We start from the raw sequence: 229,313 nt of genomic DNA, 5'->3' as shown, positions 1-229,313 counted from the left end.
CGCCGTAGTCGATGAGCGAGCCCTCGCGCGAGATGCCGACCCCGAACAGGATGTCGAACTCCGCCTGCTTGAAGGGCGGCGCCATCTTGTTCTTCACGACCTTGACGCGGGTGCGGTTGCCGACCGCCTCGGTGCCGTCCTTCAGGGTCTCGATCCGTCGGATGTCGAGTCGGACCGACGCGTAGAACTTCAGCGCCTTGCCGCCGGCGGTCGTCTCGGGGCTGCCGAAGAAGACGCCGATCTTCTCGCGGAGCTGGTTGATGAAGATGGCCGTGGTCTTCGTCTGGTTGAGCCCACCGGTCAGCTTGCGGAGCGCCTGCGACATGAGGCGGGCCTGGAGGCCGACGTGCGAGTCGCCCATCTCGCCCTCGATCTCGGCACGGGGCACGAGCGCCGCGACGGAGTCGATGACGACCAGGTCGATCGAGCCCGAGCGCACGAGCATGTCGGCGATCTCCAGCGCCTGCTCGCCCGTGTCGGGCTGCGAGACCAGCAGCGAGTCGATGTCGACGCCGAGCTTCTTCGCGTACTCGGGGTCGAGCGCGTGCTCGGCGTCGATGAAGGCGGCGATGCCGCCGGCGCGCTGCACGTTGGCGATCGCGTGGAGCGTGAGCGTGGTCTTGCCCGAGGACTCGGGGCCGTAGATCTCGATGATGCGCCCGCGGGGCAGGCCTCCGACGCCGAGTGCGACGTCGAGGGCGATGGAACCCGTCGGGATGATCTCGACCGGCGCGCGCTCCTCGCTGCCGAGGCGCATGACGGAGCCCTTGCCGAACTGGCGGTCGATCTGGGCGAGGGCGGTTTCGAGGGCTTTCTCGCGGTCTGCGGGCGATGGCATGGGGTGGCTCCTTCGATTCGTACGGCTGCCTCTAGGCTGTCGCTGCGATGGCGGGCCGGCGGCTCCGTCACGTTCACGACAAGGCGGTTGCGGGTTGCTTCCGACGACTCCGACCGTATGGCCGGCCACCGACATCCCTCGGCCTGAACCTCAGGTTGTGGACGGTGTCGTCGTGGCATCCGCTGTGCAGGAGCCTACGCGATCCACCGAACGGATGTTCGAATGCCGTACGGCGTGTCGAACACGTCTTCGGTGCGGACTCAGCCGTGCCGTCCGGGCTCGCGCTGGCCGACCCCGTGGCGGCGCTCGACCGGCACGTCGGTCGCCGCGCAGAGGGCGAGCCAGACCTCCCGGGGCGGAATGCCGGCGTCGAGCGCCTCCCGGGCGGTCCGGCCGCCGAGCGCCTCCATCGTGAGGTCGCGCACGAGCGCGCCGCCGTATCCGGGCCCGAACTCCTCGTCGATCGCGACCTGGAACTCGCTGCGCTTCATGCGATGGACCCCTCCAAGACGACGAACTCCTTCAGGAACACGACACCGGCCGGTCTTCCGACCGGCCGGTGCCTGCGAATCGTGGGATGGTCAGCGGACCATGATCTCCGCGTCGAACTCCGCGACGAGCTCGTCGGGCAGGCTGTCGGGCACCACCGGGGTGAGTCCCTCGAGCACCGCGAGACGGTCGCCGACCTCGTGCATGATCACGGAGATGGGCGTGTCGAGCGCATCGGCGACCGAGGCGAGGATCTCGCTCGAGGCCTCCTTCTGACCGCGTTCGACCTCGCTCAGGTAGCCGAGCGCGACGCTCGCCTTCGAGGCGACCTGTCGCAGCGTGCGACCCTTCTGCAGTCGGAAGTCCCTCAACACATCGCCGATCTCCTGTCGAACCAGAACCATCGGGAACCTCCTTCTTCACGTGAGCCGAAACGGGAGGGTCAGTCTAACCCCCTGCTCTCCCTGTCTCGACTCTAGCCTTCCACACTGGAGTTTCCGTGTGAACTCACGACCTGTAACCGCGTGTTCACACGGGATATTCCGCATCGGCGACGACCTCGTCGAGGAGCATCGCGACGGCCCGTCGAACGGTCTCCTCGCGGATCTCCTGCCGTGATCCCCGGAGCGCGAGTTCGACCGCCCGTTGCCCCCTCGACGTGCCGACCGCGATGAACACGGTGCCGGGAGCCTTGCCGTCCTGCGGGTCGGGACCCGCGGCTCCGGTGGTCGCGACGGCGAAGTCCGCCGGGCGACCATCGACCGCGAGCGCCTCGCGGGCCCCGCGCGCCATCTGGCGGGCGACCTCGGCATCGACGGCACCGCGCTCGGCCAGCAGCGCGGCGTCGACGCCGAGCAGGCTCGCCTTCACCGCGGTCGCGTACGCGACCACGCCGCCGTTGAAGACGACGGATGCCCCGGGCACGGCGACGATCTCAGCAGCGAGGAGCCCGCCGGTCAGGGACTCGGCGACCGCGACGGTGCACCCGCGGCTGGTCAGCATCGCGACCAGCTCGGCCGCCGGCGAGCCCGTCGAGGAAGGTCGGTTGGCGGCGGCGGGGGCATCCGTCATCGTGCGCCCGTCAGGAGCCGCGCCGTTCGTGCGCCAGACGCACCGCGTCGCGGACGTACAGGATGCCCGACCACACCGTGAGCACCAGTGCGATCGCGATGAGCACCGCGTTGACCCAGGCCATCCACTCGCCGAGCAGCACCGGGAACGGTGCCAGCGCGAACGAGATCGCGACGGCCTGCGCCACCGTCTTCAGCTTGCCGCCCGACGACGCCGGAACCACGTTGCCGCGGCGCAGCTCGACGAACCGCCAGATCGTGATGCCGACCTCGCGGAGCACGATCAGGCCCGTCACCCACCACGGCACCTCGCCGAGGATCGACAGGCACACGAGCGCGCCGCTGGTGAGCAGCTTGTCCGCGATCGGGTCGAGGATCTTGCCGAGATCGGTCACGAGGCCTCGGCTGCGCGCGAGGTAGCCGTCGACCCAGTCGGTCGAGATCGCGATGACGAACAGGGCCGTCGCGACCCAGCGCAGCGCACCGCCCTCGCCCGCGTCCGCGAGCAGGAGCCAGAAGAAGACCGGGGCGAGCAGGATGCGCACGACCGTGATCGCGTTCGGCAGGTTCCAGTTCGCCGAGCGCGCGGGCGTGCCGGCGGAGGAGGTCATGCTGCCAAGGATAGCGGGCGCTCAGTCGCGCCCGGTGAGGCCCCAGGCGTCCTCGTCGTCCTCGCCGTCGACCTCTTCGAGCCCGGCCGACATCCGCGCGACCGGATCCTCGTCGTAGCGCGCGTCGGCATCGAATCCGGGTGCCGGCCCCGTGACGGCCTGTGTCGGCTGCGGCCCCGGAGCAGGCTGAGCGCCTGCAGGCTGGGCGCCTGCAGGCTGGGCCGGCGTCGAAGGCCTCACGGGCGAGCCGCCTCCCGGCTCCTCGCCGCGGATCTTCGCGAGCACCTGCGGCAACTGCTCGACCGTGACGAGCACGTCGCGGGCCTTCGAGCCCTCGGACGGCCCGACGACCTCGCGCGACTCGAGCAGGTCCATCAGCCGGCCGGCTTTGGCGAAGCCGACGCGGAGCTTGCGCTGCAGCATCGAGGTCGACCCGAACTGGCTCGACACGATGAGTTCGGCGGCGGCGAGGAGCAGTTCGAGATCGTCGCCGATGTCCGCGTCGATCTCCTTCTTCTCGACGGCGGCGTCGACGTCCTGGCGGTACTCGGGGCGTGCCTGCCGGGTGACGTGCGCGACGACGCGTTCGATCTCCGCCTCGGCGACCCACGCACCCTGCACGCGGATCGCCTTCGACGCGCCCATCGGCAGGAACAGGCCGTCGCCCTGCCCGATCAGCTTGTCGGCGCCGGGCTGATCGAGGATGACCCGCGAGTCGGTCACGCTCGTCACCGCGAACGCGAGCCGCGACGGCACGTTCGCCTTGATCAGCCCGGTCACGACGTCGACCGAAGGGCGCTGCGTCGCGAGGACCAGGTGGATGCCCGAGGCACGGGCGAGCTGCGTGATGCGCACGATCGAGTCCTCGACGTCGCGGGGGGCGACCATCATGAGGTCGGCGAGTTCGTCGACGACGACGAGCAGGTAGGGGTACGGCTTCAGTCGGCGCTCCGAACCGACGGGCAGCACGATCTCGTCGTTCACGACGGCCTTGTTGAAGTCGTCGATGTGGCGGAATCCGAACGACGCGAGGTCGTCGTACCGCATGTCCATCTCCTTCACGACCCATTGGAGCGCTTCCGCGGCCTTCTTGGGGTTCGTGATGATGGGCGTGATCAGGTGCGGCACGCCCGCGTAGGGTGCGAGTTCGACCCGCTTCGGGTCGATCAGCACCATGCGCACCTCGCTCGGCTTCGCACGCATGAGCAGGCTCGTGATCATCGAGTTCACGAAGCTCGACTTGCCGGAGCCGGTGGAACCGGCGACCAGCAGGTGCGGCATCTTCGCGAGGTTCGCGACGACGTAGCCGCCGCCGACGTCCTTCCCGACGCCGATCGTCATCGGATGCTTCGCGCCCATCGCGGCGCCCGAGCGCAGCACGTCGCCGAGCGTGACGATCTCGCGGTCGGCGTTCGGGATCTCGACGCCGATGGCGCTCTTGCCCGGGATGGGCGAGAGGATGCGGACCTCGTTGGACGCCACCGCATAGGCGAGGTTCTTCGAGAGCGCCGTGACTCGCTCGACCTTGACCCCCGGCCCGAGTTCGATCTCGTACTGCGTGACCGTCGGCCCTCGCGAGAACCCGGTGACCTTCGCGTCGACGCCGAACTGGTCGAGGACGCCGGTGATCTGCCGCACGACCTCGTCGTTCGCGGCGGAGCGGGTCTTCGCCGGAGCTCCGGCCGACAGCGTCGCGGCGGACGGCAGGTGGTACGGACGCTCGGGCTGTTCGACCTCGGCCTCGTCGACGCCCGCGCCGGCGAGGGGCGCCGTGAACGCCCCTGCGGTCTGGTCGACGTCGCCGTCGATCGGCACGAGTCCGTCGAGCATCGCGACGCCGGGTTCGTCGCCCCGGAGTGCTGTGCCGCCGTGCGGCACATCCCCGGTGAAGCGCTGCAGCGCCGATTCCGCCCGCTCGAGGTCGCCGAGCACCTCGTCGCCGTAGCCGCCCACGCCCCCCTGCCCCTCGAGCGCGGACTCGAAGCTGCCGTCGCCGGATCCCTGCCCGAAGACCTCGGTGAGCCCTTCGGCACCGGCCGACTCGAACGCCGGGTCCTCCTCGCGGTTCGAGGCGTTGCGTCGCCACCACGGAAGCAGTCCCGAACCCGCGTCGGCCTCGCCGTCGGCGTCGAGGCCGTCGAGCTCGACCGGTTCGGAACGCTCGGCCCGATCGCCGCGCCGCCGTCGTTTCGGCTCGGGCGCCGGGGCATCCGCTTCGTCTTTCTCGACCTCGCCGAACAACCAGACGTACAACTCGCGGAACCGCGCGCCGATACGATTCGGCGGCGTCTTGGTCATGATGAGCAGCGACAGCAGTCCGAACACGATCGCCACGGCCGTCGCACCCGCCGGCGTGATCAGCAGGATGAGCGGCTGCGCGAGCATCCAGCCGAGGATGCCGCCGGCGCGTGCCAGCACCGGCATGCCCTCGTTCGGCTCGGGCTGACCGCCGAAGATGTGGCACAGGGCCGATACCGACAGGAGCAGGAGCGCGAGGCCGATGCCGATCCTGGTGTTGTCGTGGACCGAGCTCGGATGGCGGAACAGCCACACCGCGAAGAGGAGCATGATCACCGGGAGCGCGAACGCCACTCGGCCGAAGAGCGCGCCGAAGGTCCACGCGTCGAGGGTCTGCGCGACGGGGTCGTTGATGTAGAACCACTCGATCACGGCACCGGCGATCGCCAGCAACACGAGGAAGAACGGCAGTCCGTCGCGGCGCTCGTCCTTCTCGAGGGTCTCCGGACCGAGCGCGCGCGCGCCACCGCCGACGACGTGCGCGAGGCCCATCCAGGCGCGCACGAGGAGGTTCGGCCGATCGGCCGGCTGGGCCGCCTTCGCACCGCGCGTCGCCGGGAGCTTCTTCGTCGGCGCCGTCTTCGCCGCCGAGGAGGTCCGTGTCGTCGAACCCTTGGCACCGCCACGCCCGGACGTGCCCGACGCGCGCCCGTTCGACCTGGTGCTCGTAGCCATGGGCTCAACGTTAGGGCGAACCGGTGACGCAGCCCCGCAGGTCCGCGCGAGTGTCAGGAACTACCGACGTGCGCTGCGACGACGGAGCGTGAGTCCGAGCGCACCCGCTCCGACGACGAATGCCGCGAGTGCGGCGAACAGTCCGACGCCTCCGTCGGCCCCGGACTCCGCCAGTTCCGCCGGGCCGGGCGCCGGGGTCGGGCCGGGCGTCGGAGCCGGCGGCACGAGGTTCGCGACGTTCTCGAGCCCGACCGAGATCGTGGTCCCGGACTGCACCGTGAAGGTCACGCTCCCGTCGGGCGCGGGCGTCTGGACGACGCCGTCGATGGACCACACCGGCGTACCCCAGCCGACGCCGGGGACGTCGGGCGGGACGACCTCGACCAGGGTGATCTCGGTGCCGTCGGGCAGGTTGGCGATGACCACCGATTCGCCGACGGGCAGCGCGAGCTCACCGGCATCCGTCCCGTCGCGGACGTAGTCCACGAGGAACGTCGCGTCGGACGGGACGAGCGACGCGCCGCTGCCCGTGACCGTCTTGACGATGTCGAACGTCGTCGACCCCTCCTGCGCGATGCACGGCACTTCACCGCGGAAGAGATAGGCATGGGTCTCGCCGCTGCCGAGCGTGATGTCGAGGTTCTGCGAGAGGACCTGTCCGTCGAGCGGTGAGCCGCCGGCCGTGAGGTCGACGTTCGGCGCGTAGATCGAGCCGTCGATGCGTCCGCCGGCGACGGCGGGCTGGATCGTCACGTCGCCGGTGACGGCGCTCAGGTCGTAGAAGATGTAGTGCTTGGTGTCGCCTTCGGCGCCGAACGGCGCGTTGACCACGGTCGTTCCGGCCGGAACCCGGACGATGAGGGGGTTCTGCGGGCCGAGCGCCACGTCGGGGTCGAACTGGACCTGCTGCGCGCCGATGTCCTGGTACTCGACGACGTTCGGGCGGTCCGTGGCGACGCCGGTCAGCACGAGTCGTCCGCCCGTGTTCTCGAGGATCGTCGGGAACGCAGCGAGGCCGTTCGTCGGGTCGGCGACGTCGGCGAGGCACTGGGCCGCCTCGTCGTAGGTCCAGGTCATGTCGGCCTCGACGTAGTCGGCGACGGTGGGCAGCGCGGTCAGGGTCGCCGCCTCTGCCGTGGCCGCATCGGTCCATGGCAGCGCCTCGATGTCGATGAGCGGGGGCGCATCGGCGTCGGGAGCCGCCGCGAGCCGGTATCGGGTGAACCCGCCGCGCTCGAAGTAGCCGTACAGCGGGTCGTCCTGGGTGAGCTTCAGGGTGCCCAGCAGCGCGGGGTCGCTCGTGCCGGCGTTCGAGATCTGCAGTCGCCCGGCCGACCCCGAGTCGTACTGCCCGGCGAGGACCCGCGTCGGATCGCCGTCCACCGTCGGGATCGTGTAGTCGGCGGTGCCGGCGGCGAAATGGATCACGCCGTAGTTCCCGCCGTCGCCGCGCACGCTCAGGGATCCCCCGACGGCGACCGCGCCCTCGGTCTCGCTGCCGCCGAGGAACGCGTCTTCGCGGACGTAGATCGAGTAGCCGCCCGCCGCGACGAAGGGGTTGAACGTGTCCGGCACCACGGCCTGCGCTGCGGGGACGGAACCGGCCAGACCCGCGGGCACGACGAGTGCTCCTGCGAGCGCTGCTGCCGCGATCGCGGCGGTTCGGGTGCGGCGCCTCGTGGTGGACATGTTCCCCCTTGTCCGGTCGAATGGGACCGCGCCGAAGTCGTCCCGGCGGTTCGGGTCCCGCGCGCCAATCGTACACGGCACGGCCGATTCGGCCCCTTCCCCCCTTCGCGCCACGGACGCACGGAGGATACTGTCCGGTTTCAGGCGAGCAGTCGAACCATCGTCCGACGGTCCCCGCGCTGTGCCACGACCGCGAACCCCTCGCTCCGGTACAACGCCTCCGCATGGTTCCCGTGCTCCACGCTCAAGGCGAGTCGCGCGTGCCCGGCGGCATGGGCCGCGTCCAGGAGCGAACGCATCAGCGCGCGACCCACGCCCTGCGATCGCCACGGCGGCTTCACCCCGATGATGAGTTCCGGCACCCCGGTCGCCACGTGGCCGTGCGCCGGGACATCCGCCCCGAGCATCCGGTACCAGGCGGCACCGATCGGCCGGTCGCCCTCGTCGCTCGCGATGAAGCCGCGGTCGGCCGGTCGCGGCCACCCCGCGATGTAGTTGCGATACACCGGATCGCTCAGGATCGCGGGCCTCGGGCGCGTCGCGCCGGCCCGCCAGTTCGCCGCCTCGACCACCATGTCCGCGAGGAATGAACCGTCGCCCAGGACAGCCGGGCGAATCGTGAAGTCCGCCATGACCGGATGCTACGCGCCCACGGTTTCCGGGAGGTTTCGCCGGTCCGCCCGCTCCCGCTCAGAACCGGATGGCGTCGATCACGCGGACCCGCACCGCGGCGAGCGCCGGCACGAGCCCCGCGACCGCTCCTACGGCGACCGAGGCGAGGATGCCGATGACCGCGGCGTCCACCGGGAACGCGGGTGCGTCGTCGAGGACCGTCCCGCCGAGCGCCATGCCGACGAGCGGACTGCGGACCAGCGCGATCGACAGGCCGACGCCGACGGCTCCCGCGACGAAGGTTCCGACGACCGATTCCATCAGCACCGAGAAGAACACCCGCCCGCTCGTCGCACCGAACGAGCGACGGATGCCGATCTCACGGACCCGCGTCCGGACGGTCACCAGCGAGATCGTGACCAGGCCGAGCGCACCGAGACCGAGGATCACGACCGCGACCCCCGCGACGAGGAGCTTGAGTGCGAGGTACGGGTCTCCGTCGTGCTGCGCGTAGTCGGTGCGGTACGCGTCGACGGAGAAGCCGTCGCCCAGTTCCGCGGCGATCGAGTCGCGCATCGAGTCGCTGAGGTCGGGTTCGAGCTCGGGCGGCACCCAGGCGATCAGGTTGAGGCCGACCGGGCCCATCAGCGGGTCCGGTTGCTCGGCCTGGAGCGCGAGGAACGCGTCGACCGGCATCATCGCCGTCGGTGTCGTGTCCCACTCGCCCTGACTCGGCGTGACGCCGATGACCACCCCGGTCGCCGGCTGATCGCCGACGAGCGCGGCGGTCGGATGCGTCTCGAGCGGCGGGCGGCCGAGGCGATCCCAGAACGCCTCGTTCACGATCAGCGCCGGCGCGAGCCGGCGAGCGTCGCGGTCGACGAACCAGGTGCCCTCGAGCAGGCGGATGCGGAACATCTGGCCGTAGTCGGGCTCCACGGCGGTGATCCCGACCGGGGCCACCCCGTCGGCGAACTGCACGTCGAGCATGCCCGATCCGGTTCGGCTGGCGAAGGTCACGTCATGTCGGTCGAGCACGTTCCGCCACGCCGCCGACAGCACCTGCGCGTCGGGCGGCCCCTGTGCGCCGTTCACGCTGAACTGGACGGTGGCGGGTCGACCGCCACCGCGCTCCTGCATCTCACGCCCCACCTGTTCGGCGACGGCGCCGGCGGCGACCACGGTGGTCAGCGCGCAGACCGCGAGCGCGACGCCGATGAGCGAGAGCATCACCCGCCCGCGATGGATGCGAAGTTCCTCCATCGCCTCGACGACCGTGGAGACCAGACCAGTCGCCACCCGGAACAGCGCCCCGATCACGCCGGCCCCTCCCCCGCGACGACCATGCCGGTTCGGCCCCCCGCCGCGTGGCCGAACGCCGACACCGGTGCGTGGGCGACGGACTGCGGCGGCGCGACCGGCGGCGGGGCATCCAGCGGCTCCAGTCGCCCGCCCGCCAGTCGAAGACGTCGGGTCGCGCGCGCGGCGATCGCCGGATCGTGCGTGATCGTCACCAGGGCGGCTCCGGACTCGGCGGCCACCGATTCGATGAGCGCCATGACGGATGCCCCGGTCTCGAGGTCGAGCGCCCCGGTCGGCTCGTCCGCGAGGATGAGCCGCGGTCGCCGCACCAATGCCCGGGCGATGGCGACGCGCTGCTGCTCGCCGCCGGACAGCCGCTCGGGCTTGGCCTGCATCCGCTCGGAGAGGCCGACGCGATCGAGCATCTCGGCGGCGATCGCGGCGCGCTTCCAGAACTGGCGGCCGCCCGAGTACAGCAGCGGCGTCTGGACGTTCTCGAGGGCCGTGCGTCCCGGCAGCAGGTTGAACTGCTGGAACACGAATCCGATCTCGCGGCCTCGCATGCGGTCCCGCGTGCCCGTGCCGAGCCGGCGCATGTCGCGCCCGAGGAACTCGAGTTCGCCCTCGGTCGGCGAATCGAGCAGTCCGAGCACGTTGAGCAGGGTCGACTTGCCCGACCCCGAGCGCCCGACGATCGACAGCCGATCGCCCTCGTCGATCAGCAGGTCGACCCCTTCGAGGATCGGCAGCGGTCGACCGTCCGGCAGGCGCACCGTGCGGCCCACGCCGGCCGCTTCGAGCAGGCGCATCAGCCCATGGACCCTGCGGCAGAGCCGGCGCAGATGATCATGCCGTCGGGCATCGTGTCGCACCCCTCCATGCCCGGTGGCACCGCGGGAGCGCCGGGCACGAATTGGAGCACCGTGTCACCCTCGGCCAGGCCCTCGACCACCTCGACCAGCGCACCGTCGGTCAGTCCCAGGCGCACGGCGGCCTCCACGCGCTCGCCGTCGGGCTGGACGACCCAGACCGTGCCGGTCTCCGCGCCGCCCTCGACGGCGGTGGTCGGGACCACGAGCACGCCGTCGGCCACGCCGGCCGAGACGGTGACGGCCGCGGTCAGGCCCGGGAAGACGCGCACGTCCGACGGGACCGTGCACCGCACGGTCGCTCCGGAACCGCCGCCCGCACCGGCCGTCGGGGCGCCCGTGCCCGCTCCGCCGTCGGCCCCGGAGGTGCCGACCGAACCCCCGGCACCGCCCGATGCCGTGATCACGAGCCCTCCGCAGGTGAACGGCGCCGGACCGCCCGCGATCTCGACCGTCGCCTGCGCCGGGGCATCCGTCAGGCGGTACTGCTGCTCGGGGCTGACGGCCGCCGTGACGCTGAACGTCGGCGGTGCGACGCTCGCCCTCGCGTCGCCGATCGCGACGGACTGCCCGGGCAGCACGTCGAGGACGGAGACCACGCCGGCGATCGGGGCGACCACCTGCTCATAGCGATAGGTCGTCTTCGGCACCGTCACGACGGGGACGCCGTCGGGCCCGGCCGCTTCGACCGGCTCGACCTCGTTCTGCACCTTGATGTCGTACAGGACCTCGCCGGCGACGACGGCGGCGCCCTGCGCGACGAAGATCTCATCGACCGTGCCGCTGCCGGTCGCCTTCGCGGCCACCGGGGCGTCCGCGTCGACCGTGCCCGACAGCACGAGGTCGTTCGCGATCGAACCGCGCACGACCGCCACCTCCGGCTCGGCGACCGTGCCGGTCGGGTTCGCGGATCCGCCGTCCTCGGCCTGCCGATCCGGGAAGAACGCCAGCTTCACCAGCGCGACCGCGACCACGGCGACGAGGACGATGCGGAGGATCGGGAACACCCAGGTGCGAGCGACGTTCACGTCGGCCCTCTCGTGTAGGGAAACGAATGCCTTCGGGCAGGCGGCCTCCCCCAACCTAGGGCCGCGGCGCGGCGCGGCACCATCCCCCGTGGGGATGATCCCGCGGCGCTACGACTCGATACGCTGCCGATCCGTCATCTCGGCTACGCCTCGATGACCAGCGGCACGAGCATCGGCCGCCGGCGGAGCCGCCGACTCACCCACGTGCCCACCGTGCGCCGCACGATCTGCTGGAGCGCGTGCGAGTCGCGCACGCCGTCGTGGGCGGCATCCGCCAGCGCCGAGATGATCTTGGGCTTGACGTCCTCGAAGACGGCATCGTCCTCGGCGAACCCGCGCGCGTGGATCTCGGGACCGGAGATGACCCGGCCGGTGTTCGCGTCGACGACGACGATCACGGAGATGAATCCCTCCTCGGCGAGGATCCGGCGGTCCTTGAGGTCGGCGTCGGTGATCTCGCCCACGGTCGACCCGTCGACGTACACGAACCCGAGGTCGAGCTGGCCGACGACGCGCACGTCGCCGTCGCGGAGATCGAACACCGTGCCGTTCTCGCCGATGAAGGTGCGCTCGGCGGGGATGCCGGTGTCGCGCGCGAGCTTCGCGTTCGCCATCAGGTGCCGGTACTCGCCGTGGATCGGCAGCACGTTGCGCGGCCGCAGGATGTTGTAGCAGTACAGGAGCTCGCCGGCGGCGGCGTGACCGGAGACGTGCACCTTCGCGTTGCCCTTGTGCACGACGTTCGCGCCGATCTTGGTCAGGCCGTCGATGACCCGGTAGACCGCGTTCTCGTTGCCCGGGATCAGGCTCGACGCGAGGATGACCGTGTCGCCCTCGCCCACCTCGATCTGGTGGTCGCGGTTCGCCATGCGGCTGAGCACCGCCATCGGCTCGCCCTGCGAACCCGTCGACATGTACACGATCCGCTCGTCGGGGATGTCGCCGGCCTTCTTGTAGTCGACGAGCACGCCCTCGGGGACCTTCAGGAAGCCGAGCTGCTCCGCGATCGTCATGTTGCGCACCATGCTCCGGCCGAGGAGCGCCACCCGGCGCCCGTTCGCGTGGGCGGCGTCGAGCACCTGCTGCACGCGGTGCACATGGCTCGAGAAGCTCGCCACGACGACCTTCTTCGGCGCGCGCGAGATCACCTGGTCGAGCACGGGGCCGATCTCACGTTCGAGCGGCGTGAACCCCGGGACGTCCGCGTTGGTCGAGTCCACCATGAACAGGTCGACGCCCTCCTTGCCGAGCCGCGCGAACTCGCGGAGGTCGGTGAGGCGGTCGTCCAGCGGCAGCTGGTCCATCTTGAAGTCGCCGGTGGCGAGCACCGTGCCGGCGCTCGTCTTGATCGCGACCGCGAGCGCGTCGGGGATGGAGTGGTTCACGGCGACGAACTCGAGGCCGAACGGGCCGAGCTGCTCGCGCTGGCCCTCGGCGACCGTCAGGCTGTACGGCTGGATGCGGTGCTCCTTGAGCTTCGCCTCCACCAGTGCGAGCGTGAGCGTCGAGCCGATGAGCGGGATGTCGCCGCGCAGCTTCAGGAGGTACGGCACCGCGCCGATGTGGTCCTCGTGGCCGTGCGTGAGCACGACCCCGACGACGTCGTCGAGCCGTTCCCTGAGGAATCCGAAGTCGGGCAGGATCAGGTCGACGCCCGGCTGGTGCTCCTCGGGGAACAGCACGCCGCAGTCGACGATGAGGATCTTCCCGTCGAGCTCGTAGCTCGTCATGTTGCGGCCGACCTCCCCCAGGCCGCCGATCGGGATGATGCGGAGCGTCCCGGCCTCGAGCGGTGCGGGATCGATGATGACGTCGGGCATGGAGCCCCCCTTGTCTTTCCGTGTGCAGTTGTGCGGCGCACGCGCGCCGCGATGTCGGATGCCGCCGTCAGCGGGTCGTGCCCGCGACCTTCGGCAGCGCACCGCCCGCGGCCGCGTTGCGGTCGGGGCGGAAGTTGTGGAAGTCGACGCCCGGGATGCCCGTGACGTGGTCGATCTCGTCCTCGATGAGGGCGGCCTCCCACTCCTCGGGCCCGACGAGCGGCAGGCGCACGCGGGGGCTCGAGATGCGGCCGAGTCCGTGGAGGATGTACTTGGCCGCGACGGTGCCCGGCACGTGGGTCATGACGGCTCGCACGAGCGGTTCGAGCTGCATGTGCGCCTCGGTCGCGGCCTTCAGGTCGCCGCGGTTCACGGCGTCGACGATGGTGCGGTACGGCGCCGGCGCGATGTTCGCGGTGACGCCGATGAGGCCTGTGGCCCCGATCGACAGGTGCGGCAGCGCGTTCGCGTCGTCGCCCGAGAAGTAGAGCAGGTCGGTCTGGTTCAGCACCCGGCTGACCTCGCTGAAGTTCCCCTTGGCGTCCTTCACGGCGAGGATGTTCGGGTGCTTGGCGAGCCGCAGGATCGTCTCGTACTCGATCGGAACCCCGGTGCGGCCCGGGATGTCGTACAGGATCACCGGCAGGTCGGTCGCGTCGGCGACGAGCCGGAAGTGCGTCAGGATGCCCGCCTGCGTCGGCTTGTTGTAGTACGGCGTGACGATCATGATGCCGTCGGCGCCGGCCTTCTCGCTCGCGCGGTACAGCTCGATCGCGTGCGCGGTCTCGTTCGATCCGCCGCCGGTGATGATGCTGGCGCGACCCGCGGCCACCTCCTTGCCGACCTCGACGAGGCGGAGCTTCTCGGCGTCGGTGAGCGTGGACGTCTCGCCGGTGGTGCCCGTGACGACGATGCCGTCGGCCCCGGCCGTGATGACGTCGTCGATGTGCTTCTCGACCCCGGGCCAATCGACTTCGCCGTCCGCCGTCATCGGCGTGACGAGCGCGACGAGCACTTGTCCGAAGGGGTTCTCTTGAGTCACGCCCTACAGGCTATCGGTACGGACGGACCGGGATGCGCTCGCAGGGAGCCGTCAGCCGCGCGCGTAGGCGCGGAACGCGTAGCGGATGCCGGTGCGCGAGACCAGCCACCCGTCGACCGGGTCGGATGCCTCGAGCCGCCAGCCCTCGTCCACCTCCGGCGCGTACGCATCGCCGGCGACCTCGAGGTCGATCTCGGTGACCTCGAGCCGGTCGGCGCTCGGCAGCACCTGTCGGTATACCTCGGCGCCGCCGATGACCCAGGTCCACGCCGCATCCGATCGGCCCGATCCGGCGAGCGCGAGCGCCTCGTCGACGGATGCCGCGCGCTCCGCGCCCTCGGCCGCCCAGTCGGCCTGCCGCGTCACGACGAGGTTGCGCCGACCTGGGAGCGGGCGGAACCGCTCAGGCAGCGAGTCCCAGGTGCGGCGGCCCATGACGACCGGGCATCCGTCGGTGAGCTGCCGGAAGTGCGCGAGGTCCTCGGGGAGGTGCCACGGCATCCGCCCGTCGCGGCCGATCACACGGTCGTGCGCCTGCGCCCAGATGAGGCCGATCCGCGCCATCAGACGGCGACGGCCGCACGGATGGCGGGGTGGTGCTCGTAGTCGACCAGCTCGAAGTCCTCGAAGTCGTAGTCGAGGATCGAGTCGGGCTTCCGCCGGAACCGCAGCGTCGGGTACGGATACGGCTCGCGCCCGAGCTGCTCGGCGACCTGTTCGCGGTGGTTGTCGTAGATGTGGCAGTCGCCGCCGGTCCAGACGAAGTCGCCCGGTTCGAGGCCGGTCTGCTGCGCGACCATGAGCGTGAGCAGGGCGTACGAGGCGATGTTGAACGGCACGCCGAGGAAGAGGTCGGCGCTGCGCTGGTAGAGCTGGCAGCTGAGGCGGCCGTCGGCGACGTAGAACTGGAACAGCGCATGGCACGGCGCGAGGGCCATGTCGGGGATGTCGGCCGGGTTCCAGGCCGACACGATGAGCCGGCGCGAGTCGGGGTTCGTGCGGATCTGGTCGATCACCTGCGCGATCTGGTCGATGGTGTCGCCGCCCGGGGTCGGCCACGACCGCCACTGCACGCCGTAGACCGGACCGAGGTCGCCCTGTTCATCGGCCCATTCGTCCCAGATGGTGACGCCGCGCTCGCGGAGCCACGACACGTTCGAGTCGCCGCGGAGGAACCACAGCAACTCGACCGCGATCGACTTGAAGTGCACCCGCTTCGTCGTGATGAGCGGGAATCCCTCGGACAGGTCGAACCGGATCTGGCGACCGAACACGCTGGTCGTGCCGGTTCCGGTGCGGTCGTCCTTGTGGGTGCCGTGCGCGAGCGTGTCGCGCAAGAGGTCTTCGTACGGGGTCGCGATCGCCTGGCTCACGCCTTCGATGCTAGACCGCGTCCGGGCCCGCCCGGCCCGACCGATCGCGTGTCACCCGACGTCACACTGCGCGGGGGGCGGGTCGCGCGCGCCTAGCATCCCGACATGGATTGGAGCACTGCGGCCGGAGCGGCGATCGCGCTGGTCGCGCTCACCTCGGTGGCCGGAGTCGCGCTGCGCGCACGCGACGGCCGACTGCGCGCGACGGCATCCCGACCGGATGCCTCCGCCACGGCGGCGGACGCCCTCGGGCTCACCCGCGGCGCCCTGGGCAGCGCGGCCACGCTCGTCCAGTTCTCCACCGAGTTCTGCAGCCGGTGCCCGGGCGTGGCCCGCCGGCTCGACGCGCTCGCCGCGGAGCACACCGGTGTCCGTCACGTCGAGATCGACCTGACCGCCGATGCGAGGCTCGCCGACCGCTTCGACGTGCTCCAGACCCCGACCACCCTCGTGCTCGACGCGACCGGCACCGAGATCGCGCGCATCGGCGGAGTCCCGCGCGACGGCGAACTCGTGCCCCTCGTCGAACGCCTCGCGACCACCAGCCCGGACGGGAGCCGCCATGCCTCAGCCTGAACCACCCGTCGGAACGCGGGCGCCGGACCGGATCGACCCACGCGGGCCGCGCTTCGCCGCCGCGATCACGTCGGCGCTGCTGCTGGTCGTCGTGGTGCTCGGCACGGCCGGCGCCACCCTCGCCGCGTGGATCCTCCTGGCCGCGCTCGCCGCCCTGTTCGCCTGGGGCGCCGTGGCCGGCGTCGCGAGGTCCCCGTGGGGACTCGTCTTCCGGAAGCTCGTCCGGCCGCGTCTCGCTGCCCCGTCCGGACTCGAGGACCCGCGGCCCCCGACCTTCGCGCAGGGCGTCGGCTTCGCCGTCACGATCGCCGGGGTGCTGCTCGGCACGTTCGGCGTCGCCGGAGCGGTGCCGATCGCGGCGGCGATCGCGTTCGCGGCGGCGTTCCTCAACGCGGCGTTCGGGTTCTGCCTCGGCTGCGTGATGTACGTGTGGCTCGTGCGGGCACGGGTGATCCGCCAGGCATGAGGCCGACCGGGGCGCCGCTCTTCCGGGCGGCCCTCCCGCCTCGGTAGGCTGGCCGTTCGCGCAATCGAGGAGGAACGCATGGCCGTCACGAGTGAGTCCACGACCGTCTGGTCGGGTTCGCTGACCGAGGGATCGGGCGACGTCGCCCTCGATTCCTCCGAGCTCGCCACGTTCCCCGTCAACTGGAAGGCGCGCTCCGACGGCCAGGCCTCGACGACCACGCCCGAGGAGCTGCTCGCCGCGGCGCACTCGTCGTGCTTCTCGATGGCATTGTCCCACGCGCTCACCGGTGCCGGGCACACGCCCGACCGCATCCAGACCACGGCCGCGGTGACCTTCGAGGCCGGCAAGGGCGTGCTCGGCAGCCACCTGCTCGTGAGTGCGCGCGTCCCCGGCTTGAGCGAGCACGAGTTCGAGGCGTTCGCCGACGACGCGAAGCGCAACTGCCCGATCTCGCAGGCGCTCGCCGGCATCCCGATCACGATCGAAGCCGAACTCGCCTGACGTGCGGATCCTCGTCGCCGGGGCATCCGGCTTCATCGGCTCGACCCTCGTCGCCCGTCTCGGCGACGCGGGACACGAGGTCGTGCGGCTGGTCCGGCGACGCGCCGAATCCGCCGACGAGGCCGCGTGGTCGCCCGCCGCGGGCATCATCGACTTCACGGTGATGGACCGGGTCGACGCGGTCGTGAACCTCTCCGGGGCGTCGCTGGCGCACCTGCCGTGGACCAAGCGCTACCGCGCCGAGATCCTGTCCTCGCGGATCACCGCGACGCGCACGCTCGCCGACGCGATGCGCAAGGCCCGGCGCCCGCCCGCCGTGTTCCTCAGCGCGTCGGCCGTCGGCGTCTACGGCGACCGGCCGGCCGAGACGCTCACGGAGTCCTCGCCCGCCGGTGCGGGATTCCTGGCCGACGTCGTCGAGCGCTGGGAGCGCGCCGCCTCGCTCGCGCCCGACGAGACGCGGACGGTGACGTTCCGCAGCGGCGTCGTGCTCGGCGACGGCGGCGCGATGAAGCGGATCCGCACCCTGACGCGCTTCGGTGTCGCCGGACGGCTCGGCACCGGCGGCCAGCACTGGCCGTGGATCTCGCACCACGACGAGGTCCGGGCGATCGAGCACCTGCTCGACGCGTCCTCGTTGTCGGGCCCGGTGAACCTGGCCGGTCCGACGCCCGCCACGGCCGATCGGATCATGTCGCACCTCGCCGAGAAGATGCGTCGGCCGTACGCGGTGCCCGCGCCCGAGAAGCTCCTCGAGTTCGCCCTCGGAACCGCGGCGGACGAACTGCTGCTCGCGAGCCAGAAGGTGCGACCCGACCGGCTGCTGGCCGACGGGTTCCGATTCGACGACGAGACCTGCGAGGACGCCATCGACCGGATGCTCAGCGAGCCGCGCGTTCCAGTCCGATAGCCTGCCGGACCGCGCGCCGCGCCCGACGGCGATCGCCCGCCGCGTCGTAGGCGAGGCCGAGCCTGAGCCACGCCTGCCAAGAGTCCGGCCGGGCCTCGGCGTCGGTGCGGAACCGATCGAACGCGTCGTCGGCGGCCTGCCGGTCGACTCGGCCCGACGGGGACCGCGGCAGGCCCAGGTCGGCCTCTCCCGCTTCGTCGAGCCTGCGCACGAGTTCCTGCGAGCGGAAGCCGAACTCGAGCTCTCGCCACAGCGCCCACGCTCCGATCACGGGCAGGACGATGAGCGCGACGCCGATGCCGATCGCGACGGGTTCGCCGGTCAGTATGAACTGCACCGCACGGGTGCCGATGAGCGCGAGGTAGAGCGCGAGCAGCACCGCCATGACGATGGCGGCGATGCGGCCCTTCATCGGTCGAGGCCCTTCATCGGTCGCCCGAGGGCAGCCCGAGGTCGAGCAGTGCGTCGAGGCCGATGCTCACGCCGTCACGTGCCGGCGCGCTGCGCAACGCCAGGAGGATGCCCGACTCGTACGAGCTCGCCGAGATCGTGGAGTGCACGATGCTGAGCGTCTCTCCGTCACCGCCGAGCACGACCCGCTGCTCGGCGAGCAGGCCGGAGAGTCGAAGGCTGTGCACGGGGATGCCGCCGACGAGCTGACCGCGCGCCCGCTGGTCGGCGTGCGGCGCGGAGAAGGGCCCCTCGGCGCCGCGCGCCTCGGACATGAGCTCGGCCGTGCGCACCGCAGTGCCGGACGGCGAGTCGACCTTGCCGGCGTGGTGCGCCTCGACGATCTCGACGGAGTCGAAGAATCGCGCGGCCACCGCCGCGAACGCCGTGCCGAGCACGCTGCCGATCGAGAAGTTCGGCACGAACAGCACCGCGCGCGAGCCCTCGGTGTCGCGCTGGAGCCGCTCGATCTCGGCGATGCGGTCGGTCGACCAGCCGGACGTGCCGACGACCACGGGAACGCGGGCGGTCACGGCATGGCGGACGATGTCGCCGCTCACGCCCGGGTGGGTGACGTCGATCGCGACCTCGGCGCCGTCGATCTCGTCGAGGCCCGATCGCGAGTCGAGGGCGGCGTGGAGCTCGAGGTCGTCGGCCTCCTCGATGAGTCGGAGTGCGAGCTTGCCCATCTTGCCGGTGGCACCCACCACGGCGACCCGAATCGTCACGGGCTCGAGCCTACCAACCGCCGCGACGGGGGCCGGACGTCGGGGACCGGCCGGGCGTCGCGGTGCACGCCGACGGCGGGGCGCCGTCCCGTGCTGCGCGGGCATAGGCTTCTCGGATGCTCCGCTTCCGAGAAGCCGCCGTGTCCGACGGCGACGCCCACGCCCTGCTCGCCTCGTACTTCGCGGAGCGCGCCGCCGGGTTCCCGCCGGAGCAGGGCGTCTACCGGCCGACCTTCCCCGCCCCGGCGCAGTTCGCGCCCCCCGCCGGGGTCTTCCTCGTCGTGGAGGACGACGGCGCGGACGGTTCCCCGGCACCGCTCGGCTGCGGGGGCGTGCGGCGGATCGAGCCGTCCCCGGACGGCCTCGTGCGCTACGAGGTCAAGCACCTCTGGCTCGCCCCGGCCGCTCGCGGGCGTGGAGCCGGGCGCCGCCTCCTCGCCGAGCTGGAAGCGCGTGCGATCGCGTTCGGCGCGGAGGAGCTGGTGCTCGACACCAACGCGAGCCTGGAGGCGGCTGGCGGCCTCTACCGCACGGCGGGGTTCGAGCACGTCGAGCCGTACAACGACAACCCGAACGCGACCGACTGGTACGGCAAGCGGGTCGGCTGACCGCGCCGCAGCGGGTCAGATCGAGTAGGCCTCGGGCAGGCCGGTCCGCAGCTCGGGAGGCAGGTGGGCGAGGTCGTTGTGGGTGACGAGGCTCCACGGCCGCCCGGGCTTCTGCGTGAGCACGGTGAGGCCGCAGTTCGCCTGGTTGATCGACACCCAGCGCCAGTCGGGCGCGCCCAGCACCTCGCGCACGAACCATCCGATCACGAAGTTGTGCGTGATCAGCAGCTCGTGGCGGTCTTCCCGGTGCGAGCGGAGGAACTCGGCGGTTGCGTCGGCCATCTGGGCCGAACCCGCCTCGATCTCGGCAGCCGTCACCGAGCCGAAGAACGGGTCGTACGCTTTCGGGGTCTCTGCGGCCGGGCCCGAGGGGATGCAGTCGAACAGCAGGGCCGACGGCTCGGGCTCGAGCGCCGGCATCTTCCGTGCGATGATCGCGGCGGTCTCGGCCGCCCGCTGCAGCGGCGAGTGCCACGCCGCGTCGAACGGGATGCCCCCGAGTCGTTCGGCGAGCGCCTCGGCCTGGCGGCGTCCGCGTGGCGACAACGGCCCGTCGGGCAGGCCGTGCTCGGCGTCGAGCTGCTCGCCGTGGCGGACGAGGTAGAGGTGATGCGTCACGAGGATGTGTCCCTATCGGTGCGGCAGCGGGTCGCTCAGGCGACGTCCGTGGTCGGGGCGGTTCGATCGACGATGCCGCGGAAGTCGGAGTCCTCGACCGGTCCGACGGCGACGAGCGAGAGCGGTCGCTCGGCGAAGTCGACGGCGAGCGCCTGCACGTCGTCGGCGCTGACGAGCGCGATGCGGCGCAGGGCCTCGTCGAGGTCCTGGAACTCGCCGAGGGTGAGCTCGGCGCGGCCGAGCCGCGACATCCTGGTGTCGGAGTCCTCGAGCGCGAGCGCGGAGGCTCCGGCCAGTTGGCCCGACGCGCGGGCGATCTCCTCGTCGGTGACGCCGTGTTCGGCGACCCGTTCGAGCTCGGAGCGCAGCAGCGCGGCGACGGTCGGCGCCTTCGCGGGCGCGCACCCGGCGTACATGCCGAAGAGCCCGGCGTCGGAGTACCCGGGCGCGAACGAGTACACGGCGTACGCGAGCCCGCGCCGTTCGCGCACCTGCTGGAAGAGCCGCGACGACATGCCCGACCCGAAGATCGCGTTCAGCACGCTCAGGGTCGACCGCCGGAGGTCGGTCGCGACGAGCCCGGGGACGCCGAGCAGGAGGTTCACCTGTTCGAGCGGGCGGTGCACGACGGTCAGCGGGGCCGGGGGCGCGAGGAGGGCGGGCTCGGCCGGGCGGCGGGCGTCGGGCGCGGCGGCCAGGTCGAGGTCCCAGCCAGCGGCGGTGAGTGCGCGGCCGAGCACCTCGACGACCTGGTCGTGGTCGACGGCGCCCGCGACGGTGACGACCAGGTCCTGCGGGCGGTAGTTCGCCCGGTAGTGCTCCCAGACGGCCGTACGGGTCGCCCGCCGGATGGTCTCGGGGTCGCCGCCGATCGGTCGGCCCAGCGCGTGGTCGCCGAGCACCGCGGTGAAGAAGCGCTCGTTCGCGACGTCGGCGGGGTCGTCGCCGGCCATCGAGAGCTCCTCGAGGATCACACCGCGCTCGTTCTCGAACTCGTCGGGATCGAGCACGGACGAGGTGAACATGTCGGCGAGCACCTCGACGGCCATGGGCAGGTCGCGATCCTGCACCTTGGCGTAGTAGCAGGTGTACTCCTTGGCGGTGAGGGCATTGTGCTCGCCGCCGACCGCGTCGAACGAGACCGCGATGTCGAGCGCGGTGCGCGAGCGCGTGCCCTTGAACAGCAGGTGCTCGAGGAAGTGCGTGGACCCGAACGTCGCCGGATGCCCCGAATCCGCGGGGTGCTCGTCGCGCGAGCCGACCGCGACCCAGAACCCGATTGTCGCGCTACGCGCACCGGGCACGCGTTCGGAGAGGATTCGGACGCCCGAGGGCAGGAGGCTCCGGCGCACGAGTGCGTCGCCGGCGGCCTCGAATGCGAGCTCGGGCGTGCCGAGCGGGAGTTCGACGGCGCCGTTCATCCGCACCAGCCTATGTCACGCAGGCGCGTCGCGCCCGGAGCGGGAGCACCGCTGTTCGGCGAGCAGCCCACCCCTGCGCAGCCGGTTGCCGAGGTTCAGACCGACGCGCGGTCGAGCTCGACGAGCTCGGAACGCTGCAGCTCGACGGATGCCGCCGTGAAGAGCGAGTCGAGCTGCTCCGGTCGGCTCACCCCGACGACCGGTGCCGCGACGGCGGGTCGGGCCAGCAGCCAGGCGAGCGCGACGGTAGCCGGCTGGATGCCCCGCGCGAACGCGATGTCGTCGATCGCCGCGAGGACGCGGTGACCGCGGCGCCCGAGGTGCCGTGCCACGCGTTCGCCGCGCGCGTCATGCCGGACCTCGGCCCGACGGCGGACCCGACCGCCCAGGAATCCGTTGGCGAGGGCGAAGTACGGCAGCACCGCCAGCCCCTGCGCGTGGGCGACCAGTTCGGGTGCTCCCTCGAACGACCGGCGGTCCATGAGGCTGTATCGCGTGGTGAGCGCCTCGATGCGCGGCAGGCCGTTCGCGGCGAGGACGCGGGCCTCGATGAGGCGCTCGGGCGAGAAATCGGCCGCCCCCAGCGTGACGACCTTGCCGGCGTCGATGAGCGCGCCGACCGCCCCGAGCGTCTCGGCCAGCGGAACGTCCGGGTCCTCGCCGTGCAGGTACAGCAGGTCGATGCGGTCGGTGCCGAGCCGCTGGAGGGAGTCCTCGACGGCGGCGCGGAGCGTGTGCGGGGCGAGTCCGGTGCGGTCGTGGTGGTGGCCGACCTTGGTGCTGACCACCATGCGGTCGCGGGTGCCCCTCGACGCCATCCAACGGCCGATGATCGACTCGCTGCGGCCGGCGGCGTAGCTGTCGGCGGTGTCCACGACGGATCCGCCGAGCGCGGCGAACCGGTCCAGGATCCGTTCGGCGTCCTCGTTGCCGAGCGTCCAGCCGAACATGCTGCCGCCGAGCGCAAGCGCATGGGCCCTGATGCCGGTCTCGCCGTAGAGCCGCTGACGCGGGACCGCGATCGGCCCCGAATGCACGTTCGTCTCGACGAGCTCGACGCTGAGCCCACCCTGCTCGACCCGGCTCGCCCCGATGCTCGCCGTGCGTTCGCGGGTCATGGTGTGTCGACCGGTCACGCGGATCCTCCTCCCCAGGATTGGCTCCGAGCGTATGTCGAACCCCCCGACCGGACAGGAAACGAAACGTGAACCGTTACCGAATCGTTGGCTGAATCCTCCGTTTCGACGCCCGTTCGGGGGTCATATCGATTCGATGCCCCCGGATCTGCGGATGACCTGCTCCGCTTGCCGGAGCACGGGGCCGTCCACCATCCGCCCGCGGAACGCGAACACACCGGACATCCCCTCCGCGGCGGCGACCACGGCGCGCGCCGACTCGAGCTGCTCGGCGCTCGGCAGGTAAGCCGACCGGACCACCGGCACCTGGGCCGGATGCACGCACGCGGTCGCGGCGAATCCGAGGGCGGCGGCGTCCTCCGTCTCCGCACGGAGCCCCGGCTCGTCGTCCAGGTCGAGGTGCACGGCGTCGATCGCCGCGGTCCCGTGCGCGGCGGCCGCGAACAGCACCTGGGCCCTCGCGACGCGCGCCGCATCGCGGTAGGTGCCGTCGGCGCGCCGGCTGGAACTGCCGCCCAGCGAGGCGACGAGGTCCTCCGCGCCCCACATCAGCGCGGACACGTTCGGCAGGTCGGCGAGCGCGTCGGCCGCGAGCACGCCGCGCGCGGTCTCGCAGAGCGGGATCACCTCGACGTCGTCGAGCCCGACGACATCGACGGTTCCCTCGCACTTGGCGAGCATGGCGGTGCGGTACGGCGACGCGGCGAGCGCGGCCACGTCGAGCGCCCGGTCGGGCGTGGACGCCGGGTTCAACCGGACGATCACGCGTTCGGGATCGATCGGGTTCGCGACGAGCGCGTCGCGCGCGGCCTGCTTGCGCTCGGGCGCGACGGCGTCCTCGAGGTCGAGGATCACGGCGTCGGCGCGTTCGAGCGCCTTCGCGTAGCGGTCCGGGCGGTCGGCGGGGCAGAAGAGGATCGCCGGGCCGAACCGGAAGACCGGGCGGGTCATGATCCGCTCCCGTCGCCGAGCACCGACGGGTCTGCGTCCGCCGGGGCCGGGGCAGGGCCACGGCTGCCGGCGAGCCGCTCCCCCGCCTCCCTGGTCCACACGAGCATGGTGCGCGTCGCGGTCGCGACCACCTCGCCGCGCTGGTTCCTGGCGGTGTGCGCGAGGGTCAGCACGCCCTCGCCGGGCCGCGACGACGAGAGCCGCTTCGCCACGACCGTGCTCTCGCCGTAGAGCGTGTCCCCTGCGAACACCGGCTTCGGGAAGGCGACCTCGCCGAATCCGAGGTTCGCGACGAGGGTGCCGAGCGTGAGCTGCGCGACCGACTGCCCGACGAGCGTCGACAGGGTGAAGAGCGAGTTCATCAGCGGCGCGCCGAACGGCTGGTGCGCGGAGAACTCGTGGTCGAGGTGCAACGGTTGCGGGTTCATCGTGAGAGTCGTGAACAGCACGTTGTCGGCCTCGGTCACCGTGCGTCCCGGCCGATGCAGGTACCGGACGCCCTCCTCGAACTCCTCGAACCAGAGCCCGCGCTGCACGACCTCGCGCATCGGGGCGGCCTCCTGCCCGGCATCCGTCATCGCCTGCTCCTCCCGCTGCGGTCCGCGGCTACGCCGTGAGTCCGAGCTCTCGCGTGATCACCATCATCTGCACCTCGGTGGTGCCCTCGCCGATCTCGAGGATCTTCGAGTCGCGGTAGTGCCGGGCGACCACGTTCTCGTTCATGAAGCCGTAGCCGCCGAAGATCTGCGTCGCATCGCGCGCGTTGTCCATCGCCGCCTCCCCCGAGACCATCTTGGCGATCGACGCCTCCAACTTGAAGGGCTTGCCGGCGTCGAGCTTGCGCGCCGCGTCATGCCACGCGAGCCGCGCCTGGTGCACGCGCGCCTGCATCCGGGCGATCTTGAACGCGATGTGCTGGTTGCGCCCGATGGGCTCGCCGAACACGACCCGCTCCTTCGCGTATCGCAGCGCCTGCTCGAGGCATCCCTGGGCCGCACCGGTCGCGAGCGCGGCGAACGCGATGCGTCCCTCGTCGAGCGCCTGCAGGAAGTTGGCGTATCCGCGTCCACGCTCTCCCAGGAGGTTCTCCTTCGGCACCCGGACGTCGGTGAAGGTCAGCGGATGCGTGTCGGAGGTGTTCCAGCCGACCTTGTCGTAGGAGGGTCCGACCTCGAAGCCGGGCGTGCCGTTGGGCACGATGATCGCGGAGAGCTCCTTCTTGACCGTGCCGTCGTCGAGGGTGCGTTCACCGGTGACCGCGATGATGGTGACCAGCTTCGTGATCTCCGAACCGGAGTTCGTGATGAACTGCTTCGACCCGTTGATCACCCACTCGTCGCCGTCGAGCACGGCCGTGGTCTTCGTGGCTCCCGCGTCCGAGCCCGCGCTCGCCTCGGTGAGCCCGAACCCGCCGAGCGCCCGGCCGGCGATGAGGTCGGGCAGGAACTCGGCGCGCTGCGCGTCGGTGCCGTAGCGGTAGATCGACATCATGCCGAGGCCGACGCCGGCCTCGAGGGTGACACCGATCGACTGGTCGACGCGTCCGAGCGCCTCCACCGCGAGGCAGAGGTCGAAGTAGCTGCGCCCCTGGCCGCCGATCTCCTCGGGGAACGGCAGGCCGAACAGGCCGAGGTCGCCCATCTGCGCGATGATCTCGGTCGGCAGGCGGCGCTGCGTGTCGTACTCGTATGCGGCGGGCGCGACGACGGTGTCGGCGAAGTCCTTCACCTTCTCGTAGAGCGCCTGCTCGTCTGCGCTGAGCTGGTAGTTCACGGCGTGGTCCTCATTCCTCGTGGGCGGGTGCGGTGGCTGGCCCCTCGTGGGGGTGGATCCTCGCGACCGGCTGGTCGCGGGAGACCTGGGCGCCGACGGCGACGGCGACGCGGACGACGCCGTCGACGGGCGCGGTGACGCGGTGCTCCATCTTCATCGCCTCGATGGCGACGACGGCGGTACCCGCGGCGACGGACGCCCCGTCCTCGACGAGCACGGCGGTGACGGTGCCTGGCATGGGTGCACGGAGTTCGGGGTCGGCGGAGCCGCCACGTTCGAGGCGCGCCAGCCGGTCGCGGAGCGCCCGGTCGCGGGCGACCGGGCGGAACGCGGCGGTGCGGCCGCCGGCGTGGGCCCAGACGGTGCCGTCGGCGGCGAGCGCGGCGGTCGCCGGATCGGCCGGACGAGCGCGGTCGGTGCCGTGGAGCGGGAGTTCGACGACGGATGCCTCGCCGCCGGCTCCTGCGACGGGCTCGAGCACGACCCGCTGCGGCCGGTGCTCGCCGACGCGCCATCCGGTGGATCGCTGCCAGGCCCGCGACGGGCGGCGCCCGCCCGCGCCTTCGGCGGCGACGGCAGCTGTCCCGCTGCTCGCCAGCAGGTCGGCCGCGGCCCTCAGCAGGTCGGCGGTCGCGGCCTCCTCGGCCTGCTCGGGCAGGGCGTCGATCAGCCCGGTCGTGAGGTCGCCGCGCCGCACGTCGGGTTCGGCGATCAGCCGGCGCAGGAAGCCGACGTTCGTCTCGACGCCGAGCACGACCGTGTCCGCCAGTGCGCCGTCGAGCCGCTCCAATGCCTCGGCACGGGTCTGCGCCCAGGCGATGACCTTGGCGAGCATCGGGTCGTAGTGGGCCGTGACCTCCTGATCCGAGCGGACGCCCGCGTCGACGCGGATCCCGTCGCCGGTCGGCGCCGCCCACCGCAGCAGGCGCCCCGTCGACGGCAGGAACCCGCGCTCGGGACTCTCGGCGTACACGCGCGCCTCGATCGCGTGCCCGTCGAGCACGACGTCGGACTGCCCGAGCGCCAGCGGCTCGCCCGCGGCGACGCGCAACTGCTGCTCGACGAGGTCGATGCCGGTCACGAGCTCGGTCACGGGGTGCTCGACCTGGAGCCGCGTGTTCATCTCGATGAAGAAGAACTCGTCGGGTGCGGCATCCGACACCAGGAACTCGACCGTGCCGGCGCCGCGGTAGCCGACGCTCTCGGCGGCCCGGCAGGCGGCCTCGCCGATGCGCGCGCGGGTCTCGTCGTCGAGCAGCGGCGACGGTGCCTCCTCGATCACCTTCTGGTGACGTCGCTGGAGCGAGCACTCGCGCTCGCCCAGGTGGATGACGGCGCCGTGCGCGTCGGCCAGCACCTGCACCTCGATGTGGCGCGGGCGCTCGATGAACCGCTCGATGAGGAGGGTGTCGTCGCCGAATGCCGCACGCGCGATGCGTCGGGCTGCGGGCAGGGCCTCGGCGAGCTCGGCCTCGTCGTGCGCGAGCTGCATGCCCTTGCCACCGCCGCCCGCAGACGGCTTCACGAGGACCGGGTAGCCGACGCGCGCGGCCGCGTCGATGAGCGCCTCGTCGGCGAGCGCTGCGCCGTCCGTTCCGACGCCGGAGACGCCCGGCACTGTGGGGACGCCGGAGGCGTCGACGTGCGCCTTCGCGCGGATCTTGTCGCCCATGACCTCGAGCGCCCGCTCGCCGGGCCCGATGAACGTGAGGCCCGCGTCGGCGCACGCCCGCGCGAACCCGGCGTGCTCCGAGAGGAATCCGTACCCAGGGTGCACGGCCTGCGCGCCCGTCTCGACGGCGGCGGCCACGATGCGCTGCGGGTCGAGGTAGCTCTCGGCGGCGGCCGCCGGGCCGATGCGCACGGCGGTGTCGGCGAGGGCGACGTGCGGGGCGTCCGCGTCGGCATCCGAGTACACGGCGACCGAGTGGATGCCGAGGCGCCGGAGCGTGCGGATGACGCGGACGGCGATCTCGCCTCGGTTCGCGACGAGCACCCGGTCGAAGGGCCGGGCTGCAGGCGTCATCGCGGGGGTCTCGGGATTCGGGGCCAGCGGGTTCGAGATCTGGGGGTTCGAGGTCATCTCGGTCACATCCGGAAGAGGCCGAAGCGGGGCTCGGGCAGCGGGGTGCGGCTCGCGAGTTCGAGCGCGAACGCGAGGACGGTGCGGGTGTCGGCCGGGTCGATGATGCCGTCGTCCCAGAGCCTCGCGGTCGAGTGGTACGGGCTGCCCTGCTGCTCGTACCGCTCGCGGATCGGCGCGCGGAACGCGGCCTCGTCATCGGCCGACCACTCCTCGCCGCGCACGGCGAGCTGGTCGCGCTTGACCGTCGCGAGCACCGAGGCGGCCTGCTCGCCGCCCATCACCGAGATGCGGGCGTTGGGCCACATCCAGAGGAACCGCGGTGAGTAGGCCCGGCCGCACATCGAGTAGTTGCCGGCGCCGAAGGAGCCGCCGATCACGACGGTGAGCTTCGGCACGCGGGTCGTCGCGACCGCGGTGACCATCTTCGCACCGTGCTTGGCGATGCCGCCCGACTCGGCGTCGCGGCCGACCATGAAGCCCGAGATGTTCTGGAGGAAGACGAGCGGGATGCCGCGCTGATCGCACAGCTCGATGAAGTGCGCGCCCTTCACCGCGGACTCGCTGAACAGCACGCCGTTGTTGGCGACGATGCCCACCGGGTGGCCGTCGAGATGCGCGAACCCGGTGACGAGGGTGTCGCCGTACTCCGGCTTGAACTCGTCGAACTCGCTCGCGTCGACGATCCTCGCGATGACCTCGCGGACGTCGTAGGGCTGCTGCACGTCGACGGGGACGGCGGCCGTGAGCGCCGCGGAATCGACGGCGGGCGGGCGCGACTCGCGCATGTCCCAGGCTCGTTCGCGCGGCAGCGGGAGCGTCGCGACCATGTCGCGGACGAGTTCGAGGGCGTGCTCGTCGTCTTCGGCGAGGTGGTCGGCGACGCCGGACACGCGGGCGTGCAGATCGCCGCCGCCCAACTCCTCCGGGGTCACGACCTCGCCGATGGCGGCCTTCACGAGCGGCGGCCCGCCGAGGAAGATCGTGCCCTGGTCGCGCACGATGACGGTCTCGTCGCTCATCGCGGGCACGTACGCGCCGCCCGCGGTGCACGAGCCGAGCACCGCGGCCAACTGCGGGACACCGCGCGCCGAGAGGTTCGCCTGGTTGAAGAAGATCCGGCCGAAGTGCTCGCGATCGGGGAACACGTCGTCCTGCAGCGGCAGGAACGCTCCCCCGGAGTCGACGAGCGAGACGCACGGCAGGAAGTGCTCTGCAGCGACCTCCTGCGCGCGCAGGTGCTTCTTCACGGTCATCGGGTAGTAGGTGCCGCCCTTGGTCGTCGCGTCGTTGCAGATCACCATGACCGGCCGCCCGTGCACGAGCCCGACGCCGGTGATGATGCCGGCGCCCGGCGAGTCGCCGTCGTAGAGGCCGTCGGCTGCGAGCGGCGAGAGCTCGAGGAACGGGCTGCCCTCGTCGAGCAGGCGGTCGACCCGGTCGCGCGGCAGCAGCTTGCCCCGAGCGACGTGGCGGTCGCGGGAGGCCTCTGGCCCGCCGAGGGCTGCCGCACGCAACTTCGCGCGGAGCTCGTCGACGAGGGCGGCGTGGGCTTGCTGGTTGGCTCGCGCGGTGTCGGATGCCTCGTCGACGGTCGTTCGCAGTACGCCCATTCCCGCCTCTTCGTCGTGGCGACGGGCGCACCGGTTCGGTTAACGCCCACTAACTCAATCAGGTTAGCGACCATTAACTGAAACGGCAAGCACCCGACCTCACCCCAACGAGTCCACGAGCCGGCGTGCGCCGTACTCGAATGCGGCATCCACGTCGTCGCGGTCGTCGCCGAGCCGGAAAGCGCCCGAGAGCTCCATCGACACGAACCCGTGCACCCACGCCGTCAGGAGCCTTGCCGCGGCGAGCGCATCCGCCGGCCCGACCGCCGCGGCGGTCGCGGCGAGCAGCGGTCCGGCCGCATCTCGGAGCACCCCGCGGTCGGGCCGCGCCCCGTCGGGCAGGCGCGCGAAGACCAGCAGGTACGCCTCGGGCCGGGCGTGCGCGAAGGCGCGCGCCGCCCGCAGGAGTTCGAGGAGCAGCGAGTCGGGCGTCGTCCCGTCCGACCGACCGAGTTCGGCGGCCGCCCCGTCGAGCGCGACGCCGAGGTCGGCGGCCGCCCGCTCGGCGACGAGCTTCAGCAGCGCGTCCCGATTGCGCACGTGCTTGTAGAGCGAGGGCGCGCGAACGCCGACCTCGGCGGCGACGGCCTGCATGGTGACGGCATCGACACCGCCGCGATCGAGCAGCAGGGTCGCGGCGTCGAGGATCTGCGGAGCAGAGGTGCGGCTCGGCGTGGGCATGGAGGCTCCCTGGGTTCGCGGCGAGAGAACAGCTATTGACAGTAGCCATCATAGCTATGTACCGTAGCCATCATGCAACTCCGCCCTGGACTCCACCGCATCGGCAACGATCTCGTCGCCTGCTACCTCGTCGTGACCGATGACGGCATCACCCTCGTCGACGCCGGCATCCCGGGTCAGTGGAAGGATCTCCTCGCCGAACTCGAGGCCATCGGCCGCAGCGTCGGCGATATCCGCGGCGTCGTGCTGACGCACGGCGACACCGACCACATCGGATTCGCCGAGCGGCTCCGCCGCGAACACGAGGTGCCCGTCTTCGTGCATCGGGGCGACGCCGCCCGCGCCCGCGGCGAGGAGCGCACGAACCCGGCGTGGGGGCGCCTCCGCTTCGGCCCGACCGCGAGGTTCCTCTGGTACTCGGGACGCCGCGGGGGCCTCCGCCCCGAGTACCTCCACGAGGTGGTCGAGGTCGACGCCGGCACGGTGCTCGACCTGCCCGGCTCGCCCGAGCTCATCGCGATGCCCGGCCACTCCCCCGGCAGCGTCGCGGTGCACGTCCCCGCGGTCGAGGCCGTCTTCGTCGGCGACGCACTGACGACCCGCCACGTGCTCACGGGGGCCGAAGGCCCGGCGGCAGCGCCGTTCACCGACGACCCCGAGCAGGCCCTCGCATCACTCGACCGACTCGCCGGACTGCGCGCGGCGACCTGGGTCCTCCCCGGTCACGGCGCGCCGTGGGACGGCGGCGTCGACGAGGCGATCCGACGGGTACGGGCCTCGGTCACGGCTTGACCGGGCGGCTCGACCGGGCGGCTTGACCGGGCCGGGGCATCCGGTTAACCTGCATTCACTGAAAACGGAACGCGAGGTGCCGCCCATGTCCCCACCTGCGGAGACGGCTGCGGAGACGGTCGCTCCCGTGACCGCGCGCAGCCTGCGCAAGGCCGACCGGCGCGACGCGCTCGTCGCCGCGGCCGCCGCGCTCTTCGCGGAACGCGGGTTCGCGGGCGTGACGCTCGAGGACCTCGGCAGCGCCGCAGGCGTCTCGGGGCCGGCGGTCTACCGGCACTTCCCCGGCAAGGGCGCCGTGCTCGCGGCGGTGCTCGTCGACGCGAGCCGCGGCCTGCTCGACGGCGGACGCACGACCGTCGAACGCGCCGAGGACGCCGACGGCGCCCTGCGCGACCTCATCGCCTTCCACGTCGATTTCGCGGTGGCGAACGCCGACGTGATCCGGGTCCAGGACCAGGACCTCGCGAGCCTGCCCGACGACGAGGCGCACGAGGTGCGGCGCCTGCAGCGCGCCTACGTCGAGCTCTGGGTCGACGTGCTCGGCCGGCTCCGCGACGACCGGCCGGCAGCCGAGCGTCGCGTTCGCGCGCACGCCGCGTTCGGGCTCATCAACTCGACGCCGCACAGTGCACGCGACCTCGACCACCGACCCGACGACCGCGAGGTCCGGGCGATCCTCGAGCAGATGGCGTGGGCGAGCCTCACCGCCTGAACACGTGACGCGGACCCGCCCGGCCTGCTCCGCGGACCCACCCGGGCCGGCTCAGACGGCCGCGAGCTGCTCGATGCGGTGCGCCAGGCGCAGGTCGCGGGCGGTCACCCCGCCGACGTCGTGCGAGCTCAGCTCGAACGTGATCCGCCCGTATCCGAGCCTCACGTCGGGGTGGTGCTGCATGACCTCGGCGACCTCGGCGACACGGTCGAGCAGGCGCACCGCGCCGAGGAAATCACCGGTCTCGTAGCTGCCCACCAGCCGGTCGCCGTCCTGCATGAAGGCCGTGCCGACGAGGTCGGTGCTCGTCTCGTCCGCCTCGAGGATCCGCCGGTCGTCGTCACCCGTGTCCATGCCCCCGCCTTCCGTTCCCCCTCAGCACATGGTGAGGGCTCGGCCGGGATCGCGCAAGATCGCACCCACGTCGACGAGGAACCGCGAACCCTGCTGGCCGTCGACCAGGCGGTGGTCGAAGGACAGGCTCAGGGTCATCACCTCGCGGAGTGCGATCTCGCCGCCGAACTCCCACGGGCGACGGTTCACGGCCCCGACCGCGAGGATCGCCGCCTCGCCGGGATTCAGGATCGGGGTGCCGGCGTCGACGCCGAAGACCCCCACGTTCGTGATCGAGATCGTGCCGCCCGCGAGATCCGAGGGCGTCGCGCGGCCGGACCTGGCGGTCTCGGCGAGCACGCCGATCGCGTCGGCCAGCTCCAGCAGGTTCATCCGGTCGGCGCGCTTCACGTTCGGCACCACGAGACCGCGTTCGGTCGCCGCGGCGATGCCGAGGTTGACGCCCTCGTACTGCACGATCTCCTGCGCCTCGTCGTCCCAGCGAGAGTTCACCTCGGGCGTCCGCGCGGCGGCGATGCAGACGGCCTTGGCGACCATCGCCAGCGGCGTCACCCGGTGCCCGGACATCGCCCGGTCCTCGCGCAGCGAGCGCAGCAGTTCCATGGTCGCGGTCACGTCGACCGTCAGGAACTCCGTCACGTGCGGCGCCGTGAACGCGCTGCGCACCATGGCGGCCGCGGTGTGCCTGCGCACCCCGCGGATCGGGACACGGGTCTCGCCGGGCGCGCCGGCGGACTCGGGCGCGCGCGATCCGCCGGCGGTACCGGACGCGGACGCGGCGGATGCCTCGGCCGCCGCGGGAACCCGGGATGCCGCTGCCCCGGATGCCTCCGCAGCGCGCTCGACGTCGGACCTGGTGATGAGGCCGCGTTGGCCGGTGCCGTCGAGCCGCTCGAGGTCCACGCCGAGGTCGTGGGCGAGCTTGCGGACGGGCGGCGTCGATCGCGGGCGCTCGGCTCGGGCCGGCTGAACGGTGGGCGCGTCGGGCTCGCTTGCCGCCGCGGGGGCGTGCTCGGATGCGAACTGGGATTCCGGCTGTCGCCGCGGCCGACGCCGGTGCGGAGCCTGGTCGGCCATCGCGCCGTAGCCGACGAGGGTCGGCTCGCGCGTCGTGCCGGTGTCCGCGCGGTCGGGCGAGGCCGCGTGCGCGACGGCGTCGCCATCGGCAGGGGCATCCGCTCCGGGCTCGGCGACCCGACCAGGGGCGACCTGACCAGGGGCGACCTGCGCCGGGGCATCCGCACCGTCGCCCGTGTCGCAGGAGAACAGCCGCTCCCCGACGTTGACCGTCTCGCCGGGCTCCGCGTGGAGCGCGGTGACGACGCCCGCGTAGGGCGACGGGAGTTCGACGACGGCCTTGGCGGTCTCGACGTCGGCGACGATCTGGTTGAGCTCGATCCGGTCGCCGACGGCGACGCGCCAGGCGACGACCTCCGACTCGGTGAGTCCCTCACCGAGGTCGGGCAGCGCGAAGTCCCTGATCATCGTGGTCACGCCTCCGCTCCGCTCAGCGAGTTCGGCCGGCCGAGCACGCGATCGACGCCGTCGAGGATCCGGTCGAGGTCGGGCAGGTGGTGGCGCTCGAGACGGGCCGGCGGGTAGGGGATGTCGTGGCCGGTGACCCGCACCGGCGCATGCTCGAGGAACTCGAAGCACGACTCGGTGATGCGCGCCACGATCTCGGCGCCCATGCCGCCCTGCTCCCCCGCCTCGTGCACGACGACGAGCCGGCCGGTGCGCCGCACCGAGGCCTCGATCGTCGCGAAGTCGATCGGGGCGAGCGAGCGCAGGTCGATCACGTCGAGCGAGACGCCGTCCTCACGCGCTGCGACGGCGGCGTCCGCGGCCGTCTGCAGGAGCCCGCCGTACGCGACCACGGTCGCGTCGCCGCCGGACGCGACGGTTCGGGCGACCCCGGGCGGCGGTGCGTCCGCGAGGTTCGCCTGCTCGTCGACGTCGCCCTTCACGTGGTACCGGCGCTTCGGCTCGAAGAACACGACCGGGTCGTCGCTCGCGATCGCCTGCTGGATCATGACGTAGGCGTCGGCTGGGTTCGAGCAGGCCATGACCCGCAGGCCCGCGGTGTGGGCGAAGTACGCCTCGGGCGACTCGGAATGGTGCTCGGCTGCGCCGATGCCGCCGCCGAACGGGATGCGGATCGTGATCGGCATCCGCACGTGGCCGCGCGAGCGGTAGTGCAGCTTCGCGACCTGCGCGACGATCTGGTCGAACGCCGGGTACACGAACCCGTCGAACTGGATCTCGACGACCGGGCGATACCCGCGATACGCGAGTCCGACCGCGGTGCCGAGGATGCCCGCCTCCGACAGGGGCGCGTCGACCACCCGGCGCTCGCCGAACTCGGCCTTCAGGCCGTCGGTCACGCGGAACACGCCGCCGAGCGTGCCGATGTCCTCGCCCATGAGGACCACGCGCTCGTCGGCCTGGAGCGCGCGCCGCATACCGGCGCCGAGCGCCTTCGCCAGCGTCATCGTCGTCATCGGGCACCTCCTTCGCGGCCGCCGTGACCGCCTTCGGCCGGTCCGTCGTCGTAGAGGTCGAGGTACCGTCCGTACCGGGCGCGCTGCCGGTCGAGGTGGCTGTTGGGTTCGGCGTAGACGTGGTCGAACACCGTCATCGGCTCCGGATCGGGAAGGCTCGTGATGGCGGCGCGCAGGCGGACGGCGGCGTGGTCGGCGGCGGACGCGGACTCCTCGCGGATCGCGACGACATCGGCACCGGATGCCTCGAGCAGCGCGTCGACCCGTGCGAGCGGGTCCCGCGCACGCCACGTCGCGAGATCGTCCTCGGTGCGGTATCTCTTCGGGTCGTCGGCCGTCGTGTGCGGGCCCATCCGGTAGGTCACCGCCTCGATGAACGTCGGCCCCTCGCCGCGGCGTGCCCGGGCGAGCGCCATGCGGGTGACGGCGAGTACCGCGAGCACGTCGTTGCCGTCGACGCGGATGCCGGGCATCCCGAACCCGTCGGCGCGTCGCGCGAGGGCCTGGCGCGACTGGAGGCCGACCGGTTCCGAGATGGCCCAGCCGTTGTTCTGGCAGAAGAAGACGACCGGTGCCTGGAAGCTCGAGGCGAACACGAGGGCCTCGTTCACGTCGCCCTCGCTGGTCGCCCCGTCGCCGAAGTACGCGATCGCCGCGGCATCCGAGCCGTCCCACGCGGCGCCCATCGCATAGCCGACGGCGTGCAGCGCCTGCGCGCCGATGATGATCTGCGGGATCGCCATCGACCGCTCGAACGGATCCCATCCGCTCGCCTGGGTGCCCCGCCAGACGGCGAGGAGCTCCGCCGGCTCGACGCCGCGGATCCATGCGAGCGCGTGCTCGCGGTAGCTCGAGAAGACGAAGTCGTCGTCGCGGAGCGCGCGGCCGGAGCCGATCTGCGCGGCCTCCTGGCCGGCGAGCGGCGGCCAGAGCGCGAGCTCCCCCTGACGCTGGAGCGCGGTGGCCTCGGTGTCGATGCGACGGATCACGGTCATGTCGCGGTGGAGGCGCGCGAGGTCGTCGAGGTCGACGTCGGCGACCCAGGCGTCGTACTCGGGATCGGCGAGCCGCTCGCCGCGTTCGTCGATCAGCCTGACCATCGGGGTGGTCTCGGTCAGGAGTGCCGCTTCGGGTGGGGTCATCGTCGATCCTCCGCTCGGCGGACCGCCTTGTGGGCTCTCGTCCGCGTCCGGCTGCGCCGCCGGATACCGCGATCGTAGGCCGATCACGCAGTGCGCTCAAGCATTACGCGATCGATCGAGCATGTCGCCAACCAGGAGCCGGTCAGGAGCGGCTATATTGCGCAGTATGGCTGGTTACGACACCGTCGATCGATCCCTGCTCGCGGCACTCGCCGCCGACCCGCGTGCGACCGTCGTGGCGCTCGCCGAGCGGCTGGGCCTGAGCCGGAACACCGTGCAGGCCCGCCTGGCGCGACTCGAGGCATCCGACGCGTTCCGCTCGTTCGAGCGTTGCATCGATCCGGCGCCGCTGGGCTACCCGCTCGAGGCGTTCATCAACGTGCACGTTCGACAGAAGGTGCTGAGCGAGGTCGTGGCGCGCATCGCCGAGATCCCCGAGGTGATCCAGGCCCACGGACTCTCGGGCCAGGTCGACCTGCTCGTGCGCGTGGTGGGCCGGGACGCGCACGACCTGTTCCGCATCGACGGCGAGATCCTCGCCATCGACGGCGTCGAGCGCACCGAGACCGCGCTCGGCATGGGCGAACTGATCCCCTACCGGTTGTCGCCGCTGCTCGGGCGCTGAGTTCGCGAGGGCCGCGCGCCAACCCCGCGAGTTGCAAAGAAACCCTTGCAACATTTTCTTTGCAAGAGTATCTTTGCATCATGACCAGGCGTGAACCACCGGACCTCACCGCGGAGCCGAGCAGCACCCGCCACCCGCTCATCGACCACGTGCTGCCGTCGGCGAGCCTGAAATCGCTCGCCCACCCGTTGCGCGTGCGGATCTACGACGAGATCTCGATGTACGGGCCGCTCACGGCCTCGGGCCTCGGCGAGCGACTGGGTGAATCGAGCGGTGCGACGAGCTACCACCTGCGCCAGCTCGAGAAGGCCGGCCTCGTGCGCGAGGACACCACGCGCGGCAAGGGCCGCGAACGCTGGTGGGAGCGCACGCCCGGCTCGGTCGCCACCCCCGACACCAGGACGCTGGCCGCGGGCAGCGCCGAACGCCTCGCCGTGAAGCTCATCGAAGACGAGTGGTTCCGCTCCCGCGACCGGAACCTCCGCGAGTTCCTCTCCGAGGGCGACGCGGTGTTCGGCGACGAATGGCACGACGTCGCCACGACCGACACGATCAACATCCGGCTCACGCCCGCACAGCTCGCCGCACTCGTGCACGACATCGACGAGGTGCTCATGCGCTACATCGACGCGTACAAGCGCACGCCGACCGCGGGCGCCTACCCCGTGCAGATCCACGTCAACGCATTCCCGCTCATCCGCGGCGAACCGACCGAGGCAGCACCGACCGCGGCACCACCGACCGAGGCACCGCCGACCGACGCACCGCCGACCGCGGCACCGCCGACCGCACGTCCCGAAGGGAGCACGACATCATGACCGCCACCATCAACCCCGGAACCGGGTTCCTCGCCGGCGCCGCCGTCCGCACCGGACTCGGACTCGCCGGATGGGGCATCCGCAGGTCGCGCCGGCTCGGCGACCGCGATCGACAGCTCAGCCGCATCGAGGCCCGCGCCGCCGCCGAACGAGCCCTGGGAGAGCGCGACGCGCTGCTGCGCAGCGCGGTGTTCCAGCCGCGGTGATCCGGCGACGCCGGCGTCATTCGCCGACCCCGCGGCGCAACCACGCCGAAACGACGGATGCCCCGCCCGAATCCCTTCGAGAAGGGTTCGGCGCGGGGCATCCATGTGCCGGAGCTGCGCTCAGGAGCTGAGGATCAGACCTCCGCGCCCTCGGCCGGGGCCTCGGCGTGCACCGGCGCGGTCTCGCGACCGTTGGTGTCGGCCGACTCGGTCTCGGCGACGACCGGCGCGAGCGACAGCTTGCCGCGGTCGTCGATCTTCGTGATCTCGACGAGGATCTTCTGGCCGACGCCCAGCACGTCCTCGACGTTCTCGACGCGCTTGCCGCCGGCGAGCTTGCGCACCTCGGAGATGTGCAGCAGGCCGTCCTTGCCGGGCAGCAGCGAGACGAACGCACCGAAGGTCGCGATCTTCACGACCGTGCCGAGGAACTGCTCGCCGACCTCGGGGTTGGTCGGGTTGGCGATCGCGTTCACCTGGGCGCGGGCGGCCTCGGCCGACGGGCCGTCGGTCGCGCCGATGTAGACGGTGCCGTCCTCCTCGATGGAGATGTCGGCGCCGGTCTCGTCCTGGATCGCGTTGATCGTCTTGCCCTTCGGGCCGATCAGCTCGCCGATCTTGTCGACCGGGATCTGCATGCTGATCACGCGCGGCGCGGTCGGGGCCATCTCGTCCGGACCGTCGATCGCGGCGTTCAGCACCTGCAGGATCGTCGTGCGCGCGTCCTTCGCCTGCGTCAGCGCGCCGGCGAGCACCGAGGCGGGGATGCCGTCGAGCTTCGTGTCGAGCTGGATCGCGGTGACGAACTCGCTGGTGCCGGCGACCTTGAAGTCCATGTCGCCGAGCGCGTCCTCGGCCCCGAGGATGTCGGTGAGCGCCGCGTAGCGGGTCTCACCGTCGATCGTGTCGGAGATGAGGCCCATCGCGATGCCCGCGACCGGGGCGCGCAGCGGCACGCCGGCGTTGAGCAGCGACAGGGTCGACGCGCAGACCGAACCCATCGACGTCGAGCCGTTGGAGCCGAGCGCCTCGGACACCTGGCGGATCGCGTAGGGGAACTCCTCGCGCGTGGGCAGCACCGGCACGAGCGCACGCTCGGCGAGCGCGCCGTGGCCGATCTCGCGGCGCTTGGGCGAACCGACACGACCCGTCTCACCCGTCGAGTAGGGCGGGAAGTTGTAGTTGTGCATGTAGCGCTTCTTGGTGACCGGGCTCAGCGAGTCGATCTGCTGCTCGAGCTTGAGCATGTTCAGCGTGGTGACGCCCAGGATCTGGGTCTCGCCGCGCTGGAAGATGGCCGAGCCGTGCACGCGGGGCACGACCTGCACCTCGGCGTCGAGCGGACGGATGTCGGCGAGGCCGCGACCGTCGATGCGGACGCCCTCTTCGAGGACGCGCGTGCGCATGACCTTCTTGGTGACCGACTTGTACGCGGCGGACACCTCGGCGTTGGCCGACTCGGGCAGCTCGCCCGCCTCGACCTTGGCCGCGATGTGCTCCTTGACGCGCGCCTTGAGGGCGTCGTCGGCGTCCTGGCGCTCGACCTTGCCGGCGATCTGGTAGACGTCCTTGAGCTCGGCGCTCGCGAACGCCGCGACGGCGTCCTTGACCGCGTCCTGGTAGGGCGGGAACGTCGGGTAGTCGGCGGTGGGCTTGGCGGCGGTCTTCGCGACCTGCTGCTGCGCCTCGACGAGCTGCTTGATGAACGGCTTCGACGCCTCGATGCCCTGCGCGATGACGGCCTCGTCGGGCTTGACCGCACCGGCCTGGATGAGGTCCCACGCGTTGTCGGTGGCCTCGGCCTCGATCATCATGATCGCGACGTCCTGCGAGCCATCGGCCTCGGTCACGACACGGCCGGCGACGACCATGCTGAACACGGCGTCGGCGAGCTGCGTGTGCTTCGGGAACGCGACCCACTGGCCGTCGATGAGCGCGACGCGCACACCGGCGACCGGGCCCGAGAAGGGCAGGCCGGACAGCTGCGTCGAGAGCGACGCGGCGTTGATCGCGAGGACGTCGTACAGCTCGTCGGGCTCGATGGCGAGCACGGTGACGACGACCTGGACCTCGTTGCGCAGGCCCTCGACGAACGAGGGGCGCAGCGGGCGGTCGATCAGGCGGCAGGTGAGGATCGCCTCGGTGGAGGGGCGGCCCTCGCGGCGGAAGAACGAGCCGGGGATGCGGCCCGCGGCGTACATGCGCTCTTCCACGTCGATGGTCAGCGGGAAGAAGTCGAAGTGCTCCTTCGGCTGCTTCGAGACGCTCGTCGCCGAGAGCAGCATGGTCTCGTCGTCGATGTAGGCGACGGCCGAGCCCTGCGCCTGCTGCGCGAGGCGGCCGGTCTCGAACCGGATGGTGCGGGTGCCGAAGCGACCGTTGTCGATGGTCGTCTCGGCGAACGTGATCTCAGGACCTTCCAAGAGGTCTCTCTCCTTTGTTTACCGTCGCACCCCGTGTGGGCGCGACTCGTACGCAGGAGCAGGAACAGGCAGATATGAGCGGCACAGGATGTCTCCGCTTGCGCTGGCCACCAGTAGAAGTCCACCACTCGCGCGCCGCCCGGCGCCTCGACTGGTGATCCACCACAGGGGACCAGCTTCCTGCCGGCCTGCTCCGAGGTGATCGATATGGGATGCTTCGCCCTCGCGAAGAGGGCGGCAGTCACACGGACCACCGCAATCAGCCTAGCAGGCAGCGGCGATTCAGGCCGCGTCAACCCTCTCGCGGCATCCGGCAGATGGGTGGACGATGGCCTCGCAACCGGCATCGGCGCCGGGTATCCGGCGCCTTCGAGACAGGAGGATGCCATGGGTTCCGTCGCAAGGGTCACCACCATCACGTCGCGCTCGGATCGGAGCTTCGAGGACGCCGTGTCCACCGGCGTCTCACGGGCGACCGAGACGCTCCGCAATGTGAGCGGCGCGTGGGTCAAGGAGCAGAAGGTCGAGGTCGCCGACGGCACGATCACGGGGTGGTCGGTCACGCTCGAGGTCACGTTCGTCCTGGACTGACCGTCGACCGGGCGGACCGGCTCACACCAACGATCGCGGGCCGCTGCCCGCGATCACGGGCTGCAGCGCACCGTGCTTCGCGACGAGCCCATCGCCGGCGGTCCGGCCCTGGAGGCGGCGCAGCACCCACGGCGCCGCGTGTCGGGCGACCCAGACGGGCGTCGACACCCGCGTCGGCGCGTCGGATGCCGCATCGGGTGCGTGGAGCGCGACGTCGAGGGCGCCGAGCGCGGAGGCATCCGGAACGCCGAGCGCCCGCGCCGCAGCGTAGGCGAGGGCACGGTGACCGGCCGAGTTCAGGTGCACCCGGTCCGCCGCCCAGTGATCGGCGACGATGAGCGACTCGTCCGAGGCGACGTCGAGGAAGGTCGCGCCGGCCTCGCGCACCAGGGGTTCGAGGCGCGCGTTGAAGCGGTCGAACCTCGCCCGCAGGCGTCCGAGCCCCCGCGTCCGCGGCATGAACGCCGACACCACGAGCACATCGGGACCGGTCGCCCGGACGTCCGCGACCGCCCGACCCAACTCGATCGCGAGCGCGCGCGGGTCGGATGCCGCCTTCACGAGGTCGTTCGCCCCGACCAGCACGGTCACGAGGTCGGCGCCGAGTTCGCGGGCGAGCGGCAGCTGGGCGCCGACGACGTGCCGCACCCGACGGCTGCGCACCGCGAGATTGGCATACCCCAGCCGGTCGGCGCCGTCGGGATCGGCGAGGGCGACGAGCATCGCGAGCCGGTCGGCCCAGCCGCGGTACACGCCCGGCGTGCGCGAGTCGTCGCACAGGCCCTCGGTGATCGAGTCGCCCACGGCGACCATCCGCCGCCACGGATCGGCGCGGCGGGAATACGGCGTGGACGACGAGTCCCTCGACTGCACCTGAGGGGGCGAGGACTCGATGGCGGATGCCGCTCCGCACCGACCCGGGCCGGTCCCGCGCGGCGGGGTCGCAGTCGGGGTCGCGGTCGAGGCCGCCGTCGCCGGCGGCATCGCTCGCGGCGGGGCATCCGTCGTCACCCGCCCCTCGATGGCGTCCTCGTAGTGGCCGACGAGCTCGTCGCCGAGGCGCGCCCAGCCGCGTCCCCCGACCGAGGCGCGCGCGGCGATCCCGAACGCCTGGCGCTTGGCCGCGTCGCCGACGAGGTCCTCGACGCGCGCCCGGAGGTCGCCGAGGTCGCCGGGTCGGTAGAGCCAACCGGTGCGGCTCGACTGCACGAGGTCGACCGGGCCGCCCCGACCGGTGGCGACCACCGGCACGCCGCTCGCGAGCGCCTCCTGCACGGTCTGGCAGAACGTCTCGTGCTCCCCCGGGTGCACGAACACGTCGAAGGAGGCGACCGTCTCGGCGAGCGCGACACCCGACCGGAATCCGGTGAAGACCGCCCCGGGCAGCACGCGTTCGAGGGCGGCGCGCTCGGGGCCGTCGCCGACGACGACGAGTCGCACGCCCGGCAGCCCTGCGAACGCGGCGAGGTCGCCGACCTGCTTCTCGGGGGCGAGCCGACCGACGTAGCCGATGACGACCTCGCCGTCGGGGGCCAGTTCGCGACGCACCGACTCGCTGCGTCGTGACGGATGGAAGAGTTCGGTGTCGACGCCGCGCGCCCAAGGGCGCACGCGCTCGACGCCCAGGCCCGCGAGCCGGTCGCGTGCCGCCGAACTCGGCGCGAGCGTCAGCGTCGCCCGGTTGTGCAGACGGATGAGGTGGCGTTCCAGGGCCGGTCGGGCGATCGGGAGCCCGTACCGCTCCGCGTAGGCGGGGACATCCGTCTGGTAGACGGCGACCGCGGGGATGCCGACCGTGCGCGCCGCCTGCACGCCCTGCCACCCGAGCACGAACGGCGAGGCGAGATGCACGACGTCGGCGTCGAACCCGTGCAGCACCCGAGCCAGCTGCGCGGTCGACGCGAACGCCAGGCGGACATCGGGATACCCCGGCAGCGGCACCGAGCGCAGGTACCGCGCCGCCGCTCCCGGCGGGACCCCGACGCCTTCCAGCGTGGCATCGGGCTCGCCGCGCCCGGCACGCGGGGCGATGACGAGGACCTCGTCGCCACGAGCGTGCAGGTGCTCGATCACCCGGAGCAACGAATTGACCACCCCGTTCATCTGGGGCAGGAACGTCTCTGCGAACAGCGCGACCTTCACGCGTCCAGCGTGACGGCCGCCCGATCCCGACGCAGCGCATCCGGGCGCCGATCGTCGAGTGTTCACGAGGCGTTGTCCCCCGCTTCCGGCGCGGTTCCCCGGGCGACGAGTTCGTCATCCGCCGGTCGCCGCGCGTTCACCACGGCCGTTCACGATGTTGCGGTGGAAGAGGCCCTGCTCGCGATGGCGTCATCGCCGTGGTTGTGGCCCGCGCTGTTCGCCCTCGTCGTGGGCGACGCGTTCCTGGTCGTGCTGCCGAGCGAGACGGTGGTCGTCGCACTCGGCGCGCTCTGGTCGGCGACCGGGGTGCCGCCGATCGCCCCGGTCGTCGCCGTCGCGACCGCGGGCGCCGTCTGCGGCGACGGCCTCTGCTACCTCATCGGGCGCCGCGTCGGGCTCGACCGCTGGCGCTGGCAACGTGAGGGCCGGGTCGCCGCAGCCATCGCCCGGGCCGCGGCCACCGTGCAGCGGCGCACCGCGGTGCTCGTGTTCACGGCGAGGTACGTGCCGTTCGCGCGCATCGCGGTGAACCTCGCGGCGGGTGCAGCCCGAGTGCCGCTGCGTCGATACCTTCCGCTCTCGTGCGGGGCCGGCCTCGCGTGGGCGGCCTTCAACACGTTCGTCGGCGCGCTCGTCGGTCGGGCGCTCGGCGATCAGCCGGTGCTCTCGGTCGTGGTCTCCGTGCCGGCGGCGATCATCCTGGGATTACTCGTCGACCGGCTCGTGACCGTGATCGACGCCCGCCGCGCCCGCGCTCGCTGAGCGCACTGCCGACACGCACCCAGCTCGCGCCGACCTCGCGCCGACCTCGCTCCGGCCTCGCGCCGACCTGCGTGACGACCGTTCGTCGCAAACCCCCCGTTCGGGGTTGCGCTCGATCGGCGATCGTGAATATGTTAACGGCGAATCACATTTGCAGGATGGACTGCAGATGGAGCGGGCTCGATGACGCGCCACTGGAGGAGTGCCATCCGCCCTACGGGAAAGCAGGTGGCCTCGTGCCCGAATTGAACCGACGAACCGTCCTGACGCTCGGCGCCGCGCTGGGCCTGACCGGCGCGGCGGCAGCCGCCCCGGGCGTCGCCTCGGCGGCACCGCGCGCGTGGTCGTGGTCGCCGGCAGGCTCCGTGATCGGCAGCGGATCGGGTGTCGACCCGCAGTGGGTCTGGGACGACGAGATCGACCAGATCATGGCGAACGTCATCACCAGCGGCCAGACCGCGCAGGTCAACACCGCCATGCGGAACTGGGTCAACAACTGGCAGCCGGTGCCGAGCGGACTGCCGGCGCCGCTGAAGGGCTGGTTCGCCGAGCACGTGAAGATGCCCGACTGGGCCGACATGTCGAAGCTGCGCCGCGCCGCCGCGTTCAACCGCCGCGCCGAGATGTTCCTGTTCTTCATCTACGGCATCGGCGGCGGCATCATGTCGACCGTCATCCCCCGCGAGGCGCGCTCCGTGTACTGGTCGAAGGGCGGCGCTGACATGCAGGACCGCGCGGCCAAAACCTTCTCGTTCGGCTACGACCTCTCGAACCTCAACGCGTTCGAGTGGTCGGGCGAGTTCAAGGTGACCTCGAACAAGACCCGCATCGTCCACGCCGCCGTCCGCCATCTGCTGCCGCAGTCGCCGCACTGGCAGGCATCCGGACACGACGAGACGATCCCGATCTCGAACGCCGACATCCTCGTCACGTTCCACAGCACCGGCACCTTCGCGCACAAGAAGATGAAGGAGTGGGGCGTGCGGATGTCGGCGGCCGAGGAGGAGGCCTTCCTCCACTCGTGGCAGGTCGCGCTGCACTACCTGGGCGTCCGCGACGAATACATCCCGGCCACGTGGGACCAGGCGCACGCGCAGGCGGCCCAGACGCTCGACCCCATCATGCAGTGGACACCGGAGGGACAGGACCTCGCCGAGGTGCTGCTGGGCCTCACGGCGCAGATCGACCTCGGGGTCACGCGCGGGTTCCTCAACGAGTTCGTGCGCTACCAGCTGGGCGACCAGATCGGCGACTGGCTGGGGCTCTTCCGCGACCCGGTCTCCCGGACGCTCATCGAGGAGGGCTGGCCGATCTACGTCAAGTTCCGCGACGGGCTCATCCCGGTGCTCCCGGTCACGTTCTGGGTGTTCGACAAGTTCATCCGGGGCCTGGCGATGGCGTTCCTGAACCGCTGGCAGTCGCCGTCGACGACGCCGATCGAGGTGCCGGACATGAACCGCCCGATGTGAATCCGCATTCACCCTGGTCGAGTGAGGGTCACCTCACTCGACGAGAGGCGCCCCGCTCGTGCGGGGCGCCTCTCTCGCGAATCATCCGACTCGGCCTCCCGGCCGGGCGCGGTCACTCCCCCGCGAGACCGCCCACGAGGTGGCCCGCCGGCCGGTCGAGGGCGAACGGGTCGATCACGCGCTCCGAGCGGTCGGTGCGTTCGACGAGCTCGGCGAACTCCGCAGCTCCCCGGAAGATGCGCTCGGGCAGCGACCGCACCCCGTCGCCGTTCCCGCCCCAGTCGCTCGTCGCGGCGAACACGCCCGTCGTGACCGGGATCGCGTGCAGGTAGGTGAACAGCGGACGGATCGCGTAGTCGATCGCGAGCGAGTGCCTCGGCGTGCCGCCGGTCGCCCCGAGGAGCACCGGCAGGTCGGTGAGCGCCTGCGGGTCGATCACGTCGATGAAGCTCTTGAAGAGCCCGGCGTAGCTCGTGGTGAAGATGGGCGTGACGGCGATGAGGCCGTCGGCCGTGGTGAGCCGCTCGAGCACCCCCTCCAGCTTCGGCGGCGCGAAGCCTAGCAGCAGTTGGTTCGCGATGTCGTGGGCGAGGTCGCGGAGTTCGACGAACTCCACCTCGACCTCGATGCCGCGCTCGCGAAGCTGGGCGACGGCGTCGCCCGCGAGGCGGTCAGCGAGCTGCCGGGTCGAGCTCGGCGTGGACAGGCCCGACGAGACGACGATGATGCGCTTGGTCATTTCGATGCTCCTTCGAACGTTGAGGTTCCGGCTGCCGGCCGCGTCAGCGGGTCGCCGCAGGGCCGAAGGCCGAGCCGGCCTTCGCGGGGGCCGGCACGGGGGCCGGCGAGTCCTGGTAGGGCGAGCCGACGGTCAGGTTGTTGCCGCCCGCGGCGTTCGGCGTGGCCTGCCGCGGCTCGGCGTCGCCGTACGTCGCGCGGACGAGCGACGCGTGGGTCGGGGCATCCGGCACCTGAGCGGAGCGGTTCGTCGCGAACTCGCGACGCAGCACGGGCACGACCTCCTCGCCGAGCAGGTCGAGCTGCTCGAGCACGGTCTTCAGCGGCAGGCCGGCGTGGTCCATGAGGAAGAGCTGGCGCTGGTAGTCGCCGACGTAGTCGCGGAACCCGAGCGTCTTGTCGATGACCTCCTGCGGGCTGCCGACGGCCAGTGGCGTCTGGGCGGTGAAGTCCTCAAGGCTCGGGCCGTGGCCGTAGACCGGCGCGTTGTCGAAGTAGGGGCGGAACTGCCGCAGGGCGTCCTGCGAGTTCCTCGCGATGAACGCCTGGCCGCCGAGGCCGACGATCGCCTGGTCGGCGCTGCCGTGACCGTGGTGCTCGAAGCGCTGCCGGTAGAGGGCGATCATGCGCTGCGTGTGCGACGCGGGCCAGAAGATGTGGTTCGCGAAGAAGCCGTCGCCGTAGCTCGCGGCCTGCTCGGCGACCTCGGGTGTGCGGATCGACCCGTGCCAGACGAACGGCGGCACGCCGTCGAGGGGCCGCGGCGTCGAGGTGAAGCCCTGCAGCGGCGTGCGGAAGCGGCCCTCCCAGTCGACGACGTCCTCGCGCCACAGGCGGTGCAGCAGCTCGTAGTGCTCGAGCGCGAGCGGCAGGCCCTGGCGGATGTCCTGGCCGAACCACGGGTAGACCGGGCCGGTGTTGCCGCGACCCAGCATGAGGTCGATGCGACCGCCCGACACGTGCTGGAGCATCGCGTAGTCCTCGGCGATCTTCACCGGGTCGTTGGTGGTGATGAGCGTGGTCGCGGTCGAGAGCTGCAGCGTCGAGGTCTGCCCGGCGATGTAGGCGAGCGTGGTGGTGGGCGACGACGACCAGAATGGCGGGTTGTGGTGCTCGCCGAGGGCGAACACGTCGAGCCCGACCTGCTCGGCGTGCTTGGCGATCGTGATGGTCGCCTGGATGCGCTCGGCCTCGGACGGCGTGCGGCCGGTCGTCGGGTCCTGCGTGACGTCGCTGACGGTGAAGATTCCGAACTGCATCTCGCCCTCCTGGGCTCCTCGTGTGGCGTTGGGCCACTTTCCATGCATCTGCATTCAAATCTACCGAACGGATGCCCGGGCGGAACTATTCCCGACCGTTCAGGGTACGGCGAGCACCGCTTCCGCGGCCTCCGCGAGCGCCACGCCGTAGCCGCGACCGTGACCGGCCGCATGCACCGCGAGCGGGTGCAACTGGTGCAGCGGAAGCCGCTCGATGCGCCCCGGGGCGAGCGGATGCTCCGCCTCGTAGCCGGCGACGACGTCGGCGAGGAACGGGCAGCCGAACAGCGCCAGCATCGCAAGGTCGGTCTCGCGATGACCTCCATGCGCCGCCGGGTCGATGAGCACGACGCCGTCGGCCGACCACAGGACGTTCCCGTTCCACAGGTCGCCGTGGATCCGCGCGGGCGGAGCACCGTCGTCGAACGCCCCGTCGGCGACCGCCTCGCAGGCCCGCCGCACGAGGCTCGCCTCGCCCTGGCTCAGGTTGCCGGCCGCCACGGCGACGGGCACGAACGGCAGCACGCGATCACGCGCGTAGAACCGACCCCAATCGGCCTCCGCGGCCGCTGGCATCTCGCGCCTGCCGATGAAGAGCGGGCCGTTCCACCCGTCGGGCGGCGCTCCGAACGCCGCGGCCCCGGCCGAGTGGGTGCGGGCGAGCGCGCGACCGAACACCTCGGCCGACTCGCGCGAGGGCGCGGTCTCGGCGACGCGGTCGAGCTCGATCCAGTCGGCACCGACCCCGGCGACGGCCGCGACCGGCACACCTCCGCGCGGAACCGCCTCGGCCAACCACGCGAGACCCGCCGCCTCCGCCTCGAAGAATCCGCTCGGGGCATCCGCGCGCTGCTTCCGGATCGTGGCCATCGCACCAGTCTGGCGGATCCTGGTGCGCCGGCCCTGCGAAGGACGACGCCCGACCCCGGCGCACGGAGCAGGGCCCGCCGCTCGCGCGACGGGCCCCGCCGCCTACCGGGGCTGCGCCCTGGTCAGGACTTCTCGGTGTGCCCGTGCGAGTGGTCGTGGCCGAGGCCGCCACCGCCCGGGTTGTTGACGGTCAGCTTCGGTCCGGCAGGCGTCTTCGGCAGGAGGTCGCCGATCGTGAGCCACTGGCCCTTGACCCCGTTCACCGACTCGGTCGACCCCGCGAACTCGAGGACCGCCGTGGCGATCGCCCCGAGGTTCACGTAGAGCGCCTTCGTGTCGAAGTTGTCGATCGTGTCGCACGCGAGGTGGTAGCACTGGTCGTACTGCTCACCGGCCACGCCGCCCCAGATCGCCGCCTGCTCCTCGGTCTTCACGACCTCGGCGCCGGTGAACAGGCCGCCCGACGGGATGCCCGCGAGGATGAACGCCTCGTAGTCGCTGCGTCCGCTGTACTCGGCGTCGTCGTAGGGCACCTTCAGGGCGGTGTAGTACCGCTCGAAGAGGTCCTCGATGGCCTCGGAGCCCGCGGGCACCTCGACCGGCGCCGGCCAGCTCGACTGGTCGGAGTCGTAGACCATGTGGATGTAGTTCGGCGAAGCCACCATGTCGAAGTTCAGGTACAGGGCGATGTCGTCGACCTGCTCGGGGCTCAGGCTGTCGACCCAGGCCTGCGAACCGAGCAGGCCGTCCTCTTCAGCTCCCCACCACGCGAGGCGGATGGTGTTCTGCGGCTTCAGCTTCGCGAGCTTCTGCCCGACCTCGAGGAGCGCGGCGCTGCCGGACCCGTTGTCGTTGATGCCGGGGCCCGCCTGCACGGAGTCGAGGTGCGCGCCCGCCATCACGATGTTGTCGGACGTGCGCCCGGGCAGTTCGGCGAGCACGTTGATCTGCGGGCGCTGCTCGGGCAGCGGCACGTCGATCGCGGCGGTCGACCCGGCCGCGGCGAGCGCGACACCGTCGGCGAAGCTCGCACCCACGACCGGCACGTCGAGCGGCTCGGTGTTGACGCCGAAGAGCGTGCCCACGAGCGGACCGGAGCGCTCGGGCGTGTTGCCCTGGTTGAAGAGGATGACGGCCTCGGCGCCGGCGTCCTGCGCGTTGCGGGCCTTCACGCCGAACTCGCACGTGCCGCGCTGGACGAGTGCGATCTGCACTCCGGGCGCGTCGAAGCCGAGCCCGGCGAAGTCCTCGGGCTCGCAGCCGCTCGTCACCGGGTCCTCGGTCGGTTGGTTCAAGACCGTGTCGACGGGGATGACCGTTCCCTCGACCGGGCCGTACCCGGTGCCGGTGAACGACTCCGAGTCGTAGTCGGCGGCGACCGGAGTCAGCTGGGACAGCGAGCTCGGCCCGACGAACGTGTAGTCGAACTGGTGGGTCGTGACCTTCCAGCCGGCCTTCTTCATGACCTTCTGGACGTAGGCGGCGCTCGCATCGTAGCCCGGGAGGCCGGCCGCGCGGTTGCCGCCGTTCTCGTCGGCGATCTTCTGGAACTCGCGCATGTGCCCGACGACGCCGTCGGCGGTGAGGCACTCCCGGATCTTCGAGATGTTCAGGTTCTTCGTGTCGCAGGCGGGCGACTTGCCCCCGCCCCAGCCTCCACCCCAGGCCATGGCCCCGCCCGAAGGCACGAGGACGGCGGCGAGGATCGCGGCGGACGCGATGGCGATGGCCCGGTTGCGCCGGGTGCGGCGCGTTCGGGCGGAATATGGAACAGATGGTTGCATCGTCTTCCCTTCCGATCGGGGCCCCCATCGGCCCCCGTTCGGGGGAGCATATGCGGCGACGCGCGCGGCGCGATAGCCCCCGCCATCGAATGCCGCCGCGAACGCACGAATCGTGCGCCGATCCGCGCGCGGATGGCTACACTCGGCCGTGATGAGCACGATCTCGGTGGTGATCCCGTGTCTCGACGACGCGGAATACCTGGCTGCCTGCCTGGCCGCGCTCGCCGCGCAGACCCGACCAGCCGACGAGGTCATCGTCGTCGACAACGGGTCGACCGACGACTCGGTCGCCGTTGCGCTGGCTGCCGGCGCGACCGTCGTCCGCGAGCCCCTTCGCGGGATCTGGCCCGCGACCGCGGCCGGATTCGACGCGGCGACCGGCGACGTGCTCGCTCGGATCGACACCGACTCCGTCCCTCCGGCCGACTGGCTCGAACGCCTCGGGCACCGCATGCAGGCCACGGACCACCCGACCGTCGTGACCGGGCCGGGCGTGTTCTACGGCGGCAACGCCGTGGTCCGGTGGGTCGCGCGATACCTCTACATCGGCGGGTACTTCTGGGCGATCGGCATCGTGCTCGGGCATCCGCCGATCTTCGGCTCGAACTACGGGATCCGGCGGGACGCCTGGGCGCAGCTGCGCGGCGTCGTGCACCGGGACCGCGCCGACGTGCACGACGACCTCGACCTCGCCTGGCGGCTGCGCCCCGACATGACCGTCGTGTACGAACGGTCGTTGACCGTCGGCGTCTCGGCTCGCCCCTTCGCGACCTGGGCCGACATCGGCCGGCGCCTGCGCATGGCGTTCCACACGCTGGGATTCGAGTGGCGCCGGTGGCCGCCGCTGGAACGACTCGCCGAGCGGCGGAACGCGCCCGGGCAGGCCGGCGACGAGCTGCGCGGCCAGGTCGACGGCGAGTCGCCGCGAGCCGCATGAGCCGACTCGCCCCCCGTTCGCACGCCGAGGATCGCATGCCGGATCAGGCGGACGCGAACAGCTCCAGCATGTCGCGCACGAGCTGGTGCGGTGCCGTCTCGCAGGGGCTGTGACCGGTCTCGTAGACCGAGATCCGGGCTCCGAGTTCCTGCGCGGACCGACGGTGCAGCTCGACCGGCCAGAGGTCGTGCGAACCGACGGCGACGAGCTTCGGGATCGGTACGGCCGCGACCTCGGCCCGGAGGTCGGGCGTGTGCATCATGGCCTCGATGATGTCACCGACGCTCTCGCGCCGGGTCAGCGCGAAGCGTTCGCGCACGAACGCGAGCCTGCCCGGCGGCACCTTGTTCAGGTTGTTCCGGATGCCCCACAGCATGAGCGTGGCGCCCTGATGCGGGCTCGCGAGCGACGAGAACGCGCCGATCGTCTTCACGCCGCGGAACGCCTGGCCGGGTTCGGGCGGGCTGGTCAGCAGCGTCAGGCTCGCGAACGCCTCGGGGTGGGCGACCAGCGCGCGCTGCGCGAGCGTGCCGGCGAAGCTGTAGCCGAGCACGTGCACGGGCCGCGATCCGGCGTCGAGCACCGCGAGCAGGTCATCGAGGAAGAGGTCGGCGTCGTACCGCCGTCGCGCCGGATGGAGCCGTTCGGGGCCTGCGGCGTACGACTCGTACTGCCCGGCGAGGTCGTAGGACTCCACCCGGTACCCCGCCGCCGCGAGCAGCGGCAGCATGAGCACGAAGTCCTCCTTGGAGCCGGTCGCCCCCGGCACCAGGAGCACGCGGTCGCCGTCGGCGGGGCCGAACGCGATCCGCGCGAGCGGCCCGCTCGGCGCGTCGAACACGTCGCGCTCGGCGCCCTCGGGCAGCGCACGCCAGTCGAGGTCGGGCAGCACGGCGTCGAGCTGCGCGGCGCGAGCCTCCCAGCCTGCCGGCGGCGGCGCGAGCACGCCGGCCGGTGTCCACCGGATCGAGGCATCGGTCGAGGGCTGGTCGACCCGCGGGTCGGCCCGCTGATCGACCCGGTCACCCCGCGGGTCGGCCCGCTGATCGACCCGGTCACCCCGCGATTCCGTCACGCCGTTCACGATACTCCCAGCCTGCGTCGGGTCCCCGCGAAGGCGCGCCCCCTAGGGTGGAGGGATGCCTACCGTCGACCTCACCCTCGAGACCTTCGAGTCCACGATCCTCGAGGGCGGCACCGTCTTCGTCGACTTCTGGGCGAGCTGGTGCGGACCGTGCCTCGCATTCGCGCCGAATTACGAGGCGGCGTCGGAGGCGAACCCCGACCTCGTCTTCGCGAAGGTCGACACCGAGCAGCAGCAGCAGCTCGCCGCCGCGATGAACATCACGTCGATCCCGACGATCATGGCCTTCAAGGACGGCATCGGCGTGTTCGCCCAGGCCGGCGCCCTCCCCCGACCCGTGCTCGACGACCTCATCGGCCAGGTGCGCGCGCTCGACATGGACGACGTGCGGGCGCAGCTCGCCGCGAGCGACGAGGACGCCGCGCCGGCGACGGCGTAGCGCAGTTCGCGCGTCAGTCGCCGGATGCCGCGAGCCCGTCGACCCCGCTGAGGTCGAGCTCCACCCCGTACGGCCGTTCCGCCCGGGTGATGAACGCGGGCACGCGCACGTAGCGCCCCTCCGTACGGAGCGCGTCGAGCGCCGGCGCCCAGCGATCCTGCGCATCCTGCCGGAGGAAGCCGGCATGCCGCGGCCGCCCGCCGCCGACGAGCTGGACACCCACGCGGTACCGTGGCGACAGCCAGCGACTCGCACGCGGCACGAGCACGGCCTCCTGCGTCACGCCGCCGTGCAGGCGCGCGAGGTCGATGGCGGCCTGGTGCCGCTGCACGTCGTCGACGGGCACCACGGTGCGGAGCTCTCGTTCGACCGCGCCCGCGTCGACGATGTCGAGCCCGTCGACCGTCGACAGGTCGCCCCAGGAGTCGGGGTTCGCCGGCCGACGGTCCAACATGAAGCGCACGACGACGTACCCGATCGCCGCGATCAGCAGCACCAGGAACGGCCAGAGCACCCAGGCCGGCGCGTCGGGGCGGATGAAACCGGTCACCAGCAGCAGGACGAGCACGAGCAGGTACGGGAACGGCTCCCAGCGCAGGAGCGGCTTGTAGCGCGGCACCCGTTCAGGCTACGCGGCGGCGCGGAGGGCGGCGAATCGGCCGGCGACCTCCTCGAGCACGGACTCGTCTCCGGCGTAGAGCCCGTCACGACGAGGCCAGTGCGAGACGACGTCGGTGAACCCGAGTTCGCGAGCACGCCCGACCGCGTCCTCGAACGCGTCGACGCTCGCGAGCGAATACCGTTCGGCCGCGTCGAGCGACAGCGTGCGGTCGAGGGTCGCCGGGTCGCGGTCTGCGGCGGCGCAGGCGTCGTCGAGCGCTGACGAGAGGTCGCGGATGCTCGCCCACCACTGCTCGGTGTCCTCGACCTCCGGGCCGGTCGTGATCCAGCCGTCGGCGATGCGCGTCGTGAACGCGAGGCCGCGCGGGCCGTTGGCTGCGACGTGCAGCGGCATCCGCGGCGACTGCGCCGTCGATTGCGCCGGCGAGCCGACCATGCGGGCGGCGTCGGCGGTGTACCAGTCACCGGTGAACGAGATGCCGCCCGAGCCCGGCTCCTCGAAGCGCAGCAGCCGGTCGAGCGCCTCGGTGAACTCGACGAACCGGGCGTGCCGCTCGCGGGGCGTCAACGGCGCCTGCCCGAGCACGTGCGCGTCGAACCCGGTTCCGCCCGAGCCGACGCCGAGCAGCACCCGGCCTCCGGCGATGTCGTCGAGCGTGCCGAGGTCCTTCGCGAACGGCACCGGATGCCGGAAGTTCGGCGAGGTGACGAACGTGCCGAGTCCGACGCGGCTCGTGACGGTCGCCGCGGCGGTCAGCGTGGGCACGGTCGCGTGCCAGCGCTCGCCGGCGAGTCCACGCCACGACAGGTGGTCGTAGGTCCAGGCGTGGTCGAAGCCGAGGTCCTCGGCCCCTCGCCAGTACCGGGCCGCGTCGGGCCAGTCGAACTGCGGGAGGATCACGATGCCGAAGCGCATGGTCCGAGCCTACGAGACGGTGACGCCGACTGCCGGGCAGCTCACGACCGGGTGGGGACGAGGTCGATGTCGAGCGCACGGGCCTCCGGCGAGTTCGCCGGCCGCTCGAGGCGGACGAGTACGATGCCCGCGAGGATCCCGACGCCGCCGAGCCCCTGCATCGGGGTGATCGCCTCGCCGAGCACGAGCCACGCGACGATGGCCGCGAAGACGACCTCGCTGAGCCCGAGGAACGACGCGAGTCGCGTCCCCAGGATGCGAATGGCCTGGATGCCCGCGACGTACGCGAACGCCGTCGAGATCGCGCCGACCGTCAGCAGGGGCACCCACCACGGCGCCGTCATGCCGAGGTACGGCACGTCGACGAATCTCACCTCGAACGGGACGAGCCCGACGAGCAGCGCGATCCCGAGGGCGAGGCATCCGATCACGAGACCCGAGGCGGCGAGGGCGATCGGCGGGATGCCGGTGTCCTCGCGCTCGCCGATGACGTAGTAGACGGCGACGCCGATCATGGCGATGCCGGCCAGCACGATGCCGACGGGGTCGAATGAGCCGCCGGCGGGTCCGATCACGAGCACGAGCCCCGCCACGGCGAGGACGGAGCCGAAGAGCACCACGCGCTGGGGCGACTTGCGAGTGCGGATCCATGCGAGGGCGACGAGCGCGACCGGGGCGAGGTACTCGATGAGCAGGGCGAGGCTCACGGGGATCCTGGCGATCGACATGTAGAAGGCGAGCTGCACGCCGGCCACGGCGATGAGCGCGTAGACGAGCACGGTCCACTTGGCACGCCAGAGCGGTCGCAGGTCGAATCGCAGGGCGATCAGCCCGGGCACGACGAGCAGCAGCGCGCCGATGAGGATCCTGAAGAACACGGCCGCGCCCGGCGACCAGCCCGACTCGAGCAGCGGCTTGACGACGGCGCCGCCGGCGCCGAACGCGAGACCTGACGCGAGGCCGAGCGCGACGCCCAGCACCCCTCGTGATGCACGCATGCGCACCGCTCCTCTGCTTCGGTGGACCGACGTGCGGGAGGCCGATGACGCCCGCCCCGTCATGCCCGAAAGTCGTTATGCTCGTGACAGTAGCGCTGGCAACGTCAGGAGTCAAATGATTTTCACCGATGACACGATCGCCGCGCTCGGATTCGTCGCGGCGCTGCTCGACACCGATCCGATCGCGACGGACTCGGGCGCCGACGAACTCGTCGAACCGGCGCAGCTCGACGCCATGATCACCGAGTGGAAGTACTCCGGGCGCCACGACGGCGACGCCGCCGAGGTCGCCGAGGTGCGCGCAGCGCGCGACCGGCTCCGCGCGCTCTGGAGCCTCGGCCGCGACGACGCGGTCGTCGAGGCGAACGCCATTCTCGCGGAGGCCGAAGCGACGCCCCGGCTCGTCCGCCACGACGACCTCGATTGGCACATCCACGCCACCTCGCAGGACGCCCCGCTCGCCGAGCGCATCCTCGTGGAGGCCGCGATGGCGATGATCGACGTGATCCGCGCCGACGGGACCGACCGGCTCCGCACCTGCGCCGCCGACGACTGCGAGGGGTCGTTCCTCGACCTCTCGAAGAACACGTCCCGGCTCTACTGCAGCACGCGCTGCGGCAACCGGATGGCCGCGCGCGCCTACCGGGCGCGGACCGCCGACGAGGCCTGAGCGGTCGCAGCCGCCGGCTCAGCCTGCCATGCACCCCGCGGCCTCGACCGCAGCGGCATCCGCAGGGGCGATCGTGAGGTCGTACTTCGCGAGCACCGCGAGGAAGCCGGCATGGTACGCGCAGACCTGTGCCGCCGACGGCGGCGACCACTCGGCCGGACCGAGGTCGGACTTCTGCTGGTTGGTCCGCCCGTCGACGGCGAGGAGGTTCGCCGGATCGTTCGCGAACGCGCGCCGCTGGTCATCGGTCCATTCGGATGCCCCGTGCCGCCAGGCATACGAGAGCGCCACGACATGGTCGATCTGCACCCGATCGCTCCGCTCACCACGCACGAACCTGATCGAGGTGCCCGTGTACGGGTCGTGCAGGGTGCCCCGGCTGATCACGCACGCGCTGCCGTTGCGGTGCACCGCATCGACGAGGTCGCGCCCCAGGAAGTCGTTGCGCGTGTCGCAACCGTTGCGGTCGACATCCGCCCAGGCGTCGCCGAACGCGTCGCGTTCGTAGTCGGAGGTGGACGCCGCGTCGGCGACGACCACGTCGACCAGCGAGACGTCGGCGGATGCCCCGGCGGCGGGCGGGGAGGTCCGCTCGGCGGCATCCGTCGCGGCGCGGGACATCGCGTCGAGCGGGTCCCCGAGCAGCACCCAGCAGATCATGAGCAGGGCTGCGGGAACGGCGGTGCCGAACGCGAGCGTGCGGCGACGCACGCGGGTGCGCGGAGTTCGGGTCATCCGTTCAGGCTACGCGCACCCGGCGACCAGCTCGCGCTCGGGCGACCTGCAGGAACCGCCGAGGTCACCGGTCGTTCAGTGCGTCGGCGACCCGACGGCGGAGGTCGGGAACGAGCTCCTCCTCGAACCAGGGATTCCGCAGGTGCCAGCCGACGTTGAGCGGCGACGGATGGACGATCGGGACGACGTCCGGACCGTACGACCGCCAGTTCCGGACGGTCTCGGTCAGCGTCTCGCGCCGTCGATCGCCGAGGTGGAAGGCCTGCGCGTAGGCGCCGACCACGATGCGGAGGCTCGGGCGCATGAGCTCGAACACGCGCGGATGCCACGCGGCGGCGATGCCGCGCCGCGGTGGCAGGTCGCCCGACGCCCCCTTGCCCGGGTAGTAGAAGTCCATCGGGACGATCGCCACCTTCTCCACGTCGTCGAACCGCTCACGCGTCAGCCCGAGCCAGCGCAGCAGCCGATCGCCGCTGGCGTCGTGGAAGGGGATGCCGCTGTCCTGGGCACGCCGACCCGGCGCCTGGCTGAGGATCACGATCCTCGACGCGGGCGATCCGACGACCAGTGGCCGCCATCCGCGCGCGGTGAACGAGGCGTTGAGCGGATCAGCGGCGATCTCGTCGCGCAGGGCCGCGAAGGGGTCGTCGGTTCCTGCGGGGTGTCCGGTCACCCTGACATCCTCCCCCGGACGTGCCATCGGGCGAGGAACCTCCGCGGCGCAGCGCAATCGATGGCGCCCCGCCGTCGGCGATGCAGGGCCCGCCTCGGCCCATAGAATCGGCGGGTGACGCCGCGCCCGACCGAGCCCGATGAGGCGTCCGGTGGCGCCGCATCCCCGGCCGCGGATGCCTCGCAGACGCCTCCCGCCGACTCGATCCGGGCGCCGCTCCCCCGGCACACTCCGCTCTGGGCCCTGCTGTCCGGCTGGCTGGGCGGCCTCGAGGTGTGGCTCAGGTCGCACGGCGGGCGCGGGCTGCGGCGAGGCATCCGGGTGTTCTGGGCGGCGATCGCCGCCGTCGGCGTCTGGCTGCTGGTCGGTCCGGTCGTCAACGCGCCGCTCACGCTCGAGCAGATCACGTCGTCGGCGTCGAACGCGACCGAAACCTGGATCGCACGGAAGTTCACCGCCGACTATCGGATCGACCGCGACGAGCACGGCAGGCTGCAGGCGCAGGTCGAGGAGCGCATCGAGGCGTTCTTCCCCGACGACGTCGAGGAGACCGGCATCCAACGTGTGCTCGCGACGGAATACCAGGGCCACGACCTCGATCCGAGCGGCATCTCGGTCACCCTCGACGCCGAGCCCGTCGAGGTACGGCAGCAACGCGACGCCACCACCCTGACGCTGACGATCGACGCCGGCGAGGTGCTCGACGGCGATCACGAGTTCGTGCTTCGCTACCACCTCCAGGACCTCGCCTACCTGGCCGTCGACGAGGCCACCGGTGCCGAGACCGACCTGCTGCAGTGGGACGTGTTCGGACCGTCCTGGCCGCAGGGGTTCTCCGGGCTCGAGATGCGGGTGTCCATCCCCGACGACCTCGACGACGCGCTCATCCGACCGCCGCGAGGCAACCTCCAGTGGCTGCTGGTCGGCGGCGGCGAATGGCTCGAGCCCGAGGCCGACAGCGAGCCCGGCTGGAACACGTACGTCGCCGAGAACGACCAGAACATCCCGCCGCACGCGAACGCCTGGTTCACCCTGCGCTTCGACGCGGGCACCTTCGCGATGCCGCCGCACACGACCTGGTTCTTCGTGCAGACGTTCGGCCCGCTGCTGCCGCTCGCCCTCCTCGTCGCAGCGGTGCTCTTCGCGTTCGCCGCCCGCGGCGTCGCCTGGGCCGACGCGCGCGGAAAGCCCTGGTTCATCGCCCGGCACGACCCGCCCGACGTGACGCCGCGGATCGCGGCCCACGTGCTGGGAGCACCGCGAGCGGCGGAGCTCGCGGAGGAACTCGATCGTCTCCCGTGGCGCAGGGGAAGCGACAAGGCCGTGCAGGCGCAGCGGCGGGTCGCGGCACGGGCGGCCGGCCGGGCGGGTCGTCTGCGGGACCTGCCGCGCGCGATGTGGCGGTACTGGTTCGGATCGGAACGCCGGCAGGTCGTCGACGATCGGATCCGCCGCGTACCCCGCGGGTTCGTGCGCGATGCCTTCCTCGCCGGGCCTCCCGCGATCATGCTCGTGCAGTGGGGGCTCGTCCGCCAGCTCGCGCACCACGAGAAGCTCACGATCGTCTGGTGGCCCACGGCGTTCGTGCTCGTCTCGACGGTGCTCGCCACGATCATCGTGTGGATCGCGGCGACCTCACGGCCGCTGACCCGCCGCGGCGCCCTGCTCAAGCAGCACCTCCTCGGCGTCGGGGTCTACGCCGAACGCACGCAGCTGCTCGACCGCGGCCCGTCCAACGATCCGGCACTCGCCTACGGCGTGCTGGTGGAGGACCCGCGCTCGGCCGGACGACGCGTCGCCGCGCTGCTGGAGGCCGAGCTCGACGATCCGACGGCGTCGCGCACGCCGCGTGCCGAGGGCGCACGCGGGCGGGCGCGGTGGCTGTTGCTCGCGGCATCCGTGCTGCTGGTGCCCGCCGCGATCACGATGATCTCGGTCGTACCGAACCCGCTCGATCATCGTCCGGCGACCCCTGCATACGACCAGGACCTCTCGGGGACGCTCTGGACGACGGTCCACTCGGCCGACATCGTGGGCGAGCTGACCCGGGCCGACGACGGGCGCGCCGTCATCGACGTCACGGAGCGGTACGACGTCGAGTTCGACGACTCGTCGAGCCGCGTGCCGCAGTTCGCGATGCACTGGCGCGACCGGGTCGACGGGCAGTCGCTCGGCCTCCGCGTCTCCTCGGTCGAGGTCGACGGCGAGGTGGTGCCGTTCGCGACGGAATCCGCCGAGGGCGTCACCCTCATGCACACGCGCATGGACGGCATCCGCTCCGGCGCGGCCGAGGTCGTCGTGCGCTACGAACTGGAGTCGGCGGCGGTCGCGGCACCGGCCTCCGGCGCGGCCGCCGGCGACGGGACGCCCGTCGACCGGGTCCGCTGGGCGGCGCTCATGGACGGCTGGACCTCTGCGGGCCTCTGGCGCGACCCCGACACCCACGACTTCGCGCCGACCCGGGTCGAGTTCCGGATCGACGAGGGCCTGCTCGCCTCCGCGACGGAGTCGGGCTGGATCACGCGCGACTTCTCCGATGCCGATGCGGAGGCGCGCGACTGGCCGGAGGCGGTCATCCCCTTCGGCGACGTCGAGACCACGATCCGCCAGGACCTCTACGCCTACCCCGTCGAGGAACGCGCCGAGCCGTCGGCGGACCCGCCGACCTTCGCGGTCTCGATCGAGGACGGCGAGTCCGGCGCGCCCCTCGCCCTGCACGTCGACGACCTCGGTGTCCGGCTCGACTTCCCGGCGGGCACGTTCGCCGGGCCGGATGTCGATCGGATGCGCCAGGCCGGCGCGCTCGTCGTGCTGCCCTTCGCCGTCGCCGCGGCGCTCGAGGCGATCGCGCTCGCCATCGGCCTCGTGGGGGCCGTCGCAGGGTGGCGGCGGCGGAGGTTCGCGTTCCGCCCCGGCGCGTTCCGCGATCTGCTGACGTGGACGGCGCCGTCCGCGCTGCTCGCGGCGTGCATCGTCTTCTTCTGGATCCTCGGCGACACGGCCGGCGACGACCCGGTGATCCCCGCGCTCGGCTGGCCGCTGCTCGCCGGCGTCGCAACGTGGATCACCGCGCTGGTGCTCACCCGCAGAGGCCGCGCGCCGGTCTGATCGCGCGGTTCACCGAACCATGGAACGCGCGACGCGAGCCGAGGTCCTTGCGCCCCGCGCCCCGGAGGTGGCTCACGCCTGTGCACGCCCCCGGGCATGACGAAGGCCCCCGGCCTTGCCGGAACGGCAGGTGCGGGGGCCTTCGCAAGAAGTTCGCGGTGTCTTCGAGAGCCGCGCGGAGTACGACGCTTAGCGGCGCAGCCCGAGACGCTCGATGAGCGAGCGGTAGCGGTTGATGTCCACGTCGGCGAGGTAGCCGAGCAGACGACGACGCTGACCGACGAGGAGCAGCAGGCCACGACGCGAGTGGTGGTCGTGCTTGTGCTCCTTGAGGTGCTCGGTGAGGTCCTTGATCCGCTTGGTGAGGATCGCGATCTGGACCTCGGGGGATCCAGTGTCACCGGGGTGCGTCGCGTACTCTTCGATGATCGCCTTCTTGATGTCTGCATCCAGTGCCATAGATGGGATCCCTTCTTCTCGTTGCGCGCTGCCCTGGGCGGGAATACCCGGGCGCTCTTTGTGCGCGGCCGATTCACGGCAACCTCAAGAGTCTAGCAGAGCGGATGCCGCTCCCCGACGTCCTGCCCAGGACGTGGTGAGTGACGGTGCATCCCGCCTGGGGCCGATGCAGACTGGTGCCATGCCGATCGACAGCGATCATCGCGGATCCGACTCGCGGTACGTCGCGCGCGTCTGGCGGGGCCGGACCTCGGGCGTCGAACGCATGACCTCGATCGCGACGTCGACGTGGGAGCTGGTGTTCTGGGACGACGACGGCGTCCCCCACGCCGGCGTGCTCGGTCCCGAGACCGCCGCCTCGACCGCGGTGATCACGGGTGATTCGGCGTCGTTCGGCATCACGTTCGAACACGGCACGTGGATGCCGCACCTGCCGATCGGCCCGCTCGTCGACGGCGGCACGGAGAGCCCGCACGTCACCGGGCGAAGGTTCGTGCTCCGGGGTGCGGAGTGGGAGATCCCCGATTTCGACACCGCGGAGCAGTTCGTCGATCGACTCGTCCGGGAGGGCGTGCTCATGCGCGACCCGCTGGTCGGCGACGTCGTGCGCGGCGAGAACTCCGACGGGCCCGGGGATCGGTCGGTGCAACGCCGGGTCGCGGCCGCGACGGGGCTCACGCGGGGAGCCATTCGGCAGATCGAGCGGGCACGAGCGGCAGCGGTGCTGCTGCGCGACGGTGCCGCCCCGCTCGAGACCGTGCATCGGACGGGCTTCTACGACCAGGCCCACCTCGCGCGGGCACTGCGGCGGTTCATCGGACGCACGGCCACGCAGTTGCGATCCGGCGACGATGGCGATCCCCTGTCGCTTCTGTACAAGCCGGAGGCGGACGGCCGGTCATAGCGTGAGCTCGTCGCGGTGCACCGACCGCGATCCGACAGAAAGGGCATCCAGTTGCCAGAGCACTTCACAGTCGCCTCCGCCGACGGAACCGGCATCGCCTACTCCGCCTGGGGCGACGGCGACCCCATCGTCATCATCGACGGCGCGACGGCGTACCGCGCCAACACCCCCGAGAACGCGGAAGCGGCGGAACTGCTCGCCGATCGGTTCCGCGTCGTCGCGTACGACCGGCGTGGGCGCGGAGACAGCGCGGACACGCCGCCCTACGCCGTGGAACGCGAGTGGGAGGATCTCGCGGCGGTCATCGCCGATGCCGGGAACGGCCGGCCCGTCACGGTCTTCGGCTGGTCCTCCGGCGGGTTGCTCGCGCTCAACGCGGTCCAGGCCGGGCTCGAGGTCGCCCGGCTCGCACTGTTCGAGCCGCCCGTGATCGTCGATGCCGCGCGACCGCCGCTGCCTGCCGACTACGTCGAGCGGCTCGACGCCGCCGTCGCAGAGGGCCGCCCCGGCGACGCCGTGGCGCTCTTCATGACCGCTGCGGCCGGCCTGCCGGAGGACATGGTCGACGGCATGCGTTCGGCGGAGTTCTGGCCGAGCCTCGAGGCCATCGCGCACACGATCGCCTACGACGGCCGGCAGGTCGGCGACACGATGTCGGGGCGACCGCTCCGCGACGGGCTCTGGGATCGGGTCGGCGTGCCGGTCCTGGTGATGCACGGCGCCGACACCTGGCCGCACCTGGCGAGCGGGGCCGAAGCGGTCGCCCGGCACCTGCCGAGCGCGACCCTCCGGGTCGTCCCCGGTGAGAACCACACCACGACGCCCGACGTCCTCGCGCACGCGCTGCGCGGATTCGTCGCCGGGGATTGAACAGGGAGTACCGGAGATGGGACGCATCGTGCTCACGCACTTCATCTCGCTCGACGGGGTGGTGGAGGCCCCGGGCGGCGAGGACTTCAAGTACCCGAACTGGACCTTCGAATTCGACCGCGGCGACGCGGGCGAGCGCTACAAGGTGGACGAGGCGCTCGGCTCCGCGGCCCTGCTCCTCGGGCGCGAGACCTACGAGGGATTCGCGTCGGCGTGGCCGGAGGAAGACGGCGAACTGGCCGACAAGTACAACGGCATGCCGAAGTACGTCGTCTCGACCACCCTCACGGAGCCCGGGTGGAACAACACGACCGTCCTCTCGGGCGACCTGGCCGCCGAGGTGTCGCAGCTCCGCAAGACGGTCGAGGGCGACATCTCGGTGCCGGGCAGCATCCGCCTGGCGCAAGGCCTGCTCGAGCAGGATCTCGTCGACGAGATCCACCTGATGACGTTCCCGGTCATCCTCGGTCACGGGCGACGACTCTGGACCGAGATGGCCGACCGCACGACCTGGCGGCTCGGCGAGGCCCGCACGTTCGGCGACGGTGTGCTCGTCACGGTGCTGGAGCGGGCGCGATGACGGGCGCACCGGGCGCACCAGTCGTTCCCGTCGACGTCGCGCGGGATGGCGAGTTCGAAGGGTATCTGCACGGTTCGCGGGTGAGCATCATCCGCGAGTTCTCGTCGCGGCCGGGTTCGGGGCCGCGCTTGCACCGGCATCCGTACACCGAGACGTTCCTCATCCACGCCGGGCGCGCACTGTTCACGGTCGGAGACGAGCGGGTCGTCGCAGTCGGTGGACAGGTGCTCGTCGTGCCGAGCCTCGTGGCCCACCGCTTCGAGGTGCTCGACGGCGGCACGTACGAGGCCACGCATATCCACGCGAACGACCGGTTCGTCACCGAGTGGCTCGAGTGACCGTTCGGCTCGAACGACGGGAGGGCTTCCCGGCGGACCTGCGACACTGACGCATGGCCTTCACGATCAAGCGGGTCCACGACGAGCCCGCCCCGACCGACGGGTACCGCGTCCTCGTCGATCGCCTCTGGCCCCGAGGGGTGAGCAAGGAGCGCGCAGCAGTCGACCTCTGGGACAAGGAGGTCGCGCCGTCGCCCGACCTGCGCCGGGCATGGCACCACGCGGAAGACCGCGACGGCACGTTCGAGCAGTTCGCGGCGCGGTATCGCGCCGAGCTCGACGAGACGGACGCCGCGGCGAGGCTTCTGGCGCTCGGTCGCGAACACGATCGGATCACGCTGTGCTTCGGCGCCCGAGACGAGCGAGTGAACCACGCGACCGTGCTCCTCGAGTGGCTCGAGGCGCACGGCGCATCGGTGGAGCGTCGCGACGGCGAGTAGGGCGCGCCGCCGCTCGTTCGGGAGGCCGGCCGTGGAAACGGGAAGGACCGGGCGGGGCGCGCTGGAAGGGGGAACGCGCGCCGCACCGCCCGATCGCGCCGGCGATTCCGCAGGGGAAACGGGAATCGCCGACGCACGTCGTCACCGACGTGGATCGCCGCGCGCGCCCGGGGGGAGGGCCTTCGCGACGGTCCGGACGAACCTCCGGCGCCATGCCCGGAACCTCTCGGGTTCGACGGATCAGGTGCGGTTCGGCTCGTCGTGATTCCACGGTACGCCGAATGCGCGAAACACCGCCGAAGTCTATGGTCTGACCACATTTACGGGCTGCAAACACGCGGTTCTCTGTGGTCAGACCACAAACGGGCAAAGCTGCGCTCAGCGGATCTCCCGCTCGCGCGCCTCCGCGAGCGTCAACCCGGGCTGCGCCTCCTTGCGCAACTGGCCGGTCACCACGATCACGACGATGCAGACCGCGAGCAGGATCCATCCCGGCCACCCGAGCACCGACCCCCACGGTCCGACCGGCAGTTCGCTCGCGTCGACGAAGAACAGGTACTGCGACGTCGCCGTGTTCACCGCACCGTGGGCGACGACCGCGGGCCAGACCGAGGCCGAGCGCAGCCGCATCCAGCCGATGACGAACCCGGCGAGCACGCAGAACGCGACCATGCAGAGCACCCCGACGAGGTCGGTGCGCTGGTAGTTGTAGCCGAGCAGGATGATCGGCGCGTGCCACAGACCCCAGATCACGCCCGTGATGAGCAGGGCCGGCACGATCCCGAGCGGGCGGAGCGCGGGCTGCAGCCATCCACGCCAGCCGAGCTCCTCGCCGAACGCGGCGAAGCAACTGATCAGCGTGGCGAACGGCAGCGTCGCGACACCCAGCCAGACGACCAGGGACGCGTCGACGGGCGGTCCGCCCGCAGCCTCGAGGATCGCCTGCGCCCCGCTCAGCCCGGCGAAGTCCAACCGGATCAACCCCATCGCCTGGCCGAGCAGCATAGCCAGCAACGGCAGCGCACTGAAGAGCACGAACGCCAGCGCGATGAAGAACCAGGTGCGCCCGGCCGGGCGGATCGGCGAGAGGCCGAGCAGCCGCGGCGCGTTCGGCGGACGACGCACCAGGAAGACCACGGCGAGCGTCGCGACGGTCGGGGTGAACATGAGGGCGAGTGCGATGAGGCTGAACGCCGGATGCATGAGCCCCTCACCCGAGAGCCAGAGCGGGAGGCACACGAGCCACCCGAGACCGAACGCGATCACCAGGAACACCGCGACCGCGACCCACGGCACGCGCTCCGGGAGGATCGGACCGCGCTCGGTGTTCTTCCGCTGCTGCGCGTCGGCGCGGGCACGTCGTCGATCCGCCGCGGACGGCGGCGCGGGAGGCATCGCGGCGTGCACCGTCGCGGCGACCGGGCTCGGCGTCGGCGGCGGCGTGGACATCGCTTCGTTCGTCATGCCCTCGAGTCAATCGAGCGGACGGCACCCGATGCGTCCGCCGCGCGGCGGAACCCGCTCCCCCGTGCGGCGGAACGCGGCGGAACGCGGCGGGCGCAACCCTACGGCGCGAGCAGGAAGATCGCAGGCCACCCGTTGTGCGCGTACACGATCACCGAGAACACGACCGCGTCGAACAGCAGGTGCACGACGAGCACGTACGTGAGCGACTTGGTGAGCGAGAACGTCCAGCCCTGGATGAGCGCGAACGGGACGGTCAGCAGCGGACCCCACGACTGGTAGCCGAGCTCCCACAGGAACGACACGAACACGATCGCCTGCAACAGGTTCGCCTGCCATACCGGGAAGTGGCGCTTGAGCAGCACGAACACCGTGCAGATGAAGAAGAGCTCGTCCCACGTGCCGACCGCGTTCACGCCGACGAACAGGCGCGCGATCTCATGCGGCTCGGTGACCGTCGGCCAGTTCTGGTAGACGCCCGACGTGATGAAGTAGAACGGCAGGATGAGCCATCCGGCGATCGTCACGAAGATCAGGTAGAGCCACTGGGTGCGGTTCCAGCGCTGCCCGGTGCGCCACGGGAACCGGATGACCCGCTCGCGGTACACCCACCGCGAGATGACGTACGGCACGATGACTGCGAGGCCGAGCACGACGGTGAAGCGCACCATAGCGGCATCCGACAGGTCGGCCTTCAGCGACATCGTCGAGATGATCGCCTGGCCGACGGCGATCAGCGCGAGATCGGGCGCGAGCCGGCTCGTGCGACCCGACCGGTCGCACCACCAGGCGACCAGGAGTCCAGCGACGAGCATCGCGTAGCCGGCGATCGGGAGCAGGAACCCGAACAGCAGCACCGCCGCGCCGCACACGAGCGCGGCCGGCACGAGCGAGATCGGATGCCGCCGCACCTCGGCGGGGGCGGCGGGCGCCGTGTCGACCGCGTTCACCGGTCCGCGCCGTTCAATGGTCCGCGCCCACGAGTCCGCGATCGGATGCCTCGACCCAGCGCCCGAGGAAGTGGGCGCCCGCCTCGTCGTGGATCACGTGGTCGCGGTCGTGCGTGAGCACGGGGTATCCGGTGGCGGGCACGCCGTCGGCGGGGCGCACGTCGACGTGCCGCACCTGCTCGCCCCGGTCGTGCAGCCAGTCGGCCATGCGGTAGTCGCCGCGCGAGTCGCCCATGGTGCGCCAGTGCACCGGACGGATGCCGCGCTCCGCGAGCAGCGCGACCGCGCGCTCCGCGCCGAGGTCCTTGCCGAGCCGCACCGACTCGACGTCGGTCGAGATGATCGTCGGGTCGATGCGCCACTGCACCGCACCGGATGCGTCGGGGCGGCGCACACCCTCGCGCTCGGTGCCGAACCCGCGGGCGGCGAGCGAGTCGGCCGCGATACGGTCGAACTCGGGCTGCACCGCCAGATACCGGTCGGATGTCACGCCGACGTGCTGCTCGACCGACACCATGGCCCGCTTCGTCTCGTCGAAGAACATGAACTCGGCGAACCTGCTCGCGACGACCTCGCGCATCTCGTCGGCGAAGTCGGCCGGCATCGCGAGCATTCGGTCGACCTGCACGTCGCCGAGGCCGCGCACGTCGATCTCGGCCCAGACGGCGCCCTTCTCGCAGACCGCCCACACGGGCGCGCCCGGCCGGAGTCCCGCTGCCAGCATGGGCGGCACGACCTCTGCGGCGATGAACGCATCGGATCGGCCCGTGTTGAACACGACGGGATTGCCGGCGTTCGCGAGCGAGGCCAGGTCGCGCGCGATCGATGCGATCGCGATCGTGCGGGTCACGGGGCTCGCGATCGGTCCGTCGACGTCGAGCAGCAGGCCGAGGAGCGGAGAGGGGTTCACCCGGTCAAGCCTATTCGCGCGACGGCCGGGCGCGTGCGGGCGTGGCGGCCTCGCACCTGTCGGCGGCAGGTGACAGCATCGACGCATGACCCGGATGCACGCGATCGTCCCGCCCTACCTGCTCGCTCGCATCGCCGCCGTCGCCGACGGGCAGTACCCCGTCGCCGCCGACGCGGCGCGCCGATCGCTGCTCCGCGATGCCCCGCTGCGCGAGTGGCGGCTGAGCGGCGAGCTGCCGCCGTTCGCGCGCGACCACGCCGAACGCGATGGAGCCGACGTTGCCGACCGGCTGCCCTCCGTCCTGCCCGACGCGCCGTCGACGCCCGACCGGCGCATCTCCGACGCGCAGGGCCGCGAGACCCTGCCCGGCCGCCTCGTCCGCCGCGAGGGCCAGCCCGCCACGGGCGACGAAGCCGTCGACGAGGCCTACGACGGGCTCGGCGACACGCACCGCATGTTCGACCGGGTGTTCGGACGGGACTCGATCGACGGCGAGGGCATGCCGCTCGAGGCGACCGTGCACTTCGGCGACCGCTACGACAACGCGTTCTGGGACGGCGAGCGCATGGTGTTCGGCGACGGCGACGGCGAGATCTTCACGGGCTTCACCAACTCGATCAGCGTCATCGGGCACGAACTCGCGCACGGCGTCACCGAGCGCACCGCGAACCTGCGGTACCAGGGGCAGTCGGGCGCGCTCAACGAGCACGTGTCCGACGTGTTCGGGTCGCTCGTCGAGCAGTACACGCTCGGCCAGGATGCCGAGGCCGCGAGCTGGCTCGTCGGCGAGGGCATCTTCACCGACGCCGTCCAGGGCAGGGCCCTGCGCTCGATGCTGGAACCCGGCACCGCCTATGACGACGACGTGCTCGGCCGCGACCCGCAGCCCGCGCACATGGACGACTTCATCCAGACGCAGCAGGACAACGGCGGCGTGCACCTGAACTCGGGCATCCCGAATCGGGCGTTCGCGCTCGCGGCGACCGAGCTCGGCGGGTTCGCGTGGGAGCACGTCGGCCGGGTCTGGTACGACACGCTCACGTCGGGCCGCCTGTCTCAGGACGCCACGTTCGCCCAGTTCGCGGGCGAGACGGTGCGCGAGGCATCCGAACGGTTCGGTGCCGATTCGCGGGAGGCTGCTGCGGTCGCGCGCGGATGGGAGGCGGTGGGCGTCACGCCCGCCGGAACCTGACGATCACCGCCTTCGACACGGGCGTGTTGCTGCCGATCGCCGTGGATGCGAGCGGCACCAGCACGTTCGCCTCGGGGTAATACGCCGCGGCGCTCCCCCGTGCCGTCGGATACTCGACGAGGCGCTGGTCGTGCAGCACCCGGTCGGGCTCGCCCGGCCACTCGCTGATCACGTCGACCCGGTCGCCGTGCGCGAACCCGAGTGCGGCGAGGTCGTCGGGGTTCACGAACACCACGTCGCGGCCCTTCTTGATGCCGCGGTACCGGTCGTTGAGGCTGTAGATCGTCGTGTTGAACTGGTCGTGCGACCGAAGCGTCTGCAGGATCAGGCGCCCTTCGGGCACCTCGATCGCGTCGAACGCGTTCACGGTGAACCTCGCGCTGCCCGTCGCCGTCGCGAAGGTGCGCGAGTCACGGGGGCCGTTCGGCAGCACGAACCCGCCCGCCCGACGGACGTCGTCGTTGAAGGTCGCGAAGCCGGGTACGACACGGCTGATGTGGTCGCGGATCAGGTCGTAGTCCGCGGTCATGCCCTCCCAGTCGATGCCGTACCGGTCGCCGAGGGTCGCACGGGCGATGCCGGCGATGATCGCGACCTCGCTGCGGATCCCGTCGGCGACGGGCTTCACGGCGCCGTGGCTGCCGTGCACGGCGCAGACCGAGTCCTCGACCGAGACGAACTGCGGGCCCGACGCCTGCACGTCGACCTCGGTTCGCCCGAGTGCGGGCAGGATCAGGGCCTCCTCGCCCGTGACCACGTGCGAGCGGTTGAGCTTGGTCGACACCTGCACCGTCAGGCGCGTGCCGCGCATCGCGGCCTCCGCCGCGAGCGAGTCCGAGATGGCCCCGACGAAGTTGCCGCCCATCGAGACGAACACCTTCACGTCGCCGCGCTGCATGGCCCTGACCGAGTCGACCGCGTCCAATCCGTGCTTCCGCGGCGGTTCGAACGAGAACTCGCGGCCGAGCGCGTCCATGAACGGCTCGGGCATCTTCTCCCAGATGCCCATCGTGCGATCGCCCTGCACGTTGGAGTGGCCGCGGATCGGCGAGGCGCCCGCGCCCGGCTTGCCGATGTTGCCGCGCAGGAGCAGGAGGTTCACGATCTCCTTGATCGTGTCGACGCCCTTGCGCTGCTGGGTGAGGCCCATCGCCCAGGTGACGATGACCCGGTCCGCGGCGACGTACCGCGCGGCGAGGTCGTCGATCTCGTCGGCCGTGAGCCCGGTGGCACGCAGCACCTCCTGCTCGTCGAGGTCGTCCAGCCCTGCGGCGAACGCCTCGAAGCCGTCGGTGTGCCGGGCGATGAAATCACGGTCGAGCACGGCGCCAGGGGCATCCGACTCGGCCAGAAGGACCCGCTTCGAGACCGCCTGGAGCAACGCGAGGTCGCCGCCCGAGCGGATCTGCAGCAGCCGGTCGGCGATGGCGGTGCCCTTGCCGAGGAGGCCGCGCACCTTCTGCGGGTTCTTGTAGCGGACGAGCCCCGCCTCCGGGAGCGGGTTCACGGCGACGATGTGCCCGCCGTTGCGCTTCGTCTCCTCGAGGGCGGTCAGCATGCGCGGGTGGTTCGTCCCGGGGTTCTGGCCCATGACGATCACCAGGTCGGCCCTGCCGAAGTCGTCGTACGCGATCGTCGACTTGCCGATGCCGATCGTCTCGACGAGCGCGGTGCCGGTCGACTCGTGGCACATGTTCGAGCAGTCGGGCAGGTTGTTCGTGCCGAACGCCCGCACGAACAATTGGTAGAGGAACGCGGCCTCGTTCGAGGTGCGGCCGCTCGTGTAGAACGCCGCCTCGTCGGGACTGTCGAGGGAGTTCAGGTGCCGCGCGACGATGTCGAACGCACGGTCCCAGCTCACGGGCTCGTAGTGGTCGCTTCCGGCGGCCTTGAAGACCGGCTCGGTGAGCCGGCCCCGCTGGCCGAGCCAGTACTCGGTCGAGTCCTCCAGCGAGGTCAGGGAGCGCTCGGCCCAGAACGACCGGGGCACGGTGACCGGCGTCGCCTCCCACGTGACGGCCTTCGCGCCGTTCTCGCAGAACTCGAACGGGCTGCGGTGGCCGGGGTCGGGCCACGCGCAGCTCATGCAGTCGAAGCCCTCCTTCTGGTTGACGCCGAGCAGCACCTTCGCCGCGCGAGTCGGCCCCATGCCGCGCACGGCCAGGTCGAGCGACCGGACGACGGCCTCGGCGCCGACCGCCTCCCGCTTGGGCGCGCTGACCTCGAGGTCGGGGTACTCGGCGTGCTCCGGGATCTGCCGGCTCATGCGCGCGCCTCCGCTCCGCGACCGACGTCGGTCGCGGTCGTGGCCCGTTCCGCACCGCTTCGCACGCGTTCGTCCCCCGCGTAGACGACCATCGACGACCCGCGCACGAACCCGGCGAGCGTGAGCCCGACCTCCTCGGCCAGGTCGACCGCGAGCGACGAGGGCGCCGAGACGGAGGCCATCACCGGGATGCCGGCCATCGACGCCTTCTGTGCGAGCTCGAAGCCGGCGCGGCCCGACACGACGAGCACCGTGCCGGTGAGCGGGAACCGGCCGTGGCGCACCGCCCAGCCGATCACCTTGTCGACGGCGTTGTGCCGGCCGACGTCCTCGCGGACGACGAGCACCTCGTCGCGTCCGACGTCGACCAGGGCCGCGGCGTGCAGCCCGCCCGTGCGTTCGAACAGCGGCTGGGCCTCGCGCATGCGATCGGGCAGGGTGACCAGCCAACTCGCGTCGACCGCGACCGGGTCGTCGGCCACGGGGTGCGCGGATGCCTGACGCACCGCGTCGATGCTGTCCTTGCCGCACAGGCCGCAGGCGCTCGTCATGGTGAGCGCGTGCGTCGCCGAGGCCGGAAGCGGCCCCGCCCACGGCTCGAGCGCGACGTCGAGGACGTTGTAGCTGTTCGACGTGTCGCCACCGGATGCCCGGGCGCCGACCCCTGCACCGGCTTCCGCGCAGTGGATCGCGCCGCGCACCTCGTCACCGCGACGAACCACACCCTCCGACACGAGCAGGCCGATCGCGAGGTCGACGTCATGGCCCGGCGTGCGCATCGTCACCGCGAGGCGTTCACCGCCGACGCGGATCTCGAGAGGTTCCTCGACCGTGAGCTGATCCTCCCGGCGACCGGTCCGTTCGCCGAGCGTGTACCTGATGACGCGCCGTCGCGCCGTGAAGCGACCCATGCCGACCATCCTCCCACCGCGCTCCTCGGCGGAGGCATCCGCGCCCTGCACGCGAAGTCTGCACGCTCCGGCGGTACCATCGCGGGATGGACGTGATCGTCTCGAGGTCGGGCGGATTCGCCGGGCTCCTGCTGGTGTGGGAGATCGATCTCGACCAGCAACCCGACCGGGAGTCGTGGGAGGTCCTCATCCACGACATCCCGTGGGACGACGTGCCGCCCGCGCCCGCCGAACCCGACCGCTTCACCTACCGCATCCGGTGCACGCCGCACGAGGCGACGCTCGCCGAGCGGCAGGTCACGGGGCCGTGGCGGGAACTGGTCGACCGGGTTCGCGACGCGACGGAGCCGCGCCGCGCAGCGCCAGGATCACCCCGAGCGTGATCAGGCCCTGTGCGGCGAGGTACGTGCCCATCACCGTGAGGTCGTGCAGCGCGAAGTCGTAGCCCGGCAGGAACCGCCCGAGCGCCAGCACCGAGTCCGACACCACGAACAGGGCGCCGCCGATCGCGATCAGGCGCCCCCGGGCCGACGCGAACGCCGCCATCGCGCCCAGAACCAGGCCGTACGCGGCGACGGGCAGGAGCAGTACGCCGAGGTGCGGGCCGAGGATCGCCAGGAAGACCGCGAACCAGACCGCGTACGCGGCGAGGACGATCGGATGCGGCATCCGGCGCGCGTCGCGACCGGACGAAGTCGGCCCCCGGTCGCTCCGACCCAGCCGCACGAACAGCAGCAGGTAGGCGACGTGCGCGCTCAGGAAGCCCAGCAACCCGGCGACGAACCACACGTCGCCGCGGAAGGACAGCAGCACGTCGCCCACCCACGATGCACCGAGCGCCGCGAGCAGCAGCACGACCGGGGCATCCCGACGTGGGCGCAGCAGCACGACGGCGGCGAACGCGAGCAACGGCATGAGCGTCGCCTTCGTCGCGGTGATCGCCCATCCGGGCCCGGTGACGAGCAGCACCAGGTGCGACGCCGAGGCGATCAGGTAGGGCAGGAACGCGCGGAGGATGCGGTCGGTCACGTCGTCGTGGCCTTTCGTTCGGGTTCTCGCGGGGCTCGCTCCCGCCATCGTAGACGCAGGCGAGAACGTGGTGCTGTGCGGCGACCGCGGCGCTCAGCCGAACGTGAAGCAGAACGCCTCGACACCCTCGGCGAGGAACTCGATCGTCACGACCCGTTCGACGACCCTTCCGTGTTGTCGCACCAGTTGATACGTCGTCTGTGCTCGCACGGTACCGAACCCGGCCTCGTCGAGGTCGGTTCCGCGTGCTTCCGCTGCCGGCGCTCCGTCGAGGAGGACCCGGAACGGGATCGCGGCACCCCGCCGGGCCGGCCCCATGACGAGGTTGACGTCGCGGGCATGGAACGCGAACGAGATGCGGCCGCCGGCCTCGTGGAGCACGGCCGACTCGCCCGTCTGCGTCCACCTCCCGCGCAGGTCCCAGGTGTTCGCAGCGAGGCGCCGATCGCCCGGGTACCGATGCGGACGGTCGTACCGGTCGGCGTCCTCGGACACGAAGCCGCTGCTCTGCCGGTAGCCGAGGTAGGTCTCCGGCGAACGCAGCGTATGCCAGTCCGCCGACACCTCGAGGCCCGTCGGCTCGACCATCACCAGGTCGAGATCGAGATCGAGCCCATCGACGCCTGCTTCGAGGAGCAGACGCTGGATGGCCATCTCGGTCGCCGCGTATTCGCCCTCGCCGAAGTGGTGGTACCGCACCCGCCCCTCGGCATCGGCGAGATACACCGCGGGCCAGTAGTGGTTGGCGAACTCGTCCCAGATGCCGTACTCGCTGTCGATCGCCACCGGGTACTCCACGCCGAGCCGCGAGACCTCCGCGGTGATGTTGCGCAGGTCGCGCTCGAACTCGAATTCGGGGGTGTGCACGCCCACGACGACGAGCCCGGACTCGGCGTACTTCTCCTGCCAGGCCCGCAGGTAGGGCAGGGTCCGCAGCCAGTTGACGCACGTGTACGTCCAGAAGTCGACGAGGACGACCCGCCCGCGCAGCGCCTCCGCGGTCAGCGGCTCGGTACCGAGCCAGTCCGTCGCTCGCGCGAACGACGGCAATCGGCCCTCGTCGGGAAGGGCCCCTGGTCCACCGGGACGGCGGTGGGCCAGGGTACGGAAGATCTTCGATCCCTGCTCAGCCGACATCGGACCGCTCCCCCAGGTGTTCAGGGGCCACGTACCCGTAACCCCACATGAACGGATAGAAGGACGCCGCGTCGTTCGGCGAGGTCGCCCAGCCGACAGCGGGTCCCGACAACAGGCTATGCCTCGCGAGCGCCGAGACGAAGGCCCACCAGGCGGAGGGCCTCGTCGATCGGCCGAGTCCTGCGACCAGTAGGTCGAGCTGCCTCGTCGTGAGTCGTTCGAAGGCCTCGACCTCTGCCGACGTGATGGCGCCGGTGACGATTCGCTCCAGCCCCGATCGTTCGTAGCGTGCGACCGCGCGACGATCGTGCGGCGTCACGCCGTTCATCGGCTCATCCGGTCGACGTCGATGATCGCCTGCGCGAACGCGTGCGGCGCCTCCTGGGGCAGGTTGTGGCCGACTCCCCCGGTGATGACCCGGTGCTCGTAGCGGCCGGTGAACTTCGCCGCGTACGCGGCGGCATCCGGATGCGGCGCCCCGTTCGCGTCGCCCTCGAGCGTGATGGTCGGCACCGGGATCGTGGGCGCCTGCGCGAGCCGCGCCTCGGTCTCGTCGTACCGTGGATCGCCCTCGGCAAGGCCGAGCCGCCAGCGGTAGTTGTGGATCACGATGTCGACGTGGTCGGGGTTGTCGAACGCAACGGCACTCTGCTCGAATGTCGCGTCGTCGAACGCCCATTGCGGCGAAGCGATGCGCCAGATCAGCTTCGCGAAGTCGCGCCGGAACCGGTCGTACCCCGCTCGTCCCCGCTCGGTCGCGAAGTAGAACTGGTACCACCACTGCAGTTCCGAGTCCGGTGGCAACGGATTCGCCCCGGCGGCCTGGCTGCCGATCAGGTACCCGCTGACCGACACCAACCCGATGCTGCGGTCGGGGTGCAGGGCGGCGACGATGTCGGCGGTGCGCGCTCCCCAGTCGAACCCGGCGACGATCGCGCGATCCACGCCGAGCGCGTCGAGGAACGCGATCGCGTCGGCCGCGAGGGCGGACTGCTGGGCGTTGCGCATGGCGTCCGGGTCGCGGAACGAGGTCTGCCCGTGCCCGCGCAGGTACGGTACCAGCACCCGATACCCCGCATCCGCGAGCCTGGGGACGACATCCTCGAAGCTGCGGATGTCGTACGGCCAGCCGTGCAGGAGCAGCACCGTCGTGCCGCCAACCGGACCCGCATCGACATACGCGATGTGCAGTTCAGCCGTGTCGACCGACCGGAGCGGGCCGAGGCCGCCGGCCCCGTTCGGGGCCGGCGGGGTCGGGATGGTCTCCATGGCTTCGTCCCCGATCATCGCAGCGACCGGAAGGCGGCCCGCATCTCCTGGGAGAACAGCTCGGGCTGCTCCCAGGCGGCGAAGTGCCCGCCGCGGTCGAGGCGGTTGAAGTGGATCAGGTTCGGGTACGCCTGCGCCGCCCACGTGCGCGGCGCCGCGTAGATCTCGTCCGGGAACGCGCTGACCGCGACCGGGATCCGCACGCCCTTCGGCGCGAAGAAGGCGAGCTTCGACTCCCAGTAGAGCCTGGCCGACGACACCGCGGTGTTCGTGAACCAGTACAGCGAGACGTTGTCGAGGATGTCGTCGGTCGTGAGCCCTTCCGATGCTCCGGCGAACACCCGCGCGATCAGGTCGTAGCTGCGCGCGTCGTGGTCGAGCATCCACGCGGCCAGTCCGATCGGCGAATCGGCCAGTCCGTAGAGGGTCTGCGGCCGGTTGCCCATCTCCTGCGCGTACGCGAGTCCGTGCGCGTAGAAGGTCGCGAGCTGGTCCCACGCTCCACGCTCCTCGGCCGTCAGATCCTCAGGCGCGGACTCGCCGTTCGCCAGGGCGGTCTGGATGTCGTCGGGGACGGTGGCGGCCATGTTGGTGTGGATGCCGATCAGCCCGTCCGGCTCCAGCAGCGCCATCTGCTCGGTCACCGCATTGCCCCAGTCGCCGCCCTGGGCGACGTACCGGTCGTAGCCGAGTCGGCGCATGAGCTCGATCCACGCCTTCGCGATCCGGATCGGGTCCCAGCCGACGGTGTCGGGCTTCCCCGAGAATCCGTGCCCGGGAAGCGACGGGATGACGAGGTGGAAGGCGTCGGATGCCTCGCCCCCGTGCGCCGTCGGATCGGTCAGCGGCCCGATGATCTTCATCTGCTCGATGACCGAGCCCGGCCACCCGTGCGTGACGATCATGGGCAGGGCATCGGCGTGCGGTGAGCGGACGTGGATGAAGTGGATGTCGACCCCGTCGATCGTCGTGACGAACTGGGGGTAGGCGTTGAGCCGCGACTCGACGTTGCGCCAGTCGTAGCCGTTCGCCCAGCGGTCGGCCAGTTCGCGCACGACGTCGAGCTGGACCCCCTGCGACGCGTCGTCCACGGTCTCGCGCTCGGGCCAGCGCGTGGCTCGCACGCGACCCAGCAGCTCGTCGACGTCGGCCTGCGTGATGTCGACGCGGAACGGGCGGATCGACTCGTCGAGATCCGTTTGGATCCCGGTCGATGCCTCGGTGATGGTCATGATGGACTCCTGTTTCCTTCGTGGTGCGGTTGATTCGCCGCACCACGAATCTCCTCCGTGCGCCGGACTCGCGCGTCAGGGAGACTCGCCGTTCCGGGTGATGTCCGAACCACGGGATGGCGGAAACCCCTCAACGCCCAGGAGCGGCTATCGCAGACCGTGGCGAAGGGCGAATGCAGTCGCCTCGCTGCGCCGCGCGACGCCGATCTTCCGGTACAGGCTGGTGATGTGCCGCTCGACCGTGCGATCGCTGAGCCACATCAGCCCGGCGATCTCGCGATTGCTGAGGCCCTGGGCGAGCAGACCGAGCACTTCGAACTCTCGCCGCGAGAGGTCGGGCGCTTCCACCGAGAGGTCGGGCGCCTCCACCGAGCGGTCGGACGCGCCCGCCGAGCGGTGGGCGGTACCGCGCAGGTCCGAGGCGGGGTCGGTGCCGCGCTGGCCTCCGATGTCGGGGGCGCTCGCGTCGTGGCGATCTGAATCACCGAGCCCGAGGCCGCCGATCAGCCGCACGGCCTGCTGCGCCGAGCCCCCGATCGCCTCGAGCGCAGGGCCGAGTCCCGCCACGAGTTCGGCGAGCTGCCGCTCGCGCCGCTGCAGTTCGGCCTCTGCGACGACGGCCCGTTCGCGCTCGCGGGCGAGCCGCCGAGCCGTGTGGATGGCGATCGCCGCCTGACCCACGGCGACACGGAGCAGGTGCGCCTCGGTCGGCGACGGGAAGTCCGCATCCGCGGAGGTGACGACCACGGAGCCTCGCTCCCAGGGCAGCGCGAGCGAGAGCCGTGCGACGCGCAGCGCTCCTGCCGGAGTCGCCGCATCGCGGGCGATCAGGCCGGGTGCAGCGTCGACTTCGTCCATCGTGGATCGGACGATTGCGGCGGGGGCGGGACCCGGCGGCCGCCACGCCTCGACCGCGTCGCCGTCGTCGCCCTGGAACCGGGCGTACGCATCGTGGAGCCCGAGCATGCCGACGAGGACGCCCAACAGGCCCGAGGCGATCTCGGAGGGTTCGTGGTCGATCCAGAGCGAGGGCAACGCGAGCAGCGCGCCGAGATCGCGCATCCACCGCTCCCGGTCGATTCCCGCATCGCCGCCGCCGGGCCCCGAGGCTCCACCTGCAGCGACGGCGTCCATATCGTTCCCGGCTCAGCCTGCGCGGCGGGCGGATCGACCGGCGAGGAAATCGGCCGGCGGCACGAAGAATGGATTCTCCTGCAGCATCCCGCCGACGAGCACCATGGGATGGGTGCGGAGGATGTCGATGACGAACGACCCGTCGAAGCGGCTGGTGTCGTAGCAGCAGATGACGACGTGCGGATGCTCCGCGTGGATGAAGTTCGCCTTCGCCTCGAAATCGATGAGATCCTCCGCGATCTCCGGCCGATCCGCGGCCCACCCCATGTCGCAGACCATCCGCGTCCGGGGCGACGGCCGGCGTACCAGCATCCGGTCGAGGAGCTCGAGCATCGTGGCCTCTTCGAATGCGCCGCCGCTGAGATAGGTCTCGGTCCACGTGCGTACCTCGCACCGGTGGTCGACGAGGAGGGTGCCGGCGTCATAGCCGAGATGCCGCAACCGGTTCACGGGTGCAGCCGAGTCGGCCGGGGCGACGATGCACAGGAGCCGGTCGCCGCCGTCGATCGTCTCGCGGATGAACGGGTCGAAGACGAGGTCGTCGGCGACCGGGCCGTCGAGGAAGGCGCAGACGTGCCGGTAGCGGTCGAGCCGCCCGCCGGCGAACATCACCGGATCCGTGCCGGAAACGTCGTCGGTCATGTTCGACTCCAGGGATCAGCGCCGCCGGATCCGCCCGCTCGAGCCCGGATCCGCTCGGCGGGCGATGGCAGTCAGCGTGCTGCAGAACCAACCGGTCTGTCAAGGGCGCCGGCGCTGACCGGGACCGGCCCCCGGGACGACGAAGGGCCGCCGGTCACCCGGCGGCCCTGCGATGGTTCGAGCGGTCTCAGCTGACGCCGAGCAGGTCGATCACGAAGATCAGGGTCTGGCCCGAGAGGCGGTGCCCGCCACCCGCAGGGCCGTACGCCTTCTCCGGCGGCACGGTGAGCTTGCGGCGCCCGCCGACCTTCATGCCGGGGATGCCCTCCTGCCAGCCGGCGATGAGCGCCCCCAGCGGGAAGTTGATGGACTGGCCGCGGCTCCACGAGGAGTCGAACTCCTCACCGGAGTCGTACTCGACGCCGAGGTAGTGCACGTCGACCGTGGCACCGGGCGTCGCCTCGGCGCCGTCGCCCACGACGATGTCCTCGATGACGAGTTCGACGGGAGCGGGTCCGACGGGTGCGTCGACCTCGGGCTTGCTGTTCGTATCGGTCATGCGTTCCATCCAATCGGATGCCTCGCGCCGGTGTCCATCCGAGCGGCCCCGTGTCCGCCCGTGGCGTACTCGACCGGACGGATGTCCATACTTCGCTTGCGCTCGGGGCAGTCCCCGTTGCACGCTGGAAGCCACGAACCCGTCGCCCTCGCGAAGTGTCGGCAGTGCCACACTCCGGGGCGACGGGTTTCGTATGCCCGGGTTTCGTATGCTCGGCGACGGTTCAACCGGCGGCAGGCTCCCCGGGCATGAGGCTCGAGCGGATCAGGAAGCGCACCCCCTCCGGCGCCTCGACCGAGAAGCCGCTTCCGCGTCCGGGCACGACGTCCACCGCGAGGTAGGTGTGCCGCCAGTAGGCGAACTGCTCGGCCGACATCCAGAACGGCACGATGCGGGGCGTCCCGTCGGGCTCGGGGTCGAGCTCGAGTTCGCCGAGGAGCACGTCGGCCTCGCTCGTGATGAAGTCGCCCGCCGGATAGCACATCGGACTCGAGCCGTCGCAGCACCCGCCGGACTGGTGGAACATGAGCGGCCCGTGCTTCGCCCACAATCGGTCGAGCAGGGCCGCCGCCGCGGGTGTCAGTTCCACCCGCGGCGACGTGTCCCCCGCCACCGTGATCGAGGCGATCACGCGCCCTCGTCCGTCGCTCCCCAGCGACTCGATGCTCATCGCGGCATCCGGATCAGAAGAACCCGAGCGGGTTCTCGCTGTAGCTGACCAGCAGGTTCTTGGTCTGCTGGTAGTGGTCGAGCGCGGCCTTGTTGTTCTCGCGCCCGATGCCGCTCGACTTGTACCCGCCGAAGGCGGCTCCGGCCGGATAGGCGTGGTAGTTGTTCACCCAGACCCGACCGGCCTGGATGTCGCGGCCCGCCCGGTACGCCTCGTTGCCGTTGCGGCTCCACACGCCGGCGCCGAGGCCGTAGAGCGTGTCGTTGGCGATCGCGATCGCGTCGTCGTAGTCCTCGAAGCTGGTCACGGCGACGACCGGGCCGAAGATCTCCTCCTGGAACAGGCGCATCCGGTTCTGGCCCTCGAAGATCGTCGGCGCGACGTAGTAGCCGTCGGACAGGTCGCCGCCGAGGTCGACGCGTTCACCGCCGAGCAGCAGCTTCGCGCCCTCCTGCCTGCCGATGTCGATGTAGCTGAGGATCTTCTCGAGCTGGTCGTTCGACGCCTGCGCGCCCACCTGCGTCTCGGTGTCGAGCGGGTTGCCCTGCCGCGCGAGCTTGGTGCGCTCGATCGCGTCGTCGAGGAACGAGTCGTAGATGGACTTCTGGATGAGCGAGCGGCTCGGGCAGGTGCACACCTCGCCCTGGTTGAACGCGAACAGGCTGAAGCCCTCGAGCGCCTTGTCGTAGAACGTGTCGCGGCGGTCGGCGACCGACTCGAAGACGATATTGGGGCTCTTCCCGCCGAGCTCGACCGTGGTCGGGATGATGTTCGCCGACGCGTACTGCAGGATCAGCCGGCCCGTCGTCGTCTCTCCGGTGAACGCGATCTTGCGGATGCGGTTCGAGGAGGCGAGCGGCTTGCCGGCCTCGACGCCGAACCCGTTGACGACGTTCACGACCCCCGGAGGGAGCAGGTCGGCGATGAGCTCGATCAGGACGAGGATCGAGGTCGGCGTCTGCTCGGCGGGCTTGAGCACGACCGCGTTGCCCGCGGCGAGCGCGGGCGCGAGCTTCCAGACGGCCATGAGCAGCGGGAAGTTCCACGGGATGATCTGGCCGACCACGCCGAGCGGCTCGTGGAAGTGGTACGCGACCGTGTCGTTGTCGAGCTGCGTGAAGCTGCCCTCCTGCGCACGGATCAGGCTCGCGAAGTACCGGAAGTGGTCGCTCGCGAGCGGGAGGTCGGCGTTCAGCGGCTCCCGGATCGACTTGCCGTTGTCCCAGGTCTCCGCGACCGCGAGGAGCTCGAGGTTCTGGTCGATGCGGTCGGCGATCGCATTGAGGACCCGGGCGCGCTCCGTCGTGGACGTGCGCCCCCACGCCGGCGCGGCCTTGTGCGCGGCGTCGAGCGCGGCTTCGATGTCGGCCGCGGTCCCCCTGGCCACCTCGGTGAACGGCTTGCCGTTCACCGGGGAGATGTTCTCGAAGTAGGCGCCCTCCTTGGGCTTCACCCACTCGCCGCCGATGAAGTGCTCGTACCTGGGCTTGAACTCGATGAGAGCGCCGGCGGTGCCTGGCGCGGCGTACACGGTCATCGTGCGCCTCCTTGACGACGTTGTCGGATGCTCCGCGCGGGATCCCGGCGGTGTCGTCACGGTATGCGGCCCGCCGTTGCAATGCCGTTGCCCGAGGTTGCAGGTGCGTTGCATCGCGACGCGTGCGGTTCGTGGCGGGCGCGGTTCGAGGCGGCGTGCTCGACGGGGGAAGGGTGCGAGTCGCCCCGGGAGCGTGCCGGCCGAGTATCGGCGCCTGCGTCAGCCGATCGCGCGGTCGATGCGATCCAGGTGGGCGACGACCGCGGCGCGCTTGGGCGACCTCGGCGCGAGCAGTGCGAGCGCCGCCCGCCACACCTCGGCGTCGAGCACGGCCTCGTCGCGCTCGGCGTAGGCGAGCAGGACGTCGACCGAGGCATCCGACAGCATCGACTCGCGCACCCGGCCGGCGATCTCGTCACGCAGCTCCACGATGCCCGGGGCGGTCGAGGCAGGCAGCAGCGGGCCGCCGTAGGCGGCCAGGGCCCGACGATGGGCGCCGCGGCCGAGGAGCCGCACGACCTCGGCCGCGTCGAGGTCGAGCGGCCGGCCGAGCCGGTACGGGCGGGATCCGATCGGCGGCTCGCCGACGGCTTCGAGCGCGCGGCGCAGGCGAACCATCTCGGCGCGCAGGGTGACCGCGGACGCCTCGCCGCCGTACACGAGGTCGGCGAGTCGTTCGGCGCCGAGTCCTCGGGGATGCCAGGCGAGCAGCGTGAGGATCTCCGCGTGACGGCCGCTGAGCTCCGAGCCGCCGAGCGCGGGACGCCCCTCGCCGAGCACGCGGAGGCGCAGGGATTCGGGAGCGGAAGCGGAACCGAGCGGCGATCGAGCCGGGGCCGCGGAGCCGCCCGACGCGCCCGCCCGCGATCGTCGGACCGTCGACCTGATCTCGCGCTGGAGGCCGGCCACTCGGAGTTCCGCCTCGACGGCCGCCACCGTGGCCGTGACCAGCGAGAGCGTGTGCGGCGCGACGGCGTGCTCGGTGCCGGTGATGTCGATCACGCCGAGGACCCGTCCGGTCTCGGGGTCGTGGACGGGGGCCGCCGTGCAGCTCCACGGATGGACGATCCGGTTGAAGTGCTCGGCGCCGCGGATCTGCACCGGGCGGTCGAGCTCGAGCGCCGTGCCGGGCGCGCTCGTGCCCACGCGCGCCTCCGACCAGTCGGCGCCTGGGACGAAGAGCATGTCCTCCGCGCGCCGGCGCAGGCCTCGGTCGCCCTCGACCCAGAGCAGCCGGCCGGTCGCATCGCCGACGGCGACGATGAGCCCGGCGTCGTCCTCGACCAGGAGCCGGCGGATGACCGGCAGCACGCCGGCGAGCGCGTGCGACGACCGGTAGCGTTCGAACTCGTCCTCGTCGGCGTCGAGGCTCGGCAGGGCACGGTCCGGGTCGATGGCCCCGCGGATCGCACGTTCCCATGACGCGCGGACGACCGGCCTGAGCGTGGGCGGCACGCTCCCGGTGGCGATCGCGTCGGCCTGCGCAATCAGCAGGCGATCGCGTATGGCGTGCGCGTCCGCCGTGAGCGCGTCGGGATCGAACGCCGGTTGCATCGGGCTCCCATCGCCGTCGAAGGGGTTCCGGCAAGCATAATTCGCGCTCGGCCGGATCGGCACCCGGATGTCAGCCCGACATCAACGCCGCTCGGTCGGCGGTGATCCGGGTGAGCAGCGCGCCCTCGTCGTGCACGCGGCGGACGTCGCCGCGCCCGGTGAGCACCGCCTGCCGGTCGAACGCGAGGTGCGTGGCGTCGCTGATGAGGCGGCGCATGGTCGCGGTGCGTGCGGGTCTGCGCTGCTCGGCCCATCGGATCGCAGCGCGGCGACCGGCCGGCGAGGCGAGCATGTCGACCTCGGCGGGTGCGAACCAGCCCGCCGCGGCATACTCGGCGAGCCTGGCGCGCGTGATCGCGACCTCGCGCCGGCGCAGGAGCACGGTCGCGACGATCGCACCGGCGAAGAGCGGGACCTGCACGGTCACGTAGAGCCCGATCGCGTCGGCCCCGAAGCCGAGCGACCCGTTCCACAGTGCGTGGAGCGCGACCGCGCAGGCGAGGCCCAGGAGGAACCACCCGATCACCGCCGCTCCCCCGCCGCGCCGTGCGGCGATGCCGAGCGCGAGGCCCGTGCACGCCGTGAACAGCACGTGGGCGAACGGCGAGAAGATCGCGCGCACGACGAACGTGGCGCCCAGTTGCTCGGCACCGCCCTCGGCGAGCGCACCGCCGAAGTAGAGGATGTTCTCGGTGAACGCGAATCCCGCGGCGACAGTGGCGCCGTAGACGAGCCCGTCGACCGGCCCGTCGAAGTGGGTGCGGGAGAACAGGAACACGAGGAGCACGCCGAGCCCCTTCGCGGTCTCCTCGACGAGCGGTGCCTGCACGACGGTCTGCGCCCAGAGGTCGGGGGTGCCGCCGGGCATCGAATACGCCGCGGCCAGCTGCACGCCCAGGTCGACGATGAGGGCGATGGCGACCGAGACCGCGGCACCCCAGATGAGCGCGAACCAGAGCGCCCACCGCGGCTCCGGCTCCCAGCGGTCGACCCACCGGATCGCGAGGAGCACCACGGTGAGGGGCAGGAGCGCGAGCAGGGTGCCGACGGCGAACGTCGGCACGCCGAGGCCCGCGATGAGGTACGCGAGCACGAGCAGGCCCACGACCCCGCCGACCACGAGCCCGATGATGCCGAAGACGAGGCCGCCCGACCTCGGCTTCGGGGTGCGTGCGACCCACGGCGAGGGCGTCGGATTCGGGCCGGGGTTGTGCTGCGGGTGCGGCGCGTACGGATGGGTCACAGCGAGACCCTATCGACTCGTCGCCGTCACCGGACAGCAGGGCTCGGCAGTACCGCCGGCAGCTGCCCTAGCGGCCGGCGCCCGGCGCCGGTTCGAACATGGATGCCGGGTTCAGGATGCCGGCCGGGTCGAACACGGCCTTGATCGCGCGCTGGAGCTCCCACTGGTCGTCGCCGAGTTCGTCGCGCAGCCATCGGCGCTTGAGCACGCCGACGCCGTGCTCGCCGGTCAACGTGCCGCCGAGGGCGACGCCCGCGCGGAACAGCTCGTCGGCGGCGGCCCAGATGTGCTCGGGCACCTCCGGTTCGCCGGGCGCCGGCTCGTCGAACACGAAGTTCGGGTGCAGGTTGCCGTCGCCGGCGTGGCAGATCACGGGGATCTCGACGCCGTGGCGGGCGCCGATCTCGGCGATCGCACGGAACATCTCGGGCAGCTTCGACCGCGGGACCGCGACGTCCTCGATCAGCACGCGTCCTCGTGCGGCGAGGGCCGGATGCATCGCGCGGCGGATCTCGAGCAGCCGTTCGCCGGTCGCGGCATCCGTCGACCTCGTGACCCGACCGCCCGCGGATGCGAGGATCGCGCTGATCGCCGCCGCCTCGTCGGCCGCGCCCGACCCGTCGGTCTGCGCGAGGAGGAACGCCTCGCCGGGGGCGAGCCGCTCGAGCGGGGTGCCCGCGAGCTGCGCCGCGCCGAGGTGCTCGGCGACGCGCGCGAGCCCGACGGCGTCGAGGAGTTCGAGGATGGCCGGGCGGATGCGCGCGGCCGTCACGGCGGCGGATGCCTCGGCGGCCGCGGTCACGTCGGCGAACACGGCCGCGACGGTGACCGGCTCGCCGAGCGGCACCGGCTGCACACGCACGGTCGCCTCGACGATCACGCCGAGGGTGCCCTCGGAGCCCGTCATGAGTGCGGTGAGGTCGTAGCCGGTGACCCCCTTGACCGTGCGGTGGCCGGTGCGGATGAGGCGGCCGTCGGCGAGCACGACCGCGAGGCCGAGCACCGCCTCGCGGGTCACGCCGTACTTCGCACAGAGCAGCCCGCCGGCGTTCGTCGCGATGTTGCCGCCGATCGACGAGATCGCCCGGCTGGCGGGGTCGGGCGCGAACCACAGTCCGAGCGGGGCGAGCGCGTCGTTGAGGTCGCCGTTGATGACGCCCGGTTCGACGACGGCGAGCTCGTTCTGCTCGTCGATCTCGAGGATGCGGTTCATGCGCGACACGTCGAGCACGATCGCCCCGTCGCTCGCCACGGCTCCGCCGGCGAGTCCGGTGCCGGCGCCGCGCGGCACCACCGGCGTGCCGGTCGCGGTCGCGATGCGCATGGTCGCCTGCACGTCGGCGACGGATGCCGCGTGCACGACCGCGACGGGCGTCGCCGGGCTGATGAGCCCCGAACGGTCCTCGCGGACCGCCTGGAGCACGGCGGCCTCGGTCGAGACGGCATCACCCAACTCGTCGACGAGCCTGGCGAGGAGGGATTCGGTGCGATCGGGCATGCGCTCCAGCCTATGTCGGTCGAGTGATGTCCGATTTCCGCTGGTGCGACCCGGTGTCGGGTGTCAGGCTGGCCGCATGGCAATCGCATCGCGAGACCCCCTCGCGGACCCCGTCTTCGCCCGGCGCTACCGCGCGATGCAGGCCCGCGACGCGCGGTTCGACGGGCAGTTCATCACCGGGGTGCACTCCACCGGCATCTACTGCCGACCGAGCTGTCCGGCCGTCTCGCCCAAGCCCGGAAACGTCACGTTCTACCTGACCTCGGCCGCGGCCCACGAGGCCGGACTGCGGGCGTGCAAGCGGTGCCTCCCCGACGCCGTCCCGGGCTCGCCCGAGTGGGACCTGCGCGACGACCTCGCCGCCCGGGCGATGCGGCTCATCGCCGACGGCGTCGTCGAGCGCGAGGGGGTGCCGGGCCTCGCGGCCCGTCTGGGCTACACGCCTCGCCACCTCACCAGGGTGCTGTCGGCCGAGCTCGGCGCCGGCCCGCTCGCGCTCGCCCGCGCGCACCGCGCCCAGGTCGCCCGCACGCTGCTCGTATCGACCGACCTGCCCGCCGCGGACATCGCATTCGCGTCGGGATTCGGCAGCATCCGCCAGTTCAACGACACCGTGCGTGCTGTCTACGAGCGCAGCCCGCTCGAACTGCGCGCGGCGGCGCGGCGATCCGGCCGGCCGCTGCCCACCGCCGCCGCACCCGCGGCCGACGCCGGCACGGTCCGCCTCCGCCTGCCGGCCCGCGAGCCGTTCGACGCCGCCGGGGTGTTCGCCTGGCTCGCGGCCCGCGCACTCGACGGCGTCGAGATCGCGCACGGCAGCCACTACGAGCGGGTCGTGCGACTGCCCGGCGGCCCGGCCCATCTGAAGATCGACGCCGGCGACGACGGGGCATCCGTCGAGATCGAGGCGACCCTCGCCTCGCTCGCCGACCTGCCGCCGCTCGTCGCGCGCGTCCGTCGCCTGTTCGACCTGGATGCCGACGCGCTCGCCATCGACGCCGCATTGTCGGCCGACCCCGCCCTCGCCGGCTCGGTCGACGCGACGCCCGGCATGCGACTGCCGGGCGCCATCGCGCCCCACGAACTGCTCGTCCGCGCCCTCGTCGGGCAGCAGGTCTCCGTCGCGTCGGCGCGCACGTCGCTCGCGCGGCTCACTGCGGAGCTCGGCGATCCGGTGCGGTTCTCGGGAGCCGGCTGGCGGCTGTTCCCGACGTCGGAGGCGATCGCCGTCGAAGGCGAGCGGGTGCTCCGGGGCCCGGCCTCGCGCATCCGCACCATCGTCGACATCGCGCGGCGGCTGAGCGCCGGCGACCTGGTCGTCGCCGCCGAGGTCGGGCGCGAACAGCTGACGGCGGACCTGCTCGAGATCCCGGGCATCGGCCCATGGACGGCCGGGTACGTCGCCATGCGCGTGACCCGGGCGCCCGACGTGCTGCTCACGAGCGATCTCGCGCTGCGCCAGGGCGCCGACCGACTCGGGCTGCCGAGCGCGGCACGCGATCTCGCCGAACGCGGCGCACGATGGGCCCCGTGGCGCAGCTACGCCTCGATGCACCTGTGGCGCGCGGCCGCGACCTCGCGCTGACGGAGAGCGGCAATCCGCGACGACGTTCGCACGCCGTGGCCGTCGGCCGGCGATTGTCGCCGCCGTGGAGCGTTCTGCACGATTCGTTGTACGTCGGGGCAGATCTGGCGCGAGATTCTCCCGATAGCCTGAAACGGTGAAATTCGCGCACCTCAGAGTCGAAGGACAGTCCGTACCCAGACTCGCGACGGTGCTCGGCGACACCGCACTCTTCCTCGACGACGTGCTGCAGGAGGCTCCGCGCGACCTCCAGGACCTCATCGACGGCGGCGATGCCGCGCTCGACCGGGTGCGCGAAGCCGTGGACACGGCCGTCACCGAAGGACGCGAGACCGTACCCGTCGCGGATCTGCGTCACTCCTCCGCCGTGCTCCGTCCGCCGCAGGTGCTCGCGATCGGCGCGAACTACGCCGCCCACGCCAGCGAGCTGAAGCTGCGCTCCGAGACCGCGATGACCATCTTCTCGCTCTGGCCGAACTCGCTCACCGGGCACGGGCAGACCACCACCTGGCCGGGCGACCTGTGCACCCAGGTCGACTACGAGGCCGAACTGGGCGTGATCATCGGCAAGCCCTCGCGCGCCGTGCACGAGCGCGACGCGCTCGATCGGGTGTGGGGCTACACGGTCGTCAACGACATCACCGCGCGCGACATCCAGTTCAGCGAGGCGCAGTGGTCGCGCTGCAAGTCGTTCGACGGCTTCACCCCGACCGGTCCCGTCGTCGTCACCGCCGACGAGATCCCCGACCCGCAGGACCTGTGGCTGACGACGAACCTCGACGGCCGCATCCTCCAGGACGCCTCGACGAACGAGATGGTGCGCGGGGTCGCCGAGATCATCTCCTACCTGTCGCGGTCGGCGACGATCCCGGCGGGCACGCTCATCTCGACCGGCAGCCCGGGCGGCGCCGGCTACTCCCGCAACCCGCAGGTGTTCCTGCAGGACGGCGCGACGGTGACCGTCACCATCGCCGGCATCGGCTCGCTGACGACGCACTGCCGCGTCATCTGACGAACGCCTGCACCTCCGCTCGCGTGAGGTCGCCGAGGGTCGTCGCGAGGAATGCGCCGGCGCGGTCGAGCAGGACCTCGGCCGCCGGCGATGAGCCGACCGAGGTCTGCACGTTGTGCGGAGCCCCGGCCTCGACCTCGAGCACGATGTCGACGCCGTCGTGGGCGGCGCGGGCGGCCAGCCGTACCGCGTCGTCGAGGAGCAGCTCCCGGCCGCCGACCTGCACCAGCATCGGCGGGAGCCCGGTGAGATCGGCGAGCGCCGGGCTCGCGAGCGGAGCGCGCGCTCGCACGTCGCGGTCCGGCCCCGGCAGGTACCGCTCGGCGTACCAGGTCAGGTCCGCCGGGGTGAACAGCGGATCGTCGCCGTCGCGCGATTCGATCGACGGGCCGCTGAGCGTGAGATCGACCCACGGCGAGAACACGGCGACCCCGGCCGGCACGGGCATGCCGGCGTCGCGCGCCGCGAGGAGCATCGCGATGGCGAGCCCGCCGCCTGCAGAATCGCCCGCGACGACGATCCGATCCGCGGGCGCGCGATCGAGCAGGTCGCGGTACGCCGCGAGGGTGTCGTCGACCGCTGCGGGGAACGGATCCTCCGGCGCGAGCCGATAGTCGAGGGAGTACGCCGTCGCCCCGGTCCTCGCCGCGAGTGCACCGGCGACCCCCGCGCCCGTCTCGGCGGATCCGATGACGAACCCGCCGCCGTGGAGGTAGAGCAGGGCTCCCCCGGCCGGGTGCCCGTCCCGGGCCGCGGCGGTCAGCTGCAGCGCAGGTCGCCCGCCGAGCTCGACGCGCTCGCAGGCGACGCCGGCCGGCGCGGGCGCCGCGCCGGCCGCGAACGCCTCGCGCATCTGCCCGACCGTCGCGTCGGGCCCGAACCTCGCGGCCGCGTAGGCCTCGGAGATGCGGTCGTACTCGGCGCGTGACACGCGACCCCTGGACCCGTAGATTGATTCCATGGAATCAATCTACGAGCGGGATGCATTCCCGTCAACCTGCTTTCTAGGAATGCAGATTGGATGACCTCGACCGCTTCTTCACCCTCGTGCGCGTCGAGACCGCATGGTTCGAAGGACTCGACGAGCATCTCTTCCGCGAGACCGGGCTCCGCCTGGCCGCCTTCGACCTGATCCGGACGATCCGTGAGACCGACGGATGCCGCGTCCAGGACATCGTGCATGAGATCGGCATCACCGTCGGCGCCGTGAGCAAGGCCGTCGACCGCCTCGAACGCTCGGGATGGGTCGAACGACGACGGCATCCGACCGACCGACGATCATCCGTCATCGTGCTCACCCCCGCGGGCACCGAACAGTTCGAACGAGCGCTCCCCCTCGTCGAGCGCGAGATCGCGAACCGGTTCTCCGCGCTCGGAACCGCGCGCACCGAAGCGCTCGTCGACGCCCTGCGCGCACTCCGCGACGGGCTCGAGGCATCCGATTGACGGGGCGTTCGCCTACTCGTGCGGCTCGGCCTTCAACTGCGCCACGGGGATCGCCTGCGTGATCGGACGCACGCCGGAGAGCCGGTCCGCCTCGAACTGCTGCTCGACCGCGGCCCGCGTCATGAGCCCGGCCTCGACGACGAGGTCGGCGACCGGACGACCCGTCGCCAGCGCCGCCTTCGCGAGCTTCGCCGCCTCCGCGTAGCCGATGAACGGGATCAGCGCCGTGATCACGCCGACGCTCGACCCGACCATGAGCTCCAACCGCTCGGTGTTCGCCGTGATGCCGTCGACGCAGTTGACGCGGAGCGTCCAGCACGCCTGGCGCATCCACGTGATCGACTGCAGCAGCGAATGGGCGATCACCGGCTCGAACGCGTTGAGCTGCAACTGGCCGTTCTCCGCCGCCATCGTCACCGTGAGGTCGGCGCCCGCGATCGCGTAGGCGACCTGGCTGACGGCCTCGGGGATCACCGGGTTCACCTTGCCGGGCATGATCGACGAACCGGCCTGCCGCGGCGGCAGGTTGATCTCCGCGAAACCGGCCTGCGGTCCCGACGAGAGCAGACGCAGGTCGTTGCAGATCTTCGACAGCTTGATCGCGCTGCGCTTGAGCGCCGACGAGAACGTCATGAACACGCCGGTGTCGCTCGTCGCCTCGATGAGGTCGGGCGCGGTCTCCAGGCGGCGACCCGTGATCTCGCTGAGATGCCGGACGGCGGCCGCGGCGTACCCCGGATCGGCCGTGATGCCGGTGCCGATCGCCGTCGCGCCGAGGCTCACCTCGCTCAGCAGCTTGATGGTCTCGCGCAGGCGCGCGATGTCCTCGCCGAGCGTCGTCGCGAAGCCGTGGAACTCCTGGCCCAGCGTCATCGGCACGGCATCCTGCAACTGGGTGCGCCCGACCTTGAGGATGTGGTGGAACTCCCGGCCCTTCCGGGCGAACGCGATGCGGAGCTGGTCGAGTTCGGCGAGCATCGTCGTGAGCGACGCCGTCATCGCGAGCTTCAGCGCCGTCGGGTACGTATCGTTGGTCGACTGGCTGCGATTGACGTCGTCGATCGGATGCAGCACGTCGTACCGCGCCTTCGGATACCCGGCGATCTCGAGCGCGAGGTTCGTGATGACCTCGTTGGCGTTCATGTTCGTCGACGTGCCGGCGCCGCCCTGGATCACGCCGACGACGAACTGGTCGTGCAACTCGCCGTCGATGATGCGCTGGCACGCCTCGTCGATCAGGGCGTGCTTCTTCGGATCGAGGACGCCCACCTCGCGGTTCGCGCGCGCCGCGGCCTGCTTGACCTGGGCCAGGGCGACGACCAGCTCGGGGTACACCGAGATGGGCCGCTTCGAGATCGGGAAGTTCTCGAGCGCGCGCATGGTGTGGACGCCCCAGTACGCGTCTGCGGGGACCTCGACCTCGCCCAGCGAATCGGTCTCGGTGCGGGTGGCGACCGGCGGGCTCTGCTGCTGCACGTGCGCCTCCATGCGTCGTTCGAACGTGGGATGAGCGGTCGGGGTCGACACGGTTCGGCTCCATTGCCTCGGGCCGCGCGGGTTCGCCGCGGGCATGTTCTCTCGGGTGCATCGCGACCGAGGATCGCCCGGTTCGCACCTCGAGCCTACCGCTGCACCTCCGCACGCGGCGACGAGGGGCGGCGCAGGTGCGCCGCCCCTCGTCGTGCCCGTCGAGATCGACGGATCTCAGAAGAGCGAGAGCTGCGTGCCGACGAACGGCAGGGCGTCGCCGAGCGGGATCCCGTCGAGCCCCAGGAACGCGAAGGGCAGGAATGCCGCACCGACCACGAGCATGAACAGTGCCCCGATCACCGCGCCGGCGAGCATGATCGAGTTCAGCACGATGCCCCAGATCGCCATCGTGCGCGACGCCGGCTCGCGGCGCAGGGCCAGGATGCCGAGCACCACGCCGGCGACCGGCAGGAAGAACGTGAAGCCGGCCAGGATCGAGACGAGACCGAGCACGAGGCTCGCGATGCTGAAGCCGTTCGTCTCCGCGGGCCGAGCCGCGTACTGCGGAGCCTGGGCGGTGGTGTCGAATGCGGTGGTCATGATGGAGCGCTTCCTCTCGTGGACGATGTCTCCACGCTACGATCGGCGGCAGCGCACCGGCATGGGGCTATCCCCGGATGCCCGCCCGGCGCGCCCCCGGATCAGCGCGGGGCGGACCGTCGGCGCGGCGTCGGCCGGGCGGCCCGGCGCGACCGCCGCCCGAGGCCGCTCAGCCCGCGAAGACCGCCTCGATCGGCCCGCGCGCGAAGAAGAGCACGAAGCCGGCGGCGACGATCCAGAGGAGGGGGCTGATCTCCTTCGCCCGGCCCGAGAGCGAGCGAACCACCACCCACGCGATGAAGCCCGCGCCGATGCCGTTGGCGATCGAGTAGGTCAGCGGCATCACGGTGATCGCGAGGAAGACCGGCAGCACCGCCGAGAAGTCCGAGAAGTCGATGAACCGGATCTGCGACATCATCAGCGCGCCGACGATCACCAGGGCGGCGGCGGCGACCTCGGTCGGCACGATCGAGACGAGCGGGGTGAAGAACATCGCGACGAGGAACAGCACACCCGTCACGAGGTTCGCGAAGCCCGTCCTCGCGCCCTCGCCGATGCCGGCGCCGGACTCGATGAACACGGTGTTCGACGATCCGGAGGTGAATCCGCCCGCGACCGCGCCGACGCCCTCGACGACCAGGGCCGACTTGATCCGCGGGAAGTCGCCGCGCTCGTTCGCGAGTCCCGCCTCCTTCGACAGGCCGGTGAGCGTGCCCATCGCGTCGAAGAAGTTGGTGAAGACGAGCGTGAATACGAGCATGAGCGCCGCGAGCACGCCGATCCGCTCGAACGAGCCGAACGACACCTGGCCGACGAGCGACAGGTCTGGCAGGCTCACCCACTGCGCCGGCAGCTCGGGCACCGAGAGGCCCCAGCCGTTCGGGTTCACCTCGTCGCCCGAGACCTTCGGGCCGAGGTTCCAGATCGCCTCGACCACGACGGCGACGACCGTGCCGGAGAGCAGGCCGATGAGGATGCCGCCCTTGACCTTGCGTGCCGCCAGCACACCCGTGAGCAGCAGCGTGAACACGAAGACGAGCGTGGGCACGGTCGCGACCGAGCCGTCGGTGCCGAGCCCGACCGGCGGCGACGAGAGGCCGGTGCTGGTCACGAATCCGGCGTCCACGAAGCCGATGAAGGCGATGAACAGGCCGATGCCGACCGTGATCGCGATCTTGAGCTGGACCGGCACGGCGTCGAAGATCATCCGCCGCAGCCCGGTGGCCGCGAGGAGCACGATGATGAGGCCGTTGATGACGACGAGCCCCATCGCCTCCGGCCAGGTGACCTGGCCCACGACCGAGACCGCGAGGAACGAGTTGATGCCGAGGCCCGCGGCGAACCCGAACGGCAGGCGCGCAACCAGGCCGAACAGGATCGTCATCACCCCGGCGGTGAGTGCGGTCACGGCCGTGAGCTGGAGGAAGCCGAGCTGCTCGCCGTCGACGTCGACGCCCGACGACAGGATGATCGGGTTCAGGATGACGATGTACGCCATCGTCACGAACGTGACGATGCCCCCGCGGAACTCCGCGCTGAACGTCGAGCCGCGCGACGTGATCTCGAAGTAGCGGTCGAGCCGCGCGCGCAGGCCGTTGCCTGACGGCGGGACCGGCTCCTGCTCGGCGGTCTCGGAGGCGGGGGTGGATGCGTCGGTCATGGCAGGGTGAGGCTTCCGGTCGTGATTCGTGGTGTCGTGGACCGCATCCGCTCGTTGTGCGGACGGGCTGTCCGAAGGCTATCCGAGCGCGTGGAGCGCGGGCACGATCAGGTAGATCCCGACCAGCACCGCGAGTCCCGAGAGGGCGAAGCACCCGCAGGCGCCGATGAACGCGACGCGCTTCTCCTGCTCGGTCAGCGGGTTCTTCTTCGCGGCCTTCGCCGCGCGCTTCGCCGCGGCCTTCGCCTCGGCCGGCGAGATGACCGTGATGGCGTCGGTGAATTCCGCCGGCGTGACGACCGGCGTGCGGCCCGACAGCGTGAGCAGGCGGATGCCGAGCGAGTACGTGCTCACGACGACGGAAGCACCGACGAGGGCGGCCACGAGGACGATCAGGAAGGAGAGCCAGTCGATCATGCCTTCACCTTCCGCTTCGGCTTGGGGTTGCGCTTGATCTTGACCGCGCGGCCGGAGTCGGCGACCTCGCTCACGACGTTCTTGTGAGACACCTCGGACCGGCGCGAGAGGAGGAAGATGCCGACGATGACGATCACCCCGACGACGGCGTCGATGATGACGCCGATCACACCGAGGTGCGCCACCAGTGCGGCGATCGCGCCGACCGCGCCCGCTGCCGGCAGCGTCAGCAGCCAGCCGATGCCGATCCGCCCGGCGGTACGCCAGCGCACCTTGGAGCCGCGGCGTCCGAGGCCCGAGCCGATCACCGATCCGGAGGCGACCTGGGTCGTCGAGAGCGCGAAGCCGAGGTGGCTCGAGGCGAGGATCGTGGCGGCGGTCGACGTCTCCGCCGCGAACCCCTGGGCGGGCTTCACGTCGGTCAGGCCGGTGCCGAGCGTCTTGATGATGCGCCAGCCGCCCATGTAGGTGCCGAGCGCGATGGCGACCGCGCAGACGACGACGACCCAGAACTCGGGGCCGCTGCCGGCGGGCTGCAGGCCGACCGAGATGAGGGTCAGCGTGATGACGCCCATGGTCTTCTGCGCGTCGTTCGTGCCGTGTGCGAGGGCGACGAGCGAGCTCGAGAAGATCTGCGCATACCGGAATCCGTCGCGACCGTCGGGCTTGCCGTCGTATCGGCGGGTGATCGCGTAGGCGAGCTTCGTCGCGGTGAATGCGACGAGGCCGGCGGTCAGCGGCGCGAGGATCGCCGGGAGCACGACCTTCGACATGACGACCGAGAAGTCGATCGCCTGGAGCCCGAAGCCCACGAGCGCGGCGCCGATCAGGCCGCCGAACAGGGCGTGGCTCGATGACGAGGGCAGGCCGAGGAGCCAGGTCACCATGTTCCACACGATGGCGCCGATGAGACCGGCGAAGATGAGCTCCGGCGTGATCAGGACACCGTCGTCGCCCTCCTTGATGATGCCGCCCGAGATGGTCTTGGCGACCTCGGTCGACAGGAAGGCGCCGACGAGGTTCAGCACGGCCGCCAGCGCCACCGCCATCTTCGGCCGGAGCGCGCCGGTCGCGATGGGCGTCGCCATGGCGTTCGCCGTGTCGTGGAAGCCGTTCGTGAAGTCGAAGAAGAGGGCCAGTGCGATGACCAGCACGACGATGAGGGTGAGATCCACCGGCGTCTTTCTGGGTTGGTGTTCACCGGACGTTCATACGGTGACGGTTGCGGAATCGCTGAGGCTCGTGCCTCGACGATCTTACGTGACGTCAGCAGCGCTCATCCACCACGCTGGCGAGGTCCTCGCCGAACGTGAACGTCCGCGCGACGGTGCCGCCCGCGAGCACGGCGGGCAGCCACCGGCGCGCGTCATCCCACATCTGTTCGAGGGGCACCTCGTCGACCGGATGCCACTCCGGGTCGAGTTCGTCGCTCGGTTCCGGTTCGCCGCGCCACGACCGGCACACGAAGACGCTCGATCGCTGGCTCCACGCCTCCCGGTGCGGGAACAGGTAGGTGATCTCGCCTCGCGCCTCGAGATCGGATGCCTCGACGACCAGGCCCGACTCCTCGTGCACCTCGCGGATGACCGCATCGACCGCGGACTCTCCCGGCTCGAGCTTGCCGCCGGGCGCGACGAAGTAGCCATGCCCGAGCCCGTGCTTCTTCCGGCCGAGGAGCACCTCGGTCCGCCCGTCGTGCTCGCGCAGGAGGTAGCAGACGCACACGCGGGGCAGCGGCGCGCTCACCGGCTCAGCCGAACAGGATCTTCGCCTCGTCGTACCGCGACTGCGGGACGCGGTTGAGGCTGCCGACGGCATCGGCGATCGTGACCGTCTGGATCTCGGTGCCGCGCAGCGTCACCATCGAACCCCACGCCTCGTCGTAGACCGCGTCGACGACGGCCATGCCGAGGCGCGTCGCGAGCACCCGGTCGTACGCCGTCGGTTCGCCGCCGCGCTGGATGTGGCCGAGCACGGTCGCCCGCGACTCGATGCCGGTGCGCTCCTCGATGATCGGCGCGAGCACGTCGGCGATACCGCCCAGGCGCGGGCGGTTGAACGCGTCGAGCCCCTTGTGCGAGTGCGCCTCGGTCATGTCGGGCAGCGTGAAGCCCTCGGCGACGACGACGAGCGGGGCACGGCCGCGTTCGCGGACGGACTCGACCCACTCGCAGATCTGGTCGATCGACTGCGGCTGCTCCGGGATCAGGATCGCGTGCGCGCCGCCGGCCATGCCGGAGTGCAGCGCGATCCAGCCGACGTGGCGCCCCATGACCTCGAGCACCATGCAGCGCCCGTGGGAGTCGGCCGTGGTGCGGAGCCGGTCGATGGCCTCGGTCGCGATCTGCACCGCGGTGTCGAACCCGAACGAGTAGTCGGTCGCCGCGAGGTCGTTGTCGATCGTCTTCGGCACGCCGACGACCTTGATGCCGCCCTCGTCGTAGAGCCGGCGGGCCGCGGTGAGCGTGCCCTCGCCGCCGATCGCGACGATCGCGTCGATGCCCTCCTCGTCGAGCATCCGCTGGATGTTCTCGGGGCCGCCGCCCTCGCCTTCGAACGGGTTCGTCCGGCTCGATCCGAGGATCGTGCCGCCCGTCTTCGCGAGGCCGCGCACGTCATGGCGGGTCAGCGGGACGATGTCGCGCTCGACCACGCCGCGCCAGCCGTTGCGGAACCCGACGAACTCGGTGTCGTGCGTGATCTTGCCGTTGAGCACGGCGCCGCGGATGACCGCGTTGAGGCCGGGGCAGTCGCCGCCGCTCGTGAGCATGCCGATCTTCATGCCTGATGTCGCTCCTCGCATCGTGGGACAGGTCGCCCTGGCCGCATCCTCGGGGCACTGGCGAGCGAGAGTCTATCGCGCAGCCGACATGTGCTCACCTCGGTGTCGGACCGACGTGCGGCGGCCTGCCGGCGGCTGCCGGGGAGACCGCCGCACGCGCTCAGAGCGCGCCGTCGAGCGCCGCCCGCAGCAGGTGCTGGAGTGCGTCGAGCTGCACCGAGTCGGCCGAGCCGGGCTCGACGTCGCTGCCGTCGAGCGCGCGCGCCGCGAGGCCCTGCTTCGCGTCGATGAGCTCGGCGATCCGCGCGTCGACCGTGTGCGCGGCGATGATTCGCCATGCGGTCACCGGTTCGTCCTGGCCGATGCGGTGCACGCGGTCGATGGCCTGCGTCTGCTCGGCGCTGGTCCAGCTGAGCTCGGCGAGCACCACGTTCGACGCGGCCTGGAGGTTGACGCCGACGCCCGCAGCGGTGAGCGAGCAGACCGCGACGTGCACCTCGGGGTCGTTGTTGAACGCGTCGATCGCCGCCTGGCGGGCGAGCGCGGTCTGGTCGCCCCGCAGCGACACCGTGCGCAGCTCGCGCGACGCGAAGGCCGCCTCGGCCTGGTCCATGACGTCGATGTGCTTGGCGAAGAACACGACCTTGCCCGCGGAGCGTGCGAGCTGCGCGGCGTAATCGGCGGCGAGGCCGGCCTTCGCCTGGCCGATGCGGCGGACCATGGTGAAGACGTTCTCGCCCGACTTCGCCGACTTCGACTCCTCGAGTTCGGCGTGCGCGACGGCCCGGATGTACTGGTCGCGCAGGTCCTCGTCGAGATCGCCGACGCGCAGGCCCCTCGCCTCCACCAGCGCGCGGAACCGGCTCGCCAGCCTGCCGCCGAGCTCGCGCTCGGCCGCCCGGATCGACCGGCCGAGGTCGTCGTCGAGCTCGACCGGGAGGTCGGCGATGCGCTTCGCGGGGAGGTCGGCGGCGACGTCGACCTTCCGCCGGCGCACGATGCCGAGGTCGATGACGGTCTGCCGCGCCTCGGCGTAGAAGCCGTGCTCGGCCGGCGTCAGCCCGTTCTCCTCGAGGTGGCGCAGCAGCTCGGGGGACGGCTTGTCGCCGTCGATCCAGCCGAGGAACTGCCAGATCGCCCGGAAGTCGTCGACGTCGTTGATGAGCGGCGTTCCGGTGAGGGCCAGCAGCAGCGGGTCGCCGCCTGGCGCGGTGCGACGGATCCGGTCGGCGAGCGCGAGCACGTTGCGCGAGCGCTGCGACGAGAGGTTCTTGATGAAGTGCGCCTCGTCCACGACCATCCCGCGGAAGCCCATCGTGGACAGCCAGGCCATGTGCCGGTCGAGGACGTCGTAGTTGACGATGACGACATCGGCGAACGCGTCCAGCGTGTCGCCGTCGCCGTGGATCACCGTCGCGCGGCGGTGCGGCGTCCAGCGCTCGACCTCGCGCGCCCAGTTCATCTTCACGACGTTCGGCACGACGGCCAGCAACGGGTAGGCGCCGGCGACGGATGCCGCGAGCACGGACTGCGCCGTCTTGCCGAGGCCCGGCTCGTCGGCGAGCAGGAACGTGCGGTGGCCCTCGCGGGCGGACTCGATGAACCGGGCCTGGTGCGCCATGAGCTCGAGCCCGCGCGGCGCGAGCCGGTCGACCTTGGGCGCCTCCGGCAGGTCCATGCTGGCCGCGCGGCCGCCGGCGCCCTGCTCGAACGACTTGAAGAGCGGGCCGAGCAGCTCCCAGTTCGCGAGGCGGCGCACGGGGACGACCGAGGGCTTGGCCTTCGAGAAGTCGGGGGCGAGGAACGGGTTCGCGAGCTGGAACGACTTCACGGACGCCGGCACCACCTGGTTCTCGGCGATGGCCGCGACCGGCTCGGGCTCCCGGGTGATGATCAGTTCGTCGGGGCTGAGCTCGGCGCCCGACTCGAGCAGCCAATCGCGGCGGAACCGCTGTGCGACCTGGCCCACGGACGCGTCGGGTTCGAGCAGTGCGATGAGGCTCGTGTCGCGCGCGGCGGTCTTCGCGAGGATCTGCGCGATACCGTCGAGGCGCTTCAGCAGTTCGGCGCGAGCGGCGTCCGGAACGTCGGCATCGCTCTTCACCCGGGCGCGCTCCTCGCGCATGAGCAGCGCGATCACCTGGAACTTGGTGCGGTTGGTGGGGCCGAGCTTGTTCTTCTGCGCCTTCTGCTCGACCTCGCGCACCTTGCGGGCGAGGATCGGGATGATGGGCGCGTCGTCGTCGCGCGAACGCGTGCGCTGCCGCTGCCTCGTCTGGGCCAAGGGTCCTCCCGGTCTTGGGGATGCATCCGTCGCTCCCGAACCATCGACTGGACGATGCCGCTCCCCGACACGTCCCGATGACGCGTCCTGCGGTGCGCGGATCCGGGCTGCCTGTACCAGCTTCGAGAACGCGGAGGCTGGCCGGCCGAGCAGGACGCGGGCGGAACCCGCGACGTCGGGCCGAGATCGGATCCGTCGGGCGCCCGTACAGTCTACCGAAGTCCCCGCGATTGCGCGGCATCCACCATCGCGCGCCGGGACGCACCGTCCTACCATGGAAGCATGGACGGACTCGCGGGGGCGGGCGCAGGCGTCCCGCCGGAACACGATTTCACGGTCGCGCAGGACACGGAGTTCGACGAGCCGGATCCGGCGTCGACCGACGACGAGCGGGCGCTCGACGACTCGCTCGACGACGAGGTCGACGGCATCGACGCGGAACGGCATGTCGATCTCGCCGACGACCCGGGTGGCACGGGCTCGACCGGAACCGACGGCTGAGGCGGGCGGGCGTATTCTGAGCTGGTGATCGAGGACATCAAGAAGCGCGCGCTGCACCGGACCAAGATCATCGAGGGCCAGCTCCGCGGCATCGAGAAGATGATCGAGAACGAGGACTACTGCGTCGACATCATCACGCTGTCGCTCGCGGTGCAGAAGTCCCTCGCGTCGCTCAACAAGCTGCTCGTCGAGAACCACCTGCGCACCCACGTGAGCCACCAGTACGAAGCCGGCGGCGAGGAACGCGAGGCGGCGGTCGCCGAGTTGGTGCGGATCTTCGAGCTGTCGAACAACCGGAGCTGACGCAGCGGGTGCCGCGCACGATCGGCTCAGGTGCCGGGTGCCGTCACCGCGAGCCAGGCGTCGAGGTCGCTCGGCTCATCCGTGAAGATGCCGTCGACGCCGAGCGCGCTGACCGCAGCCCAGTCCTCGTCGGTGTTGAGCGTGTAGCAGAGCACGGCGATCCCCGCCGAGTGCGCGAGTTCCACCGCGCCCGGCGCCCGGGTCACGGCCTCGGCCGTCGTGCCGAACCCGATCACCCCGAGCTGTTCCGCGAGCCATCGCGGATCGGCGGGCAGTTCGCGGACGAGCATGATCCTGGGCGTCGTCGGCGTGGTCGCGCGGATGGCCTGCAGGGTCTCGATGCTGAAGCTCTGCAGCACGATCCGACCGCGCAGGTTGTGTCGTTCGATGAGGCCGATCACCGTGCGGATCTCGGCTGCGGTCCACGTCGCCTTGAGCTCGACGAGGGCGCTCGCCGCGTCCCGTTCGGCGAGCGCCGCGAGGAACTCGTCGAGCGTCGGCACGCGCAGCCCGGCGAAATCCTCGCCGTACCAGGAGCCGACGTCGAGCCGTGAGACCGCGTCGAGGTCGAGGTCCTCGATGCGGGCGTCGACGCCGGCGATGCGCTCGAGGGTCACGTCGTGGAACAGGACGGGCACGCCGTCGCTCGTCAAGCGCACGTCGGTCTCGACGTAGGCGTGCTCGTCCATCGCGAGTTCGAGCGAGGGCATCGTGTTCTCCGGCGCATCCGCTCGATCCCCGCGGTGGCCGATGGTCGCGGCGGCGTCCCCGGGGCCGCGCATCGCACCGAAGACGTCGGCCGCGACCACTCGGGGCGGCACCTGCGCCGCGATGAGACCGCTCGTGAGCGCGGCGGCGAAGAGCACGAGGAGGGTACGTCGGATGACCGTGCGGGGGGCGTGCATCGGGTTCGGGCCTTTCCGCTCCCGCGCGCCGTTGCCCGGGAGGTGACGGCCACGCTAGCACAGCCCGTTACCGATTCGTTATCTCTTTTTCCGCCGGGTCCGCCTCCGCGCCGCGCTGCCGTTCGAGCGCCTCGGCCTCGGCCGTGATCCGGTTCGCCATGCCCGCGAAGATGACGCCGTGGAACGGCGCGATCGCCCACCAGTACGCGCGGCCCGCCAGGCCCTTCGGGAAGTACACGGCACGCTGTCGATACACGGCGGCGGCCGCCGAGGCGCTGTCGGCGGCGGCGCGTGGGCCGGAGCCGTCGCCGGGTTCGACGCTGAGCTCGAGCCACGCCCGGCCGGGCAGGCGCATCTCCGCCCGAAGGCGCAGCGACCGGCCGCGTTCGACCGCCTCCACCCGCCAGAAGTCCACCGCGTCGCCGACGCGGAGGGTGTCGGGGTGCAGTCTGCCGCGACCGAGCCCGACGCCGCCGGTGACCTTGTCGATCCAACCCCGGATCGCCCACAACAACGGGAAGGAGTACCAGCCGCGCTCTCCCCCGACCCCCTCGATCACCGTGAACACGGCATCGGTCGATGCCGTCGTGCGCCGTTCGCGTCGGTCGACGTACACCGTGTGTCCGGCCCAGTCGGGGTCGCTCGGCAGCGGGTCGCTCGGGGCATCCACCACCTCGCTGTTGCGCCAGCTCGTCTCGACCTCGCCCGTGCGCTCGCGCTCGAGCGCGAGCCGGACGGCCCTGCGGTAGCCGACGAGCCCCTCCCCCGGCGGCGGGATCACCGCATCGATGTCATGGTCGTGGACGACGCAGTCGAACTGGAGCGACTCGATGATCGGCACGGCCAGCCGCCGCGGGATCGGCGTGACGAGGTTCACCCACTGGCCGGCGAGCCACGGCGTGAGCACCGGCAGTGCCGCGATCGGCCGCTGCCGGAGGCCCGCCTCGACCGCGTAGCCGTTCATCAACTGGCCGTACCTGAGCACGTCGGGCCCGCCGATGTCGAAGGCGCGATTGACGCCCTCGGGCGCATCCAGGGCGCGCAGCAGGTAGTGCAGCACGTCGCGCACGGCGATCGGCTGGATCCACGAACGCACCCACCGGGGCGCGGGCATGTACGGCAGCACCTCCGTGAGGTGGCGGATCATCTCGAACGACGTCGAGCCCGAGCCGATGACCACGCCGGCCTGGAGCACGATCGTCGGGACGCCCGAGGCGAGGAGCACCTCGCCGACCTGGGCACGCGATCGCAGGTGGCGCGACAGCCGGCCCGTCGCCGGATGCAGTCCGCCGAGGTAGACGATCCGGGACACCCCGGCGGCGGCCGCCGCCGTCGCAACGTTGCGTGCCGCGGCGAGCTCGGCGGCCTCGAAGTCGCCTCGCGTGCCCATGGCGTGTGCGAGGTAGTAGACGGCGTCGACTCCGTCGACCGCTTCCGCGACGGCTTCGGCATCGAGCAGGTCGCCCGCCACGACGTCGACCTTCGCGGCCCAGGGCACCTCGGCCAGGCGTTCCGGCCGACGCACGAACACCCGCACGTCGTGGCCGGCATCGAGCAGTCGCGGTGCCAACCGCCCACCGAGGTATCCGGTCGCGCCGGTGACGAGGACGCGCATCAGCCGATGCCCGCCCGCCGAGTCCGGCCGCTTCCGCGCATCAGGTCCGCTCGTTGCCTCTCCGGTAGTTCCCGCTGGCGCGTGCGAGCAGGTGCTGGGTCCTGCCGTCGTCGGCCTGCTGCAGGGCGGCGACGAGTCGGGCCGCGTCGCGACCGCCGACCGTCATCACTGGCCGGCCCCCTCGCGACACGATGACCGCGCCCGCCCCCGTGACGCGGTAGTCGAACGGGTCGGCCTCGAGGCGGCCCCGCTCGTCGGACGCTCCGTTGCGACCCGCCATCGGCTCAGCGCAGGCTCTTCGTGTGCCAGACCGTCTTCGTCTCGGTGAACGCGGCGATGCGGTCGAGGGCGGGCGCTGCGGCATCCGGCCCCTGTTCAGGACGCAGGACGCGCTTGAGCGTGTCGGCGGCCGCGATCTCGAGGTCCACCCAGTCGAGGTCGGCCGCGCCGACCAGGTCGAGCGCGTTCACGTCGGCGTGTGCGGCGAGCCACGGCGCGATCTCGGCCGGCGACCCCGTCAGCACGTTGACGACGCCCTTCGGCACGTCGCTCGTCGCGAGCACCTCGGCGAGGCTGATCGCCGACAGCGGGAACCGCTCGCTCGCGACGACGACGACGACGTTGCCCGCCACGAGCGCGGGCGCGACGGCCGACACGAGGCCGAGCAGCGACGAGTCCTGCGGCGCCACGATCGCGACGACCCCGGTCGGCTCCGGCACCGAGATGTTGAAGTACGGACCCGCGACCGGGTTCGCCCCGCCGGCGACCTGGGCGAACTTGTCGGCCCACCCGGCGTACCAGACCCAGCGGTCGATCGCCTCGTCGACCTGCGCGCCGGCCTGTGCGCGCGTGGCGCCCTCGGCCTCCTCGATCTCGGCGACGAACTGGGCCCGTCGCCCCTCGAGCAGCTCGGCGATGCGGTAGAGCACCTGACCGCGGTTGTACGCGGTGGCGCCCGCCCAGCCGCCGACCGCGCCGCGAGCGGCGACCACCGCGTCGCGGGCGTCCTTGCGCGAGGCCTTCGCGGCGTTCGCGAGGAACGTGCCGCCCGCGCCCGTCACCTCGTAGGTGCGGCCGGACTCGCTGCGCGGGAACGCGCCGCCGATGAACAGCTTGTAGGTCTTGGGCACGGCGAGGCGGCTCACTTCGCGGCTCCCTTCTTCGCGGCGCGGGTTCGTCGCACGCGGGGCTTCGCGGCGGCATCGGATGCCCCCGCGGATGCCGCGGCCGCGGCATCCGTCACGGCACGCTGCGGCGCAACCACGGCGGCGCGTCCCGAGGTCGCGGGCTTCAGGTACGCGCCGAGCCCGTGGCGACCCCCCTCGCGCCCGTAGCCCGACTCCTTGTACCCGCCGAACGGGCTCGACGGGTCGAAGCGGTTGAACGTGTTGGCCCAGACGACTCCGGCGCGCAGCTGGTCGGCGACCGCGAGGATCCGGCTGCCCTTGTCAGTCCAGATGCCCGCCGAGAGTCCGTACGGCGTGTTGTTCGCCTTCGCGATCGCCTCCTGCGGCGTGCGGAAGGTGAGCACCGAGAGCACCGGTCCGAAGATCTCCTCGCGCGCGATGCGGTGGCTCGTCTCGACACCCGTGAACACGGTCGGCGCGAACCAGAAGCCGTTCTCGGGGATCTCGCACGGCGCGCTCCAGCGCTCGGCGCCCTCGGCCTCGCCGGCAGCCGTCAGCTCGCGGATGCGGTCGAGCTGTTCGCGCGAGTTGATCGCCCCGATGTCGGTGTTCTTGTCGAGCGGGTCGCCGAGCCGCAGCGTCGAGAGCCGGTGCTTCAGCCGGTCGACGACCTCGTCGTGGACCGATTCCTGCACGAGCAGCCGTGAACCGGCGCAGCACACGTGGCCCTGGTTGAAGAAGATGCCGTTGACGATGCCCTCGACGGCCTGGTCGATCGGGGCGTCGTCGAACACGATGTTCGCGGCCTTCCCGCCGAGCTCCAGCGTGAGCTTCTTCGACGTGCCCGCGACCGTCTTCGCGATCTCGCGGCCGACCGCGGTCGAGCCGGTGAAGGCGACCTTGTCGACGCCGGGGTGCGCGACGAGCGCCTGACCGGTGTCGCCGGCACCCGTGACGATGTTCACGACGCCCGGGGGCAGGTCGGCCTGCTGCACGATCTCGGCGAAGAGCAGCGCGCTCAGCGGCGTGGTCTCCGCGGGCTTCAGCACGACGGTGTTGCCCGCGGCGAGCGCGGGAGCGATCTTCCACGCGAGCATGAGCAGCGGGAAGTTCCACGGGATGACCTGTGCCGCGACGCCGAGCGAGCGGGGGTCTGCGCCGAGACCCGCGTGGTCGAGCTTGTCCGCCCATCCGGCGTAGTAGAAGAACCAGGCGGCCACGAGCGGCACGTCGACGTCGCGCGACTCCTTGATGGGCTTGCCGTTGTCGAGCGACTCGGCGACGGCGAGTTCACGCGCGCGCTCCTGGAGGAGCCGGGCGATGCGGAACAGGTACTTGCCGCGGTCGCGGCCGGACATCCGCGACCACACCTTCTCGTAGGCGCGGCGGGCGGCCGCGACGGCGTCGTCGACGTCCTGCGGGTTCGCGTTCGCGATCGTCGCGATGCGCTCCTCGCTCGCCGGCGAGATGGTCTGGAACGGCGTGCCGCGACCGGCGACGAACTCGCCGTCGATGAAGAGGCCGTAGTCGTCGCGCAGGGCGAGGATCGAGCGCGACTCGGGCGCGGGGGCGTATTCGAGGAAGCTCATGGGGTGCCTCTCAGTCGATGGTCACGTAGTCGGCGCCGGAGTAGTGCCCGGTCGCGAGCTTCTGACGCTGCAGGAGTACGTCGTTCAGCAGGCTGGACGCGCCGAAGCGGAACAGGTGCGGCTGGAGCCACTCCTCGCCGACGGTCTCGGCGACCGTGACGAGGTACTTGATCGCGTCCTTCGACGCGCGGATGCCGCCGGCGGGCTTCACGCCGATGCGCTGACCGGTCAGTCGGTGCCAGTCGCGCACGACCTCGAGCATGAGCAGGGTCACCGGCAGGGTCGCGGCTGGTTGCACCTTGCCCGTCGACGTCTTGATGAAGTCGCCGCCCGCGAGGATCGACAGCCACGACGCCCGCCGCACGTTGTCGTACGTGACGAGCTCGCCCGTCTCGAGGATCACCTTGAGGCTCGCGCTCGTGCCGTCGGTTCGGCGGCAGGCCTCCTTGACGGCGGCGATCTGGTCGAACACGAGGCCGTAGCGGCCCGCGAGGAACGCCCCGCGGTCGATGACCATGTCGATCTCGTCGGCACCGGCCGCGACGGCCTCGGCGGTGTCGGCCAGCTTGATCTCGAGCGACGAACGGCCGCTGGGGAACGCGGTCGCGACGGCGGCGACCGCGATCGCGCCGTCGTCGGGGTCGCCGTGCGCGGCGCCGAGCGCCTCGACGGCGGTCTGCACCATGTCGCCGTAGACGCAGACCGCGGCGACGCGCGGCGTGGAGGGGTCTGCGGGGTCGGGGTGCAGCGCCTTGCCGACGAGCGAACGGACCTTGCCCGGCGTGTCGGCGCCCTCGAGCGTGGTGAGGTCGATGAGCGAGATGATGCGGTCCAGCGCCCACGCCTTCGAGGTGGTCTTGATCGAGCGCGTGCCGAGTCCGGCCGCCCGCTGCTCGAGGCCGACGGCGTCGACGCCGGGGATGCCGTGGAGGTAGCGACGCAGGGTCGCGTCGTCGGGCTCGCCGCCCAGGACCGCGAGCGCGCGCTCGCGGGCCGTGACGAGTGAGGTGCCTGCCATGGTGGGAACCTGCCGATCGTGTCTGGATGGTCGGGCGCCGTCCGGCGCCGATGATGACGACGTCAGCCGTCGAGGAGGTGGAGTGCGGTCGCCTCGTCGGTGACGAGGACGGTGCACAGGCCGCTGCGGACGACCGCATCGGCGACCGGATGCTTCGCCGGGCCCGAGACGACCGCGATCGAGAGCTTCGCGGCGCGGAGTTCGTCGAGGGTGAGGCCGACCGTGCGCGCGTCGAGGGCGGGGTCGACGATGTTGCCGTCGGAGTCGATGTAGCGGCCGACGACGTCGCCGACGGCGCCCTTCTGCACGAGGAGGTCGACCTCGGATGCGGCGAGGTATCCGCTCTCGACATGGACGGAGGAGTGGTCTGCGGCGCCCGCGCTGAACACGTAGGCGTCGGCGGAGCGGGCGAGGTCGATGACGCCCGCGACGACGCGGTCGGCCTCGATCGCCTGCTTGGTGGCGAGCCGTTCGAGGATCGCGGGGCTCGGCAGCAGCGTCGCACTGCCGCCGCCCTTCTGGGCGATGCCGACCGCGGTCGCCGCGGCCGTGCCGGGTCGGCGGTTCAGGCTGACCCCGCCGTTGATCTGCACCACGTTGACCCCGGTCGCCCAGCCGTTGCGGAGGTGCTGCGAGAGGTCGAACAGCGTCCGCCCCCAGCTCACGCCGAGCGTGCGCGGCACGGGCCGGAGCGCCGTCAGGTAGTCGGCGGCGGCCTGCGCGGTGCGGGCCTGCAACTCCTCGGTCGAACCGACGCCGGCCGCCGACACGACGATCGCATCGACGAGGCCGCGCTCCTCGCGGAGACGACGTTCGATCGGCAGGCGCCGGGCACGGGGGTGGAGGATCTCGATGCGGATGAAGCCCTGCTGCTTGGCCTGCGCGAGCAGGCGACCCACCTTCCAGCGGGTCAGCCGGAGCGCCTGCCCGATCTCGTCCTGGGTCTTGTTCTCCTCGTAGTAGAGCTCAGCGGCCCTGATCGAGAGGAGTTCGTCGATCTCGTCCAAGTCACGCCTCCTTCCACTGCCTTCCAGCCTAGGCAGCCCACCGGCGGACAGCAACACTCGCGGGAGTTCGTGCTCATATGAGCATCGGATCGAACTCCGGCGCAGCCTATGCTGATCGGATGCCCCGTTCCCTCGCCCTCGCCGTCGACCTCGGCGGCACCAAGGTCGAGGCCGCGCTCGTCGGCCCCGACGGAACCCTCGAACCCGGCAGCAGGCATCGACGGCCCACCGGCCCCGCAGCCTCGTCGGAAGACCTCGTCCGCGCCGTCGCGGAGGCCGTGGGCGCCGCGCAGGCCGCCCTTCCCCCCGACGCCGAACTCCTCGGCGTCGGCATCGGATCCGCCGGGCCCATCGACCTCGAGGCCGGCACGGTCTCCCCCCTGAACCTGCCCGTCTGGCGCGGGCATCCGCTCGCCGCCGACGTCGCCGCGATGGTGCCGGGCGTACCGGTGACCCTGCGCATCGACGGCCTCTGCATCGCGCTCGCCGAGGCGTGGATCGGCGCCGGGCGCGGCGTCGGCAACCTGCTCGGCATGGTCGTCTCGACCGGCGTCGGCGGCGGACTCCTCCTCGGCGGCGAACCGGCGCCGTCGCCGTCCGGCAACGGCGGGCACATCGGCCACGTCGAGGTCGGCGGGTTCGACGACGCCTGCGCCTGCGGCGGCACCGGATGCCTCGAGGCCATCGCCTCCGGTCCCCGCACGGTCGCCTGGGCTCGGACGCAGGGATTCACCGGCGAGACCGGCGAGGAGCTCGCGCTCGCGCACGCTGCCGGCGACCCCATCGCGCTCGCCGCGGTCGCGCGCGCGGGCACCGCGATCGGGCGGGCGATCGCCTCGGCGACCAACCTCGTCGACCTCGACCTCGTGGCGATCGGCGGCGGCTTCTCGCGCGTCTCCCCCGCGCTGCTCGACCACGCGAGGCGGGCCGTCGAGGAGCGCACCGCGTTCGACTTCGCCCGCCGCGTGCGGATCGTGCCCTCCGGCCTGTCCGACGAGGGCCCCCTCATCGGCGCCGCAGCCCTCGTGCACCGGCCCGGCCGGATGCACGGGATTCAGACGCGCGAGTCCGCCGGGTAGCCGTCCTCCAGGTAGCCGGGACGGGCGGCCCGGAACCCGAAGACCGCTGCGGGCACCGCGGTCGCCGCGAGCACCGCGATGGGCCACGTCCAACCGCCGGTCGCCTCGTGGAGCACGCCGATCAGGATCGGCCCGACGGCGGCGATGAGGTACCCGACCGACTGCACGACCCCGCTGAGCGCGATCGTGCCGTCGTGCGTCCGCGTCCGCAGGTTGATCAGCACGAGCGCGAGCGGGAACAGCAGCGGGCCGGTCCCGGCGAAGGCGACCCACAGCCAAGTCGCGAACGCCGGCGCGACGAGCAGCCCGCCGTACCCGACCAGGAACGACGCGACCGAGACCGCGACGAGCAGCCGCACCTTGCCGTGTCGCGCCGCGAGCAGCGGCACGAGCAGCGCCGCGGGCAGCCCCATCGCGGCGTACAACGAGAGCAGCACCCCGGCCTCGGCGTCGCCGACGCCAGCGACCGACGACAGGATCGACGGCAGCCACGCGAACATCACGTACACGTTGAACGAGGTGACCGAGAATACGACGGCGAGCGACCACGCGATCGGCGACCGAAGCGCCAGGCGCACCTGACCGGCCCTGGGCTCCTCGTCGTCGAGTTCCCCGCCCGCCTGCGCCGCACGCGAACGGACCACCAGCGCGACCCACGGCACCGCGGCGATGACCGCGACCACGGCCCACTCGCCGAGGGACGTGCGCCAGCCCGCGGCATCCGCGACCGGTACGGCGACCAGCGGCGGCAGGAACGTGCTCACCGACATGATCGACACGTACAGCGTCGTGACCAGCCCCACTCGGTCGGCGAAGTACTTCTTCACGAGCGGCGGGAGCAGCACGTTGCCCACCCCGACCGCCGCGAACACGAGCACGCTCGCCGCGACCAGCGTCACGGCCTCCGGCGCGAGCGAACGACCCGTGAGCCCGGCCACGAGCAGGACGAGGGCCACCACGATCGTGCGCTCGAGGCCGAACCGCTTCGCGATCAGCGGCGTGACGATGCCGAACACCGCGAAGCACAGCGGCGGCAGCATCCCGAGCAGGCCCACGAGCGCGGGCGGCAGGGCGATGTCGACGTCGACCCTCGAGATGATCGGCGAGAGCGAGGCGACGCCGGTGCGCAGGTTCGCGGCGACCAGCAGGATGCCCAGGAGCGCGGTCGTCCGTCCCGCCCAGAGCGGGCGCCGGGGCATCCCCTCGGGCGAGACGACGGGGAGCGCGCCGGTCACGCGAGGATCGTCCTGGCGATCTCGACGTCGGCGTGCATCTGCTCGATGAGCGCGTCGATGCTGTCGAACGCGACCATCCCGCGGATCCGGTCGACGAACTCGACGTCGACGAGGTGGTCGTACAGGTCGAGGTCGCGATCGAGCACGTACGCCTCGACCTGCTTGCGGGGCACGCCCTCGAACGTCGGGTTGTTGCCCACCGAGATCGCGGCGGGATAGGTCGCGCCAGCGTCGGTCAGCCACCCGGCATAGACGCCGTCGGCCGGGATCAGCCCCTCGGACTCGGGCGAGAGGTTCGCCGTCGGGAACCCGAGCTCGCGACCGCGGGCTGCACCGTGCACGACGACCCCGGAGACCGTCGGCGTGTGCCCGAGCAGGTCGCCCGCCCGACGCACGTCGCCGGCGGCGAGCAGGTCACGGACCCACGTCGAGGAGACGCGCCGCTGCCCGTCGGGCATGACGTCGTCGACGACCTCGACGGTGAAGCCGTGGCGCTCGCCGAGCTCGACGAGGAGCGCCACGTCACCCGCCGCTCGGGCACCGTAGCGGAAGTCGGAACCGACGAGCACCGCCTTCGCGTGCAGCGCGTCGACGAGCACGCGCTCGACGAACTCCTCCGCGGGCAGCGACGCGAGCGCGCGGTCGAACGGGAGCAGGAGCGCGGCGTCGACACCGGTCGTGGCGAGGAGCTCGAGCTTCTGGCGCACGCTGACGAGGGGGTCGGGGCACTTGTCGGGGGCCAGCAGCGCCAGCGGATTGCGGTCGAACGTCGCGACCGCCGCGACCAGGCCCTCGGCGTCGGCGATGCGCCGCAGCCGCCCGATGATCTCGCGATGCCCCTGGTGCACGCCGTCGAACTTGCCGATCGTCACCGCCGACGGGCCGAAGCCCGCGGGAACCCCGTCGATGCCCTTGAACGTCCTCACGCGGCTTCGACCCCGGCCTTCGCCGGCTGCGGCCGGTGCCTCGAGAGCCACCACATGCCCAGCACGGGCAGCACGAGCGGGATGAACAGGTATCCGCGGCCGTACCACGACCAGACCGTGTCGTGCGGGAACCACTCGGGTATCACGATGCTCATCGTGCCGATCACGAGCACCCCGACGAACTCGAACACGATCGTCACCCAGGCGACCCGGTACCAGGTGCGGCCGGGCGCGATCAGCGCGATCGTCGCGACCACGTACACGACGGCGGCGAGCGCCGACAGCGAGTACGCGATCGGCGCCTCGTCGAACTTCTCGATCAGCTGCACGGCCGACCGGCCGACCGCGGCGAGCGCCAGCACGCCGTACACGACGATGAGGACGCGGCCGACGCCCTTCGTGCGCCGCTCGGCGGGTCGCCCGGGCACGGTGTTCGTCGACGCGTCACGGGTGACGGGCGCGTCGGAGTTCTGGGAGGGTGCTGCAGACATGACGTTCGATTCTCTCACCAGCGGGGACCTACGCCTGCTGCACGGTCCAGATCTGGAACATGCGGTAGACCATGACGGCGACCGCGAGTGCGGCGACGCCCAACACGACGGTGGACCAGCGGTTGCGTTCGAGCAGCGCCCAGAACGCCGCCGCCGGCGGTAGCAGCGCCGCCGAGACGAGGTACACCCAGAACTCGAGCACGCTGCCGGTCGGCGCGTTGCCGACGGCGGGCGCGACGACCGCCATCACCACCTGGCCGATCAGGAGCACCTCCACCAGCGCGAGCGCGCCGATCGTGAGGTCGCTCGGCAACCGGCCCGCGAAGCCGAGGACGAGGCAGAGCAGCCCCGCAGCGACCGCGACGCCGACCTGCACCCACGTGAACCACTCGATCACGACGCGTCCTCCCGCGGGAACCCGGTGACGACCTTGAGCTGCCCCGCCCGACGTTCGACGACGGCGACGAGCCGTTCGCCCCCGACGCCGCCACGGCCGATCGCGGCGATCGGCACGTCGCGAGGTGAGCCCTCGGGCGCCGGGATCCGCTTGCCATGGCCGAGGTCGACCGCGTCCTGCTCGCTCAATTCGATCGTGGTCATCGACCGGCGCGCAGCCTCCGCAGCCGGGAGCAGTGCGGCCGCGACGTCGAGGTCGCCGAGTTCCGCGGCATCCGCGACGTCGAACGCGCCGATGCGCGTGCGCCGAAGCGCCGTGAGGTGGCCGCCGACGCCGAGGTCGGTGCCGAGATCGCGAGCGAGCGCCCTGATGTACGTGCCCGACGAGCAGTCGACGCGCACGTCGAGGTCGATCGCACCGCCGTCGCGACGAACGTCGAGCAGGTCGAATGCCGCGACGGTCACCGCGCGCGCCGCGAGCTCGACCGCCTCGCCATCGCGCACCCGCTGGTACGCCCGCTTGCCGTCGACCTTGATCGCGCTGACCGCGCTGGGGACCTGCTCGATCGGGCCCGTGAGCTTCGCCATGCCGACCGTGATGGCGGCATCGTCGATCGCCCCGACGAGTTCGGCGGATGCCTCGGGCCCCGCCTCGCCCTCGGCATCGTCGGTCGTCGTGCTCCAGCCCAACCGGACGGTGGCCTCGTACGTCTTGTCGAGGCCGACGAGGTGGTGCAGGAGCCTGGTCGCGTGGTCCACGCCGATCACGAGGAGTCCGGTCGCCATCGGGTCGAGGGTGCCGGCGTGGCCCACCTTGCGGGTCCCGGCGAGCCGCCGCACCCTCGCGACGACGTCGTGGCTGGTCATCCCCTGCGGCTTGTCGACGAGGAGGATGCCGCTGTTCACGCCGTACAGGCTAACAGCCGGGCGCCCGGCCGCCGGCGCCCCGCGGTCGGTCGGAGGGCCGTAGGTTGGTGGGATGCGCATCGGGATCATCGGCGCGGGCGCGCTCGGATCGACGTTCGCGGCCCTGCTCGCGGCCGCCGGCCACGACGTGGAGATCGCGGCCCGCGGCGCCACGCTCGCCGCGATCCGTGAGCACGGCATCCGGCTGAGCGGCGGCTACGGCGACGTGATCGCGCGCGTCGACTGCGCCGAGCGCCTCACGCGACGGCCGGACCTGGCGCTCGTGTGCACCAAGGCGCAGGACGGCGCCGCAGCGATCGAGGCGAACGGGGCGCACCTCGACGGCACCGTCGTGGTGGTCGTCCAGAACGGCCTCGACGGGGTCGACATCGCCGCGAACCTGCTGCCGGATGCCACGAGCCTCGGCCTGCTCTCGATGATCGCGGCGAACCATTCGGAGCCCGGCATCGTTCGCGTCACGGCGACCGCCGAGAGCTACCTCGGACGCGGTGACGGACCGCCCGAGCCCGTCGCCGTCGACACTGCGGCGGTGCTCTCCGCGGCCGTGCCGGTGGTCGCGATCGAGGACTTCCGCGGCTCGCAGTGGACCAAGCTCGTCGTGAACATGCTCAACTCGATCACCGCGATCGTCGGCGTGCCCCTCGGGGCCGTCATCGCCGACGACGGACTGCTGCGCGTGCTCACCGCCTCGATGCTCGAGTGCGTGCGGACGGGTCTCGCACGGCGTGTCCGCTTCGGGTCGATGAACGGGCTCGACGACACCCTGCTCCGCCGGTTCGCCTCGGCGCAGCTCGACGAGGCGACCGCCGTGCCGGCCGGACTGGTGCGGCGGATGTCATGGGAGGACAATCGCGGATCGACGCAGCAGAGCATCCTCCGCGGACAGCCGACCGAGATCGACTTCCTCAACGGGGCTGTGGTCCGAGAGGCGGTCGCGGTGGGTCTGGACGCACCGGTCAATCGCGCGCTCGTCGGGCTGGTCCACGAGGTCGAGCGCGGCGGGTTCCTGCCTGCGGAGCGGGTTCGCGCGATCCTGGATTGATCGTGCCGCGGCGTCGGAGCGCTGCGCCGTGCGAGCGCGAGCCGGCGGCATGCGTGCCGCGGGACGAACCGAGTCGGTGGGACGCCGAAGGGGGCCCGGCGAACCGGACCCCCTTCGGGTCGCTGCGAGTCAGCCCTGGGCTCAGGCCTTCTTGCGACGGATGCGTGCGATCACGAGGAACGCGATGCCCGCGATCACGATGACCCCGGCGACGATCGCGATCGTCGTGCCGGCGAAGCCGGTGCTCGCGAGGCCGGTGCCGCCCTGCGGAGCCGCGGCGGGCTCGCTGCCGTCACCGATTCCGCCCGGACCGGTGGCGCAGTTCGGCGTCGCCGGCGGGTAGGCCAGGTCCACCGCGACCGACGGGTTGACGGCGAGCACGGCGCTCGTCACGTCGCGCGTCCATGCGAAGTTGTCATCGGTCTCGACCCAGAAGCCGTCGGCCGTCTGCTCCCAGCCCGGCCAGCCGGTCGCGTTGCCCTCGTCGTCGACGGAGGCCCCGGGCCACAGCGTCCGACCCGTGAGGGTGCCCTCCTCGGTGAGCTCGCCGAGCTCGATGACCTCGGAGTTCGTGCCGTCGCTCAGGGTGAGCGTCACGAGGCGGCTCTCGGACTGGCCGTCGGGGTCGTTCAGCACGACGTCGTAGGTGATCCACGGAACGTCGGCCTCGCAGACACCGGTCGCGAGCGAGCCCGTGAGGGTGGGCACGATGCAGTCGGCGTCATCGACGGCGTACTCCCACTTCGCCGTCGTGCCCTCGGGGAACGCGAAGCCGGGCTTCGCGGTTGCCGTCACGGTGATGACGCCCTCCGACTCCGACTGCTCCCAGTCGACCGTGTCGGTGTCCGTCGGAACCGTCAGCTCCTCGTTCTCGGGACCGCAGACGTCGGTGAAGCTCGGCTCGCCCTCGAGTTCGATGATGCAGGGGCTGTCGTTCACGGTGAAGGTCCAGGTGTCCTTCGCCCCCTCGGGGAAGGCCGATCCGGGCTTGGCCGTGGCCGTCACGGTGATGACGCCCGCCGACTCCGACTGCTCCCAGTCCACCGTGTCGGTGTCCTTCGGAACCGTCAGCTGCTCGTTGTCGGGACCGCAGGTGTCGGAGAAGGTGGGCTCGCCACCGACCTCGATGATGCACGGTTCGTCGTTGACGGTGAACGTCCACTCGCGCTTCGTGTCGGGTGCGAAGGCGAAGCCGTTCTTCGCGGTAGCCGTCACGGTGATGATGCCCTCCGACTCCGACTGCTCCCAGTCGACCGTGTCGGTGTCCTGCGGAACCGTCAGCTGCTCGTTGTCGGGACCGCACTTGTCCGCGAACGACGGCTCGCCGCCGACCGGCACGATGCACGGCCCGTCGTCGACCGTGAAGGTCCACTCGCGCTGCGCGCCCTCGGGGAACGCGTTGCCGGCCGTCGGCGTAGCGGTGACGACGATCGTGCTGCCGGTCTTCGACCACTCCCAGTCGACCGTCTCGGAGTCGGCCGGAACGGTCACGACCTCGTTGGCGGGCCCGCAGGTGTCCTTCACCGACGGCGTGCCGCCCACCGGGACGATGCAGGGCTCGTCGTTCAGCTCGAAGCGCCACTCGGTCTTGGTGCCGTCGGCGAATGCGTAGCCGGGCTTGGCCGTCGCGGTCACCGTGACGAAGCCGTCCGACTCGTGCTTCGTCCAGGCGACGCCATCGGTGTCGGCCGGAACGAACAGCTGCTCGTTGTCAGGACCACAGGTGTCGAGGAAGTCGGGTTCGTCCTCGAGGATGACCGGGCAGGGCGCGTCGTTGATCGGGAAGGTCCACGTCGTCGTCGTGCCGGGCGGGAGGGCGTATCCGGCCTTCGGGGCGACGGTCACGACGATCTGCGTCGGGCTGTACGTCGTGGTCCAGTCGAGCTCCGCGGTGTCCGTCGGCTCGACGAACTGGTGGTTCGCCGGACCGCACAGGTCGGAGAACGTTGGTGCGGGAGGAGGCGGGAGCTCGGTCGGCGGCTTCACGCAGTCGGGGTACTGGAGCAGCGACTGGTCGCCCTTGGCGGGAACGGTCTTCGTCTTCGGGAACTTCTTGAAGACATCCCACCACTCGTAGGTCACGTACTCGAAGGCTGCGTGGATGTCGCGACCGTGCGAATCGTGGTCGTCGGCGAAGTACCGGTCGATCGAGATGGCGAGCTTGTCGTAGTCCGTGCCGTTCCAGTGGCAGATCGTGACCGAGTCACCGCAGTCGATGCTTCCCGACCAGTGGTAGTTGGTGCCGCCGACCTGCGCCCAGACGACCGAGTACAGGTCGGGGTCCGGCCAGTTCGGATGTTCGGAGTACGTGAAGGTCTTCGTACCCGACCAGGTTCCACTGTTCTTGTGGAAGTTCAGCGTGAACTCCTTGCCGTCGGCCTTGAACCGGATGTTCACGTCGTTCGCCTGTCCGGCGGGGATGTCCTTCGGATAGACGACGGTCAGCGCCTCGCACGTCGGCGCGGCGTACTCCCAGTTCCAGTCGAACGGCTTGCCGCAGTCGCCCTTGAGCCCCTCGATCCGCCCGTCGGATCCCTTTCCGAATCCGTCCGACCACTTCGTGTACGCGTACACCCACGGGCCGTTGCCCTTGGTGTCGCCGGGGATCGACTCGGTGCCGAGGGTCAGCTTGACGTTGCCCTGCGAGGCGATCGGCCCGCGGTCCATGCCATTGGCGTTCGACGGCGTGCCCTGGAAGCTCGACGACCCGACGCGCCACTTCGTGGTGCCGGTCAGGTTGTTGCCGACGTTGGTCAGCTCGAGCGTGTAGGTGACGTCGTACTTGCCGGTCTGCGCATTGCAGACCGCGGTCGCCTTCAGGTCGCCGGTGTGCGCCGCGGCCGGGGCGACGGCACCCACGACGGTGAGCCCAGCGCCGAGCAGGACGGCGGCGATGGTCGACGCGACGCCGCGGACGAGGCGCCGTTCGCGGAACGGGGTGCGCTCGCGGCGCGCACCACTTGCACGGCGCGCGAGCCGCGCGCTGAGGATGCTCATGCTGTTGATCTCCTGGGGCCTGGCGGCGCGCCGAACCGGGAGTCGAGCGGACACGCACGCAGGCGGCGAGCGCCGCATGCACGGTCGCGACGCGCGCGAACGCACGGCGCTTCGGGTCGTTTCGGGGGTGGGGCTTGGGGGTTCGGTCGCCATGGGGATGGCAGTTGAGTCTCAGTATGGCGAAGAACGCGACCGATCCGCAGCCATTCGTCCACATCGATGCCGAATTGTCCCCACTTTTGGGGACTCCGACCACGAACCCGATCAGTCGCTGTAGGCCACGACAGGTCGCAGGGGGTCACGGAGGTCGACCGTCGCGGTGGCGATGGAACGCGGATCGCGTGCGGCATACGCGATCCGATCGGCGGCATCCGTCGGTTCCCCCTCGATCGCGAGGCCGACGTCCCAGAGTTCGGCGAGCCGCTCGCGCAGCACGAATCGACCGTCGATCAGCAGGATCGCGTCCTCGGGGCCGCTGCGCCACTTCGGCTCGACCCAGGCGTCGCGCACCGGATCGAACACGCGGGTGACGAACGCCGTCGATCCGCCCATACGGAACGGCTCGACGAGCACCCGCCGCAACGCCGACTCATCGAAGCCGTACCGGTAGTACCGCTCCGGGGTGTCCGCACCGAACGCGGCCTGGGCCTCGCGCGACCGGTGGAAGTCCTCCATCCGCGCCCGGAACACCGTACGACCGGCCTCCTCGAACACGTCTCGCAGGTCGTCGGCGAACGCCGACTTGCCGCTTCGCAACGGGCCGTCGACGGCCACGATCATCCGTCCGCGGCCGACGCGCGGCGCCAGCGCGTCGGCGAGGCCCCGTAGAGCGGTGACCCTCGGCGTCGTGACGAGTCGCATCCTCCGAGGCTACCGGCCGCACCCGCGGAGCGCCCGCACCCCGCGGCGCCCGCCTGCTCCGGAGCGCCCGTACCCTTGAGGGATGCCCGACGCGACCGCCTCCCCGTTCGCATCGGCCGTCGCCTCGTGGTTCGCGGATGCCGCGCGTCCCCTGCCCTGGCGGGCGGCGGAGATCTCACCCTGGGCGGTGCTGGTGAGCGAGTTCATGCTGCAGCAGACCCAGGCGGCACGGGTCGTCCCGTACTGGGAGGCCTGGATCGCCCGGTGGCCCACCCCGGCCGACCTCGCCTCGGAGCCGGCGTCCGAGGCGCTCCGCGCCTGGGAGCGGTTGGGCTACCCCCGCCGAGCCCTCTGGCTCCACGCCGCGGCATCCGAACTCGTGGAACGTCACGGCGGCGAGGTGCCCCGCGACCTCGAAGACCTGCTCGCGCTGAAGGGCGTCGGGCCGTACACGGCGCGCGCGGTGGCGGCGTTCGCGTTCGGCGACCGGCATCCCGTCGTCGACACGAACACGCGGCGCGTCATCGCCCGCGCGATCGACGGCGACGCGGTCGCACCGCCGCCCTCGACGGCGCGCGACCTTCCCGCGATGGAGGCGCTCCTCCCCCGCGACCGGAAGGCGGCCCACGCGTTCAACGCGGGCGCGATGGAGCTCGGGGCGACGGTCTGCACCGCACGCGCTCCCCGCTGCGGGGAATGCCCCGTCGCATCGCTCTGCGCGTGGCGCGCCGCCGGGTACCCGGCGCACACGGGTCCGCGGCGGCGCGCTCAGGCCCGGTTCGAGGGCTCGGACCGCCAGCTGCGCGGCCGGATCATGCGCGAACTGCGCGCCGCGCACCGACCGGTCGCACGCACCGAACTCTCGACGCTCGACGGCGACGGCGACCGGATCGACCGAGTGCTGGCGACCCTCGTCGCCGACGGCCTGGCCACCGCCGAGCCTGACGGATACCGACTCCCGGACTGACGCGCGGGCGGCGCGGGGCAATGCGCCGGCCGCGGCGCCGCCGACGTCACCGACCCGCGCGTGCTGTGCCATCATGCAGAACGTGATCTCAGCGCCGAGGCCGACCCCCAGTCCCGACGACCTGCTCGTGCTGCTCGCGGTCGCGCGCGCCGGCCGGTACACCTCGGCTGCCGCAGAACTCGGGCTGAACCACACCACTGTGGCCAGGCGGATCGAGGCCCTGGAGGCGGCGCTCGGCGGCCGCGTCCTCTCGCGCGGGGCGTCCGGGTGGGTGCTGACGGCGCTCGGCGAGCACGCGCTCCGCGCCGCCGAGGGCATCGAACAGGCGATGCGTGCGCTCGACCCCGCCTCCGCGGCACTCGCGGGGACGGTGCGGCTGTCGGCGACCGACGGCTTCAGCGGGTTCATCGCGGCGCCCGCCCTCGTCGCCGTGCGCGACGAGCACCCGCAGGTGTCGCTCGAGATCGTCGCGGCGACACGGCGGGCGGCGCAGCAGCGCGTCGGCGTCGACCTCGAGGTCGTCGTCGGGCGGCCGCACGTGCACCGCGCGGAGGCGACCCACCTCGCCGACTACGTGCTGGGCACCTACGCCAGTCCGTCGTACCTCGAGCGGCACGGGCGGCCCGACACCCCGGCGCACCTGGCGGAGCATCCGCTGATCTACTTCATCGAGTCGATGCTGCAGGTCGACGCACTGGACGACGCGAGGAACGCGATCCCGCAGATGGCCGACTCCGTCGCGAGCACCAACGTGTACGTGCACGTCGACGCGACGCGCGCGGGCGCCGGCATCGGACTGCTCCCGGCGTTCCTCGCCGACCGCCACGACGACCTCGTGCGGCTCTTCCCCGACGAGGTCGAGGCACGACTGCCCTACTGGCTCGTGAGTCGCCCGGAGGCCCTGCGCCAGCCGGTCGTCCTCGCGTTCATCGCCGCCATGCGACGACGGATCGAGGAGGTGCGGCCGGCCCTGCTCGGGCTGCCCGGCTGATTCCGAGCGAGCTCAGGGCAGGGGTGGATCGGACCGCCGATGCGATCCAGTGCGGCTCAGCGCGAGCCGCCGGCCTCCGCGTCGTCGGCGAGGTCGGATGCCTCGTCGTCGAACTCGTCCCAGTCGTCGTCCTCGTCGTCGAGCTCACGCGGCTTGACGTACGGGTCGGCGTCGCCGGCGTACTCGGCCGTCGACGCGAGCGCCTCGGTCTCCTCGTCGCGCGCGCGAGCCTCGCGCAGCAGCGCCGAGATGTGCTCCGCGTTCTCGGGGATCGCGTCGAGGATGAACTCGAGCGTCGGGGTGAGCCGAGCCGTGATGTTGCGCCCGACCTCGCTGCGGAGCATCCCGGTCGCCGCGCGAAGGGCCGCCGCCGAGTCGCGGCGCTCCTCCTCGGTGCCGTACACGGTGTAGAACACCGTCGCATGCTGCAGGTCGCCGGTCACCCGGACGTCGGTGATCGTCACGAAGCCGAGTCGAGGGTCGCGCAGGCCCTTGTCGAGGCGTCGCGCGACGATCTCCTTGATGCGGTCGGCCAGTTTCCTGGCCCGCTGCGGATCAGCCATGGCGGATCACCCCTTCGGAAGGTCGAGGACGGGGGCGGCGACGTTGCGCCGCCCCCGTCGGGTACTCAGACGCGAGGCTTCTCGCGCATCTCGATCGTCTCGATCTCGTCGCCGACCTGGATGTCGTTGTACTTGCCGAGGCCGATACCGCACTCGAAGTCCGTACGGACCTCGGTGACGTCGTCCTTGAACCGACGCAGCGACTCGATGGCCAGGTTGTCGGCGATGACGACGCCGTCGCGGATGACCCGGGCCTTCGCGTTGCGCGTGATCGTGCCCGACCGGACGATGACACCGGCGATGTTGCCGAACTTCGAGGAGCGGAACACCTCGCGGATCTCGGCGACACCCGACTGCACCTCTTCGAACTCGGGCTTGAGCATGCCCTTGAGCGAAGCCTCGATGTCGTCGATCGCGTTGTAGATGACGTTGTAGAAGCGCACGTCCACGCCCTCGCGGGCGGCACGCTCGCGCGCCTTGACGTCGGGGCGGACGTTGAACCCGATGACGATCGCGTTGTCGATCGTCGCCAGGTCGATGTCGCTCTCGGTCACGGCGCCGACACCGCGGTGGAGGATGCGCAGCTGCACCGAGTCGTCGACCTCGATCTTCATCAGGGACTCCTCGAGCGCCTCCACGGCACCCGACACGTCGCCCTTGATGATGAGGTTGAGCGCCTCGACCTTGCCCTCTTCGAGCGCACGCGTGAAGTCCTCGAGCGAGATCCGCTTGCGGGCCTTGGCCAGCTGGGCGTTGCGCTCGGCGGCTTCGCGCTTCTCGGCGATCTGGCGGGCGGTGCGGTCCTCGTCGGTGACGAGGAACGTGTCACCGGCGCGCGGAACGCTCGAGAGGCCCTGGACCTGCACGGGGCGCGACGGGGTCGCGGCCAGCACCGGGTCGCCGTTCTCGTCGGCCATGGCACGAACACGGCCGTAGGCCGTTCCCGCGACGATCGCGTCGCCGACCTTGAGCGTGCCCGACTGGATGAGCACGGTCGCGACGGCGCCGCGGCCCTTGTCGAGCTTCGCCTCGATCGCGACACCGCGCGCGGCCTTGTTCGGGTTCGCACGCAGGTCGAGCCCGGCGTCGGCGGTCAGCAGGACCGCGTCGAGCAGGTCCTGGATGCCGATGTTCTCGCGGGCCGAGACGTCGACGAACATGACGTCGCCGCCGTACTCCTCCGCGACGAGCCCGAACTCGGTGAGCTGCTGGCGCACCTTCGCCGGGTTCGCGTCGGGCTTGTCGATCTTGTTCACCGCGACCACGATCGGCACGTTCGCCGACTGGGCGTGGTTCAGCGCCTCGATCGTCTGCGGCATGATGCCGTCGTCGGCCGCGACCACGAGGATCGCGATGTCGGTCACCTCGGCACCACGGGCACGCATGGCGGTGAACGCCTCGTGACCGGGGGTGTCGATGAAGGTGATCGCGCGGTCGATGCCCTCGTGCTCCGTGTGCACCTGGTAGGCACCGATGTGCTGCGTGATGCCGCCGGCCTCGCCAGCGATGACGTTCGCGTTGCGGATCGCGTCGAGCAGTCGCGTCTTACCGTGGTCGACGTGACCCATGACGGTCACGACCGGCGGACGCTGCTCGAGCACGTCGTCGCCCTCGTCCTCCAGCTCGGCATCGAGGTCGATGTCGAAGCCCTCGAGGAGCTCCTTGTCCTCGTCCTCGGGCGAGACGACCTGGATCTTGTAGCCGAGCTCGGCGCCGAGCACCTCGAAGGTGGCCTCGTCGAGCGACTCGGTCGCAGTGGCCATCTCACCGAGGTGGAAGAGCACCGTGACGAGCGAACCGGGGTTCGCATCGATCTTGTCGGCGAAGTCCGAGATCGAGGCGCCGCGACGCAGTCGGATGACCGTGTTGCCGTCGCCGCGGGGCACGCTCACGCCGCCGAGCGACGGAGCCTCCCGCATCTCGAATTCCTGCCGCTTCGTCCGCTTCGACTTGCGGGCCTTCGACTTGCCGCCACCGCGGCCGAACGCGCCGGCCGTGCCGCCGCCGGGGCCGCGACCACGGCCGCCGCCGCCCGCGGGACGCGGGCCGCTGAAGCCGCCGGGACCGCCTGCGCCGCCGGGACGGAAGCCACCGGCACCCGCGCCGGCACCGGCGCCGCCGGGACGACCGGGACCGCCGGGACGGCCTGCACCGCCGGGCGCGCCGGGACGGAAGCCACCGGGGCGCGGGGCGCCGGGGCGCGGCGCACCCGGACGCGGGGCACCCGGACGCGGCGCCTGCGGGCGCGGGATGTTGCCGGGGCTGGGTCGCTGGCCCATGCCCTGCGAGCTCGAGAACGGGTTGTTGCCCGGGCGGGGCTGCGCCGGACGCTGGCCCATGCCCTGCGAGCTCGAGAACGGGTTGTTTCCCGGGCGCGGGGCGCCGGGCTTCGGGCCGCCGGCGGGACCGCCGGCGGGGCGCGGGGCGCCGGGCTTCGGGCCGCCCGCCGCGGGCTTGGCCGCGTCGGAGGCCGGCTGCGCGGGGGCCGCGGCAGACTTCTCGGCCTCGGCCTTCTCGGCAGCCTTCTCGGCCTGCGCCTTCTCGGCCTGCGCCTGGCGCTCGGCGACGGTCATCGGGGCGTCGGCGACGGGTGCCGCGGGCGCCTCCTCGGCAGGGGCGCCGTGGGCGCGGGCTTGGGGCCCGGCTTGGGCGCGCCGGGGCGCGCCGGCTTCGCCGCGGGCGCAGCGGCCGGGGCCGCCGCCTTCGCAGCGCCGTCGGCCTCGAGCGCGGCCTTCAGCCGGCGGGCGACGGGGGGTTCGATCGAGGACGACGGGCCCTTGACGTATTCGCCCATCTGCTTGAGCTTCTCGAGGGCGACCTTGGTGTCGACCCCGATCTCGCTCGCGATCTCGTGTACGCGTGGTTTCGCAGCCACAACTCTCCTGTTCCGGGTCTGCACCCGGACAGGGGCAGACGTCATTGGTGGACGGGACTCATTTCGAGCCGCTCATGAGTGATCCATCAGCCGATCAGCCTGTTCTCTACTTCACTGGTGTCCAGCTCTCCGCGGGTGCGGAGCGCACGCCCGAAAGCGCGTCGCCGCTCGGCGAGCCGGAAGCATTCCAGCGTCGGATGCAGCCACGCACCTCGACCCGGAAGCACAGCCGACACGTCGGTGATGAGCTGGGATTCTCGGACGACGACCCTCAAGAGCGAGGATCGCGGGGCGCGCGAACGGCATCCTATGCACGTTCTGACGGGTTCCATCCTACACCTCCGACGCGACCCGGTCGGGACCGCGTCCGCGCACTCAGGCCTGGTCGAGCACCGAGTCGGGCTGGATGTCGATCTTGGCTCCTGTGAGCTTGGCAGCCAGTCGGGCGTTCTGGCCCTCCTTGCCGATCGCGAGCGACAGCTGGTAGTCGGGAACGAGGGCACGCACGGCGCGCATCGACTCGTCGATGACGAACGCGCTCGTGACCTTCGCCGGCGACAGGGCCGAGGCGACGAACGTCGCGAGGTCGTCCGACCAGTCGACGATGTCGATCTTCTCGTTGCCGAGCTCTGCGGTCACCGCGCGCACGCGCTGCCCGAGCTCGCCGATGCACGCGCCCTTGGCGTTGACGCCCGGCTGGTTCGCGCGGACGGCGATCTTCGACCGGTGGCCGGCCTCACGGGCGAGCGACACGATCTCGACGACCCCCGACGCGATCTCGGGCACCTCGAGCGCGAACAGCTTGCGGACCAGGGCCGGGTGGGTGCGCGAGACCGTGATCGACGGCCCCTTGGCCCCCTTCGCGACGCTCGTCACGTAGACGCGGATGCGCTGGCCGTGGGGGTACTCCTCGCCGGGCACCTGTTCCTCGGGCGGCAGGATCGCCTCGACCGTGCCGAGGTCGATGTGGATCATCCGCGGGTTCGGGCCCTGCTGGATGACGCCGGCGACGATGTCGCCCTCACGGCCCCGGAACTCGCCGAGCACCGCGTCGTCGGCGAGATCGCGCAGGCGCTGGTTGATGACCTGCTTGGCGGCGAACGCCGCGATGCGGCCGAAGTCGCTCGGGCTGTCCTCGACCTCGCCGATGACTTCGCCCTCTTCGTCGAGTTCGGGGACGAACACCGAGACGTGGCCGGTCTTGCGGTCGAGGTGGGCACGCGCCCCGTTCGGGTTCGCGTGACCGTGCTGCGCCGGGTTGGTGTGCTTGAGGTACGCCATCAGGATGGCCTGCTCGATGATCTGCACCAGTTCGTCGAACGGGATGTCCTTCTCGCGCTCCATCATGCGAAGCACGGTGAGGTCGATTTCCACGACGGCCTCCTCTATTCAGCTCTCAGTCCGCGTCCCCGCCGGGCGGAACACTCAAGAGTATCCGATGCCGCGCCGAGTCGGGACCGGCCCGGCGCGGGAGCCGGGGCGGGCAGGGGCACCGGCGGACGATCGACGGCTTCAGCCGAGCAATGCTCGGATCGGGACGCGATCGGCCCGATACTGGGGCGATGGACGCTGTGAACGAGTTCGTGCTCTCCGCCGGCGACGGGCTGTGGACCTGGATCGTGCTTCCCGTCGTCGCAGGCCTCGGCATCTACTTCACGATCCGCTCCGGCGTCGTGCAGTTCCGACTCATCCCCGAGATGTTCCGCACCCTCACCGACAAGACGCCCCGCGACGCCGACGGCGAGCCGCAGTCGGTCTCGGCGTTCCAGGCGTTCACGATCTCCGCGGCGTCGCGGGTCGGCGTCGGCAACATCGCGGGTGTCGGTACGGCCATCGCGATCGGCGGACCCGGCGCGGTGTTCTGGATGTGGCTGATGGCGTTCATCGGCGGCTCGTCGAGCTTCGTCGAATCGACGCTCGGGCAGCTGTTCAAGGTCAAGGACGCCGACGGCTTCCGCGGCGGACCCGCGTACTACATGGAACGGGGGCTGAAGGCGAGGTGGATGGGCATCCTCTTCGCCATCATCCTCATCGTCTGCTTCCCGTTCGCGTTCTCGTCGCTGCAGGCGAACACCATCTCGGCGACCGTGTCGTCGACGGTCGCGCCCGACGGAGCGCCCGTCTGGATCGGATGGATGGTCGGCGCCATCCTCGCGGCGCTCACCGCACTCGTCGTGTTCGGCGGCGTCCGCCGCATCGCCTCCGTCACCCAGGCGGTCGTGCCCCTCATGGCGCTGCTGTACCTGCTCGTCGGGCTCATCATCGTCGCCATGAACATCACCCGGTTCCCCGAGGTGTTCGCGTCGATCTTCACGCAGGCTTTCGGGTTCAACGAGGTCGTCGGCGCGACCCTCGGCACCATCGTGCTGACGGGCGTCAAACGCGGCATGTTCTCGAACGAGGCCGGTCTCGGCTCAGCGCCCAACGCCGGGGCGAGCGCCGCGGTGACCCACCCCGTCAAGCAGGGACTCGTCCAGACGCTGGGCGTCTACTTCGACACGTTCCTCGTGTGCTCGATCACGGCGTTCATCATCCTCGTCTCGGACCCCGACCTCGCGACCGCCGAACGCGGCATCGGCCTGACCCAGTCGGCGATCGTCGCGAACCTCGGCCCATGGGCGAGCATCCTGCTCAGTGTCATCGTGTTCCTGCTCGCCTTCAGCTCGATCCTCGGCAACTACTACTACGGCGAATCCAACATCGAGTTCATCACCGAACGCCGGTCGGTCCGCACCGCATACCGCCTGCTCGTGGTGCTCGCGATCTTCATCGGCTCGATCGCATCGGCCGATCTCATCTGGAACACCGCCGACGGCATCATGGGGCTCATGGCGCTCGTGAACCTCGTCGCGATCGGCCTGCTGTCGGGCGTCGCGTTCAAACTCCTGCGGGACTACACCAGACAGCGGCGCGAGGGTCGCGATCCCGTGTTCACCCGTGCGCTGCTCCCCGGCGTCGACGGCATCGAATGCTGGGTCGACGAGGCATCCGTCACCGGCCCGATCGACGTCGCCACGGCACGCAGGCAGTCTCGCAAGCACCGCGACCACCTGCACGAGGGCTGAGCCGGCGACGCGTCCTCAGCCGCGCAGCGCCGCGACCACGCCGTCGATCGGCACGGTGACCCGCTCGCCCGACTTCCGGTCCCAGACCTCGACCACGCCCTCGGCGACGCCGCGACCGGCGATGACGATCTTCGGCATGCCCAGGAGCTCGGCGTCGGCGAACTTCACGCCCGGCGAGAGCTTGGGCCGGTCGTCGAAGAGCACGTCGTAGCGCTCGGCCTCGAGATCGGCGACGATGCGCTCGGCCGCGTCGAACGCCGCCTGGTCCTTGCCGGTGGCGAGCACGTGCACGTCGAACGGCGCCACGGACTCGGGCCAGATGAGGCCCTTGTCGTCGTTGTTGAGCTCGGCGATGATCGCGAGGATCCGGGTCACGCCGATGCCGTACGAGCCCATCGTGACCGTCGCGAGCTTGCCGTTCTCGTCGAGCACCTTCAGGCCGAGGGCCTCGGCGTACTTGCGGCCGAGCTGGAAGACGTGGCCGATCTCCATGCCGCGCGCGAGGTGCACGGGGCCGGAGCCGTCGGGTGCCGGGTCGCCCTCGCGCACGTCGGCCGCCTCGACGAAGCCGTCGGCGACGAAGTCGCGACCGGCGACGAGGCCGAACACGTGCTGCTCGTCGAGGTTGGCGCCGGTGATCCACTCGGTGCCGTCGACGACGCGCGGGTCGAGGAAGAAGCGGATGCCGGTCGACGACTCGGCGCCGAGCACGGCGCCGTCGGGCGACCAGGGTCCGATGTAGCCCTTGACGAGGCCGGGGTGCTTCGCGAAGTCGGCCTCGGTCGCGGCCTCGACCTCTGCGGGCGCGAAGGCGACCTCGACGCGCTTGGCCTCGATCTCGCGGTCGCCCGGGATGCCGACGACCACGAGCTCGCGCGTGCCGTCGAGGTGGGTGAGCGCGAGCACGACGTTCTTCAGCGTGTCGGCGGCGGTCCACGCGCGACCGTCGGGCCGGGGGTACTCGGCGTTCGCCAGGTCGACGAGCGTCGCGATCGTCGGGGTGTTCGGCGAGGGCAGCACCGCGGGCTCCGGCAGGCCGTCGAACGGGATCGACTCGGGCACCACCGTCGTGAACGCCTCGACGTTCGCGGCGTAGCCGCCGTCGGAGCGGACGAACGTGTCCTCGCCGACCGGGGTCGGGTGCAGGAACTCCTCCGATTTCGATCCGCCCATCGCTCCCGCGTCGGCCTTCACGATCACGTACTCGAGGCCGAGCCGCGTGAAGATCCGCTCGTACGCGTCGCGCTGCGCCTGGTACGAGGCATCCAGGCCCGCGTCGGAGACGTCGAACGAGTACGCGTCCTTCATCGTGAACTCGCGTCCGCGCAGGAGGCCCGCGCGGGGGCGCGCCTCGTCGCGGTACTTGTCCTGGATCTGGTAGATCGTGAGCGGCAGGTCCTTGTACGACGAGTAGAGGTCCTTCACGAGCAGCGTGAAGACCTCCTCGTGGGTGGGTGCGAGCAGGTAGTCGCCGCCCTTGCGATCCTGCAGGCGGAAGAGCGCGTCGCCGTACTCGGTCCACCGGTTCGTGAGCTCGTACGGCTCTCGCGGCAGCAGCGCCGGGAAGTGCACCTCGTGCGCACCCGCGGCCGTCATCTCCTCGCGGACGACCCGCTCGATCTTCGCCTTGACCCGCAGGCCCAGCGGCAGCCAGGCGAACACGCCCGGCGCCTGGCGCCGGATGTAACCGGCGCGCACAAGCAGCTTGTGGCTCTGGACCTCGGCGTCGGCCGGGTCTTCACGGAGCGTGCGGAGGAAGAAGTTCGTCAGGCGAGTGGGCACCGGACGATTCTACTGACGCCGAGCGGATGCCTCCGACGCAGTCGCCTGCGCGCTGCGACCGGCCCGCCCGACGCTGCGGATTCGACCGCGCTACGCCGTGACGACCGTCGGCGCACCGACCGAGGCATCCGGACCCATCTCGTCGGCGATGCGGTTCGCCTCTTCGATGAGGGTCTGCACGATCTCGGACTCCGGCACCGTCTTGATGACCTCGCCCTTGACGAAGATCTGGCCCTTGCCGTTGCCGGATGCGACGCCGAGGTCGGCCTCACGGGCCTCGCCGGGCCCGTTGACGACGCAGCCCATGACGGCGACGCGTAGGGGCACGGTCATGCCCTCGAGGCCGTCGGTCACGTCGTTGGCGAGCTTGTAGACGTCGACCTGCGCGCGCCCGCAGGACGGGCACGACACGATCTCGAGCTTGCGTTCGCGCAGGTTCAGCGACTGGAGGATCTGGAGGCCGACCTTGACCTCCTGCGCGGGCGGGGCCGACAGCGAGACGCGGATGGTGTCGCCGATGCCCTCGCCGAGCAGGATGCCGAACGCCGTCGCGCTCTTGATCGTGCCCTGGAACTCGGGGCCGGCCTCGGTGACGCCGAGGTGCAGCGGCCAGTCGCCGCGCTCGGCGAGCAGGCGGTACGCCTTCACCATCACGATCGGGTCGTTGTGCTTGACCGAGATCTTGAAGTCGTGGAAGTCGTGCTCCTCGAACAGGCTCGCCTCCCACACCGCCGACTCGACGAGCGCCTCGGGCGTGGCCTTGCCGTACTTCTGCAGCAGGCGCGGGTCGAGCGATCCGGCGTTCACGCCGATGCGCAGCGAGACACCCGCGGCCTTCGCGCGCTTGGCGATCTCGCCGACCTGGTCGTCGAACTTGCGGATGTTGCCCGGATTCACGCGCACCGCGGCGCATCCGGCGTCGATCGCGGCGTAGACGTAGTTCGGTTGGAAGTGGATGTCGGCGATGACCGGGATCTGGCTCTTCTTCGCGATGATCGGCAGCGCCTCTGCGTCGTCGCGGCTGGGCACGGCGACGCGCACGATGTCGCAGCCCGACGCCGTCAGCTCGGCGATCTGCTGGAGGGTCGCATTGATGTTCGTCGTCGGCGTCGTGGTCATCGACTGCACGCTCACCGGGGCGTCGCCGCCGACGAGCACCTTGCCCACCTTGATCTGGCGCGACTTGCGTCGGGGGGCCAGGACTTCGGGGACCTTCGGCATTCCGAGATTCACAGCAGGCACGTGATCGAGTCTACTTCCGTGTCGCTGGGCGCCGACCGCGAACGGATGCGTCAGGCACAGCCCTCGGCTTGGGCGTACGGTGCGCCGATCCACGGAACGACCTCGGATCCGGGCGCGTCGATCGACCACCAACCGCCCAGGACGACACCGAAGTCCCGCGGCGACCCGTCCTCGGACTCGAGCGACTCGATGTCGACGATCGGCCCATCGCAGGACCAGCCCGGGTTCGGGTTGCCCGTCACCTCGTACTCCGGCCACGGGATTCCTGCGGTGACGCCAGTCGGCGTCGTGAGACCGAGGCCTTCGAACTGCGCTTCATCGAAGTAGACGGCGAATCGTGGCCACACGAGCCGGTAGTCGTACTCAGCGCGTCTCGACTCGTCGTAGTGGCGCTCGTCGATTTCGACGGCGTCGCCCCAGGTGTGCCGGACGCCGGACGGGGCGTGGTTGGTACCGGCGTACGGTTCCGATCGCGGCGGCGACCCGAACACCTTGGTCAACGCCTCGATCGCCAGGGCGGGTTCCTCGAGATACCCGAACTCTGCGACCGTGGTCCCTGCTTCGTCGACCAGGCTCAATCGATCCGCGCTGATCATCAGACGCGCGGTGCTCAGCAGCGGGTCGACCGGCTCGGGCGTCGGCGTCGGCGTCGGGCTCGGGGCAGGCGTCACCGGTGCGGCCTCTGGCGTCCGCGTCGGAGTCGGCGCAGGTGCGACGCATCCGGTCAGCAGGAGGGCACTGGCGAGCGCGACGGCGGCGAAGGCGCCGACTCGACGGAATCGGGTCATCGGACTCCAGACATGGCGAGGGCGGCTGTTCGCGCCGCTACCACCATCATCGGGGCAGCGCCGCACCCCTCGATGCCGCGTTGCATCACAGTTCCGCATCGAGCGACCCGGCGGCCAGCTCGGTCAATCGCCCGCCGAGGCGACCCCACGCGTGTCGAGCGGCGGCTCGGTCGCCGCGACCACCTCATCGACGGTGACACCGGGCGCGACCTCGACGAGCACGAGCCCGTCTGGCGTCACGTCGATGACGGCGAGGTCGGTGATGATGCGGTCGACCACTCCCCTGCCGGTCAGCGGCAGCGAGCACTCGTGCACGATCTTCGGCGAGCCGTCCTTCGCGACGTGTTCCATGAGCACGATGCGCCGCCGGGCGCCGTGCACCAGGTCCATGGCGCCGCCGGGGCCCTTCACCATCTTCCCGGGGATCATCCAGTTCGCGAGGTCGCCGGTCGCCGACACCTGCATCGCGCCGAGGATCGCCGCGTCGACCTTGCCGCCGCGGATCATGCCGAAGCTCGTGGCCGAGTCGAAGAACGCGGCGCCCGGCAGCACGGTCACGGTCTCCTTGCCGGCGTTGATGAGGTCGGGGTCGACCTGGTCCTCGGTCGGGTACGGGCCGACGCCGAGGATGCCGTTCTCGGACTGCAGCACGACCGTGACGCCGTCGGGCACGTAGTTCGGCACGAGCGTCGGCAGCCCGATGCCGAGGTTGACGTACGAGCCGTCGGCGAGTTCGCGCGCGGCGCGCGCGGCCATCTCGTAGCGGGTGAGTGCCATGTCAGTTCGCCTCCGTGGTGTCGGCTGCCTGGCGCACGGTGCGCCGCTCGATGCGCTTCTCGATGTCGGGGCCGACCTCGACGATGCGGTCGACGAAGATGCCGGGCAGGTGCACCCGGTCGGGGTCGATCACTCCGGGCTCGACGAGCTCCTCGACCTCGGCGATGCACACCCGGCCTGCCATCGCGGCGAGCGGCGAGAAGTTGCGCGCCGACTTGTCGAACACGAGGTTGCCGTGCCGGTCGCCCGCGAGCGCGTGCACGAGCGCGAAGTCGGTCGTGATCGCCTCCTCGAGCACGAACTCGTGCTCCTCGCCGCGCACCGAGAACGTCTGCACCGGCTTCGCGGGGCTCGCGACGGCGATCGAGCCGTCGGCGGCGTACCGGCGCGGCAACCCGCCCTCGGCGACCTGCGTGCCGACGCCCGTCTGCGTGAAGAACGCCGCGATGCCCGAGCCGCCGGCGCGCAGCTTCTCGGCGAGCGTGCCCTGCGGCGTGAGCTCGAGCTCGAGCTCGCCCGAGAGGTACTGCCGCTCGAACTCCTTGTTCTCGCCGACGTACGACGAGGTCATCTTGCGGATCAGTCCGGCACCGAGCAGCAGCCCGAGGCCCCAATCGTCGACGCCGCAGTTGTTCGAGACCACCGACAGGTCGCCGACCCGGCGTTCCAGCAGCGCCTGGATCAGGATCGATGGGATGCCGCAGAGGCCGAACCCCCCGACCGCGAGCGAGGCGCCCTCCGGGATGTCGGCGACCGCCTCTGCGGCAGTCGGCACGGTCTTGTCGAGTGTCATGAGGCGACCTCCTCGTCGTCATGGGCGGATGCCGCGGCGGTGGCCGCGGTCAGACGGGACTCGAGCACCGGGATGACGTGCGCGAGTCCGTCCGCACTCATGATGATGCTGTAGTGGTTGACGTCTCGCACCTCCCGGATGCGGAGCGCCGGAAGCAGGGTCGCCCACTCCTCGGCGATCCCGGGTGCGTAGAGGCCCTGGGGTTGGTCGAGCAGCCCGCGTTCGGCGCGGAGGAAATCGATCGGCACCGCGATCTCTGCGAGCGCATCGGAATAGCCGGCGGAGCCGTCCAGTTCGAGCGCGTTCACGGCGATCGCGTCGGGGTTCGCCGACGACCGCAGCTCCGGCGCCGCGCCGTCGAGGTCGTACCGCACGTACGCCTCGACAGCGTCGTTCCAGTACGGTCCGATGCCCGGATGCTCCCGCCAGAAGGCGAGGTAGTCGTCGGCGGACGCGAATCGCATCCGCAGCCGCGCAAGCGCGGGCCCGAGCACGGCCGCGGCGACCTGCTCGGCCGGAATGCCCTCAGGCGGCTCGAGCGGCAGGCCGCCGTCGATCAGCACGAGCGAATCCACCCGGTCGGGGTGCCGCTCGGCGAACCGCACCGCCACGAACCCGCCCATCGAATGCCCGGCGACGACCGCGCGCTCCACGCCGCGGACGTCGAGCAGCCGCGCGAGGTCGTCGGCATGGTCGACGAGGCCGAACGGGCCGGGAAGCGCGTTGCTCCGCCCGCGTCCGCGGAGGTCGGGGGCGACCACGCGGACGCCGTCGAGCGCCTCCGCGGCGAGGCTCCACGCCCGGTGGTTCGCGGTGATGCCGTGCACGCCGAGCAGTACGGGGCCGGAGGCATCCGCCCGCCACTCGCCGCCGGCGAGCACGCCGCCCGAGGGTGCGTCGGCCGAGGCCACGAAGGTCTCGTACCCGGTCATCGTGCGCTCCATCCGCCGTCCATCGTGTAACTCGCGCCGGTCACCATACGCGCGTCGTCGCCCGCGAGCCAGAGCGCGAGGCTCGCGACCTCGGAAGGCTCGACGAGCCGCTTGATCGCCGCCTCCGTCAGCATCACCCGGGGAACGACCTCGTCCTCGGAGATGCCGTGCAGGCGGGCCTGGTCGGCGATCTGCCGTTCCACGAGCGGGGTGCGCACGTACCCGGGGTTGATGCAGTTCGACGTCACCCCGTGCGCGCCGCCCTCGAGGGCCGTGACCTTCGACAGCCCCTCGAGGCCGTGCTTGGCGGCGACGTAGGCGGACTTGTACGGCGACGCCCGCAGGCCGTGCACGCTCGACACGTTGACGACCCGGCCGAAGCCCCGCTCGTACATTCCAGGCAGGGCCGCCCGGATCAGCAGGAACGGCGCCTCGAGCATGACCCGGAGCAGCAGCGAGAACCGCTCGGGCTCGAACTCCTCGATCGGCCGGACGTGCTGCAGGCCGGCGTTGTTGACGAGCACGTCCGCGTCGAGCGCCAGGTCGGCGAGCGCGGCGATGTCGGAGAGGTCGACGGCCCAGGCGGCGCCGCCGAGGCGATCGGCGGCGCTCGACGCGGCATCCGCATCGACGTCGGCGATCGTGACGTGGGCCCCTGCCGCGGCGTACGCCTCGGCGATCGCGAGTCCGATGCCGCCGGCGCCGCCGGTCACCAGGGCGCGGCGTCCGGTGAGGTCGGTCATGAGGGTCCTTCCGCTCGGGTCGGTCGATGGTGTCGGTCGCAGGTCGAGGTCAGGCATCCGGTGCTCCCGGCGGCTCGACCGGGTGCGTGCGCCGCCCGGTGCGGATGCGGGCGGGGAGTCCGGCGATGCCGCCGGGGAGGAACAGTACGACGAGCACGAAGAGCGTGCCGAGGAGGAACAGCGGCTCCGACAGTGGCACCCGGAGGACGTCGGGAAGTGCGGCGACGGCGTCGGAACCGGCGAGGGCGGTCAGGCGCTGGTCGAGCAGCGTGTAGACGATGCCGCCTACGATCGCGCCCCAGCGGTATCCGACGCCGCCCAGCACCACGATCACCAGGATCGTGAGCGTGAAGTCGGCCGTCGCGATGCGCGGTGCGGCCCCCGACTGCAGCAGCAGGTATCCCATCCCCGCCACCGCCGCGAGCACCGAGGCGACGACGAACACGAGCAGGCGCACCGAGTACGGGCGGACGCCGATCACCCGGACGCGCAGCTCGTTCTCGCGGATCGCCTCGGCGACGTGGCCCGCGCGACTGCGCTCGACCCACAGCACGACGAGGTACACGACCACCAGGACGCCGAGCGACATCCAGTAGAGGTTGCGCGTGTGCACGACCCCCACCAACGCCTCGGGCACGTGCGCGATGTCCAGCGGCAGGCCTTCGTCACCGCCCGTCGCGCCGGCCGGGTTCCGGCGGATGATCACCGATCCGGCCTGGGCGAAGGCGAGCGTCACCATGGCGAACGAGATGCCCGTGACGCGGAGTGCGAGCGCGCCGACGCTCACGGCGAGCGCGAACCCGAAGGCCAGCGTCAGGCCGATCGCGACGACGAAGACCAGGCCCGACGGCCAGTCGCTCGGCCCGAACGCGTCCAGCGTCATGCCGAGTCCGTACGCGCCCGCCGCGAAGAAGAGGGCGTGGCCGAACGAGAGCATCCCGGCGAGCCCGAACAGCATGCGATAGCTCAACGCGAGCGCCGCGATGAGCAGCGCGAACGCGAGCAGCTGCAGCGTGCCGGGCGTGTACGTCGGGCCGGGCAGCACGCCCGGCACGTCGATGGCGAGCAGCGGGAGCACGGCGAGCACGACGACCGCCGCGACACCGCCGCCGACGAGCGCGAGGCTGCGTCGACGCGCGCTGCCGGCCGGTGCAGGCGCCGGCGCGGGCGAGCTGGGCGAGTCCGGGCCCGGCGTCGTGCGCCGCCCGTCCGTGAGGGGTTCGGTCATGCCGTCCTCCCGAGGAGTCCACGCGGGCGCACCAGCAGCACCGCGGCGAGCGCGACCACGACGACGAGGTCGCCGGTGCCGCCGAGGAAGAAGTTCGCGAACTGCTGCAGCACCGCGACGAGCACCGAGGCGATGGCCGCACCCGTGAGCGAGCCGAGCCCGCCGATCACGGTCACGATGAACGCGAAGATCAGCAGCACGCTGCCGAGGTGCGCCGACACGTAGCCGTAGTAGACGGACGCGAGCACCCCGCCGAGGCCGGCCGCGGCGCCGCCGATCGCGAACACGAGCGTGAACGCCCGCCGCACGTCGATGCCGAGCGCGGTGACCATCGACCGGTTCTCGACGCCCGCGCGGATGATGAGCCCGTACCGCGTCCTCCGCAGGAAGAACACGATGCCGCCGAGCACCAGCACGGCGCAGGCGATGAGCACGAACCGGTCGTTGGGGATGCGGGCGCCGAGGATCTCCGTCGTCTCGGTGAGCCACTCGGGCCGTGCCGTGTAGATCGGGTCGGTGCCCCAGATGCCCTCGAACAGCGCAACGCTCGCGAGCGAGAGCCCGACGGTCACGAGCGCCTGCTCGATGTGCCGTTCGTAGAGGCGCCGGACGATCAGGAACTCCGTCGCGGCGGCGACGAGCGCCCCCACGGCGATGCCGACCAGCGCGGAGAGCGCCAGGCCGGCCCAGGTGCCGTCGGACACGCGGCGCCCGACCTCCCAGCCAAGGAACGCCGAGATCGTGAGGAACGAGCCGTGCGCGAAGTTCAGCACGCCCATGAGCCCGTAGATCAGCGAGAGCCCGCTGGCGACGAGGAAGTACAGCGCTCCGAGGCCGAGACCGGTGACGAGGAGGAGGATGACGGTGTCCATCAGGCCGCCTCCCCGGCGTCGTGCACTCCGAGGTGTCGTCGCACCTGCTCCTCGTCGTCGAGGAGTTCGGCCGCGTCACCGGCGAAGACCACCCGCCCGCCGGAGAGCACGACGACCCGGTCGGCGAGCGCTCGGATCACCGCGAGGTTCTGCTCGACGAGCAGGATCGGCACGCGATGCGCCGCCGCGGCGAGGGCGGTGGCGACCTCGTCCACGATCTTGGGAGCGAGGCCCTTGGTGGGTTCGTCGACGAGCAGCAGGCGGTTGTCGTTGACGAGCGCGCGCGCGAGCGACACCATCTGCTGCTGCCCGCCCGAGAGCGTCCCGGCGCGCTGTTCGCGCCGCTCGTGCAGGTCGGGGAAGAGCCGGCGGACCTCGTCCCGTCGGGGCGACCGATCCCGCTCGGCGAGGCGCAGGTTCTCGGCGACCGTCAGTCCGCCGAACACCTCGCGGTCCTCTGGCACGTAGCCCACGCCGAGCTGCACGATCCGGTGGGTCGGCAGTCCGTCGATGCGCGTGCCGCTGAGCACGATCTCCCCCTCGCGCTCGATGAGTCCGAGGATCGCCCGGATCGTCGAGGTCTTGCCGACGCCGTTGCGGCCCAGGAGGGCGGTGACGCCCACGGCGGGCACGTCGAAGCTCACGTCCTCGACGACGAGCTGGCCGGCGATGCGGCCGGTCACGTGACGCAGGCTCAGGATGGGCTCGGTCGGGACGGGCTCGGTCACATCCCCTCCCCGAGGTAGGCGGACTGCACGGTCGCGTCCGACATGACCGCGTCCGAGGTCCCGACGGCGAGCAGCTCGCCGTGGTGCATCACGGCGATCCGGTCGGCGAGGCCGAGCACGACGTCGAGGTGGTGCTCGACCATGAGCACGGTGCGGCCGCCCCGGTGCAGGTCGCCGATCAGCTCGGTGAGCGCCGGCACGTCGGCGGAACCGACTCCGGCCATGGGCTCGTCGAGCAGGATCACTCTCGGTTCCATCGCCACGACCATCGCGAGCTCGACCTTGCGCTTCTCGCCGTGCGCGAGACCGCCCGCGAGCCGTGATGAGGCTCCGGCGAGACCCACCTCGGCGAGGGCGTCGGCCGCGCGGGCGGACGCGGCATCCGTCTGGTGCGGCGTCGCGAAGACCGACGCGGCACCGCCCTGGTGCGCCTGGGCCGCGAGGCGCACGTTCTCCAGGACGGTGAGGGCTGGGAACAGGCTCGACGTCTGGAAGGTGCGTCCCAGCCCGGCGGCGGCACGACGATGGACCGGCATGCCGGTGACGTCGACACCGTCCAGCAGGACGCGGCCGCCGGTGGGGCGGACCACTCCGGAGATGACGTTGAAGAGGGTGGTCTTGCCCGCGCCGTTCGGTCCGATGACCCCGAGCAGTTCCCCGGGCGAGACGTCCAACGACACGTCCTGGAGGATCCTCGCGCCGCCGATCGCGAGATGCACCCGGTCGAGGGAGAGGACGGCGTCGACGACGGGATGCCCCGGATTCGTCGAGAGGCCGACGGGCGTCGCGCTCGCCATGCTCACTCGCCGGCCACGGGCGGCGCGACCTCGTCGGCGTCCACCGCCTCGACCAGCTCGGGCACCCAGTCCGCGCCGCCCTGCACGAGCCGGACCTGGTACATCGGCTGGATCAGGGCGTGGTCCTCGGCGCGGACCGTGAGCTCGCCCTTCACGGATTCGAAGCTCCACCCTTCGAGGGCGTCGACCATGCCGTCGACGTCGTCGCCGCCTTCGCGGACGGCCTGGACGATCATCTGCGCCGCGACGAACCCGTCGGGCGAGAAGAGATCGGGCGTCGCGCCGGCGTCCTCCAGCGCGGCGATCATCGCCGCCTCCGCGTCGGTGCCGGAGGCCCCGCCGAAGTAGTGGTTGAGGAACGAGATGCTCGCGCCGGCATCGCCGTAGGCGTTGTACGTCGCGACGTCGCCGAGGCCGGTGACGACCGGCGCGGCGTCGAACACGCCCTGCTGGGCGAGCGCGGTCCACATCGCCCCGGAGGAAGCGCCGGCCCAGGCGACGAACACGAGGTCGGGAGCTGCGCCGAGGATCTGCTGCGCGAACGGCGTGAACTCGGTCGCGTCCTCGGCCACGAGCACGCCCTCGACGGTCGCCCCCTTGCCGCCGAGCACGGCCTGGACGCCGGCGAGGTTGCCCTGTCCGAACGCGGTGTCCTGTGCGAACACGACGACCTTTTTGCCCTCGGGGTCGCCGATGAAGGTGCCGGCGGTCGCCACGTCCTGGTAGGTCTGCCGGCCCGATCGGAAGGTGTAGTCGTTGACGCCCGTGATGGCGTCGGTCGCGGCCGGACCGGAAATGTAGAGCACGCGGTTCTGCTCGGCCTGCTCGGCGAGCGAGGTCGCGATGCCCGAGACGACGGTGCCCGCGAGGATCTGCGTGCCCTCGCCGATGAGCTCCTTGGCCTTCGCGACCGCGGTGTCGGGGTTGCCCTGGTCGTCCGCCCAGGTGATGTCGAGCTCGCGCCCGTCGACGGTGCCGGTGCCGTCGGTCGCGTAGTCGAGTCCGGCCTCGAACCCTGCCGTGTAGGCCTCGCCGTACGCGGCGAGGGGCCCCGTCTGCGAGGTGATCATGCCGACGCGGACCGCGGAGGCGCCGGTCGCCTCCGACGCCCCGCCCGGGGCGAGGTCCGGCGCGCAGCCGGTGAGTGCGAGCGCGGTGACGGAGAGCGCGGCGACGGCCGCGAGGACGTGCTTCGAGGTGGTGCGCATGTGGATGCCTCTTCTCAGGTGTGCGATGGGTTCGGGGTGGTTCGGGTGCGTCCGGGCGGGCGCGACCGATCGGCCGGCTGGTCGGAGCCGGCCGATCGGTGCGTCCCGTGCAGTCGGCCGCCGCCGGGTTCGGGCGGCGGCCGCGCGGATCAGCCGGCGGCGGTGGCCTCCACGCGCTCGCGGTCGGCCTCGTCGACGGCCCGCAGGTCGATGCCCCGCGTCTCGCGGGCGACCGCGACGGCGACGAGCGTGATCGCGCACGCGATGGCGACGTAGATCGCGATGGGCACGCTCGAGCCGTACTGGCCGAGGAGTGCGGTGGCGATGATCGGTGCCAGCGAACCGGCGAAGATCGACGTCACCTGGTAGCCGAGCGAGACGCCCGAGTAGCGCATGCGCGTCGGGAACATCTCGGCCATGATCGCCGGCTGCGCCGCGTACATCGCCGCGTGGAAGACCAGGCCGATCGCGATCGCGGCCCAGATCACGACGGGCTGGCCCGTGTCCATCATCGGGAAGGCGAAGAACGCCCAGGTGGCCCCGGCGATCGCACCGGCCGCGTAGACGGGCTTGCGGCCGAACCGGTCGGATGCGCGGCCGGCGAGCGGGATCGCGACGAAGTGCACGACGTGGGCGCCGACGAGCAGCAGCAGCGTGTTCGCGGTGCCGGCCTGCACGACCTGCGTGAGGTAGACGATCGAGAACGTGACGACGACGTAGTACAGGATGTTCTCGGCGACCCGCAGGCCCATGGCCGTGAGGACGCCGCGCGGGTAGCGCCGGATGACCTCGAGGACACCGTAGCCCGTGGCCTTCGCCTCCTCGCGCTCGGCCTGCATCTCGAGGAAGATCGGCGCGTCGGTCACCTTGGTGCGGATGTACCAGCCGACGAGCACGATCACCGCCGACAGCCAGAACGCGACGCGCCAGCCCCAGCCGAGGAACTCCGACTCGGGGAGCGTCGCCGAGAGCACGTAGAGGACGAGGGTCGCGAGCAGGTTGCCGACGGGGACCGCGGCCTGCGGCCAGCTGGCCCAGAACCCGCGGGAGCGCGCCGGGCTGTGCTCGGCGACCAGCAGCACCGCCCCGCCCCATTCGCCGCCGAGCGCGAAGCCCTGCAGGAAGCGCAGCAGCACGAGCAGCGCCGGCGCGAGGAGTCCGACCTGCGCGTAGGTCGGGAGGCATCCGATCAGGAACGTCGCGACGCCGATCAGGATGATGCTGACCTGGAGGAGCCGCTTGCGTCCGTACTTGTCGCCGAAGTGCCCGAAGACGATGCCGCCGAGCGGGCGGGCGATGAATCCGACCGCGTAGGTGAGGAAGGCGGCGATGATGCCGGCGAACGGGTCGTCGGACGGCGGGAAGAACGCGGTGCCGAAGACGAGCGTCGCCGCGGACGCGTAGAGGAAGAACTCGTACCACTCGACGACGGTGCCCGCCATCGACGCGGTCACGACCCGCCGGAGGCCGGTCGTTGGGGTGGCCTGGGTCCGGGCCTGGGCCTGGGTCATCCGATGCTCCTTTGCATTGAATCGACGTGGCGGCTCGTGGGGTGCCGCTCGTCGATTCTCGTTGCGCGCGACCGCACCGCCAATGCGGAGATCCGCACCACCGGTGTGCGGAATCGCACACCGAACCGGATGCCTCGAGCCCGGGCCGGCGCCCGTTCACGCGACGTAGACTGCCTCCGGACCATCCGAACCGACGAAGGAGTCACCAGCAGATGCCCACCACCGATGTCGTCATCCTCGCCGGCGCGCGCACCCCGTTCGGCCGGATCAGCGGCAACCTCGCCGCCCGCACGGCCGTCGAACTCGGCACCATCGCGATCCGCGGCGCGCTCGAGCGCGCCGGGGTCTCCCCCGACGACGTCGACCAGGTCGTCATGGGCCAGGTGCTCCAGGCCGGCGCGGGCCAGAACCCCGCGAAGCAGTCCGCGGTCGCCGCCGGCATCCCGTGGCGCGTGCCGGCCACGACAGTCAACAAGGTCTGCCTCTCCGGGCTCGTCGCGATCACCGACGCGGCCCGCCTCATCCGCCTGGGCGAGGCCGACGTGGTGGTCGCCGGCGGTCAGGAATCGATGACCAACGCGCCGCACCTGCTGCCGGGTTCGCGCGCGGGCAAGGCGTACGGCTCGTGGGAGCTGCTCGACCACGCCGCGCACGACGGCCTCACCGACGCGTTCGATCGCGAGTCGATGGGCGCCTCGACCGAGCGCTTCAACGGCCGATACGGCATCGGGCGCACCGAGCAGGACGAGATCGCCGCCGCGTCGCACGTGCGGGCCGGCGCCGCCCAGGCGGAGGGACTCTTCGCCGACGAGATCGTGCCCGTCGAGATCCCGCAGCGCAAGGGCGACCCGCTCGTCGTCGACGCCGACCAGGGCGTCCGCGCCGACTCGACCGCCGAGACGCTCGGCGGACTGCGCGCCGCGTTCGCGGCGGACGGCACGATCACCGCCGGGAACTCCTCCCCGATCTCGGACGGCGCCGCGGCCGTGGTCGTCGCGAGCCGCACCTGGGCCGAGTCCCGCGGACTGCCGTGGCTCGCGCTCATCGGGTCGTCCGGTCAGGTCGCCGGCCCCGACAACTCGCTGCACTCGCAGCCGTCCAACGCGATCGCGGCCGCACTCGGGCGCGAGGGATGGCAGGCCGCCGACCTCGACGTCGTCGAGATCAACGAGGCGTTCGCGGCGGTGTCATTGCAGTCGGCGCGCGACCTCGACCTCGACCTCGATCGCGTCAACGTGCACGGCGGGGCGATCGCGCTCGGGCATCCTATCGGCGCGTCCGGCGCACGGCTCGCGCTGCACGCCGCGCTCGAGCTCGCGCGCCGCGGCGGCGGGCGCGCGGCCGTCGCGCTGTGCGGCGGCGGCGGACAGGGCGAGGCGCTGCTGCTCTCGCGCTGAGCAGGCGGATCCACCCGCCGACTTCCTCGGACCCGGCGACGGATGCCACGATGTCGGCATGAGTACCGGCACGGGGCATCCGCCGCTCGATCATCGCCTGCGCCGCATGACGGGACGCGACCCCGACGAGCCGCACCGTGCCGCGACGCCGCTCGAGCTGCTCTTCGACCTGATGTTCGTCGTCGCGTTCGGCCAGGCGGGCACGCAGACGGCCCACCTGCTCGAACTCGGGCACTGGACCCCCGCGATCATCGCCTTCCTGATCTCGGTGTTCGCGATCTGGTGGGCGTGGATCAACTACTCCTGGCTCGCATCGGCGTACGACAACGACGACATCTTCTTCCGGGTCGCGACGCTCGTCGCGATGGTCGGCGTGCTCGTGGTCGCGCTGGGGATCCCGGCGCTGTTCCATTCGATCGACGAGGGCGAACACGTCGACAACGGCATCGTGGTCGCCGGGTACGTCGTCATCCGCATCGCCACGGTCGCGCTGTGGCTGCGGGCGGCTCGGCACGACCCGGCCCGTCGGCGCACGGCCATGACCTACGTCCGGTTCGTGGGGGTCGCGCAGCTCGGCTGGATCGTGCTGATCGTCGTCAGCCTGCCGCTCGTGCCGACGCTCGTGTGCACCGTGGCGCTCGGCGTGCTCGAACTCGTCGGGCCGTACGTCGCCGAGCACGGGCGCGAGGGCGGGACGCCCTGGCACGCGCACCACATCGCGGAACGGTACGGCCTGCTCGTCATCATCACGCTCGGCGAGATCGTGCTCGGCACCATCTTCGCGATCTCAGCGGTGATCGAAGAGCAGGGGTGGACCGCCGAGACGATCGCGGTCGCCTTCGGCGGCACGACGCTCGCGTTCGGACTCTGGTGGGTGTACTTCACCGTGCCGTCGGGCAAGGTGCTGCAACGGTTCCGTCGGCGCGGCTTCGTGTGGGGCTACCTGCACTACTTCATCTTCGTCGCGCTGGCCGGCACGGGCGCCGGCCTGCACGTCGCCGCATACGTCATCGAAGGCGCGGCGCACATCGGCATCGTCGAGGCCCTGCTCACCGTCACCGTGCCGGCGGCGCTGTTCCTCGTCGCGCTCTTCGCGATCTACGCACTGCTGCTGCGCACGTTCGATCCGTTGCAGGTCTGGCTGTTCATCGGCAGCGTGCTGCTGCTCGTCGCGGCGGTCGTCGCCGTCGCGGCGGGCGCGAGCTTCGGCGTCGGCATCCTCATCACCGCGGCCGCGCCGTTCGTCGTCGTGGTGGGGTACGAGACCGTCGGACACCGCCACGAGGCCGCCGCGCTGCAGCGGGCGCTCGGCGACTGAACCGGCGGCCGGAAGCGCCCACCGGTCGCGCCGCGCCGCGGCGTCGGGCCCGCGGCTCAGGCGACGTCGGACCAGGGCATCCTGACGACCACGCGCGTGCCGCCGATCGGCGACGCGACGAAATCGACCGAGCCGCCCACGAGCCCGGCGCGCTCGCGCATGCCGACCAGTCCGCCGCCGCGCTCCTCCGCTCGGTCGCCGAGGCCGTCTCCGTCGTCGTCGACCGTCAGCACGAGTTCGTCGTCGGCGTGGACGATCGCGACGGCGACCCTCGACGCCCCGGCGTGCCGGACGGCGTTCTCGACGGCCTCCTCGGCGATGCGGTAGGTCGCGTACTGGAGCGGCCGGGCGGGCGTGCGGTCGAGCGCGCACTCGTACGAGGTCGCCGTGCCGGCAGACTCCGCCTCGGCCAGGACGCGGGGCACGAGTTCGAGTTCGGCGAGCGTCGCCTCGTCGTCGTCGCGGATCGCCCCGACGACGCTGCGCAGGTCGGCGAGCGCCGTCTGCGAGGTCTCGCGGATGCGCTCGAGCGCGACGCGCGCCCGCCCGGGATCACGGTCCATCAGGTGCAGCGCGATGCTGGCCTGCACGTGCGCCTGCGACAGCGCCTGGCCGATCTCGTCGTGGAGCCCCGCGGCGATCCGCGCGCGGGCCCGCACCTCCGACTGGCGCCGGCGCTGGTGGGCCTCGACCCGCAGCAGCGCGATGCGCCCCCGGTGCACCCAGACGTACCAGCCGATCGCGAAGCTCGCCGCGATCATCACCGCCTCGACCGCCGCGGCGATCGGACGCCACGCCACTCCCTCGATCGTGCCGAGCAGGATCTCGCCGACCCACGCGACCCCGGCGGCGACGGCGCTCCAGATCAGGGCGCCGTGCGCGACCGCGATGCCGATCGCGAACCAGAGGGCGACGTACGGCGTCCACGCGAGCGGCGTGGTGAGGCCGTGCACGACCGCGAGCCCGGCGACGACCGCGACGACGGGGCCCGGATGCGTCCGCGCGAACACCAGCGCGACGGGACCGGCGACGACGAGCACGATCGCGAGCACCGCACCGCCGGCGCCGGATGCGCCGCCGGGCTGCGCAAGCACCGCGAGGGCGAACGCGAGCTGCGCGACGAGCGCGACCGCCGCCGGCCCGAACCGGCGCACGACGAGTGGGAGTTCGCGATCGACGTCGCTGCGGGTCGGTGTCTCGGACGGGCGTACGGTTGCGCTGGGCATGACTGGTTCGACGGCTCCGATCAGAAGATCGCCACGGGCTTGACGATGTCGGCGTAGATCAGCAGGGCGCTCATCGCCCCGAGGATGACGACCACGCCGAGCGTGATCGGCATGAGCTTGGCGAGGTCGACGGGGCCGGGGTCGGGACGGCGGAACAGCTTCGCGAAGCCCCGCCGGATCGCCTCCCAGAGCGCTCCCGCGATGTGGCCGCCGTCGAGCGGCAGCAGCGGGATCAGGTTGAACACGAACAGTGCGATGTTCAGCGACGCGAGGATGCCGACGAGTCCCGCGGCCTTCTCGACGAACGGCAGCTGGTCGGTCGCGGCGACCTCGCCAGCGACCCGTCCGACGCCGACGACGCTCATCGGACCGTTCGGGTCGCGCTCGCCCGGGCCGAACGCGGCATTCGCGACGTCGACCATGCGCTGCGGCAGGTTGAAGATGATGCCCGCGACGCCCGAGATCTGTTGTCCGACGGCGGGGAACACCTCGGTCACGGGCTGCTGGACCCGCGCGACCGTCGGCGAGATGCCGACGAACCCGGCGTCGACGGTCAGCGGCTCGCCCGAGGCATCCGTCACGATCTCGCCCTGCTCGTCGAGCGCGTACCGCTCGCTCAGCATCGGCGTGACCTCGAGGGCCGCCTCGTCGCCGTCGCGCTCGACGACGACGTCGAGCTGCTCACCCGGGTGCTCGCGGATGATCGCGGTCGACTGCTCCCAGGACTCGATGGGCACGCCGTCGATGGAGACGATGGTGTCGCCCGGCTCGATGCCCGCGGCCGCGCCGGGAGCGGCCGGGTCGCCCGGCTCGCACGTCTGGCGCTCGCTGTTCGCGGGCAGCGCGCACTCCGACACCGTCCCGACGGTCGCGGTCGTCTGGGGCAGCCCGAAGCCCATCACCAGCACGCCGAACAGGAGCACGCCGAGCACCAGGTTCATGAACGGGCCGCCGAACATGACGATGATGCGCTTCCACACCGGCAGCAGGTAGAAGGCCCGGTGCTCGTCGCCGGGCGTGATCGACTCGGCGCTGGACTCGCGGGCGTCCTGCACGAGGCCCCGGAAGAAGCCCGTGCTGTCCTCCTTGGCGCGCTCGCCCTTCGCCGGCGGGAACATGCCGATCATCGAGATGTACCCGCCGAACGGGATCGCCTTGACGCCGTACTCGGTCTCGCCGCGGCGGCGCGACCAGATCGTCGGGCCGAAGCCGATCATGTACTGGGTCACCTTGACGCCGAACAGCTTCGCGGGCACGAGGTGGCCGATCTCGTGCAGGCCGATCGAGATGGCGAGGCCGATCGCGACGATGACGACGCCGATCACGAACGCGAGCACGGATTCCACCCGATGACTGTACTGCGGCGGGGCTCGGAATCCGCTGACGGCCGTCTGAACGTCCGCCCAGTCCGCTGCGGCGGCACCGATCGGCGGATCAGGCTGCGGCGATGCGCGCCTGCGCGGCGCGACGAGCGGATGCCTCGGCCGCCGCGAGCGACTCCACCGTGAGGGTCGCGTCGGCCTGCTCGTGGGACTCGACGACCGTGCGAACGGTGTCGACGATGCCGTTGAAGGGGATGCGGCCCGCGTGGAACGCGGCGACGGCCTCCTCGTTCGCGGCGTTGAACACCGCCGGGTACTCGCCGCGCGCGCGTCCGACCTGCTTCGCGAGGGCCACGGCCGGGAAGGCCTCCTCGTCGAGGGGCTCGAAGGTCCACGACTGCGCCGTCGTCCAGTCGAGCGGACGACCGACGCCGCCGACGCGGTGCGGCCAGTCGAGCCCGAGCGAGATGGGCAGCCGCATGTCGGGCGGCGACGCCTGCGCGATCGTCGAGCCGTCGGTGAACTCGACCATCGAGTGGACGATCGACTGCGGGTGCACGACGACGTCGATCCGGTCGTAGTCGACGTCGAACAGGAGGTGCGCCTCGATCACCTCGAGCCCCTTGTTGACGAGGGTCGCGGAGTTCGTCGTGACGACGAGCCCCATGTCCCAGGTCGGGTGGGCGAGCGCCTCGGCGGGCGTGACGTGCTCGAGGTCGGCGCGGCTGCGTCCGCGGAACGGGCCGCCCGAGGCGGTCAGCACCAGACGGCGCACCTCTTCGCGCGTGCCCGAGCGGAGCGCCTGCGCGATGGCGGAATGCTCCGAGTCGACGGGGACGATCTGGCCCGGGGCGGCGAGCCGCGTCACCAGGTCCCCGCCGACGATGAGCGACTCCTTGTTGGCGAGCGCGAGCGTGGTGCCGCGTTCGAGCACCGCGAGCGTGGGCGCCAGCCCGACGGAGCCGGTGATGCCGTTCAGCACCACGTCGGCGTCGACCTCGCGCACGAGCTGCACGGCCTCGTCGATGCCGACCGCCGTCGCCTCGACGTCGAACTCGGCGGCCTGCTGCTCGAGCGCGGCCCGGTCGGACCCGACTCCGAGCCCGACGACCTCGAAGCGGCGGGGATTGCGCCGGATGACGTCGAGGGCCTGCGTGCCGATGGAGCCGGTCGAACCGAGGATGATGACGCGCTTCACGGGTTCCACTGTAGGGCGGCGGTCGGCGGCCCGTCGGCGGCGGGCTGGGCGTCGGGTGCGGTGCCGGGCGCGGTGCGCGGTCCGCGGTGCGCTACGGCAGTAGTGCCACCGCCGCCGCGAGGGGCGGGGACGCGGCTCCCTCGCCCGCGGGTTGCGGTTCGACCTCGACCGGCACGTCGAGGACGAGCACCCGGGCCCAGTCGGCCCCGAACTCCGGGATGCCGCGGGCGAGCACGGAGCGGCCCGACCGGTCGCCGAGCACGTCGGCCTCCGGCTCGACCAACTCGACCCGCGCGGGCTCCACGAACGTGCGATGGCCCAGTGCTCGCGCGACCGCCGCCTTCCGCACCCACATCCGGCCGCGCAACGCCGCGCGTTCGGCGTCGGGCACGGCGCGGAGGCGCTCGAGTTCGGCGGGGTGGAACGCCGTGGCATCGACCCGGACGAGGTCGGGCCCGGCACGTCCGATCGCGACGCCGATCGCACCGCCGGTCCGGATCGCGGCGACGGTGACGCCGCCGACCGCGACGGCGTCGCCCACCCAATGCGCCCCGGACGGAGCCGCCGGATACTCGATCCGCGGCGCACCGTGGCGCGCCCCGCACTCCGCGCACGCTCCGACGAGTTCCACGTCCTCGGCCGGCGTGTCGGACGCCTCGGCGACCACGCGCGAGAGCAGCTGGTTCGCGGCCGTCCGCCGTTCCCCGGTCTGGCGGGCGATGGTGAGCCGGTGCTCGTCGAACGCCCAGACGACCCCGCCGCCGGCCGCCGACGCTCCGGCGCGTTCGATCGCTCCGGGGATCCCCCGGCCCGGGGAGGCCTGCTCGGTGCCGCCAGCGTCCATCCGTCCATCTTCCCGGATATGCCGTGCGACGCATATCGACGCGCCTAACGTCGGAGGGTGAGCGAGATCGAGGCGACGGCCCTCCCGGTGTCGGCGACGCGACCGGGAGCGACCTACCACGTCTTCCGAGGCATCCTGCGCCCGCTCGTCCGGCTGGTCTGGCGCCCGAAGATCATCGGCACTGACCTCGTGCCGCGCACGGGCGCCGTCATCCTCGCGTCGAACCACCTCTCGTTCATCGACAGCATCGCGATCCCGCTCGCGGCACCGCGCCAGGTGCAGTTCCTGGCGAAGTCGCACTACTTCACCGGCACCGGCTTCTCGGGCTGGGTCTCGCGGACGTTCTTCACCGCGATCGGCGCGGTCTCGGTCGAACGCGGCGCCGGATCCCAGGCGCAGGAAGCCCTCGACCAGGGACGGCGCATCCTCGAGGCGGGCAGTGCGTTCGCGATCTACCCCGAAGGCACGCGTTCGCTCGACGGCAGGCTGTACCGCGGACGCACCGGCGTCGCCTGGCTCGCGCTCTCGACGGGCGCGAAGGTCGTGCCCGTGGGGCTCGTCGGCACCGAGGAGATCCAGCCGGTCGGCGCGAAGCGCCCGCGCATCCGCCCCGTCACGATCCGGTTCGGCGAACCGCTCGACCTCGCCCGCCACGGACCCGCGACGTCGGGTCGGGCTCGGCGTGCGGCCACCGACGAGATCATGACCGCGATCCAGGCGCTCACCGGCCAGGAGCCGGCGGGCGTCTACAACGAGGCGCCGCCGGCGACCACGCTCGCGAAGATCGCCGACCGTATCGCGCCGCACGAGCGCCTGTAGGAACCGCGCGGGCGCTCCCGGATTCCCAGCGCGACGGCAGCGTGGGTGGCTAGGGTCGTGCGGGTGAGAACCGCCCCGCTCGCCGCCTCCGTCGCCGGCTTCGCCGCAGCCCTCGTCCTGCTCGTCGCCGGATGCACCGCGGGCGCGCCCACCGTCGAGCGCCCGGCGGAGTCCAGCTCTGCGGGGTCGACGTCCGCCGAACCGCCCACCTCGGAGTTCCAGGCCGGGTACATCGTCAGCGACGACAGCTTCTACGACGCCGGGGCGATGACCGAACGCGAGGTCCAGTCGTTCTTCGAGTCCGTCTCCTGCCGCGCCGACGTGGGGGTGGTCTGCCTCGCCGACTTCCGGGAGAGCACGACCGATCAGGCCCATGAGGAGGCCGGCCACTGCGACGCCTACCGCGGCGCCCGCAACGAACGGGCGAGCCGCATCGTGGTCAGGGTCGCCGAGGCGTGCCGGGTCAGTCCCAAGACGCTCATCGTGCTGCTGCAGAAGGAGCAGTCGCTGCTCACGCGCCCGAGCGAGCACGGATACACCCGGGCGACCGGATACGGCTGCCCCGACACGGCCGACTGCGACCAGGAGTACTTCGGATTCTTCAATCAGGTGTACCACGCGGCCTGGCAGTTCCGGCAGTACACCGAGCACCCCGACCGGGCCTACCGGATCGGCGTCGTCGACGTCGGGTACAACCCCGATCCCGCCTGCGGCGCCTCGCCCGTCGACATCCGCAATCAGGCCACCGCGAACCTCTACAACTACACGCCGTACCAGCCCAACGAGGCGACGCTCGCCGATCCCGACTCGGGCGACGGATGCTCCGCCTGGGGCAACCTCAACTTCTGGCGCATCTGGCACCGCTGGTTCGGCGACCCCACCGCCGAGCGCTACCCGGGCTTCCTGCCGCCGTGCACCCGCCTCATCGGCGGCGATCCGTGCCCGGAAGGCGTCGTCGTGCCCGCGCGCCCCTGAGTCGCGCCCGACCGGTCCGCCCGTTCAGCGCGCGACCACCTCCGCGACCGGTTCGTGCCGGATCGGGAACGCCACCGAGGAGGCGATGAAGCACAGCGCGGATGCCTCCGCGTGCAGCGCCTGTGCGACCTCGACCATCGCGGGCTCCGCCACGCCGACCCGCGGACGGAGCACGGCCTCGATGATCGCTCCCCCGCCGCGGGCGTCCTGGCGCAGCGTCGCGGTCGCGTCATCGCGGTACGCGGTCACGACCACTCCCGCTCGTGCGGCGACGTAGAGGTAGCTGAGCAGGTGGCAGTCCGCCAGCGCGGCGAGCAGGAGCTCCTCCGGGTTCCAGCGGGCCGGGTCGCCGTGGAACGGGCGCGCCGCAGACCCCTCGATGGCGTGGAGCTTGCCGTCGGCGCGCACGACGTGGCTGCGCGCCGCCGACGTGACCCGGCTCCGGCGCGCGGGCGCGGCGCCGGCCACGGTCGGTCCCGACACCGCCGCCGGCGTCTCGCCCGTCCACTCCAGTTCCACGCGGAACCCGTGTTCGCCAAGCATCGCCGCCTCCCGTCGCGCGCCCGTGCGGCGCGAGCCATCCGTTCGATTCTGCCCGCCCCGGCCGCGGGCGCGGCGATAGGCTGGCTGGATCATGACTGACACCATCGACGAGCAGGGCGCCGGCGCACCGGCGGCCGCCGTACCGCAGTACACCGTCCCGCAGGAGCGACTCATCGTCACCGCCGTTCCCGGTCCGAAGTCGCAGGAACTGCACGAGCGACGTCGCGCGGTGGTCTCGGCCGGCGTCGGCAGCGCACTCCCGGTCTACATCGAGCGCGCCAACGGCGCCGTGCTGGTCGACGTCGACGGAAACCGGTTCATCGACTTCGGCGCAGGCATCGGCGTCACGACCGTCGGCCACACCGAGTCGAACGTGGTCGCCGCGGCCGCGAGCCAGTTGCAGGACGTGATCCACACCCTCTTCACCGTCACGCCGTACGAGGAGTACGTGCGCGTCGCCGAACTGCTCGCCGAGCACACCCCCGGCGACTGGGCGAAGAAGTCCGTGCTGGTGAACTCGGGCGCCGAGGCCGTCGAGAACGGCGTCAAGATCGCGCGCAAGCACACGGGCCGCCGCGGCGTCGCCGTGCTCGACCACGCCTACCACGGCCGCACCAACCTCACGATGGCGATGAACTACAAGGCGAACCCGTACGGCTGGGGCTTCGGCCCGTTCGCGGGCGACGTCTACCACGCACCCGGCTCGTACCCGTACCGCGACGGCCTGGGCGGCGTCGAAGCGGCCGAGCGCACGATCGACTACCTCGAGAAGATCGTCGGCGCGGACGACCTCGCGTGCCTCGTCGTCGAGCCCATCCAGGGTGAGGGCGGGTTCATGGTGCCGGCCGACGGCTTCCTGCCCACGCTGCAGGGCTGGTGCACCGCGAACGGCGTCGTGATGATCGCCGACGAGATCCAGAGCGGCATGGCGCGCACCGGCCGCTACTACGCGAGCGAGCACTTCGGCTGGGAGCCCGACCTGGTGCTGTCCGCGAAGGGCATCGCGGGCGGCCTGCCGCTCGCGGCCGTCACCGGCCGCGCCGAGATCATGGACGCCTCGCACCCCGGCGGGCTCGGCGGCACGTTCGGCGGCAACCCCGTCGCGTGCGCCGCGGCGATCGCGGTGTTCGAGGCCATCGAGCGCGACGGACTCCTCGCCGAGGCCGACCGCATCGGTGGCACCCTCACGGCGGGCCTCGAGCGCCTGAAGGAGCGCTACGACGTGATCGGCGACATCCGCGGCATCGGCGCGATGATCGCGATCGAGGTCGTGGAACCGGGCACCGCGACGACGACGAAGCGGCCGAACGCCCAGGCCGTGAGCGCGCTCGTGGCGTACGCCGCCCAGCACGGCCTGCTGCTCCTCAACGCCGGCACGTGGGGCAACGTCCTGCGGTTCCTGCCGAGCCTCGCCGTGACCGACGCGCTGATCGACGACGCCCTCCAGGTGCTCGACGACGGCCTCGCGGCCCTCGGCTGAGCCGTGGCCGGCACCTTCTCCGTCACCGACGCCGTCGAACTCGCCGTGGTCGAACGCAGTGGTTTCGTCGAGTCCCGCCACGCGGGCTCGGCGATCGTCCTGAACCCCGAGGGCGAGGTCGCGCGTGTGCTCGGCGACGTCCGCTCGCCCATCTTCCCGCGGAGCACGCTGAAGCCGTTCCAGGCGGTCGCGGCCATGACCTCCGGAGTCACCCTCCGGGGCGAGGACGCCGCGATCGCGACGGCGAGCCACTCCGGCACCGCGGCGCACGTCGCGCTCGTCCGCGGGCTGCTCGCCCGCGAGCGCATCCCGCTGTCGGCACTCGGCTGCCCGCCGGCGATGCCGATCGACTCCGCCGCGCGCGACCAGGTCGTCCGCTCCGGCGGCGCGAAGGAGCGCGTCTACATGGAGTGCTCGGGCAAGCACGCCGCGATGCTGCTCGCCTGCGCGGCCAACGACTGGCCCCTCGAGGGATACCTCGGCCTCGACCATCCGATGCAGCGCAAGGTGCTCGACGTCCTCGAACGGTTCACGGGCGAACGTCCCGCGGCCAGCGGCGTCGACGGCTGCGGCGCGCCGGTGCACGCGATCAGCCTGACGGGCCTCGCCCGCGGCGTCCAGAAGCTGACGACGTCGCAGACCTCGTCGCCGTTCGCGTTCTTCCGCGAGGCCGCGGAGCTGACGGCCGCCGTGCGGGAGCATCCGTGGGCCGTCGGCGGTCCGGGGCGACCCGACACCGTCGCGATCGAGCGCCTGGGCGTGTTCGCGAAGATCGGCGCGGAGGGGCTCATGGTGATGACCGCGCCGAACGGCACCACCACCGCGGTGAAGGTGCTCGACGGCAGCGCGCGCGCCACGACCGTCGTCGCGCTCCGGCTCCTCGCCGACGCCGGCGCGATCGAGCACGACGCGGTCGACCAGGTGCAGGCCGAACTCGCGCTGTGGGTCATGGGCGGCGACCGCCCGGTCGGCGAGATCCGCGCGTCCGTCTGACCCCGCTCGACAGCCGAACGGATCGGGGCCGGTGCGTCCGAACGCGCCGGCCCCGATCGGTCGTCCGGGCCGACCCGACCCGGTTCGGGCCGACCCGATCCGTCAGTCGAGCTTCGCGAGTCGCCGTGCCCGCGCCGCACGCGAGACCTGTGCGACGACGACGAGGACGATCGCGAACAGGAACACGGCCGACGCGATGACGTTCGCCTCGGCCGGGATGCCGCGCGACGCGGAGATGTACACGTACTTCGGGAACGTCGACACCGACCCGGAGTTGAAGTTCGTGATGATGAAGTCGTCGAAGCTGAGCGCGAACGACAGCAGCGCGGCCGCGACGATGCCGGGCAGCAGCAGCGGGAACGTGATGCGCCAGAACACCTGTGCGGGCGACCCGTACAGGTCGCGCCCGGCCTCCTCGAGCGCCGGGTCGAGGCTCGACACGCGCGCCTTCACCGTGACGACGACGAAGCTGATGCAGAACATCGTGTGCGCCAGGATGATCGTCAGCATGTCCTTCGGCACGCCGACGGCGAGGAACTGCGCGGCGAGCCCGGCGCCGAGCACGACCTCGGGGGTCGCCATCGGCAGGAACAGCAGCAGGCTGATCACCGACCGGGCGCGGAACCGGTAGCGCACCAGCGCGATCGCGATCATCGTGCCGAGCACGGCCGCGAGCACCGTCGACACGAGCCCGACCACGATGCTGTTGCCGAACGCCTCGCAGACCGCGCCGCCCTCGACGTTGCACACGTTCAGCCACTTGTCGAAGGTGAACCCGCGCCACGAGATGTTCGACTTCACCGAGTCGTTGAACGAGAACACGAACGTGTACGCGATCGGGATCAGCAGGAACACGAACGCGGTGATCGTGTACGCCGGCAGCAGCCAGTCGCCGAGCCCGATCCGTCGAGGCCGCGGGCGCGGGTCGACCGGCTTCCGCGCGTCGAGCTGCTCGCTCTCGGAGAGGCCGCCGAGCACGGCGGCCGCCTGCACCTCACCGCTCACAGCAGGTCCTCCGTTCCGCTCCGCTTCACGTACACGCCGACCAGCACGAGGATCGCCGCCATCAGGATGATCGACAGGGCCGCGGCCGCCGGGTAGTTCAGCAGCACGAGGAAGTTCGCCTCGATCACGTTGCCCATCATCTGGGTGTCCGGGCCGCCGAGGAAGTCCCGGCTCGCGTTCACGTAGTCGCCGGCCGCGGGGATGAACGTCAGCAGCGTGCCGGCGACGATGCCCGGCATCGAGAGCGGCACGGTCACCTTCCGGAACACCTGGAACGGGCTCGCGTACAGGTCGGAACCCGCCTCGAGGTACCGCAGGTCGAGCCGCTCGAGGGTCGTGTAGAGCGGCAGCGTCATGAACGGGATGAAGTTGTACGTGAGGCCGAAGATCACCGCGAAGGGGGTGCCGGTGAAGTGCGCGTCGGGTGCCAGCAGCGACAGCGCCTTCAGCGACGTGATGATGAACGACTCGTCCGACAGGATCTGCTTCCACGCGAGCGTTCGCAGCAGGAAGCTGATGAAGAACGGGGCGATCACGAGCACGAGCATCAGGCTCTGCAGCAGCGGCCAGCGGCGCGCCTTGACCCCGATGAAGTACGCCAGCGGGTAGCTGAACGCCAGTGCGAGCACGGTCGCGATCAGCGCGTACCCGAACGAACGGAGGATGTGCGGCCAGTACTGCTGGACGACGTCGACGTAGTTCTGCCAGTTGAACGCGTAGTCGTACACGCCGATGTCGCCGAACTCGCTCGGCGCCTGGAGCGACGTGAGCAGCAGCGAGACGAGCGGCGTCAGGAAGAACAGGACGAGGTAGGCGATGCCGGGCAGGAGCAGGAGCAGCGCGATGGGGCTCTTGCGACGTGGGGCCTGCTCGTGCGCCTCCGCCGTGGCGAATGCTGCGAAGGCCATCTCAGCGTTCCTCGAGCTCCGCGACGAGGTCGTCGCGGCGCTGCGCAGCGATGGCGCTGGTCGTCGCGTCCGCGGCGAAGCGGGCCGCGTCGTCGGGGCCGTCGGCGAGCCCGAACCCGTGTTCGATCCGCCAGCTCAGCCACACCTCGCTGCCGAGGCTCGCCGCCGGCCCGTGGCCGATGTTCTGTGAGAACACCAGCAGCGTGCCCACCCCGGGCACATCGACCAGGTACTGCGTGCTCACTCCCGAGAACGACACGTCCACCACACGGGCCGGGCCGATGAGGTTCCGATCGGATGCCTCGGCCGGCGCCTCCAGGTGCATGGCGACCTTCTCGGGCCGCACGCCGACGGTGACCGTACCGCGGTGCACCTGTGCGCGTGCGGTCGGCACCGTGATGCGGCATCCGCCGGCGTCGACCGTGAAGGACCGGTCGGTCGACTCGACGACCGGGCCGGTGAAGAGATTCGACTGGCCGAGGAAGTTCGCCACGAACACGGTCTCGGGCAGGTCGTACAGCACCTCGGGGGCACCCATCTGCTCGATCGCGCCCTTGTTCATCACGGCGACGGTGTCGGCCATGGTCATGGCCTCCTCCTGGTCGTGCGTGACGTGCAGGAAGGTGAGGCCGACCTCCTCCTGGATGCCCTTGAGCTCGAGCTGCATCTGGCGGCGCAGCTTCAGGTCGAGCGCGCCGAGCGGCTCGTCGAGCAGGAGCAGCGCCGGACGGTTGACGATCGCCCGGGCGAGCGCGACGCGCTGCTGCTGGCCGCCGGAGAGCTGCTGCGGTCGGCGCTGGGCGACGTGGTCGAGCTCGACGAGCCTCAGGGCTTCGTGCGCCCGCGCGTTCGCGTCGCCGATGCGCCGGCGCTTCAGGCCGAACGCGACGTTCTCGAGGATCGTCATGTGCGGGAAGAGGGCATAGCTCTGGAACACCGTGTTGACGGGGCGCTCATGCGCCTTCGTCGACGTGACGTCGGTGCCGCCGATGAGGATGCGACCCTTCGTCGGCTCCTCCAGCCCCGCCACCAGCCGGAGGGTCGTGGTCTTGCCGCAACCCGACGGGCCGAGCAGGGCGAAGAACGACCCGGCGGGGATCGTCAGGTCGAGGTCCTCGATCGCGGTGAAGCCCGGGAAGCGCTTCTGGATCCCGACGAGCTCGAGGTCGGCGCCGCGCTCGGCGAATTCGCGTACGGCCATGGTGGTGCTCCCGATCACGAACCGAGCAGGATCGCCTGGAAGGCGGCCTGGTACTTCTGCTCCTCGGCGCCCGAGAGGGTGCGGAAGATGTGGGCCTGCTCGAGGAACGCCTCATCGGGGAAGATGAGGGGGTTCTCCGCCAGCTCGGGGTCGATGGCGGCGGCCGCCTCCTTCGCGCCGACGACCGGGGTGATGTAGTTCACCCAGGCGGCGACCTCGGCGGCGACCTCCGGCTCGTAGTAGTAGTTCATGAGCGTCTCGGCGTTCGTCTTGCGCGTCGATCCGATCGGGACGAGGAAGTTGTCGTTCCACAGCGTGCCGCCGGCCGTGGGGATGGCGAACTGCCACTTGTCGCCGGCCTCGGCGTTGATCACCGTGATGTCGCCCGACCAGCAGATCGCCGCCAGCGTGTCCTCGCTCTTGAGGTCCTCCAGGTACGAGTTGCCCTTGATGTTGCGGACCTGGCCGGACTCGACCTGCTCGGTGAGCTGGTCGATCGCCGCATCGAACTCGGCGTCGCCCCAGTCGCCGGCGATGTCGACGCCGTTCTGCAGCATGATCAGGCCCATCGTGTCCCGCATCTCGGACAGCACCCCGACGCGGCCCTTCAGCTCGGAGTTCCACAGGTCCTCGACCGACTCGAGCCCGCCGGGGATCGCCTCGGTGTTCCAGCAGATCCCGGCGAAGCCGCCCTGCCACGGCAGGGAGAACTTGCGGCCGGCGTCGAAGTCGGGGTCGCGCAGCGCGGGCGCGAGGTTCGCGAGGTTCGGGATGTTGGCGTGGTCGAGCTCCTGGGCATAGCCGAGGCGGATCCAGCGGCTGATCATCCAGTCGGTGAGGCAGACCGCGTCGGCGCCGATGTCCTGGCCGAGGGCGAGCTGGTCCTTCACCTTGCCGTAGTACGTGTTGTTGTCGTCGACCGCGACCTCGTAGTTGACCTCGATGCCGGTCTCGGCCGTGAAGGCCTCGAGCGTCGGGTAGGCGCCCGAGTCGTCCTCGTCGATGTACGCGGCCCAGTTCGCCCAGTTCAGGGTCTTGTCGCTCGACGACGTGTCGGCGGCGGGCGTGGGCTTGGCCTGCGCGCCGCCCGTGGAGCAGGCGGCGAGCGCGAGCGCGGACGCACCGGCGCCCGCGCCGGCCAGCAGCGTGCGACGGCTCACCTGGGACCGGCGCGCCTGCGCGATCAGGGAACGGATCATCGGGTCCTGCGGAAGGGGCCGTGCGCTCACGGAGACTCCAATCGGGTTCGCTGCTCTGCGTGGGTGGGAAGATACTGCCACACTGCGGTGCGCGTTTCACCGTTTCATATCCGTTTCGTTACGGACAGGTCACATCTCGCACTGATTCCGAACCCGAATCCGCGCGAAACGTTCGGAATCAGCGGGATGGCCAGATGCATCGTCGCGTCGGAGCACCGGCCGAGAGCACCAGGCACTGGCCTCGCCCGGCGTCCAGCAGGGGTGGGACCCGACGGTCTCGGGCGACCGCACGGTACTCCGCCGCGCCGCCGTGCACCACGATCGTGCCCCGTTCGCGGACGGCGGCCAGGATCGCCCAGTTCGCCGCCCACCCGTCCGCGTCCGCCACGACCAGGGGCGGCCGGGCCTCGCCGCGCGCGCCGGCCGCGCGACCTCCGGTGCGCTCGGCGCCGGGGTCGAGCGCCTCGAGGAGGTCGCGCGGCGACGGCGCGCCGGCGCCGAGTTCGACGACCTCGCGCCCGAGGGTCGCGCGAAGGGTTCGGGCGTCGACGTCGACCGCGTCGGTGCACACGGCCAGCGGGCGGTCGGGGCGCACCCGGAGCGGCGGCACCGGCCGTTCGGCCGGGAGCGCGGGTGGCCCGGTGTCGACGACGCGTGCCCGCAGGCCCTGCCACTGGCCGCCGCCCGCCGGTTCGCCGACGCGCCACAGGGCGCCGTCGCCGCCCGAATGCACGAGGTCGGCGCGGGAGGCGTGCTGGAGCAGCACCGCGGAGGTGAACGCCTCGCGCAGCCCGACGGGCAACGCCTGCGACGACGTCGCCGATGCCGCGACGCGAAGGCCCGCGCTGCGCCCCTCGCGCAGGAGCGCCTCGATCACCGCCTGGGCCTCGCAACGGTGCTCCTCCGGCCAGGTACGATATCTCGCCTCGACGTCGTCCACGACCAGCAGGCGCGACGCGCCGAGCGCCTGCGCTCGCACCCGGTCGAGCTCCTCGTGCAGCGCATCCCATTCGGCGCTCCTCGGACCGCCGAGCACGACGACCGAACCGGTGCCGTGCCGTGCCGCGAAGCCACGTGCGATCGCGCCGAGGGCCGTCGTCCGCCCGCTGCCCGGGCGACCCACCACGATCAGGTTCCCCTCCGACTGCGGATGCCACTTCGCGAGGCGGCGGCGCTGCCGCTCGGGGTCGTCCAGCACGCCGAACACGATGCCGTCAGTCGTCGTCCGGTCGTCGGCGCCGACGAGTCGTGCGACGTCGTCCGCCGCGATCCGCGCGGGCAGCGGATCGAGCCACGGTCGGCGGACCGCCCTCCCCGTGATCTGCGCGCGGATCACCGGGAGCACCTCCGACGCGCATGCTGCCTGGAACTCGACCGGTCCGCGTTCGGCCGTGGCCACGATCGCCCGACCGGGCGCCGACGCATCGAGCTCGGCGGCACGCGGGTCGCCGATCACCGCGGTGCTGTCGCCGCGCTCGAGCACTCGCATCGACACCCGCAGTCCGCAGTTCGCCGACACCTGGTCGCGGACGACGCCGTTCGGGCGCTGCGCCGCGAGCACGAGGTGCACACCCAGCGACCTCCCCCTGGCCGCGATGTCGGCGATGAGGTCGCCGAGCTCGGGGAACCTGCCGACCATCGCCTGGTACTCGTCGATCACGATCACCAGACGCGGCAGTTCGACGTCGGGCGTCAGGGCGGACACGTCTCGGGCCCCGACGTCGCGCAGGAGCCGCTCGCGGCGGCCGAGCTCGGCACGGAGGCTCTCGACGGCGCGTCTCGCCTCGGACTCGTCGAGGTCGGTGACGATCCCCGCGACGTGCGGCAGCCCGCGCAGCGGCTCGAATGCCGCGCCGCCCTTGAAGTCGACCAGCAGGAACGCGACGAGCCCGGGCGGATGGGCGACGGCCATCGCCGTCAGCCAGGTCAGCAGGAACTCGCTCTTGCCGCTGCCGCTCGTTCCGGCGACGAGCGCGTGCGGGCCGTCGCGCACCAGGTCGATCGACAGGGGCCCGGCGGCCGCCCGCCCGACGACGACGGCGAGCGAGCCGCGGTCGCCCGGGTCCCGTCGCCCCTGCTCGAGCGCGTCGAACGGCACCGTCCGCGGGAGCAGGGCGGCTGCACCGCCGAGTCCGGCGCGCTCGGCGGCCCGACGCTGGCCGGCCGCCCACCCGGCCGCCTCCGCGGCCGAGACGAGGTCCGGGACGATCTCGCGCGCACCGGGCATCCCGGCCTCGCGCTCGACCACCGCCCGGGTCGGCGTGCGGATCCGGATCACGGTGCGTACGTCAGGCGGTACGAGGCCCGCCTCGGCCGCGACCGCGATCACGAGTCGCGATGCGCCGGGGCTCGCGGGCGGCCCGGACCGCACCGCTCCCCGCCCCTCGCCGTCGCCCGCATCGACGATCTCGACGACGGTCGAGGTCCCGTGATGCGGCAGGTCGGCGGCCCACGCCCAGCCCGGGGTGTCCGGCGCCCGCACTCCGATAGCCCCGGGCGCGGATCGATGCCCGACCTGCACGAGCACCGCGCGTGCCGCGGCTTCCGCGAGCAGGAGCGGACCGACGAACCCGACTCCGGCCGCGCCGTCCACGACGACCTGGCCGTCGGCGACGACGGATGATCGCGCGAGGAACGCCCGGTCCGAATCGTCGGCCGGTGCCCCCGTCACCCGGACGGTGCTGGGCACCGGCCCGCGCCCGACGACGACGTGCACGTGCGGCGCTGGTCCCCAGTGCTCGCCGTGCACCATGCGGAGCACCTGGCGAGCCGTCGGCGACCGGCGGCGACCGGCCGCGCGCTCCCGCGCGTGGGCGTTCGCGACGCGGGCCTCGAGGTCGGTGATCGCCGTCGCCCGGGAAGCCGCGGCCCTGCGGCTCCTGACGCGGGCCTGGCGCCTCGAGTCGAGGATCGACGCGACCGCGACCACCGGACCGAGCGCGGCGAACACGAGCGAGAGCGGCGAACCGGTGATCAGCCAGAGCACGACCGCGCCGGCGATCGGTGCGATGGTCGCGAGGAGGGGGAATCCCGACGGCTGGTCTTCGGCGACGGCGGGCGGCAGGGCGAATGCGAGGTCGACGGCGTGGTCGACGTGCGGCGGCTCGGTGGCGTCGGGCATCCGCTCATTCCAGCGTCGCGCACCGGCGCGCGGGCCCCGCTCCGGGCATCAGTCCGCGGGTCGGCCGATGTCGTCGCGGTGCAGGAACGGTCGCGGAGCTCCGGGGGGCCCGGTCAGGCGACGTCGAACGACTGGTCCGCCAGCAGCACGGTGCTGCCGCGCGGGACGAGGTAGCGGCGACCCGGCTCGCACCGGAGCGCGCCGTCGTCGGGCCGGCGGACGATCGTGCCGTTTCCCGAGAACCGGTCCGCGATCCAGAACAGGCCTTCGTGGGAACCGAACTCGAGGTGCGTCTTCGACACCGAGAGCGTGCGATCGACGATCTGCACGAGATGGTCGAACACCTCCCCCGGCTGGGGCATCGGTCGCCGTCCCACGAGTCCCGATCCGCTGACCGTCCACGTCTCACCGGTGGAGAACCGGAGCGTGAAGGCGGGCGCGACCTCCGGCGCGGCCGGGACCGGGCGGAACCCGTCGACGGGCACGCTCACGACACCCGTCGACAGCGAGTCGCGATCCAGGATCAACGTGTCGCCCGGTCGTGGGTCCCGCCGGCGGGACTCCGGGGTCGCGCTGGTCGAGGACCCGCACTCGCCGCAGAACATCGCACCGTCCGGCAGTTCCGCCGAGCAGATCCGACACCTCATGCGCGCCCTCCCCTCCGGGAGCCAGCGTAGCCGCCGAGCGATCCCAGCGAGATCGCCGCCCGGAACGCCCGACCGGCGCCGGCATCGGTCGCGAATCGACGACTCAACCCGTCGACGGCGTCCCACACGCGCCTCGCCTCCGCCTTCCCGGGGGTCTCGGGACCGTACAGCAGCCGGTCGACGACCCCCGCCAGCACGACGGAGTCGAACCCGCCGATCGCCGCGGCCTGTTCGGCGCGGGTGCCCGACGGCACCGGGATGCCGTAGTCGGTCGCGAGGTCGGCGAACTCCTGCCACGCGCCCTGGACGCGCTGGCGGCCGCTGGCTGCTCGGCGCCGGAGCCGTCGGCGGGCCGCCTTCGCGGCCATGATGACGAGGATGGGGCTCGCCAGGACGAGCACGGCGAGCGCCGCGACGCCCGTCCAGGCGAGCACGGCGAGCAGGATGCCCACCCATGGGTCGTCTGCGCCCTCGCCGTCGTCCGGCGTCAGGTCGGAGTCCGCACCCAGGTCCTCGACCGGGGTCCGATCCTCGGGCGGCGGCGGCACCGACTGCGGACGCGACACCTCGGTCGGATCCTCGGGTTGGCGATCCGGGATCTCCCGCACCTCGGGATTCGGATCCACCTGGATCCATCGACCCTCTGCGTCGCGGACCTCGATCCACGCCTGCAGCCGCTCCCCGGTCAGCACCATCCACCCGTCGGCATCGGGCTCGTCGTCCGCCGTCGGGAGGTACCCGACCGCCACCCGAGCCGGGAACCCGATCTCCCGAGCGAACAGCGCCGAGAGCACCGCGTACTGTTCACCGTCGCCGACCATGGGGCGATCCATCACGAGTTCGACGAGGCGATCGAGCGAGTGCCCGGACCGACTCGAAGCCTCCCCCTCCTGCCCGTGCGACACGTACCCCTCCTGCCTCACGGCGGTGATCGCGGCCGCGAGCCGTTCCCCGGGTTCCCCCGTCGAAGGCGTGTGGTCGAGCAGCCAGCCGCGCAGTTCCTCGGGCAGCTCGGGGCCGGGCGGGAGCACCGCGGTGCCCGGCCGCAGCGTGTCGAGCGCGCCGTCGTCGACCGGGTCGACGACGACCGATTCGGCGGTGAACGAGTCGTCTGCGGCCATTCCGCCCTGCACGGCGGCGACGCCCGTGACGTCGTTGACGACGAATTCGTCGGCGAGGCTCGCGGCACGGGGCCCGCCGAACGCGATCTCGGCGAGCAGGCCCGCACCCGGCACCCAGACATCCTCGTACCCGAGCACGCGGACGTCGATCACGACCTGCTCGCCGGGGGCCCCGGTCCGGTCGATGCGATACGGCAGCCTCGCGAATCGGCTCGAGATCTCGCGACCGTCGTCGCCGCCGACGGAATAGACGACCCCGTCGTAGGTGTCGAGCGTCGCCAGGCGAAGCCCCACGTCCTCCGGAAGTCCGCGAACCGCGAGCATGGGCCGATCTGCGGCGTCCGGCGCGAAGGCGTTCCGGAATCCGGCGAGCGGCGTCCGCAGGTCTCGGAGCTCGAACGCCGGCTGGATCTCGGAGCGGACGACCGTGCGCTGCGGGGTCGGTACCACGACGGCGACGACCGCCGCCGCCACGAGGGCGACCAGCAGGATCGCGGCCGCGCCGACCCATCGTCTGAGGTCCGCCAGGGCGGCCTCCAGCCGACGCGAGGCTCCCAGGGCGCGGCGCCTGGTGATCGCGATCCTGACGAGCCAGGCGACGACCGCGACCAGGAACGCGAGCCCGGCCGCCACGGCGAACTGCTCGTGCACCACGCCGAGCGCGATGCCGGAGGCGAACACGACTGAAGGCGGGACGACCGCGGCGATCGGATGCCTGGTGCGCAGCGCGATCGTCGCCGAGATCGCGCTGCCGACCAGGGTGAGCAGGAACGCCGGCACGAGCAGCGACTGATACGCGCCGACCGGCGCCTGGACCGTCACCAACTGCTTCCAGGAGAGCGCCGTGCCGGTCAACAGGTCCACCATCCCGGCCGCTGTCGGGAGCACGCCGAACAGCGCGCGGGACGGCACCGCGAGCGGTACCCCCAGGAGCAGGTACGCCGAAGCGATCGTCAGGGCGACCGCCCACGACGGCCAGCGACGCAGGGCGCCGACGGCACCGATCGCGAGCCCGGTCGCGAGCGCCACGCCGACGCAGGCCAGGAACCAGCCGTGCTCGTGGATCGGCCACCACGGGATCAGCGCCGCTGCGAAGAGCGCGGCCAGCAGCGCGACGTCCATCACGCCGCCCGCGCCGAACGGTCGGGAGCGGGGCGCGGGGGTCCGCGCCCCGTGCTCCGGAGGTCGCCGATGTTCGGTGAGGGCGCTCACGCCGCGGACGCCTTCCTCGACAGCATCGCCTGCAGGTCCTCGAGGTACCCGATGCCGAAGACGGTCAGGCCACCGGCCTGGCGAACCGACGCCTGACCCTCCGGAGCGCATCGGATCCCGATCGCCTCGACCGTCGCCGGGAGCCTCGCCGCAGCCCCGCGCAACGGCGTCACGGTCCGTGCCGAACCGGTGACGAGGAACGCGACCGAGACGCCGGTGAGCGCTTCGGCGGCCGCGCGGGCGAGGTCGGGCAGCGGCGTCGGGCGTGCGCGCCGTTCGACCAGGCACAGGGCGTCGAGCAGCCGGTCGCGGGACACGGTCGGCAGTTCCAGCATCGGCGAGCGCGAGCCCGGCCCTCCCGGCACGACGAAGGCGAGCGACCTGGCGTCGCGGAGCGCGCGAGCGCCGATCGACGCCGCGGCGCTCACCGCGAGCTCGAACTCGTCGTCGTCGGCGTAGGCATCATGGTCGAGGTCGAGGAGCACGAGCATCCGGCTCCGGCGCGTCTCCTCGTACTGCCGCACCATGAACGTCCCCGTCTTGGCGGAACTGCGCCAGTGGATATGGCGGCGATCGTCTCCGGGTGCGTACTCCCGAAGCGCGTGGAAGGCGATGTCGCTCGAGGTCAGGTCACGGGTCGGCGTGCCCTCGAGGTCTCGGACGAACCCGCTGCTGAGCGGCGAGACGGCGATCGTGCGCGGATGGACGTGCAGCATCTCGACGCCCGACCACACGATCTCCCGGCGGACGATGCCGATGGGGTCCGCGCGCACCGTCCGTGCCGGACCCACGGCGACGACCCCCCTGCGGTGGGTCGGGATCGGCACCCGGTCGTCGACGACGCCGCCGCGCGGCAGCGCGGGGAGGATGCGGTCGACGACGCGGTCGCCGACCGGCACCTCGAGTTGCACGCCGCCGAGCCGTCGGTGCCCCGGATTCGATGCGAGGATGCGGACCTCGGCGGGTTCGCCCGCAGCGACGCGGCTCGCCGGCAGCGTGAGCGTGACGGTCGACGAACCCGTGCCGATCAGCCACAGTGCAGCGATGCCGGCGCAGCTCACCAGACCGGTGCCGAGTGCGATGAGTTCCGTCCAGTCGAGCACGATCCCGGCGACCAGCGATGCCGTCCCCGAGCCGATCACGACCCAGCCCGTGGGCATGACGACCTGGCGTGCACCCGCGACGAGGCTCCTCGCGGCGGCCGCGGCGCGCTGCGCGAGGCGCACCACCCGGGCGATCGCCGCGGCGAGGGCGCCCTGACGAGCGCCGCCGTCCGCGGCTGCGGGTGGGCGCGGCGCGCTCACCCCGCCTGCCTCGCCGAGGGCGGTGGCGTCTCGATGAGCACCTGCGAGATGAGGTTCGACGCCGTCACGCCGTCGAACTCGGCCTCGGCATCGAGGATGAGCCGGTGGGCGAGCACGGGCTCCGCGAGCGCCTTGACGTCGTCGGGGACCACGTAGTGCCGGCCGCGGCCCGCGGCGTGCGTCTTCGCCGCCCGGATCAGGCTGAGCGCACCGCGGACGCTGACGCCCAGCCGGACCTCCCGCGCCGTCCGGGTGGCCTCCACGAGCCTGGAGACGTAGTCGTGGATGGTCGGGTCGACGAACACGCGCCGCGCGAGCGCGGCCATCTCCACGACCTCCTCGGGTGCCAGCTGCGGTTCGACGACGTGCTCGTGCGCGCGATGCTCCGCGCCCTCGAGGATCCGGATCGTGGAGGCGTGGTCCGGGTACCCGATCGAGCTGCGCATCAGGAACCGGTCCAGTTGCGCTTCGGGAAGCCGGTAGGTCCCCGCCTGCTCGATCGGGTTCTGGGTCGCGATCACCATGAACGGATGCCCCACCGGGTGCGTCTGCCCGTCGATCGTGACCTGCCCCTCCTCCATGACCTCGAGCAGCGCCGACTGGGTCTTCGGGCTCGCCCGGTTGATCTCGTCGGCGAGCACGATGTTCGCGAACACCGGCCCGGGGTGGAAGGAGAACCGGCCGGTCCCCTGGTCGTACACCGTGACGCCGGTGATGTCCCCCGGGAGGAGGTCGGGGGTGAACTGCACGCGATTGCTCGCCCCGGACACGGACTGCGCCATCGCCCGCGCGAGCGAGGTCTTGCCGGTGCCGGGCACGTCCTCGAGCAGGAGGTGGCCCTCGCTGAGCAGCGCCGTGAAGGCCAGTCGCACGATCCGGTTCTTCCCGAGCAGCACTTCCTCGACCGCACCGACGAGTCGATCCAGCGATGCGGCGAAGCCGGTCGCCTGCTCGGGGGTCATGCTCATTCCGCCGCTCCTCGCCTCATCGGTTCCAGAATCTCGCCGTCACGCCGGCCACCTCGACATCCAACCAGACCCGGTCCTCCGGTTCCGCCTCCGGCACGTCGCACCAGCCCCACCCGCGGGCGGGCCCACCGGTCTCGTCGCCCTCGACGCCGCACCGGAACGTCGCGGGGATGCCGCCGTTGTCCGGCTGGTTCCACCAGCTCCAGCCTCGCGCGCCGGCGTTCCAGGTTCGCCCGGGGACCTCGAAGGTGAGCGTCGGGGCCTGCCCGGCGGGGAAGGTCTGCGACCAGGGGCCGCACGACCCCCACACGGTGCACCCGCGGACCTGGAAGTACGCGGTCTGCCCGAACGGCCGGCCGAAGAGGTCGCGGAGCCAGCCGGCCCCGGAGAACTCGCGCGGTGCTCCGAGGTGCGCGCCGCTCCCGTCCGTGGCCACGATCTGCAGCGTCTGCGCCGCCGTCGAGGTCTGCACGCCGGACACGTACCGGTCCCAGGTCGTCTGCCCGAGCCAGCCCATCTCGTTGCCGACGGCCGAGACCGAAGGCGGCCCGGCGCGGACGACGGCCGTCGTGATCGCAGAGGGCACGCAGCCGGCCCGGTTGAAGCCCCACACGACGAACGCGTAGGTGGCGCCCTCGGCGGTGAGCCCGCTGAACTGGATCGAGGTCGCGTCGGGTCCCGTCCGGACCGCGGCCGCGACGTTGCCTCCCGTCGTGGGCGCGACGACCTCCCCGGGAGCCGGCGAGGTGACGCGGCAGGCCTGCGGTCCCGCCGGGAGGTCGGTCGATCCGGGGACGAGCTGCTGGACGAAGTATCCGGCCATCGCATCGCCGTTGCCGCCGAAGGGCGACCACGCGACCGTCGCGATGCCGGATGCCGCGTCGGCCGCGACCTGGATGCCGCCGGCGATCGGCGGACCGAACGGCGTGCCCACGGTCGAGGCGGTGTTCCACGAGGTCAACGAGGGGAACGCCTGGTTGCGCGCACTCACCTCGACGGGAACCTGGCTGCCGTTCGCGAGGCCCTGCGAGTCGACGGTGCACGCGGTCGCCGTGCAGACGCCGCCTGCGCCGACCTCGGTGGCCACGCCCGCCACCGTCACCACGTAGGAACGCACCGCACTCCCCGATCCGGTCGACACCGGATCCCATCGGATGCGGAGCCTGCCGTCCAAGGGAAGGGCCTGCACGCCGCCGGGCGCCGCCGGGATGACGTCCGACCAGTACGAGCCCACCACCTCGACCGCGTCCGAGAGGCCGATCGCATTCCTCGCCTGGATCCGGACGGCCACGGCGGCCCCCTCGCCGTTGGCCGGGGTCGACACGGTGCACGTGGTCGCCGCACAGGTCGAACCGCCCACCCGTGCCCGGGTGCGCGCATCGAGCAGGTCGATCTGATACTCGGTGACGGGCGAGTTGTTGGCCGCGCCGGCACCGAACGCGAGGTCGAGGGAGCGGTCTCCGAACCCGGTGACCCGTGCGTCAGTGATCGGATCCGGCCGATCCTGCACGGAGATCGACACGGTGCCCCACGCGTACCGGTCGGAGTCGCCGGTCGCATCGGCGACCTGGTACTGCACGGTCGCGTTGACCGCCTCCGCGTCACGATCCACCGTGACGAGCAGCGTGGAGCGGTCGCTGCTCGGCGCGACGCGCACCCCGTCGGGGAGGTTCTGGGCATCGGTTCCGCGCACGCCGACCACGCGCAGCGGCGTGTCCGGGAAGGGATTGCCCGACCGATCGTTCTCGAGGACGTCCACCGAGGTCGTCCGCCCGCGCTCGACGACGGCGATGTCCGGCACCGGCTCGGCCCTGGGCCTCGTGGACGCGACGACCCGCAGTTCGATGACGCCCGGGGTTCCGACCCCCGCGGCATCGGAGACCGAGACGGGGATCTCGCCGGTGAGCCCGCGCGGCGCGTCGCCGTCCGCACGCACGACGAGCTCGTCGTCGTCGAGTTCCGCGGTGAACCCGTCGGGGACGGTGCCGATCTCGTACTCGAGGGTCGAGGTCGAGCCGCCGGCCTGCTTCGTGACCCGCGACAGTCCGATCCGCCTGGACTCGTCGGGTTGGAGGTCGAGCACGGCGCCCGTGAACACCGGAGGCAGGCCCTCCGCCGGGCGGACCGTGATCGGGATCACGATGGTCCCGGTCCTCGCCGTCGGATCGGTCTCCGGGTCGCCGTCGCTGGCCACGAAGGAGACCGATGCGGGGCCGAAGTACCCCGCCTCCGAGCGGAACCTGACGGTGTCCTCGTCGACCATCAGGTCGGTGCCGTCGGAGTGCGAGGCCGTCAGCGAGGAGCGGTCGGTGATCCGGACGGGTCGGCCCGAGGCGGCGATCACGTAGTCGTCGAGGTCGAGCCGGACCTCGTCGCCGCTGTCGACTCGCACCGCCGGCGCATCGCGGCGGAGCTGCGGGATCGCGTCGTCGCGACCCGGCACGACGACGACGGCGGTCGAGGTCAGCGTCGGGTCGTCCGGGTGCCCGATGGTGAAGGGCACGATCCGCCGCTCGTCGTACACCTGCAGGCGGATCGAGCCGTCGGCGCGGACGAGCGCGTCGTCCTCGTATCCGGAGACGAGCGAGACCTCGGCGCGTTCCGCGGCGGCATCCGCGATGAAGGCCTCCTCGAGGACGTCGACGTCGATCACGGACCGATCGACGATCTCGCTGAGGCCCAGGACCACGTCGGATGCCTCGGGCCGCGACAACGGGGCATCCGGATCGGCGTGCACCTGGATGATCGACGAGGCGGTCGCGAGCTGCTCGTTCTCGATCGTGTAGAAGTACGACGAGTCCCCCGGCTCCGCGGGGACGTCGATGAGGACGGCCTCGTCGGCGACGCGCGCGTCGCCGTCGCCGGCGTTCGGCTCGACGTCCGTGATGGCGAGCGACCCGCCGTTCGGGTCGGAGTCGTTCTCGAGGACGCGCACCGCGATCGTGCGCCCCGGTCGCACCGTGACGGCGTCGCGGACGGCGATCGGCGCGCGCGCGCCGTCCATCCGCGGGGCGATCCCGACCCTGACGGTGCCGGTGGCCCGCGCACCCAGGGAATCGGCGACCTCGTACCGGAAGGAGTCGGTGCCCGACGAGTACTCTCCGGCGGTGTACTCCAGCTGGTCGGCCCCGCGCGTGACCACGGTGCCGCGATCGGGAGCGCTCACCTGCCCGAGCAGTTGCACGGAGTCGCCGTCGGGATCGACCTGCCCGAGCGGGATCGGGATGCGGATCGTCTCGCCCGCGATCGCGCGGGCCGTCACCGCGGCCGGGACCGGTCCCCGGTTCGTCTCGGCATCCGCCGCCCGAACGGCGATGTCGACGACCGCCGTGGCCTCCTGCCCGTCGGGACCCAGCACGCGGTACGCGAGCCGGTACTCGCCCGGCGTGTCCGGAGCGAGGTAGCGCACCTTGCGGTCGGAGACGAACGCGAGCCCGTCCTCAGGGTCCGTGGCGAGTTCGGGCGCCAGCGTCAGCGGCTCGCCGTCGGGGTGCTCGTCGTTGTCGAGGACGAGGATGTCGACGACGTCGCCCGTCCGCACGGACGCGTGGTCGGGCGACGCGACCGGGGGCTGCGGCGCGGCCGCCGTCGGAACCTCGACGATCGTCACGACGCCCTCCGCGTCCGCGAGGCCGTTGCTGACCCGGTAGTGCACGTCGATCGATCCGTACTGCAGCGGGCCGAGCAGCGTCGCCCGCAGCATGCGGTGCTCGATCACCTCGGTCCGGACACCCGCTCCGGACCCGTCCTCGACCTCGGTGACGAGCAGCACCCCGCCCAGCGGGTCGATGTCGCCGGCGAGCACGTCGACGTCGACCGCCTGTCCGGTCCGCACGAAGGCGGTGTGCGGGACGGTCACCGGCGTCGTGTCACGGGTCGGCGGCGTCTCCACCTCGATGCGCACCTGCCCGGTCACCGGGTCCCCGCCGTCCGTGACCGTGTACTCGATCAGGTGCGTGCGCGGGACGGCGCTGGAGAACCGGAAGGTGCCGCGGTCGAGATCGGCGGTGATCGAGGCATCCGGTTTCGCAGGCACCGACGCGAGGCGGACCGAGCCGGCACCGCCGCGCACGTGCGGCATCGGATCGATCGAGATCTCCTCGCCGGTGGATGCGGTCAGGATGAACGGCTCGGTCGTCAGCGGGACCCCGCCCTCCTCCCGCACGTCGATCGAGAGGACCCCGGCGCCGACGTCGCGGCCGTCCGAGACGGACAGCCCGACCGTTCGCCCGCCGCCGGGCGCCGCCGCCGCGTTGAACACGACGACGCCGTCGGGCGTCGAGGTGACCCGATCGGAGCCTGCGACCTCCGCCTTCGCCAGGAAGAACGGATCGCCGTCGGGATCGACCCACTCGCCGAGGCTCGGGAGGGTGAGCCGCTTGCCGGCCTCGACGTCGGCCGTGGTCACCCGACGCTGTTCGGGCGCGGCGTTCTCCTCCGGGGCGCGCACCGCGACCCGGACGCTCGCGGTCGCGACACCGCCGCGACCGTCGTCGACGCTGTACGAGAACGACACCGAGCCCGAGGCGTCGTCCGCCAGGGTGAGCTGCAACTCCTGACGGTCGGAGACGACGTCGACGACGGCGCCGGGCGGGAGCGCGCCGTCGACCGAGCGGATCGCCAGCACGTCGCCGTTCGGGTCGAAGTCGTTCAACAGGACCGGCAGCAGCGTCGAGCGCCCGGGCCTGGCGCCGAGATCGTCGTCGACGGCCGTCGGCTCGGCTTGCGCGGCCTCGAGCGCGGGCGGCTCGTGCGGGTCGTTCAACTCGACCGTGCGGTCGTCGCGGACGTCGTCGAGCAGGGACCAGTCGTCGATCAGGCCGTAGTCGTCGGCAGCGGCCCAACTCCGTCCGTCGCCCGGCGAGTCGAGCACGAGCGCCTCGCCGTTGGTCCGGAAGACGAGCGAGGCGGATGCGCCGCCGCGCTCCAGGTCCTCGGTGGTCGCGGCCGAGCCGCACTCGCGCCACGCCGTGCCGTCCGCCCACGCGGCGTGGAGGCATCCGGCATGCCTGACCGGCTGGGCGGGGACACCGGCGCGCCCCGAGACCGCCATCTCCGGCGCGCCGCCGTCGAGCGGCACGGTCACCAGTCCGCGCCGGGTCGCGATCGCGACCGCACCACCGGTCGTCGACGGCGCCTGGAGCACCGGGGAGTCGTCGGCGGCGACGAACCCGTCGAGCGGGATGTCGCGCCCCTCGACCCTGAGCGTCGGCACGTCAGGATCGAACACGACCCATCGACCGTCGACCGAGGTCATCCGACGCGACTGCGCAGCGGGGGTCGAGCCGGTCACGGGCGGGACCGACCAGCGCCGCTCGACCGTCGCCGCGGCCGATGCACGCAGTTCGACGATCTCTCCCGTGGCCGGCCGATAGACGAAGATACGACCTTCCGAGTCGACCGCGACCACTGAGCCGGGGCCGAAATCGGACTCCGGTTCGCCGTCCGCGTCGAAGCCGGCGAACTCCTCAGCCGGCGTCGTCCAGATCTTGCCCTCCGAAGCCACGACCACACGACCGCCGCCGATCGCGATCGTCGGATCCTCGGGAGGCACCGCGACCGTCTCGACGACCGCGACCGTCGCCGGATCGAGCACCGAGACGCGCGCATTGTCGGCGTCGACCGCGAGCACGGTCGTCCCGGACTGCACGAGATCGATCCGGCCGTCACCGGTCTCCACGGCGGCGTTGAGCTCCTGCAGCACGGTGTTCGCCCGTCCGACCGCGTGGACCTCCTCGTTCGCGACCCACACCGCCCCGTCGTCGAACTCGACCTGTTCCGAGCGATAGCCGTCGGATGCGACGGCGAACGCCGCGACGAGGGCGGTGAGGGCGACGGCGACGACCCCGGTCACCACCGCCGACGGCGCGACCTCGACGCGCGGGAGCCGGATCACGGCGCCGCGCTCCCCAGGTCGACGCACTCCTCGGGGCTCGCCGAACCGGTCCTGCCGTCACGACTGACGCGGACGGACGCGCAGACCCGGTCGCTCGGGCCGGGATCCACCACGATCGTGGACTCGCGACGTGCAGGTTCGTCGACGCCGTCGATGTTGACGAGGTACGCGTCGCCGGACGCGATCCCCGGATCGTCCCAGCTGAAGGTCACGCCGCCGGGGCCGACCTCGGACCGCACCTCCGCGACGGTCGGGATCGCCCCCGCCGACAGCACGATGAACGCCGCCGCCGCGGTGACCAGGCCGGCGAGCAGCACGGCGCCCGCGGCGATCCCCCAGGCCAGCCTCGAGGTCGCCCGCCCCTCGCCCGCGCCGAGCCCGCTCCCGGTCGACCGGGCCTCGGGCGTCACAGCCGCGGGAGGGGAGACGCGACGGCGACGACGCGCGCCCCGAGTCGCGGGAATCGCGTGCCCGCCGCCCACGCGGGTCCGCTCGTCGACGTCGCTCGCGGTCGCGACCGCCCACTCCTCGACCTCGACGTCGACGGGCGTCTGACGCAGACCCAGGTCGTCCTCGACGGCCTGCAGGTCGCGCACGAACTCGAGGGCGCTCGCCTGGCGTTCCGCGGGCCTGCGGCGCATGGCCTTCGCCAGGGCGCGCTCGAGGTCGGGCGGTACGTCGGTCCGACCGGTCGGCGGCAGCTTCGCGCGCTCGATGCGCTGCCCGAGCGCGGCCGAGCCGTTGTCGCCGTCGGGGATCTCGAAGGGGCTGCGCCCGACCAGCAGCGAGTAGACCGTCGCGCCCAGCGACCAGACCTCGCTCGCCACGGTGCCCGACACCTCGTCGCGGAGCACCTCCGGGGCCGACCACGGCACGGACAGGCCGATCGAGTCGGTCCGGGTGGCTTCGCCGACCGTCGCCGCGATCCCGAAATCCGAGAGGACCGGATGCCCGTACGCGGTCGTCAGGATGTTGGAGGGCTTGATGTCGCGGTGCAGCACGCCCTGGCGATGCGCGGACTCCACCGCGCCCGCGATGCGGACACCGATCGACAGCACCTCGCTCAGCGGCAACGGCTCGACCCGATACCGGCGTCCGAGCGTCGACGCGCAGTACTCCATCACGAGGTACGGACGGCCGTCGGCGGCGACGCTCGCCTGGAACACGGTCAGGATCGCCGGGTGGCTGGACAGCTGCGCCATGAGGTTGGCCTCGGCCTGGAACATCTGGCGGACCTCGTCGTTCACCACCTCGGCGAGCAGCACCTTGACGGCGACGAGTCGCCTGGGCATGTTCTGCTCGTACAGGAACACGTCGGCGAACCCGCCCGACCCGAGCACCCGCACGAACGCGAAGCCCGGCAGGGTGGGCGGCGTTGACGGGAGTCGCCTCGACACGTTCCTCCCTCGGATCGGGTGAGCGCACCCGGACGAACGGGCGCGGCTGCGAGTGTCCCCATTCTAAGGACGAGGGCGCGGTCGGCGCCGCCCGCAGATCCGCCCGTCCCGCCGCGTCGAGCCGCCGGGGGGCGGCGGGACGCGTCAGGCGGAGTGGACCGCTTCCGAACGCGTGATGGCGAGGACGTCGACGACGATCATCGTGACGTTGTCCCTGCCGCCGTTGCCGAGGGCGGCCTCGAGCAGCGCCCTGGTCGCCTGCTCCGACTTCGGGTTGGACAGGAGGAAGTGCCGGATTCCATAGCTGGTCAGTTCCTTCGTCAGCCCGTCGGAGCACACGAGGAGCCGCATGCCCGGCTCGATCGCGATCGCCCGGTAGTCGGGCAGGGGCGCCTCGTGGAAGCCGACCGCCCGCGTGATCACGTTGGCGTGCGGATGGGTGTCGGCCTCGTCGCGCGTGATCTGTCCGGCGTCGACGAGCTCCTGGACCACCGAGTGGTCCACGGTGAGCTGCTCGAGCACCCCGCCGATGAGCCGGTAGACGCGGGAGTCCCCGATGTTGAAGACCAGCCAGGCGGCCTCGCCGCTGATCTCCCCGAGCGCGACCCCGGTGACCGTCGTCCCGCTGCCCTCGTCGGTGACACCCGCGCCTCGACCCATGTCCTGGACCGCGAGACGGAGCGACCGGTCGAGTTCCGGCGTGCCGATCGCGGCCTCGCCGCCGTGCTCGGCGAGGCGGGTGACGACCGCGGCGCTGGCGAAGTCGCCCGCGGCGTGCCCGCCCATGCCGTCCGCCACGGCGAACACGGGCGGCTGCGCGACGAAGCTGTCCTCGTTGACCTCGCGCCGGTGGCCGGTGTCGGAGACGGCCGACCAGGACAGCACGACCTCCGTCCCGCTCGGCATCGTCACTCGATGGCGGGGGTTGCCGTTTCCGATCTGCGTCACGCGGGAGCCTGCCTGTCGGGGTGGTTCGGATCCTCCTGGGTCGGGAGGATCTCGACGATCGTAGCGCCTCCGAGTTCGAGGAGGGCACCCGGCGGCACGACGACCGATTCGCCGGCGAGCATCCGGCGGGCCCCCGCCGAGGTCCGGATCACGGTGCCGTTGGTCGACCGCAGGTCGGTCGCGACGACCCGGTCGCCCTCACGCCGCAGTTCCAGATGCGTGCCGGAGACCGTGTCCGGCCCGTCGACCTCGACGAGCTCGACCGGTTCGACCGTGATCCTCGGCGGCCGCGGGCGGCGACCGATCAGCACCCGGCCGACCGACGTCCTGGCGGCTGCGGACCCGACCCTGAACCCGAAGGCTCGCTCGACGCTGCGCGCGTCGGCGACCTCGTCGGCATCCTCGCCGGCATCCTCGTCGCCCGGCGCGGGGTCGCCGGCGTGCGCGGCGGGATCCCACGCGGTGTCCCACGTCGTCGTCGACGTCTCCGCGACGTCGGGCGCGGCGGACCCGGCTGCCGTCGCCGTCCGCCACTCGATCGACTCGGCTCGGAACCTGCGGCCGTCCGGAGCACCGAACCCGGCGTCCGCCGCCACGCCGTCGGATGCCCCACGCGCCGACGACCCCGCCCCGATCCGCAGCGCCTCGACGTCGCGGAACTCCGCGAGGTGCCACGGCAGGATGCCCCGGCCCTCGAGTCGGCGGCGACCACCGGGCGATGCGAGGTCGACCGCGGCGTCCCCCCGTACGACCGCGGTCATGGTCGACCCGGTCCGCGGCCACCACACGAGGGCGAATCCGGTGACGCCGTCCGCGCCCAGCGGGATCGCGCCGATCAGCGCCTCGAGCGACGGCGAACCCGTCGCTGCCCGTTCGAACGCCTCGAGGACCGCACCCGGTGCCGGTGCCGGGAAGGCGACCACGAATCGTCCGCCGGCGACGACGTCCCACGCAGACCCGCCGGACGCCGCCGGGGACGCGCCTGACGCCTGAACCGCGCGGATCATCCCCGGAACCATGCCGTCCAGTCTGGCACCGCCGGATCCGATTGCGCGCAGCGCCTGCGCCGTGGGCTCACGGTCCGAAGTGGCTCATGACGTGCTTGATCCGGGTGTAGTCCTCGAAGCCGTACTGCGAGAGGTCCTTCCCGTAGCCGGAGTGCTTGAACCCGCCGTGCGGCATGTCGGAGACGAACGGGATGTGCGTGTTGATCCAGACGCATCCGAAGTCCAGTCGCCTCGACAGGCGCATCGCGCGCGCGTGATCGGACGTCCAGACGGATGCCGCGAGTGCGTACGGCACCCCGTTGGCCATCGCGAGCGCCTCGGCCTCCTCTCGGAACGGCTGGACCGTGAGGACGGGCCCGAAGACCTCGCTCTGGACGAGTTCGTCGTCCTGCCTCACCCCGGTGACGACGGTGGCCTCGAAGAAGTAGCCCCGGTCGCCCTGGCGGCGACCTCCGACGGCGACCTCGGCGTGCGCGGGCAGCCGGTCGATGAAGCCCGTCACCCTGGCGAGCTGGTCCACGTTGTTGAGCGGGCCGTAGAGCACGCCCTCCTCGGCGGGCCCGCCGGTGCGTGCGTGCGTGCGGATGCGGGCGGACAGCGCCGCGACGAACTCGTCGTGCACGGCGTCGTGCACGATGACCCGCGTCGCCGCCGTGCAGTCCTGCCCGGCGTTGAAGTACGCCGCGGTCACGATCCCCTCGGCGGCCGCGGCGAGGTCCGCGTCGGCGAACACGACTGCCGGAGCCTTGCCGCCGAGTTCGAGGTGCACTCGCTTGAGATCGTCCGCCGCGGATCGGGCGACCTCCATCCCGGCGCGGACGGAACCGGTGATCGCGACCATCTGCGGCGTCGGGTGCTGCAGGAGCGCCGCGCCGGTGCCGCGGTCGCCGAGCACGACGTTGAGCACGCCCGCGGGAAGGAACTCGGCGGCGACCTCGGCGAGTCGGATCGTCGACAGCGGCGTCGTGTCGGAGGGCTTGAGCACCACGGTGTTGCCGGCCGCGATGGCCGGCGCAATCTTCCAGATCGCCATGTTGAGCGGGTAGTTCCACGGGGTGACCTGTCCGATCACGCCGATCGGCTCGCGGCGGATGTAGGAGGTGTGGCCGGCGAGGTACTCGGCGGCGGCGCGGCCCTCGAGGTTGCGAGCGGCGCCCGCGAAGAACCGGAGCTGGTCGACGGACTGGTCGATCTCGTCGGCGACGAGCGTCGCCCGCGGCTTCCCGGTGTCCCGGCTCTCGAGGTCGGCGAACTCCTCGGCCCGGTCGGCGACGGCATCGGCGATGCGGAACAGCGCGAGTTGGCGCTCCGCGGGCGTCGTCTCGCCCCACGCCTCGAACGCCCGCGCGGCCGCGGCGTACGCGACGTCGATGTCCGCCGCGGTCGACACCGGGGCGTGCGCGTACACCTCCTCGGTCGCCGGGTCGACGAGGGCGAACGCCGACTCGCCGGCGGGCTCGGCGTGATCGCCGTCGATGAAGTTGCGGAGGGTGGGAACGGACATTCGCGGCTCCTGGATCGGACACTGGCGTCGATGCGCCGCATTCGTCGGGCGGCGCCCCCATGGTAGGCGGATCGGGTCGTCAGCCGCGAGCGTTCACCGTGGAATCCGTTGCACATCGATCGGATGCCGACGGAATCCCTTGCACACCGTCTTGCTCGCTGTCAGAATCGTCGAATGACGAACCATGGGCGTTCACCGCATCGACCGGTGCACCTCGACGACGTCTCGAAGGCGATCATCGAGCAGCTCCAGGCCGACGGTCGGCGCTCGTACTCCGACATCGGCAAGGCGGTCGGCCTGTCCGAGGCCGCGGTGCGCCAGCGCGTCCAGCGCCTCACCGAATCCGGCGTCATGCAGATCGTCGCGGTCACCGATCCGATGCAACTCGGCTTCACACGCCAGGCGATGATCGGCGTGCGCGCGACGGGCGACACGCGCGTGCTCGCCGAACGGCTAGCCGAGATCCCCGAGATCGATTACGTCGTGCTCACGGCGGGCAGCTTCGACCTGCTGGCCGAGGTGGTCTGCGAGGACGACGACCAGTTGATCACGCTGCTCAACGAGCGGGTCCGGAACCTCGACGGCGTGCAGACGACGGAGACGTTCGTCTACCTGAAGCTGCAGAAGCAGTTCTACAACTGGGGCACGCGCTGAGCGCGCCCCTCGAAGGGAAGATCATGTCCGCACCGACGTACGACAACGCGGCACTCCAGCAGCAGGCGAAGGACCACCTCTGGATGCACTTCGCCCGCCAGTCGACGATGGAGGCGTCCGGCGTGCCCATCATCACGCGCGGCGAGGGGCACCACATCTACGACGTGCAGGGTCGCGAGTACTTCGACGGCCTCTCCGGCCTCTTCGTGGTGAACGCCGGCCACGGCCGCAGGCGGCTCGCGGAGGTCGCGGCGAAGCAGGCCGAGCAGCTCGCGTTCTTCCCGATCTGGAGCTACGCCCACCCCGCGGCGATCGAACTCGCCGACCGGCTCGCCGAGTACGCGCCCGGCGACCTCAACCGCGTCTTCTTCTCGACGGGCGGCGGCGAGGCCGTCGAGACCGCGTTCAAGCTCGCGAAGTACTACTGGAAGCTCCAGGGCCGGCCGACGAAGCACAAGGTCATCTCCCGCTCGGTCGCGTACCACGGCACGCCGCAGGGCGCCCTCGCGATCACGGGCATCCCGGCCATGAAGGAGATGTTCGAGCCGCTCACCCCCGGAGGATTCCGGGTGCCCAACACCAACTTCTACCGCGCCGCCGAGGTCGGCGCGCCCGCCGACGACCTCGAGGCCTTCGGTCTCTGGGCGGCCAACCGGATCGAGGAGATGATCCAGTTCGAGGGCCCGGAGACGGTCGCCGCCGTCTTCCTGGAGCCGGTGCAGAACTCCGGCGGCTGCTTCCCGCCGCCGCCGAGCTACTTCAAGCGGGTGCGCGAGATCTGCGACCAGTACGACGTGCTGCTCGTCTCCGACGAGGTCATCTGCGCGTTCGGGCGCATCGGGCACATGTTCGCTTGCGACGCGTACGACTACGTGCCCGACATGATCACCTGCGCTAAGGCGATGACGTCGGGGTACTCCCCGATCGGCGCGACGATCGTGTCGGAGAAGCTGTACGAGCCGTTCTCCAAGGGCACGACGAGCTTCTACCACGGCTACACCTTCGGCGGTCACCCCGTCTCGGCCGCCGTCGCGCTCGAGAACCTCGACATCTTCGAGGAGGAGCGCCTCAACGAGCGGGTCCGCGAGAACTCGCCGCTGTTCCGCGCCGAGCTCGAGAAGCTGCTCGACATCCCGATCGTGGGCGACGTCCGCGGCGACGGGTACTTCTTCGGCATCGAGCTCGTCAAGGACAAGGCCACCCGCGAGACCTTCGATGACGACGAGTCCGAGCGGCTGCTGCGCGGGTTCCTCTCGAAGGCGCTGTTCGACGCGGGACTGTACTGCCGTGCCGACGACCGCGGCGACCCCGTGATCCAGCTCGCGCCGCCGCTGACGATCGGCGTTCCCGAGTTCCGGGAGATCGAGCAGATCCTCCGTGGCGTACTGACCGAAGCCGTCACCAAGCTCTGAGATGGAGCGGTCGCAGCGCCGGGACCTCGGAACCGAATCGGACGACTCCGCGAGGTACCGCCGAGCGAGTTTCTGGCTCGACGACCTCGCGGCGAGCGGTGTCGATCCGCTGCGCCCCCGAGCCTCGCTGACGGCCGACGCCTGGTTCGACGTCTGCCTGATCGGCGGGGGCCTGACCGCCCTGTGGACGGCGTACAGCCTCGCGAAGGCCGACCCGGGCCTGCGCATCGCGGTCCTCGAGAAGGAGATCGCCGGATTCGGGGCATCCGGTCGCAACGGCGGGTGGTGCTCGGCCCTGTTCCCGCGCTCCGCGGCATCCCTCGAGCGCGAGCACGGGTGGGACGCGGCCGTGGCGATGCGGCGTGCGATGGTCGACACGGTCGACGAGATCCGACGGGTCACCGCGTCCGAAGGGATCGATTGCGATTTCGAGGCCGGCGGCACGCTGCTCTTCGCGCGAACCGACGTCCAGCGACGAAGCGCCCAGTCGGATGTCGCGGAGGCTGCGCAGTACGGCATCGACCGGCTCGAGTACTGGGACCAGGCGACCATCGGCCGCAGGTTCGGCGTCGCCGGACTGGACGACCAGACGCCCGCGGCGGTCTTCGACCCCGCGTGCGCGCGGGTGCATCCCGCGAAGCTCGTCCGAGGCCTCGCCCGAACCGTCGAGGCCCTCGGCGTCGCGATCTTCGAACGGACCGAGGTGCTCGACTGGTCGGCGGGTCGGGTGCGCTTCCGGGCGCTCGACGGCAGCGACGCGACCGGCACCGTCTCGGCCCGGCAGATCATCGTCGCGACCGAGGGATACGGCTCGCAACTGCCGCGCGTTCGCCGACGCATCCTGCCCATCTACTCCCTGATGATCGCGACGGAGCCCCTGTCCGACGAGGTCTGGGAGGAGATCGGCATCGACCACGGGCAGACGTTCAGCGACTACCGCCACCTCCTCGTGTACGGCCAGCGCACCGCCGACAACCGATTCGCGTTCGGCGGTCGCGGCGCGCGATACCACTGGGGCAGTCGGGTCGCGCCCGAACTCGAGCACGACGACCGTGTGTTCGCGCACCTGCGCGCGACCCTCGGGGAACTCTTCCCGGCTGTGGGCGACGCCCGGGTCACGCACCGATGGGGCGGGCCGCTCGGCGTCGCCCGTGACTGGCACGCGACCGCGAGCTTCAATCCGCGCACCGGCGTGGGATTCGCGGGCGGGTACGTGGGTGACGGGCTCTCGACGACCAACCTCGCCGGTCGAACCCTCGCCGACCTGATGCTGGGTCGCGACACCGATCTCACCCGGCTGCCGTGGGCGAATCACCGATCACCGCTGTGGGAGCCCGAGCCCCTGCGCTTCGCCGGAGCCAACCTCGGCGTCCTCGGCATGGGGTTCGCGGACGCCGAGGAACACCTCACGGGGCGCCCGTCGATCATCGCGAAGGCCCTCGCTCCGCTCGTCGGGCACTGAACGGCACGTCGCGGAAGGCGTCTCCCGCGATACCATGCTCCGCGTCGCCGGCCGCCTGCGGTTCGGTGAAGGCCCAGTCGGGGAAGGCTCCCGCGCCCAGGTGCTCGAGCAGCAGGCGCGCCATCCCCTGCGACGGATCGGCGTCGAGCGCCCGCTCGAAGAGGTCGGCGGCCGCGGATCCGCGCCCGAGCGTCCAGCTGAGCCAGCCGGCCATGCAGAGCACGCCCGCGCGATGGGCGTCGGAGACCGTTACGGCCGCGCGCAGCGCGAACGCGATGCCGCGTTCGACCCGCTCGACGTCGGGTCGCCGCGACGACCGGCCGAGCAGGAGTTCGGCGAGCATCTCGCCGACGGTCGGATCGATGGCCGGACCCCAGTCGTCGAGCGCGCGTTCGCCGACGATGCGCCCGAACGCGACCTGCAGCATCATGGCGTCCCGGTAGACCGGCAGGGCGGCCAGGTGTGCAAGCCACGCGAGCTCCCGGGTCCGGTCCGCGGCGTCGTCCGGGACGGCGACGACGAACTCGATGAACTCGACCGGATCGGTTCGCCACCCGAGACCCTCGAGCTCGTCGGCGAGCGAAGCGATCGCGGCCGATGAATCCGCGGCTGCCCGCGGTGTCCCGGCTGCGGTGAACCCGCCGCGCAGCCGCGCGAGGATCGCGCCGACCCGTTCGACCTGCTCGGGATCCGCCTCGGGCAGCCGGTGGAATCCCGTCGGACCGTCGCCGAGGTCGTGGTCACCGTGCGCGAGGGCGACCGGACTGCGCTCGATGAGTTCGAGCGGCATGCCGGTCGCACACGGTCCGGCATCGAGGACCGACGCCCAGGCGTCACGGGCGACGTGCAGCGCGTCGCGCACGAGGAATCCGGCCTCCTCCGCCCGCCGCACTGCGAGCCGCAACAGGTTCGTCGTGCCGGCGCCGCGACGTCCCGCATACGGGTCGCTCGTGTACGCGACCGGCACCACGGCGTCGACGCCGGCCAGCCGGCAGAGCATGCCGATCCCTGCAGCGACGAGCCGATCCCGGTCGGCCGCGCGGCGCGGAAGGTCGAATCGGATGACTCCCGCGGTGCGGTTCCCGCGGAACGCGACCCAGACGAGCGAGCGCTCGGGCCGATAGCCCGCGAGGGTCGGCAGCATGGCGAGGAAATCGTGCGCGGATTCAGCGCGGATGATCGAGGTCATGCTCGGCAGGCTGGACCAACCGGCCGCGCCGGAACCGGCGAATCGGTCACAGGTGAGACGGTCGGGGCACGTGGTACGAGGTGCAGAGCCGGTCGCACCGCATCGGCCGACCGGCCCTCCACATCCGGTCGACGCTTCGGGCGCGCACCGATGTCCGAATTCCGCGAGCCGGTGTCGGCGCGGCTGATTACGCTCGAAGCATGAGCGACGTGTATCTCACCCGAATCCAAAGCCCGATCGGGCGCATCGAGGTGCTCTCCGACGGTGACGCCGTGACCGGACTGAGCATCGAGCGCGACGGCCACCTCCCTCACGACGAGGTCCCCCCGCGCACCTGTGCCGTGCTCGACGACGCCGTGGCTCAACTCGACGAGTACTTCGCCGGTTCCCGCACGACCTTCGACCTCCCGGTCCGCCTGACCGGTACCCCGTTCCAGCAGGCGGTCTGGGCCGAACTCGGACGACTGGGATGGGGCGAGGCCACCAGCTACGGCTCCCTCGCCGCCGCGGTCGGACGCCCGGGTGCCGCCCGGGCGATCGGCGGCGCCGTCGGTGCGAACCCCGTTCCGATCATCATCGGCTGTCATCGAGTGCTCGCCGGCGACGGTCGGATCACGGGCTATTCGGGGGGCGAGGGCATCCCCACGAAGCAGTGGCTCCTCGGCCACGAGGCGATCGGATTCGCCGCGTGAGTCCCCTTCCGAGGCCCGAACTCGTCGTCGGCGACGACGGCCTCGCGAGGTGCGGCTGGGGCGCCTCCGACCCCGAGTACCGGCGTTACCACGACGAGGAATGGGGTCGCCCGCAGCACGACCCGACCCGCCTGTTCGAGAAGCTCTGCCTCGAAGGCTTCCAGGCGGGGCTCTCGTGGATCACGATCCTTCGGCGGCGGCCCGCGTTCCGGGAGGTGTTCCACGGGTTCGACGTGGACCGCGTCGCCGGCATGACCGCCGATGACGTCGAACGACTCCTCAGCGACGAGCGCATCATCCGGCACCGAGGCAAGATCGAGGCCACCATCGCGAACGCCAGGGCGACCCTCGCGCTCGATGAACCGCTCGACGCGTTCCTGTGGGGCTTCGCTCCGGAACACCGCGCTGCGCGGCCGACTTCGTTCGCGGAGGTCCCGGCAGTCACCGCAGAATCCACGGCGATGAGCCGCGCACTCCGACAGCGCGGATACCGGTTCGTCGGGCCGACGACGATGTACGCCCTCATGCAGGCCTGCGGCATGGTCGACGACCACCTCGTCGGATGCTTCCGCGCGAGCGATCGCTGACCGCCCCAGTCCGTCGAAACGACGGCGTCAGGCCACCAACTCCAGTTCGGCGGGCTTCGTCGCCGAAGACCGTTCTCCCCGACCATCCGCGTCGAGCCGGAACCCGTGTTCGGCCGACCACGCGAGCAGATCCGCGGTGCCCCCCAGCGACGGGCGATCGAGGAGCAGGGCCCGCGTGAAGAGCCCCTTCGCCCGCTTGTTGAAGTGATTCAGGGCGCGGCGTCGGCCGGTTCCGTCCTCTGCCACCACACGAAGGAACACCGAGTCGTCTCGGGCCGGCGCCGGTCCGAGGTCGACGTAGCCTTCCGAGCGGAGGTCGACGACGAGCCCGTCGAAGGCCTGCAGCGCCTCGGCGATCACCGCACGCCAACGTGCCTTGAGCCGCGCGCCGGGAATCCGAGAGTCGTGCGAGAGCCGATACGCGGGGATCTCGTCCATCGCGCCGACGAGGCCGAAGAGCGCCGAGTGCACCGCGACCGAGTCCCGCGCGAACTCCCGCGCCTCGGCATCCAGCGACGGGGCGTCCAACGCGTCGTAGAGCACCCCGGTGTACCGATCGAGCGCCGGCATCACCGGCGCGGTGCGGAGCGCCGCGTTCCGATCGACCTCGGCGGCGAGCCGTGGCCCGAGCTTCAGCCCGCGCATCATCGCGCCGGGATCGGCCGCGAACGCGACGACGTCGTCGACCAGTCCTTCACGTACCGATTCGAGCGCGCCGAACGACATCGATCCGAACACGGCCGACGTCCGATCTCGCCCGCCGTCCCGCTTCGTCTCCGACGGAGGCAGCAGGATCAGCACTACGAGCCGATGAACGCGAGGGCGGTGTCGACGTTCTCGCCCAGGGATCCGACGCTGTCGATGGTGATGCGCGGCAGCGCCGCGCAGGGGCCGATCCACGCCGCGTACCCCTCGAGGCTCTGCTCGACCGCGCGCCAGGTCGTCTCCTCCAGATGCGGAAGCCCACGCTCGCGCTTCTCGAGCCGTGCCCGATGGAGACGCTCGTCCGAGCACACCACCTCGACGACGCGCAGACGCGCATCGGTCTCCTCGGCGAGGTCGCGCCACTGCAGTCTCGCGGCCTCTCCGGCGTTGACCGCATCGACGATGACGGTGCGGCCGGCCGCGAGTTCCTTCCGCGCGATCTCCTCCGCGACGAGGTAGGCTGCGAGGCCGGTCGGCTGATCGACGGCGATGCCGGCACGCAGGATCGCCGACTCGATCGGGTCGACGGAGACGACCGTGGCGCCGAGGCGGGCGCCGACGATCTCTCCGATCGTCGACTTGCCCGCACCCGGCAGCCCGGCCATCACGATGAGTTGGGTGACGCTCAGGTCACCGAACTGGCGGTCGATCGGCTGCTCCCCCGGCATCCGCGACCCGTTACGCCAGTGCGGCGCGCGAGGCGACGACCTGTACGGAGTCGGACTGGACCGACAGGAAGCCGTCCTCCGCCGTGGCGGCGATCTTCTCGCCGCCGGGCAGGGTGACGCGCACCTCGCCGCCGGCGAGGATCGCGAGCATCGGCTCGTGACCCGGCAGGATGCCGATCTCGCCTTCGACGGTGCGCGCCACCACCATGGTCGCCTCGCCCGACCAGACCTCGCGGTCCGCCGAGACGACGCTCACGTTGAGGGCGGCCATGTTCAGCCGTTCTCCTTCTGGATCTGCGCCCACTTCTCCTCGACGTCCGTGATCGGACCGACGTTGAAGAAGGCCTGCTCGGCGACGTGGTCGAAGTCACCACGGGCGATCGCGTCGAACGACTCGATGGTGTCCTTCAGCGGGACGGTCGAACCCTCGACGCCCGTGAACTTCTTCGCCATGTACGTGTTCTGCGACAGGAACTGCTGGATCCGGCGCGCGCGGGCCACCGTGATCTTGTCCTCTTCGGAGAGCTCGTCGACACCGAGGATCGCGATGATCTCCTGGAGTTCCTTGTTCTTCTGGAGGATCTGCTTGACCGTCGTCGCGACCCGGTAGTGGTCGGCACCCAGGTACCGCGGGTCCATGATGCGGCTGGTCGAGGTCAGCGGGTCGATCGCGGGGTACAGACCCTTCGAGGCGATCTCACGCGAGAGCTCGGTGGTCGCGTCGAGGTGCGCGAACGTGGTCGCCGGCGCCGGGTCGGTGTAGTCGTCGGCGGGGACGTAGATCGCCTGCAGCGAGGTGATCGAGTGACCACGCGTCGAGGTGATGCGCTCCTGGAGGATGCCCATCTCGTCGGCGAGGTTCGGCTGGTAGCCCACCGCGGAGGGCATGCGACCGAGCAGCGTCGACACCTCGGAGCCGGCCTGCGTGAAGCGGAAGATGTTGTCGATGAAGAGCAGCACGTCCTGCTTCTGCACGTCGCGGAAGTACTCCGCCATCGTGAGGGCCGACAGGGCGACGCGCAGACGCGTCCCCGGCGGCTCGTCCATCTGGCCGAAGACGAGCGCGGTCTTGTCGAACACGCCGGCCTCCTCCATCTCGTGGATGAGGTCGTTGCCCTCACGGGTGCGCTCGCCGACGCCGGCGAACACCGACACACCGCCGTGGTCCTGCGCGACGCGCTGGATCATCTCCTGGATGAGGACGGTCTTGCCGACGCCCGCACCACCGAAGAGGCCGATCTTGCCACCCTGCACGTAGGGCGTGAGGAGGTCGATCGACTTGATGCCGGTCTCGAAGAGCTGGGTCTTCGACTCGAGCTGGTCGAAGGCCGGGGGCTTGCGGTGGATCGGCCAGCGCTCGGTGATCTCGATCTGCTCGCCGGGCTCCCCGTTCAGCACCTCGCCGATCACGTTGAAGACCTTGCCCTTGGTGACGTCGCCGACGGGCACCGAGATGGCCTCGCCGGTGTCGGAGACCTCCTGGCCGCGGACGAGGCCGTCCGTCGGCTTCAGCGCGATGGCGCGCACCAGGTCGTCGCCGAGGTGCTGCGCGACCTCGAGCGTCAGGACCGAGGTCTCATCGCCGATCGTGACCGTGGTCTGGAGCGCGTTGTAGATTTCGGGGATCGAGTCGTGGGGGAACTCGATGTCGACGACGGGGCCCGTCACGCGAGCGATGCGGCCGACGGTGCCGGCGGTCGACGCTGCGACCGGCGCGGTTGCGGTGTCAGTCATTCTGGCTCTCTCTTTTCTGGATTACTTCTTGGTGACGAGCGCGTCGGCGCCGCCCACGATCTCGGCGATCTGCTGGGTGATCTCGGCCTGGCGCGCCTCGTTCGCAAGACGCGTGTAGTCGGTGATGAGCTTGTCGGCGTTGTCCGAGGCCGACTTCATGGCCTTCTGCGTCGCCGCGTGCTTCGCTGCGGCGGACTGCAGAAGCGCGTTGAAGATGCGGCTCTCGATGTACACCGGCAGCAGCGAGTCCAGCACCGTCTCGACGTCGGGCTCGAACTCGTAGAGGGGCTGGACGGTCGCGTCCGGCTCCTCGACGCCCTCGACGACTTCGAGCGGCAGCAGGCGCACGACCTCCGGGGTCTGCGTCATCATGCTGACGAACTTGTTGTAGACCACGTGGATCTCGTCGACGCCGCCGTCGGCCGCGTCGCGCAGGAACGCCTCGAGGACGGCCTCGGCGATGTCCTTCGCGAGCTCGAACTCTGGGTTCTCGCTGCTGCCGGTCCACTGGCGCTCGGAGTCGCGGCGACGGAACTGGAAGTATCCGACCGCCTTGCGCCCGACGAGGAAGTACACGACCTCCTTGCCCTGCGAACGGAGCAGTTCGCTGAGCTCCTCCGCCTCGCGAAGCACCTGCGAGTTGAACGCGCCCGCCAAGCCGCGGTCCGACGTGAGGATCACGACAGCCGCGCGCTCGATGGTCTCCGGCTCCGTCGTGAGGACGTGCTCCACGTTGGAGTACGTCGCCACCGCCGAGACGGCACGGGTGATGGCACGCGAGTACGGCGTCGTCGACGCGACCCGGGCCTGCGCCTTCTGGATGCGCGAGGCGGCGATGAGCTCCATCGCCTTCGTGATCTTCTTCGTCGTCTGGGCAGACTTGATCTTCTGCCGGTAGACCCGAAGTTGCGCTCCCATGTCTCTCCTGTATCCCTAACGTCCGAGGTTCAGCTCGTCCAGGATCGCCTAGCGGCGACCCTTGACGATCTTCTCCTGGTTGACGTCTTCCTCGGCGATGGCCTCGAACTGCTCCGAGCCGACCGAGGCGAGCGGCTTGCCCTCGCCGGTCTGGAACTCCAGCTTGAACTTGTCGATCTCGGCCTCGAGCGTCGCGACGTTCTCGTCGCTCAGGACGTTGGTCTCGCGGAGCTCGTTCAGGACGTTCGTGTTGCGACCGAGGTAGTCGAGGAGCTCGCGCTCGAAGCGCAGGATGTCCTCGACCGGGACCTCGTCGAGCTTGCCGTTCGTGCCGGCCCAGATCGAGACGACCTGGTCCTCGACGGGGTAGGGCGAGTACTGCGGCTGCTTGAGCAGCTCGGTCAGGCGCGCACCGCGGGCGAGCTGACGACGCGAGGCTGCATCGAGGTCGGACGCGAACATCGCGAACGCCTCGAGCGAGCGGTACTGCGCGAGCTCGAGCTTGAGCGTGCCGGACACCTTCTTGATCGACTTCACCTGGGCGTCGCCGCCGACTCGGGAGACCGAGATGCCGACGTCGACCGCGGGACGCTGGTTCGCGTTGAAGAGGTCGGACTGGAGGAAGATCTGGCCGTCGGTGATCGAGATCACGTTGGTCGGGATGTACGCCGAGACGTCGTTCGCCTTGGTCTCGATGATCGGCAGACCCGTCATCGATCCGGCGCCGAGCTCGTCGGACAGCTTCGCGCAACGCTCGAGCAGACGCGAGTGCAGGTAGAAGACGTCGCCGGGGTACGCCTCGCGGCCCGGCGGACGACGCAGCAGCAGCGACACGGCACGGTAGGCCTCGGCCTGCTTCGACAGGTCGTCGAAGATGATCAGGACGTGCTTCGAGTCGTACATCCAGTGCTGGCCGATGGCCGAGCCGGTGTACGGCGCGAGGTACTTGAAACCGGCGGGGTCGGAGGCCGGGGCAGCGACGATGGTGGTGTACTCCATCGCACCCGCGTCTTCCAGGGCGCCCTTCACCGAGGCGATGGTCGAGCCCTTCTGGCCGATCGCGACGTAGATGCAGCGGACCTGCTTGGTCGGGTCGCCCGACTCCCAGTTGGCCTTCTGGTTGATGATCGTGTCGATCGCGATCGCGGTCTTGCCGGTCTGGCGGTCGCCGATGATGAGCTGGCGCTGGCCGCGGCCGACCGGGATCATCGCGTCGATGGCCTTGATGCCGGTCTGCAGCGGCTCGTGCACCGACTTGCGCTGCATGACGCCGGGGGCCTGGAGCTCGAGCGCACGGCGACCCTCGATGCCGGCGATCTCGCCGAGGCCGTCGATCGGGTTGCCGAGCGGGTCGACGACGCGGCCGAGGTACCCCTCGCCGACGGGGACGGAGAGGACCTCGCCCGTGCGGGTCACCTCCATGCCCTCTTCGATGCCGGTGAACTCGCCGAGCACGACGACGCCGATCTCGTCCTCTTCGAGGTTCAGGGCGAGGCCGAGCGTTCCGTCCGCGAAGCGCACGAGCTCGTTCGCCATGACCGAGGGGAGGCCCTCGACGTGCGCGATGCCGTCGGCGGCGTCGGTGACGTACCCGACCTCGGTCTTCTGGGCCGCGCCCGGCTCGTAGTCCCGGGCGAACTCCGAGAGAGCCGAACGGATCTCGTCGGGGCTGATGGAGAGTTCTGCCATTGCCATTTCCTTTTCTGAGGGCCGAGGCCCTGTTCCTGTACCGCTCGTACAGCTACTGATATGTGTATGTCGCGGCGCAGGACGCCGGTGAGTGGGGGCCGGCGTCAGCCGGCGAGCTTCTGCCTCAGCGAGCTGAGACGGCTGGCGACGCTGCCGTCGATGACATCGTCGCCGATCTGCACGCGGACCCCGCCGAGGACGGAGGGGTCGACGATGGTGTCGAATCGGATGCCCCGGCCGGCGGTGCCGGCGAGGGTGCGGCCGAGTCGCTCGAGCTGGTCGCTCGTGAGCGGTACGGCGGTCGTCACGGTCGCGACGTCGTAGCCGCGCTGGTCGGCCACCACGCTCGCGGCGTGCTTGAGCATCTCGCCGATACGGCGGCCGCGAGGCTGCAGCACCAGATGGCGGACGATCGAGACCGTCGCCGGTGCGGCGACGCCGCCGAGCAGTCGCTCGACCAGTCGTTCCTTCGCCTCGGCGGCGCCGAGCTTGGAGCCCAGCGCGAGCTCGAGCTCCGCGTCGCCGGCGACGGTGCGGTCGAACGAGAACAGCTCGGAGTCGAGCTCGACGGACGTGCCTGCGGCGATCGCCGCGAGCCGGAAGCCGAGGTCTTCGAGCCCGGCGAGGAAGTCGTCCTGGCTGGACCAGCGGGCCGAGGCCGCGCTGACCAGGACGCCGCGCGCCTCGGTGCCGATGCGGGCTCCGAAGACCCCTTCGACCAGCGCGCGCTTCTGCGCGGCGTCGGCCTCGTTGTCGATGAGCGCCGAGCGCAGCTGCGGCGACCGGCCGATCAGCCGCGCCGCGGCGAGCAGGTCGTCCGCGGTGCGGAGCTCGACGGTGCCGAGCCCCGCGAGCGCGGCGCGGGTGCCGGCGAGGGCCTCCCTCGTTGCGCTACCCATGGATTACTTCGTCCCTCCGGCGGTGGCCTGCTCGGCCTCGAGGTCCGCGAGGAAGCGGTCGACGACGGCCTTGGCCTTCTGGTCGTCGGTGAGCGACTCGCCCACGACGCCCGAGGCGAGGTCGATCGCGATCGTGCCGACCTCGGAGCGGAGCGAGACGAGCGCCGACTGGCGTTCGGCGTCGATCTGCGCCTGGGCGCTCGCGGTCACGCGAGCGGCCTCGGACACTGCGGTGTCCTTGGCCTCGGCGACGATCTTCTTGCCGTCTTCGCGGGCGGTCTCGCGGATACGACCGGCCTCGGCCCGCGCGTCGGCGAGCTGGGCGGTGTACTCCTCGAGTGCCGCCTCGGCCTTGCGCTGCGCCTCGTCGGCCTTCGCGATGTTGCCCTCGATCGCCTCGGCACGCTCGTCGAGCATCTTCTGCACGCGCGGGAGCACGTAGATCCAGAAGAAGACGAGGATGATGACGAAGCAGACCGACGACCAGATGATGTCGTACCACTCCGGGATCACCGGGCTGGGGCTCTCGCCACCCTCGGTTGCAGCGCTCAGAACTGCATGAAGCACATTGGCCTCCTCGGTTGGGGCGGTCGGGTCAGACGAAGATGAAGTACGTCGCGATGCCGATGAAGGCGAGCGCCTCGGTGAAGGCGATACCGATCCACATCAGGACCTGGAGGCGGCCGGCCAGCTCGGGCTGACGGGCGACGCCCTCGATGGTCTTGCCGACGACGATGCCCACGCCGATGGCGGGGCCGATGGCGGCGAGGCCGTAGCCGACCGTCGCGATGTTGCCGTTGATCTCAGCGAGAACGGTGGTTGCGTCCACGTTGGGTTTCCTTTCTTGGGGATGGTTCGGGCGGGTGCCCGGCTCAGTGCTCTTCTGCGACCGCGAGCTGGATGTAGACCGCGGTGAGGAGGGCGAAGACGTAGGCCTGCAGGACGGCGACGAGGATCTCGAACAGCGTGAACACGAAGCCGAACGCGAGCGTGCCGACGCCGAACAGGGTGTACCACCCGCCGGCCGTGAAGAAGAAGAACTGCGTCGCCGCGAAGAAGAGCACGAGCAGGAGGTGACCGACGATCATGTTCATCATGAGTCGGAGGGTCAGCGTCACGGGCCGGATGACGAAGGTCGAGATCAGCTCGATCGGCGTCACGATGATGTAGACCGGCCAGGGCACGCCCGAGGGGAAGAGCGAGTTCTTGAAGAAGTTCTTGGGGCTCTTCTTGATGCCCGCGTAGATGAAGGTGACGTACGAGACGATCGCGAGGACCAGCGGCACGCCGATGACCGAGGTGCCGGCGATGTTCAGGAACGGGATGATGCCCGTGATGTTCATGAACAGCACCATGAAGAAGATGGTGGTCAGGATCGGCAGGAACCGCTTGCCGTCCTTCTTGCCGAGCAGGTCGTACGCGATGTTGACGCGGACGACGTCCAGGCCCATCTCGACGAGGCTCTGGAAGCGGCCGGGCACGACGCGCATGCGGCGCGTGCCGAGCCAGAAGACCAGCAGCAGTGCGATGACCGCCACGAAGCGGACCAGCATGATCCGGTTGATCTCGAACGCGGTGTCCTCGAAGAGGAGGGGGCCGGGGAAGAATTCGTCGATCGACGGCCCGTGGAATTCACCATCATCGGTTGCAGTCGGAACCAGCAGGTTCACAGCGGTAGCTAGCAGCGCTATCTCCTGTTTCGGGGCGTGGAGCTCGGCTCTCGCGTCGTCGAACATCGGAACGGAATCCGCACACGCCGAGGCGGTGGGATTTCCGTGGGGGATCGCCCATACTCTAGCAAGACTTCTACGAGCGGACGAATTGAACCGGGAATCTCCGGTTCAGTCCTCGGTCGGCGCCTTCGGGAGCTGGACATCGCTCGCGTAGGGCAGCCGAGAACGCGCGACGACGAGCACGTCGACGACGAGCGAGGCGATGACGCCGGCCACGATGCTGAGGAACAGGACGGTGCCGTTCAGCCACGGCGCATCCCGCAGCACGAGCACCAGCACGATGAAGAGCACGAACTTCAGCAGCCATCCGCCGAGGACGATCCCGAAGAACGCGCCGACGAAGAGGTCGCTGCCTGCGAACCGGTTCGCGAGCAGGATGCTCGCGGCCGTGATGCCCATGAAGACCACGGCCATCACGGTGCCGACCAGTGCGCTCACGAGCCCGTCGACGCCGGCGAACACCAACCCCAGCACGGCGGAGACCACCAGGATCACGGCGGCGAGCACGCCGCCCCAGACGAGCGCTCGCCTGAGCACGGGGTTGGAGGTGGGGGTTCGGCTGGCGCCGGGCGCGTCGGTCATCGGGCTCCGTTCGGGGGTCCGGGCGATTCTACCGGCGCGGACTGCGCCGGAGCCGGGAGCCCGGTCGATGCCGGCTCGTCCCCCGATTCGGCCCGCTCGGCCGACGCCGAGAGCTCGTCCATCCCGACGAGTGCCTGCGCTGCGTCGCGTTCGGCCGACGGCGTCTCCTCGGCCGTCACGGTGAGTCGCTTCCGGCGCCCCAGCGGAGCGAGCGTCAGGACCGCGCACACGACGAAGCCGACGCCGATGAACGCCAGCGCCCACCGCGCGCTGGTCTGCAGGTATACGGGCAGGACGTACGTGAGGAGGCATCCGATCGCGACGACCGCCGTCCAGCCGTAGAGGATCAACACCGCGTTGAGGTGGGTGTGGCCCATGTCGAGCAGACGGTGGTGGAGGTGCTTGCGGTCGGCCGAGAACGGCGACTTGCCCGCCCGCATGCGCCGGAGGACGGCCATGGCGAAGTCCAGCAGCGGGATCACGAGCACCGCGAACGGCAGGATGATCGGGATGAATGCCGCGAAGAGGTCTTCGATGCCGACCGCTGCCGGGTTGATCTGGCCGGTGACCGCGATGGCCGAGGTCGCCATGAGCAGGCCGACCAGCAGCGCCCCCGCGTCGCCCATGAACATCTTGGCCGGATGCCAGTTGATCGGCAGGAAGCCGGCGAGCGCCCCGACCAGCACGACGGCGATGAGCGAGGCCAGGTTGAAGTAGTTGAACGGCGAGGTCTGCTGCACGATCAGGTAGGTGTAGATGAAGAACACGCCGTTGGCGATCAGCGTCACGCCCGCGACGAGGCCGTCGAGGCCGTCGATGAAGTTCACGGCGTTCATCACGAGCACGATGACGAACACCGTGACGATCGCGCTCATCCAACTCGAGCCCACCGTGATGCCGCCGATCGGCAGGGAGACGATCGAGACGCCCTGCCACGCCACGAGTCCCGCGGCGATGAACTGCCCGGCCAGCTTGGTCATCCAGTCGAGGTCCCACAGGTCGTCGGCGACCCCGAGCAGCACGATCAGCAGCGCCGCGCCGAGGATCGAGAGCACCTGTGCGGGGTTCTCGAAGATGATGGCGACGAGCGAGAAGCGGGTCTCGCCGAACGTCGAGATGAGCCAGGCCGCGCCGAGCGCGACGACGATGGCGATGAAGACGGCGATGCCGCCCAGGCGCGGGGTCGGCCGCGTGTGCACGTCGCGTTCGCGGATCTGCGGGTACAGCTTGTACTTCAGCCCGAGCTTCCACACGACGATGGAGCAGACGAAGGAGACGAAGCCCGCGAGCAGCGCCAGCGCGACGAACAGGGTCATGCGTCGGCCGGCTCCCCCTCGGCGACGGGCGGCTGGAACGCCTCCTCGCCGACGACCTCGATGAGCTGCTCGCGGGTGATCACCCCGGCGCGCACGATCCGCAGGTGGTCTCCCGTGGCGTCGACGATGGTCGAGGAGAGGTCGCCGGGTCGCTCCCCCACTGCCTCGTACGACTCGCCGGCCGCGCCGCCGTCGAGGTAGACCGCGACGGAGTCGCCCAGCATGTCGACCGCGGCCTGCGCGGTCGACGCGGCGGGCTGTCCGCTGAGGTTGGCCGACGAGACGGCGAGCGGCCCGGTCTCGCTGAGGAGCTCGAGGGCGATCCGGTGGTCGGGCATCCGGAGCGCGACCGTGCCGCGGGTCTCGCCGAGGTCCCACTGCAGCGACGGGTGCGCGTGGAGCACGACCGTCAGCCCGCCCGGCCAGAACGCCGCGACGAGCGCGCGCACGCTCTCGGGGATGTCGCGCGCGAGGCCGTCGAGCGTCGGCACGCCGGGGATGAGGACCGGCGGAGGCGAGGTGCGGTCGCGGCCCTTCGCGTCGAGGAGCCGCTGCACGGCCTCGGCGGAGAAGGCGTCGGCCGCGAGCCCGTAGACGGTGTCGGTCGGGAGCACGACGAGCTGGCCGCGCCCGATCGCGCCGCGCGCGAGGCGCATTCCGGTGAGCAGGTCGGCATCCACCGAGCAGTCGAAGATCGCAGTCATGACCGCTCGATTGTAGACCCGCCGCCGGGGCAGGACCGGTGACCCATCGCCGATGAGCGGATGCCCCGGGCGGGGCATCCGCTCATCGTTCCGGTTCGTCGTCGGCGGCCCCGCTCAGCGGCGCCCCGCCTTGCGGCGGAACAGCCAGGCGCCCCACCAGGCGGCGAACGCGATGATGCCGGCGCACCAGCCGATCGCCCACCATGCCGAGTCGCCCATCGGCGTGCCCATGAGCAGGCTTCGGATGGTCTCGATGATCGGCGTGATCGGCTGGTTCTCGGCGACCCATTGGAGCCAGTCCGGCAGGGTCTCGACCGGCACGAACGCGCTGGAGAGGTACGGCAGGAACAACAGGATGAAGCCGTAGCCGCTGGCCGCGTCGGGACTGCCGGCCGCGAGGCCGATCGCCGCGAAGAGCCAGGTGATCGCGAGGATGTACAGCGCGACCATGCCGATCGCCCCGATCCATTCGAGCGGGCCGGCGGTCGGCCGGAACCCGACCAGGAGGGCGACCCCGATGACGATCGCGGTGGCGAGCAGGTTGCGTACGACGCTCGAGACGACGTGGCCGGCGAGCACCGCGCCGGCGTGCAGCGGCATGGTGCGGAACCGGTCGATGATTCCCGTCGACATGTCGCGTGCCACGTAGACGGCCGTCGAACTCGCGCCGAATCCGGCGCACAGCAGGATGATGCCGGGCACGACGTAGTCGACGTAGCCGCCCGACGGGTCGAGTGCGCCGCCGAACACGAACGTGAACAACAGCATCAGCATCACGGGCAGCATGATCGCCATGAGCAACGTCTCGCCGTCGCGGATGGAGTGCGTGAGGCTGCGGCGGATGAAGACGGCCTCTGCGGTGACCGGCCCGAGGCGGGGTCGGGGCCGGAGGACGTCCCCGGCAGCGCCCCGGCTGCCTGCCGGGACCGAGGTGAGCGTGGTCATGATCAGCCCTTCGTCGAGGCGAGGTCGGCGGCCGCGCGCGGCGCGCCGCCGGCCGTGATGGACAGGAACACGTCGTCGAGGCTCGGACGGCGCACGGTCACGTGCGATCCGGGCAGCGCCGACGCGGGGTGCCGGTCGAGCTCGTCGATCGCGGCGCGGAGGCCGTGCACGCTGCCGTCGGTGGGCAGTTCGGCCAGGAGCGCGTCGTCGGCGTCGCGGAGTTCGACGACCTCTCCCCCGACGCGCGCCTTGAGCTCGGCCGCGGTGCCCTCGGCGGCGAGTCGCCCGCCGTCGAGCACGGCGATGCGGTCGGCGAGCCGGTCGGCCTCCTCGAGGTACTGCGTGGTCAGGAGGATGGTGGCGCCGGCCGACGCGATCTCGCCGATCACGGCCCAGAGCTCCTGCCGGCTGCGCGTGTCGAGCCCGGTCGTCGGCTCATCGAGGAAGAGCACGGGCGTGGGCACGACGAGGCTGACGGCGAGGTCGAGCCGACGCCGCATGCCGCCCGAGTAGGTCTTCACCTGCCGCTTCGCGGCGCCTGCGAGATCGAACCGCTCGAGCAGCTCGTCGGCTCGTGCACCGGCCGCCCGGCCGCCCAGACCGGAGAGCCGGCCGAGCATGACCAGGTTCTCGCGCCCGGTGAGGATCTCGTCGACGGCGGCCTGCTGGCCGGTGAGGCTGATGCGCGAGCGCACGGCGTCGGGCTCGCGCGCGACGTCGTATCCGGCGACGAGCGCGGTGCCCGCATCGGGCTTGAGCAGCGTCGTGAGGATGTTGATCGTGGTGGTCTTGCCTGCGCCGTTGGGTCCGAGCAGCGCGAACACGGTTCCCTCGGCGACGGCGAGATCGAGCCCGTCGAGCACCGTGGTCCTGCCGAATCGCCTGCCGAGGCCGCGGACGTCGATCGCGAGGGTCATGGCCTGCGCCTTCCGTTCGTGGTTGTGTAGGTCGTAAACTGTGTATGGCATCCACACACGGTTTAAGTAATACACAGAACTAGGATGGACGCAAGCCCATCGCCGAGAAAGGTTCCGGATGACCGTCGACACCCCGCCCGACCGCGGCGACGCCGAACTCCCCCGCGGCATCGCGCTCGCCTGGGGTGTCGCCGCGAACCCGCAGCGCGGGCCCAAGCGCGAACTCTCGATCGAGCGCATCGTCGAGGCCGCGGTCGAGATCGCCGACGCCGAGGGGCTCGGCGCCGTCTCGATGAGCCGGGTCGCGCAGTCGCTCGGCTACACGACCATGTCGCTCTACCGTTACGTCACCGGCAAGGACGACCTGCTGACGCTCATGCAGGAGTTCGGCACGGGCGTCCCGCCCGAGCTCGGCTCCGATCTCGATGCCGACGACTGGCGCGGACGCCTGCGATTCCTCGCCGCCGAGAACCTCCGCCGCTACCTCGAGCACCCGTGGGTCCTCGACATCCCGATCGACGGCACCCCCGCGACACCGAACAACGTCGCCTGGATGGACGCGATGCTCGAGGTGCTCGCCGACCTGCCGGTCGACGAGTTCGAGCGGGTCGCGCTGATGCTGCTGTACACCGGCAACGTCCGCTGGCGCGGGATCATCGAACGCTCGTACACCGAGGCCGCGCGGAAGGCGGGCATCGACCCCCAGGAGATCGACGACGCCCGCAACGACATCCTCGACACCCTCGTGACCGCCGAGGAGTTCCCCTTCGTACGCCGCGCCATCGACGCCGGCGTCTTCCGCGACGAGTACGCCGATCCCCTCGCGTTCGGCTTCGAACGCATCCTCGACGGCGTGGCGGCCTACGTCGGCGAACGCGCGGCCGGGATGCCGCGGGCCGACCCCGAGCCCTTCCACGACGACGGCGACCCGGCGGTGCTCGCCGACAGGAAGGTCAAGGAGGCCCAGCGGGCCCGTCGCGACGCCGAGAAGCGACTGCGCGACGCCCGCAAGGTCGAGCGGCTCGCGCTCAAGGACGCGCGCGCCCGGCTGTCATCCCGCTCCTGACGCCCGCGGCGTCCGTCGCCGCGCGGTCGTCAGCGCACGAGTGGCTCACCTCACGCTGCGCCGGCGCACGATGGGCTCAGCGCACCGCGGTCGTCGCCCGGTCGCGGAGCGTGAGGTCGCGGTGGTGCGAGATCGCCCGCCAGCCGTCGGCCGCGAGCAGCGCGGCGATCGCGGCAGACTGGTGCTCCGCGTGCTCGACGACCAGCACACCCCCGGGCCGGCACAGGGCGAACGCCCGCCGCGACAGCACCCGGATCACGTCGAGGCCGTCCTCCCCGCCGTAGAGCGCGACGGCCGGGTCGAACCGGTGCACCTCCGCGTCGACGGGCACCATCGCGGCGGGGACGTACGGCGGGTTCGACACGACGACCGCGACCGTGCCGTCGAGCTCCGGCAACGCGTCGGCGAGGTCGCCGGCGACCAGCTCGACGTTCGCGGCACCCACCTCGTCGAGGTTGCGTCGCGCCCACTCGAGCGCCTCGGGCGACAACTCGACGGCGTGCACTCGGGCGTGCGGCACCTCCGTCGCGAGCGCGAGGGCGATCGCGCCGGTGCCGGTCCCCAGGTCGACGGCGACCGGTTCGGGCTCGGCGGCCGCACGCAGCGCGTCCACGGCGAGCTGAGCGACCGTCTCCGTCTCGGGCCGGGGCACCAGCACGCCGGGGCCGACCAGCAGGTCGAGCGCGCGGAACGGCGCCCGACCCGTGAGGTGCTGCAGCGGCTCGCGCGCAGCGCGACGAGCGACGAGCGACGCGAACACCGAGGCATCCGACGCCGAGAGCCGGTCGCCCATCACCATGCGCGCCGCCAGCGCACCCCGCGACAGGTCGAGGACGTGCCCGAGCAGCAGGTCGGCGTCGACCTCGGGGTCGGGGACCCCCGCGGCCGAGAGTTCGACTGCGGCGGCATCGCGCGCCTGACGCAGGGTCGGGGCCGGGGCATCCGGTGCTGGCGCATTCACGCAATGGAATGTAACGCACGGTACGCGACGCCGCCGCGCTCCTAGGCTGATCTGAGTCCCCGCACGACCCAGCCCGAAGAGGAGCCCCGCACATGGCAAAGGTCTACGACAACATCACCCAGGCCTTCGGCGGCACCCCGCTCGTGCGCCTGAACCGCATCACCGACGGTTCCGCGGCGACGGTGCTCGCGAAGCTCGAGTTCTACAACCCCTCCGCGAGCGTCAAGGACCGCCTCGGCGTCGGCATCGTCGACGCCGCCGAGGCCGCCGGCGCGCTGCAGCCCGGCGGCACCATCGTCGAGGGCACGAGCGGCAACACCGGCATCGCGCTCGCGCTGATCGGCGCCGCTCGCGGCTACAAGGTCATCCTCGCGATGCCCGAGACCATGTCGGCCGAGCGCAAGGCGCTGCTCAAGGCCTACGGCGCCCAGCTCGTGCTCACGCCGGGCTCCGAGGGCATGAAGGGCGCCGTCGCGCGCGCCGAGCAGATCGCCGCAGAGACCCCGGGCGCCGTGCTCGCCCGCCAGTTCGAGAACGAGGCGAACGTCGAGATCCACCGGCGCACCACTGCCGAGGAGGTCTGGGCCGACACCGACGGCGGCGTCGACATCTTCGTCTCCGGCATCGGTACCGGCGGCACCCTCTCCGGCACCGGACAGGTGCTCAAGGAACGCAAGCCCGAGGTGAAGATCGTCGGCGTCGAGCCCGCCGAGTCGCCGATCCTCAACGGCGGCCAGCCCGGCCCGCACAAGATCCAGGGCATCGGCGCGAACTTCGTGCCCGACATCCTCGACCGCGACGTCTACGACGAGATCATCGACGTGAACATCGACCAGGCCGTCGCCACCGCGCGCCGCCTCGGCCAGGAGGAGGGCATCCTCGGCGGCATCTCGTCGGGCGCGACCGTGTACGCGGCGCTCGAGCTCGCGAAGCGCCCCGAGAACGCCGGCAAGACGATCGTGGTCATCGTCGCGAGCTACGGCGAGCGGTACCTGTCCACGGTCCTGTACGAGGGTCTGCTTGACTGATCGGGTGCCGATCCTCTCTCGCCTGAAGGAAGACCTCGCGACCGCCCGCGCCCACGACCCGGCTGCACGGAGCGATCTCGAGGTCTTCCTCGCGTATTCAGGCCTCCACTCGATCTGGGCCCACCGCGTGGCGCACCGCCTCTGGGTCGCCGGACTCCGGCTTCCCGCGCGACTGATCTCGCAGGTCACCAGGTTCCTCACCGGTATCGAGATCCACCCGGGGGCCACGATCGGCCGGCGGTTCTTCATCGACCACGGCATGGGCGTGGTGATCGGCGAGACCGCGGTGATCGGCGACGACGTCATGCTGTACCACGGGGTCACCCTCGGCGGGAAGGCGCCGCGGAACACCCCTCCGGGCACGAAGCGCCACCCGACCCTCCACGACGGCGTGACGGTCGGCGCCGGGGCCAAGATCCTCGGCGACATCACGATCGGCGCGTGGAGCGCCGTCGGCGCGAACGCCGTCGTGACCCGCGCTGCTCCCGCCCATTCCCTGCTCGTCGGCGTGCCCGCGGTGCCCCGGCCGCTGTCGGCGGCGACCGCCGACTCGGCGCGCGGCGTCCACGACTGGCACATCTAGCCCGCCGCGCGGGCGTGCGCCGCGCGGCGCTTGCGCTGCACCGTACCGTTGCGCCAGATCGTCGCCTCCGCGCCCGTTCAACCGGCGCGTGAGGCGCGAAGTGGCGCAATGGCGTGAGCCCTCCCGCCCTCGGTGCGCACGCCGGCGCGCGCGAGGATGTCGCGAAGCGGCGTGCCCTCCCAGGCATCGCGCCAACCCCATCGTGCGCACCGCCACTGCGTCACCGCCCGAATCTCGTCCTCGCGCAGCTTCTCCTCGCGCACGACGCGGGCCGCGTTCGAATCCGCTGTGTACTTGACCGCGCCGTCGGCCTCGCCCCAGACCCCGAGCTCCGGCCAGGCGAAGTCGAGGTGGACGACCCGACCGAGCCGAGGGAGGGCGAGTGCGACCTGCCGTTGCGGCTCGGGGATGCCGAGCTCCTCGAATCGGAACCGGCTCAACGTCTCGATCGGCGTCTCGGCGTCGGTGACCGCGCGATCGATCACGGCGCGGACCGCGCGGCTCGACGGGAACGGGAGCCGCGTCTCATAGGCGGTGCGCAGCTCCTCGGGGGTGGAGCGCGGCCGGTCGACGCCGTAACGAGGAATCTGGAGCGCGGCGTCGGCCATCACCAGCGCCGTGAGGAGCGGCATCCGCTTCGCCACGTCGATCACGGCGTCGACGACCCCGACGATGGCGCGACCCTCGACCTCGGTGAGCGTTTCCAAGCCGGTGCGGGCGATCTCCACGACGCCGTTGCGGCGACGACCCGACGTGCCTCCGGCGAGCAGGAAGATCTCGTGCGGCACACCTCCGACGACCGGCAGGCCATGGAGCACCGCAGCCGTGAAGCCCGCGAACACCGGCGCGCGCCGCTGCAATCCGGCGGCGATCGCGCGGTCGCGATGGCGCTCGAGCGGCGTGGCGCGCTCCGAGCGCGCCCGATCGACGTACACGCCTCGGCGCACGGCGACGAGCCCGGCGTGTCGTCGTTGCGTGTCGAGCGTGCCTTGGCGGCCCGACGCACGCACGTCCTTCGCCAGAACGAATCCATCGGGGTTCACCGGGAGCAGCGGATGCGACATCCGAACAGCATCGACGGAGTCCTCGCCGGCGGGGCTGCGCCACGCGAATCCGTGGACGGACCCGGTCATCGACGCCGGTGCAGGACCGCCGCTCAGTGCCGTGGATTGCACCGGGTCCACGCCAGTTGGTCAGCCGTGCGCCATGCAATGCGGCGCGGAGGGCGCAAACAGGCGCGGCGCGCCGGGTGCGCGGCGCGCCGGGTGTGCGGCGGGGAGCACCGGGCACCGGCGCCATCGAGCGCCGAGCGTGCTCAGCCCTGGTCGCCGAGATCGGCCAGGCGCGCCTCCTCGTCGGCGCGGACGGCCGACTCGATGACGGGCTCGAGCGCGCCGTCCATGACCTGGTCGAGGTTGTACGCCTTGTAGCCCGTGCGGTGGTCGGCGATGCGGTTCTCGGGGAAGTTGTAGGTGCGGATCCGCTCCGAGCGGTCCATCGATCGGATCTGCGTCTTCCGTGCGTCGGATGCCGCGGCGGCGAGCTCCTCCTGCTGCCTGGCGAGCAGCCGCGCCCGGAGCACGCGCATCGCGGCCTCGCGGTTCTGCAGCTGCGACTTCTCGTTCTGCATCGACACGACGATGCCCGTCGGCACGTGCGTGATGCGCACGGCGGAGTCGGTCGTGTTGACCGACTGGCCCCCGGGCCCGCTCGACCGGTAGACGTCGATCTTGAGGTCGTTCTGGTTGATGTCGACCTCTTCGGGCTCGTCGACCTCGGGGAAGACGAGCACGCCGGTGGTGGACGTGTGGATGCGACCCTGCGTCTCCGTCACGGGGACGCGCTGGACGCGGTGCACGCCGCCCTCGTACTTGAGGTGCGCCCAGACGCCCTGCGACGGGTCGGACGCGTTCGACTTGATCGCGACCTGCACGTTCTTGTAGCCGCCGAGGTCGGATTCGTCGCGCTCGAGGAGCTCGGTCTTCCAGCCCTTCGACTGGGCGTACTGGATGTACATCCGCAGGAGGTCGGCCGCGAAGAGGGCGCTCTCGGCGCCCCCCTCGCCGCCCTTGATCTCCATGATCACGTCGCGTCCGTCGTCGGGATCGCGCGGGATGAGCAGGCGCCGCAGCTTCTCCTGCGCATCCGCGAGCGCCGCCTCGAGGGCCGGCACCTCCTCGGCGAAGGCGTCGTCCTCCTTCGCGAGTTCACGGGCCGCGTCGAGGTCGTCCTGCGCCTGCGTCCAGGTGCCGTTCGCCGCGACGATGCGCGAGAGCTCGGCGTACCGGCGGTTCGCCTTCTTCGCGCGCGCGGGGTCGGCGTGGAGCGCCGGGTCGGCGAGCTCCTGCTGGAGCTCGCCGTGCTCGGCGATCAGCGCCTGGACGGAGTCGAACATCGACTCAGCGGTGGTCGGACTCGTGCGCGTGGCCGTTGCCGCCCACCGGAGCCGACTTCTGCATGAGCAGGAGGAACTCGGTGTTCGACTGCGACTCGCGAAGTCGGCCGAGGACGGCCTCCAGCGCCTGCTGCGGCTCGAGCCCGGCGAGGGCGCGGCGCAGCTTCCACGTGATCTTGACCTCGTCGGGCGAGAGCAGCATCTCCTCGCGGCGCGTGGACGACGCGTTCACGTCGACGGCCGGGAAGATGCGCTTGTCGGCGAGCTGGCGCGAGAGGCGCAGCTCGGAGTTGCCGGTGCCCTTGAACTCCTCGAAGATGACCTCGTCCATCTTCGACCCGGTCTCGACGAGCGCCGTGGCGAGAATGGTGAGCGAGCCGCCGTTCTCGATGTTGCGCGCTGCGCCGAAGAACCGCTTCGGCGGGTAGAGCGCCGACGCGTCGACGCCGCCCGAGAGGATGCGACCGGATGCCGGTGCCGCGAGGTTGTACGCACGGCCGAGACGGGTGATCGAGTCGAGGAGCACGACCACGTCGTGGCCGAGCTCGACGAGCCGCTTGGCGCGCTCGATCGCGAGCTCCGCGACCGTGGTGTGGTCCTCGGCGGGACGGTCGAACGTCGAGGCGATGACCTCGCCCTTGACCGTGCGCTGCATGTCGGTGACCTCTTCGGGGCGCTCGTCGACGAGCACGACCATGAGGTGGACCTCAGGGTTGTTGATCGCGATCGCGTTCGCGATCTGCTGCAGCACGATCGTCTTGCCGGCCTTCGGCGGCGCCACGATGAGGCCGCGCTGGCCCTTGCCGATCGGCGCGACGAGGTCGATGATCCGCTGGGTGAGCTTCGTCGGCTCGGTCTCGAGCCGCAGGCGCTCCTGCGGGTACAGCGGCGTCAGCTTCTGGAAGTCGACGCGGGCGGCGGCCTCCTCGCCGGTCTGGCCGTTGACCGAGTCGACCCGGACGAGCGCGTTGTACTTCTGGCGGCTGTTCTGCTCGCCGTCGCGCGGCTGCTTGATGGCGCCGACGACCGCGTCGCCCTTGCGCAGGTGGTACTTCTTCACCTGGCCGAGGGAGACGTAGACGTCGCTCGGGCCGGGGAGGTAGCCGCTCGTGCGCACGAACGCGTAGTTGTCGAGGACGTCGAGGATGCCCGCGATCGGGATCAGCACGTCGTCGTCGAGGATCTCGGGCTCGACCTCGTCGCCGCCGCCCTGGCCGCGGCGCTTGCGGTCGCGGTACCGGCTGCGCCGACCGCCCTCGCCCTCGCCCTGCTGGGCGTCGCGCTGCTGCTGGTTCTGGTTCTGCTGACGGCCCTGCTGGCCCTTGTCGGCGGGCTCCTTGGCGTCGCCGCGCTGCTCGTCGGCCTTCTGGTCGCCCTTGGCGTCGCCCTTCTGGTCGCCCTGGCGCGAACCGTCGGCCTCGCCCTTCTGGGCGTCGCCGCGATCGGCGTTGCGGTCGCCGCCGCGTCGGCCGCGGTTGCGGCTGCGACCCTGGCGGGGCTGCTGCTCGGCCGCGGGGGCCTCGCCCTCCGCGGGCTCGGCGGCCTCGTCGGAATCGGCGGCGCGCGCTCGTCCGCCGGTCGCCGCAGCGAGCTCCTCGCGAACCGCGGCACGGGCCGCCTCGCGGGCTGCGTCGTCGGTCGCGTCGGCAGGCACGAGCGAGACGCCCGACCCGCCGCCGTTCACGTGGCCGGCCGCGGCGGTCGCGCTGGTCGCGCGGCGCGGCTGGCGTCCGCGGCGCGCCTGCTGGGCGGCGGGCTGCTCGATCGCGGGCTCGGATGCCTCGGGCTCAGATGCCTCGGGCGCCGCCGCTGCGGGCGCCTCGGGGGCCGCCGCTTCGGCCGGCGCGTCGGCGACGGGAGCCTCGGCTGCGGGCGCGTCGGGAGCGGGCGTCTCGGGGCCGGGGCCTCAGTCTCGGCGGGCGCATCCGCGGCCTGCGCCGCATCGGCCTGCGCCGTGGAGATCAGCTCGACGAGCTCGCCCTTGCGGCGCTTGGAAGCGCCGGAGATGCCGAGGGTGTTCGCGAGCTCGACGAGCTCGGCCACCTTCATGGAGCTGAGGCGCGCAGGGGTGACGACGCCGTCGATGGCTTCGGGAGTGTTGGTCACTGGGGTGTGGTCCTTTCCCCCGGCTGGGCAGAACACCCGCTGGGAGACCTGGTCGCCACGCGGAACGGGAGGATGCGCACGGAGGCGCTGGCCCGCGCGAGGCGAGAGCAAGATTGCTGGGAAGTGCACGATGCGACTGGAAACGCCTTCGATGCGTTCACCGCCGGGTGCCCTGCCAGCCTACCACCAGGCATCCGGTTCGTCGGAATCGCGACGCGCCGTCTGTGGACGGCGCCGGCGATTCAGGCGTCCGCCGGCACGACGGTCGCGCCCTTGAAGTCGACGGCGAGCGCGAGCGCCTGCCACGCGGTGTCCGCGGCATCCTCTGCGACCCGGATCGCGTCGGGGCGCTCGCTCGGATCGCTCGCGAGCACCAGGATCGACGGCCCGGCGCCCGATACGACGGCGGGATGCCCCGCCGTCCGCAGCGCCTTGATGAGCCGATCGGTCTCGGGCATCGCCTCGGCGCGGTACGACTGGTGCAGCTTGTCCTCCGTCGCCTGGAGCAGCAGCTCGGGGCTCTGGATGAGCGCCGCCACGAGCAGGGCCGACCGCGAGACGTTGAACACCGCGTCCTCGTGCGGGACCTGTGCGGGCTGCAGCGAACGGGCGAGCGCCGTCGACATCTCGTGCTCGGGCACGAGGACGAGCGGCGACACCCCGCGGTGCACGATGAGCTTCTTGTGCCGCGGGCCCTCGGGCGTCGTCCAGGCGATCGTGAGGCCGCCGAACAGTGCCGGCGCGACGTTGTCGGGGTGGCCCTCGAGCTCGGTCGCGATCTCCAGCAGGTCGTCGGCGGAGAACGCCTCGACGCCCTCCAGCAGGCCCGCCGCCGCCATGACGCCGGCGACGATCGCGGCACCGGACGACCCGAGGCCGCGGCCGTGCGGGATCGAGTTGCGCGCGACGAGGCGGATCGGCGGCAGCACGAGTCCGCGCTTGGCGAACGTGTGCGCCATGGCGCGCACGACGAGGTGGCGGTCGTCGAGCGGCACCTCGCCCTCGCCGACGCCGTGGACCTCGATCTCGAGGCCGGAATCGATGACCGTGACGTCGAGTTCGTCGTAGACGGCGAGCGCGAGGCCGAGCGTGTCGAAACCGGGTCCGAGGTTCGCACTGGTCGCGGGGACCTTGACGCGCACCGCACGCCCGACGAGGCCGCCGACCGCGCGCGTCGGCGCCGCCACGGGCGGCGTCGGCGCCGAGCTCATGCCCCGAGCCCGAGGACGTCGGCGATCTGGGCGACGTCGACCGGGACGACCGTGGGCTGCACGTCGGCGCCGTCGGCACCGCGCAGCGCCCACTGGGGGTCCTTGAGCCCGTGCCCGGTGACGGTCAGCACGACCCGCGCGCCGGCGGGCACGGCACCGGCTTCGGCACGCTCGAGCAGTCCGGCGACCGAGATGGCTGACGCGGGCTCCACGAAGATGCCGACCTCGGCCGACAGGATGCGCTGCGCCTCGAGGATCTTCGCGTCCTCGATGGCCCCGAAGTAGCCGTCGGTCTCGTCGCGCGCCTGGAGGGCGAGCTCCCACGAGGCGGGGTTGCCGATCCGGATCGCGCTCGCGATGGTGTCGGGGTCGCGCACGGGCTCGCCGCGCACGATCGGTGCCGAGCCGGCGGCCTGGAAGCCGAGCATCCGAGGCATCCGCGTCGAGTTGCCGGCCGCGAGGTCTTCGCGGTAGCCGCGGGTGTACGCGGTGTAGTTGCCGGCGTTGCCGACGGGGATGAAGTGGAGGTCGGGTGCGTCGCCGAGCACCTCGACGACCTCGAACGCCGCCGTCTTCTGCCCCTCGATCCGGTCGTTGTTGACCGAGTTGACGAGGTGGACGGGATAGTTCGCGGCGAGTTCGCGAGCGATGTCGAGGCAGTCGTCGAAGTTGCCCTGCACCTGGAGCAGCGTCGCGTTGTGCGCGATCGCCTGGCTGAGCTTGCCCATCGCGATCTTGCCCTCGGGCACGAGCACCGCAGCGCCGATGCCGGCGTGCGTCGCGTAGGCGGCGGCCGACGCCGAGGTGTTGCCCGTCGAAGCGCAGATGACGACCTTCGCGCCGTGCTCGACGGCCTTGGTCACGGCCATCGTCATGCCGCGGTCCTTGAAGGAACCGGTCGGGTTCATGCCCTCGAACTTGACCCAGACGTCGGCACCGGTGCGGCTCGACAGCGCGGGTGCCGGCAGCAGCGGCGTGCCGCCCTCGCCGAGGGTCACCACGGGCGTCGCGTCGGTCACGTCGAGCCGGTCGGCGTACTCGCGGATGACTCCACGCCATTGGCGCGAGTTCGGCTTCGGGGTGGGCTGGTTCACACTGCTCCTTCGACTCGGAGGACGGATGCGACGGACACCACGACCGGGCTCTCGGCGAGCGCGGCGACGGTGTCGGCGAGGGCCTGTTCGGTCGCGTGGTGGGTGCCGATCACCAGCGTAGCCGTGCCGCTGTCGGCGACGGCCTGCTGGAGCTGCTCCACGGAGACGCCGTGGTCGGCGAAGACATGCGCGATGGCGGCGAGCACGCCCGGCTCGTCGGAGACCTCGAGCGTGATCGCGTACCGGGTCGTGATGCGACCGATGGGGAGCACGGCGACGTCGGCATGGGTCGACTCGCTCGTCCCCGGGCCGCCGATGACGTGGCGGCGGGCGATCGCGACGAGGTCGCCGAGCACCGCGGAGGCGGTCTGCACGCCCCCCGCGCCGGCGCCGTAGAACATGAGCGGGCCGGCCGCGGAGGCTTCGACGAACACCGCGTTGTTCGCGCCGTGCACGGCCGCGAGGGGGTGCTGGCGGGGCACCAGCGCGGGGTACACGCGGACGGAGACGCCCTCCTCCCCCGATTCGGGATCGGTGAGGCGTTCGCAGATCGCGAGGAGCTTGACGACGTAGCCGGCACGGCGGGCGGACTCGACCTGCGCAGCGGTGACTCCGGTGATGCCCTCGCGGTGCACCGCATCGACCGGCACGCTCGTGTGGAACGCCAGGCTCGCGAGGATCGTCGCCTTCTGGGCGGCGTCGTAGCCGCCGATGTCGGCGGTCGGGTCGGCCTCGGCGTATCCGAGGTCGGTCGCGGTCGCGAGCGCGTCCTCGAGGCTCGCGCCGGTCGTGTCCATCCGGTCGAGGATGTAGTTCGTCGTGCCGTTGACGATGCCGAGGATGCGTTCGATCCGGTCGCCCGCGAGGCTCTCGCGCAACGGCCGGATGATCGGGATGGCGCCGGCGACGGCGGCCTCGTACGACAGTTGCGCGCCGACCTGCTCGGCCGCGGCGAAGAGCTCCGGGCCGTGCGCCGCGAGCAGCGCCTTGTTGCCCGTCACGACGTCGGCGCCCGAGGCGATCGCCTGGAGCACCAGGGTGCGTGCCGGTTCGATGCCGCCCATCAGCTCGATCACGATGTCGGCGCCGAGGATCAGCGCGTCCGCGTCGGTCGTGAGCAGCTCCCGCGGGAGGTCGGCGTCGCGCTTCGCGTCGACGTCGCGCACCGCGATGCCGACGAGCTCGATGCGCGCGCCGATGCGGGCGGTCAGCTCGTCGGCGTGCTCGAGCAGCAACCGGGCGACCTGGGAGCCGACCGAGCCGGCGCCGAGCAGCGCCACGCGGATGGTGCGGTATTCGATCATGCGGTGGTTCCTCCGGTCGCCGTCGCCTGGTCGGATGTCTCGGGGCCCGCAGCCCCGACGCCCGGTGCCGCGATGCCCGCGTCGCGGGCGAGCAGGTCGGCCTCGGTCTCGCCGCGCACGATCACCCGCGCCTCGCCGTCGCGGACGGCCACGACGGCCGGGCGCGGCTGGTGGTTGTAGTTGCTCGCGAGCGACCAGCAGTAGGCGCCGGTGGCGGCGACCGCGACGAGGTCGCCGGGGGCGACGTCGTGGGGCAGCCAGTCGGCGTCGACGACGATGTCGCCCGATTCGCAGTGCTTGCCGGCGACGCGCACGAGCGCGGCCGGGGCATCCGAGGCCCGTGACGCGATGCGCACCGTGTAGGCGGCGCCGTACAGGGCGGTGCGGGCGTTGTCGCTCATGCCGCCGTCGACCGAGACGTAGTGCCGCCAGCCGTCGTCGGTGGGGACCGGCTTGATCGTTCCGACGGTGTACAGCGTGATGCCGGCGGGTCCGACGATCGACCGGCCGGGCTCGAACGCGAGCTTCGGCACCGGTACGTCGTGCACGCGACAGGCGGCCTCGACCGAACGGGCGATGCCGGCCGCGATCCGTTCGATCGGCGCCGGGTCGTCGGCCTCGGTGTACGCGATGCCGAATCCGCCGCCGAGGTTGAGCTCGGGCAGCGGCGCGAGGCGAGCGAGCTCGGCATGGACGGCGAGGAGCCGTTCGGCGGACTCGGCGAACCCGGCCGAGTCGAAGATCTGGGATCCGATGTGGCAGTGCAGGCCGAGGAAGTCGAGCGACGCGTGCGCGCGGATACGGGTGCCGAACTCGACGGCACGCGAGAGCGGGACGCCGAACTTCTGGTCTTCGTGCGCGGTCGCGAGGAACTCGTGCGTGGACGCGTGCACGCCGCTGTTGACGCGGAGCCGGACCCGCTGCACGCGGCCGGCCGCGGCCGCGGCGTGCGCGACCCGTTCGATCTCGATCTCGCTGTCGATGATGATCGCACCGACGCCGGCGGCCACGGCACGCTCGATCTCGGCGACCGACTTGTTGTTGCCGTGGAAGCCGATGCGCGCCGGGTCGGCACCGGCCGCGAGCGCGATGGCGAGCTCGCCGCCCGAGCAGACGTCGACGGAGAGGCCCTCCTCGCCGACCCAACGGACGATCGCCGCGGACAGGAACGCCTTACCGGCGTAGTAGACGGTGGCCTCGGATCCGATCGAACGCGCGGCCTCGTCGAGCGCGGTCCGGAAGCGCGCGGCGCGCTCACGGACCACTCGCTCGTCGAGCACGTACAGCGGCGTGCCGAAGCGCGCGGCGAGCGCCTCGGCGTCGACCCCGCCGACGACGAGGCGGCCGTGTTCGTCCCGCCGGGCGCCTTCCGGCCACACCGCCGGCGCGAGCGCGTTCGGATCCGCAGGGGCGGGTGGAACGACGGACGGGGCGGAGGATGCCACGGGGAGAGACCTCACTGGGACGAAGGGAACGAATCGATCACTCGGGGTTCGGCGAGCGAACCCGGATCGGTTCCTGAAGCCACGGTGTGGAGCCCTTGTGGGGCAGTGCACCCGTGCGAGTCTATCCGCGGCCGGATGCGGCGCCGAATCGGATGACGTGCCGCCGTCATCGCCTCGGCGCCTCGCTCAGTCGCAGCTGCCGCGGGCGGCCAGATGCGCCTCGTCGAGCACGAGTCCGGATGCCTCGAGCCCGATGACGACCGAGCCCGGGGCGACCGCGACGTCCGCGACCTCCACGCCCTCCGGCAGGTACTCCGCGGTGCACACGGTGAACGGGTCGCCGCCCAGGATCCGGTCGGCGATCCCCGACAGGTCGATCGATGCTCCCCCAGCTCCGGCCTCGACCGCGGTCGGTCGCAGCAGGATCCGATCACCGGCCGCCTCGGGCGTCGCGGTCGCCGAGTAGCGGATGGGGAATCCGAGGAACTCGATCTCGCCGTCGTACCCGACGGACCCGTCTCCGAGCGTGAACCCGCCGTCGACGCCCTGCCCGACGGCGAGCGTGTTCAGGGATGCCTCGTCGACGGTGATCGTGCCCGTGATGCGACCGACGGGCTTCGTCTGGTCGAGCGGGACGTCGGTGCCGACGACGTCGACGGCGATCGGCGCGCCGTCGACCGTGAGCTCCCGCGCGTGGAGCTCGACGCGCTCGGCCGTGCCGACGATCGACTGCCACAGCACCGAGAACCCGCCGATCTCGGCGGTGACGTCGCCCGTCACGCCGTCGGGGAGCTGCGCCTCGACGTTCTCGGCGATCCGCTCCTGCGCGGAGGCGCGGACGACGGCGTCGACGATGACCAGCACCGCTGTCACGACCACGACCACCACGACCGCGATGGTCCAGCCGCGTGCTGCCCGCCCGAGCGCCACGGTCACATCCGCTCGGGTGCCGAGACGCCGAGCAGGTCGAGGCCGTTGCGGATCACCTGGCCGGTCGCGTCGTTGAGCCAGAGCCTCGTGCGGTGCAGGTCGGTGATCGCGTCGTCGCCGAGCGGGATCACGCGGCAGTTGTCGTACCAGCGGTGGTAGAGCCCCGCGAGCTCCTCGATGTAGCGGGCGACGCGATGCGGTTCGCGCAGCTCCGCCGACTGGGCGACGATCCGCGGGAACTCCTGCAGCGCACCCAGCAGCGCCGATTCCGTCTCGTGCTCGAGCAGTTCGGGCGCGAAGGCCGACCGGTCGACGCCCGCGGCGAGCGCGTTGCGCGCGACCGCCGACGTGCGCGCGTGGGCGTACTGCACGTAGAAGACGGGGTTGTCGTTGGTCCGTCGACGAAGCTGCTCGGGGTCGATCGCGAGCGGCGAGTCGGCGGGGTAGCGCGCGAGCGTGTACCGCAGCGCGTCGGTCCCGAGCCAGGCCTGGAGGTCGTCGAGCTCGATGATGTTGCCGGCGCGCTTGGACAGCTTCGCGCCGTTCACGCTCACGAGCTGGCCGATGAGCACCTCGATGTCCCGCTCGGGGTCGTCGCCCGCGGCGCCGGCGAGTGCCTTGAGCCGTTGCACGTAGCCGTGGTGGTCGGCCCCCAGAAGGTAGATGGTGTGCTCGAACCCGCGGTCGCGCTTGTCGAGGTAGTACGCCGCGTCGCCGGCGAAATAGGTGTACACGCCGTTGCCGCGGCGGATCACGCGGTCCTTGTCGTCGCCGAAGTCGGTGGTGCGCACCCAGACGGCGTCGTCCCGGTCGAAGACGTGACCCTGGGCTCGCAGCCGGTCGACCGCGGCGTCGATCGGCGAGACGCCCGCGTCGTCGGGTGCGTTGAGCCGGCGTTCGCTGGTCCACACGTCGAAGTGCACGTTGAACCGGTCGAGGGAGGCCTGGATCTCGGCCAGCTGGAGCTCGTACGCGATCTCGCGCGCGGTGTGCAGCGCGACCTCGGGCTCCAGGGCGAGCAGGTTGGGTTCGCGCTCGAGCACGCGCGCGGCGAGGTCGGCGATGTAGCTGCCGGGATAGCCGTTCTCGGGGGTCGGCTCGCCCTTGGCCGAGGCCAGCACGGACGCGCCGAAGTTGTCCATCTGGCTGCCGGCGTCGTTGATGTAGTACTCGTTGGCGACGTCGGCGCCGGCGGCACGGAGCACCCGGCTGATCGCGTCGCCGAGCGCGGCCCAGCGGGTGTGGCCGATGTGCAGCGGGCCGGTGGGGTTCGCGGAGACGAACTCGAGGTTGATGCGCCGGCCGGCCTGGGACTCGCCGCGACCGAACGCCTCGCCGGCCTCGACGATGGTGCGGGCCAGCTCGCCTGCGGCCGCAGCGTCCAGTCGGATGTTGATGAAGCCGGGCCCGGCGACCTCCGCGGTCGCGACGCCGTCGATCTCGGCGAGGCCGGCGGCGAGTTCGGTCGCGACCTCGCGGGGGTTCGTACCGAGCGGCTTCGCGATGCGCAGCGCGATGCTCGAGGCCCAGTCGCCGTGCTCGCGGAGCTTCGGACGCTCGAGCGTCACCTGGCTCGGCGCGAGCTCGAGCTCGACCTCGTCGCCCGCGGCACGGCGTCGCTCCACGAGCGTGGTCACGAGGGCGTGCAGGGCGAGTGCGAGGTCGGCGGGAGTCACCAGCAAATCCTACCCGCGGCGTTGATAGGGTTCGACACATGCTGCGCCCGCCCCGAACGGTTCGAGTCCGCGCGGCCGGCGTCGCGCTGGCCGTCACGGCGGCCTGCCTCCTGGCGGGCTGCACCTCCTCCGGTCCCGGGCCGTCCGCGACCCCCGGGGCACCCGACGCGCCGAACCAATCGAACGGTTCGGCGACCGGGTCGCCCGGCGCGTCGCAGGGTGCGTCGGCCGCGCCCGAGGAGACGTCGGAGCCGTCGGAGCCGTTCGCGATGGCGTGCGAGTCGCTGCTCACCCCCGACCAGGTGTACGCGTTCAACCCGAACTACGGCACCGATCCCGGCTACGAACCGTCGGGCACGGCCGTCGTCGCCGTCGTCGACGAGGGCGGCACCGCGTGCGGGTGGATGAACCAGACGAGCGGGGAGATCATCGAGGTCGCGGTCGCGACCCCGTCGGACGACGCGCTCGACGCCCACGGCAACGCCGCCGCGGCCTCGTCCAACCCGGTGCCGACCTACGGCACCCCGCCCGAGGTCGAGGGCTACTTCACCCGCGCAGGCACTGCCGGGACGGCGCAGGTCTTCACCGGGGCGTACTGGATCGTGATCTCGTCCCCGGAGCTGTTCGAACCGGGCGACGCGCAGCAACTGGTGGCCTCGGTCGTCGAGAACCTCCCGGCGGGGTGACCGTGGCGAAGGCATCCGCACCGGGCACGCCGTCGTGGCTCGGCGCCGTCAACGACCGGGTGGGGCTGAGCGCGCTGCTCGACCACGGCCCCCTCACCCGGATCGGCATCTGCGAACTGGTCGGGGTGTCGAAGCCGACGGCGTCGCTGATGATGTCGCGACTGATCGCCGCCGGGGTCGTCGAGGAGCAGGGCCTGCAGGCCGGCACTCCGGGCCGGAACGCCGTGCTGTACGCGGCCAGGCTCGATCGACCGCTCGGCGTCGCGGTCGACCTGGACGCGCACGAGCTGCGCGCGGCACTCGTCGACGCCGCTGGGACGCCGCATCCGGTCGTCCGGCGCGCGTTGCCGACCGACGAGGCCGAGCGCGACGCCGCCGCGGAGATCTCGCGTGCGATCGGCGACGCGGCTGCCGCGGCCGGCGCCGACCCCGACGAGGTGCGCATCGTGTGCGTCGGCATCCCCGGCTACCTGAACCCCGGCGGTCACGGCGAGCTCTACACCGAGACGCTGCCCGGCTGGCCCGTCGTCGGCCTCCACGACGAACTCGAGGCGGCGCTCGGTCGCACGGTGTACGTCGAGAACGACGTGAACCTCGCCGCGATCGCCGAGCGACACCGCGGCGCCGGCATCGACCACCGCGAGTTCGCACTCGTCTGGCTCGGCAACGGCGTCGGCGCGAGCTTCGACCTCTCGGGCGAGCTGTACCGGGGCACCTTCGGCGGCGCGGGCGAGATCGGCTTCCTGCCGATCTCGGCGGATGCCGCGGCGATCGACCCCGACGCGCGCACGATCCAGGATCTCGTCGGCGGTCGCGCGGTCGCGCGGCTCATCGCCGGCGACCGGCCGACCGACGCGGAGCGCGAGGTGCTCGCCGAGCGCATCGCGCACGCCGTGCTCCCCCTGCTCGCGACGCTCGACCCCGGATGCGTCGTGCTGGCCGGACCGACGGCTGCGCTGGGCGGCGACCGGCTCGCGGCATCCGTCGAGGCGACGGTCGCGCGCATCGGACGTTGGTCGCCGGCCGTCATCGCGACGCGCGTGACCCATGAGCCCGTGCTCGCGGGTGCGCGCGAGTTCCTGCGCGCCCGGGTCCGGGAGTACCTCCTCGACACGGTGGCGCGCGTCGCCGTCGGCTGATCGGGCGGTCTCCGCTGGTCGGATCGGTACGTGCCGAGGTGGTAGTGTTGCTGGCTGTGCGCCTCCGTAGCTCAGGGGATAGAGCGCCGGTTTCCGGTACCGTAGGTCGGGGGTTCGAATCCCTCCGGGGGCACTGACGGCGACGGGCCGCGACACGTGATCACGTGTCGCGGCCCGCGTCGTTTCCGGGCTCGTCACCCCGTGGTACGACGTCGGAACGCTACCGCCGGGTGATGCACCGCGCGGAGGCCGTTCCTAGCGTCGAAGGGTGGATCTCCTCGACGCATTCCTGCTCCAGGCCGTCGCCTCGCCATGGCTCGTCGCGATCATGTTCGCGCTGGCGGTGATCGACGGCTTCTTCCCGCCGCTGCCGAGCGAGACGCTGCTGGTCGCCGCGGCCGCCGCCGCTGCGGCGTCCGGCGACCTCGCGCTCGTCGTCCCGCTCGGCCTCGCCGCCGCGGCAGGCGCGTGGGTCGGCGACAACCTCGCGTACCAGCTCGGCCGCCGGATCGGCACCGACCGATTCGCCTGGGGGCGCCGTCCCGGGGTGGCCGCCGCGTTCCGGCGCGCCGAACAGGCGCTCGAACACCGCGGCGCGCCGCTGATCATCGGCGCCCGCTACATCCCGGTGGGCCGGGTGGCCGTCAACCTCTCGGCCGGAGCCCTCGGCTACCCCCGCCGGCGGTTCGCCGCGGTCAGCGCGGTCGCCGGCCTCGCATGGGCCGGGTACGGCACGCTCATCGGCGTCGTCGCGGGGCGCTGGTTCGACGGGCAGCCGGTCCTGAGCGCGGTGCTGGGGGTCGCCGTGGCGATCGTGCTCGGCATCGTGATCGATCGGATCGCGGCAGCCCGACGCCGACGCGCCGAGGCCGCGGCTAGCCTGATGTCGGACGCGCCCCAACGAAACCGGGACCCGGTTCGTTCGATCGGGTGAGGGGGGAACGTCCACCCTCGGGAGGAGCCGCGTTGACCGCCGCCTGGGACGCCGTCGCGACCCGACTCGTCACGGAGCGCGGGGACGCGCTGGTGCGCTACGCCTACCTGCTCACGGGCAGCGACACGGACGCCGCCGACCTGGTGCAGGACGCCCTCGTGCGCACGTTCGGTCGAGCCCGCCCGGGGCTGACCGCCGAGCGGGCCGAGGCGTACGTGCGGCGCGCCGTGTTGAACGGGGTCATCGACCGATCGCGGCGGCGGGGCACGTGGCGGGGCATCCGGCACCTGGTCGCGGCGCCGAGCACCGTCGACACGATCGCAGCGGCGACCGACCTTCGGCTCGACCTCGCCGAGCGCGTGCGGGCGCTCGCGCCGCGGCAGGCGGCGTGCATCGTGCTGCGCTACTACGACGACCTCACCGTCGACCAGGTCGCCGCGACGCTCGGTATCAGCGCGGGCGCCGTCAAGCGGTACCTCTCGGATGCGCTGCGGGCGCTCTCCGCCGCGATCGAGGCGGATGGCGCGGACGCGGACGGCGCGGGTGGTGACGGCGCGGCTGCGAGGCGGAGCTCCGGTTCCGCGACGGCAGGGACGACGCAGGCAGGGCCGGCGCAAGCGGGGCCGGCGCAAGCGGGGCCGGCGCAGAGAGGAGGCGCCGATGTCCGCGCCTGATCCGACGACGAGTCACGACGAGCTCCGCGCGGGGCTGCACCGCGCGGCCGACGGCGCGGCACCCGCATCCATCGACGTGGATGCCGTGCTCGCGCGCAGCCGCTCCGCCCGACGGCGACGGCGCACCGCGCTCGTCGGCACGGCGGCGTCGGTCGCCGGCCTGGTCGTCGTGGCCGGCATCGTGGCCGGGCTGGTCGCGAACGGCCCGCAGCTCGCCACGGGCTCGATGGTCGCGTCCGAGGACGCGGCGACGGATGACGGCGGCGACGCCGGGCAGCTCGGCACAGCGCCGACGGAAGGCGCGGTCGGCGTCGCACCTGCCGACCAGGCGCCGACCTCCGACGACCGGGTGGTGCTCGACGGTCCGTTCACGTGCGGCGAACCCGCCCCGCAGTCGACGACCGCGACGGATGCCCCGGGCGGCGGGCTCGTCGCCACGGTGGACGCCGCGGGCGTCGAGGTGGTGCCGGGCGACCCCTCGCGCGTCGCCGGGACCGCCATCGTCTCGCTCACGAACGCCGGCGAGAAGACCCTGTCGGGGCGGTTGACTCCACGAGTCGCCGTCGGCGTGGTCGACGGGGCGGGCCGTCTCGCCGAGGAGGAGTTCCGCATCCTCACGCGCGCAGACGGCACGGTCCGACTCGGCCCGGGCGAGTCCCTGATCGTCGAGGTCCCCGTGGAGCCCCGGCGGTGCGCCGATACGGGCGCAGGGTCGGATGCGGGCGACCGGGCCGGCGGCGACCGCGCCCGGTCACTGATCGTCGGACTCTCGGTCGATGTCGACGGCCGCGACGCGCCGCTCGTGGTGGTCGCTCCTGCGGTCCCGCTGGGCATCGGCTGAGCGTCCGGCACGGGCGGCCGCCATCCGTGGACGCCCCGTGCCCGACCCCCATAGACTCGGAAACATCCGCGTCGAACGGGGGAACGCACAGGTGCACAGCACGAGACACCGACGTCGACCGGTGCTGGTCATCGCGGCCGCCGTCGCCGCCGTCGCGCTCGCCGGCGTCCCGGCCGCCCCGGCCGTCGCCGAGAGCCCGGTGACGTTCGACGCCTCCTCCCCCGTCGTCGACTCGGCAGGTGTGCTGGGTGCCGAGCTCGACGAGGTCGAGCGGGCCCTCGACGAGGCCGCGGACCGCAGCGGACGCCAGCTGTTCGTCGCCTACGTGCCGACCTTCACCGATCCCGAGCAGGCCGACCAGTGGGCCAACGACACCGCGATCGCGAACAGCATGGGCGACGAGGACTACCTCCTCGCCGTCGCCGTCGAGGGCGGGGCGTACTACCTGTCGGCCGCGGACCAGGCATCCGTCTCCGCCGAGGAGATCGAACGCATCTCGGCCGAGGTGATCGAACCCGAGCTCCGCGACGGGGACTGGGCCGGGGCCGCCGTCGCCGGGGCCGATGCGATCGCGGACTCCGGCGGCTCGGGCGGGCTCGGGTGGACCTGGGTCTGGATCCTCGTCGGCGTGGGCGCGGTCGTCGTGATCGTGGTGCTCCTGCTCGCCCGTCGCCGGAAGCGCGACGCCCCGGGCGGAGGCTCCGGCGGGGCATCCGCTCCGCAGGTGTCCATCGAGGATCTTCGCCGACAGGCCGGCGCGGCCCTCGTCGCCGCCGACGACGCCATCCGCACGAGCGAGGAGGAACTCGGCTTCGCGACCGCCTCGTACGGCGAGGAGGCGACCGCCCCGTTCCGCGACGCCATCGCGTCGGCGAAGGAACAGGTCGCCCACGCATTCCGCCTCCAGCAGCGGCTCGACGACGCCGAACCAGACACCGACGCGCAGCGGCGGGAATGGTACGGCGGCATCCTCCAGGCCACGTCGGCCGCCGACGAGGCGCTCGACGCGCAGGCCGAGCGGTTCGACGAGCTCCGCGCGCTCGAGCAGAACGCCCCGGCGGAGCTCGACCGCGTCGCGCACGCGGCGACGGCGGCATCGGCACAGGTCGCGCCCGCCGTGCAACGGCTCGGCGCGCTCCGCGGCGGCTACGCGGCCTCCGCGACCGCGGCCGTCGCCGACAATCCCGCCCAGGCGGAGTCGCGTCTCGCGTTCGCGCGCACGGCGATCGAACAGGCTCGCACGGCCCTCGCCGACGGCGACACCGGCGAGGCCGCCGTCGCGATCCGCGCGGGCGAGGAGGCCGTCGACCAGGCGACCGGACTGACCGCGGCGATCGAGCGGCTCGCCGCCGACCTCGCCGCAGCCGACGCCGCGATCGCCGCCGGCGTCGCCGGACTCGAACAGGATGCATCGGCGGCGGCCGCGAATCCGGCACCCGGCCTTGCGGAGCTCGCGCAGCAGACCTCGGCCGAGGCCGCCGCGATCCGCGCCGCGATGGGTGCTCCGGGACGCGACCCGTTCGCGCTGCAGGCTCGCCTGCAGCAGGCCGACGCCCGCATCGACGGGGCGCTCGGCGCCGCCCGCGAGGCTGCCGAGGCACAGGCCCGCGCCGCCGCGCAGCTCGACCGTTCGCTCGTGACCGCCAGGGCGCAGGTGCAGGCCGCAGAGGACTACCTCGTCGCCCGGCGCGGGGCGATCGGCGCCGAGGCGCGCACGCGGCTCGCCGAGGCCGGCCGGCTCCTCGCGATCGCCGAGCAGGCCCGCGGCACCGACCCCGCCGGCGCGCTCGGCAACGCCCAACGGGCGGAGTCGCTCGCCGGCGAGGCGATGCGGCTCGCGCAGCAGGACGTCGGCGGGTTCGGCGGTGCGGCGGGCGGCATGCCCGGCGGCGGCTGGGGTGCGCCCCAGTCGGGATCGGGTGGCGGCGACATGTTCGGTGCGGTGCTCGGCGGCATCCTCATCAATTCGATGCTCGGCGGCGGCGGAGGCGGCGGAGGCGGCTTCAGCGGAGGCGGCGGCTTCGGCGGCAGCGGCAGCCGGCGCGGCGGCTTCGGCGGCGGCCGCTCGGCGGGCAGCTTCGGCGGGGGCGCGACCCGCGGCCGACGCGGCAGCGGCGGCCGCTTCTGACCTCCACGACCACGACCCCGGAACCCACCACCACGACCCACGACCCACGAGCCGGGCCACCGGCTGATCGAAAGGAACGCAACATGACCAAGCAGTCCATCTTCGGGCGCATCTCCACCCTGGTGCGCGCGAACATCAACGCCATGATCGACCAGGCCGAGGATCCCGAGAAGATGCTCGACCAGATGGTTCGCGACTACACCAACTCGATCGCCGACGCGGAGGCCGCGATCGCCGAGACGATCGGCAACCTGCGCCTGCTCGAGGACGACCATCGCGAGGACGTGCGCACGGCCGCCGATTGGGGGGCCAAGGCGCTCGCGGCGAGCCGCAAGGCCGACGAGTACCGCACGTCCGGCGACACGGTCGACGCCGACAAGTTCGACAACCTCGCGAAGGTCGCACTCAGCCGCCAGATCTCGGCCGAGAACGAGGCGCGCACGGCTGAGCCGCAGATCGCCTCGCAGACCGAGGTCGTGGACAAGCTCAAGTCGGGACTGGCCGGCATGAAGGAGAAGCTCGTCCAGCTGCAGAATAAGCGCAACGAACTCGTCGCGCGGTCGAAGACCGCGGCGGCGCAGCAGAAGGTGCACGACGCGGTGAAGTCGATCGACATCCTCGACCCGACGAGCGAGCTGGGTCGCTTCGAGGACAAGATCCGCCGCGAGGAGGCGAAGGTGCGCGGACAGGCCGAGCTCGCCGCGTCCAGCCTGGACGCGCAGTTCAACGAGCTCGACGACCTCGGCGAGCTCACCGAGGTCGACGCGCGGCTCGCCGCGCTGAAGTCGGGCGGCGCGCAGGGCCAGCTCGGCAGCTGACCCCGCACGGCGGCGTCCGACGCCCACCGAAGCGATCGACGGATGCCTCGGGCCGCGCGCCCGGGGCATCCGTCGTCTGCGCCCGAAGGAGTGCTCCGGCACGGAAGGGCCGGAGTCCCTCCTCCCCGCCCGATCCGCACGGAACACCCGCACCGCGCCATACTTGGAGGATGCCCGCCACGTTCGTCGTCGTCCCCGTCTGGCAGGGCTCCGTCTCGGCGCGCGCGATGAGTCATGCCGACGGGGCCGACGCGATCCGGGGCGACCTGCCTGCCGCCGCGACCGTGGTGGTCGAGGTGCCCGCCGAGGCGGGCGAGTCCCTCGACACCGGTGTGCGCCGGTACAGCGCGCTGCAGCGGATGCGCGAGCGCACGGCGCAGGCGTTGGATCCGGTGGACGGACTCGCCGTCGTCGTGGGCGGCGACTGCAGCGCTGCGATCGCCGGCGTCGGGCGTGCGGCGCGCCGCACCGGCGGCGACCTGGCGGTGCTCTGGCTCGATGCCCACCCCGACCTGAACACCCCCGACTCGTCTCCGTCGGGCGCGTTCGGCGGCATGGTGCTGCGCGCGGTCGCCGGTGAGGGCGCCGACGGCCTCCGCCTCGAGGGCGACGAGCGCGTCGATCCCGCGCGGATCGTGCTCGGCGGCATCCGGGCGATGGACGACGCCGAGCAGGAGTTCATCGACGCGCACGGCGTGACGGTGCTCGCTGCTGCGCAGGTCGGCGACCCGGTGGGCGTGATCGCCGCGCTCGAGGCCACCGGCGCGTCGAACGTCTACGTGCACGTCGACCTCGACGTGCTGGATCCGTCGGCGCTGGCCGGCCTGAGCTATCCGATGCCGTTCGGCGTGTCGGCCGCCGACCTCGTGCAGTCGGTCCGATCGGTGGTCGAGCGCTTCCCGCTCGCGGGGGCGTCGATCGCCGGATTCGCGCCGCGCACCCCCGAAGCCGCGGAGGACGACCTGCCGACGATCCTCAGGCTCGTCGGCGCGCTCTCGGCGCCGGTGGCGCGGCCCGAGGCCGACTGACCTCGGCCCCGATCGTCTGCGCGCCGACCGTCCTACCCTCCGGGTCGTCCGTAGCGGTGCGCCGCCGTGAGCGCCAGCCCTCCCCGGTTCCGACGTCGGTGCCTAGGCTGGCCTGAGGCGCCGGCACGGCCGTTCGGCGGCGGGGAGGAATCGAGATGACAGCGCGGCAAGTCGACGTGATCGTGATCGGCGCGGGTCCGGTGGGCGAGAACGTCGCCGATCGGGTTCGCGCCGCCGGGCTCGAGGTCGTGATCGTCGAGCGCGAACTCGTGGGCGGCGAGTGCTCCTACTGGGCGTGCGTGCCGTCGAAGACGCTGCTGCGCAGCCCCGCGGCCCTGCGCGCGGCGCAGCGCGTGCCGGGTGCGGCCCAGGCGGTCACCGGCGACCTCGATGTCGACGCGGTGCTCCGCCGTCGCGATGCGTTCGTGTCGGACTGGTCGGACCGTGGCGGCGTCGAATGGCTCGAGTCGGTCGGCATCGGGCTCGTGCGCGGCTCGGGGCGGCTCGACGGGCCGCGCCGGGTGGTCGTCACGCACGACGACGGTTCGACGACGGCGCTCGAGGCGCGGCACGCCGTCGTCGTCGCGACCGGCTCCGATCCCGCCATGCCGCGCGTCGAAGGGCTCGCGCAGGCGCGCCCGTGGACGAGTCGCGAGGCGACGAGCGCCGAGCAGGTGCCCGCACGCCTGGCGATCATCGGCGGCGGTGTCGTGGGCGTCGAGATGGCGACGGCGTACGCCGGGCTCGGGTCCGAGGTCACGCTGCTCGCGCGCTCGACGCTGCTGTCGGGCTTCGAACCGTTCGCCGGGGAGGCCGTGACGGCCGGCCTGCGCTCGCTCGGCGCGACCGTGCGCCTCGGAGGAACCCCGGCGCGGGTCGAGCGAGACGATCGCGGCATGATCGTGCTGACCCTCGACGACGGCGAGCGGATCGTCGCCGACGAGGTGCTCGTCGCGACCGGGCGGTCGCCGCGCACCGACGATCTCGGGCTCGAGACCGTCGGCCTGGAGTCCGGAGCGTGGATCGACGTCGACGACACGATGCTGGTCGGCGGCGCGGATGCCGCGGCCGACGGCGCGACCGACTGGCTCTCGGCCGTCGGCGACGTGACCCACCGGGCGCTGCTCACCCACCAGGGCAAGTACCAGGCGCGCGCGGCGGGCGACGCGATCGCCGCCAGGGTGCTCGGCCGGCGACTCGACGATGCGCCGTGGGGCGCGCACGTCGCGACGGCCGACCACTCCGCGGTTCCGTCGGTGGTGTTCGGCGAGCCCGAGGTCGCGGCCGTCGGACGCACCGAACAGCAGGCGCGCGACGCGGGCCTCGACCCTCGGGTCGTCGAGGTCGGCCTCGACTCGGTGAGCGGCACCGGCATCCACTCCGACGGCGACCCCGGCCGGGCGAAGCTGGTCATCGATCCCGAGCGCGGCGTGCTCGTCGGCGCGACGTTCGTCGGGCAGGACGTCGCGGAGCTCCTGCACGCCGCCACGATCGCGATCGTCGGCGAGGTGCCCGTCGACCGCCTCTGGCACGCCGTCCCGTCGTTCCCCACGATCAGCGAGGTGTGGCTGCGGCTGCTCGAGGCGCTCGGCCGGCCGGGAGCCGATCGTTGAGCGCTCCGGGAGCCGACGCGGCACGCTCCGAGCTCGTCGTGCGGATCCGCCTGCTCGATTCGCCGATCAGCCTCGCCGGCTACGCCTTCGCGACCGCGGTCGGATGCCTCTGGGGGTTCGTGCTGAGCACCGGCCGCATCGAACGGCGTCGCGGCCTGATCGTCTTCACCGGCATGCCGAAGTGGTCCTTCGGACGCGGCGGCGCGTGCGTCGGCGGGGTATACCTCACCGACCGCAACACCGGGCACCGGGTGCTCGGGCACGAGGCGATCCACCGCAGGCAGTGGCGCAGGTTCGGCATGCTTTTCCCGCTGCTCTACCTGATCGCCGGGCGCGATCCGCTGCGCAACCGCTTCGAGGTCGAGGCCGGGCTCGAGGCGGGCGGGTACCTGCCGAGGCGCGGACGCGCACGAACCCGGCGCTGACCCCGGCACCGCGCGGGACGCCGGAATCACGTGAGACGCCGAACGGCGCGGATGCCGAGGCATCCGCGCCGTTCGATCCCGACGGGCCGGGTCGCGACCCGTTCCGGCTCAGTTCGCGAGGGCGGCGGCGATCGCCTCGACGAGCGCCGGCATGCCGTCCTCCCAGTCGAAGCTGAGTGCCGTGGGCGGCGAGACCGACGACACCGTGATCGGGTCGTAGACCGAGGCCACCCTCCCGGCGGCGAACGCGGGGACCACCTGCAGTTCGGGCTTCGCGAGCGAGGCCTCGGCCGAGGCCTGGTCCGTGGCGAAGTTGATGATGAGGTCGCTGTCGAGCGCGTCGACCTGCTCGTAGCTCAGGTCGTAGTAGAAGCCGCCGTCGCTCGTGTCGAGCTCCTCGACGCTCGGCGCGACCACGAGACCGAGCTCGGTGAGCACCTGCACGCGCGAGTCGACCGCGGTGTAGACCGACATGCTGCCCTCGGCGTCCCAGATGCTCGCGAAGGTCGCGCCCTCGAACTCGGGGTGGGCGGCCGCCTGCTCGGCGAGGCCGGCGCGGATGTCCTCGAGGAGGGCGTCGCCCTCCTCGGCGAGGCCGAGCGACTCCGCGACGATGCTGATCTCCTCGTCCCAGGGCGTGGTCCACGGCGCCTCGGGGTAGGCGACGACCGGGGCGATCTCCGACAGCGTCTCGTACTGCTCCTCGGTGAGGCCGGAGTACGGGGCGAGGATGAGGTCGGGGTCGGCCTCGATGAACTCCTCGTAGGGCACGGTCGCGCCGCCCTCCGGGTCGCTGAGGAGCGCGGGCAGCTCGACGCCGGCCTCCTCGTATGCGGCCTCGACCCAGGGGAGGTAGTTGCCCTCGCCGACGGTCCAGACCTGCTCCGCGATCGCGACCGGGTACACGCCCAGTGCAGCGGCCGCCTCGGTGGAGCCCCAACCCCAGGTCGCGACGCGCTCGGGGGCGGACTCGATGACGGTCTCGCCGAAGGCGTGCTCCATCGTGATGGGGAAGCCCTCGCCTGCGGCGGGTGCGGCGCTCTCGGCGCTCTCGGTCGAGCCGCTCGCGCAGGCGGAGAGCGCGAGTGCGGTGAGCGCGGCGCCGGCGACGGCGATCAGCGGGCGACGGATTCGCATGGAGGTGCTCCTCGGTTCGTGATGAGGGGGGATGAGGCAAGCCTAACCTCACTGTCGCTCCATGGCGAACCGGACCTCAGACTCCGGCGCTGTGGAACCGGCCGATCGGCACCACCATCGGGCCTCCCGACACCGGATCCGGGATGACCCGCGCCTCGAGGTCGAACGCACTCCGAACCAGGTCGGCCGTGAGCACGTCCTCCGGGCCGCCCTCGGCGACGACGCGCCCCGCGGACATGACCACCAGGTGGTCCCCGTACCGAGCCGCCAGGTTCAGCTCGTGGAGCACCATCACGACGGTCGTCCCGCGCTCGCGGTTGAGGTCGGTGAGGAGGTCGAGCAACTCGAGCTGGTGCGTGACGTCGAGGTACGTCGTCGGTTCGTCGAGCAGCACGATGTCGGTCTGCTGGGCGAGGACCATCGCGATCCAGACGCGCTGCCGCTGCCCGCCCGACAGCTCCTCGATGCGCCGGTCGGCGAGGTCGGCGACCCCGGTCGCCTCGAGCGCCTCGGCGACCACGAGGTCGTCATCGCTCGAATGACGACCGAACCATCCCTGGTGCGGGTAGCGACCACGGCCGACGAGATCGGCCACGAGCACGCCGTCGGGTGCGATCGACGACTGCGGGAGGACGCCGATCCGTCGGGCGACATCGCGGCGCGGCATCCGGGTCACGTCGCGACCGTCGAGCGTCACGCGGCCCGCCTCGAGCGGATGCAGGCGCGCCATGCCGCGCAGCAGCGTCGACTTGCCGCACGCATTCGGTCCGACGATCGAGGTGATCCGGCCGGACGGGATCGCGAGGTCGAGCCCGTCGATCACCCGGCGGCCGTCGTACCCGAGGCAGGCGCCCTCGACGGCGAGCCCCGGTCGGGTCTCCCCCGGTACGGCGGCGGACTGGATGGACGCGCTCATGCGCGACTCCTCTCGGTGCGGGCGAGCAGCCACAGCAGGTACGGCGCTCCGATGATGCCGGTGACGATGCCGACCGGGGCGGGAAGCCCCGGGATCGCGAACTGGCCGGCGACGTCGGCGGTGAGGGTCAGCACCGCGCCGACGACGGCAGACGCGGTCAGGGCGGCACCCCCGCCGCCGACCAGGCTTCGGGCGATGGCCGGGGCGATGAGCGCGATGAACGCGATCGGCCCGGCGACGGATGCCGCGACCGCCACGAGCGCGACGGCGGCGAGCAGGAGCACGATCCGGCCGGTGTTCGCGGGCACCCCGAGCGCCGCCGCCCGGTCGTCGCCGAGGGCGAGCGGTCCGAGCACCCGGGAGGCGACCGCGACCGCGACGACGCCGACGAACACGCCTGCGGCGAGCAACGCCAGGTCCTCGCCGCGGACGTCGGCGACGCTGCCCACCGTCCAGTGCAGCGCCGCCTGCGCCTGGCGCACCTCCGCCGTGGCGAGCAGCCACGTCACGGTCGATCCGCATACGTACGACATGCCGACGCCCACGAGCACGAACCGCACGCCGTGCAGGCCCTGCCGCCAGGCCGCCGCCCAGATGACCAGCGCGACGCCCACACCTCCGAGGAACGCGAAGCCCGCGACGAGCGCGCCGCTGAGCCCGAGGCCCAGCAGCACCCACACCGCACCGAGGCTGGCGCCGCCGGAGATGCCGAGGATGTCGGGACTGGCGAGCGGATTCCGCAGGGTCGACTGGAACACGGCCCCCGCGAGCGACATCGCGGCACCCACGAGCAGCGCCGCGACGATGCGGGGCATCCGCAGTTCGAAGACGACGAAGGAGTCGATCCGGCTGCCCTGCCCGAGCAGCACGGCGAGGAGCCGGTCCGGAGTCACCGCCGCGGCGCCCAGCGAGGACGCCGTGAGTGCGACGACGAGGCCGACGAGCGCAACGGTCGCGATGACCACCGCCTGGCGGCGGCCGCCGCGTCGACGGGCGCGGGCGATGTCGTCGGCGGTGATGGCGCGCGTCGCGGCGGCCGCGCTCACAGGCCCGCCACCTTGCGGTTGCGCGCGATGGCGATCAGCACGGGCGCGCCGAGGAACGCGGCGACCACGCCGGCTTCGAGCTCGGTGTTCGGCACCACGAGCCGGCCGATCACGTCGGCGGTGAGCAGCATGATCGGCCCGAGGACCAGCGACACGGGAACGATCCAGCGGTAGTCGCTGCCGACGAGGCGCCGGGCGGCGTGCGGCACCACGAGCCCGACGAGGGCGATCGGGCCGGCGAGGGCGGTCGCGACACCGCTCAGCAGCACGATCGCCGCACCCGCGACGCCGCGCGTCGTGCCGACGTTCTGGCCCAGCGCCTTGGCGACGTCGTCGCCGAGGGCGAGCAGGTTCAAGCGGTGGGCGAGCGCGAACGCGAGCACGACCCCGGCGAGGAGGAACGGCAGCAGGTCGGCGACCGTCGACAGGTCGCGTCCGGTCAGGGACCCGACCGCCCAGAACCGGTACTCGTTGAACGTCTCGGTGTCCCGGAGCAGGACGAGCCCGATCATCGGCGTGAGGAAGGCGGTCACCGCCGCGCCGACGAGTGCGAGCCGCACGGGTTCGCCGCGTCCGACCGTGAAGACGATCGCCGCCGCGGCGGCGGATCCGGCGAATGCGAGCCAGATGTACCCGTACGGGCTCGTGATCCCCGCGAGCGAGATGCCGAGCACGATCGCGAGCGAGGCACCCGAGTTGAGGCCGAGCAGGCCCGGGTCGGCGATGGGGTTGCGGGTCACGCCCTGCACCAGGGTGCCGGCGAGACCGAGGGCGATGCCCGCGGCGAGGCCGATGACGGTCCGGGGGATGCGCAGGCGCACGACCACCGACTGGTCGGCGTCGCCGAGGTCGGGGGCGACGATCGCCTGCCAGACCTCCCCCGGGTCGATCGATCGCACGCCGAACGCCAGACTCGCGAGCACGACGAGCGACAGCACGGCGACTGTGCCGGCGAGCACGAGGATGCCGCGTCCGACGGAGCCTCGGGCCGCGGCGGGCGGGGCGGCCCGAACCGAGGTAAGCATCACCTAAGTCTGACACACCGATCGGCCGGCCCACCGCCCTCCGCCGCTCGCCGGGGCCACCTGCGCGGGCCGCGATGACGGGCGCCGCGCGAACCCAACCGTCCCGTCACCAGACCGGCGGCCGACGCCTCCCCCGCCTCGCGGCGCGCTCGAACTGCGCGGCGATGGCGAACAGCGTCGCCTCGCCGCCCGGCCGGCCGATGAGCTGCACGCCCATGGGCAGTCCCTCGTCGGTGTCGTGCACGGGAAGCGTGATCGCCGGCAGCCCCGACACGTTCACCATCGACGTGAACGGCGTGAACGCGACCTGCTGCGCGAAGTTCCGCTCGCCGTCCTCCGCGTCGTACCAGCCGACCGGCCGCGGCGTCATCGCGAGGGCGGGCGTCAGCACGGCGTCGAAGGGGGCGAACCGGCGGATGACCCGTCGCTCGTACTCCGCCAACCACGACAGCGACTCGGCGAGCGCACGTGCCGGCAGTTCCCGCCCTCGGCGCACGAGCCAGCGCGTGAGTGGTTCGAGGAGCTGCTCCGCCTCGCCGTCGACGGGGATGGTCGCGGCACCGGCTTGCCACACGGCCCGGAACGCGTCGGGATAGCCCGGTTCGGGTTCGGGCGGCATCGCCTCGACGCCGTGCCCGAGCCGCTCGGCAAACTCGACCGCACGGTCGAGCGCGGCCATGGCCTCGGGGGCGACGACGACGTCGGTGAAGTCGTCCCACGGGGAGTCGAGCATGACACCGAGCTGGAAGCGCCCCTCGCCCCGGATCGCCGCCCCCAGGAACGGCCCGTCGTCGCCCGGCGCCCGGACCGCGTACGGGTGCCGGGCCGGATACCCGTTCGGCGCGATGATCCCGTCGAGCAGGAGGGCGGCATCGGCGACCGTCCTGGCGATGGGGCCGGCGACGCCGAGTCCCGCGAGCGACCCGAGCCCGGATCCGGCCGGCACCCGGCCTCGCGACGGCTTCACGCCGACGAGCCCGCATGATGCCGCGGGGATGCGGATCGAACCGCCTCCGTCGGACCCCGGCGCGAAGGGCAGGAGTCCGGCGGCGACCGCGGCCGCCGCTCCCCCGCTGGACCCCCCGGCGCCGCGGCTGAGGTCCCATGGCGTCCGTGCAGGCGGGAAGGCCAGCCCCTCGGTGTACGACGGCATCCCGAACTCGGGCGTCGCGGTCTTCCCGAGGCTGACCGCTCCGGCCGCGTCGACCGCCCGCACGAGGTCGTCGGACTCGGCCGCCACGTGCGCGGCGAAGGCCCTCGACCCGAACCGGGCCGGCATCCCGGCTCGCAGGTGCAGGTCCTTGTCGGCCAGCGGCATGCCCCACAGCGGCGCAGCCTTCGGCACCTCGCGCTCGACGTCGGATGCCCGCTCCAGCGCGGCTCCGGCGTCGACGTGCGCGAACGCGCCCACCGTGTCGCCCAGCCGTTCGATGCGGGCCAGGTAGTGGCTCGTCGCCTCGGTCGGCGTCACCTCGCCGCGCTGGAGGAGCTGGTGCAGCTCGAGGGCCGTGTACTCGTGCAGGTCGCCGAAGTCGGTCACGACACGAGCCTACGGCGATGCACCGCCGGGGCATCCGCCCGCAGCGGCATCGGTCAGTGCTTCAGCGACCGCTGCAGCATGACGGTGCCGAGCCACCGGTCGAACTTGAACCCGACCTTGCCCATGCGGCCGATCTCGACGAAGCCGAACCCCCGGTGCAGGGCGATCGACGCGTCCGCGCCCTGGTCGGCGATGACGGCGATCATCTCCTTGAGGCCGGCCTCCTTCGACCGGTCGATGAGGGCGCCGAGCAGCGCTCGACCGAGGCCCTTGCCCGATGCCGCCGGCCCCAGGTAGATCGAGTTCTCGACGGTGAACCGGTAGGCGCGCTTGGTCTTCCAGGGGGCGACCAGGGCGTAGCCGAGCAGCTGGCCGCTCGGCGACTCGGCGACGAGGAACGGCATGCCGAGCTTGTCGAGGTAGGCGTACTTCTGCTTCCACTCGCGCAGCGTCATGGCGTCCTCGTCGAACGTGACCGTCGAGTTCGCGACGTAGTAGTTGTAGATCTCCCGCACCGCGGGCAGGTCCGCGGCGCGCGCGGTGCGGATGGTGTACGCGAACGGCGCTTCGGGCGGCTCGGGCTTGCGCAGGTGCTGGGGCAGCTGCCGCCGCGCCTGGTATTCCTCCTCGAGCATGGCGGCCACGATACCCCGCGCACCCGACGTGCGGAACATCGCGACCCGCGGGGCGATCTCAGGCCGCGGGGATCGCCCAGTCGACCGGTTCGCCACCCTGCTGCACGAGCAGCGCGTTCGCCCGGCTGAACGGCTTCGAACCGAAGAATCCGCGCGACGCCGACAACGGGCTCGGGTGGACCGATTCGACCGTCGGCACGCCGCCGAGCATCGGCTTCAGCCCCTGCGCGTCACGGCCCCAGAGGATCGCGACGAGCGGCGTGCCCCGCTCGACCAGCACCCGGATCGCGTGGTCGGTGATGCGCTCCCACCCCTTGCCCCGATGCGACGCCGGGGTTCCGGGCCTCACGGTCAGCACGCGGTTGAGCAGCATCACGCCGTTGCGGCTCCACGCGCCGAGGTCGCCGTGCGCGGGCGGTTCGACGCCGAGGTCGTCGCGCAGCTCGCGGTAGATGTTCGCGAGGCTCCGCGGCAGCGGACGCACGTGCGCCTCGACCGCGAACGAGAGCCCGATGGGATGCCCCGGCGTCGGGTACGGGTCCTGTCCGACCATGAGCACGCGCACCTCGTCGAGCGGCCGTGCGAAGGCCCTGAGCACGTGGTCGCCGGCGGGAAGGTATCCGCGCCCGGCCTGCGTCTCAGCGCGGAGGAAGTCGCCGAGCGCGGCGAGATCGCCGGCCACGGGCGCCAGGGCCCGCGCCCATCCGGCGTCGATCAGCCCGGCCTCGGCGAGCTCGTCGAGGGATTTCGCCACGCCGGTCACGCACCCATCGTCGAGACGACGACGCCCTGCTCACCGGGCAGCACGCGCCACACGCTGCCCCGGCCGGCGACGACGAGGCCGCCGTCGCCGACGACCAGCACCGTGCGCTCGTCGATCGCGAGGCCGCCCGCGATCAGGCCCGCCTCGACGGCGGCGACCACGCGCGACAGCGCGCCCCACTGCGCGGCGTGCACGTCGATCGCGATGTCGACCAGGCCGATCCCGGGAGCGAGCTGCACCTCGTCGAGCCCCTGCGACACCGGTTCGGGCGCGACGTCGACCCCGCCGATGCGGTATCCGCCGATGATCGCCTGCTCGGCGGCCACCGCGGACCCGGCGGAGTACCCCAGGTACGGCACGCCGTCCGCGACGAGCCGGCGCAGCTCGCCGAAGTGCTCCTCGAGCGCGTCGCGATACGCGGGGATCGAGCCGCCGCCCACCATGACGCCGTCGACGTCGGCGAACGCCGTCCGCGGGATCGGTTCGCCGTGACGCACCGCGGTGACGTGCGCCGAGACCTCGCCGCCGCTGCGCAGGTCGGCGACGAATCGTTCGGCGAGCGCGTCGGGGTCGTCGGCGCGGACGACGACGACCGCGACGCGCGGGATCGCGCGGCCCGAGGCATCCGTGTCGCGTCCGCTCGCGCCGGCCGCCCGCGCCGCCGCCTCGGCGACGAAGGGGCCGTAGACCTCGCCCCCGGCGTCCCAGCCGCCGCCCATCAGGTGCACGCTCATCGTCGCTCCTCGTCTCCCGTGTCGTCGTGGGCGATGAGGTCGGCGCCCTCCCGTTCCGCGAAGAGGTCCTCGACCTCCTCGGCCTCGGTCGCCGCCGCGGCCGCGGACTCGCCTGCCGCCTCCTGATGCGTGCGGATCGTGTCCGCGATCCGATCGTTCAGGATCGAGATCACGGTCGCCGAGGCGACGCCGACGATCGCGATGCCGCCGATCATCAGCAGGGTCGCATAGATGCGCCCCATCGTGGTGACCGGGTAGGTGTCGCCGTAACCGACCGTCGCGAGCGTGACGATCGCCCACCAGACCGAATCGCCGAACGTCGTGATGTTGGCCCCGGGGGCGTCCCGCTCGGCGTGCAGGGTCGCGAGCGCGAGGAAGTAGACGAACACGGTCACGTAGGCGACCGCGAGCACGAGGAAGCGGGCGCGCACCGCGTCGGCCGTGTGCCGGCGGAAGTACCGTGCCCCGGCGACCAGCGAGACGACCTGGAACGCGCGGAACACGGGGAGCACCACGCTCAGCGCCGCGATCGGATGCGCGATCAGCCAGTGCACGCGATCACCCCTCGGGGTGAGCAGGACCCGCACGACGAGGTCGACGGCGAACCCGACCCAGACGACGATGAGCACGGTGCCGAGCACGGCGGCCACGGCCGACGGCGCGTCGGGCATGAGGACGAAGAACGAGTAGCAGACCACGAATCCGACGCCGAGCACCGCGAGCACCCCGCTCGTGCCCGCCTCCCAGCCGTCCCGCCGAGGTGCCGGGACCGGGGCTCGCCGACCGTGCTGCGTCACCGGGCTCACCGCCCCCTGACCCGGAGCGGGCCCTTGGCGACCAGGTGCGGCGCCGACTGGGCGACGGGCTTCACGACGATCAGGTCGAGGTCGACGTGCCGCGGCTTGCCGATCGCGTCGGCGATGACCGCCGCGATGTCCTCCGCGACGAGGGGCTCGGGTACGTCGGCGTAGACGGATGCCGCGCGCTGCGCATCGCCGCCGAAGCGCACGAGCGCGAACTCCTCGGTGTGCACCATCCCCGGAGCGACCTCGATCACGCGGATCGGCTCGCCGTTGAGCTCGAGCCGCAGCACCTCCGTCAGCGCGTGCTGGGCGAACTTCGCGGCGTTGTACCCGCCGCCGCCGACGTACGCGACGTGCCCGGCGATCGACGTCAGGTTCACGATGTCGGCCACGCCCCGCACGGCGGCCCCCTCCCGCAGCAGCGGGAGCAGGGCGCTCGTCACTCGCTTCGTGCCGAGCACGTTGACCCGGAACATCCACTCCCAGTCCGCGTCGCTGGACGCCTCGACCGGCTCGAGGCCCTTCGCCCCGCCGGCGTTGTTCACGAGCGCGTGCACCGGTCCGGTCTCGGCGAGGTGCTCGGCGAGCGCGGCGACGTCCTCGGGTTCGGTCACGTCGGCGACGAAGACGGATGCCCCGGTCTCCGCCGCGAGCTCCCGGAGCCGGTCCTCCCGCCGGGCGACGCCGACCACGTCCCATCCGGCGTCCCGGAGCGCGAGCACCGTCGCCCGACCGATTCCCGAGCTCGCCCCAGTGACCACCGCGCGCAGAACGTCCATCCGCTCATTCTGCCGTGCCGCACCGGTACTGGAACAATGGGGTCGATGCAGATCGGCACGGCCTCCCCCAAGACGAAGCGGCGCGTCCCCCTCTGGGACAACGCCAGGTGGATCGCGATCACGCTCGTGGTGATCGGCCACGGCATCCTCCCGCTGATCGCAGAGGACGACGCCGCGTACAGCGTGTACCTGTTCATCTACTCGTTCCACGTGGCCGTGTTCGTCACGGTCGCCGGGTACTTCGCGAAGTCCGGGCCGCCGACGGCGCGTTCGCTCCGACAGGTGCTGACCGACATCGTCTTCCCGTTCTTCATCTTCGAGACGATCTGGACCGTGGTCCGCTGGGCGCTCGGCGGCGAGTTCGCGCTCGACTACACCACCGCGTCCTGGACGCTCTGGTTCCTCATCGCCCTCGCCGCCTGGCGCATCGCGCTGCCGTACCTCGTACTGCTGCGCTACCCGCTGCTCATCGCGATCGCGATCTCGATCCTCGCCGGGTACACCGAGACGATCGACTCGACGCTCGCGATGAGCCGCACGTTCGGCATGTTCCCGTTCTTCGTCTTCGGGTGGCGGCTCCGGCAATGGCAGGTCACCGGGCGCTGGCTCGACCTCCGCCCCGCGGTGGTCTGGCGCTGGCGCGCCGGCGCCATCGCCGTGTTCGCGGTGCTGCTGGCGGTGATGCCCGCGGCCATCGACATGTGGCGCGACCTCAAGCTGCGCCGCTTCATGCTGTACGACGAGTCGTACCAGGCGATCGGGTACGACGAGCCGTGGTCGGGGGCGATCCGGCTCGGCCTGCTCCTGCTCGCGATGGCGCTCGCGGTCGCCTTCCTCATGCTGATGCCGCGACGCCCGACGTGGTTCACCTCCTTCGGCGCCGCGACGATGTACATCTACCTGCTGCACAGCTTCGTGCTGTTCCCGTTCCGCGAGACCGGGGTGCTCGACGGCGCGCAGCCGTTCTGGGTGCTCCCGGCGATGATCGCGTTCTGCGTCGGCATCTCCGTGGTGCTCTCGCTGAAACCCGTGCGACGCGTCTTCCGGCCGCTGGTCGAACCGCGCGCGAGATGGCTGTTCCGACCCGACCCCGCGACGCCGACGGGCACGATCGTGCTCCCGCCCGACGCGTTGCCGCCGCTTCCCCCGGCGCACCCGGGTCCACCCTCTGGCGGCGGGGACCGCCCCGCGCGGTGACGCTCCGCGACACATCCTTACGTTGCGTGTCCGGCCCGATTGCCGCCCCGACCGGGGGAACGTACCGTGGACGCCATGCCGGGGCGACCCGACCGGCCTGTTGAAGGAGACCCCATGACCGAGCCCACCGCCGATTGGCGCTTCGAGACCAAGCAGGTCCACTCCGGTGCCGCACCCGACCCCGTGACGAAGGCGCGCGCGACGCCGCTCTACCAGACGACCTCGTACGTGTTCGACAGCGCGGACCACGCGAAGAACCTCTTCGCCCTCGCCGAGTTCGGCAACATCTACACGCGCATCCAGAACCCGACGCAGGCGGTCGTCGAGGAGCGCCTCGCGGCGCTCGAGGGCGGCACCGGCGCGCTCCTCGTGGCATCCGGCCAGGCCGCGGAGACCTTTGCGGTGCTGAACATCGCCCAGGCGGGCGACCACATCGTCTCGTCGAGCTCGATCTACGGCGGCACGTACAACCTCTTCAAGTACACGCTCGCGAAGCTCGGCATCGAGACCACCTTCGTCGAGAACCAGGACGACGCCGACGAGTGGCGCCGGGCCGTGCGCCCCAACACGAAGCTGTTCTTCGCCGAGACCATCGGCAACCCGAAGATCAACGTGCTCGACATCGCGCTGGTCTCCGACGTCGCGCACGCCGCCGGCCTGCCGCTCATCGTCGACAACACGATCGCGACGCCTTACCTGATCCGCCCGTTCGAGCACGGCGCCGACATCGTCGTCCACTCGGCGACGAAGTTCCTCGGCGGCCACG

The 229,313-nt window shown here is 71.7% G+C and carries 214 protein-coding genes, 1 tRNA gene and 2 pseudogenes (2 of these 217 running past the window's edge); 61 read left to right on the top strand and 156 right to left on the bottom strand.

The window, feature by feature from the left end; genetic code table 11:
• The 15 genes from recA to ELQ40_RS07585 form a co-directional block, all read right to left on the bottom strand.
• On the bottom strand, positions 1–838 hold the 5' portion of the coding sequence (recA, locus tag ELQ40_RS07655) for a recombinase RecA (protein WP_127793156.1). It extends 230 nt beyond the left edge of the window; the window shows 838 of its 1,068 coding nt (coding positions 1–838); the start codon lies at positions 836–838; its stop codon lies off the left edge, out of view.
• A 260-nt stretch (positions 839–1,098) separates the two neighbouring features.
• Positions 1,099–1,329, bottom strand: coding sequence for a DUF3046 domain-containing protein (locus ELQ40_RS07650; protein ID WP_127793155.1), 231 nt, complete (start codon positions 1,327–1,329; stop codon positions 1,099–1,101).
• A 90-nt stretch (positions 1,330–1,419) separates the two neighbouring features.
• On the bottom strand, positions 1,420–1,731 hold the full coding sequence (locus ELQ40_RS07645; protein ID WP_127793154.1) for a helix-turn-helix domain-containing protein: 312 nt from the start codon (positions 1,729–1,731) through the stop codon (positions 1,420–1,422).
• 124 nt (positions 1,732–1,855) lie between these two features.
• Complete coding sequence (locus ELQ40_RS07640; RefSeq protein ID WP_127793153.1) at positions 1,856–2,398, bottom strand: CinA family protein; 543 nt, start codon at positions 2,396–2,398, stop codon at positions 1,856–1,858.
• Between the two features lie 10 nt (positions 2,399–2,408).
• Positions 2,409–3,008 carry a CDP-diacylglycerol--glycerol-3-phosphate 3-phosphatidyltransferase gene (pgsA, locus tag ELQ40_RS07635; RefSeq protein ID WP_127793152.1) on the bottom strand — a complete coding sequence of 200 codons (600 nt, stop codon included), beginning with the start codon at positions 3,006–3,008 and terminating at the stop codon, positions 2,409–2,411.
• A gap of 21 nt (positions 3,009–3,029) precedes the next feature.
• Positions 3,030–5,981 (bottom strand): DNA translocase FtsK, encoded by a 2,952-nt coding sequence (locus ELQ40_RS07630; protein WP_127793151.1) that lies wholly within the window; start codon positions 5,979–5,981, stop codon positions 3,030–3,032.
• Positions 5,982–6,041: 60 nt separating this feature from the next.
• Entirely contained in the window at positions 6,042–7,670 is a 1,629-nt protein-coding gene (locus ELQ40_RS07625) for a collagen-binding domain-containing protein (RefSeq protein WP_127793150.1), read from the bottom strand.
• 140 nt (positions 7,671–7,810) lie between these two features.
• Positions 7,811–8,302 (bottom strand): GNAT family N-acetyltransferase, encoded by a 492-nt coding sequence (locus ELQ40_RS07620; RefSeq protein WP_127793149.1) that lies wholly within the window; start codon positions 8,300–8,302, stop codon positions 7,811–7,813.
• Positions 8,303–8,360: 58 nt separating this feature from the next.
• Complete coding sequence (locus ELQ40_RS07615; RefSeq protein WP_127793148.1) at positions 8,361–9,602, bottom strand: ABC transporter permease; 1,242 nt, start codon at positions 9,600–9,602, stop codon at positions 8,361–8,363.
• Positions 9,599–10,393, bottom strand: coding sequence for an ABC transporter ATP-binding protein (locus ELQ40_RS07610; protein ID WP_127793147.1), 795 nt, complete (start codon positions 10,391–10,393; stop codon positions 9,599–9,601). The genes ELQ40_RS07615 and ELQ40_RS07610 overlap by 4 nt, the downstream gene beginning before the upstream one ends.
• Entirely contained in the window at positions 10,393–11,481 is a 1,089-nt protein-coding gene (locus ELQ40_RS07605) for an efflux RND transporter periplasmic adaptor subunit (protein ID WP_205649455.1), read from the bottom strand. The genes ELQ40_RS07610 and ELQ40_RS07605 overlap by 1 nt, the downstream gene beginning before the upstream one ends.
• Positions 11,482–11,624: 143 nt before the next feature.
• The gene (locus ELQ40_RS07600; protein ID WP_127793146.1) at positions 11,625–13,301 is read right to left on the bottom strand and encodes a ribonuclease J; all 1,677 of its coding nucleotides are present in this window, start codon (positions 13,299–13,301) and stop codon (positions 11,625–11,627) included.
• Positions 13,302–13,368: 67 nt separating this feature from the next.
• Complete coding sequence (gene dapA, locus ELQ40_RS07595) at positions 13,369–14,343, bottom strand: 4-hydroxy-tetrahydrodipicolinate synthase (protein ID WP_127793145.1); 975 nt, start codon at positions 14,341–14,343, stop codon at positions 13,369–13,371.
• Between the two features lie 51 nt (positions 14,344–14,394).
• On the bottom strand, positions 14,395–14,907 hold the full coding sequence (locus ELQ40_RS07590) for a dihydrofolate reductase (protein WP_127793144.1): 513 nt from the start codon (positions 14,905–14,907) through the stop codon (positions 14,395–14,397).
• Positions 14,907–15,725, bottom strand: coding sequence for a thymidylate synthase (locus ELQ40_RS07585; protein WP_127793143.1), 819 nt, complete (start codon positions 15,723–15,725; stop codon positions 14,907–14,909). The genes ELQ40_RS07590 and ELQ40_RS07585 overlap by 1 nt, the downstream gene beginning before the upstream one ends.
• 96 nt (positions 15,726–15,821) lie before the next feature.
• Here ELQ40_RS07585 and ELQ40_RS07580 point away from each other — a divergent pair, with 96 nt between their 5' ends.
• The 4 genes from ELQ40_RS07580 to ELQ40_RS07565 all read left to right on the top strand — a co-directional run bounded on the left by ELQ40_RS07580 (position 15,822) and on the right by ELQ40_RS07565 (position 18,172).
• Entirely contained in the window at positions 15,822–16,292 is a 471-nt protein-coding gene (locus tag ELQ40_RS07580) for a thioredoxin family protein (RefSeq protein WP_127793142.1), read from the top strand.
• Positions 16,279–16,758 carry a DUF4395 family protein gene (locus tag ELQ40_RS07575; RefSeq protein WP_127793141.1) on the top strand — a complete coding sequence of 160 codons (480 nt, stop codon included), beginning with the start codon at positions 16,279–16,281 and terminating at the stop codon, positions 16,756–16,758. Before ELQ40_RS07580 ends, ELQ40_RS07575 begins: the two co-directional genes overlap by 14 nt.
• A gap of 78 nt (positions 16,759–16,836) precedes the next feature.
• Positions 16,837–17,262, top strand: coding sequence for an OsmC family peroxiredoxin (locus tag ELQ40_RS07570; protein WP_127793140.1), 426 nt, complete (start codon positions 16,837–16,839; stop codon positions 17,260–17,262).
• Position 17,263: 1 nt separating this feature from the next.
• Positions 17,264–18,172 carry a TIGR01777 family oxidoreductase gene (locus ELQ40_RS07565; protein ID WP_127793139.1) on the top strand — a complete coding sequence of 303 codons (909 nt, stop codon included), beginning with the start codon at positions 17,264–17,266 and terminating at the stop codon, positions 18,170–18,172.
• On the opposite strand, the gene ELQ40_RS07560 is transcribed toward ELQ40_RS07565, so the two are convergent.
• Together ELQ40_RS07560 and dapB are read right to left on the bottom strand one after the other, a co-directional pair.
• Positions 18,144–18,584, bottom strand: coding sequence for a hypothetical protein (locus ELQ40_RS07560; RefSeq protein WP_205649453.1), 441 nt, complete (start codon positions 18,582–18,584; stop codon positions 18,144–18,146). The genes ELQ40_RS07565 and ELQ40_RS07560 overlap by 29 nt on opposite strands.
• A gap of 13 nt (positions 18,585–18,597) precedes the next feature.
• Positions 18,598–19,350 carry a 4-hydroxy-tetrahydrodipicolinate reductase gene (gene dapB, locus ELQ40_RS07555; protein WP_127793138.1) on the bottom strand — a complete coding sequence of 251 codons (753 nt, stop codon included), beginning with the start codon at positions 19,348–19,350 and terminating at the stop codon, positions 18,598–18,600.
• Positions 19,351–19,466: 116 nt separating this feature from the next.
• Between dapB and ELQ40_RS07550 the strand changes: the two genes are divergently transcribed.
• Positions 19,467–19,958, top strand: coding sequence for a GNAT family N-acetyltransferase (locus ELQ40_RS07550; protein ID WP_127793137.1), 492 nt, complete (start codon positions 19,467–19,469; stop codon positions 19,956–19,958).
• Positions 19,959–19,973: 15 nt separating this feature from the next.
• Here the strand turns inward: ELQ40_RS07550 and ELQ40_RS07545 are convergent, their stop codons facing one another.
• The 9 genes from ELQ40_RS07545 to ELQ40_RS07505 form a co-directional block, all read right to left on the bottom strand.
• Entirely contained in the window at positions 19,974–20,576 is a 603-nt protein-coding gene (locus tag ELQ40_RS07545) for a histidine phosphatase family protein (protein ID WP_127793136.1), read from the bottom strand.
• A 35-nt stretch (positions 20,577–20,611) separates the two neighbouring features.
• The gene (locus ELQ40_RS07540) at positions 20,612–21,997 is read right to left on the bottom strand and encodes a pitrilysin family protein (RefSeq protein WP_127793135.1); all 1,386 of its coding nucleotides are present in this window, start codon (positions 21,995–21,997) and stop codon (positions 20,612–20,614) included.
• 95 nt (positions 21,998–22,092) lie between these two features.
• Complete coding sequence (locus ELQ40_RS07535) at positions 22,093–23,133, bottom strand: aldo/keto reductase (RefSeq protein WP_240665993.1); 1,041 nt, start codon at positions 23,131–23,133, stop codon at positions 22,093–22,095.
• A 123-nt stretch (positions 23,134–23,256) separates the two neighbouring features.
• A complete protein-coding gene (locus ELQ40_RS07530; protein ID WP_127793134.1) occupies positions 23,257–24,084 on the bottom strand; it encodes a CoA ester lyase in 828 nt (275 codons plus the stop codon).
• Positions 24,081–24,662 (bottom strand): MaoC family dehydratase, encoded by a 582-nt coding sequence (locus ELQ40_RS07525; protein WP_127793133.1) that lies wholly within the window; start codon positions 24,660–24,662, stop codon positions 24,081–24,083. Before ELQ40_RS07525 ends, ELQ40_RS07530 begins: the two co-directional genes overlap by 4 nt.
• Positions 24,663–24,690: 28 nt before the next feature.
• Entirely contained in the window at positions 24,691–25,857 is a 1,167-nt protein-coding gene (locus tag ELQ40_RS07520; protein ID WP_127793132.1) for an acyl-CoA dehydrogenase family protein, read from the bottom strand.
• Positions 25,858–25,867: 10 nt separating this feature from the next.
• Complete coding sequence (locus ELQ40_RS07515; protein WP_127795190.1) at positions 25,868–27,883, bottom strand: acetyl-CoA carboxylase biotin carboxylase subunit; 2,016 nt, start codon at positions 27,881–27,883, stop codon at positions 25,868–25,870.
• Between the two features lie 62 nt (positions 27,884–27,945).
• Entirely contained in the window at positions 27,946–29,553 is a 1,608-nt protein-coding gene (locus ELQ40_RS07510; protein ID WP_127793131.1) for a carboxyl transferase domain-containing protein, read from the bottom strand.
• A 99-nt stretch (positions 29,554–29,652) separates the two neighbouring features.
• A complete protein-coding gene (locus ELQ40_RS07505; protein WP_127793130.1) occupies positions 29,653–30,234 on the bottom strand; it encodes a TetR/AcrR family transcriptional regulator in 582 nt (193 codons plus the stop codon).
• Between the two features lie 72 nt (positions 30,235–30,306).
• Between ELQ40_RS07505 and ELQ40_RS07500 the strand changes: the two genes are divergently transcribed.
• Together ELQ40_RS07500 and ELQ40_RS07495 are read left to right on the top strand one after the other, a co-directional pair.
• Entirely contained in the window at positions 30,307–31,026 is a 720-nt protein-coding gene (locus tag ELQ40_RS07500) for an MBL fold metallo-hydrolase (RefSeq protein ID WP_127793129.1), read from the top strand.
• A gap of 85 nt (positions 31,027–31,111) precedes the next feature.
• A complete protein-coding gene (locus ELQ40_RS07495; RefSeq protein ID WP_127793128.1) occupies positions 31,112–31,738 on the top strand; it encodes a TetR/AcrR family transcriptional regulator in 627 nt (208 codons plus the stop codon).
• 51 nt (positions 31,739–31,789) lie between these two features.
• On the opposite strand, the gene ELQ40_RS07490 is transcribed toward ELQ40_RS07495, so the two are convergent.
• The 4 genes from ELQ40_RS07490 to pdhA are packed head-to-tail and all read right to left on the bottom strand — an operon-like array spanning position 31,790 to position 35,735.
• The gene (locus tag ELQ40_RS07490; RefSeq protein ID WP_127793127.1) at positions 31,790–32,092 is read right to left on the bottom strand and encodes a 4a-hydroxytetrahydrobiopterin dehydratase; all 303 of its coding nucleotides are present in this window, start codon (positions 32,090–32,092) and stop codon (positions 31,790–31,792) included.
• A 21-nt stretch (positions 32,093–32,113) separates the two neighbouring features.
• The gene (locus tag ELQ40_RS07485) at positions 32,114–33,577 is read right to left on the bottom strand and encodes a dihydrolipoamide acetyltransferase family protein (RefSeq protein ID WP_127795189.1); all 1,464 of its coding nucleotides are present in this window, start codon (positions 33,575–33,577) and stop codon (positions 32,114–32,116) included.
• Positions 33,578–33,582: 5 nt separating this feature from the next.
• Entirely contained in the window at positions 33,583–34,593 is a 1,011-nt protein-coding gene (locus ELQ40_RS07480; RefSeq protein ID WP_127793126.1) for an alpha-ketoacid dehydrogenase subunit beta, read from the bottom strand.
• Positions 34,590–35,735, bottom strand: coding sequence for a pyruvate dehydrogenase (acetyl-transferring) E1 component subunit alpha (pdhA, locus tag ELQ40_RS07475; RefSeq protein ID WP_127793125.1), 1,146 nt, complete (start codon positions 35,733–35,735; stop codon positions 34,590–34,592). Before pdhA ends, ELQ40_RS07480 begins: the two co-directional genes overlap by 4 nt.
• Before the next feature lie 166 nt (positions 35,736–35,901).
• On the opposite strand from pdhA, the gene ELQ40_RS07470 reads away from it, so the two are divergent.
• From ELQ40_RS07470 to ELQ40_RS07460, 3 genes are all read left to right on the top strand, one after another.
• A complete protein-coding gene (locus tag ELQ40_RS07470; RefSeq protein ID WP_127793124.1) occupies positions 35,902–36,360 on the top strand; it encodes an Lrp/AsnC family transcriptional regulator in 459 nt (152 codons plus the stop codon).
• Positions 36,361–36,440: 80 nt separating this feature from the next.
• Positions 36,441–37,178, top strand: coding sequence for a transcriptional regulator (locus ELQ40_RS07465; RefSeq protein ID WP_127793123.1), 738 nt, complete (start codon positions 36,441–36,443; stop codon positions 37,176–37,178).
• Entirely contained in the window at positions 37,175–37,384 is a 210-nt protein-coding gene (locus tag ELQ40_RS07460) for a hypothetical protein (RefSeq protein WP_127793122.1), read from the top strand. Before ELQ40_RS07465 ends, ELQ40_RS07460 begins: the two co-directional genes overlap by 4 nt.
• A 134-nt stretch (positions 37,385–37,518) precedes the next feature.
• On the opposite strand, the gene ELQ40_RS07455 is transcribed toward ELQ40_RS07460, so the two are convergent.
• Positions 37,519–39,807 (bottom strand): polyribonucleotide nucleotidyltransferase, encoded by a 2,289-nt coding sequence (locus tag ELQ40_RS07455; protein WP_127793121.1) that lies wholly within the window; start codon positions 39,805–39,807, stop codon positions 37,519–37,521.
• Positions 39,808–40,194: 387 nt separating this feature from the next.
• Between ELQ40_RS07455 and ELQ40_RS07450 the strand changes: the two genes are divergently transcribed.
• On the top strand, positions 40,195–40,398 hold the full coding sequence (locus ELQ40_RS07450; RefSeq protein ID WP_127793120.1) for a dodecin family protein: 204 nt from the start codon (positions 40,195–40,197) through the stop codon (positions 40,396–40,398).
• 21 nt (positions 40,399–40,419) lie between these two features.
• Here the strand turns inward: ELQ40_RS07450 and ELQ40_RS07445 are convergent, their stop codons facing one another.
• Positions 40,420–42,540, bottom strand: a complete 2,121-nt coding sequence (locus tag ELQ40_RS07445; RefSeq protein WP_127793119.1) for a glycosyltransferase — start codon at positions 42,538–42,540, stop codon at positions 40,420–40,422.
• Between the two features lie 162 nt (positions 42,541–42,702).
• On the opposite strand from ELQ40_RS07445, the gene ELQ40_RS07440 reads away from it, so the two are divergent.
• A complete protein-coding gene (locus ELQ40_RS07440; RefSeq protein WP_240665992.1) occupies positions 42,703–43,302 on the top strand; it encodes a DedA family protein in 600 nt (199 codons plus the stop codon).
• 236 nt (positions 43,303–43,538) lie between these two features.
• Positions 43,539–44,771, top strand: a complete 1,233-nt coding sequence (locus ELQ40_RS07435; RefSeq protein WP_127793118.1) for an oxygenase MpaB family protein — start codon at positions 43,539–43,541, stop codon at positions 44,769–44,771.
• A gap of 112 nt (positions 44,772–44,883) precedes the next feature.
• Here the strand turns inward: ELQ40_RS07435 and ELQ40_RS07430 are convergent, their stop codons facing one another.
• From ELQ40_RS07430 to ELQ40_RS07415, 4 genes are all read right to left on the bottom strand, one after another.
• A complete protein-coding gene (locus ELQ40_RS07430; protein ID WP_127793117.1) occupies positions 44,884–45,510 on the bottom strand; it encodes an FMN reductase in 627 nt (208 codons plus the stop codon).
• Between the two features lie 43 nt (positions 45,511–45,553).
• Positions 45,554–46,768: an LLM class flavin-dependent oxidoreductase gene (locus ELQ40_RS07425; protein ID WP_127793116.1), complete on the bottom strand. Its 1,215-nt coding sequence runs from the start codon at positions 46,766–46,768 to the stop codon at positions 45,554–45,556.
• Between the two features lie 99 nt (positions 46,769–46,867).
• Positions 46,868–47,638 (bottom strand): fructosamine kinase family protein, encoded by a 771-nt coding sequence (locus tag ELQ40_RS07420; protein ID WP_127793115.1) that lies wholly within the window; start codon positions 47,636–47,638, stop codon positions 46,868–46,870.
• A gap of 122 nt (positions 47,639–47,760) precedes the next feature.
• Positions 47,761–49,308: a M28 family peptidase gene (locus tag ELQ40_RS07415; RefSeq protein WP_127793114.1), complete on the bottom strand. Its 1,548-nt coding sequence runs from the start codon at positions 49,306–49,308 to the stop codon at positions 47,761–47,763.
• A 265-nt stretch (positions 49,309–49,573) separates the two neighbouring features.
• Here ELQ40_RS07415 and ELQ40_RS07410 point away from each other — a divergent pair, with 265 nt between their 5' ends.
• Complete coding sequence (locus tag ELQ40_RS07410) at positions 49,574–50,359, top strand: glycosyltransferase family 2 protein (RefSeq protein ID WP_127793113.1); 786 nt, start codon at positions 49,574–49,576, stop codon at positions 50,357–50,359.
• A 43-nt stretch (positions 50,360–50,402) separates the two neighbouring features.
• Here the strand turns inward: ELQ40_RS07410 and ELQ40_RS07405 are convergent, their stop codons facing one another.
• Positions 50,403–51,434, bottom strand: a complete 1,032-nt coding sequence (locus ELQ40_RS07405) for an alpha/beta fold hydrolase (protein WP_370296736.1) — start codon at positions 51,432–51,434, stop codon at positions 50,403–50,405.
• A gap of 64 nt (positions 51,435–51,498) precedes the next feature.
• On the opposite strand from ELQ40_RS07405, the gene ELQ40_RS07400 reads away from it, so the two are divergent.
• Positions 51,499–51,882 (top strand): co-chaperone YbbN, encoded by a 384-nt coding sequence (locus tag ELQ40_RS07400; RefSeq protein WP_127793112.1) that lies wholly within the window; start codon positions 51,499–51,501, stop codon positions 51,880–51,882.
• A 13-nt stretch (positions 51,883–51,895) separates the two neighbouring features.
• Here ELQ40_RS07400 and ELQ40_RS07395 read toward each other — a convergent pair whose 3' ends face one another.
• Genes ELQ40_RS07395 through ELQ40_RS07385 form a run of 3 tightly spaced genes read right to left on the bottom strand, consistent with a single transcriptional unit; the run spans position 51,896 to position 54,417 of the window.
• A complete protein-coding gene (locus tag ELQ40_RS07395; RefSeq protein WP_127793111.1) occupies positions 51,896–52,501 on the bottom strand; it encodes a hypothetical protein in 606 nt (201 codons plus the stop codon).
• A 9-nt stretch (positions 52,502–52,510) separates the two neighbouring features.
• The gene (locus ELQ40_RS07390; protein WP_127793110.1) at positions 52,511–53,419 is read right to left on the bottom strand and encodes an LLM class flavin-dependent oxidoreductase; all 909 of its coding nucleotides are present in this window, start codon (positions 53,417–53,419) and stop codon (positions 52,511–52,513) included.
• Positions 53,420–53,460: 41 nt separating this feature from the next.
• Positions 53,461–54,417 (bottom strand): DMT family transporter, encoded by a 957-nt coding sequence (locus ELQ40_RS07385; RefSeq protein WP_127793109.1) that lies wholly within the window; start codon positions 54,415–54,417, stop codon positions 53,461–53,463.
• Positions 54,418–54,532: 115 nt separating this feature from the next.
• Between ELQ40_RS07385 and ELQ40_RS07380 the strand changes: the two genes are divergently transcribed.
• On the top strand, positions 54,533–55,087 hold the full coding sequence (locus ELQ40_RS07380) for a CGNR zinc finger domain-containing protein (protein WP_127793108.1): 555 nt from the start codon (positions 54,533–54,535) through the stop codon (positions 55,085–55,087).
• Between the two features lie 18 nt (positions 55,088–55,105).
• Here the strand turns inward: ELQ40_RS07380 and ELQ40_RS07375 are convergent, their stop codons facing one another.
• Both ELQ40_RS07375 and ELQ40_RS07370 read right to left on the bottom strand, forming a co-directional pair.
• Positions 55,106–55,822 carry an HNH endonuclease family protein gene (locus ELQ40_RS07375; RefSeq protein WP_127793107.1) on the bottom strand — a complete coding sequence of 239 codons (717 nt, stop codon included), beginning with the start codon at positions 55,820–55,822 and terminating at the stop codon, positions 55,106–55,108.
• Positions 55,823–55,886: 64 nt separating this feature from the next.
• Positions 55,887–56,495, bottom strand: a complete 609-nt coding sequence (locus ELQ40_RS07370; protein WP_240665991.1) for a uracil-DNA glycosylase family protein — start codon at positions 56,493–56,495, stop codon at positions 55,887–55,889.
• A gap of 114 nt (positions 56,496–56,609) precedes the next feature.
• On the opposite strand from ELQ40_RS07370, the gene ELQ40_RS07365 reads away from it, so the two are divergent.
• Positions 56,610–59,603 carry a hypothetical protein gene (locus ELQ40_RS07365; RefSeq protein ID WP_127793105.1) on the top strand — a complete coding sequence of 998 codons (2,994 nt, stop codon included), beginning with the start codon at positions 56,610–56,612 and terminating at the stop codon, positions 59,601–59,603.
• Positions 59,604–59,792: 189 nt separating this feature from the next.
• Here ELQ40_RS07365 and rpsO read toward each other — a convergent pair whose 3' ends face one another.
• Positions 59,793–60,062 carry a 30S ribosomal protein S15 gene (gene rpsO, locus ELQ40_RS07360; protein ID WP_127793104.1) on the bottom strand — a complete coding sequence of 90 codons (270 nt, stop codon included), beginning with the start codon at positions 60,060–60,062 and terminating at the stop codon, positions 59,793–59,795.
• Between the two features lie 181 nt (positions 60,063–60,243).
• Here rpsO and ELQ40_RS07355 point away from each other — a divergent pair, with 181 nt between their 5' ends.
• The 5 genes from ELQ40_RS07355 (at position 60,244) to ELQ40_RS07335 (ending at position 63,194) form a co-directional block, all read left to right on the top strand.
• Positions 60,244–60,966: a helix-turn-helix domain-containing protein gene (locus ELQ40_RS07355; RefSeq protein ID WP_127793103.1), complete on the top strand. Its 723-nt coding sequence runs from the start codon at positions 60,244–60,246 to the stop codon at positions 60,964–60,966.
• Between the two features lie 51 nt (positions 60,967–61,017).
• On the top strand, positions 61,018–61,836 hold the full coding sequence (locus ELQ40_RS07350) for an alpha/beta fold hydrolase (protein WP_127793102.1): 819 nt from the start codon (positions 61,018–61,020) through the stop codon (positions 61,834–61,836).
• A gap of 16 nt (positions 61,837–61,852) precedes the next feature.
• Positions 61,853–62,416: a dihydrofolate reductase family protein gene (locus tag ELQ40_RS07345; RefSeq protein ID WP_127793101.1), complete on the top strand. Its 564-nt coding sequence runs from the start codon at positions 61,853–61,855 to the stop codon at positions 62,414–62,416.
• Positions 62,417–62,496: 80 nt separating this feature from the next.
• Positions 62,497–62,754 (top strand): cupin domain-containing protein, encoded by a 258-nt coding sequence (locus tag ELQ40_RS07340; protein ID WP_240665990.1) that lies wholly within the window; start codon positions 62,497–62,499, stop codon positions 62,752–62,754.
• Between the two features lie 53 nt (positions 62,755–62,807).
• Positions 62,808–63,194 carry a DUF488 domain-containing protein gene (locus ELQ40_RS07335; RefSeq protein ID WP_127793099.1) on the top strand — a complete coding sequence of 129 codons (387 nt, stop codon included), beginning with the start codon at positions 62,808–62,810 and terminating at the stop codon, positions 63,192–63,194.
• A gap of 378 nt (positions 63,195–63,572) precedes the next feature.
• Here ELQ40_RS07335 and ELQ40_RS07330 read toward each other — a convergent pair whose 3' ends face one another.
• The 3 genes from ELQ40_RS07330 to ELQ40_RS07320 form a co-directional block, all read right to left on the bottom strand.
• The gene (locus ELQ40_RS07330; RefSeq protein WP_205649451.1) at positions 63,573–64,658 is read right to left on the bottom strand and encodes a CPBP family intramembrane glutamic endopeptidase; all 1,086 of its coding nucleotides are present in this window, start codon (positions 64,656–64,658) and stop codon (positions 63,573–63,575) included.
• Positions 64,659–64,759: 101 nt separating this feature from the next.
• Positions 64,760–65,608 carry a type II CAAX prenyl endopeptidase Rce1 family protein gene (locus tag ELQ40_RS07325; RefSeq protein ID WP_127793098.1) on the bottom strand — a complete coding sequence of 283 codons (849 nt, stop codon included), beginning with the start codon at positions 65,606–65,608 and terminating at the stop codon, positions 64,760–64,762.
• Between the two features lie 13 nt (positions 65,609–65,621).
• Complete coding sequence (locus ELQ40_RS07320; RefSeq protein WP_127793097.1) at positions 65,622–66,518, bottom strand: hypothetical protein; 897 nt, start codon at positions 66,516–66,518, stop codon at positions 65,622–65,624.
• Positions 66,519–66,603: 85 nt separating this feature from the next.
• On the opposite strand from ELQ40_RS07320, the gene ELQ40_RS07315 reads away from it, so the two are divergent.
• Positions 66,604–67,710: a M4 family metallopeptidase gene (locus tag ELQ40_RS07315; protein ID WP_370296731.1), complete on the top strand. Its 1,107-nt coding sequence runs from the start codon at positions 66,604–66,606 to the stop codon at positions 67,708–67,710.
• On the opposite strand, the gene ELQ40_RS07310 is transcribed toward ELQ40_RS07315, so the two are convergent.
• Both ELQ40_RS07310 and fdhD read right to left on the bottom strand, forming a co-directional pair.
• The gene (locus ELQ40_RS07310) at positions 67,691–69,976 is read right to left on the bottom strand and encodes an FdhF/YdeP family oxidoreductase (RefSeq protein WP_127793096.1); all 2,286 of its coding nucleotides are present in this window, start codon (positions 69,974–69,976) and stop codon (positions 67,691–67,693) included. The genes ELQ40_RS07315 and ELQ40_RS07310 overlap by 20 nt on opposite strands.
• Entirely contained in the window at positions 69,973–70,887 is a 915-nt protein-coding gene (fdhD, locus tag ELQ40_RS07305) for a formate dehydrogenase accessory sulfurtransferase FdhD (protein WP_127793095.1), read from the bottom strand. The genes ELQ40_RS07310 and fdhD overlap by 4 nt, the downstream gene beginning before the upstream one ends.
• A gap of 86 nt (positions 70,888–70,973) precedes the next feature.
• Between fdhD and ELQ40_RS07300 the strand changes: the two genes are divergently transcribed.
• On the top strand, positions 70,974–71,270 hold the full coding sequence (locus ELQ40_RS07300; RefSeq protein WP_127793094.1) for a protealysin inhibitor emfourin: 297 nt from the start codon (positions 70,974–70,976) through the stop codon (positions 71,268–71,270).
• On the opposite strand, the gene ELQ40_RS07295 is transcribed toward ELQ40_RS07300, so the two are convergent.
• The 13 genes from ELQ40_RS07295 to ELQ40_RS07235 form a co-directional block, all read right to left on the bottom strand.
• A complete protein-coding gene (locus tag ELQ40_RS07295) occupies positions 71,185–71,916 on the bottom strand; it encodes a lysoplasmalogenase (RefSeq protein ID WP_240665989.1) in 732 nt (243 codons plus the stop codon). The genes ELQ40_RS07300 and ELQ40_RS07295 overlap by 86 nt on opposite strands.
• Positions 71,917–72,009: 93 nt before the next feature.
• Positions 72,010–73,053 carry a redoxin family protein gene (locus ELQ40_RS07290; protein WP_127793092.1) on the bottom strand — a complete coding sequence of 348 codons (1,044 nt, stop codon included), beginning with the start codon at positions 73,051–73,053 and terminating at the stop codon, positions 72,010–72,012.
• Complete coding sequence (locus ELQ40_RS07285) at positions 73,043–73,381, bottom strand: hypothetical protein (RefSeq protein ID WP_127793091.1); 339 nt, start codon at positions 73,379–73,381, stop codon at positions 73,043–73,045. The genes ELQ40_RS07290 and ELQ40_RS07285 overlap by 11 nt, the downstream gene beginning before the upstream one ends.
• A complete protein-coding gene (locus ELQ40_RS07280; RefSeq protein ID WP_205649450.1) occupies positions 73,378–74,322 on the bottom strand; it encodes an alpha/beta fold hydrolase in 945 nt (314 codons plus the stop codon). Before ELQ40_RS07280 ends, ELQ40_RS07285 begins: the two co-directional genes overlap by 4 nt.
• A 14-nt stretch (positions 74,323–74,336) precedes the next feature.
• A complete protein-coding gene (locus tag ELQ40_RS07275; protein WP_127793089.1) occupies positions 74,337–75,554 on the bottom strand; it encodes an epoxide hydrolase family protein in 1,218 nt (405 codons plus the stop codon).
• Positions 75,555–75,701: 147 nt separating this feature from the next.
• Positions 75,702–76,616, bottom strand: coding sequence for a helix-turn-helix transcriptional regulator (locus tag ELQ40_RS07270; RefSeq protein ID WP_127793088.1), 915 nt, complete (start codon positions 76,614–76,616; stop codon positions 75,702–75,704).
• An 84-nt stretch (positions 76,617–76,700) separates the two neighbouring features.
• Positions 76,701–77,330 (bottom strand): MEDS domain-containing protein, encoded by a 630-nt coding sequence (locus tag ELQ40_RS07265; protein ID WP_127793087.1) that lies wholly within the window; start codon positions 77,328–77,330, stop codon positions 76,701–76,703.
• Between the two features lie 187 nt (positions 77,331–77,517).
• Complete coding sequence (locus tag ELQ40_RS07260; protein ID WP_127793086.1) at positions 77,518–77,889, bottom strand: FKBP-type peptidyl-prolyl cis-trans isomerase; 372 nt, start codon at positions 77,887–77,889, stop codon at positions 77,518–77,520.
• Between the two features lie 223 nt (positions 77,890–78,112).
• On the bottom strand, positions 78,113–78,559 hold the full coding sequence (locus ELQ40_RS07255) for a DUF779 domain-containing protein (protein ID WP_127793085.1): 447 nt from the start codon (positions 78,557–78,559) through the stop codon (positions 78,113–78,115).
• A 13-nt stretch (positions 78,560–78,572) separates the two neighbouring features.
• Entirely contained in the window at positions 78,573–80,096 is a 1,524-nt protein-coding gene (locus ELQ40_RS07250) for an aldehyde dehydrogenase family protein (RefSeq protein ID WP_127793084.1), read from the bottom strand.
• A gap of 219 nt (positions 80,097–80,315) precedes the next feature.
• Positions 80,316–81,650, bottom strand: coding sequence for a helix-turn-helix domain-containing protein (locus tag ELQ40_RS07245; RefSeq protein ID WP_127793083.1), 1,335 nt, complete (start codon positions 81,648–81,650; stop codon positions 80,316–80,318).
• 70 nt (positions 81,651–81,720) lie between these two features.
• A complete protein-coding gene (locus tag ELQ40_RS07240; protein WP_127793082.1) occupies positions 81,721–82,893 on the bottom strand; it encodes a PrsW family intramembrane metalloprotease in 1,173 nt (390 codons plus the stop codon).
• A gap of 67 nt (positions 82,894–82,960) precedes the next feature.
• Complete coding sequence (locus ELQ40_RS07235) at positions 82,961–84,391, bottom strand: FAD-binding oxidoreductase (RefSeq protein ID WP_127793081.1); 1,431 nt, start codon at positions 84,389–84,391, stop codon at positions 82,961–82,963.
• A 76-nt stretch (positions 84,392–84,467) separates the two neighbouring features.
• On the opposite strand from ELQ40_RS07235, the gene ELQ40_RS07230 reads away from it, so the two are divergent.
• Positions 84,468–85,976 (top strand): AlkA N-terminal domain-containing protein, encoded by a 1,509-nt coding sequence (locus tag ELQ40_RS07230; RefSeq protein WP_127793080.1) that lies wholly within the window; start codon positions 84,468–84,470, stop codon positions 85,974–85,976.
• Between the two features lie 136 nt (positions 85,977–86,112).
• A complete protein-coding gene (locus ELQ40_RS07225) occupies positions 86,113–86,988 on the top strand; it encodes a fumarylacetoacetate hydrolase family protein (RefSeq protein WP_127793079.1) in 876 nt (291 codons plus the stop codon).
• Here ELQ40_RS07225 and ELQ40_RS07220 read toward each other — a convergent pair.
• Positions 86,981–87,949 carry an alpha/beta hydrolase gene (locus ELQ40_RS07220; protein WP_127793078.1) on the bottom strand — a complete coding sequence of 323 codons (969 nt, stop codon included), beginning with the start codon at positions 87,947–87,949 and terminating at the stop codon, positions 86,981–86,983. The two genes, ELQ40_RS07225 and ELQ40_RS07220, sit on opposite strands and share 8 nt — an antisense overlap.
• Before the next feature lie 56 nt (positions 87,950–88,005).
• Between ELQ40_RS07220 and ELQ40_RS07215 the strand changes: the two genes are divergently transcribed.
• On the top strand, positions 88,006–88,434 hold the full coding sequence (locus ELQ40_RS07215) for a MarR family winged helix-turn-helix transcriptional regulator (RefSeq protein WP_127793077.1): 429 nt from the start codon (positions 88,006–88,008) through the stop codon (positions 88,432–88,434).
• 12 nt (positions 88,435–88,446) lie between these two features.
• Here the strand turns inward: ELQ40_RS07215 and ELQ40_RS07210 are convergent, their stop codons facing one another.
• The 8 genes from ELQ40_RS07210 to ELQ40_RS07175 form a co-directional block, all read right to left on the bottom strand.
• On the bottom strand, positions 88,447–89,922 hold the full coding sequence (locus ELQ40_RS07210) for an aspartate ammonia-lyase (protein ID WP_127795184.1): 1,476 nt from the start codon (positions 89,920–89,922) through the stop codon (positions 88,447–88,449).
• A gap of 216 nt (positions 89,923–90,138) precedes the next feature.
• Entirely contained in the window at positions 90,139–90,504 is a 366-nt protein-coding gene (locus ELQ40_RS07205; RefSeq protein WP_127793076.1) for a DUF4190 domain-containing protein, read from the bottom strand.
• A 169-nt stretch (positions 90,505–90,673) separates the two neighbouring features.
• Positions 90,674–92,164 (bottom strand): NCS2 family permease, encoded by a 1,491-nt coding sequence (locus ELQ40_RS07200; protein ID WP_127793075.1) that lies wholly within the window; start codon positions 92,162–92,164, stop codon positions 90,674–90,676.
• 78 nt (positions 92,165–92,242) lie between these two features.
• Positions 92,243–92,581 carry a peptidase gene (locus tag ELQ40_RS07195; RefSeq protein WP_127793074.1) on the bottom strand — a complete coding sequence of 113 codons (339 nt, stop codon included), beginning with the start codon at positions 92,579–92,581 and terminating at the stop codon, positions 92,243–92,245.
• Positions 92,578–93,756, bottom strand: a complete 1,179-nt coding sequence (locus ELQ40_RS07190; RefSeq protein WP_127793073.1) for an inorganic phosphate transporter — start codon at positions 93,754–93,756, stop codon at positions 92,578–92,580. Before ELQ40_RS07190 ends, ELQ40_RS07195 begins: the two co-directional genes overlap by 4 nt.
• Positions 93,757–93,847: 91 nt before the next feature.
• Positions 93,848–94,327, bottom strand: coding sequence for an 8-oxo-dGTP diphosphatase (locus tag ELQ40_RS07185; RefSeq protein ID WP_164863500.1), 480 nt, complete (start codon positions 94,325–94,327; stop codon positions 93,848–93,850).
• Between the two features lie 4 nt (positions 94,328–94,331).
• A complete protein-coding gene (locus ELQ40_RS07180) occupies positions 94,332–95,363 on the bottom strand; it encodes a 6-phosphofructokinase (protein ID WP_127793071.1) in 1,032 nt (343 codons plus the stop codon).
• Positions 95,364–95,523: 160 nt separating this feature from the next.
• Positions 95,524–97,647, bottom strand: coding sequence for a DEAD/DEAH box helicase (locus ELQ40_RS07175; protein ID WP_240665988.1), 2,124 nt, complete (start codon positions 97,645–97,647; stop codon positions 95,524–95,526).
• Positions 97,648–97,929: 282 nt separating this feature from the next.
• Here ELQ40_RS07175 and ELQ40_RS07170 point away from each other — a divergent pair, with 282 nt between their 5' ends.
• Together ELQ40_RS07170 and ELQ40_RS07165 are read left to right on the top strand one after the other, a co-directional pair.
• Complete coding sequence (locus ELQ40_RS07170; RefSeq protein WP_127793069.1) at positions 97,930–98,148, top strand: hypothetical protein; 219 nt, start codon at positions 97,930–97,932, stop codon at positions 98,146–98,148.
• A 24-nt stretch (positions 98,149–98,172) separates the two neighbouring features.
• Positions 98,173–98,451 (top strand): metal-sensitive transcriptional regulator, encoded by a 279-nt coding sequence (locus tag ELQ40_RS07165; RefSeq protein ID WP_127793068.1) that lies wholly within the window; start codon positions 98,173–98,175, stop codon positions 98,449–98,451.
• A gap of 26 nt (positions 98,452–98,477) precedes the next feature.
• On the opposite strand, the gene ELQ40_RS07160 is transcribed toward ELQ40_RS07165, so the two are convergent.
• From ELQ40_RS07160 to ELQ40_RS07130, 7 genes are all read right to left on the bottom strand, one after another.
• On the bottom strand, positions 98,478–99,356 hold the full coding sequence (locus ELQ40_RS07160) for a glycerophosphodiester phosphodiesterase family protein (protein WP_127793067.1): 879 nt from the start codon (positions 99,354–99,356) through the stop codon (positions 98,478–98,480).
• 67 nt (positions 99,357–99,423) lie between these two features.
• Positions 99,424–100,971 (bottom strand): SDR family oxidoreductase, encoded by a 1,548-nt coding sequence (locus ELQ40_RS07155; RefSeq protein WP_127793066.1) that lies wholly within the window; start codon positions 100,969–100,971, stop codon positions 99,424–99,426.
• A 40-nt stretch (positions 100,972–101,011) separates the two neighbouring features.
• A complete protein-coding gene (locus tag ELQ40_RS07150; RefSeq protein WP_127793065.1) occupies positions 101,012–101,251 on the bottom strand; it encodes a hypothetical protein in 240 nt (79 codons plus the stop codon).
• A 4-nt stretch (positions 101,252–101,255) separates the two neighbouring features.
• Positions 101,256–102,116 (bottom strand): aldehyde dehydrogenase family protein, encoded by an 861-nt coding sequence (locus tag ELQ40_RS07145; RefSeq protein ID WP_127793064.1) that lies wholly within the window; start codon positions 102,114–102,116, stop codon positions 101,256–101,258.
• Positions 102,113–103,687 carry an aldehyde dehydrogenase family protein gene (locus tag ELQ40_RS07140; protein WP_240665987.1) on the bottom strand — a complete coding sequence of 525 codons (1,575 nt, stop codon included), beginning with the start codon at positions 103,685–103,687 and terminating at the stop codon, positions 102,113–102,115. Before ELQ40_RS07140 ends, ELQ40_RS07145 begins: the two co-directional genes overlap by 4 nt.
• Before the next feature lie 10 nt (positions 103,688–103,697).
• Complete coding sequence (gene deoC / locus ELQ40_RS07135; protein WP_127793063.1) at positions 103,698–104,705, bottom strand: deoxyribose-phosphate aldolase; 1,008 nt, start codon at positions 104,703–104,705, stop codon at positions 103,698–103,700.
• Between the two features lie 62 nt (positions 104,706–104,767).
• Entirely contained in the window at positions 104,768–105,712 is a 945-nt protein-coding gene (locus ELQ40_RS07130) for a sugar-binding transcriptional regulator (protein WP_127793062.1), read from the bottom strand.
• 119 nt (positions 105,713–105,831) lie between these two features.
• Between ELQ40_RS07130 and ELQ40_RS07125 the strand changes: the two genes are divergently transcribed.
• On the top strand, positions 105,832–106,791 hold the full coding sequence (locus ELQ40_RS07125) for an ROK family protein (protein ID WP_127793061.1): 960 nt from the start codon (positions 105,832–105,834) through the stop codon (positions 106,789–106,791).
• On the opposite strand, the gene ELQ40_RS07120 is transcribed toward ELQ40_RS07125, so the two are convergent.
• From ELQ40_RS07120 to truB, 5 genes are read right to left on the bottom strand one after another with little or no spacing between them, the layout of a single operon-like run.
• On the bottom strand, positions 106,767–108,026 hold the full coding sequence (locus ELQ40_RS07120; protein ID WP_240665986.1) for a CynX/NimT family MFS transporter: 1,260 nt from the start codon (positions 108,024–108,026) through the stop codon (positions 106,767–106,769). The genes ELQ40_RS07125 and ELQ40_RS07120 overlap by 25 nt on opposite strands.
• Positions 108,023–108,952 (bottom strand): bifunctional riboflavin kinase/FAD synthetase, encoded by a 930-nt coding sequence (locus ELQ40_RS07115; protein ID WP_127793060.1) that lies wholly within the window; start codon positions 108,950–108,952, stop codon positions 108,023–108,025. Before ELQ40_RS07115 ends, ELQ40_RS07120 begins: the two co-directional genes overlap by 4 nt.
• Positions 108,949–109,443, bottom strand: coding sequence for a hypothetical protein (locus ELQ40_RS07110; RefSeq protein WP_127793059.1), 495 nt, complete (start codon positions 109,441–109,443; stop codon positions 108,949–108,951). Before ELQ40_RS07110 ends, ELQ40_RS07115 begins: the two co-directional genes overlap by 4 nt.
• 28 nt (positions 109,444–109,471) lie before the next feature.
• On the bottom strand, positions 109,472–109,840 hold the full coding sequence (locus ELQ40_RS07105) for a hypothetical protein (protein WP_127793058.1): 369 nt from the start codon (positions 109,838–109,840) through the stop codon (positions 109,472–109,474).
• A complete protein-coding gene (truB, locus tag ELQ40_RS07100) occupies positions 109,837–110,826 on the bottom strand; it encodes a tRNA pseudouridine(55) synthase TruB (protein ID WP_127793057.1) in 990 nt (329 codons plus the stop codon). Before truB ends, ELQ40_RS07105 begins: the two co-directional genes overlap by 4 nt.
• Between truB and ELQ40_RS07095 the strand changes: the two genes are divergently transcribed.
• Positions 110,819–111,808: a ketopantoate reductase family protein gene (locus tag ELQ40_RS07095; protein ID WP_127793056.1), complete on the top strand. Its 990-nt coding sequence runs from the start codon at positions 110,819–110,821 to the stop codon at positions 111,806–111,808. The two genes, truB and ELQ40_RS07095, sit on opposite strands and share 8 nt — an antisense overlap.
• A gap of 141 nt (positions 111,809–111,949) precedes the next feature.
• Here ELQ40_RS07095 and ELQ40_RS19090 read toward each other — a convergent pair whose 3' ends face one another.
• Positions 111,950–114,805, bottom strand: coding sequence for a hypothetical protein (locus tag ELQ40_RS19090; RefSeq protein ID WP_240665985.1), 2,856 nt, complete (start codon positions 114,803–114,805; stop codon positions 111,950–111,952).
• A 264-nt stretch (positions 114,806–115,069) separates the two neighbouring features.
• Entirely contained in the window at positions 115,070–115,666 is a 597-nt protein-coding gene (locus ELQ40_RS07085) for a hypothetical protein (protein ID WP_127793055.1), read from the bottom strand.
• Positions 115,667–115,748: 82 nt separating this feature from the next.
• Between ELQ40_RS07085 and ELQ40_RS07080 the strand changes: the two genes are divergently transcribed.
• Positions 115,749–116,633: an A/G-specific adenine glycosylase gene (locus ELQ40_RS07080; protein WP_127793054.1), complete on the top strand. Its 885-nt coding sequence runs from the start codon at positions 115,749–115,751 to the stop codon at positions 116,631–116,633.
• 82 nt (positions 116,634–116,715) lie between these two features.
• The gene (locus ELQ40_RS07075) at positions 116,716–117,624 is read left to right on the top strand and encodes a LysR family transcriptional regulator (RefSeq protein WP_240665984.1); all 909 of its coding nucleotides are present in this window, start codon (positions 116,716–116,718) and stop codon (positions 117,622–117,624) included.
• 56 nt (positions 117,625–117,680) lie between these two features.
• Here ELQ40_RS07075 and rbfA read toward each other — a convergent pair whose 3' ends face one another.
• The 4 genes and pseudogenes from rbfA to nusA all read right to left on the bottom strand — a co-directional run bounded on the left by rbfA (position 117,681) and on the right by nusA (position 122,436).
• Positions 117,681–118,187 carry a 30S ribosome-binding factor RbfA gene (rbfA, locus tag ELQ40_RS07070; RefSeq protein ID WP_127793052.1) on the bottom strand — a complete coding sequence of 169 codons (507 nt, stop codon included), beginning with the start codon at positions 118,185–118,187 and terminating at the stop codon, positions 117,681–117,683.
• A gap of 65 nt (positions 118,188–118,252) precedes the next feature.
• Positions 118,253–121,107: pseudogene (infB, locus tag ELQ40_RS07065) on the bottom strand (translation initiation factor IF-2).
• A 41-nt stretch (positions 121,108–121,148) separates the two neighbouring features.
• Positions 121,149–121,394, bottom strand: a complete 246-nt coding sequence (locus ELQ40_RS07060; protein WP_127793051.1) for a YlxR family protein — start codon at positions 121,392–121,394, stop codon at positions 121,149–121,151.
• Between the two features lie 43 nt (positions 121,395–121,437).
• The gene (nusA, locus tag ELQ40_RS07055; protein WP_127793050.1) at positions 121,438–122,436 is read right to left on the bottom strand and encodes a transcription termination factor NusA; all 999 of its coding nucleotides are present in this window, start codon (positions 122,434–122,436) and stop codon (positions 121,438–121,440) included.
• A gap of 188 nt (positions 122,437–122,624) precedes the next feature.
• Here nusA and ELQ40_RS07050 point away from each other — a divergent pair, with 188 nt between their 5' ends.
• Positions 122,625–124,127, top strand: coding sequence for a sodium:alanine symporter family protein (locus ELQ40_RS07050; RefSeq protein ID WP_127793049.1), 1,503 nt, complete (start codon positions 122,625–122,627; stop codon positions 124,125–124,127).
• A 15-nt stretch (positions 124,128–124,142) separates the two neighbouring features.
• On the opposite strand, the gene ELQ40_RS07045 is transcribed toward ELQ40_RS07050, so the two are convergent.
• The 13 genes from ELQ40_RS07045 to ELQ40_RS06985 form a co-directional block, all read right to left on the bottom strand.
• Positions 124,143–125,909, bottom strand: a complete 1,767-nt coding sequence (locus tag ELQ40_RS07045; RefSeq protein WP_127793048.1) for a proline--tRNA ligase — start codon at positions 125,907–125,909, stop codon at positions 124,143–124,145.
• A 90-nt stretch (positions 125,910–125,999) separates the two neighbouring features.
• Positions 126,000–127,130 (bottom strand): flavodoxin-dependent (E)-4-hydroxy-3-methylbut-2-enyl-diphosphate synthase, encoded by a 1,131-nt coding sequence (gene ispG, locus ELQ40_RS07040; RefSeq protein ID WP_127795181.1) that lies wholly within the window; start codon positions 127,128–127,130, stop codon positions 126,000–126,002.
• A 71-nt stretch (positions 127,131–127,201) separates the two neighbouring features.
• A complete protein-coding gene (locus ELQ40_RS07035) occupies positions 127,202–128,005 on the bottom strand; it encodes a hypothetical protein (protein WP_127793047.1) in 804 nt (267 codons plus the stop codon).
• Positions 128,006–128,062: 57 nt separating this feature from the next.
• Positions 128,063–128,716: a CoA transferase subunit B gene (locus tag ELQ40_RS07030; RefSeq protein WP_205649449.1), complete on the bottom strand. Its 654-nt coding sequence runs from the start codon at positions 128,714–128,716 to the stop codon at positions 128,063–128,065.
• A 1-nt stretch (position 128,717) separates the two neighbouring features.
• Entirely contained in the window at positions 128,718–129,509 is a 792-nt protein-coding gene (locus tag ELQ40_RS07025) for a CoA transferase subunit A (protein ID WP_127793046.1), read from the bottom strand.
• Positions 129,506–130,441 carry an alpha/beta hydrolase gene (locus tag ELQ40_RS07020; protein WP_240665983.1) on the bottom strand — a complete coding sequence of 312 codons (936 nt, stop codon included), beginning with the start codon at positions 130,439–130,441 and terminating at the stop codon, positions 129,506–129,508. Before ELQ40_RS07020 ends, ELQ40_RS07025 begins: the two co-directional genes overlap by 4 nt.
• The gene (locus tag ELQ40_RS07015) at positions 130,438–131,184 is read right to left on the bottom strand and encodes a 3-hydroxybutyrate dehydrogenase (protein ID WP_127793044.1); all 747 of its coding nucleotides are present in this window, start codon (positions 131,182–131,184) and stop codon (positions 130,438–130,440) included. Before ELQ40_RS07015 ends, ELQ40_RS07020 begins: the two co-directional genes overlap by 4 nt.
• Positions 131,185–131,233: 49 nt before the next feature.
• Positions 131,234–132,412 (bottom strand): branched-chain amino acid ABC transporter permease, encoded by a 1,179-nt coding sequence (locus ELQ40_RS07010; RefSeq protein ID WP_127793043.1) that lies wholly within the window; start codon positions 132,410–132,412, stop codon positions 131,234–131,236.
• Positions 132,409–133,284, bottom strand: coding sequence for a branched-chain amino acid ABC transporter permease (locus ELQ40_RS07005; protein WP_127793042.1), 876 nt, complete (start codon positions 133,282–133,284; stop codon positions 132,409–132,411). The genes ELQ40_RS07010 and ELQ40_RS07005 overlap by 4 nt, the downstream gene beginning before the upstream one ends.
• Positions 133,284–134,012, bottom strand: a complete 729-nt coding sequence (locus ELQ40_RS07000; RefSeq protein ID WP_127793041.1) for an ABC transporter ATP-binding protein — start codon at positions 134,010–134,012, stop codon at positions 133,284–133,286. Before ELQ40_RS07000 ends, ELQ40_RS07005 begins: the two co-directional genes overlap by 1 nt.
• Positions 134,009–134,809: an ABC transporter ATP-binding protein gene (locus ELQ40_RS06995; protein ID WP_127793040.1), complete on the bottom strand. Its 801-nt coding sequence runs from the start codon at positions 134,807–134,809 to the stop codon at positions 134,009–134,011. The genes ELQ40_RS07000 and ELQ40_RS06995 overlap by 4 nt, the downstream gene beginning before the upstream one ends.
• A 2-nt stretch (positions 134,810–134,811) precedes the next feature.
• Positions 134,812–136,017 carry a substrate-binding domain-containing protein gene (locus tag ELQ40_RS06990; protein ID WP_127793039.1) on the bottom strand — a complete coding sequence of 402 codons (1,206 nt, stop codon included), beginning with the start codon at positions 136,015–136,017 and terminating at the stop codon, positions 134,812–134,814.
• A 149-nt stretch (positions 136,018–136,166) separates the two neighbouring features.
• On the bottom strand, positions 136,167–137,528 hold the full coding sequence (locus ELQ40_RS06985; protein WP_127793038.1) for an MFS transporter: 1,362 nt from the start codon (positions 137,526–137,528) through the stop codon (positions 136,167–136,169).
• A 212-nt stretch (positions 137,529–137,740) separates the two neighbouring features.
• On the opposite strand from ELQ40_RS06985, the gene ELQ40_RS06980 reads away from it, so the two are divergent.
• A complete protein-coding gene (locus tag ELQ40_RS06980) occupies positions 137,741–138,925 on the top strand; it encodes an acetyl-CoA C-acetyltransferase (RefSeq protein ID WP_127793037.1) in 1,185 nt (394 codons plus the stop codon).
• 58 nt (positions 138,926–138,983) lie between these two features.
• Positions 138,984–140,243: a low temperature requirement protein A gene (locus ELQ40_RS06975; protein WP_127793036.1), complete on the top strand. Its 1,260-nt coding sequence runs from the start codon at positions 138,984–138,986 to the stop codon at positions 140,241–140,243.
• Between the two features lie 56 nt (positions 140,244–140,299).
• On the opposite strand, the gene ELQ40_RS06970 is transcribed toward ELQ40_RS06975, so the two are convergent.
• From ELQ40_RS06970 to ELQ40_RS06955, 4 genes are all read right to left on the bottom strand, one after another.
• Entirely contained in the window at positions 140,300–141,469 is a 1,170-nt protein-coding gene (locus ELQ40_RS06970) for a sensor histidine kinase (RefSeq protein WP_127793035.1), read from the bottom strand.
• A 20-nt stretch (positions 141,470–141,489) separates the two neighbouring features.
• The gene (locus tag ELQ40_RS06965) at positions 141,490–142,815 is read right to left on the bottom strand and encodes an RIP metalloprotease (protein ID WP_240665982.1); all 1,326 of its coding nucleotides are present in this window, start codon (positions 142,813–142,815) and stop codon (positions 141,490–141,492) included.
• 88 nt (positions 142,816–142,903) lie between these two features.
• Positions 142,904–143,989: a 1-deoxy-D-xylulose-5-phosphate reductoisomerase gene (dxr, locus tag ELQ40_RS06960; RefSeq protein ID WP_127793034.1), complete on the bottom strand. Its 1,086-nt coding sequence runs from the start codon at positions 143,987–143,989 to the stop codon at positions 142,904–142,906.
• Between the two features lie 91 nt (positions 143,990–144,080).
• A complete protein-coding gene (locus tag ELQ40_RS06955; RefSeq protein ID WP_127793033.1) occupies positions 144,081–144,833 on the bottom strand; it encodes a hypothetical protein in 753 nt (250 codons plus the stop codon).
• A 57-nt stretch (positions 144,834–144,890) separates the two neighbouring features.
• Here ELQ40_RS06955 and ELQ40_RS06950 point away from each other — a divergent pair, with 57 nt between their 5' ends.
• Both ELQ40_RS06950 and ELQ40_RS06945 read left to right on the top strand, forming a co-directional pair.
• Positions 144,891–145,652 (top strand): lysophospholipid acyltransferase family protein, encoded by a 762-nt coding sequence (locus ELQ40_RS06950; protein WP_127793032.1) that lies wholly within the window; start codon positions 144,891–144,893, stop codon positions 145,650–145,652.
• 63 nt (positions 145,653–145,715) lie between these two features.
• Positions 145,716–146,627 (top strand): hypothetical protein, encoded by a 912-nt coding sequence (locus ELQ40_RS06945; RefSeq protein WP_127793031.1) that lies wholly within the window; start codon positions 145,716–145,718, stop codon positions 146,625–146,627.
• Between the two features lie 24 nt (positions 146,628–146,651).
• On the opposite strand, the gene ELQ40_RS06940 is transcribed toward ELQ40_RS06945, so the two are convergent.
• Positions 146,652–147,170, bottom strand: coding sequence for an OsmC family protein (locus ELQ40_RS06940; RefSeq protein ID WP_127793030.1), 519 nt, complete (start codon positions 147,168–147,170; stop codon positions 146,652–146,654).
• 91 nt (positions 147,171–147,261) lie between these two features.
• Here ELQ40_RS06940 and gabT point away from each other — a divergent pair, with 91 nt between their 5' ends.
• Together gabT and ELQ40_RS06930 are read left to right on the top strand one after the other, a co-directional pair.
• Entirely contained in the window at positions 147,262–148,650 is a 1,389-nt protein-coding gene (gabT, locus tag ELQ40_RS06935; protein ID WP_127793029.1) for a 4-aminobutyrate--2-oxoglutarate transaminase, read from the top strand.
• A gap of 3 nt (positions 148,651–148,653) precedes the next feature.
• Positions 148,654–149,643, top strand: coding sequence for an asparaginase (locus ELQ40_RS06930; protein ID WP_127793028.1), 990 nt, complete (start codon positions 148,654–148,656; stop codon positions 149,641–149,643).
• 102 nt (positions 149,644–149,745) lie between these two features.
• Here the strand turns inward: ELQ40_RS06930 and ELQ40_RS06925 are convergent, their stop codons facing one another.
• From ELQ40_RS06925 to ELQ40_RS06860, 14 genes are all read right to left on the bottom strand, one after another.
• Entirely contained in the window at positions 149,746–150,546 is an 801-nt protein-coding gene (locus tag ELQ40_RS06925) for an ABC transporter permease (protein ID WP_240666020.1), read from the bottom strand.
• A gap of 98 nt (positions 150,547–150,644) precedes the next feature.
• The gene (locus ELQ40_RS06920) at positions 150,645–151,556 is read right to left on the bottom strand and encodes an ABC transporter permease (RefSeq protein WP_127793027.1); all 912 of its coding nucleotides are present in this window, start codon (positions 151,554–151,556) and stop codon (positions 150,645–150,647) included.
• Position 151,557: 1 nt separating this feature from the next.
• Positions 151,558–152,757, bottom strand: coding sequence for an ABC transporter ATP-binding protein (locus ELQ40_RS06915; protein WP_127793026.1), 1,200 nt, complete (start codon positions 152,755–152,757; stop codon positions 151,558–151,560).
• Between the two features lie 14 nt (positions 152,758–152,771).
• Positions 152,772–153,956, bottom strand: coding sequence for a PotD/PotF family extracellular solute-binding protein (locus ELQ40_RS06910; RefSeq protein WP_127795177.1), 1,185 nt, complete (start codon positions 153,954–153,956; stop codon positions 152,772–152,774).
• 178 nt (positions 153,957–154,134) lie between these two features.
• On the bottom strand, positions 154,135–157,077 hold the full coding sequence (locus ELQ40_RS06905) for an FtsK/SpoIIIE domain-containing protein (protein ID WP_127793025.1): 2,943 nt from the start codon (positions 157,075–157,077) through the stop codon (positions 154,135–154,137).
• Between the two features lie 113 nt (positions 157,078–157,190).
• Positions 157,191–157,568: an FHA domain-containing protein gene (locus ELQ40_RS06900; RefSeq protein WP_240665981.1), complete on the bottom strand. Its 378-nt coding sequence runs from the start codon at positions 157,566–157,568 to the stop codon at positions 157,191–157,193.
• A 152-nt stretch (positions 157,569–157,720) separates the two neighbouring features.
• Complete coding sequence (locus ELQ40_RS06895) at positions 157,721–160,057, bottom strand: transglutaminase domain-containing protein (protein WP_164863499.1); 2,337 nt, start codon at positions 160,055–160,057, stop codon at positions 157,721–157,723.
• Complete coding sequence (locus ELQ40_RS06890) at positions 160,054–161,361, bottom strand: DUF58 domain-containing protein (protein ID WP_127793022.1); 1,308 nt, start codon at positions 161,359–161,361, stop codon at positions 160,054–160,056. Before ELQ40_RS06890 ends, ELQ40_RS06895 begins: the two co-directional genes overlap by 4 nt.
• Complete coding sequence (locus tag ELQ40_RS06885; protein WP_127793021.1) at positions 161,358–162,329, bottom strand: MoxR family ATPase; 972 nt, start codon at positions 162,327–162,329, stop codon at positions 161,358–161,360. The genes ELQ40_RS06890 and ELQ40_RS06885 overlap by 4 nt, the downstream gene beginning before the upstream one ends.
• 16 nt (positions 162,330–162,345) lie before the next feature.
• Positions 162,346–168,225, bottom strand: a complete 5,880-nt coding sequence (locus tag ELQ40_RS06880; protein WP_127793020.1) for an Ig-like domain-containing protein — start codon at positions 168,223–168,225, stop codon at positions 162,346–162,348.
• Positions 168,222–169,622, bottom strand: a complete 1,401-nt coding sequence (locus tag ELQ40_RS06875) for a serine/threonine-protein kinase (RefSeq protein ID WP_127793019.1) — start codon at positions 169,620–169,622, stop codon at positions 168,222–168,224. The genes ELQ40_RS06880 and ELQ40_RS06875 overlap by 4 nt, the downstream gene beginning before the upstream one ends.
• A gap of 144 nt (positions 169,623–169,766) precedes the next feature.
• On the bottom strand, positions 169,767–170,570 hold the full coding sequence (locus ELQ40_RS06870) for a PP2C family serine/threonine-protein phosphatase (protein WP_127793018.1): 804 nt from the start codon (positions 170,568–170,570) through the stop codon (positions 169,767–169,769).
• Positions 170,567–171,577: an FHA domain-containing protein gene (locus ELQ40_RS06865; protein WP_164863498.1), complete on the bottom strand. Its 1,011-nt coding sequence runs from the start codon at positions 171,575–171,577 to the stop codon at positions 170,567–170,569. Before ELQ40_RS06865 ends, ELQ40_RS06870 begins: the two co-directional genes overlap by 4 nt.
• Before the next feature lie 67 nt (positions 171,578–171,644).
• Positions 171,645–173,081 (bottom strand): gamma-aminobutyraldehyde dehydrogenase, encoded by a 1,437-nt coding sequence (locus tag ELQ40_RS06860; RefSeq protein WP_127793016.1) that lies wholly within the window; start codon positions 173,079–173,081, stop codon positions 171,645–171,647.
• A 174-nt stretch (positions 173,082–173,255) separates the two neighbouring features.
• Here ELQ40_RS06860 and ELQ40_RS06855 point away from each other — a divergent pair, with 174 nt between their 5' ends.
• Genes ELQ40_RS06855 through ELQ40_RS06845 form a run of 3 tightly spaced genes read left to right on the top strand, consistent with a single transcriptional unit; the run spans position 173,256 to position 176,609 of the window.
• Entirely contained in the window at positions 173,256–173,735 is a 480-nt protein-coding gene (locus ELQ40_RS06855) for an Lrp/AsnC family transcriptional regulator (protein ID WP_127795176.1), read from the top strand.
• 23 nt (positions 173,736–173,758) lie between these two features.
• A complete protein-coding gene (locus ELQ40_RS06850; protein WP_205649448.1) occupies positions 173,759–175,147 on the top strand; it encodes an aspartate aminotransferase family protein in 1,389 nt (462 codons plus the stop codon).
• Between the two features lies 1 nt (position 175,148).
• Positions 175,149–176,609, top strand: coding sequence for an FAD-binding oxidoreductase (locus tag ELQ40_RS06845; RefSeq protein WP_127793015.1), 1,461 nt, complete (start codon positions 175,149–175,151; stop codon positions 176,607–176,609).
• Here ELQ40_RS06845 and ELQ40_RS06840 read toward each other — a convergent pair.
• Positions 176,572–177,798, bottom strand: a complete 1,227-nt coding sequence (locus ELQ40_RS06840) for a DUF4192 family protein (protein ID WP_127793014.1) — start codon at positions 177,796–177,798, stop codon at positions 176,572–176,574. The genes ELQ40_RS06845 and ELQ40_RS06840 overlap by 38 nt on opposite strands.
• A gap of 200 nt (positions 177,799–177,998) precedes the next feature.
• Here ELQ40_RS06840 and ELQ40_RS06835 point away from each other — a divergent pair, with 200 nt between their 5' ends.
• Both ELQ40_RS06835 and ELQ40_RS06830 read left to right on the top strand, forming a co-directional pair.
• Positions 177,999–178,490, top strand: a complete 492-nt coding sequence (locus ELQ40_RS06835) for a methylated-DNA--[protein]-cysteine S-methyltransferase (protein ID WP_127793013.1) — start codon at positions 177,999–178,001, stop codon at positions 178,488–178,490.
• On the top strand, positions 178,487–179,077 hold the full coding sequence (locus ELQ40_RS06830) for a DNA-3-methyladenine glycosylase I (RefSeq protein WP_205649447.1): 591 nt from the start codon (positions 178,487–178,489) through the stop codon (positions 179,075–179,077). The genes ELQ40_RS06835 and ELQ40_RS06830 overlap by 4 nt, the downstream gene beginning before the upstream one ends.
• 27 nt (positions 179,078–179,104) lie before the next feature.
• On the opposite strand, the gene ELQ40_RS06825 is transcribed toward ELQ40_RS06830, so the two are convergent.
• From ELQ40_RS06825 to ELQ40_RS06755, 15 genes are all read right to left on the bottom strand, one after another.
• Positions 179,105–179,878: a YaaA family protein gene (locus ELQ40_RS06825; protein ID WP_127793012.1), complete on the bottom strand. Its 774-nt coding sequence runs from the start codon at positions 179,876–179,878 to the stop codon at positions 179,105–179,107.
• A complete protein-coding gene (locus ELQ40_RS06820; protein ID WP_127793011.1) occupies positions 179,878–180,450 on the bottom strand; it encodes an ATP-binding protein in 573 nt (190 codons plus the stop codon). Before ELQ40_RS06820 ends, ELQ40_RS06825 begins: the two co-directional genes overlap by 1 nt.
• Before the next feature lie 10 nt (positions 180,451–180,460).
• Entirely contained in the window at positions 180,461–180,721 is a 261-nt protein-coding gene (locus ELQ40_RS06815; RefSeq protein ID WP_127793010.1) for a F0F1 ATP synthase subunit epsilon, read from the bottom strand.
• 2 nt (positions 180,722–180,723) lie between these two features.
• Complete coding sequence (gene atpD / locus ELQ40_RS06810; protein ID WP_127793009.1) at positions 180,724–182,184, bottom strand: F0F1 ATP synthase subunit beta; 1,461 nt, start codon at positions 182,182–182,184, stop codon at positions 180,724–180,726.
• A 21-nt stretch (positions 182,185–182,205) separates the two neighbouring features.
• Positions 182,206–183,102 (bottom strand): F0F1 ATP synthase subunit gamma, encoded by an 897-nt coding sequence (locus tag ELQ40_RS06805; protein WP_127793008.1) that lies wholly within the window; start codon positions 183,100–183,102, stop codon positions 182,206–182,208.
• Between the two features lie 48 nt (positions 183,103–183,150).
• On the bottom strand, positions 183,151–184,791 hold the full coding sequence (gene atpA / locus ELQ40_RS06800; RefSeq protein ID WP_127793007.1) for a F0F1 ATP synthase subunit alpha: 1,641 nt from the start codon (positions 184,789–184,791) through the stop codon (positions 183,151–183,153).
• Between the two features lie 104 nt (positions 184,792–184,895).
• The gene (locus ELQ40_RS06795) at positions 184,896–185,690 is read right to left on the bottom strand and encodes a F0F1 ATP synthase subunit delta (protein ID WP_127793006.1); all 795 of its coding nucleotides are present in this window, start codon (positions 185,688–185,690) and stop codon (positions 184,896–184,898) included.
• A 3-nt stretch (positions 185,691–185,693) separates the two neighbouring features.
• The gene (locus tag ELQ40_RS06790) at positions 185,694–186,257 is read right to left on the bottom strand and encodes a F0F1 ATP synthase subunit B (RefSeq protein ID WP_127793005.1); all 564 of its coding nucleotides are present in this window, start codon (positions 186,255–186,257) and stop codon (positions 185,694–185,696) included.
• Between the two features lie 28 nt (positions 186,258–186,285).
• On the bottom strand, positions 186,286–186,519 hold the full coding sequence (atpE, locus tag ELQ40_RS06785; RefSeq protein ID WP_022888426.1) for an ATP synthase F0 subunit C: 234 nt from the start codon (positions 186,517–186,519) through the stop codon (positions 186,286–186,288).
• Between the two features lie 43 nt (positions 186,520–186,562).
• On the bottom strand, positions 186,563–187,360 hold the full coding sequence (gene atpB / locus ELQ40_RS06780) for a F0F1 ATP synthase subunit A (RefSeq protein ID WP_127793004.1): 798 nt from the start codon (positions 187,358–187,360) through the stop codon (positions 186,563–186,565).
• A 171-nt stretch (positions 187,361–187,531) separates the two neighbouring features.
• A complete protein-coding gene (locus tag ELQ40_RS06775; RefSeq protein WP_127793003.1) occupies positions 187,532–188,005 on the bottom strand; it encodes a hypothetical protein in 474 nt (157 codons plus the stop codon).
• The gene (locus tag ELQ40_RS06770) at positions 188,002–189,321 is read right to left on the bottom strand and encodes an MraY family glycosyltransferase (RefSeq protein WP_127793002.1); all 1,320 of its coding nucleotides are present in this window, start codon (positions 189,319–189,321) and stop codon (positions 188,002–188,004) included. Before ELQ40_RS06770 ends, ELQ40_RS06775 begins: the two co-directional genes overlap by 4 nt.
• Entirely contained in the window at positions 189,318–190,025 is a 708-nt protein-coding gene (locus ELQ40_RS06765) for an L-threonylcarbamoyladenylate synthase (protein ID WP_127793001.1), read from the bottom strand. The genes ELQ40_RS06770 and ELQ40_RS06765 overlap by 4 nt, the downstream gene beginning before the upstream one ends.
• A 114-nt stretch (positions 190,026–190,139) precedes the next feature.
• Positions 190,140–190,970 (bottom strand): ABC transporter permease, encoded by an 831-nt coding sequence (locus ELQ40_RS06760; protein WP_127793000.1) that lies wholly within the window; start codon positions 190,968–190,970, stop codon positions 190,140–190,142.
• A 2-nt stretch (positions 190,971–190,972) separates the two neighbouring features.
• Positions 190,973–191,887: an ATP-binding cassette domain-containing protein gene (locus ELQ40_RS06755; protein ID WP_127792999.1), complete on the bottom strand. Its 915-nt coding sequence runs from the start codon at positions 191,885–191,887 to the stop codon at positions 190,973–190,975.
• Positions 191,888–192,005: 118 nt separating this feature from the next.
• Between ELQ40_RS06755 and ELQ40_RS06750 the strand changes: the two genes are divergently transcribed.
• Positions 192,006–192,953: a TetR/AcrR family transcriptional regulator gene (locus ELQ40_RS06750; RefSeq protein ID WP_127792998.1), complete on the top strand. Its 948-nt coding sequence runs from the start codon at positions 192,006–192,008 to the stop codon at positions 192,951–192,953.
• Positions 192,954–193,029: 76 nt separating this feature from the next.
• Here the strand turns inward: ELQ40_RS06750 and prmC are convergent, their stop codons facing one another.
• Positions 193,030–193,914, bottom strand: a complete 885-nt coding sequence (gene prmC / locus ELQ40_RS06745; protein WP_127792997.1) for a peptide chain release factor N(5)-glutamine methyltransferase — start codon at positions 193,912–193,914, stop codon at positions 193,030–193,032.
• Between the two features lie 92 nt (positions 193,915–194,006).
• Here prmC and cysK point away from each other — a divergent pair, with 92 nt between their 5' ends.
• Together cysK and epsC are read left to right on the top strand one after the other, a co-directional pair.
• Positions 194,007–194,942: a cysteine synthase A gene (gene cysK / locus ELQ40_RS06740; RefSeq protein WP_127792996.1), complete on the top strand. Its 936-nt coding sequence runs from the start codon at positions 194,007–194,009 to the stop codon at positions 194,940–194,942.
• Between the two features lie 4 nt (positions 194,943–194,946).
• Positions 194,947–195,525: a serine O-acetyltransferase EpsC gene (epsC, locus tag ELQ40_RS06735; RefSeq protein ID WP_127792995.1), complete on the top strand. Its 579-nt coding sequence runs from the start codon at positions 194,947–194,949 to the stop codon at positions 195,523–195,525.
• A 77-nt stretch (positions 195,526–195,602) separates the two neighbouring features.
• Here the strand turns inward: epsC and ELQ40_RS06730 are convergent, their stop codons facing one another.
• The 9 genes and pseudogenes from ELQ40_RS06730 to ELQ40_RS06690 form a co-directional block, all read right to left on the bottom strand.
• Complete coding sequence (locus ELQ40_RS06730; RefSeq protein WP_127792994.1) at positions 195,603–196,589, bottom strand: hypothetical protein; 987 nt, start codon at positions 196,587–196,589, stop codon at positions 195,603–195,605.
• A 251-nt stretch (positions 196,590–196,840) separates the two neighbouring features.
• Positions 196,841–197,920, bottom strand: coding sequence for a peptide chain release factor 1 (gene prfA, locus ELQ40_RS06725; protein ID WP_127792993.1), 1,080 nt, complete (start codon positions 197,918–197,920; stop codon positions 196,841–196,843).
• Between the two features lie 4 nt (positions 197,921–197,924).
• Positions 197,925–199,969: pseudogene (gene rho / locus ELQ40_RS06720) on the bottom strand (transcription termination factor Rho).
• A gap of 299 nt (positions 199,970–200,268) precedes the next feature.
• Complete coding sequence (thrB, locus tag ELQ40_RS06715; RefSeq protein ID WP_127792992.1) at positions 200,269–201,237, bottom strand: homoserine kinase; 969 nt, start codon at positions 201,235–201,237, stop codon at positions 200,269–200,271.
• Entirely contained in the window at positions 201,234–202,331 is a 1,098-nt protein-coding gene (thrC, locus tag ELQ40_RS06710; RefSeq protein ID WP_127792991.1) for a threonine synthase, read from the bottom strand. The genes thrB and thrC overlap by 4 nt, the downstream gene beginning before the upstream one ends.
• Positions 202,328–203,635 carry a homoserine dehydrogenase gene (locus ELQ40_RS06705; RefSeq protein ID WP_127792990.1) on the bottom strand — a complete coding sequence of 436 codons (1,308 nt, stop codon included), beginning with the start codon at positions 203,633–203,635 and terminating at the stop codon, positions 202,328–202,330. Before ELQ40_RS06705 ends, thrC begins: the two co-directional genes overlap by 4 nt.
• Positions 203,632–205,080 (bottom strand): diaminopimelate decarboxylase, encoded by a 1,449-nt coding sequence (lysA, locus tag ELQ40_RS06700; protein ID WP_205649445.1) that lies wholly within the window; start codon positions 205,078–205,080, stop codon positions 203,632–203,634. The genes ELQ40_RS06705 and lysA overlap by 4 nt, the downstream gene beginning before the upstream one ends.
• Positions 205,081–205,266: 186 nt before the next feature.
• Entirely contained in the window at positions 205,267–206,010 is a 744-nt protein-coding gene (locus tag ELQ40_RS06695) for a DUF2993 domain-containing protein (RefSeq protein WP_127792988.1), read from the bottom strand.
• 2 nt (positions 206,011–206,012) lie between these two features.
• Positions 206,013–207,686 carry an arginine--tRNA ligase gene (locus ELQ40_RS06690; RefSeq protein WP_127792987.1) on the bottom strand — a complete coding sequence of 558 codons (1,674 nt, stop codon included), beginning with the start codon at positions 207,684–207,686 and terminating at the stop codon, positions 206,013–206,015.
• Between the two features lie 38 nt (positions 207,687–207,724).
• On the opposite strand from ELQ40_RS06690, the gene ELQ40_RS06685 reads away from it, so the two are divergent.
• From ELQ40_RS06685 to ELQ40_RS06635, 11 genes are all read left to right on the top strand, one after another.
• Positions 207,725–208,372 (top strand): iron ABC transporter ATP-binding protein, encoded by a 648-nt coding sequence (locus ELQ40_RS06685; RefSeq protein ID WP_127792986.1) that lies wholly within the window; start codon positions 207,725–207,727, stop codon positions 208,370–208,372.
• Complete coding sequence (locus tag ELQ40_RS06680; protein WP_240665979.1) at positions 208,369–209,511, top strand: ROK family transcriptional regulator; 1,143 nt, start codon at positions 208,369–208,371, stop codon at positions 209,509–209,511. Before ELQ40_RS06685 ends, ELQ40_RS06680 begins: the two co-directional genes overlap by 4 nt.
• Before the next feature lie 60 nt (positions 209,512–209,571).
• A tRNA-Arg gene (locus ELQ40_RS06675) sits at positions 209,572–209,644 on the top strand.
• Between the two features lie 135 nt (positions 209,645–209,779).
• Positions 209,780–210,445, top strand: coding sequence for a DedA family protein (locus tag ELQ40_RS06670; RefSeq protein WP_127792985.1), 666 nt, complete (start codon positions 209,780–209,782; stop codon positions 210,443–210,445).
• A gap of 32 nt (positions 210,446–210,477) precedes the next feature.
• Positions 210,478–211,119: a sigma-70 family RNA polymerase sigma factor gene (locus ELQ40_RS06665; RefSeq protein WP_127792984.1), complete on the top strand. Its 642-nt coding sequence runs from the start codon at positions 210,478–210,480 to the stop codon at positions 211,117–211,119.
• On the top strand, positions 211,106–211,960 hold the full coding sequence (locus ELQ40_RS06660; RefSeq protein ID WP_127792983.1) for a hypothetical protein: 855 nt from the start codon (positions 211,106–211,108) through the stop codon (positions 211,958–211,960). Before ELQ40_RS06665 ends, ELQ40_RS06660 begins: the two co-directional genes overlap by 14 nt.
• 91 nt (positions 211,961–212,051) lie before the next feature.
• Entirely contained in the window at positions 212,052–214,088 is a 2,037-nt protein-coding gene (locus tag ELQ40_RS19325; RefSeq protein ID WP_305004410.1) for a TPM domain-containing protein, read from the top strand.
• A gap of 83 nt (positions 214,089–214,171) precedes the next feature.
• Positions 214,172–214,906 carry a PspA/IM30 family protein gene (locus tag ELQ40_RS06650; RefSeq protein WP_127792981.1) on the top strand — a complete coding sequence of 245 codons (735 nt, stop codon included), beginning with the start codon at positions 214,172–214,174 and terminating at the stop codon, positions 214,904–214,906.
• 170 nt (positions 214,907–215,076) lie between these two features.
• Positions 215,077–215,934 carry an arginase family protein gene (locus tag ELQ40_RS06645; protein ID WP_127792980.1) on the top strand — a complete coding sequence of 286 codons (858 nt, stop codon included), beginning with the start codon at positions 215,077–215,079 and terminating at the stop codon, positions 215,932–215,934.
• Between the two features lie 155 nt (positions 215,935–216,089).
• Entirely contained in the window at positions 216,090–217,547 is a 1,458-nt protein-coding gene (locus ELQ40_RS06640; protein ID WP_127792979.1) for an NAD(P)/FAD-dependent oxidoreductase, read from the top strand.
• Complete coding sequence (locus ELQ40_RS06635; protein WP_127792978.1) at positions 217,544–217,972, top strand: Fe-S oxidoreductase; 429 nt, start codon at positions 217,544–217,546, stop codon at positions 217,970–217,972. Before ELQ40_RS06640 ends, ELQ40_RS06635 begins: the two co-directional genes overlap by 4 nt.
• 108 nt (positions 217,973–218,080) lie before the next feature.
• On the opposite strand, the gene ELQ40_RS06630 is transcribed toward ELQ40_RS06635, so the two are convergent.
• The 10 genes from ELQ40_RS06630 to ELQ40_RS06585 form a co-directional block, all read right to left on the bottom strand.
• On the bottom strand, positions 218,081–219,109 hold the full coding sequence (locus ELQ40_RS06630; RefSeq protein WP_127792977.1) for an ABC transporter substrate-binding protein: 1,029 nt from the start codon (positions 219,107–219,109) through the stop codon (positions 218,081–218,083).
• 76 nt (positions 219,110–219,185) lie between these two features.
• Positions 219,186–220,025, bottom strand: a complete 840-nt coding sequence (locus ELQ40_RS06625; RefSeq protein ID WP_127792976.1) for an ABC transporter ATP-binding protein — start codon at positions 220,023–220,025, stop codon at positions 219,186–219,188.
• Complete coding sequence (locus ELQ40_RS06620; protein ID WP_240665978.1) at positions 220,022–221,071, bottom strand: iron chelate uptake ABC transporter family permease subunit; 1,050 nt, start codon at positions 221,069–221,071, stop codon at positions 220,022–220,024. Before ELQ40_RS06620 ends, ELQ40_RS06625 begins: the two co-directional genes overlap by 4 nt.
• A complete protein-coding gene (locus ELQ40_RS06615; RefSeq protein WP_127792975.1) occupies positions 221,068–222,096 on the bottom strand; it encodes an iron ABC transporter permease in 1,029 nt (342 codons plus the stop codon). Before ELQ40_RS06615 ends, ELQ40_RS06620 begins: the two co-directional genes overlap by 4 nt.
• A gap of 106 nt (positions 222,097–222,202) precedes the next feature.
• Positions 222,203–223,636, bottom strand: coding sequence for an amidase (locus ELQ40_RS06610; RefSeq protein ID WP_127792974.1), 1,434 nt, complete (start codon positions 223,634–223,636; stop codon positions 222,203–222,205).
• A gap of 53 nt (positions 223,637–223,689) precedes the next feature.
• The gene (locus tag ELQ40_RS06605) at positions 223,690–224,271 is read right to left on the bottom strand and encodes a GNAT family N-acetyltransferase (protein ID WP_127792973.1); all 582 of its coding nucleotides are present in this window, start codon (positions 224,269–224,271) and stop codon (positions 223,690–223,692) included.
• A gap of 58 nt (positions 224,272–224,329) precedes the next feature.
• The gene (locus ELQ40_RS06600) at positions 224,330–225,025 is read right to left on the bottom strand and encodes a uracil-DNA glycosylase (protein ID WP_127795171.1); all 696 of its coding nucleotides are present in this window, start codon (positions 225,023–225,025) and stop codon (positions 224,330–224,332) included.
• A 5-nt stretch (positions 225,026–225,030) separates the two neighbouring features.
• The gene (locus tag ELQ40_RS06595; RefSeq protein WP_240665977.1) at positions 225,031–225,768 is read right to left on the bottom strand and encodes a Type 1 glutamine amidotransferase-like domain-containing protein; all 738 of its coding nucleotides are present in this window, start codon (positions 225,766–225,768) and stop codon (positions 225,031–225,033) included.
• Positions 225,765–226,565, bottom strand: coding sequence for a potassium channel family protein (locus ELQ40_RS06590; protein ID WP_127792972.1), 801 nt, complete (start codon positions 226,563–226,565; stop codon positions 225,765–225,767). The genes ELQ40_RS06595 and ELQ40_RS06590 overlap by 4 nt, the downstream gene beginning before the upstream one ends.
• A 5-nt stretch (positions 226,566–226,570) precedes the next feature.
• Positions 226,571–227,350 (bottom strand): SDR family oxidoreductase, encoded by a 780-nt coding sequence (locus ELQ40_RS06585; protein ID WP_127792971.1) that lies wholly within the window; start codon positions 227,348–227,350, stop codon positions 226,571–226,573.
• 45 nt (positions 227,351–227,395) lie between these two features.
• Between ELQ40_RS06585 and ELQ40_RS06580 the strand changes: the two genes are divergently transcribed.
• Both ELQ40_RS06580 and ELQ40_RS06575 read left to right on the top strand, forming a co-directional pair.
• Complete coding sequence (locus ELQ40_RS06580; protein ID WP_127792970.1) at positions 227,396–228,547, top strand: acyltransferase family protein; 1,152 nt, start codon at positions 227,396–227,398, stop codon at positions 228,545–228,547.
• Positions 228,548–228,661: 114 nt separating this feature from the next.
• Positions 228,662–229,313, top strand: partial view of a bifunctional o-acetylhomoserine/o-acetylserine sulfhydrylase gene (locus ELQ40_RS06575; protein ID WP_127792969.1) — the start only. Its footprint extends 674 nt past the window's final position; the window shows 652 of its 1,326 coding nt (coding positions 1–652); the start codon lies at positions 228,662–228,664; its stop codon lies off the right edge, out of view.

This window comes from Agromyces sp. LHK192 (assembly GCF_004006235.1).
GTDB lineage: Bacteria > Actinomycetota > Actinomycetes > Actinomycetales > Microbacteriaceae > Agromyces.
Note: the sequence above shows the minus strand (reverse complement) of the source record. Positions and strands in the feature narration are given on the sequence as shown.

Bases quoted from the DNA above. Each gene is read 5' to 3' on its own strand.
- ELQ40_RS07650 (WP_127793155.1), bottom strand. From the start codon at position 1,329: ATGAAGCGCAGCGAGTTCCAGGTCGCGATCGACGAGGAGTTCGGGCCC.
- ELQ40_RS07645 (WP_127793154.1), bottom strand. From the start codon at position 1,731: ATGGTTCTGGTTCGACAGGAGATCGGCGATGTGTTGAGGGACTTCCGA.
- ELQ40_RS07640 (WP_127793153.1), bottom strand. From the start codon at position 2,398: ATGACGGATGCCCCCGCCGCCGCCAACCGACCTTCCTCGACGGGCTCG.
- pgsA (WP_127793152.1), bottom strand. From the start codon at position 3,008: ATGACCTCCTCCGCCGGCACGCCCGCGCGCTCGGCGAACTGGAACCTG.
- ELQ40_RS07630 (WP_127793151.1), bottom strand. From the start codon at position 5,981: ATGGCTACGAGCACCAGGTCGAACGGGCGCGCGTCGGGCACGTCCGGG.
- ELQ40_RS07625 (WP_127793150.1), bottom strand. From the start codon at position 7,670: ATGTCCACCACGAGGCGCCGCACCCGAACCGCCGCGATCGCGGCAGCA.
- ELQ40_RS07620 (WP_127793149.1), bottom strand. From the start codon at position 8,302: ATGGCGGACTTCACGATTCGCCCGGCTGTCCTGGGCGACGGTTCATTC.
- ELQ40_RS07610 (WP_127793147.1), bottom strand. From the start codon at position 10,393: ATGCGCCTGCTCGAAGCGGCCGGCGTGGGCCGCACGGTGCGCCTGCCG.
- ELQ40_RS07600 (WP_127793146.1), bottom strand. From the start codon at position 13,301: ATGCCCGACGTCATCATCGATCCCGCACCGCTCGAGGCCGGGACGCTC.
- ELQ40_RS07590 (WP_127793144.1), bottom strand. From the start codon at position 14,907: ATGGCGCGGATCGGCCTCATCTGGGCGCAGGCGCACGACCGTGTGATC.
- ELQ40_RS07580 (WP_127793142.1), top strand. From the start codon at position 15,822: ATGGATTGGAGCACTGCGGCCGGAGCGGCGATCGCGCTGGTCGCGCTC.
- ELQ40_RS07575 (WP_127793141.1), top strand. From the start codon at position 16,279: ATGCCTCAGCCTGAACCACCCGTCGGAACGCGGGCGCCGGACCGGATC.
- ELQ40_RS07570 (WP_127793140.1), top strand. From the start codon at position 16,837: ATGGCCGTCACGAGTGAGTCCACGACCGTCTGGTCGGGTTCGCTGACC.
- ELQ40_RS07560 (WP_205649453.1), bottom strand. From the start codon at position 18,584: ATGAAGGGCCGCATCGCCGCCATCGTCATGGCGGTGCTGCTCGCGCTC.
- ELQ40_RS07550 (WP_127793137.1), top strand. From the start codon at position 19,467: ATGCTCCGCTTCCGAGAAGCCGCCGTGTCCGACGGCGACGCCCACGCC.
- ELQ40_RS07540 (WP_127793135.1), bottom strand. From the start codon at position 21,997: ATGAACGGCGCCGTCGAACTCCCGCTCGGCACGCCCGAGCTCGCATTC.
- ELQ40_RS07530 (WP_127793134.1), bottom strand. From the start codon at position 24,084: ATGACCCGCCCGGTCTTCCGGTTCGGCCCGGCGATCCTCTTCTGCCCC.
- ELQ40_RS07525 (WP_127793133.1), bottom strand. From the start codon at position 24,662: ATGACGGATGCCGGGCAGGAGGCCGCCCCGATGCGCGAGGTCGTGCAG.
- ELQ40_RS07515 (WP_127795190.1), bottom strand. From the start codon at position 27,883: ATGACGCCTGCAGCCCGGCCCTTCGACCGGGTGCTCGTCGCGAACCGA.
- ELQ40_RS07510 (WP_127793131.1), bottom strand. From the start codon at position 29,553: ATGGGCGTACTGCGAACGACCGTCGACGAGGCATCCGACACCGCGCGA.
- ELQ40_RS07505 (WP_127793130.1), bottom strand. From the start codon at position 30,234: ATGCCCACGCCGAGCCGCACCTCTGCTCCGCAGATCCTCGACGCCGCG.
- ELQ40_RS07500 (WP_127793129.1), top strand. From the start codon at position 30,307: ATGCAACTCCGCCCTGGACTCCACCGCATCGGCAACGATCTCGTCGCC.
- ELQ40_RS07495 (WP_127793128.1), top strand. From the start codon at position 31,112: ATGTCCCCACCTGCGGAGACGGCTGCGGAGACGGTCGCTCCCGTGACC.
- ELQ40_RS07490 (WP_127793127.1), bottom strand. From the start codon at position 32,092: ATGGACACGGGTGACGACGACCGGCGGATCCTCGAGGCGGACGAGACG.
- ELQ40_RS07485 (WP_127795189.1), bottom strand. From the start codon at position 33,577: ATGATCAGGGACTTCGCGCTGCCCGACCTCGGTGAGGGACTCACCGAG.
- ELQ40_RS07480 (WP_127793126.1), bottom strand. From the start codon at position 34,593: ATGACGACGATGACGCTGGCGAAGGCGCTCGGCGCCGGTATGCGGCGC.
- pdhA (WP_127793125.1), bottom strand. From the start codon at position 35,735: ATGACCCCACCCGAAGCGGCACTCCTGACCGAGACCACCCCGATGGTC.
- ELQ40_RS07470 (WP_127793124.1), top strand. From the start codon at position 35,902: ATGGCTGGTTACGACACCGTCGATCGATCCCTGCTCGCGGCACTCGCC.
- ELQ40_RS07465 (WP_127793123.1), top strand. From the start codon at position 36,441: ATGACCAGGCGTGAACCACCGGACCTCACCGCGGAGCCGAGCAGCACC.
- ELQ40_RS07460 (WP_127793122.1), top strand. From the start codon at position 37,175: ATGACCGCCACCATCAACCCCGGAACCGGGTTCCTCGCCGGCGCCGCC.
- ELQ40_RS07450 (WP_127793120.1), top strand. From the start codon at position 40,195: ATGGGTTCCGTCGCAAGGGTCACCACCATCACGTCGCGCTCGGATCGG.
- ELQ40_RS07430 (WP_127793117.1), bottom strand. From the start codon at position 45,510: ATGACCAAGCGCATCATCGTCGTCTCGTCGGGCCTGTCCACGCCGAGC.
- ELQ40_RS07425 (WP_127793116.1), bottom strand. From the start codon at position 46,768: ATGCAGTTCGGAATCTTCACCGTCAGCGACGTCACGCAGGACCCGACG.
- ELQ40_RS07420 (WP_127793115.1), bottom strand. From the start codon at position 47,638: ATGGCCACGATCCGGAAGCAGCGCGCGGATGCCCCGAGCGGATTCTTC.
- ELQ40_RS07415 (WP_127793114.1), bottom strand. From the start codon at position 49,308: ATGGCCTGGGGTGGAGGCTGGGGCGGGGGCAAGTCGCCCGCCTGCGAC.
- ELQ40_RS07410 (WP_127793113.1), top strand. From the start codon at position 49,574: ATGAGCACGATCTCGGTGGTGATCCCGTGTCTCGACGACGCGGAATAC.
- ELQ40_RS07400 (WP_127793112.1), top strand. From the start codon at position 51,499: ATGCCTACCGTCGACCTCACCCTCGAGACCTTCGAGTCCACGATCCTC.
- ELQ40_RS07390 (WP_127793110.1), bottom strand. From the start codon at position 53,419: ATGCGCTTCGGCATCGTGATCCTCCCGCAGTTCGACTGGCCCGACGCG.
- ELQ40_RS07385 (WP_127793109.1), bottom strand. From the start codon at position 54,417: ATGCGTGCATCACGAGGGGTGCTGGGCGTCGCGCTCGGCCTCGCGTCA.
- ELQ40_RS07380 (WP_127793108.1), top strand. From the start codon at position 54,533: ATGATTTTCACCGATGACACGATCGCCGCGCTCGGATTCGTCGCGGCG.
- ELQ40_RS07375 (WP_127793107.1), bottom strand. From the start codon at position 55,822: ATGACCCGAACTCCGCGCACCCGCGTGCGTCGCCGCACGCTCGCGTTC.
- rpsO (WP_127793104.1), bottom strand. From the start codon at position 60,062: ATGGCACTGGATGCAGACATCAAGAAGGCGATCATCGAAGAGTACGCG.
- ELQ40_RS07355 (WP_127793103.1), top strand. From the start codon at position 60,244: ATGCCGATCGACAGCGATCATCGCGGATCCGACTCGCGGTACGTCGCG.
- ELQ40_RS07345 (WP_127793101.1), top strand. From the start codon at position 61,853: ATGGGACGCATCGTGCTCACGCACTTCATCTCGCTCGACGGGGTGGTG.
- ELQ40_RS07335 (WP_127793099.1), top strand. From the start codon at position 62,808: ATGGCCTTCACGATCAAGCGGGTCCACGACGAGCCCGCCCCGACCGAC.
- ELQ40_RS07330 (WP_205649451.1), bottom strand. From the start codon at position 64,658: ATGACGAACGAAGCGATGTCCACGCCGCCGCCGACGCCGAGCCCGGTC.
- ELQ40_RS07315 (WP_370296731.1), top strand. From the start codon at position 66,604: ATGACCCGGATGCACGCGATCGTCCCGCCCTACCTGCTCGCTCGCATC.
- ELQ40_RS07310 (WP_127793096.1), bottom strand. From the start codon at position 69,976: ATGAGCCGGCAGATCCCGGAGCACGCCGAGTACCCCGACCTCGAGGTC.
- fdhD (WP_127793095.1), bottom strand. From the start codon at position 70,887: ATGGGTCGCTTCACGGCGCGACGGCGCGTCATCAGGTACACGCTCGGC.
- ELQ40_RS07300 (WP_127793094.1), top strand. From the start codon at position 70,974: ATGGACGTGATCGTCTCGAGGTCGGGCGGATTCGCCGGGCTCCTGCTG.
- ELQ40_RS07290 (WP_127793092.1), bottom strand. From the start codon at position 73,053: ATGTCGGCTGAGCAGGGATCGAAGATCTTCCGTACCCTGGCCCACCGC.
- ELQ40_RS07285 (WP_127793091.1), bottom strand. From the start codon at position 73,381: ATGAACGGCGTGACGCCGCACGATCGTCGCGCGGTCGCACGCTACGAA.
- ELQ40_RS07280 (WP_205649450.1), bottom strand. From the start codon at position 74,322: ATGGAGACCATCCCGACCCCGCCGGCCCCGAACGGGGCCGGCGGCCTC.
- ELQ40_RS07275 (WP_127793089.1), bottom strand. From the start codon at position 75,554: ATGACCATCACCGAGGCATCGACCGGGATCCAAACGGATCTCGACGAG.
- ELQ40_RS07270 (WP_127793088.1), bottom strand. From the start codon at position 76,616: ATGCGCGATCTCGGCGCGCTGCTCGCGTTGCCCTCGCTCTGGATCGAC.
- ELQ40_RS07265 (WP_127793087.1), bottom strand. From the start codon at position 77,330: ATGACCGACGACGTTTCCGGCACGGATCCGGTGATGTTCGCCGGCGGG.
- ELQ40_RS07260 (WP_127793086.1), bottom strand. From the start codon at position 77,889: ATGACCGATACGAACAGCAAGCCCGAGGTCGACGCACCCGTCGGACCC.
- ELQ40_RS07255 (WP_127793085.1), bottom strand. From the start codon at position 78,559: ATGAGCATCGAGTCGCTGGGGAGCGACGGACGAGGGCGCGTGATCGCC.
- ELQ40_RS07250 (WP_127793084.1), bottom strand. From the start codon at position 80,096: ATGACCGTGTACGCCGCGCCAGGCACCGCCGGCGCTCTCATCGAGTTC.
- ELQ40_RS07245 (WP_127793083.1), bottom strand. From the start codon at position 81,650: ATGCAACCGGCGTTCGATCCCGACGCGCTCACGGCGGACGCGCACGCC.
- ELQ40_RS07235 (WP_127793081.1), bottom strand. From the start codon at position 84,391: ATGCCCGATCGCACCGAATCCCTCCTCGCCAGGCTCGTCGACGAGTTG.
- ELQ40_RS07230 (WP_127793080.1), top strand. From the start codon at position 84,468: ATGGCAATCGCATCGCGAGACCCCCTCGCGGACCCCGTCTTCGCCCGG.
- ELQ40_RS07220 (WP_127793078.1), bottom strand. From the start codon at position 87,949: ATGGAATCAATCTACGGGTCCAGGGGTCGCGTGTCACGCGCCGAGTAC.
- ELQ40_RS07210 (WP_127795184.1), bottom strand. From the start codon at position 89,922: ATGGAGGCGCACGTGCAGCAGCAGAGCCCGCCGGTCGCCACCCGCACC.
- ELQ40_RS07205 (WP_127793076.1), bottom strand. From the start codon at position 90,504: ATGACCACCGCATTCGACACCACCGCCCAGGCTCCGCAGTACGCGGCT.
- ELQ40_RS07200 (WP_127793075.1), bottom strand. From the start codon at position 92,164: ATGACCGACGCATCCACCCCCGCCTCCGAGACCGCCGAGCAGGAGCCG.
- ELQ40_RS07195 (WP_127793074.1), bottom strand. From the start codon at position 92,581: ATGATCGACTGGCTCTCCTTCCTGATCGTCCTCGTGGCCGCCCTCGTC.
- ELQ40_RS07180 (WP_127793071.1), bottom strand. From the start codon at position 95,363: ATGAAGATCGGCATGCTCACGAGCGGCGGCGACTGCCCCGGCCTCAAC.
- ELQ40_RS07170 (WP_127793069.1), top strand. From the start codon at position 97,930: ATGGACGGACTCGCGGGGGCGGGCGCAGGCGTCCCGCCGGAACACGAT.
- ELQ40_RS07160 (WP_127793067.1), bottom strand. From the start codon at position 99,356: ATGCACGCCCCCCGCACGGTCATCCGACGTACCCTCCTCGTGCTCTTC.
- ELQ40_RS07155 (WP_127793066.1), bottom strand. From the start codon at position 100,971: ATGCGCGTCCTCGTCACCGGCGCGACCGGATACCTCGGTGGGCGGTTG.
- ELQ40_RS07150 (WP_127793065.1), bottom strand. From the start codon at position 101,251: ATGGCGGGTCGCAACGGAGCGTCCGACGAGCGGGGCCGCCTCGAGGCC.
- ELQ40_RS07140 (WP_240665987.1), bottom strand. From the start codon at position 103,687: ATGAGCTTCCTCGAATACGCCCCCGCGCCCGAGTCGCGCTCGATCCTC.
- deoC (WP_127793063.1), bottom strand. From the start codon at position 104,705: ATGGCAGGCACCTCACTCGTCACGGCCCGCGAGCGCGCGCTCGCGGTC.
- ELQ40_RS07125 (WP_127793061.1), top strand. From the start codon at position 105,832: ATGCCCCGTTCCCTCGCCCTCGCCGTCGACCTCGGCGGCACCAAGGTC.
- ELQ40_RS07110 (WP_127793059.1), bottom strand. From the start codon at position 109,443: ATGTCTGCAGCACCCTCCCAGAACTCCGACGCGCCCGTCACCCGTGAC.
- ELQ40_RS07095 (WP_127793056.1), top strand. From the start codon at position 110,819: ATGCGCATCGGGATCATCGGCGCGGGCGCGCTCGGATCGACGTTCGCG.
- truB (WP_127793057.1), bottom strand. From the start codon at position 110,826: ATGCGCATCCCACCAACCTACGGCCCTCCGACCGACCGCGGGGCGCCG.
- ELQ40_RS19090 (WP_240665985.1), bottom strand. From the start codon at position 114,805: ATGAGCATCCTCAGCGCGCGGCTCGCGCGCCGTGCAAGTGGTGCGCGC.
- ELQ40_RS07085 (WP_127793055.1), bottom strand. From the start codon at position 115,666: ATGCGACTCGTCACGACGCCGAGGGTCACCGCTCTACGGGGCCTCGCC.
- ELQ40_RS07080 (WP_127793054.1), top strand. From the start codon at position 115,749: ATGCCCGACGCGACCGCCTCCCCGTTCGCATCGGCCGTCGCCTCGTGG.
- rbfA (WP_127793052.1), bottom strand. From the start codon at position 118,187: ATGGCTGATCCGCAGCGGGCCAGGAAACTGGCCGACCGCATCAAGGAG.
- ELQ40_RS07060 (WP_127793051.1), bottom strand. From the start codon at position 121,394: ATGGAACCCGTCAGAACGTGCATAGGATGCCGTTCGCGCGCCCCGCGA.
- ELQ40_RS07050 (WP_127793049.1), top strand. From the start codon at position 122,625: ATGGACGCTGTGAACGAGTTCGTGCTCTCCGCCGGCGACGGGCTGTGG.
- ispG (WP_127795181.1), bottom strand. From the start codon at position 127,130: ATGCCGAAGGTCCCCGAAGTCCTGGCCCCCCGACGCAAGTCGCGCCAG.
- ELQ40_RS07030 (WP_205649449.1), bottom strand. From the start codon at position 128,716: ATGGCACTCACCCGCTACGAGATGGCCGCGCGCGCCGCGCGCGAACTC.
- ELQ40_RS07025 (WP_127793046.1), bottom strand. From the start codon at position 129,509: ATGACACTCGACAAGACCGTGCCGACTGCCGCAGAGGCGGTCGCCGAC.
- ELQ40_RS07020 (WP_240665983.1), bottom strand. From the start codon at position 130,441: ATGACCGGGTACGAGACCTTCGTGGCCTCGGCCGACGCACCCTCGGGC.
- ELQ40_RS07015 (WP_127793044.1), bottom strand. From the start codon at position 131,184: ATGACCGACCTCACCGGACGCCGCGCCCTGGTGACCGGCGGCGCCGGC.
- ELQ40_RS07010 (WP_127793043.1), bottom strand. From the start codon at position 132,412: ATGACCGAACCCCTCACGGACGGGCGGCGCACGACGCCGGGCCCGGAC.
- ELQ40_RS07005 (WP_127793042.1), bottom strand. From the start codon at position 133,284: ATGGACACCGTCATCCTCCTCCTCGTCACCGGTCTCGGCCTCGGAGCG.
- ELQ40_RS06995 (WP_127793040.1), bottom strand. From the start codon at position 134,809: ATGGCGAGCGCGACGCCCGTCGGCCTCTCGACGAATCCGGGGCATCCC.
- ELQ40_RS06990 (WP_127793039.1), bottom strand. From the start codon at position 136,017: ATGCGCACCACCTCGAAGCACGTCCTCGCGGCCGTCGCCGCGCTCTCC.
- ELQ40_RS06985 (WP_127793038.1), bottom strand. From the start codon at position 137,528: ATGACCCAGGCCCAGGCCCGGACCCAGGCCACCCCAACGACCGGCCTC.
- ELQ40_RS06980 (WP_127793037.1), top strand. From the start codon at position 137,741: ATGCCCACCACCGATGTCGTCATCCTCGCCGGCGCGCGCACCCCGTTC.
- ELQ40_RS06975 (WP_127793036.1), top strand. From the start codon at position 138,984: ATGAGTACCGGCACGGGGCATCCGCCGCTCGATCATCGCCTGCGCCGC.
- ELQ40_RS06970 (WP_127793035.1), bottom strand. From the start codon at position 141,469: ATGCCCAGCGCAACCGTACGCCCGTCCGAGACACCGACCCGCAGCGAC.
- ELQ40_RS06955 (WP_127793033.1), bottom strand. From the start codon at position 144,833: ATGGACGCTGGCGGCACCGAGCAGGCCTCCCCGGGCCGGGGGATCCCC.
- ELQ40_RS06940 (WP_127793030.1), bottom strand. From the start codon at position 147,170: ATGCTTGGCGAACACGGGTTCCGCGTGGAACTGGAGTGGACGGGCGAG.
- gabT (WP_127793029.1), top strand. From the start codon at position 147,262: ATGACTGACACCATCGACGAGCAGGGCGCCGGCGCACCGGCGGCCGCC.
- ELQ40_RS06920 (WP_127793027.1), bottom strand. From the start codon at position 151,556: ATGGCCTTCGCAGCATTCGCCACGGCGGAGGCGCACGAGCAGGCCCCA.
- ELQ40_RS06915 (WP_127793026.1), bottom strand. From the start codon at position 152,757: ATGGCCGTACGCGAATTCGCCGAGCGCGGCGCCGACCTCGAGCTCGTC.
- ELQ40_RS06910 (WP_127795177.1), bottom strand. From the start codon at position 153,956: ATGATCCGTTCCCTGATCGCGCAGGCGCGCCGGTCCCAGGTGAGCCGT.
- ELQ40_RS06905 (WP_127793025.1), bottom strand. From the start codon at position 157,077: ATGCCCGACGCCACCGAGCCGCCGCACGTCGACCACGCCGTCGACCTC.
- ELQ40_RS06885 (WP_127793021.1), bottom strand. From the start codon at position 162,329: ATGAGCATGACCCCCGAGCAGGCGACCGGCTTCGCCGCATCGCTGGAT.
- ELQ40_RS06865 (WP_164863498.1), bottom strand. From the start codon at position 171,577: ATGATCCGCGCGGTTCAGGCGTCAGGCGCGTCCCCGGCGGCGTCCGGC.
- ELQ40_RS06860 (WP_127793016.1), bottom strand. From the start codon at position 173,081: ATGTCCGTTCCCACCCTCCGCAACTTCATCGACGGCGATCACGCCGAG.
- ELQ40_RS06855 (WP_127795176.1), top strand. From the start codon at position 173,256: ATGACGAACCATGGGCGTTCACCGCATCGACCGGTGCACCTCGACGAC.
- ELQ40_RS06850 (WP_205649448.1), top strand. From the start codon at position 173,759: ATGTCCGCACCGACGTACGACAACGCGGCACTCCAGCAGCAGGCGAAG.
- ELQ40_RS06845 (WP_127793015.1), top strand. From the start codon at position 175,149: ATGGAGCGGTCGCAGCGCCGGGACCTCGGAACCGAATCGGACGACTCC.
- ELQ40_RS06840 (WP_127793014.1), bottom strand. From the start codon at position 177,798: ATGACCTCGATCATCCGCGCTGAATCCGCGCACGATTTCCTCGCCATG.
- ELQ40_RS06835 (WP_127793013.1), top strand. From the start codon at position 177,999: ATGAGCGACGTGTATCTCACCCGAATCCAAAGCCCGATCGGGCGCATC.
- ELQ40_RS06820 (WP_127793011.1), bottom strand. From the start codon at position 180,450: ATGCCGGGGGAGCAGCCGATCGACCGCCAGTTCGGTGACCTGAGCGTC.
- ELQ40_RS06815 (WP_127793010.1), bottom strand. From the start codon at position 180,721: ATGGCCGCCCTCAACGTGAGCGTCGTCTCGGCGGACCGCGAGGTCTGG.
- atpD (WP_127793009.1), bottom strand. From the start codon at position 182,184: ATGACTGACACCGCAACCGCGCCGGTCGCAGCGTCGACCGCCGGCACC.
- ELQ40_RS06805 (WP_127793008.1), bottom strand. From the start codon at position 183,102: ATGGGAGCGCAACTTCGGGTCTACCGGCAGAAGATCAAGTCTGCCCAG.
- atpA (WP_127793007.1), bottom strand. From the start codon at position 184,791: ATGGCAGAACTCTCCATCAGCCCCGACGAGATCCGTTCGGCTCTCTCG.
- ELQ40_RS06795 (WP_127793006.1), bottom strand. From the start codon at position 185,690: ATGGGTAGCGCAACGAGGGAGGCCCTCGCCGGCACCCGCGCCGCGCTC.
- ELQ40_RS06775 (WP_127793003.1), bottom strand. From the start codon at position 188,005: ATGACCGACGCGCCCGGCGCCAGCCGAACCCCCACCTCCAACCCCGTG.
- ELQ40_RS06770 (WP_127793002.1), bottom strand. From the start codon at position 189,321: ATGACCCTGTTCGTCGCGCTGGCGCTGCTCGCGGGCTTCGTCTCCTTC.
- ELQ40_RS06765 (WP_127793001.1), bottom strand. From the start codon at position 190,025: ATGACTGCGATCTTCGACTGCTCGGTGGATGCCGACCTGCTCACCGGA.
- ELQ40_RS06760 (WP_127793000.1), bottom strand. From the start codon at position 190,970: ATGACCACGCTCACCTCGGTCCCGGCAGGCAGCCGGGGCGCTGCCGGG.
- ELQ40_RS06755 (WP_127792999.1), bottom strand. From the start codon at position 191,887: ATGACCCTCGCGATCGACGTCCGCGGCCTCGGCAGGCGATTCGGCAGG.
- ELQ40_RS06750 (WP_127792998.1), top strand. From the start codon at position 192,006: ATGACCGTCGACACCCCGCCCGACCGCGGCGACGCCGAACTCCCCCGC.
- cysK (WP_127792996.1), top strand. From the start codon at position 194,007: ATGGCAAAGGTCTACGACAACATCACCCAGGCCTTCGGCGGCACCCCG.
- ELQ40_RS06730 (WP_127792994.1), bottom strand. From the start codon at position 196,589: ATGTCGCATCCGCTGCTCCCGGTGAACCCCGATGGATTCGTTCTGGCG.
- prfA (WP_127792993.1), bottom strand. From the start codon at position 197,920: ATGTTCGACTCCGTCCAGGCGCTGATCGCCGAGCACGGCGAGCTCCAG.
- thrB (WP_127792992.1), bottom strand. From the start codon at position 201,237: ATGAGCTCGGCGCCGACGCCGCCCGTGGCGGCGCCGACGCGCGCGGTC.
- ELQ40_RS06705 (WP_127792990.1), bottom strand. From the start codon at position 203,635: ATGATCGAATACCGCACCATCCGCGTGGCGCTGCTCGGCGCCGGCTCG.
- ELQ40_RS06685 (WP_127792986.1), top strand. From the start codon at position 207,725: ATGCTGCGCCCGCCCCGAACGGTTCGAGTCCGCGCGGCCGGCGTCGCG.
- ELQ40_RS06660 (WP_127792983.1), top strand. From the start codon at position 211,106: ATGTCCGCGCCTGATCCGACGACGAGTCACGACGAGCTCCGCGCGGGG.
- ELQ40_RS06650 (WP_127792981.1), top strand. From the start codon at position 214,172: ATGACCAAGCAGTCCATCTTCGGGCGCATCTCCACCCTGGTGCGCGCG.
- ELQ40_RS06645 (WP_127792980.1), top strand. From the start codon at position 215,077: ATGCCCGCCACGTTCGTCGTCGTCCCCGTCTGGCAGGGCTCCGTCTCG.
- ELQ40_RS06640 (WP_127792979.1), top strand. From the start codon at position 216,090: ATGACAGCGCGGCAAGTCGACGTGATCGTGATCGGCGCGGGTCCGGTG.
- ELQ40_RS06630 (WP_127792977.1), bottom strand. From the start codon at position 219,109: ATGCGAATCCGTCGCCCGCTGATCGCCGTCGCCGGCGCCGCGCTCACC.
- ELQ40_RS06625 (WP_127792976.1), bottom strand. From the start codon at position 220,025: ATGAGCGCGTCCATCCAGTCCGCCGCCGTACCGGGGGAGACCCGACCG.
- ELQ40_RS06615 (WP_127792975.1), bottom strand. From the start codon at position 222,096: ATGCTTACCTCGGTTCGGGCCGCCCCGCCCGCCGCGGCCCGAGGCTCC.
- ELQ40_RS06605 (WP_127792973.1), bottom strand. From the start codon at position 224,271: ATGCTCGAGGAGGAATACCAGGCGCGGCGGCAGCTGCCCCAGCACCTG.
- ELQ40_RS06595 (WP_240665977.1), bottom strand. From the start codon at position 225,768: ATGAGCGTGCACCTGATGGGCGGCGGCTGGGACGCCGGGGGCGAGGTC.
- ELQ40_RS06585 (WP_127792971.1), bottom strand. From the start codon at position 227,350: ATGGACGTTCTGCGCGCGGTGGTCACTGGGGCGAGCTCGGGAATCGGT.
- ELQ40_RS06580 (WP_127792970.1), top strand. From the start codon at position 227,396: ATGCAGATCGGCACGGCCTCCCCCAAGACGAAGCGGCGCGTCCCCCTC.